The organism is Streptomyces sp. NPDC097981 (assembly GCF_040302565.1).
Taxonomy (GTDB): domain Bacteria; phylum Actinomycetota; class Actinomycetes; order Streptomycetales; family Streptomycetaceae; genus Streptomyces.
The window spans coordinates 1-230,686 of the sequence record NZ_JBEORW010000008.1; the positions used below are offsets into that span (position 1 = coordinate 1).

180 protein-coding genes and 13 pseudogenes (1 of these 193 cut by a window edge) are annotated in these 230,686 nt (G+C 72.6%); 84 read left to right on the plus strand and 109 right to left on the minus strand.

From position 1 onward, the window contains the following. The first annotated feature begins 321 nt into the window (after window positions 1–321). From panD to ABTY04_RS10035, 4 genes are all read left to right on the plus strand, one after another. Entirely contained in the window at window positions 322–741 is a 420-nt protein-coding gene (panD, locus tag ABTY04_RS10020) for an aspartate 1-decarboxylase (protein ID WP_352212874.1), read from the plus strand. Window positions 742–756: 15 nt separating this feature from the next. After that, a complete protein-coding gene (locus ABTY04_RS10025) occupies window positions 757–1,110 on the plus strand; it encodes a GNAT family N-acetyltransferase (protein WP_352212875.1) in 354 nt (117 codons plus the stop codon). Next, window positions 1,104–1,733, plus strand: a complete 630-nt coding sequence (locus tag ABTY04_RS10030; RefSeq protein WP_352212876.1) for an aspartate/glutamate racemase family protein — start codon at window positions 1,104–1,106, stop codon at window positions 1,731–1,733. Before ABTY04_RS10025 ends, ABTY04_RS10030 begins: the two co-directional genes overlap by 7 nt. Window positions 1,734–1,955: 222 nt before the next feature. Beyond that, a complete protein-coding gene (locus ABTY04_RS10035) occupies window positions 1,956–2,174 on the plus strand; it encodes a hypothetical protein (protein WP_352212877.1) in 219 nt (72 codons plus the stop codon). Here the strand turns inward: ABTY04_RS10035 and gnd are convergent. Then, on the minus strand, window positions 2,171–3,613 hold the full coding sequence (gene gnd, locus ABTY04_RS10040) for an NADP-dependent phosphogluconate dehydrogenase (protein WP_352212878.1): 1,443 nt from the start codon (window positions 3,611–3,613) through the stop codon (window positions 2,171–2,173). The two genes, ABTY04_RS10035 and gnd, sit on opposite strands and share 4 nt — an antisense overlap. Before the next feature lie 185 nt (window positions 3,614–3,798). Between gnd and ABTY04_RS10045 the strand changes: the two genes are divergently transcribed. Further along, window positions 3,799–5,043, plus strand: a complete 1,245-nt coding sequence (locus tag ABTY04_RS10045; protein WP_352212879.1) for a transglycosylase family protein — start codon at window positions 3,799–3,801, stop codon at window positions 5,041–5,043. Between the two features lie 24 nt (window positions 5,044–5,067). Here ABTY04_RS10045 and ABTY04_RS10050 read toward each other — a convergent pair. Then, window positions 5,068–5,880 (minus strand): annotated as a pseudogene (locus ABTY04_RS10050) (DMT family transporter); the annotation flags it as partial. A 246-nt stretch (window positions 5,881–6,126) separates the two neighbouring features. On the opposite strand from ABTY04_RS10050, the gene ABTY04_RS10055 reads away from it, so the two are divergent. Then, a complete protein-coding gene (locus ABTY04_RS10055; protein WP_352212880.1) occupies window positions 6,127–7,620 on the plus strand; it encodes an SDR family NAD(P)-dependent oxidoreductase in 1,494 nt (497 codons plus the stop codon). A gap of 114 nt (window positions 7,621–7,734) precedes the next feature. Here the strand turns inward: ABTY04_RS10055 and ABTY04_RS10060 are convergent, their stop codons facing one another. Then, window positions 7,735–8,262, minus strand: coding sequence for an HD domain-containing protein (locus tag ABTY04_RS10060; RefSeq protein WP_352213044.1), 528 nt, complete (start codon window positions 8,260–8,262; stop codon window positions 7,735–7,737). A gap of 343 nt (window positions 8,263–8,605) precedes the next feature. On the opposite strand from ABTY04_RS10060, the gene ABTY04_RS10065 reads away from it, so the two are divergent. Continuing rightward, the gene (locus ABTY04_RS10065; protein ID WP_352212881.1) at window positions 8,606–8,779 is read left to right on the plus strand and encodes a hypothetical protein; all 174 of its coding nucleotides are present in this window, start codon (window positions 8,606–8,608) and stop codon (window positions 8,777–8,779) included. A gap of 200 nt (window positions 8,780–8,979) precedes the next feature. Beyond that, window positions 8,980–9,963, plus strand: coding sequence for an NAD-dependent epimerase/dehydratase family protein (locus ABTY04_RS10070; protein WP_352212882.1), 984 nt, complete (start codon window positions 8,980–8,982; stop codon window positions 9,961–9,963). Here ABTY04_RS10070 and ABTY04_RS10075 read toward each other — a convergent pair. The 3 genes from ABTY04_RS10075 to ABTY04_RS10085 are packed head-to-tail and all read right to left on the minus strand — an operon-like array spanning window position 9,949 to window position 12,814. Beyond that, on the minus strand, window positions 9,949–11,388 hold the full coding sequence (locus tag ABTY04_RS10075) for a lipase maturation factor family protein (RefSeq protein ID WP_352212883.1): 1,440 nt from the start codon (window positions 11,386–11,388) through the stop codon (window positions 9,949–9,951). The two genes, ABTY04_RS10070 and ABTY04_RS10075, sit on opposite strands and share 15 nt — an antisense overlap. A 20-nt stretch (window positions 11,389–11,408) precedes the next feature. Further along, window positions 11,409–11,942 carry a DUF1990 domain-containing protein gene (locus tag ABTY04_RS10080; protein WP_352212884.1) on the minus strand — a complete coding sequence of 178 codons (534 nt, stop codon included), beginning with the start codon at window positions 11,940–11,942 and terminating at the stop codon, window positions 11,409–11,411. Then, window positions 11,939–12,814, minus strand: coding sequence for a YndJ family protein (locus ABTY04_RS10085; protein ID WP_352212885.1), 876 nt, complete (start codon window positions 12,812–12,814; stop codon window positions 11,939–11,941). The genes ABTY04_RS10080 and ABTY04_RS10085 overlap by 4 nt, the downstream gene beginning before the upstream one ends. A 190-nt stretch (window positions 12,815–13,004) precedes the next feature. Between ABTY04_RS10085 and ABTY04_RS10090 the strand changes: the two genes are divergently transcribed. From ABTY04_RS10090 to ABTY04_RS10105, 4 genes are all read left to right on the plus strand, one after another. Next, a complete protein-coding gene (locus tag ABTY04_RS10090; RefSeq protein WP_352212886.1) occupies window positions 13,005–14,597 on the plus strand; it encodes a DUF6777 domain-containing protein in 1,593 nt (530 codons plus the stop codon). 7 nt (window positions 14,598–14,604) lie between these two features. Continuing rightward, window positions 14,605–16,668 carry a SpoIIE family protein phosphatase gene (locus ABTY04_RS10095; RefSeq protein ID WP_352212887.1) on the plus strand — a complete coding sequence of 688 codons (2,064 nt, stop codon included), beginning with the start codon at window positions 14,605–14,607 and terminating at the stop codon, window positions 16,666–16,668. Between the two features lie 94 nt (window positions 16,669–16,762). Beyond that, window positions 16,763–17,623 carry an Fpg/Nei family DNA glycosylase gene (locus ABTY04_RS10100; protein ID WP_352212888.1) on the plus strand — a complete coding sequence of 287 codons (861 nt, stop codon included), beginning with the start codon at window positions 16,763–16,765 and terminating at the stop codon, window positions 17,621–17,623. Window positions 17,624–17,649: 26 nt separating this feature from the next. After that, a complete protein-coding gene (locus tag ABTY04_RS10105) occupies window positions 17,650–18,057 on the plus strand; it encodes a hypothetical protein (RefSeq protein ID WP_352212889.1) in 408 nt (135 codons plus the stop codon). A 14-nt stretch (window positions 18,058–18,071) separates the two neighbouring features. On the opposite strand, the gene ABTY04_RS10110 is transcribed toward ABTY04_RS10105, so the two are convergent. Together ABTY04_RS10110 and ABTY04_RS10115 are read right to left on the minus strand one after the other, a co-directional pair. Next, window positions 18,072–18,536, minus strand: a complete 465-nt coding sequence (locus tag ABTY04_RS10110; protein WP_352213045.1) for a hypothetical protein — start codon at window positions 18,534–18,536, stop codon at window positions 18,072–18,074. Window positions 18,537–18,761: 225 nt separating this feature from the next. Then, the gene (locus tag ABTY04_RS10115) at window positions 18,762–19,301 is read right to left on the minus strand and encodes a sigma-70 family RNA polymerase sigma factor (RefSeq protein ID WP_352212890.1); all 540 of its coding nucleotides are present in this window, start codon (window positions 19,299–19,301) and stop codon (window positions 18,762–18,764) included. A 268-nt stretch (window positions 19,302–19,569) separates the two neighbouring features. On the opposite strand from ABTY04_RS10115, the gene ABTY04_RS10120 reads away from it, so the two are divergent. Then, a complete protein-coding gene (locus tag ABTY04_RS10120; RefSeq protein ID WP_352212891.1) occupies window positions 19,570–20,781 on the plus strand; it encodes a CapA family protein in 1,212 nt (403 codons plus the stop codon). 41 nt (window positions 20,782–20,822) lie between these two features. Here ABTY04_RS10120 and ABTY04_RS10125 read toward each other — a convergent pair. Then, a pseudogene (locus tag ABTY04_RS10125) lies at window positions 20,823–20,933 on the minus strand (universal stress protein); the annotation flags it as partial. A gap of 103 nt (window positions 20,934–21,036) precedes the next feature. On the opposite strand from ABTY04_RS10125, the gene lysX reads away from it, so the two are divergent. Both lysX and ABTY04_RS10135 read left to right on the plus strand, forming a co-directional pair. Further along, window positions 21,037–24,342, plus strand: a complete 3,306-nt coding sequence (gene lysX / locus ABTY04_RS10130; protein WP_352212892.1) for a bifunctional lysylphosphatidylglycerol synthetase/lysine--tRNA ligase LysX — start codon at window positions 21,037–21,039, stop codon at window positions 24,340–24,342. A 70-nt stretch (window positions 24,343–24,412) separates the two neighbouring features. Then, window positions 24,413–25,345 (plus strand): polysaccharide deacetylase family protein, encoded by a 933-nt coding sequence (locus ABTY04_RS10135; protein WP_352212893.1) that lies wholly within the window; start codon window positions 24,413–24,415, stop codon window positions 25,343–25,345. Window positions 25,346–25,413: 68 nt separating this feature from the next. On the opposite strand, the gene ABTY04_RS10140 is transcribed toward ABTY04_RS10135, so the two are convergent. Continuing rightward, window positions 25,414–26,112 carry a class F sortase gene (locus ABTY04_RS10140; RefSeq protein ID WP_352212894.1) on the minus strand — a complete coding sequence of 233 codons (699 nt, stop codon included), beginning with the start codon at window positions 26,110–26,112 and terminating at the stop codon, window positions 25,414–25,416. A gap of 352 nt (window positions 26,113–26,464) precedes the next feature. Here ABTY04_RS10140 and ABTY04_RS10145 point away from each other — a divergent pair, with 352 nt between their 5' ends. Then, complete coding sequence (locus tag ABTY04_RS10145; protein ID WP_352212895.1) at window positions 26,465–26,968, plus strand: hypothetical protein; 504 nt, start codon at window positions 26,465–26,467, stop codon at window positions 26,966–26,968. 164 nt (window positions 26,969–27,132) lie between these two features. On the opposite strand, the gene ABTY04_RS10150 is transcribed toward ABTY04_RS10145, so the two are convergent. The 3 genes from ABTY04_RS10150 to ABTY04_RS10160 all read right to left on the minus strand — a co-directional run bounded on the left by ABTY04_RS10150 (window position 27,133) and on the right by ABTY04_RS10160 (window position 28,860). Further along, a complete protein-coding gene (locus ABTY04_RS10150) occupies window positions 27,133–27,720 on the minus strand; it encodes a hypothetical protein (RefSeq protein ID WP_352212896.1) in 588 nt (195 codons plus the stop codon). A 201-nt stretch (window positions 27,721–27,921) separates the two neighbouring features. Continuing rightward, window positions 27,922–28,692: a bestrophin-like domain gene (locus ABTY04_RS10155; RefSeq protein WP_352212897.1), complete on the minus strand. Its 771-nt coding sequence runs from the start codon at window positions 28,690–28,692 to the stop codon at window positions 27,922–27,924. Window positions 28,693–28,734: 42 nt separating this feature from the next. Beyond that, complete coding sequence (locus ABTY04_RS10160) at window positions 28,735–28,860, minus strand: hypothetical protein (RefSeq protein ID WP_352212898.1); 126 nt, start codon at window positions 28,858–28,860, stop codon at window positions 28,735–28,737. A gap of 848 nt (window positions 28,861–29,708) precedes the next feature. On the opposite strand from ABTY04_RS10160, the gene ABTY04_RS10165 reads away from it, so the two are divergent. Further along, complete coding sequence (locus ABTY04_RS10165; protein ID WP_352212899.1) at window positions 29,709–30,539, plus strand: SAM-dependent methyltransferase; 831 nt, start codon at window positions 29,709–29,711, stop codon at window positions 30,537–30,539. 107 nt (window positions 30,540–30,646) lie between these two features. After that, window positions 30,647–32,812: a putative bifunctional diguanylate cyclase/phosphodiesterase gene (locus tag ABTY04_RS10170; protein WP_352213046.1), complete on the plus strand. Its 2,166-nt coding sequence runs from the start codon at window positions 30,647–30,649 to the stop codon at window positions 32,810–32,812. Between the two features lie 129 nt (window positions 32,813–32,941). On the opposite strand, the gene ABTY04_RS10175 is transcribed toward ABTY04_RS10170, so the two are convergent. Further along, entirely contained in the window at window positions 32,942–34,009 is a 1,068-nt protein-coding gene (locus ABTY04_RS10175) for an FAD-dependent monooxygenase (protein WP_352212900.1), read from the minus strand. 105 nt (window positions 34,010–34,114) lie between these two features. Between ABTY04_RS10175 and ABTY04_RS10180 the strand changes: the two genes are divergently transcribed. Next, entirely contained in the window at window positions 34,115–34,759 is a 645-nt protein-coding gene (locus ABTY04_RS10180; protein WP_352212901.1) for a TetR/AcrR family transcriptional regulator, read from the plus strand. Between the two features lie 96 nt (window positions 34,760–34,855). On the opposite strand, the gene ABTY04_RS10185 is transcribed toward ABTY04_RS10180, so the two are convergent. Continuing rightward, window positions 34,856–35,734 (minus strand): LysR family transcriptional regulator, encoded by an 879-nt coding sequence (locus ABTY04_RS10185; protein ID WP_352212902.1) that lies wholly within the window; start codon window positions 35,732–35,734, stop codon window positions 34,856–34,858. Window positions 35,735–35,828: 94 nt separating this feature from the next. Here ABTY04_RS10185 and ABTY04_RS10190 point away from each other — a divergent pair, with 94 nt between their 5' ends. From ABTY04_RS10190 to ABTY04_RS10210, 5 genes are all read left to right on the plus strand, one after another. Then, on the plus strand, window positions 35,829–36,533 hold the full coding sequence (locus ABTY04_RS10190) for a succinate dehydrogenase cytochrome b subunit (RefSeq protein ID WP_352212903.1): 705 nt from the start codon (window positions 35,829–35,831) through the stop codon (window positions 36,531–36,533). Window positions 36,534–36,535: 2 nt separating this feature from the next. Then, window positions 36,536–38,500, plus strand: coding sequence for a fumarate reductase/succinate dehydrogenase flavoprotein subunit (locus tag ABTY04_RS10195; protein ID WP_352212904.1), 1,965 nt, complete (start codon window positions 36,536–36,538; stop codon window positions 38,498–38,500). Further along, window positions 38,497–39,243: a succinate dehydrogenase/fumarate reductase iron-sulfur subunit gene (locus ABTY04_RS10200; protein ID WP_352212905.1), complete on the plus strand. Its 747-nt coding sequence runs from the start codon at window positions 38,497–38,499 to the stop codon at window positions 39,241–39,243. Before ABTY04_RS10195 ends, ABTY04_RS10200 begins: the two co-directional genes overlap by 4 nt. A gap of 188 nt (window positions 39,244–39,431) precedes the next feature. Further along, window positions 39,432–40,082, plus strand: a complete 651-nt coding sequence (locus tag ABTY04_RS10205) for a hypothetical protein (protein WP_352212906.1) — start codon at window positions 39,432–39,434, stop codon at window positions 40,080–40,082. A gap of 49 nt (window positions 40,083–40,131) precedes the next feature. Next, window positions 40,132–42,102 carry an SGNH/GDSL hydrolase family protein gene (locus ABTY04_RS10210; protein ID WP_352212907.1) on the plus strand — a complete coding sequence of 657 codons (1,971 nt, stop codon included), beginning with the start codon at window positions 40,132–40,134 and terminating at the stop codon, window positions 42,100–42,102. On the opposite strand, the gene ABTY04_RS10215 is transcribed toward ABTY04_RS10210, so the two are convergent. The 3 genes from ABTY04_RS10215 to ABTY04_RS10225 form a co-directional block, all read right to left on the minus strand. Continuing rightward, window positions 42,086–44,503, minus strand: coding sequence for an excinuclease ABC subunit UvrA (locus ABTY04_RS10215; RefSeq protein ID WP_352212908.1), 2,418 nt, complete (start codon window positions 44,501–44,503; stop codon window positions 42,086–42,088). The genes ABTY04_RS10210 and ABTY04_RS10215 overlap by 17 nt on opposite strands. A 10-nt stretch (window positions 44,504–44,513) precedes the next feature. Continuing rightward, the gene (locus tag ABTY04_RS10220; RefSeq protein WP_352212909.1) at window positions 44,514–44,660 is read right to left on the minus strand and encodes a hypothetical protein; all 147 of its coding nucleotides are present in this window, start codon (window positions 44,658–44,660) and stop codon (window positions 44,514–44,516) included. A gap of 74 nt (window positions 44,661–44,734) precedes the next feature. Next, the gene (locus tag ABTY04_RS10225) at window positions 44,735–45,763 is read right to left on the minus strand and encodes an LLM class flavin-dependent oxidoreductase (RefSeq protein ID WP_352212910.1); all 1,029 of its coding nucleotides are present in this window, start codon (window positions 45,761–45,763) and stop codon (window positions 44,735–44,737) included. Window positions 45,764–45,807: 44 nt separating this feature from the next. On the opposite strand from ABTY04_RS10225, the gene ABTY04_RS10230 reads away from it, so the two are divergent. After that, window positions 45,808–46,311 (plus strand): phosphatase domain-containing protein, encoded by a 504-nt coding sequence (locus ABTY04_RS10230; protein ID WP_352213047.1) that lies wholly within the window; start codon window positions 45,808–45,810, stop codon window positions 46,309–46,311. 152 nt (window positions 46,312–46,463) lie between these two features. Here ABTY04_RS10230 and ABTY04_RS10235 read toward each other — a convergent pair whose 3' ends face one another. Further along, the gene (locus ABTY04_RS10235; protein ID WP_352212911.1) at window positions 46,464–46,679 is read right to left on the minus strand and encodes a dodecin; all 216 of its coding nucleotides are present in this window, start codon (window positions 46,677–46,679) and stop codon (window positions 46,464–46,466) included. Between the two features lie 162 nt (window positions 46,680–46,841). On the opposite strand from ABTY04_RS10235, the gene ABTY04_RS10240 reads away from it, so the two are divergent. The 3 genes and pseudogenes from ABTY04_RS10240 to ABTY04_RS10250 all read left to right on the plus strand — a co-directional run. Beyond that, complete coding sequence (locus ABTY04_RS10240; RefSeq protein ID WP_502996604.1) at window positions 46,842–48,104, plus strand: extracellular solute-binding protein; 1,263 nt, start codon at window positions 46,842–46,844, stop codon at window positions 48,102–48,104. A 162-nt stretch (window positions 48,105–48,266) separates the two neighbouring features. Continuing rightward, the gene (locus tag ABTY04_RS10245) at window positions 48,267–49,109 is read left to right on the plus strand and encodes a GNAT family N-acetyltransferase (protein WP_352212912.1); all 843 of its coding nucleotides are present in this window, start codon (window positions 48,267–48,269) and stop codon (window positions 49,107–49,109) included. Continuing rightward, a pseudogene (locus ABTY04_RS10250) lies at window positions 49,106–49,633 on the plus strand (lysophospholipid acyltransferase family protein); the annotation flags it as partial. The gene ABTY04_RS10245 and the pseudogene ABTY04_RS10250, both read left to right, overlap by 4 nt. A gap of 239 nt (window positions 49,634–49,872) precedes the next feature. Here the strand turns inward: ABTY04_RS10250 and egtD are convergent. The 4 genes from egtD to egtA are packed head-to-tail and all read right to left on the minus strand — an operon-like array spanning window position 49,873 to window position 54,306. Continuing rightward, window positions 49,873–50,907: an L-histidine N(alpha)-methyltransferase gene (egtD, locus tag ABTY04_RS10255; RefSeq protein ID WP_352212913.1), complete on the minus strand. Its 1,035-nt coding sequence runs from the start codon at window positions 50,905–50,907 to the stop codon at window positions 49,873–49,875. Continuing rightward, a complete protein-coding gene (gene egtC, locus ABTY04_RS10260; protein WP_352212914.1) occupies window positions 50,904–51,662 on the minus strand; it encodes an ergothioneine biosynthesis protein EgtC in 759 nt (252 codons plus the stop codon). The genes egtD and egtC overlap by 4 nt, the downstream gene beginning before the upstream one ends. After that, window positions 51,662–52,984, minus strand: a complete 1,323-nt coding sequence (gene egtB / locus ABTY04_RS10265) for an ergothioneine biosynthesis protein EgtB (protein ID WP_352212915.1) — start codon at window positions 52,982–52,984, stop codon at window positions 51,662–51,664. Before egtB ends, egtC begins: the two co-directional genes overlap by 1 nt. Then, window positions 52,981–54,306 carry an ergothioneine biosynthesis glutamate--cysteine ligase EgtA gene (gene egtA, locus ABTY04_RS10270; RefSeq protein WP_352212916.1) on the minus strand — a complete coding sequence of 442 codons (1,326 nt, stop codon included), beginning with the start codon at window positions 54,304–54,306 and terminating at the stop codon, window positions 52,981–52,983. The genes egtB and egtA overlap by 4 nt, the downstream gene beginning before the upstream one ends. Window positions 54,307–54,437: 131 nt before the next feature. On the opposite strand from egtA, the gene ABTY04_RS10275 reads away from it, so the two are divergent. Then, window positions 54,438–55,271, plus strand: coding sequence for a TIGR02452 family protein (locus ABTY04_RS10275; RefSeq protein ID WP_352212917.1), 834 nt, complete (start codon window positions 54,438–54,440; stop codon window positions 55,269–55,271). A gap of 149 nt (window positions 55,272–55,420) precedes the next feature. Here ABTY04_RS10275 and ABTY04_RS10280 read toward each other — a convergent pair whose 3' ends face one another. The 5 genes and pseudogenes from ABTY04_RS10280 to ABTY04_RS10300 all read right to left on the minus strand — a co-directional run. Beyond that, window positions 55,421–55,885 carry a type II toxin-antitoxin system PemK/MazF family toxin gene (locus tag ABTY04_RS10280; protein ID WP_352212918.1) on the minus strand — a complete coding sequence of 155 codons (465 nt, stop codon included), beginning with the start codon at window positions 55,883–55,885 and terminating at the stop codon, window positions 55,421–55,423. Window positions 55,886–56,296: 411 nt separating this feature from the next. Beyond that, complete coding sequence (locus ABTY04_RS10285) at window positions 56,297–57,277, minus strand: beta-propeller fold lactonase family protein (protein WP_352212919.1); 981 nt, start codon at window positions 57,275–57,277, stop codon at window positions 56,297–56,299. A gap of 479 nt (window positions 57,278–57,756) precedes the next feature. Further along, window positions 57,757–58,758, minus strand: coding sequence for an IPT/TIG domain-containing protein (locus ABTY04_RS10290; protein WP_352212920.1), 1,002 nt, complete (start codon window positions 58,756–58,758; stop codon window positions 57,757–57,759). A gap of 150 nt (window positions 58,759–58,908) precedes the next feature. Further along, complete coding sequence (locus ABTY04_RS10295) at window positions 58,909–59,697, minus strand: IPT/TIG domain-containing protein (RefSeq protein WP_352212921.1); 789 nt, start codon at window positions 59,695–59,697, stop codon at window positions 58,909–58,911. 476 nt (window positions 59,698–60,173) lie between these two features. Further along, window positions 60,174–60,361 (minus strand): annotated as a pseudogene (locus ABTY04_RS10300) (transposase domain-containing protein); the annotation flags it as partial. Window positions 60,362–60,534: 173 nt separating this feature from the next. Between ABTY04_RS10300 and ABTY04_RS10305 the strand changes: the two are divergent. From ABTY04_RS10305 to ABTY04_RS10325, 5 genes are all read left to right on the plus strand, one after another. Continuing rightward, window positions 60,535–60,834, plus strand: a complete 300-nt coding sequence (locus ABTY04_RS10305; protein ID WP_352213049.1) for a substrate-binding domain-containing protein — start codon at window positions 60,535–60,537, stop codon at window positions 60,832–60,834. Window positions 60,835–61,027: 193 nt separating this feature from the next. Beyond that, entirely contained in the window at window positions 61,028–62,227 is a 1,200-nt protein-coding gene (locus tag ABTY04_RS10310; protein ID WP_352212922.1) for a thiolase family protein, read from the plus strand. A 180-nt stretch (window positions 62,228–62,407) separates the two neighbouring features. Next, complete coding sequence (locus ABTY04_RS10315) at window positions 62,408–63,847, plus strand: aldehyde dehydrogenase family protein (RefSeq protein WP_352212923.1); 1,440 nt, start codon at window positions 62,408–62,410, stop codon at window positions 63,845–63,847. A gap of 80 nt (window positions 63,848–63,927) precedes the next feature. Further along, entirely contained in the window at window positions 63,928–64,335 is a 408-nt protein-coding gene (locus ABTY04_RS10320; RefSeq protein WP_352212924.1) for a thioredoxin family protein, read from the plus strand. A 133-nt stretch (window positions 64,336–64,468) separates the two neighbouring features. Beyond that, window positions 64,469–65,899 (plus strand): dihydrolipoyl dehydrogenase family protein, encoded by a 1,431-nt coding sequence (locus tag ABTY04_RS10325; RefSeq protein ID WP_352213050.1) that lies wholly within the window; start codon window positions 64,469–64,471, stop codon window positions 65,897–65,899. On the opposite strand, the gene ABTY04_RS10330 is transcribed toward ABTY04_RS10325, so the two are convergent. The 8 genes from ABTY04_RS10330 to ABTY04_RS10365 form a co-directional block, all read right to left on the minus strand. Then, window positions 65,871–66,218, minus strand: coding sequence for a DUF2087 domain-containing protein (locus ABTY04_RS10330; RefSeq protein WP_352212925.1), 348 nt, complete (start codon window positions 66,216–66,218; stop codon window positions 65,871–65,873). The two genes, ABTY04_RS10325 and ABTY04_RS10330, sit on opposite strands and share 29 nt — an antisense overlap. Window positions 66,219–66,285: 67 nt before the next feature. Then, on the minus strand, window positions 66,286–66,705 hold the full coding sequence (locus ABTY04_RS10335; RefSeq protein ID WP_352212926.1) for a nuclear transport factor 2 family protein: 420 nt from the start codon (window positions 66,703–66,705) through the stop codon (window positions 66,286–66,288). A 164-nt stretch (window positions 66,706–66,869) separates the two neighbouring features. Beyond that, window positions 66,870–67,520 carry a hypothetical protein gene (locus ABTY04_RS10340; RefSeq protein ID WP_352212927.1) on the minus strand — a complete coding sequence of 217 codons (651 nt, stop codon included), beginning with the start codon at window positions 67,518–67,520 and terminating at the stop codon, window positions 66,870–66,872. Beyond that, window positions 67,517–68,002, minus strand: coding sequence for a DUF6114 domain-containing protein (locus ABTY04_RS10345; protein ID WP_352212928.1), 486 nt, complete (start codon window positions 68,000–68,002; stop codon window positions 67,517–67,519). Before ABTY04_RS10345 ends, ABTY04_RS10340 begins: the two co-directional genes overlap by 4 nt. Continuing rightward, a complete protein-coding gene (locus ABTY04_RS10350) occupies window positions 67,993–68,643 on the minus strand; it encodes a DUF6230 family protein (protein WP_502996605.1) in 651 nt (216 codons plus the stop codon). The genes ABTY04_RS10345 and ABTY04_RS10350 overlap by 10 nt, the downstream gene beginning before the upstream one ends. Before the next feature lie 118 nt (window positions 68,644–68,761). Then, entirely contained in the window at window positions 68,762–69,520 is a 759-nt protein-coding gene (locus tag ABTY04_RS10355) for a MerR family transcriptional regulator (protein WP_352212929.1), read from the minus strand. 64 nt (window positions 69,521–69,584) lie between these two features. Then, window positions 69,585–70,772, minus strand: coding sequence for a methyltransferase (locus ABTY04_RS10360; RefSeq protein WP_352213052.1), 1,188 nt, complete (start codon window positions 70,770–70,772; stop codon window positions 69,585–69,587). Between the two features lie 116 nt (window positions 70,773–70,888). Next, window positions 70,889–71,239: a tetratricopeptide repeat protein gene (locus ABTY04_RS10365; protein WP_352212930.1), complete on the minus strand. Its 351-nt coding sequence runs from the start codon at window positions 71,237–71,239 to the stop codon at window positions 70,889–70,891. Window positions 71,240–71,344: 105 nt separating this feature from the next. On the opposite strand from ABTY04_RS10365, the gene ABTY04_RS10370 reads away from it, so the two are divergent. After that, the gene (locus ABTY04_RS10370) at window positions 71,345–72,310 is read left to right on the plus strand and encodes a pirin family protein (RefSeq protein WP_352212931.1); all 966 of its coding nucleotides are present in this window, start codon (window positions 71,345–71,347) and stop codon (window positions 72,308–72,310) included. A gap of 381 nt (window positions 72,311–72,691) precedes the next feature. Here ABTY04_RS10370 and ABTY04_RS10375 read toward each other — a convergent pair whose 3' ends face one another. The 6 genes from ABTY04_RS10375 to ABTY04_RS10400 all read right to left on the minus strand — a co-directional run bounded on the left by ABTY04_RS10375 (window position 72,692) and on the right by ABTY04_RS10400 (window position 80,699). Then, on the minus strand, window positions 72,692–73,162 hold the full coding sequence (locus tag ABTY04_RS10375) for a hypothetical protein (RefSeq protein WP_352212932.1): 471 nt from the start codon (window positions 73,160–73,162) through the stop codon (window positions 72,692–72,694). 19 nt (window positions 73,163–73,181) lie between these two features. Next, on the minus strand, window positions 73,182–73,955 hold the full coding sequence (gene narI, locus ABTY04_RS10380; protein ID WP_352212933.1) for a respiratory nitrate reductase subunit gamma: 774 nt from the start codon (window positions 73,953–73,955) through the stop codon (window positions 73,182–73,184). Then, entirely contained in the window at window positions 73,952–74,746 is a 795-nt protein-coding gene (gene narJ / locus ABTY04_RS10385) for a nitrate reductase molybdenum cofactor assembly chaperone (protein WP_352212934.1), read from the minus strand. Before narJ ends, narI begins: the two co-directional genes overlap by 4 nt. Continuing rightward, window positions 74,743–76,287: a nitrate reductase subunit beta gene (narH, locus tag ABTY04_RS10390; RefSeq protein ID WP_352212935.1), complete on the minus strand. Its 1,545-nt coding sequence runs from the start codon at window positions 76,285–76,287 to the stop codon at window positions 74,743–74,745. The genes narJ and narH overlap by 4 nt, the downstream gene beginning before the upstream one ends. A gap of 1 nt (window position 76,288) precedes the next feature. Beyond that, the gene (locus ABTY04_RS10395) at window positions 76,289–79,987 is read right to left on the minus strand and encodes a nitrate reductase subunit alpha (RefSeq protein ID WP_352212936.1); all 3,699 of its coding nucleotides are present in this window, start codon (window positions 79,985–79,987) and stop codon (window positions 76,289–76,291) included. Between the two features lie 289 nt (window positions 79,988–80,276). After that, window positions 80,277–80,699, minus strand: a complete 423-nt coding sequence (locus ABTY04_RS10400) for a pyridoxamine 5'-phosphate oxidase family protein (protein ID WP_352212937.1) — start codon at window positions 80,697–80,699, stop codon at window positions 80,277–80,279. Between the two features lie 287 nt (window positions 80,700–80,986). Between ABTY04_RS10400 and ABTY04_RS10405 the strand changes: the two are divergent. Then, a pseudogene (locus tag ABTY04_RS10405) lies at window positions 80,987–82,283 on the plus strand (nitrate/nitrite transporter). Between the two features lie 192 nt (window positions 82,284–82,475). On the opposite strand, the gene ABTY04_RS10410 reads toward ABTY04_RS10405, so the two are convergent. After that, window positions 82,476–84,215: a sensor histidine kinase gene (locus tag ABTY04_RS10410; RefSeq protein WP_352212938.1), complete on the minus strand. Its 1,740-nt coding sequence runs from the start codon at window positions 84,213–84,215 to the stop codon at window positions 82,476–82,478. 601 nt (window positions 84,216–84,816) lie between these two features. Between ABTY04_RS10410 and ABTY04_RS41120 the strand changes: the two are divergent. Further along, window positions 84,817–84,921 (plus strand): annotated as a pseudogene (locus ABTY04_RS41120) (cation:proton antiporter regulatory subunit); the annotation flags it as partial. A 207-nt stretch (window positions 84,922–85,128) separates the two neighbouring features. Here ABTY04_RS41120 and pflA read toward each other — a convergent pair. The 4 genes from pflA to ABTY04_RS10435 all read right to left on the minus strand — a co-directional run bounded on the left by pflA (window position 85,129) and on the right by ABTY04_RS10435 (window position 92,160). Further along, a complete protein-coding gene (gene pflA / locus ABTY04_RS10420; protein ID WP_352212939.1) occupies window positions 85,129–85,938 on the minus strand; it encodes a pyruvate formate-lyase-activating protein in 810 nt (269 codons plus the stop codon). A gap of 81 nt (window positions 85,939–86,019) precedes the next feature. Next, window positions 86,020–88,287, minus strand: a complete 2,268-nt coding sequence (gene pflB / locus ABTY04_RS10425) for a formate C-acetyltransferase (RefSeq protein WP_352212940.1) — start codon at window positions 88,285–88,287, stop codon at window positions 86,020–86,022. Window positions 88,288–88,381: 94 nt separating this feature from the next. Beyond that, window positions 88,382–91,069 (minus strand): bifunctional acetaldehyde-CoA/alcohol dehydrogenase, encoded by a 2,688-nt coding sequence (gene adhE / locus ABTY04_RS10430; protein ID WP_352212941.1) that lies wholly within the window; start codon window positions 91,067–91,069, stop codon window positions 88,382–88,384. 230 nt (window positions 91,070–91,299) lie between these two features. Further along, window positions 91,300–92,160: a universal stress protein gene (locus ABTY04_RS10435; protein WP_352212942.1), complete on the minus strand. Its 861-nt coding sequence runs from the start codon at window positions 92,158–92,160 to the stop codon at window positions 91,300–91,302. 563 nt (window positions 92,161–92,723) lie between these two features. Here ABTY04_RS10435 and ABTY04_RS10440 point away from each other — a divergent pair. Next, window positions 92,724–93,431: a response regulator gene (locus tag ABTY04_RS10440; protein WP_352212943.1), complete on the plus strand. Its 708-nt coding sequence runs from the start codon at window positions 92,724–92,726 to the stop codon at window positions 93,429–93,431. A gap of 63 nt (window positions 93,432–93,494) precedes the next feature. On the opposite strand, the gene ABTY04_RS10445 is transcribed toward ABTY04_RS10440, so the two are convergent. Continuing rightward, on the minus strand, window positions 93,495–94,370 hold the full coding sequence (locus tag ABTY04_RS10445) for a universal stress protein (protein WP_352212944.1): 876 nt from the start codon (window positions 94,368–94,370) through the stop codon (window positions 93,495–93,497). A 284-nt stretch (window positions 94,371–94,654) separates the two neighbouring features. Here ABTY04_RS10445 and ppdK point away from each other — a divergent pair, with 284 nt between their 5' ends. The 3 genes from ppdK (at window position 94,655) to ABTY04_RS10460 (ending at window position 100,079) form a co-directional block, all read left to right on the plus strand. Next, window positions 94,655–97,363, plus strand: a complete 2,709-nt coding sequence (gene ppdK, locus ABTY04_RS10450) for a pyruvate, phosphate dikinase (protein WP_352212945.1) — start codon at window positions 94,655–94,657, stop codon at window positions 97,361–97,363. A gap of 159 nt (window positions 97,364–97,522) precedes the next feature. After that, entirely contained in the window at window positions 97,523–99,115 is a 1,593-nt protein-coding gene (locus ABTY04_RS10455) for an oleate hydratase (protein WP_352212946.1), read from the plus strand. A 58-nt stretch (window positions 99,116–99,173) separates the two neighbouring features. Further along, complete coding sequence (locus tag ABTY04_RS10460; RefSeq protein WP_352212947.1) at window positions 99,174–100,079, plus strand: universal stress protein; 906 nt, start codon at window positions 99,174–99,176, stop codon at window positions 100,077–100,079. A 25-nt stretch (window positions 100,080–100,104) separates the two neighbouring features. Here the strand turns inward: ABTY04_RS10460 and ABTY04_RS10465 are convergent, their stop codons facing one another. The 3 genes from ABTY04_RS10465 to ABTY04_RS10475 form a co-directional block, all read right to left on the minus strand. Beyond that, entirely contained in the window at window positions 100,105–100,710 is a 606-nt protein-coding gene (locus ABTY04_RS10465; RefSeq protein ID WP_352212948.1) for a CBS domain-containing protein, read from the minus strand. Between the two features lie 138 nt (window positions 100,711–100,848). Continuing rightward, window positions 100,849–101,697 carry a universal stress protein gene (locus ABTY04_RS10470; protein WP_352212949.1) on the minus strand — a complete coding sequence of 283 codons (849 nt, stop codon included), beginning with the start codon at window positions 101,695–101,697 and terminating at the stop codon, window positions 100,849–100,851. 71 nt (window positions 101,698–101,768) lie between these two features. Next, window positions 101,769–102,578 (minus strand): sigma 54 modulation/S30EA ribosomal C-terminal domain-containing protein, encoded by an 810-nt coding sequence (locus ABTY04_RS10475; RefSeq protein ID WP_352212950.1) that lies wholly within the window; start codon window positions 102,576–102,578, stop codon window positions 101,769–101,771. Window positions 102,579–102,849: 271 nt separating this feature from the next. Here ABTY04_RS10475 and ABTY04_RS10480 point away from each other — a divergent pair, with 271 nt between their 5' ends. The 4 genes from ABTY04_RS10480 (at window position 102,850) to ABTY04_RS10495 (ending at window position 107,745) form a co-directional block, all read left to right on the plus strand. Next, a complete protein-coding gene (locus tag ABTY04_RS10480) occupies window positions 102,850–104,073 on the plus strand; it encodes an arginine deiminase (protein WP_352212951.1) in 1,224 nt (407 codons plus the stop codon). Window positions 104,074–104,165: 92 nt separating this feature from the next. Next, window positions 104,166–105,167: an ornithine carbamoyltransferase gene (argF, locus tag ABTY04_RS10485; protein ID WP_352212952.1), complete on the plus strand. Its 1,002-nt coding sequence runs from the start codon at window positions 104,166–104,168 to the stop codon at window positions 105,165–105,167. Window positions 105,168–105,199: 32 nt separating this feature from the next. Further along, entirely contained in the window at window positions 105,200–106,153 is a 954-nt protein-coding gene (locus tag ABTY04_RS10490; protein WP_352212953.1) for a carbamate kinase, read from the plus strand. 53 nt (window positions 106,154–106,206) lie between these two features. Next, the gene (locus ABTY04_RS10495; RefSeq protein WP_502996608.1) at window positions 106,207–107,745 is read left to right on the plus strand and encodes a YfcC family protein; all 1,539 of its coding nucleotides are present in this window, start codon (window positions 106,207–106,209) and stop codon (window positions 107,743–107,745) included. A gap of 357 nt (window positions 107,746–108,102) precedes the next feature. Here the strand turns inward: ABTY04_RS10495 and ABTY04_RS10500 are convergent, their stop codons facing one another. After that, window positions 108,103–109,242, minus strand: a complete 1,140-nt coding sequence (locus tag ABTY04_RS10500; protein WP_352212955.1) for a PucR family transcriptional regulator — start codon at window positions 109,240–109,242, stop codon at window positions 108,103–108,105. An 87-nt stretch (window positions 109,243–109,329) separates the two neighbouring features. Here ABTY04_RS10500 and ABTY04_RS10505 point away from each other — a divergent pair, with 87 nt between their 5' ends. From ABTY04_RS10505 to ABTY04_RS10515, 3 genes and pseudogenes are all read left to right on the plus strand, one after another. Beyond that, a complete protein-coding gene (locus ABTY04_RS10505; RefSeq protein WP_352212956.1) occupies window positions 109,330–110,385 on the plus strand; it encodes a ferredoxin reductase in 1,056 nt (351 codons plus the stop codon). Between the two features lie 7 nt (window positions 110,386–110,392). Next, the gene (locus ABTY04_RS10510) at window positions 110,393–111,511 is read left to right on the plus strand and encodes a fatty acid desaturase family protein (protein ID WP_352212957.1); all 1,119 of its coding nucleotides are present in this window, start codon (window positions 110,393–110,395) and stop codon (window positions 111,509–111,511) included. A gap of 213 nt (window positions 111,512–111,724) precedes the next feature. After that, window positions 111,725–111,886, plus strand: a pseudogene (locus ABTY04_RS10515) (pirin family protein); the annotation flags it as partial. A gap of 395 nt (window positions 111,887–112,281) precedes the next feature. Here the strand turns inward: ABTY04_RS10515 and ABTY04_RS10520 are convergent. Then, window positions 112,282–113,547: a hypothetical protein gene (locus ABTY04_RS10520; RefSeq protein WP_352212958.1), complete on the minus strand. Its 1,266-nt coding sequence runs from the start codon at window positions 113,545–113,547 to the stop codon at window positions 112,282–112,284. 460 nt (window positions 113,548–114,007) lie between these two features. On the opposite strand from ABTY04_RS10520, the gene ABTY04_RS10525 reads away from it, so the two are divergent. The 4 genes from ABTY04_RS10525 (at window position 114,008) to aspA (ending at window position 118,689) form a co-directional block, all read left to right on the plus strand. After that, window positions 114,008–114,685: a FadR/GntR family transcriptional regulator gene (locus ABTY04_RS10525; protein ID WP_352213053.1), complete on the plus strand. Its 678-nt coding sequence runs from the start codon at window positions 114,008–114,010 to the stop codon at window positions 114,683–114,685. Continuing rightward, window positions 114,682–116,121, plus strand: a complete 1,440-nt coding sequence (locus ABTY04_RS10530; protein ID WP_352212959.1) for an amino acid permease — start codon at window positions 114,682–114,684, stop codon at window positions 116,119–116,121. The genes ABTY04_RS10525 and ABTY04_RS10530 overlap by 4 nt, the downstream gene beginning before the upstream one ends. 86 nt (window positions 116,122–116,207) lie before the next feature. Continuing rightward, window positions 116,208–117,224 carry an asparaginase gene (locus ABTY04_RS10535; protein ID WP_352212960.1) on the plus strand — a complete coding sequence of 339 codons (1,017 nt, stop codon included), beginning with the start codon at window positions 116,208–116,210 and terminating at the stop codon, window positions 117,222–117,224. Between the two features lie 55 nt (window positions 117,225–117,279). Then, a complete protein-coding gene (aspA, locus tag ABTY04_RS10540; RefSeq protein WP_352212961.1) occupies window positions 117,280–118,689 on the plus strand; it encodes an aspartate ammonia-lyase in 1,410 nt (469 codons plus the stop codon). A 150-nt stretch (window positions 118,690–118,839) separates the two neighbouring features. Here aspA and ABTY04_RS10545 read toward each other — a convergent pair whose 3' ends face one another. The 5 genes from ABTY04_RS10545 to ABTY04_RS10565 form a co-directional block, all read right to left on the minus strand. After that, a complete protein-coding gene (locus ABTY04_RS10545; protein WP_352212962.1) occupies window positions 118,840–119,340 on the minus strand; it encodes a universal stress protein in 501 nt (166 codons plus the stop codon). Between the two features lie 5 nt (window positions 119,341–119,345). Next, complete coding sequence (locus ABTY04_RS10550; protein WP_352213054.1) at window positions 119,346–120,602, minus strand: SLC13 family permease; 1,257 nt, start codon at window positions 120,600–120,602, stop codon at window positions 119,346–119,348. A gap of 554 nt (window positions 120,603–121,156) precedes the next feature. Next, a complete protein-coding gene (locus ABTY04_RS10555; RefSeq protein ID WP_352212963.1) occupies window positions 121,157–121,975 on the minus strand; it encodes a hypothetical protein in 819 nt (272 codons plus the stop codon). After that, entirely contained in the window at window positions 121,972–122,505 is a 534-nt protein-coding gene (locus ABTY04_RS10560) for a SigE family RNA polymerase sigma factor (protein ID WP_352212964.1), read from the minus strand. The genes ABTY04_RS10555 and ABTY04_RS10560 overlap by 4 nt, the downstream gene beginning before the upstream one ends. 126 nt (window positions 122,506–122,631) lie before the next feature. After that, window positions 122,632–123,537, minus strand: coding sequence for an expansin EXLX1 family cellulose-binding protein (locus ABTY04_RS10565; RefSeq protein ID WP_352212965.1), 906 nt, complete (start codon window positions 123,535–123,537; stop codon window positions 122,632–122,634). A gap of 459 nt (window positions 123,538–123,996) precedes the next feature. Between ABTY04_RS10565 and ABTY04_RS41125 the strand changes: the two are divergent. Then, window positions 123,997–124,352 (plus strand): annotated as a pseudogene (locus ABTY04_RS41125) (phytanoyl-CoA dioxygenase family protein); the annotation flags it as partial. A gap of 87 nt (window positions 124,353–124,439) precedes the next feature. On the opposite strand, the gene mmsB reads toward ABTY04_RS41125, so the two are convergent. From mmsB to chvE, 3 genes are all read right to left on the minus strand, one after another. Then, window positions 124,440–125,675, minus strand: coding sequence for a multiple monosaccharide ABC transporter permease (gene mmsB / locus ABTY04_RS10575; protein ID WP_352212966.1), 1,236 nt, complete (start codon window positions 125,673–125,675; stop codon window positions 124,440–124,442). Between the two features lie 3 nt (window positions 125,676–125,678). Next, complete coding sequence (mmsA, locus tag ABTY04_RS10580) at window positions 125,679–127,226, minus strand: multiple monosaccharide ABC transporter ATP-binding protein (RefSeq protein WP_352212967.1); 1,548 nt, start codon at window positions 127,224–127,226, stop codon at window positions 125,679–125,681. 101 nt (window positions 127,227–127,327) lie between these two features. After that, window positions 127,328–128,422: a multiple monosaccharide ABC transporter substrate-binding protein gene (gene chvE / locus ABTY04_RS10585; protein WP_352212968.1), complete on the minus strand. Its 1,095-nt coding sequence runs from the start codon at window positions 128,420–128,422 to the stop codon at window positions 127,328–127,330. A gap of 455 nt (window positions 128,423–128,877) precedes the next feature. Here chvE and ABTY04_RS10590 point away from each other — a divergent pair, with 455 nt between their 5' ends. From ABTY04_RS10590 to ABTY04_RS41130, 8 genes and pseudogenes are all read left to right on the plus strand, one after another. Next, window positions 128,878–129,909, plus strand: coding sequence for a LacI family DNA-binding transcriptional regulator (locus ABTY04_RS10590; RefSeq protein ID WP_352212969.1), 1,032 nt, complete (start codon window positions 128,878–128,880; stop codon window positions 129,907–129,909). Window positions 129,910–130,140: 231 nt separating this feature from the next. Next, window positions 130,141–130,803: pseudogene (locus ABTY04_RS10595) on the plus strand (ribulokinase); the annotation flags it as partial. Between the two features lie 118 nt (window positions 130,804–130,921). Continuing rightward, the gene (locus tag ABTY04_RS10600) at window positions 130,922–131,971 is read left to right on the plus strand and encodes an aldose epimerase family protein (RefSeq protein ID WP_352212970.1); all 1,050 of its coding nucleotides are present in this window, start codon (window positions 130,922–130,924) and stop codon (window positions 131,969–131,971) included. Window positions 131,972–132,021: 50 nt separating this feature from the next. Further along, complete coding sequence (locus ABTY04_RS10605; protein WP_352212971.1) at window positions 132,022–132,216, plus strand: hypothetical protein; 195 nt, start codon at window positions 132,022–132,024, stop codon at window positions 132,214–132,216. Between the two features lie 201 nt (window positions 132,217–132,417). Then, a pseudogene (locus ABTY04_RS10610) lies at window positions 132,418–133,118 on the plus strand (acetylxylan esterase). Window positions 133,119–133,137: 19 nt separating this feature from the next. Continuing rightward, window positions 133,138–133,398: an acetylxylan esterase gene (locus ABTY04_RS10615; protein ID WP_352212972.1), complete on the plus strand. Its 261-nt coding sequence runs from the start codon at window positions 133,138–133,140 to the stop codon at window positions 133,396–133,398. Between the two features lie 119 nt (window positions 133,399–133,517). Further along, the gene (locus ABTY04_RS10620; RefSeq protein ID WP_352212973.1) at window positions 133,518–134,918 is read left to right on the plus strand and encodes a GH1 family beta-glucosidase; all 1,401 of its coding nucleotides are present in this window, start codon (window positions 133,518–133,520) and stop codon (window positions 134,916–134,918) included. Between the two features lie 43 nt (window positions 134,919–134,961). After that, window positions 134,962–135,145: pseudogene (locus tag ABTY04_RS41130) on the plus strand (hypothetical protein); the annotation flags it as partial. Here the strand turns inward: ABTY04_RS41130 and xylA are convergent. Further along, on the minus strand, window positions 135,133–136,305 hold the full coding sequence (gene xylA, locus ABTY04_RS10625; RefSeq protein ID WP_352212974.1) for a xylose isomerase: 1,173 nt from the start codon (window positions 136,303–136,305) through the stop codon (window positions 135,133–135,135). The pseudogene ABTY04_RS41130 and the gene xylA overlap by 13 nt on opposite strands. A gap of 93 nt (window positions 136,306–136,398) precedes the next feature. Between xylA and xylB the strand changes: the two genes are divergently transcribed. Both xylB and ABTY04_RS10635 read left to right on the plus strand, forming a co-directional pair. Next, window positions 136,399–137,829, plus strand: a complete 1,431-nt coding sequence (gene xylB / locus ABTY04_RS10630; protein WP_352212975.1) for a xylulokinase — start codon at window positions 136,399–136,401, stop codon at window positions 137,827–137,829. A 14-nt stretch (window positions 137,830–137,843) separates the two neighbouring features. Next, window positions 137,844–139,055: an ROK family protein gene (locus ABTY04_RS10635; RefSeq protein ID WP_352212976.1), complete on the plus strand. Its 1,212-nt coding sequence runs from the start codon at window positions 137,844–137,846 to the stop codon at window positions 139,053–139,055. Between the two features lie 242 nt (window positions 139,056–139,297). Here ABTY04_RS10635 and araA read toward each other — a convergent pair whose 3' ends face one another. Then, window positions 139,298–140,809, minus strand: coding sequence for an L-arabinose isomerase (araA, locus tag ABTY04_RS10640; RefSeq protein WP_352212977.1), 1,512 nt, complete (start codon window positions 140,807–140,809; stop codon window positions 139,298–139,300). Between the two features lie 64 nt (window positions 140,810–140,873). Continuing rightward, window positions 140,874–142,568, minus strand: coding sequence for a ribulokinase (gene araB, locus ABTY04_RS10645; RefSeq protein ID WP_352212978.1), 1,695 nt, complete (start codon window positions 142,566–142,568; stop codon window positions 140,874–140,876). 509 nt (window positions 142,569–143,077) lie between these two features. Between araB and ABTY04_RS10650 the strand changes: the two genes are divergently transcribed. The 4 genes from ABTY04_RS10650 to yjfF all read left to right on the plus strand — a co-directional run bounded on the left by ABTY04_RS10650 (window position 143,078) and on the right by yjfF (window position 147,867). Beyond that, window positions 143,078–144,076 carry an ABC transporter substrate-binding protein gene (locus ABTY04_RS10650; protein ID WP_352212979.1) on the plus strand — a complete coding sequence of 333 codons (999 nt, stop codon included), beginning with the start codon at window positions 143,078–143,080 and terminating at the stop codon, window positions 144,074–144,076. Between the two features lie 115 nt (window positions 144,077–144,191). Next, on the plus strand, window positions 144,192–145,751 hold the full coding sequence (locus tag ABTY04_RS10655) for a sugar ABC transporter ATP-binding protein (protein WP_352212980.1): 1,560 nt from the start codon (window positions 144,192–144,194) through the stop codon (window positions 145,749–145,751). Continuing rightward, on the plus strand, window positions 145,748–146,848 hold the full coding sequence (locus tag ABTY04_RS10660; protein WP_352212981.1) for an ABC transporter permease: 1,101 nt from the start codon (window positions 145,748–145,750) through the stop codon (window positions 146,846–146,848). Before ABTY04_RS10655 ends, ABTY04_RS10660 begins: the two co-directional genes overlap by 4 nt. Further along, window positions 146,845–147,867 (plus strand): galactofuranose ABC transporter, permease protein YjfF, encoded by a 1,023-nt coding sequence (gene yjfF, locus ABTY04_RS10665; RefSeq protein WP_352212982.1) that lies wholly within the window; start codon window positions 146,845–146,847, stop codon window positions 147,865–147,867. Before ABTY04_RS10660 ends, yjfF begins: the two co-directional genes overlap by 4 nt. 427 nt (window positions 147,868–148,294) lie before the next feature. Here the strand turns inward: yjfF and ABTY04_RS10670 are convergent, their stop codons facing one another. Then, on the minus strand, window positions 148,295–149,317 hold the full coding sequence (locus tag ABTY04_RS10670) for a LacI family DNA-binding transcriptional regulator (RefSeq protein ID WP_502996609.1): 1,023 nt from the start codon (window positions 149,315–149,317) through the stop codon (window positions 148,295–148,297). A gap of 375 nt (window positions 149,318–149,692) precedes the next feature. Here ABTY04_RS10670 and araD point away from each other — a divergent pair, with 375 nt between their 5' ends. The 3 genes and pseudogenes from araD to ABTY04_RS10685 all read left to right on the plus strand — a co-directional run. Then, complete coding sequence (gene araD / locus ABTY04_RS10675; protein WP_352212984.1) at window positions 149,693–150,430, plus strand: L-ribulose-5-phosphate 4-epimerase AraD; 738 nt, start codon at window positions 149,693–149,695, stop codon at window positions 150,428–150,430. A 5-nt stretch (window positions 150,431–150,435) separates the two neighbouring features. Beyond that, window positions 150,436–150,993: pseudogene (locus ABTY04_RS10680) on the plus strand (beta propeller repeat protein); the annotation flags it as partial. After that, window positions 150,957–151,112 (plus strand): annotated as a pseudogene (locus ABTY04_RS10685) (pirin family protein); the annotation flags it as partial. The pseudogenes ABTY04_RS10680 and ABTY04_RS10685, both read left to right, overlap by 37 nt. A 52-nt stretch (window positions 151,113–151,164) precedes the next feature. Here ABTY04_RS10685 and ABTY04_RS10690 read toward each other — a convergent pair. The 15 genes from ABTY04_RS10690 to ABTY04_RS10760 all read right to left on the minus strand — a co-directional run bounded on the left by ABTY04_RS10690 (window position 151,165) and on the right by ABTY04_RS10760 (window position 179,753). Then, window positions 151,165–152,445, minus strand: a complete 1,281-nt coding sequence (locus ABTY04_RS10690; protein WP_352212985.1) for an MFS transporter — start codon at window positions 152,443–152,445, stop codon at window positions 151,165–151,167. Continuing rightward, window positions 152,442–159,617, minus strand: coding sequence for a non-ribosomal peptide synthetase (locus tag ABTY04_RS10695; protein ID WP_352212986.1), 7,176 nt, complete (start codon window positions 159,615–159,617; stop codon window positions 152,442–152,444). The genes ABTY04_RS10690 and ABTY04_RS10695 overlap by 4 nt, the downstream gene beginning before the upstream one ends. Window positions 159,618–159,663: 46 nt before the next feature. Then, complete coding sequence (locus ABTY04_RS10700; protein WP_352212987.1) at window positions 159,664–167,538, minus strand: non-ribosomal peptide synthetase; 7,875 nt, start codon at window positions 167,536–167,538, stop codon at window positions 159,664–159,666. 67 nt (window positions 167,539–167,605) lie between these two features. Continuing rightward, window positions 167,606–169,333 (minus strand): condensation domain-containing protein, encoded by a 1,728-nt coding sequence (locus tag ABTY04_RS10705; RefSeq protein ID WP_352212988.1) that lies wholly within the window; start codon window positions 169,331–169,333, stop codon window positions 167,606–167,608. A 52-nt stretch (window positions 169,334–169,385) separates the two neighbouring features. Beyond that, the gene (locus ABTY04_RS10710; protein ID WP_352212989.1) at window positions 169,386–170,912 is read right to left on the minus strand and encodes an AMP-binding protein; all 1,527 of its coding nucleotides are present in this window, start codon (window positions 170,910–170,912) and stop codon (window positions 169,386–169,388) included. A 61-nt stretch (window positions 170,913–170,973) separates the two neighbouring features. Then, window positions 170,974–172,284 (minus strand): aminotransferase-like domain-containing protein, encoded by a 1,311-nt coding sequence (locus ABTY04_RS10715; RefSeq protein WP_352212990.1) that lies wholly within the window; start codon window positions 172,282–172,284, stop codon window positions 170,974–170,976. Beyond that, window positions 172,281–173,387: an alpha-hydroxy acid oxidase gene (locus tag ABTY04_RS10720; protein ID WP_502996606.1), complete on the minus strand. Its 1,107-nt coding sequence runs from the start codon at window positions 173,385–173,387 to the stop codon at window positions 172,281–172,283. Before ABTY04_RS10720 ends, ABTY04_RS10715 begins: the two co-directional genes overlap by 4 nt. Next, complete coding sequence (hppD, locus tag ABTY04_RS10725; protein WP_352212991.1) at window positions 173,384–174,466, minus strand: 4-hydroxyphenylpyruvate dioxygenase; 1,083 nt, start codon at window positions 174,464–174,466, stop codon at window positions 173,384–173,386. Before hppD ends, ABTY04_RS10720 begins: the two co-directional genes overlap by 4 nt. Continuing rightward, entirely contained in the window at window positions 174,463–175,281 is an 819-nt protein-coding gene (locus ABTY04_RS10730) for a thioesterase II family protein (RefSeq protein WP_352212992.1), read from the minus strand. Before ABTY04_RS10730 ends, hppD begins: the two co-directional genes overlap by 4 nt. Then, complete coding sequence (locus ABTY04_RS10735; RefSeq protein ID WP_352212993.1) at window positions 175,278–177,071, minus strand: non-ribosomal peptide synthetase; 1,794 nt, start codon at window positions 177,069–177,071, stop codon at window positions 175,278–175,280. The genes ABTY04_RS10730 and ABTY04_RS10735 overlap by 4 nt, the downstream gene beginning before the upstream one ends. Next, the gene (locus ABTY04_RS10740; RefSeq protein WP_352212994.1) at window positions 177,064–178,155 is read right to left on the minus strand and encodes a TauD/TfdA family dioxygenase; all 1,092 of its coding nucleotides are present in this window, start codon (window positions 178,153–178,155) and stop codon (window positions 177,064–177,066) included. Before ABTY04_RS10740 ends, ABTY04_RS10735 begins: the two co-directional genes overlap by 8 nt. Continuing rightward, window positions 178,152–179,000 carry a dimethylargininase gene (gene ddaH / locus ABTY04_RS10745; protein WP_352212995.1) on the minus strand — a complete coding sequence of 283 codons (849 nt, stop codon included), beginning with the start codon at window positions 178,998–179,000 and terminating at the stop codon, window positions 178,152–178,154. The genes ABTY04_RS10740 and ddaH overlap by 4 nt, the downstream gene beginning before the upstream one ends. A gap of 4 nt (window positions 179,001–179,004) precedes the next feature. Continuing rightward, window positions 179,005–179,217: an MbtH family protein gene (locus ABTY04_RS10750; RefSeq protein WP_352212996.1), complete on the minus strand. Its 213-nt coding sequence runs from the start codon at window positions 179,215–179,217 to the stop codon at window positions 179,005–179,007. Window positions 179,218–179,228: 11 nt separating this feature from the next. Beyond that, complete coding sequence (locus tag ABTY04_RS10755) at window positions 179,229–179,540, minus strand: hypothetical protein (RefSeq protein WP_352212997.1); 312 nt, start codon at window positions 179,538–179,540, stop codon at window positions 179,229–179,231. Between the two features lie 9 nt (window positions 179,541–179,549). Next, window positions 179,550–179,753, minus strand: a complete 204-nt coding sequence (locus tag ABTY04_RS10760; RefSeq protein WP_352212998.1) for a hypothetical protein — start codon at window positions 179,751–179,753, stop codon at window positions 179,550–179,552. A gap of 286 nt (window positions 179,754–180,039) precedes the next feature. On the opposite strand from ABTY04_RS10760, the gene ABTY04_RS10765 reads away from it, so the two are divergent. Further along, window positions 180,040–181,017, plus strand: a complete 978-nt coding sequence (locus ABTY04_RS10765; RefSeq protein WP_352212999.1) for a LuxR C-terminal-related transcriptional regulator — start codon at window positions 180,040–180,042, stop codon at window positions 181,015–181,017. Between the two features lie 172 nt (window positions 181,018–181,189). Continuing rightward, window positions 181,190–184,549: an AfsR/SARP family transcriptional regulator gene (locus ABTY04_RS10770; protein ID WP_352213000.1), complete on the plus strand. Its 3,360-nt coding sequence runs from the start codon at window positions 181,190–181,192 to the stop codon at window positions 184,547–184,549. Here the strand turns inward: ABTY04_RS10770 and ABTY04_RS10775 are convergent. The 9 genes from ABTY04_RS10775 to ABTY04_RS10815 form a co-directional block, all read right to left on the minus strand. Further along, the gene (locus ABTY04_RS10775; protein ID WP_352213001.1) at window positions 184,533–184,727 is read right to left on the minus strand and encodes a hypothetical protein; all 195 of its coding nucleotides are present in this window, start codon (window positions 184,725–184,727) and stop codon (window positions 184,533–184,535) included. The two genes, ABTY04_RS10770 and ABTY04_RS10775, sit on opposite strands and share 17 nt — an antisense overlap. A 363-nt stretch (window positions 184,728–185,090) precedes the next feature. Continuing rightward, the gene (locus ABTY04_RS10780) at window positions 185,091–185,528 is read right to left on the minus strand and encodes a hypothetical protein (RefSeq protein WP_502996607.1); all 438 of its coding nucleotides are present in this window, start codon (window positions 185,526–185,528) and stop codon (window positions 185,091–185,093) included. After that, window positions 185,525–185,971: a roadblock/LC7 domain-containing protein gene (locus tag ABTY04_RS10785; RefSeq protein ID WP_352213002.1), complete on the minus strand. Its 447-nt coding sequence runs from the start codon at window positions 185,969–185,971 to the stop codon at window positions 185,525–185,527. The genes ABTY04_RS10780 and ABTY04_RS10785 overlap by 4 nt, the downstream gene beginning before the upstream one ends. A gap of 96 nt (window positions 185,972–186,067) precedes the next feature. Next, window positions 186,068–186,865 carry a MarR family transcriptional regulator gene (locus ABTY04_RS10790; protein ID WP_352213003.1) on the minus strand — a complete coding sequence of 266 codons (798 nt, stop codon included), beginning with the start codon at window positions 186,863–186,865 and terminating at the stop codon, window positions 186,068–186,070. 575 nt (window positions 186,866–187,440) lie between these two features. Continuing rightward, window positions 187,441–189,081 (minus strand): M4 family metallopeptidase, encoded by a 1,641-nt coding sequence (locus ABTY04_RS10795; RefSeq protein ID WP_352213004.1) that lies wholly within the window; start codon window positions 189,079–189,081, stop codon window positions 187,441–187,443. A 666-nt stretch (window positions 189,082–189,747) separates the two neighbouring features. Further along, window positions 189,748–192,075, minus strand: coding sequence for a bifunctional polysaccharide deacetylase/glycosyltransferase family 2 protein (locus ABTY04_RS10800; RefSeq protein ID WP_352213005.1), 2,328 nt, complete (start codon window positions 192,073–192,075; stop codon window positions 189,748–189,750). A 31-nt stretch (window positions 192,076–192,106) separates the two neighbouring features. Continuing rightward, window positions 192,107–192,679 carry a hypothetical protein gene (locus ABTY04_RS10805; protein WP_352213006.1) on the minus strand — a complete coding sequence of 191 codons (573 nt, stop codon included), beginning with the start codon at window positions 192,677–192,679 and terminating at the stop codon, window positions 192,107–192,109. A gap of 89 nt (window positions 192,680–192,768) precedes the next feature. Then, window positions 192,769–193,602 carry a hypothetical protein gene (locus ABTY04_RS10810; protein WP_352213007.1) on the minus strand — a complete coding sequence of 278 codons (834 nt, stop codon included), beginning with the start codon at window positions 193,600–193,602 and terminating at the stop codon, window positions 192,769–192,771. After that, entirely contained in the window at window positions 193,599–194,237 is a 639-nt protein-coding gene (locus ABTY04_RS10815) for an RNA polymerase sigma factor (RefSeq protein WP_502996610.1), read from the minus strand. Before ABTY04_RS10815 ends, ABTY04_RS10810 begins: the two co-directional genes overlap by 4 nt. Window positions 194,238–194,566: 329 nt before the next feature. Between ABTY04_RS10815 and ABTY04_RS10820 the strand changes: the two genes are divergently transcribed. Then, window positions 194,567–195,802 carry a GNAT family N-acetyltransferase gene (locus ABTY04_RS10820; RefSeq protein ID WP_352213008.1) on the plus strand — a complete coding sequence of 412 codons (1,236 nt, stop codon included), beginning with the start codon at window positions 194,567–194,569 and terminating at the stop codon, window positions 195,800–195,802. Window positions 195,803–196,052: 250 nt separating this feature from the next. Here the strand turns inward: ABTY04_RS10820 and ABTY04_RS10825 are convergent, their stop codons facing one another. The 13 genes from ABTY04_RS10825 to ABTY04_RS10885 all read right to left on the minus strand — a co-directional run bounded on the left by ABTY04_RS10825 (window position 196,053) and on the right by ABTY04_RS10885 (window position 208,134). After that, the gene (locus ABTY04_RS10825) at window positions 196,053–196,829 is read right to left on the minus strand and encodes a class I SAM-dependent methyltransferase (RefSeq protein ID WP_352213009.1); all 777 of its coding nucleotides are present in this window, start codon (window positions 196,827–196,829) and stop codon (window positions 196,053–196,055) included. 99 nt (window positions 196,830–196,928) lie between these two features. After that, window positions 196,929–197,600 (minus strand): pyridoxine/pyridoxamine 5'-phosphate oxidase, encoded by a 672-nt coding sequence (locus tag ABTY04_RS10830; protein WP_352213010.1) that lies wholly within the window; start codon window positions 197,598–197,600, stop codon window positions 196,929–196,931. 299 nt (window positions 197,601–197,899) lie between these two features. Continuing rightward, entirely contained in the window at window positions 197,900–199,306 is a 1,407-nt protein-coding gene (locus tag ABTY04_RS10835) for an ATP-binding protein (RefSeq protein ID WP_352213011.1), read from the minus strand. Next, window positions 199,303–200,025 (minus strand): response regulator transcription factor, encoded by a 723-nt coding sequence (locus tag ABTY04_RS10840; RefSeq protein WP_352213012.1) that lies wholly within the window; start codon window positions 200,023–200,025, stop codon window positions 199,303–199,305. The genes ABTY04_RS10835 and ABTY04_RS10840 overlap by 4 nt, the downstream gene beginning before the upstream one ends. A 38-nt stretch (window positions 200,026–200,063) precedes the next feature. After that, the gene (locus ABTY04_RS10845) at window positions 200,064–200,636 is read right to left on the minus strand and encodes a hypothetical protein (protein WP_352213013.1); all 573 of its coding nucleotides are present in this window, start codon (window positions 200,634–200,636) and stop codon (window positions 200,064–200,066) included. Beyond that, on the minus strand, window positions 200,633–201,244 hold the full coding sequence (locus tag ABTY04_RS10850; RefSeq protein WP_352213014.1) for a TlpA disulfide reductase family protein: 612 nt from the start codon (window positions 201,242–201,244) through the stop codon (window positions 200,633–200,635). Before ABTY04_RS10850 ends, ABTY04_RS10845 begins: the two co-directional genes overlap by 4 nt. Beyond that, window positions 201,241–202,014 carry a thioredoxin family protein gene (locus tag ABTY04_RS10855; RefSeq protein ID WP_352213015.1) on the minus strand — a complete coding sequence of 258 codons (774 nt, stop codon included), beginning with the start codon at window positions 202,012–202,014 and terminating at the stop codon, window positions 201,241–201,243. The genes ABTY04_RS10850 and ABTY04_RS10855 overlap by 4 nt, the downstream gene beginning before the upstream one ends. 319 nt (window positions 202,015–202,333) lie before the next feature. Then, window positions 202,334–202,837 (minus strand): hypothetical protein, encoded by a 504-nt coding sequence (locus ABTY04_RS10860; RefSeq protein ID WP_352213016.1) that lies wholly within the window; start codon window positions 202,835–202,837, stop codon window positions 202,334–202,336. 240 nt (window positions 202,838–203,077) lie between these two features. Then, the gene (locus ABTY04_RS10865) at window positions 203,078–203,938 is read right to left on the minus strand and encodes a CAP domain-containing protein (protein WP_352213017.1); all 861 of its coding nucleotides are present in this window, start codon (window positions 203,936–203,938) and stop codon (window positions 203,078–203,080) included. Between the two features lie 186 nt (window positions 203,939–204,124). After that, window positions 204,125–204,556 (minus strand): VOC family protein, encoded by a 432-nt coding sequence (locus tag ABTY04_RS10870; RefSeq protein WP_352213018.1) that lies wholly within the window; start codon window positions 204,554–204,556, stop codon window positions 204,125–204,127. A 55-nt stretch (window positions 204,557–204,611) separates the two neighbouring features. After that, a complete protein-coding gene (locus ABTY04_RS10875) occupies window positions 204,612–204,965 on the minus strand; it encodes a UBP-type zinc finger domain-containing protein (protein ID WP_352213019.1) in 354 nt (117 codons plus the stop codon). Further along, window positions 204,962–206,461, minus strand: coding sequence for an ATP-binding protein (locus ABTY04_RS10880; protein ID WP_352213020.1), 1,500 nt, complete (start codon window positions 206,459–206,461; stop codon window positions 204,962–204,964). Before ABTY04_RS10880 ends, ABTY04_RS10875 begins: the two co-directional genes overlap by 4 nt. Beyond that, window positions 206,458–208,134, minus strand: a complete 1,677-nt coding sequence (locus ABTY04_RS10885; RefSeq protein WP_352213021.1) for an NAD(P)/FAD-dependent oxidoreductase — start codon at window positions 208,132–208,134, stop codon at window positions 206,458–206,460. Before ABTY04_RS10885 ends, ABTY04_RS10880 begins: the two co-directional genes overlap by 4 nt. A gap of 529 nt (window positions 208,135–208,663) precedes the next feature. On the opposite strand from ABTY04_RS10885, the gene ABTY04_RS10890 reads away from it, so the two are divergent. After that, window positions 208,664–210,577 (plus strand): copper resistance CopC/CopD family protein, encoded by a 1,914-nt coding sequence (locus ABTY04_RS10890; protein WP_352213022.1) that lies wholly within the window; start codon window positions 208,664–208,666, stop codon window positions 210,575–210,577. A gap of 52 nt (window positions 210,578–210,629) precedes the next feature. Here the strand turns inward: ABTY04_RS10890 and ABTY04_RS10895 are convergent, their stop codons facing one another. Further along, complete coding sequence (locus ABTY04_RS10895) at window positions 210,630–211,364, minus strand: DUF1775 domain-containing protein (RefSeq protein ID WP_352213023.1); 735 nt, start codon at window positions 211,362–211,364, stop codon at window positions 210,630–210,632. Window positions 211,365–211,812: 448 nt separating this feature from the next. On the opposite strand from ABTY04_RS10895, the gene ABTY04_RS10900 reads away from it, so the two are divergent. Both ABTY04_RS10900 and ABTY04_RS10905 read left to right on the plus strand, forming a co-directional pair. Continuing rightward, the gene (locus ABTY04_RS10900) at window positions 211,813–213,891 is read left to right on the plus strand and encodes a PIG-L family deacetylase (RefSeq protein ID WP_352213024.1); all 2,079 of its coding nucleotides are present in this window, start codon (window positions 211,813–211,815) and stop codon (window positions 213,889–213,891) included. A gap of 277 nt (window positions 213,892–214,168) precedes the next feature. Further along, complete coding sequence (locus ABTY04_RS10905) at window positions 214,169–214,603, plus strand: hypothetical protein (protein WP_352213025.1); 435 nt, start codon at window positions 214,169–214,171, stop codon at window positions 214,601–214,603. Window positions 214,604–214,651: 48 nt separating this feature from the next. On the opposite strand, the gene ABTY04_RS10910 is transcribed toward ABTY04_RS10905, so the two are convergent. Then, window positions 214,652–216,130: a glycoside hydrolase family 15 protein gene (locus tag ABTY04_RS10910; RefSeq protein WP_352213026.1), complete on the minus strand. Its 1,479-nt coding sequence runs from the start codon at window positions 216,128–216,130 to the stop codon at window positions 214,652–214,654. 395 nt (window positions 216,131–216,525) lie between these two features. On the opposite strand from ABTY04_RS10910, the gene ABTY04_RS10915 reads away from it, so the two are divergent. The 6 genes from ABTY04_RS10915 (at window position 216,526) to ABTY04_RS10940 (ending at window position 225,383) form a co-directional block, all read left to right on the plus strand. Next, window positions 216,526–218,064 carry a DUF6056 family protein gene (locus tag ABTY04_RS10915; RefSeq protein ID WP_352213027.1) on the plus strand — a complete coding sequence of 513 codons (1,539 nt, stop codon included), beginning with the start codon at window positions 216,526–216,528 and terminating at the stop codon, window positions 218,062–218,064. Between the two features lie 88 nt (window positions 218,065–218,152). Next, window positions 218,153–218,713: a hypothetical protein gene (locus ABTY04_RS10920; protein WP_352213028.1), complete on the plus strand. Its 561-nt coding sequence runs from the start codon at window positions 218,153–218,155 to the stop codon at window positions 218,711–218,713. 207 nt (window positions 218,714–218,920) lie between these two features. Continuing rightward, window positions 218,921–221,563 carry a class III lanthionine synthetase LanKC gene (gene lanKC / locus ABTY04_RS10925; protein WP_352213029.1) on the plus strand — a complete coding sequence of 881 codons (2,643 nt, stop codon included), beginning with the start codon at window positions 218,921–218,923 and terminating at the stop codon, window positions 221,561–221,563. Next, window positions 221,550–221,684 (plus strand): SapB/AmfS family lanthipeptide, encoded by a 135-nt coding sequence (locus ABTY04_RS10930; RefSeq protein ID WP_214939950.1) that lies wholly within the window; start codon window positions 221,550–221,552, stop codon window positions 221,682–221,684. Before lanKC ends, ABTY04_RS10930 begins: the two co-directional genes overlap by 14 nt. Before the next feature lie 67 nt (window positions 221,685–221,751). Next, window positions 221,752–223,587, plus strand: a complete 1,836-nt coding sequence (locus ABTY04_RS10935; protein ID WP_352213030.1) for an ABC transporter ATP-binding protein — start codon at window positions 221,752–221,754, stop codon at window positions 223,585–223,587. Next, a complete protein-coding gene (locus tag ABTY04_RS10940; protein WP_352213031.1) occupies window positions 223,584–225,383 on the plus strand; it encodes an ATP-binding cassette domain-containing protein in 1,800 nt (599 codons plus the stop codon). Before ABTY04_RS10935 ends, ABTY04_RS10940 begins: the two co-directional genes overlap by 4 nt. 54 nt (window positions 225,384–225,437) lie before the next feature. Here the strand turns inward: ABTY04_RS10940 and ABTY04_RS10945 are convergent, their stop codons facing one another. From ABTY04_RS10945 to ABTY04_RS10960, 4 genes are all read right to left on the minus strand, one after another. Beyond that, on the minus strand, window positions 225,438–226,046 hold the full coding sequence (locus ABTY04_RS10945; RefSeq protein ID WP_352213032.1) for a response regulator transcription factor: 609 nt from the start codon (window positions 226,044–226,046) through the stop codon (window positions 225,438–225,440). Between the two features lie 177 nt (window positions 226,047–226,223). Next, complete coding sequence (locus tag ABTY04_RS10950; protein WP_352213033.1) at window positions 226,224–226,694, minus strand: ATP-binding protein; 471 nt, start codon at window positions 226,692–226,694, stop codon at window positions 226,224–226,226. A gap of 170 nt (window positions 226,695–226,864) precedes the next feature. Continuing rightward, complete coding sequence (locus ABTY04_RS10955; protein ID WP_352213034.1) at window positions 226,865–227,818, minus strand: anti-sigma factor RsbA family regulatory protein; 954 nt, start codon at window positions 227,816–227,818, stop codon at window positions 226,865–226,867. Between the two features lie 435 nt (window positions 227,819–228,253). Next, complete coding sequence (locus ABTY04_RS10960) at window positions 228,254–229,183, minus strand: SigB/SigF/SigG family RNA polymerase sigma factor (protein ID WP_352213035.1); 930 nt, start codon at window positions 229,181–229,183, stop codon at window positions 228,254–228,256. 234 nt (window positions 229,184–229,417) lie between these two features. On the opposite strand from ABTY04_RS10960, the gene ABTY04_RS10965 reads away from it, so the two are divergent. Further along, the gene (locus ABTY04_RS10965; RefSeq protein WP_352213036.1) at window positions 229,418–229,765 is read left to right on the plus strand and encodes an STAS domain-containing protein; all 348 of its coding nucleotides are present in this window, start codon (window positions 229,418–229,420) and stop codon (window positions 229,763–229,765) included. Window positions 229,766–229,790: 25 nt separating this feature from the next. On the opposite strand, the gene ABTY04_RS10970 is transcribed toward ABTY04_RS10965, so the two are convergent. After that, complete coding sequence (locus ABTY04_RS10970; RefSeq protein ID WP_352213058.1) at window positions 229,791–230,219, minus strand: ATP-binding protein; 429 nt, start codon at window positions 230,217–230,219, stop codon at window positions 229,791–229,793. A 171-nt stretch (window positions 230,220–230,390) separates the two neighbouring features. On the opposite strand from ABTY04_RS10970, the gene ABTY04_RS10975 reads away from it, so the two are divergent. Further along, window positions 230,391–230,686, plus strand: partial view of a hypothetical protein gene (locus tag ABTY04_RS10975; protein ID WP_352213037.1) — the 5' end (the start) only. It continues 1,240 nt past the right edge of the window; 296 of the gene's 1,536 nt are visible here — the first part of the coding sequence; the start codon lies at window positions 230,391–230,393; its stop codon lies off the right edge, out of view.

The window sequence follows — 230,686 nt, forward strand, 5'->3', positions numbered from 1 at the left end:
ATGCACAACCTCACCCTCGCCGGATAAGCGAGCAGGCCGCACGGCAGCCCGCCATGCCCGAGGCCACTCGAAGATCATTTACGGGACAACCCTTACTTCCCCCGAGTGCGCCTCGACCGGTTGTCGTCGCACAGGGAGCCGGAGGGCGCGGGAGGGTCACTCGTACCGTGCTGACGGTGCGCCGGAAAAGTCGGCAGTCGGTCGGCGTGGGTCCTGGAAATCCTGGGGAAGCTGACCGAACGTGTGAACGGTTGTAAGCTGCCGGGATCGCCCTTGACCTGCGTGAAGCGGGCAGGGAGCAGACATTTCGGGAGTTATTTCATGTTTCGGACAATGTTCAAGTCCAAGATTCACCGCGCCACGGTCACCCAGGCCGATCTGCATTACGTCGGCTCCGTGACCGTCGACGCCGACCTGCTCGACGCGGCGGATCTGCTGCCCGGGGAGCTCGTCCACATCGTGGACATCACCAACGGTGCGCGGCTGGAGACGTACGTCATCGAGGGCGAGCGCGGATCCGGGGTCATCGGGATCAACGGCGCCGCCGCACACCTCGTGCACCCCGGGGACCTCGTCATCCTCATCAGCTACGCGCAGGTCGAGGACGCCGAGGCGCGGGTGCTCAAGCCCCGGGTCGTGCACGTCGACTCGGACAATCGCATCATCGAACTGGGCGCGGACCCGTCCGCCCCGGTACCGGGAACGGACCAGGAGCGCAGCCCCCACGCGGTGGCTGTCTGAGGGGAGTCGGGGACCATGTCGCAGAGCGGGGCCATCGAGTTCAAGGACGACCGCAAGGCCGGACGGCTGCTCGCCGTGGAGGACGGTGAGGTGGTCGGCCTCATCGCGTACTTCGTGCTCGACCCGGCGCCCCACGCCTTGGTGGCGGTGCACACCATCGTCGAGCCCGGGCACGAGGGGCGCGGGATCGCCGGGGACCTGGTGAAGGCCTTCTACGGGATCGCCGCCGCCGAAGGGGTGCCCGTGGTTCCGCTGTGCCCGTACGCGGCGAGCTGGGCCGCCCGGCACCCAGACCAGGCGCCCGAGGCGCCCGCCGAGGTCGTGGCGGCGGCGAAGGCGCAGCTCGACGCAAGCCCCGACCTGTGGTGACGTCCCTGACGCTGCTCCACACGTCGCCGGTCCACGTGCCGGTCTTCGACGCCCTGCGCGACCGCGACCACCCCGGGGCCGTGCTGCGCCACCTCGTGGCGCCGGAGCTGCTGGACCGGGCCCGTACGGAGGGCCCGGATTCGGTGGCTCCGGCCGTCCGCGCCCTGCTGGACGGTTCCTCCGGCCCGGTCCTCGTCACCTGCTCGACGATCGGCGGGGTCGCGGAGTCCCTGGAGCCGTCCCTCGGCGTCCCGGTCCTCCGCGTCGACCGCCCGATGGCGGCCGAGGCCGTCCGTGCGGGCCCGCGCGTCACGGTCCTGGCGACCGTGGAGTCGACGCTGGCCCCGACGGTCGCCCTGGTGGCGGAGGAGGCCGATCGAGTCGGCCGCCAGGTGTCGGTCACCACGCGCCTAGTCGCGGACGCGTGGCCCCGCTTCGAGGCCGGCGACACCGCCGGCTACCTCGCCCTCGTGGCCGAGGCGGCCGACGCCGTCACCGACGCGGATGCCATCGTCCTGGCCCAGGCCTCGATGGCGGACGCATCGTCCCTGACCAGGACCCCCATCCCGGTCCTCGCCAGCCCTGCCCCCGGCCTCACCGCGGCCCTCCAGGCCGTCGGTTGATCCGCACGCAGATGTCGATCATGCGGCCGTCCCGGTGGCGGTCCCGTCGTGGCGGGTGGCCGGTCCGCGCCACTGCTTGAGCTTGTGATGCAGGGCTCGACGGTGTTCCTGCTCGTGGGCCGTCGTGTCGAAAGACGATGACGGCGCCCCCGGCGGCTTCGTGCCGCCGGGGGCGCCGTTTTCGGTGGGCGTACGCATCCGTTTCCGGGGAAGGTGGGGCATATGGTGCGATATGAAGAGCAGATGCAGACGCAGCCGCCCGTCCCCGGACCGGATCCCGTGCCGCCCACGCCCGAGCCGCATCCCTTCCCGGATCCCGAGCCCATCCCGCGGCCCGTGCCGCCCGTGCCCACGCCGGTGCCCGAGCCGGTACCGCCGCCGCCCGGGCCCGCGCCGATCCCGCAGCCCGGCCCGCTCAGCGCGGAGCGGAGCGCCGGTTAGGCGGTGCGGACCTCGGAGCGGTCGCCGCTCCAGAGGGTGTGGAACGAGCCCTCGCGGTCGGTGCGCCGGTACGTGTGCGCCCCGAAGAAGTCCCGCTGGCCCTGGGTGAGGGCCGCCGGGAGCCGCTCCGCACGCAGGGCGTCGTAGTACGCCAGCGAGGCGCCGAACGCGGGCACCGGGATCCCGTGGTGCACCGCCGCCACCAGGACGGCCCGCCAGTCCTCCTGGGCCGCGCCGATCTCCTGGGCGAAGCCCGCATCCGCCAGCAGGCTCGGCAGGTCCGGCTGGGTGTCGTACGCCGTGCGGATCCGGTCCAGGAACGCCGCCCGGATGATGCAGCCGCCCCGCCACAGCGACGCCACCGCGCCCCGGTCCACGCCCCAGCCGTACTCCTCGCTGCCCGCCTGGATCTGGTGGAAGCCCTGGGTGTACGAGACGATCTTCGAGGCGTACAGGGCCTGCTCCACCTGGGCGGCGAAGGCGTCCGCCGCCTCCGCCGACAGGGGCGCAGCGGCCGGGCCCGCGAGCCCCCGGGCGGCCGTACGCAGGTCCGCGTGGCCCGAAACCGCACGGGCGAAGACCGCCTCCGCGATCCCCGACACCGGCACGCCCAGGTCCAGCGCGATCTGCACGGTCCAGCGGCCGGTGCCCTTCTGCTCGGCCGCGTCGGCCACGACGTCGACGAACGGGCGCCCGGTCTCGGCGTCCGTGTGCGCGAGCACCTCCGCCGTGATCTCGATCAGGTACGAGTCCAGCCGGCCCCGGTTCCACGCCCGGAAGGTCTCCGCGATCTTCGCGGGGGAGTAGCCGGCCACCTCGCGCAGCAGGTGGTAGGCCTCGGCGATGAGCTGCATGTCGGCGTACTCGATGCCGTTGTGCACCATCTTGACGAAGTGTCCGGCGCCGTCGGGGCCCACGTGCGAGACGCACGGCGTACCGTCGGCGGCCTTCGCCGAGATCTTCTCCAGCATCGGGCCGAGGGACGTGTACGACTCGGCCGAGCCGCCCGGCATGATGCTCGGGCCGAGCAGCGCACCCTCCTCGCCGCCCGAGATGCCCGCACCCACGAAGTGGATGCCCTGCTCGCGCAGCTCCTTCTCGCGCCGCCGGGTGTCCTCGAAGTGCGCGTTGCCGCCGTCGATGACGACATCGCCAGGCTCCAGCAGCGGGGTGAACTCGCGGATCACCGCATCCGTCGGCTCCCCCGCCTTCACCATGACGATCAGCCGCCGCGGCCTTTCCAGCGAGTCCACGAACTCCTTCGCGGACTCGGCGGGGACGAAGGTCCCCTCGTGCCCGAACTCCTCTACCAGGGCAGTGGTCTTCGCGGCCGTGCGGTTGTGGACGGCGACGGTGAAGCCGTTGCGGGCGAAGTTCCGGGCGAGGTTGCTTCCCATCACCGCGAGCCCGGTGACGCCGATCTGGGCCGTGCTGCTCATGCATGCGCTCCTGAGTGCCTCGATGTGCGGGTGAAAGCGACGCTACATGGGCAGAGATGCCTGCAGATCTCGCGCCATGCGAAAGAATGTCAACTTCCGTGAGCGTGCGCTCTGTTGCGCCCCTTGTCATGCTCTGATCGCGCCGTTAAGTTGTGCGGTTCCTGATGTCTTCAATGGGGGCTCCCATGGGTGTACGGGGTCGGCACCGCCGGTACCAGCCGAGCAGCATCAACCGCGCCTCGCTCGCCGTCACCGCCGGTGGCGCCGGGCTCGCACTCCCTCTGATCGGCGCCGGAACCGTCCACGCCGCCTCGGTGGACACCTGGAACAAGGTCGCCGACTGCGAGTCCACCAACAACTGGCACATCAACACGGGCAACGGCTACTACGGCGGGCTCCAGTTCAGCCAGAGCACGTGGCGCGCCTTCGGCGGCGCTGCGTACGCCGCCCGCGCCGACCTGGCCACCAAGGACCAGCAGATCGCGGTCGCCGAGAAGGTCCTGGGCGGGCAGGGCCCGCAGGCCTGGCCGGTGTGCGGGAAGCAGGCCGGGCTCTCCCGCAGCGGCCCGGCGCCCGCCGTCTCCCCACAGGGCCAGGGCCAGGGCGTGAAGGTCCAGGTCCAGGAGGTCAAGCCCGCCGCCCCGCAGACCGCCACGCCCAGCCCGACCGGGACCTCGGTCCTGCCGAACCCGTACGTCGTCGCGCCCGGCGACTCCCTCTCGGCGATCGCCACGAGCCGGCACGTGGAGGGCGGCTGGCAGGCGCTGTACGAGACCAACCGGGCCACCGTCGGCGGCAATCCGAACCTGATCTTCCCGGGTCAGCGGCTCACCCTGCGCATCACCGCCGCGCCGAGCGCGCCGCCCGCGCAGAACCCCGAGAAGCCCCCGCGGACGGCCGAGCCGGTCAAACCCGTGGAACCGAACGCGCAGAAGCCGGCGGAGAAACCGGCGGAGAAACCGGCGGAGAAGCCCGCCGAGAAGCCCGCCCCCGTGCCCGCCTCAGCGCAGCAGAAGCCGGCCTCGGGCGGCTTCGTCGCCCCCGTGGACGCCGCCATCGGCACCGCCTACCGCGTCGCGGGGTCCTCCTGGGCCAGCGGCTACCACACCGGCGTCGACTTTCCCGTGGCCACCGGGACGTCCGTCCAGGCCGTCGGCCCCGGCGAGATCGTCTCTGCGGGCTGGGCCGGTGCGTACGGCTATCAGGTCGTCATCCGGCATGCCGACGGCCGGTACTCCCAGTACGCGCACCTGTCGGCGCTCGGGGTCAAGGCCGGGCAGCAGGTGTCGGGCGGCCAGCGGATCGGCCGTTCCGGCTCCACCGGCAACACCAGCGGACCGCACCTCCACTTCGAGATGCGCACGTCCCCCGGCTACGGCTCCGACATCGACCCGCTGAAGTACCTCCGCGGTCGCGGCGTCGACATCTGACCCCCGCACGTGCGGCGGCACGACCGTGAGCAGGATCAGGCCGGCCGCCGCCAGCAGGGCGCTGACCAGTGCCGCCGCCGTGCCCGCCGCCCCGTAACGGAAGCCCTCGTCGAACAGGGAGATGCCGACCGCCGCCGCTACCACCGGGTTGACCACGGTCACCGTGGCCAGCGGCGCGGTCAGGCCCGCACCCCGGTAGGCCGCCTGCGAGAGCAGCAGGCCGCAGGACGCCAGGACGGCGATCGCCGCCAGATCGGGCCACAGCGAGCCCAGCGCGTCCGGTGCGAAGCCCTCGGCCACCGACTTGGTGAACACCGAGGCCATGCCGAAGGCCGTACCGGCCGCCGCCGCCAGAAGCACGCTGCGCAGCACCGGCCGGTGCATCCGGCGCGCCGCCAGGAACAGCACGGCCGCCCCGGACCCGGTGACGATGAGCAGCAGGCCCCGCTCCCCGCCCGCCAGCGGATGGCCCCCGCCCCCGCCCCCACCGGTCAGGGCCAGCAAGCCGGCAAGTCCCACCGTGGCCAGCACCGCACCGCGCCAGGCCGCCGCACCCGCCCGGCGGCGTACGAAGACCGCCGCCATCGGCAGCGCGAAGACGATGGTCAGCGCGCCGAGCGGCTGCACCAGGCTCAGCGGCCCGTACGCGAGGGCCACCACGTGCAGCAGGGCGCCCAGGCCGTTCAGCCCGACCGCGAACCACCAGCCGGCCCGGAGCAGCGGCGCGTACGGGCGGTCCGGGGTGGTGGCCGCGACCTGTTCCTGGACGATCGCGCCGCCCGCGTACGCGAGGGCGGACACCAGGCAGAGCAGGACTGACAGCGCTAGGGCACTCATGAAATCCACAATGCCGCACCTGAGCTGCCTTTTCCTCCCCCTACAGGTGGTCACCGGTCATACTCCGGGCATACTCCGGGAGGAGTACAGACCCTCTCGACCCTGCTCGTGGTGACGTCCCCGTCGCGGTGCGTGAGGGGTGGGGCGGCGGGTTTGGTTCCGGGCGCGTCGGATCCGTACAGTGGCGGTTTTGGGGACTTCCGCAGCACGCGGACGCGGACGAGTGATCAAGGAACGGCAGCGCCCATGACGGTGACCGAAGACAACCACGTGAGCGGGGACGAGCACGCCTACGGGCCGGGCATCGACCCGGAGCGCATGGCCGTCTGCCTCAGCGTGCTCGACGAGCTCGACCAGCTCGACGTCGACCACCCCGACGCGATCACCGTACGGCGTGCCACCGCGGGCATCTACCGCACGGTCAAGCAGCGCCGCCGCCAGGATCGCCGCGCCGCCAAGACCGCCAACGACAAGGCCGTCACCGAGGCCACCGCGACGGGCTCCGCCGAGCGCATCGACGACGAGACCGAGGGCATCCTGCCCTCCTCGGTCACGGAGGCCGGCCGGATCGCCGGGATACTCCAGCGCCCGCGCTCCTGCTACGTCTGCAAGACGCGGTACGTCGAGGTCGACTACTTCTACCACCAGCTCTGCCCGCAGTGCGCCGACGAGAACCGTGCCAAGCGCGAGGCCCGCGCCGACCTTGCCGGCAAGCGTGCGCTGCTCACCGGCGGCCGGGCCAAGATCGGCATGTACATCGCGCTGAGGCTGCTGCGCGACGGCGCCCACACGACGATCACCACCCGCTTCCCCAAGGACGCCATCCGCCGCTTCAAGGCGATGGACGACTCGGCGGACTGGATGCACCGCCTGGAGGTCGTCGGTATCGACCTGCGCGACCCGGCCCAGGCCGTGGCGCTCGCCGACCAGGTGGCCGAGGCCGGTCCGCTCGACATCCTGATCAACAACGCGACGCAGACCGTGCGCCGCCTGCCCACCGCGTACGCCGCGCTGGTCGAGGGGGAGAGCGCCCCGCTGCCGGCCGGGGAGCTCCCCGCCCACCACGTCATCGGCGCGTTCAACTCCGGTGCGGTCGACGGCCTGGCGGCGCTGCCCGTCGGCGTGAGCGGGCTCGATGCGCAGAAGGTCGCCGACCTCGCCCTGGTCGCGGGCAACGCCAGCATCGAACGGCACCTCGACGGCACCGCCATCGATGCGGGCGGCCTGCTGCCCGATGTCGTCGAATCCAACACCTGGGTGCAGACCATCGACCAGATCTCCCCGGTGGAGCTGCTGGAGACCCAGCTGTGCAACTACACGTCGCCGTTCATCCTGATCAGCGCGCTCCGGCCGGCGATGGCCGAGGCCGCCCGCAGGGCGTCCAGCGGACGTGCGTACGTGGTCAACGTCTCGGCGATGGAAGGCGTGTTCAGCCGCGGCTACAAGGGCGCGGGACATCCGAACACCAATGCCGCCAAGGCCGCGATGAACATGGTGACGCGGACCAGTGGCCAGGAGATGTTCGAGAGCGACCGCATCCTCATGACTTCGGTCGACACGGGCTGGATCACCGATGAGCGCCCGCACTTCGACAAGCTGCGCCTGGCCGAGGAGGGCTTCCACGCCCCCCTCGACCTCGTCGACGGTGCGGCCCGGGTCTACGACCCCGTCGTCCGCGGCGAGGCCGGCGAGGACCTGTACGGCGTCTTCCTCAAGGACTACGCGCCCGCCAACTGGTAGACCGCCCGGCGCGCCCGCGCCCGCGCCCGCCTGCCTGCCGCCCGCGCCCCTGCCTGTCGCCCGTCCGGCAGCCCGTGCCCCGGCCCCTCCCGAGGGGGCCGGGGCACGGCCGTTTCACGGCGTGCGCTCGTACGCCCCCGCCGCCACCAGCTCCAGGACCGGGCGCCAGTCCTCCATCACCCCCGCGTCGAGCCCGACGACCTTGCCCGCGTCATCCGCTTGGCGCAACGTCACCGCCGCTTCCGCATCCGGGTCGGCGGCGAAGGCCCGGATCTCCGCCTCGTCCATCGGCCCGCCCTGTGCCCGCAGGGTCAGCGCACTCTGCGGTGACAGCGCCCGGCCGGGTTCCAGGGCCGTCAGGCAGCGCTTGGCCGGCACGTGCAGCCGAACCAGCCGGGCCACGCGCTCTCCGAGCAGCGGACGGATCGCCTGCGCCGCATGGTCGGCGTGGCCCGCGTCGTCCCCGGGAAAGAGCAGGTGGCCCAGGTCGTGCACCAGGCCGGCGACTTGCAGCTCCTTGTCGAACGGATGCGAGCGGCGCAGCAGTGCAGCAGTCTGGAGCCCGTGATCGTGCAGATCGACCGGGTCCCCGCTGCGGTCGGGCGTGTCCCACGCCCCGCGGCACGCGAGCAGCAGCTCCATCAGCTCCTCGACGCTGTCGACCCTCGGCACCCCCGGCACTCCGGACCTCGCCACCGCCGCTCCCTCCGCTGCCTGCACTCCAGTCGTGCTGCCGGCGTCGAGCAGACCACCCGTCACGGGCACACCGGCGTACGACTTCCTGAACGCGCGGAGAAATCAAGCCGTCGAGTGGATTTTGCCAATCCATCGAGCGGGGGCGCGCTCATATGTGTACCCTGAGTGGCACAAGACGGCCGCATCCAGGCCAGGCTCAACCATGGCGCCACCGCGTCCGGAAACCCTTTACCCCTTGTGCCCGGTGCGCGGCTTGCCCTCCGGGTTACGCGACACAAAGGAGTGCGCGGTGACAGACACGACGACGAAGTCCGACGAGACGCTGAAGGAGCACACGGCGAGGCGGAGCCGCAACGCCGACGAGCTCGGCAGTCTCGAAGTCTGGGCCCGGTCCGCCCCGATCCGGCTCGCGGGTTACGAGGACGACCTGGCGGAGTCCCACATCCTGCCCGGCATCGACTAGCCCCGACGCCCGACGCACGACGTCCCACAGCGCCCCCCGAGCCGACCGGCGACGGGGGCGCGGTGCTGCGCCCGCCCCGGCCTGGAGCCGCGGACCGCGCAGGATGCCCGCATGGTTCCCGTCCGGCGTACGCCCTGAGCGGCATCGCTGTGAGCGATCAAGACTTCCTGCCGGAGCCCCGCCCCGGCAGGCTGGACCGCATGAAGCTACTGATGCTGGGCGGAACCGAATTCGTCGGACGCACGGTCACCGAGGACGCCCTGGCGCGGGGCTGGGAGGTCACCGTCTTCCACCGCGGGCACCACGCGCCGCCGCAAGGCGCCGGCACCCTGCACGGCGACCGCACCGCGGCCGGGGGCCTGGACGCCCTCGCCGCGGGGGAGTGGGACCTGGTGGTCGACACCTGGGGCGGCGCACCGACCGCCGTGCGCGACAGCGCACGGCTGCTGGCCGGCCGCGCCGGACACTACACGTACATCTCCAGCCGCTCGGTGTACCGGTACCCCGCCCCCGCCGGGATGGCCGAGGACGGCCCGCTGGTCGAGGGCTCTGCTGACGCAGACGGCACGGCCTACGCCGAGGACAAGCGGGGCGGCGAGATCGCCGCCACCGACGCCTTCGGGGACCGGGCCCTGCTGGTCCGCGCCGGACTGATCCTCGGGCCGTACGAGAACGTCGGCCGACTTCCCTGGTGGCTGAACCGTGCCGCCCGCGGCGGGCCGATGCTCGCCCCGCGCCCGAGCGGGTCCATGGTCCAGTACATCGACGTACGCGACCTCGCGGCCTGGACCCTGGACGCCGCCGGGGCCGGACTCGGCGGCCCGTACAACGTGGTCTGCCCGCCCGGGCACGCCACGATGAACCGGTTCCTCGAAGCCTGCGCGGCCGTCACCGGCGGCGGCGCCGAGCTCCGCTGGACCGACCCGGCACGGATCGAGGAGGCCGGCGTGCAGCCCTGGACCGAACTGCCGCTCTGGCTCCCCGAGGGCGACCAGCACGACTACATGTACGGCGGCGACGTCACCAAGGCGCACACGGCTGGCCTGAAGTGCCGCCCGGTCGAGGAGACCGTGGCCGACACCTGGGCATGGCTCACCTCGCTCGGCGGAGTGCCCCCACAGCGCCCCGACCGGCCCGCGCCCGGCCTCGACGCCGAGCGCGAGGCGGCGCTACTCGGGCTCTGACCAGGACGCTTCCGCGAGACGAGTCGGCGGGAGGTACTCGCGCAGCAGCCTGCGGTGCCACCACGCGCCCGTCTCGCGCAGCTCCCGCCAGGTGGTGAACCGGTAGCGGTACAGCCGGGCCCGCACGTACACGGGCGGGGCGTCCGGGAAGGGATTGTGGCGCAGCAGCCGCAGAGTGTCCCGGTCGCCCACCAGCAGCCGCTCCACGAACGGCCCGAACCAGTCCCGCGCATAGCCGGGGGAGAGGGCCGCGAACCACATCAGCCAGTCCAGCCGCAGGTGGTACGGGGCGAACTGGCGCGGAATGCTGCGCAGATCCCCCGGTTTGCCCTTGAACCCGTACTCCCGCCACGCGCCGTCCTCCCGCGGCACCGGGTCCGCGGTGCCCTCGACGACCACCTCGTCCCGGATCCGGCCCACCGTGCCGAAGGCGCCGTATGTGTTGACCAGGTGGAGGGAGTCGAAGGAGCGGTTCATCACCTGGCGCCGCGAGACCATGTTGAGCACCGGATGCCGGCTCAGCACCAGCACCAGCACGGTCACCGCACACACCAGGACCGCGAACCAGACGGGCGCCGGACGCGAAGCGGCGGCCGGCGGCGGTCCCGCGAGTCCCGTGAAGTCGACCGCCGACAGGGCCGGGGTGATCGTCAGCCAGTTCAGCCAGGCGAAGTTGCCCGACAGCACCAGCCACAGCTGCGTCGCCACGATGACCCCGGCCGCGTACGAGGCCACGGGCTGCGGAGTGAACAGCAGGACCGGGATCACCAGTTGCGTCACGTGGTTGGCCGCGCACTCCACCCGGTGCAGCGGTTTCGGCAGGTGGTGGAAGAACCAGCTCAGCGGCCCCGGCATCGGCTGCGTCTCGTGGTGGTAGTAGAGGCAGGTGAGCCGGCGCCAGCAGGAGTCCCCGCGCATCTTGATCAACCCTGCGCCGAACTCCACCCGGAAGACCACCCAGCGCAGCAGCCACAGCACCAGCACCGGCGGCCCGACCCGTTCGTTGCCGAGGAAGACCGCGAGGAAGCCCACCTCCAGCAGCAGCGACTCCCACCCGAAGGAATACCAGGTCTGGCCCACGTTCACGATCGAGAGGTACAACAGCCACAGCAGCGCCCACATGCCCATGGCCGCACCCAGCGGAACGAGGTCCCCCGCCCCCGCGGCCAGAGCCGCGGACACCGCCGCGCCCGCCCAGGCGCAACCGGCGAAGAAGCGGTCCGAGTAGCGCAGTTGGAACAGGCTCGGGGCGCGTTTGAACGGCACGTACTGCACGTAGCGCGGCACGGGCAGCATGCCGTGCGCCCCGATCAGTGCCCGGAACTGAAGGACGGCCGCGAGGAACGCGAACAGGTAGACGCCGGCGAGGGCCCGCTGGAAGATCAGCCGGCCCAGCCAGTAACCGGGCGCCGTGAACCAGTCCATCCCCTCCAGTATCGAGCCGATCAGGCCGCGGCGGCCAGCTTGCGCACGGTGCGGCCGAGCCGGCGGGCGTAGCACTGCTGCAGGAAGGGGACCACCGGGCCCGCGAGCCGGGTGTACCAGGCCGCCGGGCGGCTGAAGGCGGTCACCTCGAACCACACCGTGCCGTCCGGGTCCCGGTGCACCATGAAGGACTCCTCCCCGCACTCCGGGTGGCCGGCCAGCGTCCCGTACGCGAAACCGATGCGCGTGGGCTCGTAAGCGGTCCAGACCACCTGGCACGGCGCGCTGATCCGCAGCGGCCCGAAGCCGATCCCGACCACGACCCGGCTCCCGGGCCGGACCGCGCCGTGGCCGGCCCGGACGAACAGGCCCGAGGCCCGGTGGGCGCCGAAGGTGGTGACGGCCGTTCCGGCGGTCTCGAAGACGGCCTGCCCGTGGCCGATCCGGGTGCGGTGGTGCAGGTGGTTGTATCCGGCGGGCAGCGGGCGGCGCTCCGTCGCACCCCGGTCGGGGTGGTTGAAGGCGGGCCGGCCGGCATTGATGAGTCGGGTCATGGGGTGGTCTCCTCCCGTCGGGTGGCGTCCCCGGCCAGCCGGCGCCAGGCCAGCAGCGAGCACAGGGCGAAGCCGAGCGCGTTGCCGAGACCATGGGTCGCGGCCATCCAGGTCAAGGTGGGGTGCACGAGGTCGGCGGCCTCGCCGAGCGCCCACCACAGGGCGAGCAGCATGGTGGCCACCAGGACCGTCGCCGAGGCCGCCAGCAGCGCCCCGGTGGCGCGGTCCCGTGCGGCGGGCCGGATCTCCCGCCAGGTCATGAGCGCGACCGCCCACATCCCGCCGGTCAGCACCACCGCGCCCGCCAGTTCCACCCAGTCGTCCACGAAGTACCCGAGGAGGACGAGCAGGGTCCCGCCGGGGACGCTGTACGCGGCCCAGCGGGCCGGTGCCGCACCGCGATCGGGTGCCGCGGCCCGGCACACCAGCCCGGCGACCAGGGCCGCCGTGAACCCGGCGAAGTGGAAGTGCGGCACGGTCAGCGCCAGGATGTCCAGGTCGAAGCCGAACAGCCGGTACCCGGCGCGCTCGGCGACGAGCGCGGTCCCGGCGACGGACGGCGAGACCAGCGCGGTGAACACGGCGATCTCCGCCGGCGCGAGCGTCCGTGTCCCCCCGGACGCGGTCCGCAGGGCCCGCAGCAGCCGGGCCGGGGCCCGGGCCGCGAGCGCCAGGGTGGCCGCGGCGTACAGTGCGGCGAACGCCGCGGCGGGGGCGCCGCGCGGCAGCCAGAGGCACAGGGCTCCGGGGGCGGCGAGCAGCGGCCAGATCCGGGCGGTCCGGCGCAGTCCGGCCGGGTCGATCAGACGCAGGCCGGCGGGGATGACGTAGAGCATGCCCAGCGTGACGATCAGGCGCACCAGTACCTGCACCGCAGACTCCCCTCCGAGTGCGGCCGAACGCTTTGAACGCGTTCAACTCGCGATGGTGACCTTACGAGGTTCCTTGAACATGTTCAAGACGGCTCGGGTCGCAGTCCGACTTCGTCCCGGCGCTCCGGTTGCGGCCTTCCCGCGGATACGGCAGACAAGAGGGAGCAACCGGGGCGAAAGGGAGATTCACGTGCACGTACCGACACCTCGTCAGACTCCGCGCCGTCATGCACCGGCCCGCGCCGCCCTCTTCACGCTCCTCGGTCTGCTCGCCGCGGCCTGCGGAGCCTCCGAAGAACCCGCGAGCACGGCCGGCCCCGAGAGTCAGGAGGTCCTGCTCCAGCCCGTCGCCGCGGCCGGCCCCGACCCCTTCACCGCCACCTCCGCCATCGGAGAGTCCGCCCCCGCGCAGCCCTCTCTGCCCAATCCGACCGGCCAGGGCATCCGCACCGTCAACGCGGCCACCCCCGGCCTCTACGGCGGCACCCAGCGGCTGAGCAGCTGCGACGTGGAGGCGCAGTTGCGCGCCCTCACCGAGGACGGCACCAAGGCCAAGGCCTTCGCCCAGGCAGCCTCCGTCGAGACGGCCAAGATCCCCGAGTTCCTGCGCGGCCTCACCCCGGTCGTGCTCCGCGCCGACACCCGGGTCACCAACCACTCCTTCCGCGACGGCCGCGCGGAGGGCTTCCAGTCCGTGCTCCAGGCCGGCACCGCCGTCCTCGTCGACGACCACGGAATGCCCCGGGTCCGGTGCGCCTGCGGAAATCCGCTGCTCGCGCCGCGCGCCCCCAAGGGCTCACCGGCGCTCAAGGGCGACAAGTGGAGCGGCTACCAGCCCCACCAGGTCATCGTCATCGAACCGACCCCGCACGCGATCAAGAGCCTGGTCATCGTCAACACCACCGACAACACCTGGCTCGAACGCAAGACCGGCGACGACGGCGCCCAGGACCGCACCCCGCAGGCGGTGCCCGCGTACGACCCCGCGCAAGGCATCCCCACCGGCCACGCGACCCGGCCCGGGGCCTCCCCGGCCGAGCCCTGCGCTCCGCCCGAGACGGACGCCGGCGCGAACGCCGGGACGAACAACCCGGCCCGGACCGCACCGCCGGCCCCGCCGAAGCCGCCGGGCGGCCCCCTCGGGGTTCCGGCCCCCGAGGCCACGGACTGCGTGCCGGTGCAGAGCGCCCCGGACCGGCAGGCCCAGCCGGCCAAGCCCGCGCCCTCCGCCCCGCAGCGGCCCGGGCGACCGCGCGTGCCTCCGCGGTCGGACGCGCCCGCGAACCCGCCCGTGCCTCCGCGGTCGGACGCGCCCGCGAACCCGTCGGGCGACCTCCCGCCGGACTCCCTCGCCGACCAGTCCCCGCAGGGCCCGGCCGCCCCGGGGCTCCCGCCGGCGCCCGACGCTCTGACGCCGCTGCCGTCCGACACGGGCGACCCCCACGCCCCCGACGGCTCGCGCGCCCTGGACGACCCGTTCACCCCGCATGCCCCGGACGGCTCGCACGCTCCGGATGACCCGTTCACCCCGCGCGCCCCGGACGGCTCGCTCACCCCGGACGGTCCGCTCACCCCGCACGTCCCCGACGGCTCGCACACTCCGGATGACCCGTTCACCCCGCATGCCCCGGACGGCTCGCACGCTCCGGATGACCCGTTCACCCCGCACGCCCCCGACGGCCCGCACGCCCCGGACGACCCGTTCACCCTGGACGACCCGTTCACTGTCCCGGGCCGGCAGCAGCCGCCCTCGGATCCCGTCCGGTACTTGGAGAGCGCCTGAGCGGCCCGTGTGTCATGGTGGATCGGTGCCGACCACCGTATCGCTGCCGGACGACTGGCCCGCACACCCGGACCGGTCGCTGTCGCTGAACCGCATGGGAAGTTTCGACTGGGACCTGGTCACCGGTCTCATGCACATGGACGCAGCGGCCCTCGACGTGTTCGACACGACGCCCGAGGAGTACGACGGACACCCCGAGTCCCTCTCCCCACGCGTCCCGGTCGCCGAGGCGACGAGGCTCGACGCCCTCGTCTCCAGCGCTCTCAAGGGCGGCGACGACAACTACGGCGCCTACTTCCGGATCCGCTGCCGGGACGGCCTGCTGCGCTGGACCCACACGCAGGGCCGCGTCATGCGCGGCCCCGACGGCCGCCCCTTCCGGATCATCGGCATCGTCCGCGACGCCACCGACGAGCTCAGCCACTCGGCGGAGCGCCTCGGCCTCGACGAGGAGCGGCGCCGCCAGACCTCGGTGGTCGAGAGCACCACCGCCGCCCTCGCGCACGCCCGGACCGTGCAGGACGTCATCGACGTCATCGGCGACGCCCACGGCCTGGAGCGGCTCGGCTCCATGGGCATGGTGATGGGCCTGGTCGAAGCCGGGCGGATCCACCTCGTGGCGGAGGGGCCGGAGGGCAGTTTCGTACCCGGCACCCGCTTCACCCGGATCGACGAGCCGTACCCGATGAGCGAGGTCGTCCGCTCGCTGCAGCCGCGCTTCCTCGACACCGCGCAGGAATTCGCCGAGGGGTACCCCGAGCTCTGGTCGAAGATCTCGTCCATGGACATTTCGGCGGCCGCCTACCTGCCGCTGATCGCCCAGGCCCGCCCGATCGGCGCGATCGGACTGCTCTACCAGGACAAGGACGGCTTCACCCAGGACGAGCGGAACCTGCTGGTCGCACTGGGCAGCAGCATCGCGCAGAGCCTCCAGCGCGCCATGCTGCTGGAGCAGGAGCACGACCTGGCGGAAGGCCTCCAGCAGGCGATGCTCCCGCGCCGCATCCCGTCGGTGCCGGGCGCGGAGATCGCCGTACGGTACCGCTCCGCCCGGATGGGCCGGGACATCGGCGGCGACTGGTACGACGTCATCCCCCTGCCGGGAGGCCGGGTCGGGGCGGTCATCGGCGACGTCCAGGGCCACGACACGCACGCGGCCGCGGTCATGGGCCAGCTGCGGATCGTGCTGCGCGCGTACGCCGCCGAAGGGCACTCCCCGGGCACCGTCATGGCCCGGGCCTCCGTCTTCCTGCACGAGCTGGACACCGACCGCTTCGCGACGTGCACGTACGTGCAGGCCGACCTCTCCACGGGTGTGCTGCAAGTGGTCCGCGCCGGGCACATCGACCCGCTGCTGCGCACCCGCGAGGGGGACTGCCGGAGGCTGCCCGTGGAGGGCGGGATGCCGCTGAGCCTGTCGGCCGAGTTCGGCCGCCTGGAGTACCCGGTGACCACCGTGGAACTGGACCAGGGCGAGACGATCCTGCTGTGCACGGACGGCCTCGTGGAACACCCCGGGGCGGACCTCGACGACGGGATCCAGCTGCTCACCTCGCTGATCCGAAGCGGACCGGCGGACCTGCCGCGGCTGGCGGACCGGCTCTGCGGGGTGATCGACGAGCGGGGCGGAGACGACGACATGGCGCTGCTCCTGCTGCGCCGCCAGGTGAAGGACGTCCCGCAGGGCGGCGGCCGCCTCCAGCAGCACGTGGCCCAGGGAGACCCGGAAGCCCTGGTCGCGGCCCGCCACATGATCGGCGCGGCGGTGCGGTCATGGGGCGCGCGGGAGCGGGCCGACGAGATCGAGCTCGTTGCGGACGAGCTCATCGTGAACGCGCTGATGCACACGGACGGCCCGGCGATCGTGACCCTCCGGGTCCTGGCGGGCCCGCAGCGCAGACTCCGCGTGGAGGTCGAGGACCGCTCCAGCGCACTGCCGCGCCGCCGCGAGGCGGGCGACGCCGGCGTCTCGGGCCGCGGCCTGATGCTGGTGGACCGCCTTGCGGACGTCTGGGGAGTGGAGTCGCGGGGCAGCGGCAAGTGCGTCTGGTGCGAGTTCGTGATGTCCTGACCGGCCCGGCCGAGGCCCGTGGCCGCGAGCCCGGCAGCGACGCGGCCCCCCGCCCCGGGTCGCCGGGGCGGCGCCCGCGCGGCACGCTGGGGGCATGCCCGAGCTGCCGGAGGTCGAGGCCCTGAGGGAGTTCCTCGACGAGCACCTCGCCGGGCGGGTGGTGGAGCGCGTCCTCCCGCTCGCCGTCAGCGTGCTGAAGACGTACGCTCCCCCGCTCACCGCCCTCGAAGGGCAGCCGGCCGGGGCCACCGCCCGCCACGGCAAGTTCCTCGCGCTGCGGATCGGCGAACTCCACCTCGTCACCCATCTGGCCCGGGCCGGCTGGCTCCGCTGGCAGGACACCCTGCCCGACCGGCCGCCGCGCCCCGGCAAGGGCCCGCTGGCCCTGCGCGTCGTCCTGGAGGGCGGCGGCGGCTTCGACCTCACCGAGGCCGGCACCCAGAAGCGCCTCGCCGTGTACGTCGTCCGCGACCCGCTGGAGGTGCCCGGCATCGCCCGTCTCGGCCCCGACCCGCTCGCCGACGGGTTCGACCGGGACGCGTTCGCCGCGCTCCTGGCGGGGGAGCGGCGGCAGATCAAGGGGGTGCTGCGCGATCAGGGCGTCATCGCGGGGATCGGGAACGCGTACAGCGACGAGATCCTGCACGCGGCGAAGGTCTCGCCCTTCAAACTGGCCGCCTCCTTCGACGAGGAGCAGGTCACCCACCTGTACGAGGCCGTCCGGCGGACCCTGCGCGAGGCCGTCGAACGGGCGCACGGCGTGGCCGCCGGGAACCTCAAGGCCGAGAAGAAGAGCGGGCTGCGGGTGCACGGCCGGGACGGGGAGCCGTGCCCGGTGTGCGGGGACACGGTCCGTTCGGTGTCGTTCGCCGACTCCTCGCTCCAGTACTGCCCGACCTGCCAGACCGGTGGCAAGCCGCTCGCCGACCGGAGGCTGTCCCGTCTCCTCAAATGACGTTCCCCTGCGTAGACTCCGGCCCCATGTCCGAGCAGCACCAGCCGCCGTCGCCGCCCCGGCGGGAGATCGTCACGGGCGTGCCCCGCGGTGCCCGTCGCCGCCCGCCCGCGCACACCCCGGCCCGTTCGGAGATCTCCGAGCAGACCACGCTGGGCGCGACCTATGTCCGGGCCCTGATGCGCAGCCAACTCCGGGCCGGGCTGGGTGCGCTGGGCGCGCTCGCGCTGCTCGTCGGGACGCTGCCGGTGCTGTTCGCGCTGCCGCGCTCCGCGTCGGGCCCGCTGGTCTGGGTGGCCCTCGGCCTGGTGGTGTACCCGGTGATGTGGCTGATCGCCCGGTGGTACGTCACCCGGGCCGAGCGCAACGAGGCCGATTTCACCGGCCTGGTAATGGATCCGGCGGAGGCGCCGGGTCCCCGCCGGTCCGTCTGACCCCGGAGCCCGCGTCAGAACAGGTGCATCGCCAAGTGGCCCAGCGGCAGGCCGAGCTGCCAGGCCGGGGTCCACACCCGTGCGTTCTCGTCCAGGCCGGGCGGGGTGTCGTCGTGGTCGGGCCGGCCCGGGTCGAGGTTGGTGGCGAACAGTTCGGTGCGGTCCAGCCAGCGCCAGGCCGCGCGGGCCAGTTCGAGGTCCGGGTCCTCGCCGCGGCCGCGCTCCCTGGCCTCCTCGCCCAGTGCGAGGAACCGGGTGTGCACCCAGTCGCGCCAGGGGTGCCCGTACGCCGTCAGCGACAGCCATTCGTCGAGCTGCGAGACCACCCGGATCCCGGAGAGTTCGCCGGCCGCGTCGGAGAGGTAGATCGTCAGCGCGAGCGTGTCCCGCCCGGCGCGGAACTCCAGGGTACTGACCGGGATCAGCCGGCCCGTGCGCAGCAGTTCGTCGGCGATGTACTCCGCGTAGAGCCATGCCATGGGCACCGCGAGCCCGCCGTCACTGGTGCCGTTCGTACCCTCGGGCTGCACCGTTCCACCTTCTCCCGCGCGTCGAGCTTCCCGTCGTCAGCCATGAGCCTTCACCGAGCGACTCGCGGATCGGGGGATGTTTACCCAACTTGAACGCTCTGAGGCCGATTTCGATGCGTATTGTGTCCGATCCGCGCGTGTTCGGTTCGTTCGCTGAGTGATTCCCTCTGATGTTCAGGCGCCGAGGCCGTATCCGTATCCTTGGAGTCCCTTTTTCAGGGCGCGAAGGGCGTAGTACGTACGGGATTTGACCGTTCCTGTCGGAATCCCGAGCTCTGCCGCTGCCTCGGCCACCGAGCGGTCCTGGAAGTAGACCTGCATCAGCACCTCGCGGTGCTCCGGACCGAGCGAGCCCACGGCCCGCCGGACGTCGATCGCAATGTCCGAGCCGGCCACCGCGTCCTCGGGTGCGGGCGCCTGCTCCAGTCCCTCCGGGTCCACCTCCTGCGGCCGCGACAGCCGGGCCCGGCGGGCGTCGATCGCCAGGCGCCGCGCCACCGTGAACAGCCAGGGCCGCATGGACTCGTGGGCGCTCTCCAGCACCTCCGGGTGCTGCCACGCGCGGACCAGGGTCTCCTGTACGAGGTCTTCGGCACGCTGGGAGTCCCCGGCCGTGAGGCCGAGCAGGAAGCCGAACAGGGCCCGCCCGTGGTCGCGCTGGAGTTCGGCAAGCGCCTCGGGGTCCGTGCGCTGGAGGGTGGGGGAGAGGGGCACGAGGCGCTCCTTCCTGGGTCCGTTCGGCTCCGACGGACCCACCCTCACCTGCACGGAGCGCCCCGGGAACCGTCCGGTCCCGCCGTTGCGCCCAAGCACCCCGGTCATCCGGTGGGCGGCCGCGCCCGGCGGTGAACGGTCGAACGGCGCGGCGAACGGCTGCCGGGCGTGAGGCCGGGCGTGACCGGAGTCAGGCCCTCCGACTGGTGATGCCAATCGCTTTGGAATACAGATGATCGGATAGTCCTACCAATGAGAGCTGACTCAGATGACCAAGCACACCCGGCAGGCCCTCGCGCTCCTGTCGGCTGTCCTGCTGGCGGCGGCCGCCGCGGGCTGTTCCGCCGGCAAGAAGCCCGCGCCGGCCCGCCTCGGCAACTCCCCTGCCCCGGCGCCGTCCACCGGTACCGGGCCCCACTCGGCCCCGGCCGGCGGCGCGAAGGGCTTCACCCTGGTCGCGACCGGTGACGTGCTGCCGCACGATTCGGTCATCCAGCGGGCGGCAGCCGACGCGGGCGGCGACGGCCACGACTTCAAGCCGATGTTCTCCCTGGTCAAGCCGGTGGTGTCGGCGGCCGACCTGGCCATCTGCCACATGGAGACCGTGTACGGGGAGGACGGCGGGCCGTTCACCGGCTACCCGGCCTTCCAGTCCCCGCCCGAGGTGGCCGACGGGCTGGCGGACGCCGGGTACGACGGCTGCTCCACGGCCTCGAACCACACCCTGGACGCCGGGACGGAAGGCCTGAAGCGCACCCTCGACAAGTTCGACAAGGCCGGTCTGAAGCACGCCGGTTCGGCCCGTACGGCCGCCGAGGCGGCCACGCCGACCATGTACACGGCGGGCTCCGCGAAGGTCGCGCACCTGGCGTACACGTACGACACGAACGGCTACCCGATGCCGGAGGGCCGGCCCTGGGCCGTCAACCTGATGGAGAAGGACGAGATCATCGCGGATGCGCGGGCCGCCCGGAAGGCGGGCGCGGACGTGGTCCTGGTCAGCCTGCACTGGGGTACGGAATGGCAGACCGAGCCGGACGAGAAGCAGCTGTCGCTCGGCAAGGCGCTGACGGCCTCGCAGACCGGCGGACGCCCCGACATCGACATGATCCTGGGCACGCACGCGCACATCCCGCAGGCCTACGAGAAGGTCAACGGGACGTGGATCGTCTACGGCATGGGCGACCAGGTCGCCGGCGAGATGTTCAACTACTCGGGAGCGCGGGACATGCGCGGCAACTACGGCTCGATCGGCCGCTTCACCTTCGCCCCGCCCGCCGCCGCCGGACAGCGCTGGCAGGTCACCAAGGCCGAGTTCATCCCCCAGATGATGGACCTGTCCTCCGGCAAGGTCGTCAACCTGCCCGCAGCCCTGGCCGAGGAACCCGGCCACGAGGCCTACGAGACGGCTCGGGACGCCGTCAGCGAAGCCGTCCTCGGCCGAGGCGCGGCCAGGGACGGCCTGACGATGGCCAAGTAGCCCACGGCCGGCCCGACCGCCAGGCCCGTCCGCCCGGCCCGTTACGGCACCACCGTGACGGGCCACCGGCCCGCCTTGACCGGGCGGACCGCCACCGAGCCGACGATCCGGTGCCAGGCCTGCTCGGAGGCGCCGACCACCACCGCTGGGGCCGTCCGTACCGCGTTCGAATCCCGTGTTCACGTGCTCGGCCACCCTCCCGAGGTCATGCGCCTCGGCGCGCGCAGCGGCGCGGGCCTCCCTACAGTGCGAACCATGAGTGCCACCGTGGAGGAGACCAGGGGCACCCGGAACCGCTTCCTCAACCGGGTCCCCGACGCATTCGCCGCGTTCTTCGGAGCGCTCGGCCTGCTGTGCGCCGTACTGGCGCTCTCCCCGACGCTGCGGCACCTCCTGCGACACGTCGTGCGCTTCCTCGACGAGATCGTGGTGCCCGTCAGCGCCAACCTGGCCTATGCCGTCTTCCTGTTCCTGCTCGCCGCCGCCCTCGGCACCCGCAAGAAGGTCGCCTGGTGGATCGTCGTCACCTATCTGGCCCTGCTCATCCTGGCCGACCTCCTGATCATCGCCGACGAGTACTACTGGGTCGGCGGCCCGTCCATGGCCCTCGCCGTCGCCGCCATCGGGGTCCTGATCGCCGCCCGCAGGGAGTTCTACGCCGCCTCCCGGCCCGGCGCCTTCTGGCGCGCCCTGCTCGTCCTGGGCCTCGGCCTGCTCGCCGCCGTGCTCCTCGGCTGGGGCCTGGTCGCCCTGTTCCCCGGCACCCTGCCCAAGGGGCAGTGGCTGGACTGGGCCGCCCGGCAGGTCTTCGGCGGCCTCGTCTCGCCCCGGCAGTTCGACGGCCACCCGCCCCGCCCGCTGTACTTCTTCCTCGGCCTCTTCGGTGCCCTCGCCCTGCTGAACGCCGCCTCGACGCTCTTCCGCTCGCAGCGGCTGACCGCCGCCCTGCACGGGGACGAGGAGCCCCGCATCCGCGCCCTGCTCGGGGCGTACGGACGCAGCGACTCCCTGGGCTACTTCGCCACCCGGCGCGACAAGGCCGTCGTCTTCGCCCCCAACGGCAAGGCGGGCGTCACCTACCGGGTCGAGGCCGGCGTCTGCCTCGCCAGCGGCGACCCGGTCGGCGACCCCGCCGCCTGGACCCCCGCCATCGACGCCTGGCTCGGGGTCGCCCGCCGCTACGGCTGGCAGCCCGCCGTGATGGGAGCCTCCGAGGACGGCGCCACCGCGTACGCCCGCTCCGGACTCGGCGCCCTCCAGCTCGGCGACGAAGCGATCCTGCACGTCGCCCACTTCGACCTCGACGGCCGCGACATGCGCGTCACCCGCCAGGCCGTCAACCGCGTCAAACGCACCGGAGCCACCACCGTCATCCGCCGCCACTCCGCCCTCTCCGAGGACGAGATGCAGCGCATCGTCGACCGCGCCGACCGCTGGCGCGACACCGAGACGGAGCGCGGGTTCTCCATGGCCCTGGACCGGCTCGGAGACCCCGCCGACGGCGACTGCCTGCTCGTCGAGGCCTTCGACGAGCAGGGCGAACTGATCGCCCTGCTCTCCTTCGTCCCCTGGGGCAAGGACGGCATCTCCCTGGACCTGATGCGCCGCGACCGCACCGCCCCCAACGGCGTCATGGAGTTCATGGTCGCCCAGCTGTGCGCCGCCGCCCCCGGCCTGGGCGTGCGCCGGATCTCCCTCAACTTCGCCGTCTTCCGCTCCGCCTTCGAGGAGGGCGGCCGCATCGGCGCCGGCCCGGTCCTGAAGCTGTGGCGCAAACTGCTGCTGTTCTTCTCCCGCTGGTGGCAGCTGGAGGCCCTGTACCGCTCGAACGTCAAGTACGGGCCCGAGTGGTACCCGCGGTTCCTCTGCTACCAGGACGCCGGCTCGCTCGCCCGGGTCAGCCTCGCCTCCGGCATCGCCGAGGGCTTCGTCTCCGTACCCAGCCTGCGCAAGCTGTGGGGCAACGGCCACGCCAAGGGGCTCACCGCACCCGCAAGCACCGAGGGGCTGCCCGCCATCGACTCCCTCGGCCTGCACCTCGTAGGGGAGGAGGCCGAAGGGGCGGTGCGGGCCGAGCGGCTGCCGGAACAGGTCCGCGTCCGCCACGACAAGATGGAGCGGATCCGGGCGGCCGGCACCGACCCGTACCCGGTCGGCATCCCGCAGCGCACGCATACCGTGGCCGCGCTGCTGGCCGCCCAGCCCGAGCACCCTGCCGGCGCCCGCTCCGGCGAACGGGCCACCCTCGCCGGCCGGGTGATGCTCGTACGCGACCTCGGCGGCGTGGTCTTCGCCGTCCTGCGCGACTGGTCGGGGGACATACAGCTGATGCTCACGCGCGACGAGACGGGCGCAGGGGTCCTGGACTCCTTCACCTCCCAGGTCGACTTCGGCGACCACGTGGTCGCGAGCGGTGAGATCGGCGCCAGTCGCAGCGCAGAGCCGTCGCTCGTGGTCTCCTCCTGGCAGCTCACCGGCAAATGCCTGCGCCCGCTCCCCGACAAGCGCAAGGGCCTCGCCGACCCCGAGGCCCGGGTCCGGCGCCGCTACCTCGACCTGGTCGCGAGCCCCGAGGCACGGGACGTCGTACGGGCCCGCTCCACGGCGGTCCAGGCCCTGCGCCAGGGGCTGCTCGACCGCGGCTACCTTGAGGTCGAGACCCCGATGCTCCAGCAGATCCACGGCGGCGCCAACGCCCGGCCCTTCCGTACCCACATCAACGCCTACGACCTCGACCTGTACCTGCGCATCGCGCCCGAGCTGTACCTGAAGCGGCTGTGCGTCGGCGGCCTGGAGAAGGTCTTCGAGATGGGCCGCACCTTCCGCAACGAGGGCGTCTCCTACAAGCACAACCCCGAGTTCACGATGCTGGAGGCCTACCAGGCCTTCGCCGACTACGACGTGATGCTCGACCTCACGCGCGAGCTGGTCCAGGGCGCCGCGACCGCCGCCTTCGGCTCGCCGGTCGCCCACAAGGCCGGACCCGACGGGAAGCTCGTCGTCCACGACATCTCCGGGATCTGGCCGGTCAAGACGATGTACGGGGCCATCAGCGAGGCGCTCGGCGAAGAGGTCGACGCCGACACCGAGGAGCACGTGCTGCGGCGGCTGTGCGACCGCGCCTCGGTCCCGCACGCCCCCGAGGACACGCGCGGTGACGTGGTGCTGGAGATGTACGAGCGGCTGGTGGAGGAGAAGACCAAGCTGCCGACCTTCTACAAGGACTTCCCCACCGACGTCTCCCCGCTGACCCGGCAGCACCGCAAGGACCCGCGCCTCGCCGAACGGTGGGACCTGGTCGCCTTCGGGACCGAACTGGGCACCGCCTACTCGGAGCTGACCGACCCGGTGGAACAGCGGCGCCGGCTCACCGCGCAGTCGCTGCTCGCGGCCGGCGGCGACCCGGAGGCGATGGAACTCGACGACGACTTCCTGGACGCTCTGGAGTACGCGATGCCCCCGACCGGCGGTCTGGGCATCGGCGTCGACCGGCTGATCATGTTCCTCACGGGCCTGACGATCCGCGAGACGCTGCCGTTCCCGCTGGTGCGGCGCGGCTGATCGGGTGAGGGGAAGGCGGACCGTTCGCGCCTCTCGACATCCGCGGGGATGTCGTTGATACGTAGTAATAATGAAAAATGACGAGCCGACAGTAGGGCGACGCGTGCTCCTGCGTACCGCCGTCTTCCTCGGAATCGCCGCGGCCTCAGGACTGCTCACCGGAGGCGAGACCGGCGCGCCGGGCCAGAGCGCGGCGGGCGGTGCGCCCGGCGCGGGCCTCGGCACTCTTCCCGGCACCGGATCCGCGGCAGGTCAGCCGGGACCCGGCGGAGCCGCCGGACCGGGCGGCGTCCGCGCCCTGCGGCCGCAGGCACCCGGGCAAGGGGCGTACCGGCTGAGCCCCATGACCGCCGAGGCCCCGCTGCGCCCGCCCGCCGCGAAGCCCGCCGTACGGACCCGGCCCATCCTGGAACTGCCCCCCGACGCAAGCACGGCGAGCGCCATGGCGCTCACCTTCGACGACGGGCCCGACCCCCGCTACACCCCTGCCATCCTCGACACCCTGGCCCGGTACGACGTCCGCGCCATGTTCTTCGTCTGCGGGGAGATGGCCACGGACAACCGGGACCTGCTGCGCCGGATGGCCGACGAGGGCCATGTCATCGGCAACCACACCTGGACCCATCCGCTCATCCCCAGGCTCAGCCGGCCCGACCTCGCCTCCGAGATCGGCCGCACGAGCGAGGTCGTACAGCAGGCGGTGGGGGAGGCGCCGCTGTGGTTCCGGGCGCCGTACGGGGCGTGGAACCGGGCCGCGTTCGAGATCGGGGCGGAGCTGGGCATGGAGCCGCTCGCCTGGACGGTGGACTCCCTGGACTGGACCGAGCCGGGCACCACCGCGATCGTCTCGCGCGTCCTCAAGGGCGCGGCCCCCGGCGTGATCGTCCTGAACCACGACGCCGGCGGCGACCGTTCGCAGAGCGTCACGGCGGTGAGCACCTACCTGCCCCAACTCCTCGCCCGGGGCTACCGGATGACGCTGCCCGCACTTGCGCCCCGCTGAGCAGGACGTCTCCCTCGGCGGGGCGGAGCGGCGCCGGCCTGCGAGGTCCGGCGTCGGTGTGCCGTCGCTCAGCGGGCCCCCACCATCCGGGCGAAGACGACCACGTTGCCGTCGTAGCCCCGGGCCTTGGAGTAGCCGCCGCCGCAGGTGATCACCCGGAGCTCCGCGTGCCCGGTGTCCCCGTACACCCGGGCTCCGGGGAAGGTCTCCTTCGAGAAGACCTCCACGCCGTACACCTCGAACACCGCCGTGCGTCCGTCGTACCGCTCCACCTCGATGTGGTTGCCCTTGCGCAGCGAACCCAGGCCGTAGAACACGGCCGGGCCACGCGCGTTGTCGACGTGGCCCACGATCACCGCCGAGCCGCGCTGGCCCGGCGAGATGCCGTTCAGGTACCAGCCGGCCAGATTCGGGTCCTGCGGCGGCGGGGCTTCGATCCAGCCCTTTGCGTCCAGCCCGACCGTTATCACCGGCGCGTCCACCTTGATGTTGGGGATCCGGACGCGCTGGACCGACGAGTGCTCCAGCGGTTCCACCTCCGCAGGCGGTTCGGCCTGCTGCTGCATCGGCTGTTCACCCTGGGGCGGCGGCTCGGCCGGCAGCTGCTCGGCAGGCACTGCGACCGCCGCCGCGGCGGTCGGCTGCGGAGGCCCGTCGCCGATGTCCGCTCCGTTGCGCATCATGGCGAGGCCGCTGAGCATGACCAGCGCGAGCACGCCCCAGGGGGATCGTCTTCTCGGTGGCTGCTCGCTCTCGTCCTCGGTCATGGCTCTCCCTTCCCGACACGGGGGTCCCGACCCGTGTTCTTGTCCCACCCCTGTACGCCCTTCCTCACGCACGCTAAGGCTGCGTGCGCAAGACGGCGATCGGTGAAGGGCGAACGGGTGGCGGGGCCGGAAGGGGTGCGCCCATCCAGGTATTTGTCACATAAATGACTGACGGGTCGTGACCTGCGGATCCGTCAGCAGAACCGGGCGTGCCTCGGCGTGTCGCTCAACCTTGCGGCCCAAAGCCGGAAATGCGCTGGTTGCGAGCCGCCCCGAGGGTTCGACGTGGGAGGCGTTCTCGTCGATCTTCCCGGGCGACCGCTCCGGGGCGTTTCCCACTGGAGGTTCCACCATGCGTGTTCTCCGCGCCCTCACCGTGGCCGCGGCGGCTTGCGCCGCCGTCGGACTCAGTACCCCGTTCGCCTCCGCGAACCCGACGGGCGACCGCAACGGCAACGGGCCGAGCAACGTCACGGTCAACCCGTACTCCGTGCACCAGGGCTCGACGATGCAGGTCAGCGCGGCCGGCTGCAACCGCGGCGGCACGGTCTGGTCGGCGGGCAACTTTCCGCAGACGACCCTGTCGGCCGGAGCCATCGGGTTCGCCACAGTCCGGATCTTCAACCACGCCTCGCCCGGCAACCACACGCTGTCGGTCAAGTGCCACGACAACAGCCTGGTCGCCACGCACCGGTTCACGATCCTCCAGGGAAACGGCGCACAGGGCGGCGTCGGCGGCTCGTTCGGCCCGTCCACCGCCGAGACCGCCATCGGGGCCGGACTCGTCGGCACCGCGGCCCTGGGCGCGGGCGTCCACGTGGTGCGCCGGCGCCGTCCGCTGCGCGGGCGGTCCTGACGGCCGCCTGCCCGGTCACGGCCCGGGAACCGCCGGTCGCCCCGAATCCTCGGCCAGGACTCGGGGCGACCGGCGGTCGGTGCTCTGTGGTGCCGGTGTGTGCGGTGTGGGCAGTGTGCCCTTCGGGAGGGGCCGGTCCGCTGAGGGCGGTCAGTGGAGGGCGGTCAGTGGCCGCGCGCGGAACGGCGGCGGCGGAGCGCGTACGCCGTACCGCCCGCGGCCGCGAGGAACAGCGCGGCGCCCGCCCCGAGCTCCCTGGCGTCCATCCCGGCCACGCTGCCGCCCAGACCGCCGCGGACACCGAGCAGGGCACCCTGGGAGGCCGTCGAGGTCGAGGCGCCGGGGACGGCCGCCGAGGTCGAGGTGGAGCTGGTCGTGGGCCGGGTGGTGCCGCCGGTGATGGTGAGGTCGGCTGAACCGTTCTCCCCGTTGCATGTGAAGGAAACGGAATACACGGCTCCGCGCCGGGCGTCGCGGTCCACGGTCACCCGCGCGGTCTGGCCGCGCGCGATGCTCACGGTGTCGAAGACTCCGGATGAGGCGGTGGCGTAGGCGGCGTTGCAGCCGGTCACGGAGAGCACCGTCTGCCCGCCCGGGGCGACCGTCGACGGGGTGATCGCGAAGCCGAACGAGGGGACGGGCTGGGCCTCGGCCGCGGTCGCGGAGGGCGTGCCGAGGAGGCCGAGCGCGAGTACGGCGCCCGTGGCGCCGGCGCTCAGCAGGGCTGTGGCGTTGGTACCTATCGCACCCATGGTTGGTTCTCCGGATCCCCGAGGAGCAGCCGCGGAACGGTTTCCGCACGTGGGAGGTCGTGCGCCTCGATGTCCGCCACGCTAGGTGCGGGCGCGGTGACCCGCGATCAGAAACGGGCGAATGGGGCACGGGGGTAGGCCGAACCGGGGACGGGAGGCCCGTCCCCGGTTTGCCGTGCACCGGCGGGGCACCGCGGTGCCTCAGTCACCGAGGGGCAGATGCGGGAACTGCGCGAGGAAGGGCTCGGCGGTCGCCGCGATGCCCCGCCCGAACGGCGCGTCGAAGTCCCAGATCAGGAACAGCAGGAAGGCGATCAGCGCGCTGAAGAGCCCGGCCAGCAGCAGCTCCCGGAACGAGCGGCGGATCTGCAGGGTGAAGACCAGGCCCACCGTCACCAGCGCCCCGGTGATCAGCCCGAACCACACCACCCCGGGCATCGTCGCTCCCGCGCTCTGCCCGCGGGCACTGCGCGCGTCGTCCACCAGCGCGACCTGGTCCACCAGGGGCTGGTACGCCTGCCCCTCGTGGTCGGTCTGCGGCTCGTAGTCCGTCACGTCCCGGCGGATGCGCTCCAGCAGCTCCCCGCTGCGATCGGTCAGATCGCCGTGGTCGGCCATCTCCTTCCACTCCGTGTCCACCACGTACGTCACGTACGTGTCGACGTCGGACCGGATCTTCTTGCGGACCTCGGCCGGGTAGACCTCGGAGCGGACGCTGATCTCGTGCAGGGCCTGCGCCTCCTGGCGCACGTATTCCTGGGCGGCTCCGCGGCCCTCCCAGACGCCGGCGATCGCCAGGCCCAGCACGATCGCGTAGATCACGCCGATCATCATCGTCATGTACTCGATGACGTCCGGGGTCTCGCTCGGATCGTCGTCCTCGCCGATCCGCCGGTGGTTGAAGGAGGCGATGGACAGCACCACGGCGCAGGCCGCTGCCATCGCGAGGGACAGGACGAGCCATTCCGACAAGATGACTCCCAATCGGTCACGAGGAGGGTGTGCGGGGCGGGGCTAACGCGGGCGCAGCGCGACGATCGCGAGCACCGCGGGAGCCGCGGTCATCAAGGTGAAGGTCACCGGTGAGATGTGGTGCTCGACCGGCTTGGCGGCGGCCGTGCGGTAGGCCGGCCTGGCCACCGGCTTCTTCGGGGCCGGAGGCGGGGGAGGGGGCGGCGGGGTCACTTCCGGGGCCGGCGCCTTCACCTGGACGGGCGGCGCAGGTACCGGTTTCGGCGGGGCCGGAGCGGGCGGCGTGGGCTTCGGCCGCGGAGCGGGCGGGGGTGCCGGGGCGGAGGGCGGAGCCGGCTTCGGGGGCGGCTTGGGCGGCGGGGTCGGGGTGGGGACCGGCTTCGGCGGGCACGGCGGCGGAGGCGGCGGGCAGTGGTGTCCGCCGTGCCAGGCGCCACCGTGGTGGCCCCCGTGGCCGTTGCCGTGCTCGCCTCCGCGGCCGCTGCCCCGGGCACCGGGAGCGCCGTCGCCGTGATGTCCGCCACCCCGGCCGCTTTCGGCCGCGCCGCTTCCGGCGGCCGCGACCAGCCCGACGGCGCCCGCGCCGTCTGCGGCGTCGATCGTCGCGTAGGCGCAGCTATCAGCCACGGCCGGCGTGACGGACAGTGCCGCCCACAGCAGGACCGGGACCACCAGCAGGCGTCTGGTACAGGCTCTGTTCACCCGGGGAGCATGGGCTCACATGCGCTCGCGTACGCGGCGCTCGGCCGTGGTTCGCCTGAACGGGTGGAGGGAAGACCGTAGAGGTTTGAGCCACGGAGCGAAGCCGTCCGGTCATGTACCTGCGCATTCCCAAAAGCGACTTGTCGGTTTCGGTCATTCGCTGCGGGAGGGGCCGTGGGGGCCTTTGGTGTGTGATGAAGAACGGATCACCAATTTCCGCTTTTGCTCGCTCCGTTGGGCAATGATCAGTACATTCGGCTCGGACAGGCGTCCGATCCCGGACGACCGCGCAGGACTACGGCTTGGAGACCCCGATGGAGCGCCCCTCCTGGGCCCCGCCAGGTATCGACATATCGGTGCCGAGCGTGTCCCGCATCTACGACTACTACCTGGGCGGCTCCCACAACTTCGAGGTCGACCGACAGGCCGCCCGCCGCGCCATGGAATTCCTGCCGGGCCTGCCCAAGATCATGCAGGCGAACCGGGCCTTCATGCGCCGTGCCGTCCGCTACTCCGTGGCCCGGGGCGTCACCCAGTTCCTCGACATCGGCTCCGGCATCCCCACCTTCGGCAACGTCCACGAGATCGCCCAGGCCGCCGACCCCGAGGCCCGCGTGGTCTACGTGGACCACGACCCGGTGGCCGTCGCGCACAGCCGCGCCGTCCTGGCCGGCGACGACCGCACCGGCATCGTCGCCGCCGACCTGCGCAAGCCGCGCGACATCCTGGCCGCCCCCGAGGTTTCGCGGCTGCTCGACCTCGAACGCCCCGTCGCCCTGCTGCTCGTCGCCGTCCTGCACTTCCTGGAAGACGCGGACGACCCGTACGCCGCCGTCGCCGAGCTGCGCGACGCGCTGGCCCCCGGCAGCCTCCTGGTGCTCACGCACGCCTCCTACGAAGGGATCCCGCTCTCCCGGGAGGTCGCCGCCGGAACGGTCGGCGTCTACCGGGACATCCGCAACCCGCTCGTGATGCGCAGCGGCGAGCAGATCACCCGCTTCTTCGAAGGGTTCGAGCTGGTCGATCCCGGTGTCGTGTCGATGCCGCTGTGGCAGCCCGAGGGCACCGAGGACCCGGAGGACGGCGAGGCGCCCGAGGACCCGTACGCGTTCTCGGGCTTCGGCGGAGTGGGACGCAAGGCGTGAGATCCCCGGCCGCGGTGCCCTCCGGCACACCGACCCCGAAGAACGCACAGCCCGCGCAGGGAGCAGAGCCCCCGGCGGCGCTCACAGGCCCGTCGGCTCCGGCGGGCCTGTCGGCGGGTCCTGCCGCGCTGCGGAGCGGGCTGGAGGACCGGATCGGGCGCTTCGCGACCATCTGGGGACGGGCGATCTTCCCCGTCACCGCGACCTCGCTGACCCGCGTCGAATTCGAACAGCACCTCATCCCGCTCGCCCGGACCCTCGCCGAGGCCCTGCACGCCCGGCCCTTCGACGCGGGCGTCGCCCAGCGGGTGGGTGCCGAGCTCGTCGCCGTGCACTGCACCGACCCGGAGGCGCTGGCCGGCACGCTCGGCGTGGTCGAGTCGTACCTCGTGCTCTACTGCGGCCCCGACGGCGTCGGCGTGGAGGGCACCGAGGAGTACCGGTCCCGCTGCGCCCGGCTCCAGCACGGGATCGCGGCGGGATTCGCCCGCGCCCTGCGCGAGCGCACCCTCAGGGAGCAGGAGGCGATCGCCCGCTCCGCACTGACCGCCCGCATCGACGCCCAGCAGGCCCTGCACGCGAGCGAGGAGCGCTTCCGGGCGGTCTTCGAGGGCGCGGCCGTCGGCATCGGCATCGCCGACCTCGAAGGCAACGTCCTCGAAGTCAACGACGCGCTGCTCCAGATGTTCGGCGGGATGGGCGGGCACGTCCGGGGCCGCAACGTCAGCGAGTGGGGCCACCCCGACGACGCCCCGCACGTCTGGCGGATGTACGGCGAACTCGTGCGCGGCGAGCGCGAGAGCTACCGAGTGGAGAAGCCGTACTACCGCCACGACGGGACGGTGCTGTGGACCAACCTGACGGTGTCGCTGCTCCGCGACGCCGAGGGCGTGCCCCAGTACCAGCTGGCCCTGATGGAGGACACCACCGAGCGCCGGCTGCTGAACCTGCGGCTCCGCTACGAGGCCACCCATGACGCCCTGACCGGGCTGCCGAACCGGACGCTGTTCTTCGAACGCCTGGAGAAGGCCCTGAGCGGCGCCGGGGGCAGCCGCTTCGGCCTCTGCTACCTGGACCTCGACGGGTTCAAGGCGGTCAACGACAGCCTCGGCCACTCGGCGGGCGACCGGCTCCTGGTGGAGGTCGCCGACCGGCTGCAGAGCTGCGCGACGGGCCCCGGCGAGGTCGTCGCACGACTCGGCGGGGACGAGTTCGTGGCACTGACCACCGGCTCGGACACCGAGGAGAAGGTGACCGAACTCGCCGTCCGGATCCTGTCCGCCCTGTCGGTCCCCATCCGGATCGAGGGCCGCGAGCTGTCGGTCCGCGGCAGCATCGGCATCGTGGAGGGGCCGGCCCGCGAGCGCACCGCGGCGGAGGTGCTGCGCAGCGCCGACATCACCATGTACCGGGCCAAGGCGGCCGGCGGCAACCGCTTCGAGTTCGCCGACGCCGAGGCCGACGCCCGTGCCATCACCCGGCACGGCCTGACGAACGCCCTCCCGGCGGCCCTGGAGCGCGGCGAGTTCTTCATCGAGTACCAGCCGCTGGTCCACATGCACGACGGCAGCGTCCACGGCGCCGAGGCGCTGGTGCGCTGGTCGCACCCGCAGTACGGGGTACTCGGGCCGGACCGCTTCATCCCGCTCGCCGAACGGACCGGGCTGATCGTGCCGCTGGGCCGCTGGGTCCTGGAGGAGGCCGTCCGCCAGGCCCGCAACTGGCAGCGCCAGCACGGGGGCTCGGCCCTGCGGATCAACGTCAACCTCTCGCCGACCCAGCTGCACCACCCCGGCCTGGTCGCTGACACGGTCGCGGTGCTGGAGAACTCGGGCCTCGCCCCGGGCGCCCTCTGTCTGGAGGTCACCGAATCGGCCCTGATCGGCGCCGACGACGAACTTCTGGAACCCCTGCGCCGACTCGCCGCCCTCGGCGTGGACATCGCGCTCGACGACTTCGGCACGGGCTACTCGAACCTGGCGAACCTGCGCCGCCTCCCGGTCAGCGTCCTGAAGCTGGACCGCTCCTTCACCAAGGGGATGCAGCAGCAGCCCGCCGATCCGGTCGACGTCAAGATCGTGGAGGGCATCGTCGCCCTGGCCCACAGCCTCGAACTCGCGGTCACGGTCGAGGGTGTGGAGACCGGCGCCCAGGCGGCCCAGCTGCGCGACCTCGGCTGCGACACGGCCCAGGGCTGGTACTACGCCAAGCCCGGCGCCCCCGACCGCATCCACACCCTCTCGCTGTCGGACGCCGTGCCCACGCCTTCCTGACGTCGCCCCCCGTGGCGGCGGGAGCCGGATCCGGAGCCCAAGCCCAAGCCCGAGCCCGATTGCCCGGGCCGGAGCCCGAGCCCGATTGCCCGGGCTGGAGCGCCGCCCCGGGTGCCCCGGCGGCGCCGGTCAGTCCAGGCCGGCCTCCGTCCCCCGGCCGGGGGTCCGGACGGCCGCCACGACCCGCTCGTACCGCCGCGCGGTGTCGGCCAGGACTTCGGCGGCCACCGGCAGCCGCTCCGCCTGGTACGCGTCGAGCGCCTGCTCCCCGGTCTGCCCGGTGAGGGCGGCGGCCAGGGTCCGGCCCAGCGCCGCCGCGTCCGCGATGCCGGTGTTCATGCCCAGCCCGCCGGCTATCGGGTGGACGTGCGCGGAGTCCCCGGCGAGGAAGACCCGGCCCTCGCGCATCCGCGTGGCCATGCGGACGTTGACCCGCCAGGCGGAGAGCCAGGTGGGGTCTTCGAGCCGGATCCCAGGCATCCGGGCAAACCGGTCGAAGAGCCGCTGGAAGCTCTCCAGCGAGGGCGGCTGCAGCTCGCCCTGCTCGTCCTGCTCGGGCGAGGCCTGAAGCTGGAAGGAGTCCGTCCCCGGCATCGGGCAGAGCAGTATCCCGCCGCCCTCCGAGGTGAACCACTGGTGCCAGAAGTCCCTGCTGAGCCCGGGGGCCCTGACATCCCCGAGGACCATCGCGGGCTCCTGCTCCCCGGTTCCCTCGAAGGGGATGCCGAGGAGCTTGCGGGTGGTGCTGTGCCCGCCGTCGCACCCGGCCAGATAGCGGGCTCCGATCACCGTGCCGTCCGCCAGCTCCGCGCGGACCCCGGCCGCGTCCTGGGTGATTCCGGCGAGCCGGGACCCGTACTCGACCCGCACGCCCAGCCCGGCGAGCCGGTCGCGCAGCGCCTCCTCGATCTGCCACTGCCCGATCAGCAGGCCGCCGTCGACGGCGGTGTCGTTGACGTGCGCCCCGTCGAAGTACTTGCGCAGGACCACGCCGCTGCTGCCGACGGCCGTCAGCGGCCCGGCCGCGCCGAGCTCCTCGAAGATGTCGAGACTGCCCGGCCGAAGGCCCTTGCCGCGGGATTCGCGGTGCGGTGCCGTGCGCCCTTCGATGACGCGCACGGCGGCTCCGCCAAGGGAGAGGCTGCACGCCAGGGTCAGTCCCGTGGGGCCGGAGCCCACGATCAGTACGTCGGTCATCGGATGTCCTCTCCTCGTCGTTGTCTCAAGGAAAGCGGCTCTCCAAGAAAAAAGCAACCCAGTCACAAAATTTACTCAGTCACGAATGTGTGCTACGCTCTGCGCATGGAGAACACGACGGGTCTGCGTGAGAACAAGAAGCTCCGCACGCGCCGCCAGCTGGCGGCCACGGCGCTGGAACTCTTCCTGGAGCGCGGCTTCGACGCCGTGTCGGTGGCGGACGTCGCGGCGGCGGCCGAGGTCTCCAAGCCCACCCTGTTCCGGTACTTCCCGAGCAAGGAGGACCTGGTGCTCGACCGGTTCGCCGACCATCAGGACGAGGCCGCGCGCATCGTGCGGGACCGGTCTGCCGGCCGGACCCCGGTGGGCGCGGTGCACGCGCACTTCCTGGCCGCCCTCGCCGAGCGGAATCCGATCACCGGGCTGTGCGACCACCCGGAGGTGCTCGCCTTCCAGCAACTGCTCTACACCACCGCCAGCCTGGAGAAGCGGCTGGCCCACTACACCGACCGGGAAGTGGAGCTGCTCGCCGCCGCGCTCGAAACCGAGTCGGTCCCGCCGCTCACCGCCCGGCTGGCGGCGATCCATCTGGTGGCGGTGCGCCATGAGCTGGGCCGGGAGAACTGGCGGCGGCTCGCGGCCGGCCAGAGCGCCGACGAGGCCCACCCGGCCGCCGTGGCCGACGCCGACCGGGCCTTCGCGATGCTGGCCGACGGGCTCGACAAGGCCCTCCCCATAGCCACGGCCTGACGCCGCCCGGCCTGACGCCGCCCGGCCGTTGCCCGGCCCGACGCCGCCCGGCCGTTGCCCGGCCCGACGCCGCCCCGCGAGGGACGCGGCGGGGGTTCAGCCCAGCAGGATGCGCTTCAGCTCGCGAGCCGCCCGCGGCGGAGCGACGTCCGTGCGGTGGGCCAGGGCGATCGTGCGGCGCAGTGGAGAGCCCGCCAGCGGGGTGGCGCGCAGCCCCGGGCCGGCGCGGTCGACGACCATCGCCGGGACCACCGCCACGCCGAGCCCCGCGCGGACGAAGCCCAGGACCGCGTCCATCTCCCCGCCCTCCACCGTGAACACCGGCTCGAAGCCCTCCGCCCGGCACGCGGCCACGGTCAGATCCCGCAGGTCGTAGCCGTGGCGGAACATCACCATCGGCTCGGCGCGCAGGGCCGACACGGTGAGGGGGCCGCCGCCCGCCGGAGGCGGCAGCTCCGCAGACGAGACCACCACCAGGTCCTCCGTCAGCAGCTCCACCGTGGTCAGCGCCGGAGCCGAGGGCGGCAGCGGCAGCGCGATCAGGGCCAGGTCCAGGGCCCCGCGCGCGAGTTCCCGTACGAGGTCCAGCGAACCGCTCTCCTCGATCAGCAGCTCGATCCCCGGATGCGCGGTGTGGAAGGCGCGCAGCACATCCGGCAGCAGGCCCGTGCACACGCTCGGCGTCGCCCCCAGCCGGACCCGCCCGCGCCGCAACTGCGCCAACTCCTGGACCTCCAGCCGCGCGGTGTCCGCGTCCGCCAGGATCCGCCGGGCCAGCGGCAACAGCGCCTCGCCCGCGTCGGTGAGCGCGATGTTCCCCCGCGCCCGGCTGAACAGTTCCGCCCCCAGCTCCCGTTCGAGCGCCTTGATCTGCTGCGAGAGCGACGGCTGGGCGACGTGCACCCGCTCCGCGGCCCGGGTGAAGTGCCGGGTCTCCGCGACGGCCACGAAGTACAGGAGCTGCTGGAACTGCATCGTCCCAGGGTACGCCATCCATAGGTGTTCCCTATCGAGATCAGCGCCATCATGTCTTGGACCTCTCGGGACTTTGGTCCCTACCGTCTGTGGCATGGCTCTGGCAACGCGGACGGGCCGACGGCCGTCCACCACGCGCACGCTCTGGGACTCCACCGTCGGCAAGAAGTCCGTGATGGCGGTGTCCGGGCTGATCATGCTCGGATACCTGGTCGTCCACATGATCGGCAACCTCAAGATCTTCTTCGGCCCGGGGGAGTTCAACGGGTACGCGCACTGGCTCCGCCACATGGGCGAGCCCTTCCTGCACAGCCACTGGGGCCTGTGGGCAACCCGCGTGGTCCTGCTCGCCGCCGTCCTCGCGCACGCCGTGTCCGCGTACCAGCTCAGCCGCCGGGACATCAAGGCCCGCCCGGTCAAGTACGCCCACAAGCGCCGCCGTGCGAGCTACGCCACCCGCACCATGCGCTGGGGCGGCGTCATCCTCGCCCTGTTCATCGTCTGGCACCTGCTCGACCTCACCACGCTCACCGTCAACGAGCGCGCGTGGGCCGGGCATCCCTACCAGAACGTCCTCGCGACCTTCTCCACCTGGTACGGCAACACCATTTACATCGTGGCGATGGCCGCCCTCGCCCTGCACGTCCGGCACGGCTTCTGGAGCGCCGCCCAGACCCTCGGCGCCGGCAACGCCCGGCGCGACCGGGCACTGAAGCTCCTTGCCAACACCCTCGCCCTCGTCCTCTTCGCGGGCTTCGTCTCCGTCCCCGTCGCCGTCATGACCGGAGTGGTGAGCTGACCATGAGCGCATACGCCGAAACCGGCTACACCGACTACGCCACCGGGGAGCCGATAGCCGACACCAAGGCCCCCGAAGGCCCCATCGCCGAACGCTGGGACCGCCGCCGCTTCGAGGCCAGGCTCGTCAACCCGGCCAACCGCCGCAAGCACACCGTCATCGTCGTCGGAACCGGCCTGGCCGGCGGGGCGGCCGGCGCCACCCTCGCCGAACAGGGCTACCACGTCGTCCAGTTCTGCTTCTCCGATTCCCCGCGCCGGGCCCATTCCATCGCCGCGCAGGGCGGGATCAACGCCGCGAAGAACTACCGCAACGACGGCGACTCGGTGCACCGCCTCTTCTACGACACCGTCAAGGGCGGCGACTTCCGCGCCCGCGAGTCCAATGTCCGCCGCCTCGCCCAGATCTCCGTCGAGATCATCGACCAGTGCGTGGCCCAGGGCGTCCCCTTCGCCCGCGAGTACGGCGGCCTCCTCGACACCCGCTCCTTCGGCGGCGTCCAGGTCTCCCGCACCTTCTACGCCCGCGGCCAGACCGGCCAGCAGCTCCTCCTCGGTGCCTACCAGGCGCTGTCCCGGCAGATCGCCGCCGGCAACGTGGAGATGCACGCCCGCACCGAGATGCTCGACCTGATCACGGTGGACGGTGCGGCCCGCGGCATCGTCGCCCGCGACCTGATCACCGGCAGGATCTCCACGTACTACGCGGACGCCGTCGTCCTGGCCAGCGGCGGCTACGGCAATGTCTTCTACCTCTCCACCAACGCCATGAACTCCAATGCGACCGCCGTCTGGCGGGCGCACCGGCGCGGCGCGTACTTCGCCAACCCGTGCTTCACCCAGATCCACCCCACCTGCATCCCGCGTACCGGAGACCACCAGTCCAAGCTCACACTGATGAGCGAGTCCCTGCGCAACGACGGCCGCATCTGGGTCCCCAAGGCCCAGGGCGACACCCGCCCCGCCGCCGAGATCCCCGAGGCGGAGCGCGACTACTACCTGGAGCGGATCTACCCCTCGTTCGGCAACCTCGTGCCCCGCGACATCGCCTCCCGCGCCGCCAAGAACGTCTGTGACGAGGGCCGCGGCGTCGGCCCCGGCGGCCAGGGCGTCTACCTCGACTTCGCCGACGCCATCCGCCGCATGGGCAGGGACAAGGTCGCCGAGAAGTACGGCAACCTCTTCGAGATGTACGAGCGGATCACCGCGGAGAACCCGTACGAGGTCCCCATGCGGATCTACCCCGCCGTGCACTACACGATGGGCGGCCTGTGGGTCGACTACGACCTCCAGACCACCGTCCCCGGCCTCTTCGCGATCGGCGAGGCCAACTTCTCCGACCACGGAGCCAACCGCCTCGGCGCCTCCGCCCTGATGCAGGGCCTCGCAGACGGCTACTTCGTACTGCCCTCCACCATCAACGACTACCTGGCCCGCCACCCGCACCGGGACGCCGTCGACGACAGCCACCCCGAGGCGGCGGCCGCGGTCCGCGAGACCCGCGACTGCCTCGCCAAGCTGCTCGCCGTCGACGGTGACCGCACCCCCGACTCCTTCCACCGCGAGATCGGCGAGCTCATGTGGGAGTACTGCGGCATGTCCCGCACCGAAGAGGGCCTGCGCAAGGCGCTGGAGCGGATCCCGCTGATCCGCGAGGAGTTCTGGCGCCGCATCAAGGTCCCGGGCAGCGGCGAGGAGTTCAACCAGTCCCTCGAAAAGGCCAACCGGATCGTCGACTACCTGGAGCTGGCCGAGCTGATGTGCCTCGACGCCCTCCACCGCGCCGAGTCCTGCGGCGGCCATTTCCGCGAGGAGTCCCAGACCCCGGACGGCGAGGCCGCCCGCCGCGACGAGGAGTTCGGCTACGCCGCCGCCTGGCAGTACCAGGGGACCGGCGCGGCCCCCGTCCTGCACAAGGAAGAACTCGTCTTCGAGTACGTCCACCCCACCCAGCGGAGCTACGCATGAGGCTCAACCTGCGCGTCTGGCGCCAGCAGAACCCCGATACCCCCGGCACGATGGTCACGTACGAGGTGGACGGCATCTCCCGCGACATGTCGTTCCTGGAGATGCTCGACACCCTCAACGAGGACCTCATCCTGCGCGGCGAGGACCCGGTGGCCTTCGACCACGACTGCCGCGAGGGCATCTGCGGCGCGTGCAGCCTCGTGATCAACGGCGACGCCCACGGGCCCGAGCGCACCACCACCTGCCAGCTCCACATGCGCTCCTTCGCCGACGGCGACACCATCGACGTCGAGCCCTGGCGGGCCTCCGCCTTCCCGGTGGTCAAGGACCTCGTCGTGGACCGCAGCGCCTTCGACCGGATCATCCAGGCCGGCGGCTACATCACCGCCCCGACCGGATCCGCCCCCGAGGCGCACGCCACCGCCGTGCCGAAGGCCGATGCCGACTCCGCCTTCGAGCACGCCGAGTGCATCGGCTGTGGGGCGTGCGTGGCGGCCTGTCCCAACGGCTCCGCGATGCTGTTCACCTCCGCCAAGGTCAACCACCTGAACGTGCTGCCGCAGGGCTCGCCCGAGCGGGAGACCCGCGTGCTCGACATGGTGGCCCGGATGGACGACGAGGGCTTCGGCGGCTGCACCCTCACCGGCGAGTGCGCCACGGCCTGTCCCAAGGGCATCCCGCTGCCTTCCATAGCCGCCATGAACCGCGAATGGCTGCGCGCCGTCCGCAAGCACGGGGCATGAGGCGGGCGGCCCTTCCCGGAGGCCACTTCCCGGTGCCCTTCCCGGTGCTGTTCCAGGTGCCCTTCCCGTAAGAGAAGCCCCGGAGGCCTCGACCGATCGGCTGATCCGATCGGCCGACCGGGCGCTCGTCGCAGTGGTACGACGCGCCGCGCGCCGCCGGTGTCCGGCGGGTGGGGGACAGTGGCCCCATGCCACAAGCCCCCGACGGGTCCGGACCGCGCCGCCGCGCCGTCCTGGCGGCCGCCGCCCTCGCCCCGCTCGCGATGGCCGGCTGCTCCGCGGACGCCTCTGGCAGCGCCGCCCACGGCCCGAAGCCCGCGCCGAAGGACGCCCTGGTCATGGTGATCCGGCACGCGGAGAAGCCGTACGCCGGGGACATGGGCGAGGGCGCGGAGGGCAACGAGGACCCCGCGTCCCTGGCCGGACGCGGCCGACGCCGGGCCGAAGAACTGCACCGCCTGTTCCCGCCCGCGGGCGGCTCGGCGCTGCCACGCCCCGCGGCCGTCTTCGCGGCCGGCGGCCCGGCCGGGACCCCTGCCTCCTGCCGCCGGACGGTCGAGCCGCTGGCCAAGGTCCTGCGCGCCCCCCTGCGCGGCGAGTTCGCCGTCGGCGCCGAGGAGGCCCTGGCCCGCGCCGCGCTGGCCGCCCCCATGCCCGTACTCGTCTGCTGGGAGCACACCGGAATCCCCCGCCTGATCCGGTCCCTCGGCGCCGACCGGGTGCTCGGCATCCCCGCCGTCTGGCCCGACCGCTACGACATGGTGTGGATGCTCACCCGCCAGCAGGGCAGGTGGAGCTTCCGCGAACTCCCGCAGCACCTGCTGCCGGGGGACGCCTAGCACGTCGGGTGCCGCCCGACGTCCACCGACCGGCAGAAGGGGCAGGAGCATGCAAGGTGACGAGGCGGCCGGGCCGCTCCTCCGGCCGGGCCGGCGCGAGATCCTGGTGTGGTGGGGACCGCGGGTCCTGTTCGTCGTGGGCGCCGTGGTCCTCGTCGTGGAGTCGAGCCGGGGAGTGCCGCTCACGGAGCTGTACCTGGCGCTGGGTTTCTTCGGCCTGTGCAGTGCCGTCTTCGTCGTACGACAGCTGACGCTGGGGCACGAGCGAGGCCCTGGTGCGAAGACCCCGCGCTGGCTCCTGTGGGCAGCCGGCCTGCTGAGCACTGCCGGACTGGTGGTGCTCGGCGTCCACTGGGCGGGTGTGGACGGGGACGCCCTGCCGCTCGTCGGCTCGGTCTTGCTGCTGCTCGGTCTGGGCTGGTTCGTCGAAGCATGGCGCGGAGCGGGACCCGGCCGGCCGAGGAAAGCGCTCCTGCTGTGGGGTGCGGCCCTGTGCGCCCTGACCGCGGTGACGGCGGTCGTGGCCGCGATCCTGCTGCCCAAGGCCAAGGGGAGCCTCTTCCTGGGCCTGCTCGTCGCCCTCGGCGTGGCCCTCTTCGTGGCGCTCCCGCTCGGGCTCAACGCCTTGTCCGAGTGGGGGGTACGCCGGCTGCGCAGGCGGAACTCCGCCGCGGGGCCGGGAGCCGGTGTCGGCCTCGCCGGGGCCCTCGGCATCGCCGGGACCGTCCTGGCCGTCCTGGCCGTCGCCTGGCTCGGGTACCGGGACTGGGTCCTTGCCTCGGTCCTGCTCGCCACGGCCCTGGTGCTGCTGCTGGCCATCGTCTCCGCCACGCACGCCGACGTCGCTCTCGTCCTCGCGGCGCTCTGCCTGCTCGCGGCGGCTCCCCCGGAGCACAGCGATCCGCAGCTGCTCGACCCCGCCGGAGGCCGGCGCGTCCTCGTGGCGATCGGCGACTCCTACATGTCGGGCGAGGGCGCGAGCAGCTACTTCGCGGGAACCGACGACGGCGGCCACAACGAGTGCCGGCGCTCGCCCTCCGCCTACGCGGTGGGACTCGCTACCGAGAACCGGCTGTTCGACCGCGTGCTGTTCCTCGCGTGCTCCGGCGCCCGGACCTACAACGTCATCGCGAAATCCGACGCGAGCTTCCTCAGAGTGCAGGAGGGCGAGCCGGGCAGCCAGATCGACCAGCTCAAAAAGCAGGCGTCCGCGTTCCGCCCCGCCCTGGTCATCGTGGCTCTGGGAGGCAACGACGCAGGCTTCGCCATCCTCGGCGAAGCCTGTATCGCACCCGGGGACTGCGAACAGCAGAAGCCGGTGTTCACCGGCAATCTGCCGAAGGTCCGGCAGGACCTCACCGCGACGTTCCGGTCGCTCAGGAAGGCCCTGCCCGCCGGCGTGCCCATCGTGGCCGTGCCCTACCCGCAGCCGCTCGCCACCGCCGGCCAGTGCAGCGGAGTGGCCCTGACGAAGCCCGAGCGGGACTTCATCCACGGGTTCGTGGACGAGGTGGACAAGACGGTGCAGGACGCCGCGACCGATGCCCACGCGGGCATCGCGTACCTGGCCGAGATGAAGGACAGCCTCGCGACGCACCGGCTCCAGCTGTGCCAGCGCAGAAAGGGCGAGGCCGGCATCAACTTCGTGGACATCGCCTCGGTCAACGGCCTCGCCGCACAGCGCTTCAGCCCGGGTAAATGGATCCACAACAGCCTCCACCCCAACGAGCGCGGCCACCGGGCCATGCGAGACACCTTCACCGCCTGGCTGACCACGCACCGCGAGCTGCTGAAGCAGCGCGCGCCCACGGCCCAGGAGGCTGCCGCGGGCCAGAACCCGGCGGCACCCGAGCCCGAATGCAGCATGATCAAGAATTCCGGGAACCCGCACTGCCAGGACCGGATCCGCGCCTGGGAGCTGGACCAGACGCGCGGGCGCTGGCCCTGGCTGCTGCTCGTGCTCCTCGGACTGGGCGTCCTGTGGGCCGCGAGCGTGGCGGTCTTCAGCCTGCTTCCCTGACCCCTTGCGCCAGGGCGCGGGCCAGGTAGGGTGCCGTGCGGCCCGAGCCGGAGGCGGCCACCTCCCGGGGAGAGCCCGCCGCGACGATCCGGCCGCCGTCCGCGCCGCCGCCCGGACCCAGGTCGATCACCCAGTCCGCGCCCGCCACCACCTCCATGTCGTGCTCCACGACCACCACGGAGTGCCCGGCGTCCACCAGCCCGTGCAGCTGCCGCAGGAGCACCCGCACATCGGCCGGGTGCAGACCGGTCGTCGGCTCGTCCAGGACGTACAGGGTGTGGTCCCGGCGCTGCCGCTGGAGTTCCGTCGCCAGCTTGATCCGCTGGGCCTCGCCGCCCGACAGCTCCGTGGCCGGCTGCCCCAGCCGCAGGTACCCCAGTCCGATCTCCTGCAGCGCCCGCAGGCTGCGCGCCGCCGCCGGGACCTGCGCGAAGAAGGCGGCCGCGGACTCCACCGTCAGGGCCAGCACCTCCGCGATGTTCAGCCCCTCGTACCGCACGTCCAGGGTCTCGGTGTTGTACCGTGCCCCGGCGCACTGGGGGCACGGGGCATACGTACTCGGCAGGAACAGGAGCTCCACCGAGACGAACCCCTCGCCCTGGCAGGTCTCGCACCGGCCGCCCGCCACGTTGAAGGAGAACCGGCCCGCCTTCCAGCCGCGCGCCCGCGCCTGCGGCGCCGCCGTGAACAGCTTGCGCACCACGTCGAACAGCCCCGTGTACGTGGCCAGGTTGGACCGCGGGGTCCGGCCGATCGGCTTCTGGTCCACCTCCACCAGCCGCCGCACCGGGAACCCCGGATCCGCGATCCGCTCCCCGACCTTTCGCGCGAGCACCTGGCCCACCAGCGTGGACTTGCCCGACCCCGACACCCCCGTCACGGCCGTGAACACCCCGAGCGGGAACTCCGCGTCCACGCCCTGCAGGTTGTGCCGGTCGACCCCGGTGAGCCGGACCGAACCGCTCGCCTCCCGTACCTCACGCATCTCGCGCCCAGGCCCGGTGCCGTCCCCGGCGAACAGATGCCGCGCCGTAGCGGACCCGGCCACCCCGGCCAGCCCCTGCGGCGGCCCGCTGTACAGCACCCGCCCGCCGTGCTCCCCGGCCAGCGGACCCACCTCCACCAGCCAGTCCGCATGCCGCACCACTTCCAGGTGGTGCTCCACCACGAACACCGTGTTCCCGGCAGCCTTGAGCCGGTCCAGTACGCCGAGCAGCGCCTCGGTGTCGGCCGGATGCAGCCCCGCCGACGGCTCGTCCAGCACGTACACCACCCCGAACAGCCCGGACCGCAACTGCGTCGCCAGCCTCAGCCGCTGGAGCTCGCCCGCCGACAGGGTCGGCGCCGTACGGTCCAGGCTCAGATATCCGAGCCCGAGTTCCACGACGGGCCCGATCCGGGACCGCAGGTCCTCCGAGAGCACCCGGGCCGCCTCCCCGCCCGCAGACGCGTCGGCCAGTACGGAGTCCAGGGCGATCAGCGGCAGCGCCGCCAGCTCCGCGATCGTGCGGCCCGCGAACGTCACGGCCAGCGCCGCAGGCCCCAGCCGTCGCCCCTCGCACACCGGGCACGGGGAATCGGTGAGGAACCGTTCCGCCCGGGCCCGCAGGGTGGCGCTCTTGCTGTCCGAGAACGTCCGCATCACATGACGGTGGGCGCTCATGTACGTGCCCTGGTAGGGGCGTTGGATCCGGTCCGCGTCCCGCACCGGATGCACCGTGACCACCGGCTGCTCCTCGGTGAACAGGATCCACTCGCGGTCCTTCGCCGCCAGCTCCCGCCAGGGCGCGTCCACGTCGTACCCGAGCACCTCCAGGATGTCCCGGAGGTTCTTGCCCTGCCAGGCGCCGGGCCAGGCGGCGATGGCGCCCTGACGGATCGACAGCCCGGGATCCGGTACCAGGAGTTCCTCGCTGGTGCGATGGATGCTGCCGAGCCCGTGACAGGAAGGGCAGGCCCCGGCCGCGGTGTTGGGGGAGAAGGCGTCGGAGTCGAGCCGCTCCGCACCTGCCGGGTAGGTCCCGGCGCGGGAGTACAGCATGCGCAGCGAGTTGGAGAGCAGGGTCACCGTCCCGACCGAGGACCGCGAGCCGGGGGAGGAGCGCCGCTGCTCCAGCGAGACCGCGGGTGGCAGCCCGGTGACGGAGTCCACCTTCGGGGCGCCGATCTGGTGGATCAGGCGGCGGGCGTACGGGGCCACCGACTCGAAGTACCGCCGCTGGGCCTCGGCGTAGAGCGTGCCGAAGGCGAGAGAGCTCTTCCCGGAGCCGGAGACCCCGGTGAACACGGTCAGGGCGTCGCGCGGGATGTCCACGTCGACGCCGCGCAGGTTGTGCTCGCGGGCGCCCCGTACCCGTACGAAGGGATCGTGGTGGGCCTGAGGTTCGGCGGACTGGTGCATTCGTCCCAGTTTAGGGGGCGGACAGGATGGTTTCGGTCACCGACGGATGCCTCAGGTAGTCGAGGACACTGTGCGGCCACAGGGGAGCGATGCTGATCTCCGGCCGCTCCTCCACCCCCTCGAACACCCGGGCCAGCTCACCCTTCGGGACGGCCACGAAATCCCCCACACGCCCCTCGCACACGTCGGTTGACCCGGCGCCGTCGTGGCGTGCGGCGCGGTCCACCGACGCTACCCGATCCCGGAGCCGGTCAAGGCACGTCCGTGCCCGTCGAGTCCGGCGATCCGGGCCAGCCGCTCGAACGAGTCCAGCAGCGCCGTGCGGTCATACGTGGAGGTGGTGACCAGCAGCTCGTCCGCGCCCGTGAGCCCGGCCGCCTCGGCGAGCTGCGCCGCGACCTGCTCCTCGGTGCCGTGGACGTGCCCGGCGAGCCCGCCCTCGTACAGCTCCCGCTCCTTCGGGGTCATGTCCAGGGCCTCGACCTCCTCGGCCGGCCGCAGGGGCGGGAAGCTGCCCCGGGTGCGGGAGTGCGCGAGGGACCAGGCCTCCGGGACCAGGATGCGCCGGGCGGCCTCCGGTGTCGGCGCCACGGCCACGGTCCCGGAGACCACCACGTACGGCTCGGATCCGCCGGCCGAGGGGCGGAACTCCGCGCGGTAGCGCTCGATGATCTCCGTGACCCGGCCCCGGGCCCGCAGGTCGCCCACCACCAGCGGCAGCCCGGCCCGGGCCGCGATCCCGGCGCCCTCGCCGGTGGCCAGTACGTACGCCGGGATCCGCAGCCCCTCCGCCGGGCGGGCGTGCACCTCGGGGTGCGCCCGCTGGGTGCCGTCGAGCCAGCCCAGCAGCTCCGCCAGCTGCTCCTCGAACCGGTCGGCGTCCCCGGTGTCGCGGCCCAGCGCCCGCCGGATCCCGCCGGTGAAGCCGACCGAGCGGCCGAGCCCCATGTCGATGCGGCCGGGAAACAGAGACTCCAGGACCCCGAACTGCTCGGCGACGACCAGCGGTTGGTGGTTCGGCAGCATCACCCCGCCGGTGCCGACCCGGATCCGCCGGGTGGCTGCGGCGACGGCGGCGGCCAGTACGGCGGGCGCGGAGCCCGCGACCCCGGGGACGCTGTGGTGCTCGGACACCCAGAAGCGGTGGTAGCCGAGCCGCTCCGCCGCGCGGGCGAGCTCCACGGTGTCGCGCAGGGCCTGCGCGGGCGGGTGCCCCTCGCGGGTGCGGGACCGGTCGAGGATGGAGAGTTTCCGGATCACACAAGGCTGTAACGCGCACGCGCCGTCAGGATTCCCTGCCTACCCTGACCCGCATGAGTGACAGCAACGACCGCCGGCCGCTGGCCGTCTTCGACATAGACAACACCCTGGCCGATACCGACCACCGCCAGCACTTCCTGGAGCGTCGCCCTCGGGACTGGGACGGGTTCTTCGGCGCGGCCCCCGCCGACCCGCCGCTCGCGCGCGGGGTGGCGCTGGCGGTGGAGCGGGCGGCCGACTGCGAGGTCGTGTACCTGACCGGGCGCCCGGAGCGGTGCCGTGCGGACACGGAGGAGTGGCTGACCCGCCACGGGCTGCCCGAGGGGCGGCTGTGGATGCGCGGGAACCAGGACCGCAGGCCGGCCCGCACCACCAAGCTGGAGGTGCTCCGGCGGATCGCCCGGGGCCGGGAGGTGCGGATGCTCGTGGACGACGACGAGCTCGTCTGCCAGGCGGCGCGCGCAGCGGGTTTCACGGTGGTCTTGGCGGACTGGGCGGCGGACGCGCCGGAGCTCAAGACGGCCCAGGAGGGCGAGGGCCGGACCTGAGGCCGCAGAGCCGGCAGGCCGCGACCTGGCAGACAGTGCAGGCGGACGGCGCAGGAAGGCCGTGCAGGAATGCCGCGCGGTAAGGCCGTGCAGTAAGGCCGTGCAGACCCCGGCCCGGGCCCGGCCCGGGGTCTGCACGGCCGTGTCCGGGCTCAGTCCTCGCCGTCGAGGCGGAACCCGACCTTGAGCCCCACCTGGTAGTGCGCCACCGCGCCGTTCTCGATGTGTCCCCGCACCTGTGTGACCTCGAACCAGTCCAGGTTGCGCAGCGTCTGGCCCGCCCTGGCGATCCCGTTGCGGACGGCCTGATCGATGCCCTCGGGGGAGGTGCCGACGATTTCGGTCACCCGGTACGTGTGATTGGACATGGGGTCTCCCGACGGTGGTGGCTTGTGCCTCGTTCTACGGTGCCCCAGTAAGTCCGCATCCGCGAACTATGCGTGAACAGTTTCGAGCCGGAGGCCCTTGACCCGCCCATTGGTCTATGCCAATTTCAAGCCATCTGAGATCGATCCCCAGAAGGTGACCTCGTGAAGATGCGCTTCCTCGCCGTGTGCACCGCCCTCGCCGCCGTGACCGCCCTCACCGGCTGCAGCCGGCTGGCGGGACCGGCCGGGGGAACGCAGAAGGTGACGCTCTGGCTGATGAAGGGCAGCGCATCGGAGGACTTCACCACGAAGTTCACCGCCTCCTTCGAGAAGGAGCACCCCGGCGTCGACCTGGACGTCAGGATCCAGGAGTGGACGGGCATCGGCGAGAAGGTCAACGCCGTGCTCGCCGGGCGGAGCAGCGAGGGCGCCGACGTCATCGAGGTCGGCAACACCCAGGTCGCCCAGTACATCGAGACCGGGGGCCTCTCCGAACTCACCCTCGAAGGCCTGCGCGAGTGGGGCGGCAAGGACTGGCTCAAGGGCCTCGCCGACCCGGGGAGCGTCAACGGGGCCCAGTACGGCATCCCCTGGTACGCCGCCAACCGCGTGGTGATCTACAACAAGGACCTCTTCGCGAACGCCGGGATCAAAACGCCGCCCAAGAACCGGCAGGACTGGATCCAGGCCACCCGGAAGCTCGACAAGGGCGACCAGCAGGGCATCTACCTGCCCGGGCAGAACTGGTACGTCCTCTCCGGGTTCGTCTGGGACGAGGGCGGCGACCTCGCCGTCGAGACCAACGGCCAGTGGGTCGGCACCCTCGACGACGAGAAGGCCCTGGCCGGCATGGAGTTCTACAAGCAGCTCCAGGCCCTTGGCGACGGCCCCAAGGACGCCGACGAGGAGACGCCCCCGCAGTCCGGGGTCTTCGCCCGCGGCAGGGTCGCCCAGATCATCGCCCCGCCCGGCCAGGCCGCCGCGATCGAGGCCGCCAACCCCGCCCTCAAGGGCAGGATCGGCTTCTTCCCGGTCCCCGGCAAGATCTCCGACAAGCCAGGAGCCGTCTTCACCGGCGGCTCCGACCTGATCATCCCCGAGCGGACGAAGCAGCGGGCCCACGCCGTCGACGTGATCACCGCCCTGGTGAGCGAGAAATGGCAGACCGAGCTCACCCGGACGATGAGCTACGTACCGAACAAGACCACCCTCGCGCACGTGGTCGACGGCAACGAGGGAGCCGCGAACATGGCGCCCGGTGCCGCCCAGGGCCGGGCCACCCCGAAGTCCGCCCGCTGGGCCGAGGTCGAGGGCAAGAACCCGATCAAGCCCTACATGACGGCCGTGCTCACCGGACAGGACCCCAAGCAGGCCGCCAAAGCGGCCTCGGAGGCGATCGGCAAGATCCTCAGCGCCGACCGCTGAGCCGGCCGGGTCCGCCGCATCCGCCGAGCCCGCCGAGTTAAGCGTTCGCACATCCAAGGGCCGCTGAGCGGTCATGTCGAATCCAGCCGGTCACGGAAGAAGTAAAGGAGCCAGGCCACCAAACCTGCCGGCCTGGCTCCCGTGCCCGGATCAGGAGCCGCCATGACCATCGCCCCCCTGTCCCCGTCCACCCTTCCCCCCACCGTCACCCCCACCGTTGCCGCCGCCGCCGTCCCCGCGGCCGCGACCGTGGCGGCGCCCGGCGACCTCCCCACCACCCCCCGCTACGCCGTCCGCCTCGCCCGCAACGAGGACGAGGTACGCGCCGCCCAGCGGCTGCGCCACCAGGTCTTCGCCGGCGAGCTCGGCGCCCGACTCGACGGACCCGAGCCGGGCCTGGACTCCGACGCCTTCGACGCGTACTGCGACCACCTCCTCGTCATCGAGGAGGAGAGCGAGCAGGTCGTCGGCACCTACCGGCTGCTGCCCCCGGAGCGCGCCGCCGTCGCCGGCCGGCTCTACTCCGAGGGTGAGTTCGACCTCTGCGCGCTCGCCCCGATCCGCCCCGACCTCGTCGAGGTCGGCCGCTCCTGCGTTCACCCCGACCACCGCAACGGCGCCGTCATCGCCCTGATCTGGGCCGGCCTCGCCCGCTACATGGACCGCTCCGGCCACAACTGGCTCGCCGGCTGCTGCTCGATACCGCTCGCCGACGGCGGGGTCCTGGCCGCCGCCACCCGCGAGAGCGTCCTCACCCGCAACCTCGCCCCCGAGGAGTACCGGGTCACCCCCCACCTCCCCTGGAACCCCGAAGGCATCACCTTCCCGGCGCGCATGGAGCTGCCCCCGCTGCTCCGCGGCTACCTGCGCCTGGGCGCCTGGGTCTGCGGCGAGCCCGCCCTCGACGCCGAGTTCGGCTGCGCCGACCTGTACGTCCTGCTCTCCCTGCGGCGCACCAACCCGCGCTACCTCAAGCACTTCCTCGCGCTCGCCCCGGCCGCATGAGCGTCTGGCTGCCCACCTCGCCCTGTACCCCCGAGGCCTGCGCCGGCCACGAGGGGGACAGCGCGAGTCCCGCCCGCGCGGTGCTGCGGCTCACCGCCGCCGTCGCCCTGGCCCTGCTCGGGGTCCTGGGCGCCCCGCCGGTCCGGCTGCTCCCCGCCCGTCCCCGCCAGGCACTGGTGAGGGCCTGGGCGACGGCCCTGGTCCGGTCCTTCGGGATACGGATCACCGTGCACGGGAGTCCCGGACCGGGCGGCGGCCGCCTGATCGTCGCCAACCACGTCTCCTGGCTGGACATCGCACTCGTCGCCGCCGTCATGCCCTGCCGGATGCTGGCCAAGAGCGACATCCGCGACTGGCCGGTGCTCGGCCCGCTCTCCCGGCAGAACGGGACCCTGTTCATAGAGCGGGAGCGGATCCGCGCCCTCCCCGGCACCGTCCAGGCCATCACCCGCGCCTTGCGGGCCGGCGACCGCGTCACCGTCTTCCCCGAGGGCAGCACCTGGTGCGGGCGCGCCCAGGGGCCCTTCCGGCGGGCCGCCTTCCAGTCCGCCCTGGACGCCGGGGTGCCCGTACAGCCCGTACGGCTCGCGTACCGGCTGCCGGACGGGAGCCCCGCCGGGGCGCCCGCCTTCGTCGGGGCCGACCCGCTGACCGCCTCCCTGTGGAGGATCGCCCGGGCCCGCGGGGTGCGGGCCGAGATCCGGCTGCTGCCGCGGATCCCGCCGGGCCGCCACGCGGACCGGCGGGAACTCGCGGCCGCGGCTCAGGCGGCCGTCGCCGTCGACTCCGTCCCCGTCTCCTCACTCCTCGCAGGGGTGCCGGCCCAGCCGGACTCGCCGTCGGCCACCGACAGGGACAGCGCGAAGCGGCCGTCGGTGTCCGTCCACCACTGGGTCAACTCAAGCCCGGCCTCGGCGAGTTCCTTCCGTACGCCCTCCTGACGGAACTTCGCGGAGACCTCCGTCAGGATCTCCTCACCCGCCCTGAAGGGCACCACCAGATCCAGTGCCCGGACCTTCACCACCAGCTCCGACCGGGCCCGCAGCCGCATCTCGATCCACTCCTGCTCCCGGTTCCACACCGCGACGTGCGCGAAGTCGTCGGTGTGGAAGTCCGCGCCCAGCTCCCGGTTGACGACGGCCAGGACGTTCTTGTTGAACTCGGCCGTCACACCCTGCGCGTCGTCGTACGCGGCCACCAGCACGGCCTCGTCCTTCACCAGGTCCGTCCCCATCAGCAGTGCGTCCCCGGGCGACAGCATCGCCCGTACGGAGGCCAGGAACGCGGCGCGCTCCGGCGGCAGCAGATTGCCGATCGTGCCGCCGAGGAACACCACCAGCCGCGGCCCGGGCGTGTCCGGCAGCCGCAGCGGCTTCGTGAAGTCGGCCACCAGCGCGTGCACCCGCAGCCCCGGATGCTCCGCCAGCAGCGCCCCGGCCGCCCCCTCCAGGGCGCTCCCGCTGACGTCCACCGGGATGTACGTGTGCAGCGCGGGCATCGCCTCGATGAGGTGCCGGGTCTTCTCCGAGGAGCCGGAACCCAGCTCCACCAGCGTGCGGGCCCCGCTCGCCGCGGCGATCTCCCCGGCCCGCGCCACCAGGATCTCCCGCTCGGCGCGCGTCGGATAGTACTCGGGCAACCGGGTGATCTCCTCGAAGAGTTCGCTGCCCCGCGCGTCGTAGAACCACTTGGGCGGCAGCGCCTTGGGGGACACCGTCAGTCCGTGCCGGACGTCCGCCCGCAGCGCGGTGTCGGCGGCGTGCTCGTCGAGGGTGCGGGTCAACTGGAAGTCGCTCACTGGGAGGTCTCCTTCAGCGGGGTCAGGTCGACCCGTGTGCCATCGGTGGTCAGCAGGGTCCGGTCGGGTACTTCGCACCAGCGGGGATCGTCGTCGTACGGCTCGGACGCCACCACCATGCGCTGCGCCGCCGCGTCGGCCAGGTACCAGAGCGAATCGCCCCAGGCCGTCGCCGCGATGCCGGTGCCGTCGGTCAGCAGCAGGTTCAGCCGGGAGCCGGGCGAGGCCGCCGCGAGCTCCCGCACCGGCTCGGCGAGCGCCGTGCCGAGGTCGTCCCCCCGCCGCAGCCGGTGCACGACCAGCGCCCAGATCAGCGCCGAGTCCGTGCTCGCCGCCAGCGACAGCAGGTCCTCGGGCGGCAGGCCCGCCGCGAGCGGCGCCGCCGCGTCCGGCCAGTCCCGCACCGCGCCGTTGTGGCTGAACAGCCACGGACCGGACGCGAAAGGCGCCGCCGCGGCCTCCCCGTCCGCCCCGAACACGGTGGCGTCCCGTACGGCGGCCAGCGCGGCCCGCGTGCGTACGGTGCGGGCCAGATCGGCGAAGTTCACATCGCCCCAGATCGGACCTGCCCGCCGGTAGCGGGCGGGGACCGGGTCGCCCTCCGCGTACCAGCCGACGCCGAAGCCGTCGGCGTTGACCGTCCCGAAGCGCTGGCGGCGCGGCTCCCAGGACTGCCGTACGAGGGCGTGCTCCGGTTCGATCAGCAGCCGGGCCAAGGGCACTTCCGGCCCCACGAACGCGATGTGACGGCACATCAGACATCCCTCGCGGTCCGGAAGCCGGAGAAGATCTGCCGGCGCACCGGCAGGTCCCAGTTGCGGAACGTGCCCCGGCAGGCCACCGGATCCACGGCGAACGAGCCACCCCGCAGCACCTTGTGCTCCGGGCCGAAGAACACCTCCGAGTACTCGCGGTACGGGAAGGCCCGGAACCCCGGGTACGGCAGGAAATCGGAGGAGGTCCACTCCCACACGTCGCCGATCAGCTGGTGCACCCCGAGCGGGGACGCCCCGGCCGGATAGCTGCCCGCCGGGGCCGGGCGCAGATGGCGCTGGCCGAGGTTGGCGTGCGCAGGAGTCGGGTCCTCGTCGCCCCAGGGGTAGCGGGTGGAGCGGCCGGTGGCCGGGTCGTGCCGGGCGGCCTTCTCCCACTCCGCCTCCGTGGGCAGCCGGCGCCCCGCCCAGCGGGCGTACGCGTCCGCCTCGTACCAGCTGACGTGCAGCACGGGCTCGTCGGCGGGCACCGGCTCGGTCACGCCGAAGCGGCGGCGCAGCCACTGCCCGGCCTCCCGGCGCCAGAACAGCGGCGCCTCGATCCCGTGCCGGCGTATCTGCTCCCAGCCCTCCGCGGCCCACCAGCGGTCGTCCCCGTAGCCGCCGTCCGCGATGAACGCCTGGTACGCGGCATTGGTCACCGCCGCCGTGTCGATCCAGAACGGCCCGGTGTCCCGGGTGTGCGCGGGCCGCTCGTTGTCCAGCGACCACGGCTCGGCCGACGTACCCATCGTGAACGGGCCGCCGGGCACCAGGACTTCGGCGACGGTCGGCGCCGCACCCCGCGGCGGATCCGGATCGGGCGCGGTGAGCACCGGCCCGCCGCGCCGCAGCTGATGGGTGATCAGCATGGTCTCGTCGTGCTGCTGTTCGTGCTGGGCGATCATCCCGAAGGCGAAACCGTCGTCCAGCAGCGCGGAGCCCTCCAGCGGAGTCCGCTCCAGCAGGTCGAAGACCCGGCCGCGCACCTCGGCCGTGTAGCGCCGGGCCTCCGCCGGCCCCAGCAGGGGCAGCTTCGGCCGCTCGGAGCGCGGATGCCGGAAGGCGTCGTAGAGCGGGTCGATCTCGGGGTGCAGGGACGCGTGCCCGGCCACGTTGCGCAGCAGCCAGAGCTCCTCCTGGTTCCCGATGTGCGCCAGGTCCCACACCAGTGGGGACATCAGCGGGGAGTGCTGTTCGACGAGGTCCCGGTCGTTCACCGCGTCGGTGAGCAGGGCCGTACGGGCGCGGGCGGCGGTCAGGGCCGCGACGGCCCGCTCGCGCAGGTCCGCGGGCGCCCGCTCCGCGGAGGACGATGTGGTCATGGGCGGGCCCCCGTCCCGGTGAGCTGCAGGTATCCGTCGTCGGCGGGACATCGGCCGCGCAGTGTGAAGCGTTCCACGAAGGCGCCGACCACGTCCTGGACGTGCCGGCTCGCGCCGAGGCGCGGCAGCGCCTCGGTGGCGGCCCGGAAGCAGGCGGCCGCGGCCTTGCGCAGCTCCGGATCGGCCAGGCCGTGCCGGGCGGCGGACTGCCACAGGGGGTTGCGCGGCGCGGGCCGTGACCCATGGGCGTCGGCCAGCGCCTTAGCCGCCCGGTACGCGCTCTCGGCGGCCTGCGGATCGTCGAACAGTGCGTGCACGACGGCCACCGGAACCAGCCAGCCGTCGTCGCCGGGCTGGGCGTCGATCATCCGGAACTCCAGGTGGCCGCGCGGGCGCACCGGTGGGAACAGGGTGGTCAGGTGGTACTCCAGGTCCTCTGCGGTGGGCGGCCGGAGGGCGGGTGGGCCGTCCGTGCTCCCGGCGCCGTCGGCCCGGAGCCAGTCGCGGAAGGTCAGCCCGCGCGGGACCGCCCACGGCCCGCCGTCGTGCGACCGTACGCACATGACCTCGGTGTCCAGCGCGTGCCGGGTCCACCCGGCCCGTGGCTCGGCGTCCAGCGGCGGGGCGAGCGCGCGCCGGGCATCGAGATCGCTCCAGATCCCCTGGCGGGCGCACCGCCAGCCGGCGTACGGGCCCTCGTGCGCGGGGGAGTTGGCGAAGGCCGCCACGAACACGGCGCCCAGCAGATGCGCCAGCCGCCAGCGCCGGCCGTACCCGAGCGGACCCGGCTCCTGGTACCCGGCGTCCACGCAGACCTGCACGGAAGCGGAGGAGCACATCATGGCGCGGCCGGCCGGGCCGGTGCGGTCGAAGTGGGTCTCCATCGCGTCGTAGCGCGGGTTGGACAGCAGCCGGCGCATGTGCCGGCGCGGATCCCGGCCGGTCCCGTGCAGGACCAGGCCCTGGGAGCGCAGGGCGGTCCGTACGGCGGTGAGATCGGCCTGCAGACCGTCCACGCAGCCGGAGAGGGAGGGGGCGGGGGCCGAGCTGAGCTCCAGCTGGCCGCCGGGCTCGGTGCTGAGCCGGGATTGCAGGCGCAGGGCGCGGGCCGCGTCGTGGGCGGCGGTCAGCCGGTCGGGCGGCAGTACGTCACCGGGCCGCTCGGCGTCCAGTACGAGCCATTCGAGTTCGGCGCCGAGGGTGCGGGGCGGGCCGGTCTTGAAACAGATGCCGTGGACCAGGTCCTCGGCGGCGGTTTCGCTGAGCGCGGGTGATGCGCCCGGGGGCTGGGAGGTGGGTGGTGCGGGTGAGCCTTGAGGCATGGACGGGTCTCCTGTCCAGTGTTGTGACTTGACCATGCCTACCCGTCCTTGTCGGCCTGAAAGGTGGGAACGAGATCGTTGCGCGAAAAAATCTCTGGCCGCGAGTGATCCGCACTGCCGATGATGGTGACGTGAGCAGCAGATTGCGCGAGATCGCGCGCGAGAACGCGACCATCGTGGCGGCCGGTGGATACCGGACGCGGTCGGGGCGGCAGGTCTCCCTCGCCGCCGCCCTGGCGGAAGCCAGGGCCGGAACCAGGATATATGGGCCAAACCGGATCATTCCAGGCGAAAACCTTCCTGCGGGAGGCCGCGAGACGACCGTCGAGGTCACGGGGGAGAGCAGCACGGTCGCAGCCCGTAGGCTCGCCGCGGACGGACCGGCGCCGGTCCCGGTGGCCGTCCTGAACTTCGCCTCGGCCCGCAATCCCGGGGGCGGCTACCTCCGCGGGGCCAAGGCCCAGGAGGAGGCGCTGTGCCGCGCCTCGGCCCTGTACGAGACCTTGCTCGAAGCTCCGGAGTACTACGAGGTCCACCGCGCGGGGCGCAGCACCTTCTACACCGACCGGGTGATTCACTCGCCCGGGGTCCCCGTCTTCCGCGACGACCGGGGCGAACTGCTGGACGCCCCCTTCCGCGCGGGCTTCCTCACCTCCCCGGCGCCGAACGCAGGCACCATCCGCCGCCAGGAGCCGGAGCGCGCCGCCGAGATCCCGGCGGCCCTGGCCCGGCGCGCGGAGCGCGTCCTGGAGACGGCGACACTGCACGGGTACCCGCGGCTGGTGCTCGGTGCGTGGGGATGCGGGGTGTTCCAGAACGACCCCGCGGAGGTCGCCGAGGCCTTCCGGGCACTGCTGGCCGGCCGTTTCGCCGGGGTGTTCGACCGGGTGGCGTTCGGGGTACTGGACCGCAATCCGGGGCCCCGGGAGGCATTCGAGCGGGCCTTCGCGGGATTCGGGGCGTAGCGGGGGGCGAGGGGCCGGCGGTGCAGGGGACGGGCCGATGCCGGTGCGGCCCGCCGTGCGTGTCGTGTGAACGACCCCGATGCGCCGGTCGACCGCATCGACGCCGGCCTCGCCCTCGCGGCGTCACCGCGGGCGCCGCGCCCGGCCGGCTACCGCCAGCCGTAGCGCTCGCGGAGCCGGTTCGCGACCAGCTGGAACCGGCCCCGGTCCAGGGCGCACGCCTCGCGCCGCATGCCCGCTTCGTGCACGCGCAGCACCCGGTCCACGTCGACCCAGGACTCCCGCCCGGCGCTGTCCCACGGTCCGGTCCCGATCGGCACCCACTCCCGGTCGTTGTCGTGCCGCTTGCTGGACAGCTGTACGGCGAGCAGCGTCCGTCCGCCCGCCTCCCGGGCGACGACCAGCACAGGGCGGTCCTTGCCGCGGCCGTCGTTCTCCTCGTACGGGACCCAGGTCCAGACGATCTCGCCGGGGTCCGGATCGCCGTCCTTGTCGGGCGCGTACTCGGTGCGTACCGGCCCGATGGCGTGCGGATCAGCCTCGGCGGTGGCGGTGGCCCCGTTGCGCCCGGGCTGCTCGATGGGGTCGGAGCTGTGGTGGGAAAGTGCCGTCATTCGGGCGAGATTACTGACCTTTGAGGCCCCTGTCGCCCTGCTCGGCTCGCCTGTCCGGCTGCGGGCCGGGCCGGATCCGTCGGCGGCTCGCGCCAGCTCGTCGTCTCCATGGCGTTGCCCGCACTCATCCCGCTGGCGACACCGCCCAGCAGGCAAGTGGTGAGGTTCTCTGTGAAACCCACCTTGGTCGGCTTCTGTGTGTTGGTCAGCGGGGGATCAAAGGTCACGCTTTGCGTCCCCACACACTGCAACTTGACCACCGTGGACACGGCTTGCGCTGCCGGTATGGCACTCACGAACGCGAGCAAGCCCAGCACCAACGCCGCAGCCGATACACGCAACGCGCGGCGCAGGAAGCTGCTACATCCAGGCATTATCGTCACCACCGCGTTCTGGAAAGGGCCGTAAGGGCTACTTGCCCACGGTGCCGAGGGTCACGTCCAGCGGCCCGGCGCCGACCTGGATGGTGTCGGTGACCGTGTTGGTCGAGGTGTTGATCACCGACACCGTGTTGGCGTTCGAATTGGCCACGTAGGCCTTCTTGTCGTCGGAAGTGACCACGACCCCGAGCGGTCCGGCGCCGACCGGGATGGTGTTGGTGACCGCATCGGTCGTGGTGTTGATCGCCGACACCGTGTTGCCGTTGCCGTTGGTCACGTAGGCCCTGGGGTGGCCGGAAGCGACCGCGACCCCGAGCGGTCCGGCGCCGTCCGGGATGACGTGGGTGACCGTGTCGGTCGAGGTGTTGATCACCGACACCGAGTCGTCGATCGAGTTCGTCACGTAAGCCCTGAACTTGCCTGGAGCGATCGCGACCTCGAACGGTCCGGTGCCGACCATGACGGTGTTGGTGACGGTGTTGGTCGTGGTGTTGATCACCGACACCGAGTTGTTGTTGTTGTTGGTCACGTAGGCCTTGGGCTGGTCGGGACTGACCGCGACCCCGAGCGGCCCGGAGCCGACCATGATGGTGTTGATGACCGTGTCGGTCGAGGTGTTGATCACCGACACCGAGCTGTCGAGCGCGTTGGTCACGTAGACCTTGGTGCCATTGGGAGCGACCGCGACCCCGACGGGCAGGGTGCCGACGTAGATGGTGTTGATGACCGTGTTGGTCGAGGTGTTGATCACCGACACCGTGTTTTCGGTTTCGTTGGTGACGTAGGCCTTGGTGCCATCGGGGGTGACCGCCACCCTGGCCGGTCCTGTACCGACCGTGATGGGGCTGCCGGCAACGGCCGTGGACGGATTCGCAACGTTGATCACGGACACCGTGTTGTCGGCTTGGTTGGTGACGTAGGCATAGGTGCCAGGGGGGACGATCTGGGCGGCCTCCGCCCGAACCTGGGGGGGTGCGGCCAGGCAGAGGATCGTGAGGACCAGGGCGGGCATTGCCGCCCGTCTGCCTGGTACCGGGCTGGGGCGGTTCGTGCGAACGCCAGGGATCATGCCTGGTCCACCTCTCTTCACGGCATGTCCTGCCGGCGGACGTCACAGCAGGTACGCGAGGGATAGCGCCGACCGCAGGCACAGATCCGGCAGTCGGGCGCATGGCAAATCAGTGTCCCTGTATAGCAGCATTGAATAGAAAAGACCGCATATATCACCATGTGTCATAGGGTGTCTGAGCCCAATCAGCCCACGTTGCTCACCCGTCGCTCAACTCGACCGCCCGCGCACACAGAGGACGATCGCCCGCATGCGGCCCCCGGGCTGCAGGGAGCCGGCCGCCGGCCAACCAGATGGACGTTGCAGGAGGGCTTGGAGCCCACCCGTCTTCGGCCTGGATGGCCGTCACCGCAGCGGACGGCCGCACGGCTGCGATCGGCCCGGATGTCGCCTGTCCTGCTCGTTGTGGCGCGGGTCGCGGTTCAGGTCAGGTACTGGTACGGGATGCCTGTGCTGCTGCCTGCAGGAGTGTGCACGACGACTGTCGCGGTGCCGGGTGCCCCGCCGGGGGCGACGGCGGTGATCTGGGTGTCGGAGACCGCGGTGAAGGACGCCGGTACGGCGCCGAAGAGCACTTGGTCGGCGTAGGTCAGGCCGCTGCCGGTGATGGTGACGGTGTTCCCGCCGAGGGCCGGGCCCTGTGCCGGGTTGAGGCTGCTGACGTTCGGAGCTGCGAGGTAGGTGTAATAGGCGCTTCCCAGCCCCGGCATGCTGGTGCCGCCCGGCGTGGTGACGGTGACGGTCACCGAGCCCGATCCACTGGGGGCGACGGCGGTGATCTGGCTGTCGGAGACAATGCTGATGCCGGTGGCCGTACCGGTTCCGAATCGGACGGCGCTGGTGAGAGTCAGGCCGCTGCCGGTGATGGTGACGGTGTTTCCCCCGGCGAGCGGGCCCTGGTTGGGGCTGAGCAGGGTGATGGCCGGATTCGGGATGTAGTAGTAGGGCAGCGGAGTGCTGGCGCCGCCCGCCGTGGTGACCGTGACATCGGCGGGGGCGGCCGCCGCTGCCGACGGCACGGTGACGGTGACCTGGGTCGAGGTGTTGCCGGTGATGGCGGCCGGACTCGTACCGAACTGCACTGCGGTGGCCCCTGCGAGGCTGGTGCCGGCGATGGTTACGGTGTTCGCCCCTGCGGTCGGACCCTGGTCGGGTGCCAGAGAGCTGATCACTGGGGTGGGGACGAAGGTGTAGGCGACACCGTTGCTGACACCCGCGGTGGTGCTGACCGTGACGTTGACCGTTCCGGTGCCCGCCGGCGAGATCGCGGTGATCTTGGTGCTGCTGATCAGATAGAAGGGGGTCGAGACCGTCCCGAACTTCACCCCCGTGACTCCGGTGAACCCACTCCCGTTGATCGTCACTGTCGCGCCTCCAGCAGCCGGTCCGCTGTTGGGGACGACGCTGGTCACTACTGGGGCCATGACCCGTCCTTTCCGCGCTCATCAGGGTGCTGGGCCCGGGCTGACACCTGTCGGCCCGGGCACAGCGGTTTCATGCCCGGCGCGCCTCTGGACGTGCCGGGGTGTGGGCGGTGTGGTGATGACTCATTGCTCCTGAGCCGGGCCGAGGGATCAGACGACGGTGAACACGTCGCCGGCGACGACCGCGGTCGTGCCGCCGGGAGTGGTGGCCTGGACGTCGTAGGTGCCCGCGGCGAGTCCGGAGGGCAGGTCGACCAGCAGGCTGGTGGCTGAGGCGCTGGAGAAGGTCGCCTGGGTCGCGGTACCTCCGCCGGTGGGCGTGAAGGTCACGCTGCTGACGCCCACCAGGTTGGTGCCGGTGACGGTGACGCTGGTGGGGGCCGATCCCGACGTGGGAGACAGGCTGGTGACCGTCGGGACGGCGTAGTAGGTGTACTGGGTCGCGGCGCCGAGCGGAACGCTGGTGCCTCCGGCGGTGGTGACGGTGCAGTCCACCGTGTCGGTGCTGGCAGCGCCGAAGGAGCCGTGCGCGGGACAGGTGACCGTCAGTTCGGTGTCCGACACCACGGTCAGCGATGTGCCTGCACCGACGGCGCCGAAGGTCACCCCGGTCGCGGTCAGCAGGCCGCTGCCGAAGACACTCACCGATGTGGCTGCCGCCGGACCGGTGTTGGAGACGACGGCGGTCGGCAGCGGGGGGGTGATGTAGAAGAACGAGAGCGAGTTGCTGGTCGTTGTTCCCGCGGTGACGCTGACGTTGACCTGGCCACCGCACAGCACCGGGATCACGACGGTGACGGTGGTGCTGCTGACTGTGGCCGGGCTGACCGACTTCGTTCCGAAGTTCACCTTGGTCGTGTTCGCCAGGCCCGTGCCCGTGAGGGTCAGAGTCTGCCCGTTGTGGCTCTGGGTGGGGGACAGGGAGGTGAGGGTTGCCATGACGGATCTCCTTGCGTTCGTGGTGCTCCAGCGGCAGGCGTGCGACTGCCTGGCCGTCAGTGGTACGAGTCCACGACTTGCGTGTATCCCGGGCTTGCCGGTGGGCGATGCTGACGTGTGTCACGAAGCCGTCGGACGTTGCACGGCGGAACGGTCCCGCATCTCACGAGGATGGTCACCCTGCCCTGACGCAGAGGGCCGGCCATCCGGTTCGAAGCGTTGGCCCGGTCGACTGATCCGGGCGGTCCGTCTCGCTTGATGTCAATGCAATCCGATGGACGCCAGAACCGAAAGAGTGGAACTGGAGCACTCGGTGACTAGTGCAATTATCACAATGACTGCAAATGCACTTTCTTTCACACCGGAGTGCGCCCTAATTGACGACTTCCGAAGGATTAACTCTCAGACGTGAATAACCAGTACCGTAACGTTTCCGCGCTGTGCGGGTCGGGCCTTCATGTGACGCGGAGGCCGCGCCGGTGGCAGACGCCAGGAGTCTGAGGCCGGGCCGTCGGCCCGGCCGGGACGGTGAACAGCAGCTTCAGCGGAGCCGCCACAGAATGCGGCGCAGGTCCCGCAGTGCCTTCTCGGACGGCCGGCGCGGACACAACTTCCCCAGCCCGGCGGTGAGTTTGTCCCACACCCGCAACTGCCCAAGGCAGGGACCTTGGTCGGCTTCCTTGTTCTACCCAGGGCCCGCCCACTTGACCTGCGACTCCCCAGATCGGTTCGATCCTTTTAACAGAGGTGCCGTCACGTTATCGAGCCGGACCTGATGGGTTTCCTACTGGATTATGCAGCGAACATGCCGGGCGGTGAAGTACGACGCGTTCGGCGCTGCCGCCGCCCGCGCCTGGGCCGAGCTGCGTCGCGTACAACGACGAGTACGCGGTGCTGCTGATGCGCGCCCTGCCGCACGAGGGCCTGCGGATCCCCGGGGACGTCGCGGGCATGGGCGCGGACGACCTGTTCATCGGCAGGATGCTGCGGCCCCGGCAGGGCACGGTGCAGATCGGGCTGCCCACCGGGGGCCCCTTGGCCACGCTGTGGACCGGTCGGTGCGCGCGCGAGCCGTCCGGGATCACGCAGCGGCACGACCTGACGGCCGCCGCGGCCATCCACCGGGAGTCGACCTGACGGCAGTCTCGTGACGGTCCGCGCCCGGCCGGCCGAGGCCGTCCGCCCCTGGCCGACCGAGGGTCGTTGACAGGCGGTGACCTGCGGACGGAGACTGCGGGCGCGCCCCACCGGGCGCGCCCGGCGCCGTACCGGGCGCCGACCACGGCACCGACCCGGCGCCGCCCGTACGGATCCGCCCAGGAGAGCCCCCATGAGCAGCCGCACCGTCCGCGACGTGTACGTCGTCGACGCTGTCCGCACCCCGATCGGCAAGTTCGGCGGCGCCTACGCCGGAGTCCGCCCGGACGACCTCGCCGCGCACGTCGTGCGCGCGCTGGTGGACCGTACGCCCGACCTCGACCCCGGCCGGATCGACGACGTGGTCTTCGGCGACGCCAACGGCGCGGGCGAGGACAACCGCGACGTGGCACGGATGGCGGTGCTGCTTGCCGGGCTCCCGGTGTCGGTCCCCGGGGTCACCGTGAACCGGCTCTGCGGTTCGGGGCTCGAAGCGGTGATCCAGGCCGCCCGGGCGATCGCGCTGGGTGACGCCTCCGTCGCGATCGCGGGCGGCGTGGAGTCCATGAGCCGCGCCCCCTGGGTGGTGCAGAAGCCCGAAAGGCCCTTCCCGGCCGCCCACCAGCAGATGTGGTCCACCACCCTCGGCTGGCGGATGACCAACCCGCGCATGCCCGCGGAATGGACGGGCTCGCTCGGCGAGGGCGCCGAACTGATCGCGGAGAAGCACGGCATCACCCGCGAAGCCCAGGACCTGTTCGCCCTGGAGAGCCACCGCAAGGCCGCGGACGCCTGGGCCGCAGGGCTGTACACCGACGAGGTCGTCCCGTACCCCGGCGTGGACCTCGTACGCGACGAATGCATCCGGGAGGGCTCCACCCCCGAGGCGCTGGCCCGCCTGAAGCCCGCATTCCGGACAGACGGCACGGGTACGGTCACGGCCGCGAACGCCTCCCCGCTCAACGACGGCGCGGCGGCGCTGCTGCTGACGGACGAGGAGGGGCTGGCGGCCACCGGCCGGGAGCCGCTCGCCCGGATCAGCGCCTCTGCCGTCACCGGCATCGAGCCGCAGCTCTTCGGCCTGGGCCCGGTCGACGCCGTGCAGCGGGCGCTCGCCAAGGCGGGCCGCAGCCTGCCGGACCTCTCCGTCCTTGAGCTCAACGAGGCTTTCGCGGCACAGGCGTTGGGTTGCCTGGCGGCCTGGCCCGAGCTGGACCCGACGGTGGTCAACCCGCGCGGCGGCGCCATCGCGATCGGTCACCCGCTGGGTGCTTCCGGGGCCCGGTTGGCCGGCTCGGTGGCGCACCAGCTGGCCGTGGCCGGCTCGGGTACCGGCATGGCGACGCTGTGCATCGGCGTCGGCCAGGGCATCGCGCTCGTCCTGGAGCGCTGACGGGTCCGAACACGCCCACCCCGCCGGGCCGTCGACGGCCGTCGATCGTTTCCGGTCACGACGGACCGTCAACTACCCGATAACTGCCCGATAACCGAAGAGATGTGGTGCCTCCGGTCTGGCACGATGGCGCGTGCTGCCGCCCCCTGCCCCGCCCATCCCCACCGGAGGCCCCGCGCCATGCCGCTCCTCGAACCGACGCTCTGGCAGGACGGACCGACCCTCACCGGAGGCGCCGCCCCGGTCGTCGAACCCGCCACCGGCCGCACCCTGGCCACCCTCGCACTGTCCGCCCCCGCCGATGTTGCGGAGGCCGCCGTGCGGGCCCGGTCCGCCCAGCAGGATTGGGCGCGGGCCACGCACATGGAGCGGGCCGCCGTCCTGCGCCGCGCCGGCGACCTGTTCACCGCCCACGCCGCGGAGCTGCGGGACTGGCTGGTGCGGGAGTCCGGCTCCATACCCGGCAAGGCCGATTTCGAGCTGCACGTCGCCGCGCAGGAGTGCTACGAGGCGGCCGCGCTGGCCTCCCGCCCGGCCGGCCAGGTGCTGCCGAGCGAGGCGCCGCGCCTGTCCTTCACCCGCCGGGTACCGGCCGGGGTGGTGGGCGTGGTGGCTCCGTTCAACGCGCCGCTGATCCTGGCGATCCGCTCGGTCGCGCCGGCCCTCGCCCTCGGCAACGCGGTGCTGCTCAAGCCGGACCGGCGGACCGCCGTGTGCGGCGGCCTCGCGCTCGACGCCGTCTTCGCCGCCGCCGGGCTGCCGGACGGACTGCTCCACGTGCTGCCCGGGGGCGCGGAGACCGGGGCGGCGGTGGTCGCCGATCCGCTGGTGCGCGTGGTCTCGTTCACCGGGTCCACGGCCGCGGGACGGCTCGTCGGTGAACTGGCGGGCCGTCATCTCAAGCGGGCGCACCTGGAGTTGGGCGGGAACTCCGCGCTCGTCGTACTGGAGGACGCCGATGTCGAGGCCGCCGTCGCCCAGGCATCCTGGGGTTCGTTCTTCCACCAGGGCCAGATCTGCATGACGGCCGGCCGGCACCTCGTGCACGCCTCGCTGTACGAGGAGTACGTCGAGCGGCTCGCCGCGCGGGCCGAGGCGCTGGTGGTGGGGGACCCGTACCGCGAGCGGGTGCACCTGGGGCCGCTGATCGACCGCGGCCAGCTGGAACGGGTCCACGCCCTGGTCGAGGCCGGCGCCGAGCAGGGGGCCAAGCTCGTCACCGGCGGCACCCACGAGGGCCTGTTCTACCGGCCGACCGTGCTGGCGGGCGTCTGCGACGACACACCCGCCTACGCGCAGGAGGTCTTCGGCCCGGTGGCGCCCGTACGGCCCTTCGCGACGGAGGAGGAGGCGGTGGCCCTGGCTTCGGCCGGCCCGTACGGCCTCTCCCTCGGGATCGTCACCCGGGACGCGGCACGCGGACTCGACCTGGCGGGGCGGATCCCGACCGGGATCGCGCACGTGAACGATCAGACGGTGAACGACGAGGCGGTCGCCCCCTTCGGCGGGGTCGGAGCCTCCGGCACCGGAGCCCGGTTCGGCGGCGAGGCGAACCTGGACGCCTTCACGGAGCTGCGCTGGACCACGGTCCGCTCGACCCCGGCGGGGCACCCCTTCTGAACGGTCGGCGCAGCTGCCGGAATGCACGGGCCGTGCCGATCGTTCAGGTGCATACAAGGCAATCAGGAGGTCTGGACACCGTGGCTACTGTCGAGCTCACCAAGGAGAACTTCGACCGGACGGTCAGCGAGAACCCGTTCGTGCTGATCGATTTCTGGGCGGGCTGGTGCCGGCCCTGCCTCCAGTTCGCCCCGGTCTACGAGAAGGCCTCGGAGGCCCACTCCGACCTGGTCTTCGCCAAGGTGGACACGGAGGCGCAGCAGGAGCTGGCCGCCGCTTTCCAGATCACCTCGATTCCGACGCTGATGATCGTCCGGGACCAGGTTGCGATCTTCGCGCAGCCCGGTGCGCTGCCGGAGGCCGCGCTGACGGACCTCATCGGGCAGGCGCGGGCACTGGACATGGACGAGGTGCGCGCGAAGATCGCCGCGTCGCAGCGGGAGGGCGGGGCGGGCCCGGCGGATTCCACCGGTACGGCGGAGGCCTGAGCCCGGTCCCCTCCGGCCGGCACCGGGCGGAGGGAACCCGTCTCCCGTTCCGCCGCCGCGCGTCTCCCGCGCCGCCCGTCGTCCGCACGTAAGGTGACAGGGACATGAGCCCCTGGAGCCCCGGAAGGTGACTGTGTCGGTAGCGGTGGAGTACGACGTCGTGGTGCTCGGCGGGGGCCCGGCCGGCGAGAACATCGTTGACCGGACCCGCGCCGCCGGACTGAGCACGGCCCTGGTGGAGGCCGAACTCATCGGCGGGGAGTGCTCGTACTGGGCTTGCATCCCGAGCAAGGCGCTGCTGCGCCCCGTGCTGGCCAGGGCCGACGCCCGCCGGGTGCCCGGCCTCGCGGGCTCCGTCGGGGGGCCGCTCGACGCGGCGGCCGTGTTCGCGCACCGCGACTACTGGACGGGTGACTGGAAGGACGGCGGCCAGGTCGACTGGCTGGATTCGATCGGCGCCCACGTCTACCGCGGCCACGGGCGCCTGTACGGCGTCCGCAAGGTGGCCGTCACCAGCCCCGAGGGGGAGCATCACGTGCTCTCCGCCCGGCACGCGGTGGTCGTCGCCACCGGCACCCGGGCCGTGGTCCCGGACGTGCCGGGGCTCGCCGGGGCGCGGCCGTGGACCAGCCGCGAGGCCACCTCCGCCCGGCAGGTGCCGGGCCGGCTGCTGATCGTGGGCGGCTCGGTGGTGGCCGCCGAGATGGCCACGGCCTGGCAGGCCCTCGGTTCCGCGGTGACGGTCCTGGTACGCGGCTCCCGGCTGCTGCCGCGGATGGAGCCCTTCGCCGGCGAACTGGTGGCCGACGCACTGCGCGAGGCCGGCGCGGTGGTCCGTACGGGCGTGAGCGTCGAAGCGGTCGTACGGGACGGTTCGACCGGGCCCGTCCGGGTCGTACTGGAGGGTGGCGAGTTCCTTGAGGGTGACGAGCTGCTGATGGCGACGGGCCGCTCGCCGCACACCGAGGACATCGGGCTGGAGACCGTCGGGCTGACGCCCGGCGACTGGATTCCGGTCGACGACAGCTGCCGGGTCCAGGGCCACGACTGGCTGTACGCCGTGGGCGATGTGAACCACCGCGCGCTGCTGACCCACCAGGGCAAGTACCAGGCCCGGATCGCCGGGGCGGCCATCGCCGCCCGAGCGGCGGGCAGCCCCGCGCTCGACACCGGCCGCTGGGGTGCCCACGCGGCGACCGCCGATACGCAGGCGCTGCCGCAGGCGGTGTTCACCGATCCGGAGGCGGCGGCGGTGGGCCTCACCCTCGCGGAGGCCGAGCGGGCCGGCCACCGGGTCCGCGCCGTCGACCACGACCTGGGCAAGGTCTCGGGCGCGGGCCTGTACGCCGACGGGTACCGCGGCCGGGCCCGGATGGTCGTCGACCTGGACCGGGAGGTGATCCTCGGGGCCACCTTCGTCGGCCCGGGTGCGGCCGAGCTCCTGCACGCGGCCACGATCGCGGTCGCGGGGGAGGTCCCGATCGAGCGGCTGTGGCACGCGGTCCCGGCCTTCCCGACGATCAGTGAGATCTGGCTCAGGCTGCTGGAGGCGTACCGGGGATAGCGGAGTCCGGGACGCCGGCCCGCCGGTAGCTGCCGCCGTCCCGGGTGCGGGTCAGCAGGCCCGAGGTGATCAGGTACCGCCGCAGCGCGGAGCAGTCCTCGTGCACGGTGCGCAGCGCGTCGTTCACCTCGGGCTCCGTGTACGCCCGGTCCTGTACGAAGAGGGTCTCGGCGAGGTGGGCGAGGAGCTGCTCGCGGCGGGCGGCCTTGCGCGGGATCGCGGTGAGCCGCCCACCGGAGAAGAGGTCGGCGACACTGCGCGGCGTACTCGGTTCCGTAGCCGGCTTCGCGGTCTGGGGTGAAGGGGTCTTCTGGGACATGCCGGCGAGCCTGTCCGACCGCCCGCACCCGCGGCAACGGATTTTCCCGTCGATGCCGGGCAGTGCGTCAGGCGAGTGGCGTACCCTGCGCGTTGACGAGAACCCAGTGCCCGCCGCGCCCGTCGTGGCCGCCGACGCCGGCGTCGGTGGTGAAGACGTGCGTGTAGCGGCTGCGGGCGGCGAAGGGCGCCCCGTCGAAGCTGCCCGTCATGGTGGTGCGGCCGACGGCCACCGCCGTCGTGCCGAAGAACCGTACCTCCGGTGCCTCGCCGTCCGGATCCACGGCGTCGATCGCGTCGAACACCAGGCGCCGCGAGGCGATCAGCGGTACCAGGCCCGCCTTCGGGACCACGGAGCCGGTCAGCACGTCGACGAGGACGAACCGCTCGTGCAGCAACCGGTCCAGTGCCGTGCCGTCGGCGCGGACCAGCGCCTCGAAGAACCGGACGTCGGCCTCCCTGACCGCCCTGACTTCCGTCTCGTCCATCGCCTGTGCTCCGTTCACCGAGGTCCGGCGGCCGGTCGTCTCACCGGCCTCGCACAGGAACGTAGACGTTGACGCCGACGGCAAGGCCAGTCCACCGATGCGAAGGCCCGCCGGCCCGGATCGCTCCGGGCCGACGGCCCTCCCCGTACGCGGGCCGCCGCCGGTCAGGGGCCGACGGTGATCTGCTGTGACGGGTCGGTCGTGTCGGTGACCTTGTACACGGCGTTGAAGGCGGACGAGGTCGCACTGGTCGGGCAGCCGAACCCGCCGGTGACCGTGACCGGCACGGAGGCATTGGCGAAGGTCAGGCTCGGCGGGGCGCCGTTCACCCAGCTCGCGGCGACGTTCGCCGGGGCGGACGGCGCCGCGGTGACCGTACAGGTGGCCAGGCCGGTCGTGTGCACGACGAGCCCGCCGACCGGGACGGTCATGGTCGCGGTGATCGGGGAGCCGTCCTGCATCGACACCGACCAGGAACCGCTGGTGGTGACCGTCGGGGTCACCCCCGGGATGCCGGACGTGCACGAGCTGTACGTCGGCGGCGAGATCGGCGACGAGACGGGCCCGTCGGCGTTGTGGTTCCCGGGGGCGGCAGGGACGGTGCCGGTGGAGACGGAGACCGTACAGGTCACCGTCACCGAACCGGCCTTGAGGGTGGCCTTCCCGCTGAGGGTGGCCTTGAAGGAGTCTCCGGCCGGGGTGACGGTCGTCGACCCGGCCAGCGGTAAGGGCGCGGCGGTGGCGGTGACCGAGGCCACCGACAGCGCTCCGGCGGCGGCCAGGCCGAGGGCGAGCGCGGTACGCGTGCGGCTCATGGCTGTGCTCCTTGGGGATCGGGGTGCCCAGTGGTGCCGGTTGGAGTGGGGGACTGGGTGGGTGCGGCGGACTGTGGCGGTACGGGGGACTGCGGCGCGGCGGGCTGCGCTTCGGGGGAGGGGCGCGGGGCGGCGTGCGGCTGCCAGGCGAACATCAGCCCGCCGCCGAGGATCCCGAGCAGGGTGCCGATCAGGAACCCGCCGAGGTTCGACAGGACCAGCGCGGCGGTGGCGATGAGCGTGGTGAGGACGCCGGCGAGGCTCCGCTGCGCGGGCGAGAACCAGGCGGTCAGGCCGAGCACGATCATGACGATGCCCATCAGCACGGACGGGATGCCCGCGATGCCCTGCTGGAGCATCACCTTCAGCGGTGCCAGGGGGAGGGCGCAGATCTCGGCCCCGGCGAGGACGGCGAAGAGACCTCCCCAGAACGGCCTGCCCCGTCGCCACCGTCGCCACCGCTGCCAAGGGCTCAGAAGCATTCCTTCTTGCCCTTGCTGATGTTCATGCTGAGTCCGGAGAGCTTGAAGGTGCCCGCGTTCGTCGCCCACGCCGTCTGCTGGAGATCGGTGATGCTGACGGTGTCCGCCTGCTGGGCGAACAGGTCCTGCATGCCCACGGCCTCCGTCGGCCCCTTGTCGAGGGTGGAGGCGTCGCGGCCGATCTCGATGTTGGTGAAGACGGCGTTGCCGGAGAGCTGGGTGGCGTCGACGAACAGGTTGCTCGCCTCGACGGGGCTCTTCTTCCCGGCGGTGAGGTTCAGCGAGATGTCGCCGACGACCGGGAGCGTGGTCACGACCGACTGGCAGAGGCTGTGGAGCTTCGCCTCCTTGATGGCGGTGACCGCCACCGGGACGAGCTCCTCGCGGGCGTTGACGTCGATGCTGCCGTACTGGGCGAAGCCCTCGCCCTCCAGGCTCGTCGCGGACACCTTGAACTGCTGGCCCGAAACGGCGAAGGAGGCGGCGAGGGCGCCTTGTGCGAGGGCGATGCCGAGGCCTGCGGTCACGGCGACGGCGGGGACGGTCAGGACGGCGAAGCGGCGCCAGTGGACGCGGCCGCCTCCCTCGTCGTCTCTGCCGGACGGGGCGGGGGAATCCGATAAATCGGGGGAATCTGCCATGAGATCATCCCTTATTTCGGCTGTGCACCGTTGTTACCGACGAGTTGAATGTAAGAGTGCCAATGGGGGTTGGCAAGGTTGTTCGAGCGTGCCATTCAGGCCGACTCCTACCGGCCGGTCACTGCTCCGTGCGCAGCAGTTCGGCGACCTCCGCCTCCACCCGCCGGGCCATCGCCCGGGCGAACTCCGCGGCCACGACCTCGCCCGCCACGGGACGCAGCGCCGCCGCCGCGTCCGAGACGTGATCCAGTTGCGTGGCCGAAAGGCTCTCCAGCCCGTCCGGGCCGATCACATGCCGCCGGAACAGTCCGACGAACCGGTCGGCGAGCGCGGCCGCCTGAATCTGTACGAAGTCCCCCGCATCGAGGATCTCCGCGAGGGGCACCCCCTGCCGCACGAGGGTGAGCGTCGCCTCCAGCAGCCGCCGGCTCTGGTGCGTGACCCGGTCGCCCTCGATCGTCACGTACCCCAGCTCCGCGGCCCGCCGGGTGTCCTCGGCCGTCGCCGCCGGACCGAACAGCTCGCGCAGCTCGGCCAGGGTCATCGTGACCGGCTCCTCCTGGACCCAGTCACGGGTCATCGCGCGTTCCAGGCCCAGCAGTTGGGACAGGCCTCCGCCCGCCTCCCAGGCGTGCAGCAGCTCGGCGATCCCGTTGACGCTGTACCCCCGCCCCAGGAGATCGCTGATCAGCCGCAGCCGGGTCAGGTGGTCCGCGGAGTACCAGGCGATCCGGCCCTCGCGGCGCGGCGGCGGCAGCAGCCCGCGCTCCTGGTAGTAGCGCAGGTTGCGCACCTTGACGCCGGCCGCGAGGGCCAGTTCCTCCCGGCGGTAGCGCTCCCCGTCCGTGCCTTCGTCATCTCGCACCAGGCTGCTCACGCGGCCGAGTGTAGGACGTACCCGCGGGTCTGACGGCGGGTCTGCCGACGGGTGTACCGGCAGGTCACGCGGTGCGCGGCCGCTCGTCCCGCTTGACCGCCCGCAGCACCACGAACTTCGGTTCGCTCGCGACGACTTCACTGTTGCCGAAGAGGCGCTGCAGGTGGGTGTGGTAACCCATGTGGCGGTTGGCGACCACCCACAGCTCACCGCCCGGACGCAGCACCTTGCGCGACTGCGCGAACATGCGCAGCGCCGTCGCGTCCGACGTCGCCTGGTGGGAGTGGAACGGCGGGTTGCACAGCACCAGGTCGACCGAGGCGGGGTCCAGCATGGCCACGCCGTCGCCTACGAGGAAGTCGGCCCGCTCGCGCTCGTGGTGGACGTTGGCGCGGAACGTGGCCTTGGCCGACGCGACCGCCTGGTACGACTCGTCGGTGAACACGACCTCGGCGCGGGGGTCCGCGACGGCGATCGCCGTGCCGATGATGCCGTTGCCGCAGCCGAGGTCCACGACGCGGGCGCCGTTCGTGTTGTTCGGGATGCTCTGCAGGAAGAAGCGGGTGCCGATGTCGAGCCGGTCGGCGCAGAAGATCCCGGCGTGGTTGACGGCGGTCAGGCCGGCGCCCGAACCCGCGTCCTCGTCCAGCGTGTACGTCACCGGCCACGGGTCGACGGCCCGCGTCGGCGTGGCGCCGGGCGTGCAGAAGATCAGCCGGGCCTTCTTCTCGGCCAGCGAGGTCCTGGTCGGGCCGAGAATCCGCTCGAAGAGCTTCAGTGTGGAGGTGTGGATCTCCTTGACCATGCCGGTGCCCACGATGACCGTGCCCGCGTGCACGTGCGGGGCCAGCCGGTACAGCTGGTCCTCCAGCAGCGCCAGGCTCTTCGGCACCCGGACCAGGAGTACGTCGATCCGCTCGGGCGGCGTGTCCTGCGTGGTCAGCAGCCGCACCGTGGCCTTGGCGGTGCCGATGCCGGCGCGGTCCAGGTTCGCCGCGGTGCCGGCCCGGGACAGGTAGGAGTCGGTGATCTGCGTCGGGCGGTACGCGGCCAGTGCCGTCGTCAGCGCCCCCCAGCGGTCCCCGAGGATGGTGATCTGCCCGGCGCCGGCCAGGTCCACCGGGCCGTGTTCCCCCGTACCGGAGTCGAGGTGGCGCAGCAGGTACTCGTCGGCGGCGTCCCAGGCGCGGAGCCGGTCGCGCGGGTCTTCGGGGAAGCGGGTGAGCTCGTAGGAGCCGAAAGGCGTGGTCAGACGGTTCATCGTGCCCCCAGGCTATCCGAGGCGGCCGCCCGCCCCCGCACGCGGCGCCGCGTCGTGACCGCCGCGGCGCCGCGTCCACGCGGGGCGGGGCGCCGCCCTCCGTGGGCCTACTCGGGGAATTCACCCGCCATGGCCCTGGCGAGCCGCAGGTACGGAGCCGCCTCGGCGGCCCGGCCCCGGCGCTCCAGCGTCCGGCCCAGCATCAGCTGCGCGTAGTCCTCCACCGGCCAGCGCTCCAGAATGGCGCGGAGCTCGTGCTCGGCACGGGAGAGCTGGGCGGAGTGGTAGTAGGCGCGGGCCAGCAGCAGCCGGGGCGCCAGCTGCTCGGGGACCTCGGCGGCCAGCGCGTCCAGGATGCGTGCGGCCGTCGCGTACTCCTTCGCGTCGAAGAAGAGCCGGGCGCGCGCCCAGCGCTCGGCTGCCGTCCCGTGCTCGAAGTACGTCGTCGGCGCGTTCATCGCGTCCCTTCCGCCGTTCAGGTGCTGTATACGCCTCTCCAACACGTGACGGGAGCCGCACATTCCACCGAACGCGGCGCCGGGGGCGGTACTAAGTTGTGCGGTATGAGCAATCTCGATCGCCAGCCCGCTCTCTCCGCCTGCGGCGGCCGCGGCTTCGTCGTGGCCGAGCCCGTGCGCGAGCTCCTCAGCCCGCGCACGGTCAAGCTCGGGGAGTCCACCGAGGTCCGCCGACTCCTGCCGAACCTGGGCCGCCGCATGGTGGGCGCCTGGTGCTTCGTCGACCACTACGGCCCGGACGACATCGCCGGCGAGCCCGGCATGCAGGTCGCCCCGCACCCCCACTCCGGGCTCCAGACCGTGAGCTGGCTCCACGACGGCGAGGTGCTGCACCGGGACAGCGTCGGCAGCCTGGAGACGATCCGCCCGCGCGAGCTCGGCCTGATGACCTCCGGCCGCGGCATCAGCCACTCCGAGGAGAGCCCCCGCTCGCACGGCCGCATCCTGCACGGGGCCCAGCTGTGGGTGGCCCTCCCGGAGGCCCACCGCTTTGTGGAACCCCATTTCCAGCACCACGCGGAGCTCCCGCACGTGACCGCCCCGGGCCTGACCGCGACGGTCATCCTGGGCACCCTGGACACGGCGACCTCGCCGGGCACGGCGTACAGCCCGATCGTCGGCGCCGACCTCGCCCTCGCGGCGGGCACGGAGACCAGGCTCCCGCTCGACCCGGACTTCGAGTACGCGGTCCTGTCGATGTCGGGGGAGGCCCACGTGGACGGCGTCCCGGTCCTCCCGGGCTCGATGCTCTACCTCGGCTGCGGCCGCACGGAACTCCCCCTCCGCGCGGCTTCGGACGCCGGCCTGATGCTGCTGGGCGGCGAGCCGTTCGAGGAGGAGATCGTGATGTTCTGGAACTGGATCGGACGGTCACACGATGATATCGCCCAGGCCCGCGAAGACTGGATGAACGGGACGCGATTCGGCGAGGTGAAGGGCTACGACGGCCCTCCGATTCCTGCCCCAGAGCTTCCCCCGGCCCACCTGAAGCCCAGGGGAAGAGTGCGTTGACCTGCTGTTTTGTAGGAGGCTGGGCCGGGTGTGGTGTTCGTGCCCGGCCCTCCGTTTTTCATCTCGGCAGGGAGGTCGTCCGACGCGGTGGGGGAACCTCCGGCGCATGCGGTCGGGTCTCATATGTTGCAGGGTGTAACCGAGTTTGGTCGGACGGATGCTGACCTTTTGCTGACTTTACTGACGAGTAGTTAGATTCGGTCGGGGGTGCGCTGAGCCGTTTTGGCGGCGAAGGGCACTGACGGCGGCTCGCTCGCCGACGCCTTCTGCGACGTCGATGCGGGTTTCGGCCGAGGCCTGCGATCCGTCACCGGGGTGTGCGTGTGGGCGCCTCCCGGATCTTGTGCACAGTTGACAAAGGGGCCCGCAGCGCTCGGCGGCCTATGACTCCGTGGGAACTGGACGTTCCAGTGGAGCGCCCTCTTTGAGGAACCGGGTGACCGCGTCCATGCGGTCGGAGAATCCGACCGGTGTGTGGTCCGCCAGGAGATCGAGGTGGTCGGCGGGCCAGGCGTGCGGGTTGCCCTTCAGGAGCACGAGGCTCGAAGGCGTAGTCTGCGCGTTCGATGCGCTGAACGAGGGACAGCGCGTGTTCCAGCCCTTGCTCCGAGCCGTCGACCGCCTGCACCAGGACTGTCCGCTTGGGCAGGTGGATGCGTGCGGGTGGCCACCCATCACTCCCTCGTGGTCGACACCTCCCGCGGTTCCTGAATCGACCTGGACGAACAGCGGGTCCGGGTGCTCGTGCTCGCAGGGGTCGTCGATGCCGGTGGTCACCACCACCCGTCCCGTGCGGTGGTTCGCGCCGACTGCGTGCCGGCGCCAGACGGTCGTCGCGTCCGGTGCCGGCACGGACCGTGGCTCATGCGGCTCACCCGAAGCCTGAGGTCGACTGGGTCCGGCCCGTGGTTGTCGGGGCCGCGGCCGGGGCGCCGCGTCGCCGGTAGACCAGGTACGGGCGGGCCAGGTATCCGATCGGCGCGCTCCACACGTGAACCAGCCGGGTGAACGGCCAGGCCGCGAAGAGCAGGAAGGCGCTCAGGGCGTGCAACTGGAACAGCAGTGGGGCCCCGGCGACGGCCTCGGGCCGGGGCTGGAGGACGAACAGGCCGCGGAACCACACGGAGACAGTCGAGCGGTAGTCGTATCCGGCACCGAACACGTTGTGGGCGGAAGTGGCGGTGATGCCCAGCACGACGGTGGCGGACAGCAGCGGGAAGAGGAGTTTGTCGCTGCGGTCGGTGCCGAGCCGGATGCGGCGGGTCAGCAGGCGGCGGGCACACAGCATGCCCAGCCCCGCGACCATGGCGACGCCTGCGACCGAGCCCGCCCACACGGCCGTGGTGTGGTACGCGTGCTCGGTGATGCCGACGGTGTCGGTCCACGAGTCGGGGATGGCGAGACCCACGACGTGCCCGGCGATCACCATGAAGGCGCCCACGTGGAACAGCGGACTGCCGAAGCGCAGCCACCGGTGTTCGAGGAGCTGGCTGGTGCGGGAGGTCCAGCCGAACTGGTCCTGCCGATAGCGCCAGACGTGCCCGACCGCGAAAACAGCGAGACAGACGTAGGGGACGGCGACCCACAGCAGGAGATCGGCGCCACGTGCGGATGCGGCGGCCGCGGCGGCGAGGGAGACGTTCATCGAGTGCCTTCCATACGGATGCTCGTCGAGGCGGGCGGAACACGGCTCGGCGGGGCGGGTGTCGGCGGCACGAAGGTGCCCGGCGGGGCGAACTCCCCGTCCCCGTAGGTCCCGTAGGGATCGAGGCCGACCTCCTCGTTCGGCGGACCCTCGGCGACGAGCTGCTCCACCGCCGCGCGGCCCGCCTCGGTGGGCGGCGGCAGCAGGGTGAGCAGTGCAGCCAGGACCTGCCGGTACGGGGAGTCGGCGTCGGCCAGCGCCCGGTGGATCAGTTCCAGCCCGCGCCGGTGCAGGCGCAGCGGTGCCTCGCCACCACCCGGGCCCACGAGGGCGGCGAACTCCAGCACGACCGGCAGGTGGTCGGGCAGCTCACCCCCGTCGGTGTCCCAGCCCGCGGCCTGGTAGCGCTGGTTCAAGGTGAGCAAGGCCATGCCCCGGCGGCGGGTGTCACCGTGCAGGTAGTAGGTGAGGTAGAGGCTGCTCTTGCGGCGCAGGTCGAACATCTCGACGTAGTGCCGCTCCAGCGCCTGTGGCTCCTGCTCGGCGAACCACACGGTGAAGGCGGCCAGGTGCCCGGCGGCGGGAGAGGCCGGTAGCGCTTCTGCGGTCGCCGTCAACGTCGGTCGGGCGGAGGTGAGTTCGGGGTCCGGGTACTGCAACAGTAGCGAGCACAGCCGTAGCAGCAGGGTGCGTGCCGCTGCCTCCTCGGGCGTGAGCCGGGACGGGCGGCGCACGGCCGCGCGGACTCGGGTGCGGACGAGAGCGGGAATCGTTGCGGGCAGCGGGCTCACGGTCGGCCTCCGGCGGGAGCTTCGGGCGTACGGCGGCGCAGGGTGGGAATGCCGAGCATCACATGTCGGCCACCGGCGTCCGCCGGCTCGCCGGAGGACCCGACCGGGCAGCGGTTCTCCATCGCGGTCAGGGCGGCGGCGTCTTCCTTGTGCGCGGCCGGGACGACATACCGGTCGGCGTACTTGGCGACGGCGAGCAGTCGGTGCAGGTCCTCCGCTTCGCGGTGGGTGAGGCCGACGGCCCTGAGCGCGGCCTCGTCGCCGGCCTCGCCGAGCGTGCGCTCGCGCATGTACGAGCGCAGCGCGGTGAGCTTCATCAACACGCCGGCGACGGCGTCGGTGTCTCCTGCGGTGAACAGTTCCGCCAGGTATTCCAGTGGGATGCGCAGTCGGGTGACGGCGGCGAAGACGTGGTCGGGGTCGTCCTGGTTGCCACCCGCCGCGTCGACGGCGTCCAGGACGGGGGAGAGGGGAGGCACGTACCAGACCATCGGCATGGTCCGGTACTCCGGGTGCAGCGGCAGCGCCACCTTGTACCGCATGGCCAGGTCGTACACGGGGGAGTGGCGGGCGGCGTCCATCCAGTCGTCCGGGATGCCCGACTCCCGTGCGGCCGCACGGACTTCGGGGTCGTGCGGGTCGAGGAAGACGTCGCGCTGAGCGCCAAGCAGGTCCCTCTCGCCCGGGGTGGCCGCGGCCTCGCCGACGCGGTCGGCGTCGTACAGCAGCAGCCCGAGGTAGCGCAGCCGTCCCACGCAGGTCTCGGAGCAGACGGTGGGCTGGCCGGACTCGATGCGGGGAAAGCAGAAGGTGCACTTCTCGGCCTTGCCGGTGGCGTGGTTGACGTACACCTTCTTGTACGGGCAAGCCGTCACGCACATCCGCCAGCCGCGGCAGCGGTCCTGGTCGACCAGGACGATGCCGTCCTCGAACCGTTTGTACATCGCGCCCGAGGGGCAGGCCGAGACGCAGGCCGGGTTGAGGCAGTGCTCGCACAGGCGGGGCAGGTGGAAGAGGAAGGTCTGCTCGAACTCGAACTTGACCTTCTGCGCCCACTCCCCGGTGAGGTTGGGGTCGCCGCCGGCGTGCTCGGTTGCGCCGCCGAGGCCGTCCTCCCAGTTGGCGCCCCAGGTGATGGCGGTGGCCTTGCCGGTGAGGACGGAGCGGGGGCGGGCGACGGGGATGTCCTTCTGGGCAGGGGCGTTGACGAGGTTGTCGTAGTCGTAGGTGACCGGCTCGTAGTAGTCCTCGATGGACGGCAGGTCGGGGTTGGAGAAGAGGGACAGAATCCGCTTGATCCTCCCGCCGGAGCGCAGGACGAGACGCCCGCGCTTGTCGAGCATCCAGCCGCCCTTCCACTGCTCCTGGTCCTCGTAGCGGCGGGGGTATCCGACACCGGGCTTGGTCTCGACGTTGTTGAACCAGGCGTACTCGACGCCGGTGCGGTTGGTCCACGTCTGCTTGCAGGTGACCGAGCAGGTGTGGCAGCCGATGCACTTGTCGAGGTTCATCACCATCGCCATCTGTGCCATGACGCGCATGTCAGTACTCCACATCCTGCGAGCGACGGCGGATGACGGTGACCTCGTCGCGCTGGTTGCCGGTCGGGCCGTAGTAGTTGAAGGCGTAGGTGAACTGTGCGTAGCCGCCCGCTAGATGGGTGGGCTTGAGCAGCAGTCGGGTCAGCGAGTTGTGGATGCCGCCCCGCTTGCCGCTGACCTCGGTCTTCGGCACGTTCACATTGCGGTCCTGGGCGTGGTACATGTACACCGTGCCTTCCGGCATGCGGTGGGTGACCACGGCCCGGGCGGCGACGACGCCGTTGCGGTTGTACGCCTCGATCCACTCGTTGTCCCTGACCCCGATCTTCTCGGCGTCGATGGCGGACATCCAGATCGTGGGCCCACCGCGGGACAGGTCGAGCATGTACTTGTTGTCCTGGTAGTTCGAGTGGATGGACCACTTCGAGTGCGGGGTCAGATAGCGGACAGTGACCTCGGCGCGGCCATTGTCGTTGAGGTGCTCCTCGCCGTAGTGCTTGGGTGTGTTCAACGATGGCCGGTACACGGGGAGTTGCTCGCCCAATTCCGTCATCCAGTCGTGCTGGACGAAGAAGTGCTGGCGTCCGGTGAGCGTGTGCCAGGGCTTCTTGTGTTCGGTGTTGATGACGAAGGGGGAGTAGCGGCGGCCTCCGGTCTCCGAGCCGGACCACTCGTAGGAAGTCATCACGGAGCGGGGCTGGGTACGGGTGTCGGCGAAAGTGATCCGCTCGGCCTCCCGCTCGGAGGCCAGCTCCACCAGGCCCTCGCTGCCGGTCTGCCGCTCGAGCTCCTTGAAGCCTTCGGTGGCGAGGCGTCCGTTGGTGGTGCCGGACAGGGCGAGGATCGCTTCGCACATGTGGGACGCGGTGGCGAGCGAGGGCCGTCCGGCAGCGACTCCGTCCCTGACGGTGCCGTTGCGGCGCCGGAGGTCGTCGATCTCCTGGTTCGGGTGGACGGTGATGCCCTTGGTGGTGGTGCCCAGGGTGTCGAGCAGCGGACCGACGGCGCGCATCTTCTGTGCGATCGCGGCGTAGTCCCGTTCGATGACGACCAGCTTCGGCATGGTCCTCCCGGGGACCGGTTCGCACTCGCCGGTCTTCCAGTCCCGTACGACCCCGCCGGGCTGGGCGAGTTCGTCAGGGGTGTCGTGCAGCAGCGGCACCGCGAGGACGTCGGTACGGGTGCCGAGGTGCTCGGCGGCCAGTTCGCTGAACCGGTCGGCGACGGTGAGGAAGGTGTCGTAGTCGGTGCGGGCTTGCCAGGGCGGGGCGATGGCGGGAGTGAAGGCGTGCACGAAGGGGTGCATGTCCGTGCTGGACAGGTCGTCCTTCTCGTACCAGGTCGCGGCCGGGAGGACGACGTCGGCCAGCAGGCCGGTGGAGGTCATCCGGAAGTCCATGCAGACCAGCAGGTCGAGTTTGCCCTCGGGTGCCTCCTCGCGCCACACCACGTCCTTCGGCCGGTGCTCGGGCATGGTCTCCTCGGAGCGGACGGTCGAGTCGGTGCCCAGCAGGTGGCGCAGGAAGTACTCGTTGCCCTTGCCGGAGGAGCCGAGCAGGTTGGCCCGCCACACGGTCAGCACGCGGGGGAAGTTGGCCGGGTCGTCGGGGTCCTCGGCGGCGAACCGCAGGCGCCCGGACTTCAGCTCGTCGACGATGTGCTCGGCGACCGGCCGGCCCGCCCGCGCGGCTTCGTCCGTCAGATCGAGGGGGTTGCGGTTGAAGCCGGGGTGGCCGGGCGTCCACCCCAGACGCACGGCCTGCGCCAGGCAGTCGGCGAACCCCTTGCCCGCGAATCGCCCTTCCCCGAGTGGGGAGGCCAGTTCATCGGGCCCGAACGCCTCGTAGCGCCACTGGTCGGTGTTCAGGTACCAGTAGGAGGTGCCGGCCATGTGCCGGGTGGGCCGCTGCCAGTCGAAGGCGAACGACAGGTGCTGCTGTCCGGTGACCGGGCGGACCTTTTCCTGGCCGACGTAATGTGCCCAGCCGCCGCCGTTGACGCCCTGACAGCCGGTCATGGTGGTCAGCGCCAGGAAGGCGCGGTAGATGGTGTCGGAGTGGAACCAGTGGTTGGTGCCGGCGCCCAGCGCGATCATGGACCGGCCGTTCGTGCGCTCGGCGTTGCGGGCGAACTCCCGGGCGATCCGGGCGGCCTGCTCGGCGGGGACAGAGGTGATCGTCTCTTGCCAGGCCGGGGTGTACGGCTCGCAGGCGTCCTCGTAGGACGAGGGCCAGCTGCCCGGAAGACCGGGGCGCTGCACCCCGTACTGCGCGAGCATGAGGTCGAAGACGGTGGTGACGAGGCGCCCGCCGATCCGGCGCACCGGCACGCCGCGCACCATGACCGAGCCGCCTTCCGTGGCGCCCTCGTCGAAACGGGGCAGGGCGATCTCGACGGTGTCATCGGCGTGTTCGATGAGGCTCAATTCCGGGACGACGCCGTCCAGGTCGAGGTTCCAGCGGCCTTGCCCGGCCTCCCCCCAGCGGAAGCCGAGCGAGCCGCCGGGGACCACCAGCTCGCCGGTGGCCCGGTCGAGGAGGACGGTCTTGAAGTCGGCGTGCTCTTCGTCGTGGCCGAGGTCGGCGGCGGTCAGGAACCCGTCCGGGACGAGACCGCGGTCGTGCTCGCGCAGGGCCACCAGGAACGGCGCGTCGGTGAACGCGCGCAGGTAGTCCTGGAAGTACGGCACTTCACGGTCGACCAGGAACTCGCGCAGAATCACGTGCCCCATGGCCATCGCCAGCGCGCCGTCCGTACCGGGGTGCGGGGCCAGCCACTCGTCCGCGTGCTTGACGTTGTCGGCGTAGTCGGGGCTCACGGCGACCACCTTGGTGCCGTTGTAGCGGGTCTCGGTCAGGAAGTGCGCATCGGGCGTGCGGGTCACGGGGATGTTCGAGCCCCACATGATCAGATAGCCCGCGTTCCACCAGTCCGCCGCCTCGGGGACGTCCGTCTGGTCACCGAAGACCTGCGGCGAGGCGATCGGCAGGTCCGCGTACCAGTCGTAGAACGACAGCAGGGTGCCACCGATCAGCGAGTGGAACCGCGCTCCCGCTGCGAACGACGCCATTGACATCGCCGGGATCGGCGAGAAGCCCGCGACACGGTCGGGACCGTACGCCTTGACGGTGTGCACCTGGGCCGCGGCGATCAGCTCGGACACCTCGTCCCAGTCCGCACGTACCAGCCCGCCCTTGCCACGGGCCCGCTTGTACGTCCGCGCCTTGGCGGGATCGGAGGTGATCTCGGCCCAGGCCGCCACCGGGTCACCGAGCCGCTTACGGGCCTCGCGCCACAGCTTCAGCAGTGCGCCTCGCACGTACGGGTAGCGCACCCGGCCGGGGGAGTACGTGTACCAGGAGAACGAGGCTCCACGGGGGCAGCCGCGCGGCTCGTACTCGGGGCAGTCCGCACCGATCGACGGGTAGTCGGTGGCCTGGTGCTCCCAGGTGATGATGCCGTCCTTGACGTACACCATCCACGAGCAGGACCCGGTGCAGTTCACCCCGTGCGTGGAGCGCACCACCCTGTCGTGCGTCCACCGGTCCCGGTAGAAGCCCTCCCACTTGCCCTCGTTCTCCCCGAACACGGCGCGCCCGTCGGCAGATACCTCGCTGCGCGTGAGCAGCCTGCGGGCCGCCAGCGGCCAGCCTTCTGCGGCGTGCGACTTCCGCTGCCGTGCCTTCTGATCGTTCTCCATGGCCAGGACGCTAGGCGGGGCAGGGCATCCGACACCCGGGGCTGGTGGTCCTTGGCAGATGGCCTACCGGCCCCGTGCTGCTGCTGGCAATAGGGACCAATGGTCCCGGTGCCGGGTCCGAGGCCGGGCGATGGAGAGGGCAGCGGGCGATGCCGACAGGGCCACGTCGTGGCAGGGCCCGGTCGGCTCCCCGTGATCACAGCCTTGGAAGGGGCCGACAGCGGGGACGTCCGGTTCATCCGGCCATGGCCCCCGCTGGCCACCTGCCCCGCGCTCGCCGCGGGGCGCCTCACTGCGCGCCGGGCGTTCCCCCGAGTTCGCGGCCGGTGACCATCTCGGACTCGATCCGTACGAACACCGCGTCCCGCAAGGGCATCCAGGAGCTGGGGTCGGTCTGGGACAACCGTTCGTGTTCGGCGGGATCGGTCACCCTCGTGGCCCGCCCGGTGACGACCACACTCCAGCCGGACCGGGTCGCCGCATCGAATTCGTCCGCCTCGAAGGCGACCACGACGCCGTCGATGGCGTGGACGAGATCCGAGGCCGGTGAGGTGTACAGCAGCACGGAGGCGTCCGTGTCCAGGGAGAAGTTGATGGGCAGGACCGCGGGCAGTGCCTGTCGGGTGTACACCACGCGGCCGACCGGCACCTTGGCCAGCAGGCGCAAGCACTCCCGCCGGTCGAGTGCGCGAAAGCCGTCCGTCTGGAACATCAGTCCATCGTCCCCCGCGGGAGCTGTGTGGGGGTAGGGCCGACCGGCCCTACCCCCACACAGCTCCCGGACCGCCGATTGCAGCCGCTGTTTCGCCGCGGCCGCGTTGGCAACCTGTTGCCCGGGTCCGAATCCGGGCCTGTCCGGCCCCCGACAGGGACTGATGGCCCGTGCTGGCGGTGGCCCCGGATGCGGACAGTGGTCACCGGACGCCGTTGGGCAGGCAAAGAGCCCCTGCCGTGCGTATGCGATCCCGGTGGCGCCCCAACACCACGCAGAGGAAAGAGATGGACAACATGGTCCAGCCGTTGAAGCCGAAGACTGACAGATCACCGTCAGGTGCTCCGGTAATACCACGCCAGGCGTGGCTGATTCTGGCCCTGGCCACGATCGGTTTCGCCGTGAACTTCTGGGCGTGGGCGCTGCTCAGCCCCCTCGGTCCCCGGTTCAAGGACAGCCTCGACCTGTCGTCATTCGAGCAGTCGCTCCTGGTGGCGGTGCCCGTCGTGGTCGGCTCCCTGGGCCGCATCCCGGTCGGCGCGCTGACCGACCGGTTCGGCGGCCCGGGTCATGTTCCCGATCGTGTCGGCCGTCACCATCATTCCGGTGCTCTACCTCGGCCTGGCCGGACACTCCTCCCTTCCCGCGCTGCTGAGCGGAGGGTTCTTCCTCGGCATCGGCGGCACCGCCTTCGCCGTCGGCGTGCCCCTCGTCAACGCCTGGTTCCCGCCCGAGCGGCGTGGCATGGCCATCGGCGTCTTCGGCGCCGGCATGGGCGGCACCGCCATCAGCGCCCTGACCACGGTCAAGCTCGTAGACGCCGACAGCATGGCGACCCCGTTCCTGATCACCGCCGCGATGCTCGCCGCGTACGCCATGGCCGCCGCCCTGCTGCTGCGCGACGCACCCGGACGCACCGTGCCGACCGAGCCCCTGGCCCGCCGGCTGGCCGCGACCGCCCGCCTCGGCATCACCTGGCAGGCGTCCGCGTTGTACGCGGTCGCGTTCGGTGGCTACGTCGCCTTCTCCGTCTACCTGCCCACCTACCTCAGGACCGGCTATGGCCTGACCCAGGCCGACGCCGCGAACCGCATGGCCGGGTTCGTGCTGCTGGCGGTGGCGATGCGTCCGATCGGAGGCTGGCTGTCGGACCGCATCGGCCCGGTCCGGGTGCTGGCCGGCTCGCTGGCCGTGGTCGTGGCCGGCGCCGTGGCCCAGTCGTTCACCCCGCCCCTGGCCCCGGTCGGCACCATCGCCTTCCTGGCCATGGCCGCCGCACTCGGCGCCTGCAGCGGAGCGGCCTTCGCCCTGGTGGCCCTGCTCACTCCCGCCAACCAGGTCGGCTCGGTCACCGGTGCCGTCGGCGCCGCGGGCGGCCTGGGCGGCTTTCTCCCGCCTCTGGTGATGGGCTCCCTCTACGGCGAGTACGGAACCTACGCGGCCGGTCTCGTACTGCTCGCGGTCGTCGGTACAGCAGCGCTGGCCTGCACCCTCACCGTTGTCCGCTCCGCTGTCCGCGATGGCCACCGGGCTCCGCGCACCGGCCGGGGACGCCGGCACCGCACCCCACAGACCACCGTGTGACCCCACGCAGCTGACAGGCACGAACCGGACAGGAAGGGAGAGACGGCGGTGTGCGAGTACTGCGGCTGCCAGGCGCACGCTGAGACCACCGAGCCGCTGCTCTCCCACCTGCTGCCGGAAGCCGGTCGTCCGCCCTCTCGTCCGATGCCGCAGGCCGCCTTCCTCAGCGCTCTGGCTGCCCCGGTACGGGCTTCAGACTTCGGCTTGGGTGGGGAGCGGCACCGTCCATTCCACGATGGTGCCGGTGGGCTCGTTCGGGGTGAGGGTGAAGCTGCCGCCGAGATCGGTGGCGCGTCGGCGGAGGTTGTCCAGGCCGCTGCGGCGGGTGACCGACGGGTCGATGCCGGTGCCGTTGTCGGCGACGCGCAGGTGGAGCCGGCTGCCGTCCGTCTCGGCGGTGACCTCGACGGCGGTGGCGTGTGCGTGCCGGGCGGTGTTCGAGAGGGTTTCGCGCAGGACTGCCAGCAGGTGCTCGGCATGGTCGGCGGGGACGTCGGTGTCCAGCAGGCCGGTCATGCGCAGGGCGGGGGCGAAGCCGACTACGGCGGCGGCCTGGTCGGTCTCGGCCAGCAGTTTTCCCCGCAGCCCACCGCGGGCGTCGGCGCGGTCGCGTTCGCGCAGTGCGTAGATCGTGCCGCGCACGGTCTTGATGGTGTCGTCGAGGTCGTCGACGACCCGCTGGACACGCTCGGCGACTTGGGGCCGGTCGGCGATGCGGCCGAGGACCGAGTTCAGGGTGAGCCCGGAGGCGAACAGCCGTTGGATAGCCAGGTCGTGCAGGTCGCGGGCGATGCGGTCGCGGTCGCTCAGGACCATGAGCTGCTCGGCCTCGCGCCGGTGCTCGGCGATCTCCAGGGCGAGTGCGGCCTGGTCGGCGAACCCGCTGATCATGGCCATGGTGGCCTCGGAGAACTCTGTGCCGTCAGGCAGGTTGGCGACTTGCAGAACCCCGCGCACGTCCTCGCCACCGCCCAGCGGGAGCAGGAATCCCGGCCCCAGGTCGATTCGTGCCGCAGAGCCGCCCCCGGACTGCGGCTCGTCGGACAGGGAACCACTGGCGATCCGCTGGTTGGAACGGTAGACTTTCGCGGCCAGTGTGGCGGCCGGCAGGACCAGCCCGCGCACCTGCTCAGCGCCGTCGCCCTCGGCGGCCTCGATCACCAGCTCCTCGCCGCCGTCCAGCGGCACCGCCAGCGTTACCAGATCAGCGCAGGACAGCCTTCTGACGGTGGCGGCGACCTGGTGCAGGACCCGGTCCGGGTCGGTGCCCGACAGCAAGCTGCGGGTCAGATCGCTGCTTGCCGCCAGCCACTGCTCCCGGCGCCGGGTGTCCTCGTACAGGCGGGCGTTGTCGATCGCGACGCCGGCCGCGGCCGCGAGTGTGCGCAGCACCGCCTCGTCGTCCTCGTCGAACTGCGCGCCACCCCGCTTGTCGGTCAGGTACAGGTTGCCGAAAACCTGGTCGCGCACGCGCACCGGTGCCCCCAGGAACGTGGTCATCGGCGGATGCCCCGCGGGGAAGCCCACCGAGTGGGGATGGCGGCCCAGGTCGGCCAGGCGTAGCGGCTCCGGTTCGCGGATCACCAGCCCGAGGATGCCCTGCCCCTCGGGATAGTGACCGATCGCCTCGATGGTGTCCTCATCCATGCCGACCGTGATGAACTGCCGGATCTTCCCCTCTTCGCCGATCACTCCCAGGGCCCCGTACTGGGCGTCCACCAGTGTCACGGCGGACTCGGTGATCCGGCGCAGCACCACGTCGAGATCCAGATCCGTGCCGATGGAGAGAACCGCGTCCAGCAGCGTGTGCACCCGGTCGCGTGTCGCCCGGACCTGTTCCACCTGTGCCTGCAGGCCTTCCAGCAGCTCGTCCAGCCGTAGTTGGGGCGCCGCCGGGACGCCCTTCCGCCCCTGTGTCGGACTCTCCGCCATCCCCGCTCCCTCCGGAAAAGGTGCCACCCCATCATGCCCCGGATGGCCCTGTCATCGCCCGAACGCATGTGTTACATGCGGCCGTCGCGGCAGCCAAGATCCTACGGCCCTCCGACACCCGTGCGGATCACCGTGCTGCCGATGGCGGCGTTGATGAGCGGGACGACCGCGATGACGATGGCGTCCTTGATGATCGCGGTCTGACGGCCGGGCACGGCCGGCCTCATGGCCCCGCAGGCAGCGGCCCGCTGTTCGGCGTCCGCCGAGACCGGGTCCCGGCCGGGTCCACGCCGAGGCCGGAAACACCCCTCGGCGGCCTGCCGCCGCAAAGGCGGCTGTGCAGGGGTGTTTGCCGGGGACACGATCACTCCGTGCCGCGGACGACGGCGACGGGGCCGGTGCGTGCGGTGCAGCAGTGCCTGGTTGACCGAGCCGAGCAGCAAGCCGGTGAAGCCGCCCCGGCTCCGCGCCGACCACCATCGGCTGGGCCTCCCGGCCAGCGTCGATCAACGCGTTGCGCATCCGGAGAGCGCACCGGGCGCCGCTCCACGGCGACCTGCGAACAGGCCTCCTGACAAGGGGCCACCGCCTGGTCCGGAAGGTGCTGTTCGTCAACCACGAGGGCGACCGGATCGGACTCGTCGCCCAGCGCTCCGGCGACTTCGAGCTGGTCGTCTACCCGGGTGTCGGCCCCGACGAAGCCCGGCCGGTGCTCCGGCTCGCCGGCGAGGAGGCCGACCCTCTCGCCGAGATCCTCGGAGCACCGGGCATCGTGGGACGGTTCGCCCACCTCACCCGCGAGGTACCCGGCCTGAACGCCGGGCAGGCCGAGGTCCGCCCCGGCAGCCCGTTCGCCGGCCGCATGCTGGGGGAGACCTGGGCCAGGACCCGCACCGGCACCGCAGACGCGCCGTCAGAGGGCCTGCAGACCATGGGCCACGAACACCGCGCGAGCCGAAGCCATCTGGTCGCAGGTGGGCACAGGAGTGTCCGAGAGCGTGAATTCCAGGCCGAGCGCACGCCACTTCTCCGTGCCGAGCTTGTGGAACGGGAGCACGTCGACCCGCGTGACGTTGCCGAGCGAGGCGGTGAACGCGGCGACGCCCTCCAGGTTCTCCTCGGCGTCGGTGAGGCCGGGGACGAGGACGAAGCGCACCCACACGTCCTTGCCGAGGTCGGCCAGGCGCCGGGCGAAGTGCAGGGTCGGATCCAGCTCCTGGCGGGTCAGGTGCCGGTACAGCACCCGGTCCCAGGACTTGATGTCCAACAGCACGAGATCGGTGTCGGAGAGCATCGCTGCGGTGGCGCGGGCGCCGAGGAAGCCGGAGGTGTCCAGCGCGGTGTGCAGGCCGAGTTCGTGTTTGAAACGGTGCAGGAGCTCGCCGGTGAGGACCGGCTGGAGCAGTGGTTCGCCGCCGCTGACGGTGGCTCCGCCTCCGGAGACCCGGATGAAATCCACGTACTTGGCGGCCTCGCGGACGATCGCGTCCGCGGAGGCACGCCGACCGTCCCGCATCTGTCGGGTGTCGGGATTGTGGCAGTACAGGCAGCTCAGCGGGCAGCCGGCGAGAAACGCGACGAAGCGGGTGCCCGGGCCGTCGACGCCGGTGGACAGGTCCCAGGAATGGAACATTCCGTCGACCGGGCGGCGCGTGGCGGCGGCCGGTGTGGCCGCCGTCGCCACGCGGTCCGGCGGGCATACGGGAACAACGGGTTCGGCCATGACGGTCTCCGGAAACGGTGGATGTCGGCGCCCGGCGCCCGGCGCCCGGGGAGGGCGGCGGCATCACGTGGATGGTCGCGCCTACAGCGCGTCGTGGAAGGTCCGGCCGATCACATCGAGCTGCTGCTCGCGGGTGAGGCGGACGAAGTTGACCGCGTAGCCGCTGACCCGGATGGTCAGCTGTGGGTACTTCTCGGGGTGCTCCATGGCATCCAGGAGCGTGGCGCGGTTCAGGACGTTGACGTTCATGTGGAAGCCGCCGACGCTCATGTAGCCGTCCAGCACGCCCGCGAGGTTGGCGATCCGCTCCTCGGGGGCGCGGCCCAGCGCGTCCGGGCTCACGGTGCTGGTGAGCGAGATGCCGTCCTCGGCGTGCTCGTACGGCAGTTTGGCGACCGACAGCGCGCTGGCGATGTAGCCGTGCCGGTCGCGGCCGTTCATTGGGTTGGCGCCCGGGGAGAAGGGTTCGCCGGCGCGGCGGCCGTCGGGGGTGTTGCCGGTCTTCTTGCCGTAGACCACGTTGGAGGTGATGGTCAGGACCGACTGGGTGTGCTCGGCGTTCCGGTAGGTCGGGTGCCCCCGCACCTTCCTCATGAACTCCTCGACCAGCCGGACGGCGATCTCGTCGACACGGTCGTCGTTGTTGCCGAAGGCCGGGTAATCGCCCTCGACGGTGAAGTCGGTGGCGAGGCCGGTCTCGTCCCGGTGGACGGTGACCTTGGCGTGCTTGACGGCCGAGAGGGAGTCGGCGGCCACCGAGAGGCCGGCGATGCCGCAGGCCATCGTGCGGCGTACGTCGCGGTCGTGCAGCGCCATCTCGATGCGCTCGTACGCGTACTTGTCGTGCATGTAGTGGATGACGTTCAGTGCGTGGACGTAGACGTTCGCGAGCCACTCCATCTGCTCGTCGAACTTCGCCATCACCTCGTCGTAGTCGAGGATTTCGGAGGTGATGGCGCCGGTGTCGGGTCCGACCTGGGCGCCGGACTGCTCGTCGCGGCCGCCGTTGACTGCGTACAGGAGGGTCTTGGCGAGGTTCACGCGGGCGCCGAAGAACTGCATCTGCTTGCCGACGGGCATCGCCGAGACGCAGCAGGCGATGGCGGTGTCGTCGCCGAAGCGCGGGCGCATCAGCTCGTCCGACTCGTACTGCACGGAGGAGGTGTCGATGGAGACCTTCGCACAGAACTCCTTGAAGCCCCGCGGGAGCTGCGGCGACCAGAAGACGGTCATGTTCGGCTCGGGGGCGGGGCCGAGGTTGTAGAGGGTCTGGAGGTAGCGGAAGGAGGTGCGGGTGACCAGTGGGCGGCCGTCCTCGCCCATGCCGGCGATGGACTCGGTGACCCAGGTGGGGTCGCCGGAGAACAGTCCGTCGTACTCGGGTGTGCGCAGGAAGCGGACGATGCGGAGCTTGATGATGAAGTCGTCGACCAGTTCCTGGGCCCGCTCCTCGGTGAGCAGGCCGGACTCGATGTCCCGCTGGAGGTAGACGTCGACGAAGGTGGAGGTGCGGCCCAGCGACATGGCCGCGCCGTTCTGCTCCTTCACGGCGGCGAGATAGGCGAAGTACAGCCACTGGATGGCCTCGCGTCCATTGGTGGCCGGACCGCAGATGTCGTAGCCGTAGGAGGCGGCCATGGCCTTCAGCTCGCCGAGCGCCCTGATCTGCTCGGAGAGCTCCTCGCGCAGCCGGATGGTCTCCTCCGGCGAGCGGGGTCCGGCGGGGAGGACGTCCAGCTCCGCCTTCTCCTCCTTCTTCACCGCGATGAGGCGGTCCACGCCGTAGAGCGCGACGCGGCGGTAGTCGCCGATGATGCGGCCACGGCCGTAGGAGTCCGGGAGGCCGGTGACGACGCCGGCCTTGCGGGCGGCGCGGATCTCGGGGGTGTAGGCGTCGAAGACACCGGCGTTGTGGGTCTTGCGGTACTCGGTGAAGACCTTCTCCAGCTCCGGTGAGACCGGGTACCCGTAGGTCTTCAGCGCGCCCTCGACCGTCCGCCAGCCACCGTACGGCATGATCGCCCGCTTCAACGGAGCGTCGGTCTGCAGGCCGACGATCAGCTCCCGGTCCCGGTCGATGTACCCGGGCGCATGGGCGGTGATGGTGGAGGGGACGTCGTGGGCCACGTCGTACACGCCCCTGGCGCGTTCCTCGGGGAATCGGTCGGTGATCTGCTTCCAGACCCCGAGCGTCCGGGCGGTGGGGCCGGTCAGGAAGGCGCCCCCGCCCTCGTACGGGGTGTAGTTGTGCTGGATGAAGTCCCGGACGTCGACAGTGTCGCGCCACGCGTCGCCCTTGAACTCGTCCCAGGCACCCCGGGCGGTCGTCTCCGCCTGTCGCACAGCCATATCTCGCTCCCGTCTCGAATCGCTTCGCCGCCGTGGTGGCGGGTCGACAGGCCCCGGCCTTCCGTGACTCCCTGGAGATCGGGGCTGGTGGTCCTCAGGCCTGGTCGCCGTAGTAGGCCTGGCGCATCAGCTGCTGCATGTCGGCGAGCATCGGCATGCGCGGGTTGGCCGGGGCGCACTGGTCTTCGTAGGCGTTCATCGCCTGCTGCGGAAGGGCCGCCAGGAAGGCGGCCTCGTCCACGCCGACCGCTTTGAACGAGCCAGGGATGCCCACCTTGTCGCGCAGCTCCTCCACAGCCCGGGCCAGTGACTCGACTCCCTGCTCAGGGGTCGCGGCGGGGAGGCCGAGCAGATGCGCGATCTGCTGGTACCGCTCGGGTGCCGCGTAGTGCCGGTACTTGGGCCAGCTGGTGACCTTGGTGGGCGCTGCGCCGTTGTAGCGGATCACGTGTGGGAGCAGCAGGGCATTGGTGCGGCCGTGGGAGACGTGGAAGGTGGCGCCGAGGGTGTGCGCCATGGCGTGCACCACGCCCAGGAAGGCCGAGCCGAACGCCATGCCGGCGATGGTGCCGGCGTTGTGCATCTTCTCCCGGGCCGCCGGGGCGCGCGGGCCGTCGGCCACCGCCCGCTCCAGGCTGCCGAAGATCAGTTTGATCCCCTGGAGCGCCAGCCCGTCGGTGAAGTCGTTCGCGTAGACCGAGACGTAGGTCTCGATGCAGTGGGTGAGGGCGTCGAAGCCGGAGTCGGCGGTGACGTCCTTGGGCAGGTGGGTGGTCAGTGCCGGGTCGCAGATGGCGACGCCGGGAGTGAGGGCGTAGTCGGCCAGCGGGTACTTCTGGCCGGTCTCCGAATCGGTGATCACCGCGAACGGGGTGACCTCGCTGCCGGTGCCCGAAGTCGTAGGGACGCACACCAGCGTCGCCTTCTCACCGAGGTCGGGGAAGGTGAAGGCGCGCTTGCGGATGTCGAAGAACTTCTCTTTCAGGTCGGTGAATTCGACGTCGGGGTGCTCGTACATCAGCCACATCACCTTGGCCGCGTCCATCGGCGAGCCGCCGCCGAGCGCGATGATGGTGTCCGGCCGGAAAGCGCGCATCAGCTCGGCGCCCCTGCGCACCGTGTCGATGCTCGGGTTCGGCTCGACGAAGTCCGCCACCCGTACCTCGACCGGCTCGCAGCGGCGGTCCAGGATGCCGCGCACCCGTTCCAGGTGTCCGACCTCCACCATGGTCCGGTCCGTCACGATCACGATCCGGTGCACATTCGGCATGCTCGCCAGGTACTTGACGGAGTTGCGCTCGAAGTAGATCTTCGGCGGGACTTTGAACCACTGCATGTTGGTGTTGCGCCGCCCGATCCGCTTGATGTTGACGAGGTTCAGAGCCGAGACGTTCCCGGCCACCGAGTTGTGCCCGTAGCTGCCGCAGCCGAGAGTCAGCGAGGGAACGAACGCGTTGTAGACGTCGCCGATACCGCCCTGCGAGCTGGGCGCGTTCCAGATGATCCGGCACGCCTTCACGGCGTGCCCGGACTCCTCGGCGAACGCCTCGTCCTCGGTGTGCACCGCGGCCGAGTGCCCGAGCCCGTTGAACTCGACCATCGAGGCGGCCAGTTCGACCCCCTGGGCGCGACTGCCCGCGGTCAGTACGGCGAGTACCGGGCAGAGCTTCTCGCGGGTGAGCGGCTCATGCGGCCCGACCCCGGTCACGTCCGCCAGGATCACCGAGGTGTCGGCCGGCACCGTGAAGCCGGCCGCTTCGGCGATCTGCGCGGCCGAGCGGCCCACCACCGAGGCGTTCAACCGGTCACCGGCGCAGGAGTTCCCGTCACCGGCGCCGAACAGGTACCGCTCCAGCAGCGTCTTCTCCCAGGCGCTCGCGTGGTGCGCCTTCAGCTTCCGGAACTCGGCGAGCGCCGCGTCGCGGATTTCCCCGTCCAGGATCACCGCCTGCTCCGAGGCGCAGATCATTCCGTTGTCGAAGGACTTGGACAGCACGATGTCGTTGACCGCGCGCCGGACATCGGCGCTCCTCTCGACGTATGCGGGAACGTTGCCGGCCCCGACGCCGAGAGCCGGCTTTCCGCAGCTGTACGCCGCCCGGACCATGGCGTTGCCGCCCGTGGCCAGGATGGTGGCCACATCCTGGTGGTTCATCAGTTCATGCGTGGCGCCCATGGACGGCTCGTCGATCCACTGGATGCAGTGCTCGGGGGCACCGGCCGCGATCGCGGCGTCCCGTACGATCCGAGCCGCCTCGGCCGAGCAGCGCTGTGCCGAGGGGTGGAAGGCGAAGACGATCGGGTTGCGGGTCTTCAGCGCCAGCAGGCACTTGAAGATCGTGGTCGACGTGGGGTTGGTCACCGGCGTGATGCCCGCGACCACGCCGACCGGCTCGGCGATCTCGACGATCCCGTCGATCTCGTCCCGGCGCACCACCCCGACGGTCTTCGTCCTGGCCATCACATGGGTGACGTTCTCGCAGGCGAAGACGTTCTTGACCGCCTTGTCCTCGAACACACCCCGACCGGTCTCCTCCACCGCCAGCACCGCCAGCCGGGTGTGCGCGGCCAGCGCGGCCAGCGACGCCTTCTTGACGATGTGGTCCACCTGCTGCTGGGTGAACGGCCCGTACGCCGTGAGGGCCGTCAGCGCGTGGCCGACCATTGCGCCGACGGCGGAGGGGGCGGTGGTCGCGGGCCGTACGGTGCCCGGGGCCTCGGCCACGGCGGGTGGAGCGCTCGCGGGTGCGGTCCTCTGCTGGGTCTCCGGGCGGCGGGGCATGGTGGGCCACCTTTCGGTCGTCATACCGTCTCAGGCGCTGTCGGTGTCATGCGCGCCTCTGTCCTGAAGCCTGCCGCGTTACCGCCCGGCCGGGAGGCCGCCGTTGGGGCACGGCTTCGGGCCGAAGGTCCCTGATCCGCCGCCCGGCCGCGGCCGTGTTGCCGGCGCGGGCAGCCGGGGCGGCATCGGCCGCGGCCCGGGCGCCGCGGTCGCCCCCGGCCGTCGCCACTTCAGTCGTGCGGTACGACCGCGACCGGGCTGTGCGCGTGGTGCAGGACGGCATGGGCCACGGTCCCCAGCCGGTGTACCGCCGCCCGGAGGGCGGGCGTACGCCGGCCCACCACGACGAGGGAGGCTGCCCGGGAGGCCTCGACGAGCGCCCGGCCGGCCGGGTGGGCGGTGATCTCGGTCTCCACACGGACCTCGGGGAACTTGTCGTGCCAGCAGGCCAGCGCGTCCTGGAGGCGCACCAGCTCCGCCTCTGCCAGGGAGTCCCTGATCTCACACTGGTCGAGCGGGGCCCGTGTCACGTACGGGCCGGTCGGCAGTGCGCGGCTCTCCACCGCGCGGAGGGTGGCACCGCGGCAGGCCGCCTGCTCGAAGGCGAAGGCGAGCACCTCGTCACCAAGGCGGTCACCGTCGACCCCCACCACGACGTCACCCGCCGCCCCGGCCCCGCCGTCCGGGTCGGCCCGCACGAGTACGACCGGGCAGAGCGCGTGGGCCGCGACATGGAGCCCGACCGAGCCGACCAGCATCCCGGTGAAGCCGCCGAGCCCGCGCGAGCCGAGGACGAGCAACCCCTCCCGCTCGCCTGCCGCCGCGAGGGCGTAGGGCGGACTGCCGCCCATCCGCACGCACGACAGCTCCAGGCCGGGCAGCGCGGCTGCGATGCGGTCCCGAACGGAGAGCACCGACGGCGGAAGGCAGTCCTCCGCGCTCTCCGGCTGCGCCCGCGTCCCGTTCTCGGCGGCCCCGACGTGAACCAGTCGGAGCCTTCGACCGCTCCGACAGGCCTCGGTGGCCGCCCACTCAGCCGCCGCCCGGCTCTGCGCCGAGCCGTCGATCCCCACCACCACTGAGTGCGACATGTCGCGTCCTCCCTCGCCCCGGCGTGCCGCGGACCTCCCGCAGCCCGGCTGTCCGGCACAGCCTCGCCCCGCGCCCACGACCCGGGGCAGGGGCCGAGCAGCCCCGGTCCTGCCCCGAAGGTCCCTGAGGCGGGTCCGACTTGCCCAGGCGCAGCGGCTGACGGGCGGATGCGCGGCCCGACGGCGCTCCTTGCCACGAGCCCCTGAGGTGGACGGCATGCCGAGGAGGTCACGGGGGTACAGGCGATGCGTCGGCCCGGATGCCGCGGATGCGGCTGGACGAGATCTCGGACGATCTCCGGGCGCGCATCGGCGCCGTACGCGGCTCTCGCCCGGCACCGGCTCCACACCGGGGCCGGACGGTCCCGACGCACGCGGCCGCGGTGCGCGGGTGAGGGGACGAAGGTTTCCGAAGGAGGGCCCTGAACTCCCTGACAATTCCTGTCGAACGGATGGTGTCCCGAAGCCGGACAGGGCCGATCGGCCCTGTCCGTCCGGCCTGGGGAAAGGCAGCATGAGGAGTCTGTTCGCATTCCGGACAGCCAGGCCGAGGAGAAAATGTGATGACGGATGAGGGTGCCCCCTCCACCGCGCGGACGCCGATCAGCGTCTTCCTGCTCGACGACCACGAGGTCGTGCGCCGTGGTGTGCACGATCTGCTGGACGCCGAGCCCGATCTGACCGTGGTCGGTGAAGCGTCCACGGCACAGCAGGCACTGGTCCGCATCCCCGCGCTGCGTCCCCAGGTGGCGATCCTGGACGTGCGGCTGCAGGACGGTGACGGCGTGAGCGTGTGCCGTGAGCTGCGCTCGCGGATGCCGGGGCTGGCCTGCCTGATGCTCACGTCGTTCGACGACGAGGAGGCGCTGCTGGACGCGGTGATGGCGGGGGCCTCCGGCTACGTGCTCAAGCAGATCTCCGGCACCGACCTGGTGACCGCCGTCCGGGCGGTGGCCTCCGGGCAGTCGATGCTCGATCCGGGAGCCACCGCGCGCCTGATGGCCCGCATGCGAGGCGACGCACCCAAGGAGGAGCAGGTTCCCGGGCTTCCCGGTCTCACCGACCGGGAGAGGGAGATCCTCGTCCTGGTCAGTGAGGGTCTCACCAACCGTGAGATCGGCAAGCGGCTCTACCTCGCCGAGAAAACCGTCAAGAACATCATCTCCCGTCTCTTCGCAAAGCTCGGCGTGGAGCGGCGGGTCCAGGCCGCGGTGCTCGCCAGCCACGCGCTGACCCCGCACGGCCGTCACCTTGTGCCGACAGCCGAGTAGCCGGGCGGGTGCCCCTCGTCGGTGCCGCGCGCGGGCAGTGGGCGCGCGGCACCGGTATGCGGCTCAGCCGTGCGGAACGACCGCGACGGGGCAGCGCGCGAGGTGGAGCGCTGCATGGGCCACCGAACCGATCCGCATGCCCACGTGCGACTGCCGGCGCCGGCGCCCGACGACGAGCAGCCCGGCCTGGGAGGCCGTGGTCAGCAGCACCTCCGCGCCGCTGCCCATCTCGACGTGCTCGACGACCTTGACGTGGGGGTACTTGTCCCGCCACGGCTCCAGCGCCTGGGCGAGTGCGGCCTTCTCGTACGGTTCCAGGCCGCCGAACTGGTCGGCGACCCACATCGATCCGGGGCTGTAGGCGTAGACCGGGGGCAGGTTCCATGCCCGCACCGCGCGCACGACGGCGTTGCGGGAGGCGGCCGTCTCGAAGGCGAACCGCAGAACCTCGCCGGACTCCTCCACCCCGCCCTGCTGACCGACCACGATCTCGCCCTGTCCCGCTCCGAGACCTTGTGCCTCCTTTGCGTGGCGTACCGAGACGACGGGGCACTGGGCGGCGGCGATGACCTGCTGACCGTGGGAGCCCAGCAGGAATCCGAGGACGGCGCCGTGGCCGCGGGAGCCGAGGACCAGTGTTTCCGCCGCCCGGCCGGCTTGAAGCAGGGCCGGTACCACCGCGTCCTCGACCAGATCAGCGGTGAGGTCGAGCTGCGGATAGCGGTCGGCCAGGTCTTCCTCGGCCGCCTTCAGGATGTCCCGCACCCGGGCCGCCTCGGTGGCGCGTTCCTGGGCCAGAGGAAGTTCGAGCGGCTGCCACAGCCAGGCATGTACGATCCGCAGCCGTGCGTTCCGACGCACGGCTTCCTGGGCCCCCCAGTCCGCGGCGGCCAGGCTTTCGGAGGATCCGTCCACACCGACGACGAGGGTGCGTGTCACGGCTGGTCCTTTCGTAACGATGCCCAAGGCATCGGGAAACCGGTTCAGGGAAGCGTGTGGCACCGGGCCGAGGGCAACCGTTGCCACCGGGATTGACGTTCCCGCTGCTGCCTTCGGGCACAAAAGGGCCGACAGTCCCTCTCTTCGGGCCGGTCCCCTGTCGCCCGCCGGCCCACGGGCCGGTCGGGCCCGGACGGGGACTACAGGTCCCTGATGCGGTGCGCGCCGGCGCGTTCAGGATGGAATCGACGACCCGCACACCCCCGAGGAGACGGGCAGACGCGATGACGACCTACGTGTACGACTTCAGCGAGGGCAGCCGGGAGATGGCCGGGCTGCTCGGCGGGAAGGGCGCGAACCTCGCCGAGATGAGCCGCATGGGACTGCCCGTACCGCCGGGCTTCACCGTCACCACCGAGGCCTGCCGCGTCTTCCTCGCCACCGGTGCGCCGCCGGAGGAACTCGACGGTCAGATCGCCCGGCACTTGGCGGCTCTGGAGCGTGCGACGGGCAAGCGGCTCGGGCAGGTCGACGACCCGCTGCTGCTGTCCGTACGGTCCGGGGCCCGGTTCTCGATGCCCGGGATGATGGACACGATCCTCGACATCGGGCTGAACGACTTGGCGGTCCTCGGGCTCGGCAAGACGCCCGAGCGCGAGCGATTCGCCTGGGACTCGTACCGGCGGCTCGTGCAGATGTTCGGCAGTACCGTCATGGCGGCGGACGGCGCGCTGTTCGAGAAACTGATCGGCGCTCTGGAGCGGCAGCACAAGGCCGCCGACGACAGCCGGCTCGACACCGTGGACCTGATCCGGCTGGTCGAGTGCTTCAAGGACATCATTGCGGAACAGACCGGTGAGGAGTTCCCCCAGGACCCGGCCGAACAGCTGAAGCGCGCCGTCCTGGCCGTCTTCTCCTCCTGGAACAGTGAGCGGGCCCGGATCTACCGCCGCCGCGAGCACATCCCCGACGACCTGGGCACCGCCGTCACCATCCAGACCATGGTCTTCGGCAACCTGGGGCCCGACTCCGGAAGCGGCGTCGCCTTCACCCGCGACCCGGCCACCGGGCGGCCGGGGGTCTACGGCGACTACCTGCCCAACGCCCAGGGCGAGGACGTCGTCGCCGGCATCCGCAACACCGTGCCGCTACAGCGGCTGGCGGACCTCGACCCCGGCTCGTACAACGAGCTGCGCTCCTGCATGGACCGTCTGGAAGCCCGCTACCGGGACATGTGCGACATCGAGTTCACCATCGAGCGCGGGAAGCTGTGGATGCTCCAGACCCGGGTCGGCAAGCGCACTGCACAGGCCGCCTTCGGGATCGCCGCCCAGCTGGCCGACGAAGGCCTGATCTCCCCGCAGGAGGCGCTGGCCCGGGTCGACGGCGACGCCCTGGTCCACCTGATGTTCCCGCGCTTCGACACCTCGGACCCGGGCGTGGGCGAGGTGGTCGCGCGCGGGGTTCCGGCATCGCCGGGGGCTGCCGTGGGAGCCGTGGTGTTCGACTCGGCCGAGGCGGTCCGCCGGGCCGGGGCCGGCGAAAAGGTGGTCCTCGTGCGCCTGGAAACCAGCCCCAGCGACCTGCCCGGCATGATCGCCGCCCGGGCGGTGGTGACCAGCCGGGGCGGGAAGACCAGCCATGCGGCGGTCGTCGCGAGGGGCATGGGCAAGGTCTGTGTGTGCGGGGTGGAAGGCATCACGGTCGACCTGGAGGAACGGAGCCTCACGACGGCGGACGGGGTGACCGTCACCGAGGGCACGACGGTCTCCGTGGACGGGACGGAGGGCACGGTGCGGCTGGGCGCCGTGCCGCTGGCCGAGTCGGAGGTCATGCGGTACTTCGAGGCCGGCGGACGGGCACCCGACGGCGAAGCTCCGCAGGTCGTCCGCGACGTGCACCGCCTGATGACCCTGGCGGACTCGGAGCGGCGCCTGGAAGTACGGGCCAACGCCGACACCCCGCAGGACGCCGCCCGCGCCCGGCGGTTCGGCGCCCGGGGCATCGGCTTGTGCCGGACGGAACACATGTTCCTCGGCGACCGGCGCCCCCTGGTCGAGGCCATGATCCTGGCCGATACCGATGCCGCACGCGCGGAGGCCCTCGGGGCGCTGCTGCCCCTGCAGCGGGAGGACTTCACCGGCATCCTGGAGGCGATGGACGGGCTGCCGGTCACCGTCCGGCTGCTCGACCCGCCGCTGCACGAGTTCCTGCCCGACCGGACCGAACTCGCCGTCCGGATCGCCCGGGAGGAGACCGCCGGCAGGATCCCCGCCGCACGGGACCGCGAACTGCTGGCGGCCGTGACGCGGATGCACGAGAAGAACCCGATGCTCGGGCTGCGGGGCGTGCGGCTGGGCCTGGTGGTCCCCGGGCTGGTGGCCATGCAGGTGCGGGCCCTCGCCGAGGCCGTCGTCGCCCGCAGGCGAGCCGGCGGCGACCCCCGCGCGGAGATCATGGTCCCGCTCGTGGATGCCGCCGAGGAGCTGCGACTGGTACGGGACGAGGTCGAGGCGGTGCTCGCCTGCGTCGCGAAGGAGAGCGGGGTCGCCCTCGACTGCCCGGTGGGCACGATGATCGAACTGCCCAGAGCGGCGCTGACCGCGGGCCGGATCGCCCGCGAGGCCCACTTCTTCTCCTTCGGGACGAACGATCTGACCCAGACCACGTGGGGCTTCTCGCGCGACGACGCCGAAGCGGCGTTCTTCCCGGCGTACCTGGACCGGGGCGTCTTCGAGCGGTCGCCCTTCGAGACGATCGACCGTGAGGGCGTGGGCCGGCTCGTCGAGATCGCCGTCGCGGAAGGTCGCGCGAGCCGGCCGGATCTGACGACCGGGGTCTGCGGGGAGCACGGCGGGGACCCGGCGTCCGTGCACTTCTTTCATGCGGTGGGGCTGGACTACGTCTCCTGCTCCCCGTTCCGCGTCCCGGTCGCCCGGCTGGAAGCGGGGCGTGCCGCGCTCCCGCCGCCGTCCGGGGACAGCAGCACCTGAGCCGGCCGGTCGCGGGTGGGGCGCAAGGCCCGGCCGGGACCGCACCGCAGGGACCAACGGTCCGGGCGGCCGGGCCCGCCGGCCCCTGCGGCCGCGCTCGCACGGGAGTTGACTGAGCGTAGCGGCGGGGAGACGCCCCGCCTGTTGAAGGGCATGGCCATGACGAACGAAGCGCAGGATTCCCGGGCGTATCTGGTCGGCGGCGGCATCGCCTCGCTGGCCGCGGCGGTGTTCCTCGTACGGGACGCGGGGATGCCCGGCGAGAACATCCGCATCCTGGAGGAACTGCCGAAGGCGGGCGGCGCGCTCGACGGAGGCGGCGCCCCGGGGCCCGGCTACGTCACCCGGGGCGGCCGGATGCTGGAGGACGAGGCGTACGTCTGCCTGTGGAACCTCCTGGAGACGATCCCCACGCTCGGCGACGACGCGGTGTCCGTCCTGCAGGAGACCGAGGAGTTCAACGCCGCCCACGTCTCGCACGCCCACGCCCGGCTGATCGACCACGCCGGGAACATCCTCGACGCCTCCCAGCTGGGCTTCACCACCGCCGACCGCGTGGAGATGGCCCGCCTGCTCGCGCTGCCCGAGTCCGTCATCGGGGCTCGCCGGATCGAGGACTTCTTCTCCCCGCACTTCTTCACCACCAACTTCTGGGCGATGTGGCGCACCACCTTCGCCTTCCAGAACTGGCACAGCGCCATCGAGCTCAAGCGCTACTTCCTGCGCTTCCTCCAGGAACTCCCCCGCATCCACACCCTCGCCGGGGTGCGGCGCACGCGGCTGAACCAGTACGACTCGATCGTGCGGCCGGTGCAGGCGTGGCTGGAGCGACACGGGGTCCGTATCGAACGCGGAGTCCGGGTCACCGACGTGGAGTTCGCCGTCGGCGAGGACGGCGGGCGCCGGGTCGAGCAGATCCTCTTCGAGCGGAACGGCGCCCCGGGGGCGTACGAACTCGGGCCCGAGGACTACGCCTTCATCACCCTCGGCTCGATGACCGCGGACGCCCGCTACGGCGGCGACGACACCGTTCCCGAGCTCGTCCGCGACAAGCGGGACGGCGCCTGGAACCTGTGGGAGACCCTGGCCCGCAAGGCGCCCGACTTCGGCCGGCCCGGCGCCTTCAACGGCAACGTGGACGAGGCCAAGTGGGAGTCGTTCACCCTGACGATGCGCAGCCCGGCCCTGATCAAGCGGATCGAGGAGTTCTCCGGCAACGCCCCCGGCACCGGGGGGCTGATGACGTTCAAGGACTCCCGCTGGCTGATGTCGGTGGTCGTGCCCCACCAGCCGCACTTCGACGGGCAGCCCGCGGGCGTCTACACCCTGTGGGGGTACGCACTGTTCGTGGACGAGCCGGGCGAACGGACCGGCAAGAAGATGTCGGAGGCCACCGGGCAGGAGGTCCTCACCGAGCTGCTCGGCCACCTCGGCTTCGACGACATCGCCGACGAGGTGTGCGCCACCACCACGGTCACCACCGTGATGATGCCCTACATCACCAGCCAGTTCGAGCGGCGCGACCTGCACGACCGGCCGCTGGTGATCCCCCGCGGATCGGCCAGCTTCGCCTTCCTGGGCCAGTTCACCGAGATCCCCGAGGACGTCGTCTTCACCGTCGAGTACTCCGTCCGCGGGGCGATGCACGCGGTGTACGGGCTGCTGGGTGTCGACAAGGAGATCCCGCCCGTCTACCACGCGCTGTCCGACCCGAAGACGGCGCTGCGGGCCCTCAAGGCTGTTTTCGCCTGAGTGACGGCTCCGCACGTCCGAACACCGCCCCCACTCCCAGGACCCGGAGGTCCGCACCATGCCCCACCCGCTGCCCACGCCCCTGTCCGGCCTCGGGCCCCGCTCCCCGTCCCGGACGGTCACCGTCGGCTTCGACGGTTCCGCTGAGAGCCTGGCCGCGGTCGCCTGGGCCGCGGACGAGGCGCGGCGGCGCGGTCTGCCGCTGCGGCTCCTGCACGTGTGGGGCGTGGAACCGGACGTCCACGCACTGCCGGCAGGCCCCGGCGTCCGCCACCACCACAGCGCGGCGGATCCGCGAACGACGGCCGAGCGGGTACGCCGCACCCACCCGGACCTGGAGGTGGTCACGCGGGAGCGGTGCGGTGAGCGGGCCGCGGTGCTGTGCGAGGCTGCGGGGGAGGCCGACCTGCTGGTGCTCGGCTCGCGCAGGCCGGGCGGGCTCACCGGCCTCGTCGTCGGTTCGGTGGCATGGGCCGTGGTCGCCCGTACCCGGCATCCGGTCGTCCTGGCCGGAGGCCCCGAGCCGATGCCGGAGGGTGACGTGGTCCTCGGCCTGGACCTCTCGCACCCGTGCGACGAGGTGCTGGAGTTCGCGTTCTCGCAGGCCTGCCGGCTCGGGGCGCCACTGCGCGTCATACACAGTCCACGTCCCTCCGGCGGCTGCGGCCCCGATGCGGCGGAGGCCGCGGCGGCGATGGCCCCGGGCGCGGCGGCCGCGGCTACGGCGCGGACCCTGGCCCGGGTGATCGACCAGTGGCGGCACGCGTTCCCCGGTCTGCGCGTCACCGGGGAGATCCGCCCCGGCCACCCGGGCCGCCACCTGCTGGAGGCGTCCCGGGCGGCCGTCCTCGTCGTCATCGGCCGCCGTAACCGGGACTCCAGGCTCGGGCCGCACGCCGGAGCCGTGACCCGCACCATGCTGCACCGCTGCCGGACGCCGATGGCGGTCGTCCCGCACGAGTGACTCCCCGCGGCCCCACCGCGTGGTCTCAGGCGATGTCGTCCGGGGGACGGACGTGCACCACGCCCACGACGCCGTCCACCCGCCACACCGCTCGCAGCAGGGAGGAAGTGTCGGTGGAGGGGGACGCGACCTCCTGCAGGGTGACGGCGCCGTCCTTCACCCGGACCCGCAGGGCCGTGCCGGCGGGCGGTGAGAGGTGGGCTCGGACCTCGGCTTCGACATCGGAACGGATCTCGTCGTCGGTTCGCAGGAAGACCCGCAGCAAGTCCCGGCGGGTGGTGATGCCGACAAGTCGGTCCTCCTCGTCGACCACCGGGAGCCGGTCGATGTGCCGACGCTCCATGACGCGGGCCGCCTGGGCCACGCGCTGTTCGGGGTGCACGGTCACCGCGGGCGCCGTCATCAGCCGGCCGGCTGTCAGCCGGCTCGCCAGCCGGCCCGATGAGCCCATCCGCCGGGTGAGGTCGGTACGGGAGACCACGCCCACCACCTTGTCGTCCTCGTCGACCACCGGCAGGCCGCCGATACGGTGCCGGGTCAGGAGCCGTAGCAGCTCCCTCGCGGGGGTGTCCGGGCCCGCCGTGACGACGTCGCCGGTCATCACCTGCCCCACGGTGGGCGCCTTCGCCATGTTCCTCATCTCCAGCGTAGTGGTGTGCGAGAAGGGCCACTCGGCCCCTGGTCCTTCGACGCCGGGGCGGCCTTGCCGAGCGGTCCGGAACGGATGCGCCCGGCCCTGACGTTCACGGGCCGGGCGCTCGGCCGCGGTTCAGCGGTGGGACACGACGACCGTCACCCTCGCGGCGCGGTGCAGGACACCACGCGTGACGGGTCCGACCGACGCAGTCCGAACGCTGTTGCCCGGACGGCCCGCACGCCGTATCCGGCGTCCGACGACCACCATCGAGGCGTCCGCGGAAGCGTCCACGAGGTGGTCGACGGGCCGGCCCACCACGCATTCCGTGCGCACCGGCACGGTGGGGAAGCGCTCGCGCCACAGGCGCAGAACCTCGTCCGCCCCGTTGGCCTCGGCCGCCGCGGACTCCGGAGGGTTTCCGCCGTGGACGACCCGCAATGCCGCCCCGTGGGCCGCGGCAGCCTCGAACGCGTAGCGGATCACCTCGTCGCACGGCCGGGACGCGTCCAGGCCGAGGACGACCTCGCTCTGTGCCGGACATGGCTTCGAGGCCCTTGCGTCCCCCGTGCCGGCCCGGCCGGCGCCGGCGCCCGACACCAGCACGAGGGGTCCCTCTGCCCGTGCCAGCACGGCGCGGACCACGGAGGCCGCCGGGCGGCGGGTGAGCCTGTTCGCCCCGCCGAAGCCCAGCACGAGCAGGTCGGCCCCGCCCGAGGCGGCGCACAGCTCGGCCGCCGGGTGTCCCGGTACGCCCTCGGCGGTGACCTCCAGGCCCGGGTGCGCGGCACGCAATCCCTCGGCCACGGCGTCGAGCCGCTTAGCCACGGCGGCCGGGGTGTGCCCGAACGGGGCCACGGCGGAGTTCCAGACGTGCAGGAGGCGCAGCGGCAGGGCGCGCGATGCCGCTTCTTGGGCGGCCCACTCGACGGCGTCGGTGGCCGCGGCCGAGCCGTCGAGACCGGCAACGACGGTGGATGACATGAGGGCTCCTCCTGAGAGCGAGGGTGCTTGGGACGGGGACGGGGACGGGGACGGGGCGCGGTCGGGCGCGGCTAGAGGGTGTCCGCCGTGGGGCTGATCAGGCCGTAGTGGCCGTCGTAACGGTGGTAGAGCACGCTGCCCCGGCCGGTGGTCCTGTCGCGGAAGAAGACGAAGGGCAGACCGGTGACGTCGAGCCGGGTGACGGCCTGCGTGACGGAGGCGTCCGGCGCCGACGCGCCGCTCACGTCGATCCCGGGGTCCGTCGTGCCCGGCCGCCCGGCCTCGGGCACCGAGGCGAGGCGGTGGCAGCCGGAGGCGGGGTCCCGGTAGACGACGCTGTCGTGGCCTGTGACCGCGTCGGTGAAGAGGAGGAAGTCGTAGTCCATGGCCTCGAGGTCGCAGATCGCGTCCGCGGGCGTCCGAGGCGGCAGGGCGAACGATTTGCCCCGTACGACGCGGCGGGCCTCCGGCGGCAGGTGGTGGCGGTGCGCCCGGCCCGGGCCGTCCTGCCCGGTCTCCCGCGGGGCCGGCGTGGGCGGCCCGGCCGCTCGGTGCCGGGCGAGGACGTGCCCGCGGGCTCGGGCCAGGCGGGTGGCCAGCCGGTCCTGGAGCAGGTCGACCGCCTCCGGCAGGGTGCCTCCGACCGCTCGCGCGCGGATCGTCCGGCCGCGCACCACGATCGTCGCCTGCGCCGAGGCCGTGGGCGGCGCCGCCGGGCGGGCCGCCTGGGTGAGCTTGACCCGGGCCTGGAGCACCGGCTCGCCGACGTGTCCGAGGACGGTGTGCACCTTGCGCTGCGCGTAGGAAACAGCGTCGGCGGGTACGCGGCCCCGCTTCTCCACCAGGATCTCGAGAGCCGGTCCGGACATGAGACGGTTCATGTGGAATCTCCTCCTTGATCACCCCCAGCCTGCGCCCACCGCCCGCCGCCGACCAGGGGCCGACCGGCCTGCCGGACGGGGCCACTGAGGCCCACGGCAGGGACCGTCGTCCCCCGCCGGTGGCGGGGATGCGGTGACAGGCTTCGGACATCGCCCCGGTCCTGCCGGGAAATGGGCGCCGGCGGAACCGAACTGACGATGCGTACGGTGCCGCGCACCCCTTTGGCAGAGGCCGGGCGACCACTAGTCCCCGCACCCCGAGGTACCGACCATGCCCTTCCACGTGGACTCCGAGACCGGCCGGCTGAAGCAGGTCGTCCTGCACAGGCCCGATCTGGAGCTCAAGCGACTCACTCCGACGAACAAGGACGCGCTGCTCTTCGACGACGTCCTCTGGGTCAAGCGGGCCCGGGAGGAGCACGACGCGTTCGCGGACACCCTGCGCGACCGCGGCGTCCAGGTGCACCTCTTCGCGGACCTGCTGACCGAGACCCTGGCCCTGCCCGCAGCCCGCACCCTGGTCCTCGACCGGATCGTCGACGAGCGCGAGTTCGGGCCGCTGGCCGCCGACCGGGTCCACGCCGCCTTCGACGCCATGGACCCGGGCGAGCTGGCGGCCTGCCTGGTCGGCGGGATCACCAAGCGCGAACTGCTGGCACGTACCGGAGCGGTGCCGAGCGTACGGCTGCACACCATGGCGCCGGACGCGTTCGTGCTGGCTCCCCTACCCAACCACCTGTTCACCCGCGACACCTCGTGCTGGGTGTACGACGGCGTGAGCGTCAACCCGATGCGCAAGCGGGCGCGGCGCCGCGAGACCGTCCACTTCGAAGCGATCTACGGCCACCACCCGCTGTTCGAAAAGGGCGAGCACAGGCGGTGGTCGGACGGGCAGGCCGGCTTTCCCGCCACCATCGAGGGCGGCGACGTGCTGGTCATCGGCAACGGCGCCGTGCTGATCGGTATGAGCGAACGCACCACGCCCCAGGCCGTCGAGCAGCTCGCGCTGCGGATGTTCGCCGCGAGATCCGCACGCCGTGTGGTCGCCGTCGACCTGCCCAAGACCCGCAGCTTCATGCACCTGGACACGGTCATGACGATGGTCAGCGCAGACACCTTCACCCGGTACGCCGGCCTCGGGCCGCTGCGCTCCTGCACCATCGAGCCCAGCGACGACGGCCAGGGAGTGAAGATCACCGATCACCTCCCCGAGGAGTTCGACCAGGTGCTGGCCGACGCCCTGGGCCTGGACAAGGTCCGCGTCCTCACGCCCAGCCAGGACATCCGCTCCGCCGAGCGCGAGCAGTGGGACGACGGCTGCAACGTGCTGGCCGTGGAACCCGGCGTGGTCGTCGCCTACGAGCGCAACGTCACCACCAACACGCATCTGCGCACCAACGGCATCGAGGTCATCACCATCCGCGGCAGCGAGCTCGGCCGCGGCCGCGGAGGTCCCCGCTGCATGAGCTGCCCCATCGAACGCGAAGCGGTCTGACCGCACACGCCTGCGGACCCGCGCCCGACCACCCGCGCCCCAGGCCGCAGGCCCGAAACCCGGGTCCGCGCCCCACGACCGAAGGAGCCACCATGCCCGTCGACCTGCGCCACCGCCCCTTCCTCAAGGAACTCGACCTCACTCCCACCGAGTTCCGCCACCTCCTGGAACTGTCCGAACAGCTGAAGGCCGCCCGTGCGGCCGGCGCCGGGCGGCAGCAGCTGCGCGGCAGGAACATCGCCGTCATCTTCGAGAAGACCTCCACCCGCACCCGGTGCGCCTTCGAGGTGGCCGCGCACCAGGAGGGCGCCCACGTCACCTATCTCGAACCCGCGAGTTCCCAGCTCGGCCACAAGGAGTCCATCAAGGACACCGCCCGGGTGCTGGGCCGCTACTACGACGGCATCGAGTACCGGGGCAGCGACCAGCGGCTGGTGGAGGACCTGGCCCGGTACGCCGGGGTCCCGGTGTGGAACGGGCTGACCGACCAGTGGCACCCCACGCAGTCCCTCGCCGACGTGCTCACCATGTGGGAGCACACCGAAAAGCCGCTGGAGCAGGTGTCGTTCGCCTACCTCGGCGACGCCCGCAACAACGTCGGCAACTCGCTTCTGATCACGGCCGCGATGCTCGGCATGGACGTCCGCATGGTCGGCCCCGCCGCACTGTGCAACGCCCCCGAGGTCGTGGCCGAGGCACACAGGGTGGCCGCGTCCACCGGGGCGCGGATCACCCTCACCGAGGACGTGGCCGAGGGGGTGGCCGGAGTCGACTTCGTCTACACCGACGTATGGCTGTCCATGGGGGAGCCCGCCGAATTGTGGGACGAGCGGATCGCGCTGCTGCGGCCGTACCAGGTGACGATGGACGTTCTCAAGGCGACCGGCAACCCGCGGGTGAAGTTCATGCACTGCCTGCCGGCGTTCCACGACAGCGACACCACCGTCGGGGCCGAGATCGCGGCCCGGACCGGCATGACCGCCATGGAGGTCACGGACGAGGTCTTCGAGTCGGTCCACTCGATCGTGTTCGACCAGGCGGAGAACCGGCTGCACACGATCAAGGCGGTCCTCGTCGCCACCCTCACCGACTGAACGCCTTCCGCCCGATCCATGGAGAACCACCCATGCGAGTCGTCATAGCCCTGGGCGGCAACGCCCTTCTGCACCGCAAGGAGCGGCCGGACGCCGCCCCCCAACTGGCCAATGTCCGCAGGGCCGTTGCCGCGCTGGCCCCGCTGGCAGACCGGCATGAACTGGTCATCACGCACGGGAACGGCCCGCAGGTCGGCGTGCTCGCGCTGGAGAGCGCAGCGGACCGCTCGCTGAGCGGCCCGTACCCCTTTGACGTCCTGGGCGCGGAGACCCAGGGCATGATCGGTTACTGGCTGTTGCAGAGCCTGCAGAACGCCCTGCCCGGCCGGCAGGTCTGCACCCTGCTCAACCAGACCCTCGTCTCCGCCGCCGATCCCGCCTTCGCCGACCCCGAGAAGTTCGTCGGCCCCGTCTACGAGCGGGTCGAGGCCGAACGCCTCGCCGCCGAACGTGGCTGGACGGTCAAGCCGGACGGCGCACACTGGAGGCGGGTCGTCCCCTCACCCCGCCCCCAGCGCGTGGTCGAGACCCCCCTGATCCGTCTGCTGCTCGACTCCGGCGCGGTGGCCGTCTGCGCCGGCGGCGGCGGAGTACCGGTGGTCCGCGACGAGCAGGGCCGGCTGGCCGGCGTGGAAGCCGTGGTGGACAAGGACCTCACCGCCGCCCTACTGGCCGAAGCCCTCGACGCCGACGCACTGTTGCTGCTGACCGATGTTCCGTACGTCGAACTCGGCCACGGCACCCCGCAGGCCGAGCCCATCCGGCACACCACCCCCGCCCTGCTGCGCGCGCACCGCTTCCCGGCCGGCTCGATGGGCCCGAAGGTCGAAGCGGTCTGCCTTTTCGTGGAGTTGACCGGCGGCACCGCAGCGATCGGCGCGCTCGAAGACGTCCGGGCCATCCTCGACGGCGCCGCAGGCACCGTCGTCACCCCCAGCGGCCGTCCCCGTCAGGACGGTGCCCTCACACCCCAGGAACAGAGATGACCACCAGCAGCATCCAGCCGGCCGGGAACAAGGTCGCGCCGGCCGGACCCGAGATGGCCGGCTCCGAGACCGACGGCCCCCACGACGCCGGCCCGGGGCCGGACTCCACCGCCGCGCCCTCGGGGGACGGCAGACGGCGCCTGCGCTTCCCCTCCGCCTTCACTGTGCTGGTCGCCGTGACCCTCGCGGTGTGGGCCCTGACCTTCGTCATACCGGCCGGCCGTTACGACACCACCCCGGACGGCGCTCCCGTCCCCGGTACCTACCACGCGGTTGAGCGGACCACGGACTTCCTCGACCGGCTGAAGGACCTGTTCCTGTCCCCCGTCAACGGCCTGTACGGGGTCACCGACTCCAAGACCGGGCTCACCACACCGGGTGCCGACGGGTCGTTCGCGGGCGCCGCCGGAGTCTTCCTGTTCATCCTGGCCGTGGGCGCGTTCATCACCGTGACCATGCGCACGGGCGCGCTCACCCTGGGCGTGGCCCGCCTCGCGCACCGGCTGCACAGCCACCGGACACTGCTGCTCGTGGTCCTCCTGGCGGTGTTCTCACTGGGCGGCACCACGTACGGGATGGCGGAGGAGACGCTCGGTTTCTACGGGCTGATGATCCCGCTGATGCTCACCCTCGGCTACGACCGCATGGTGGCGGCGACCGTGATCATGGTGGGAGCCGGGGTCGGCACGCTGGCGTCCACCGTCAACCCCTTCGCCACCGGGGTCGCGTCGGACAGTGCGGGCATCGGCACGGGGGACGGCATCCTGCTGCGGCTGGCCATGTGGGCGTGCCTGACGGCGATCGCGGCAGCGTACGTGGTCCGCTACGCGGGACGCGTCCTGGCCGATCCCTCGTGCTCACTGACCCCGGCCACCGACGAGGACCGCGCCATCGCGGGGCAGGGTGAGGAGGCCGACGCTCTCACCGGCCGGCAGCGGGCCGTCCTCGGAGTCTTCGCGGGAACGTTCCTGTTCATGATCTTCGCGGTCGTCCCATGGGCGGACCTGGGCGTCACCTTCCTGCCGACGCTGGGCTGGTACTTCCCCGAGCTGGCGGCCCTGTTCATCGTCGCGGCCGTCACGGCCGGCCTGATCGGCGGCGTGGGAGAGCAGGGCACGGCGGAGGCGATCACCCGGGGGGCCGGGGACTTCGTCGGCGCGGCCATGATCGTCATGCTGGCCCGCGGGGTGACCGTGATCATGAACAACGCCGCCGTCACCGACACCATCCTCGACGGCCTGCACAGCGCCGTGTCGGGAACGTCCCACGGGGTCTTCGCCGTGCTGGTGTTCCTGGTCAACATCCCACTGGCGTTCTTCGTCCCGTCCTCCTCCGGCCACGCAGCCCTCGCCATGCCGATCCTGGCCCCGCTCGCCGACTTCGCGGGCGTCAGCCGGTCCCTGGTGGTCACGGCGTACCAGTCGGCCTCGGGCTGGGTGAACCTGATCACGCCGACGTCGGCCGTCGTCATGGGCGGCCTGGCCCTGGCCAGGATTCGCTACGACCGCTACCTCCGCTTCATCGCCCCCTTGATGGGCATCCTGCTCCTGGCGGTCGGCGGCTTCCTGGTCCTGGGTGCGACGCTCGGCTGACCCCGCACCGGCACCCACGGCAGCCCCGCGCCCACGCGGCGCTGCCGCGACCTCCACGCCGACCGGTCGCAACCGAAGAACGACTCCCCCTTTCTGGTGCCCGGAAATCCGAGTGAATGTCCGACCGCCCGCCTCCGTGTCCGAAGTGCTCCAGTGAGGACACACCTACGAGATGAACGCTCTGAAGGGGCTGCCCGAGCCGGTGGTCACCACAGAGCCATCCGGTCGCGTAGAAGTGTGCAGGTGGCCGACTCATGCGGTTCTTCTCCCGGACGCATGAGCTGGCTGATCGCACCGAGGACCAGGCACGATTCCTGGACCGTTCGAGGACGCGGTCGTGGACGGTCCGAGAACACGTCAGCCCACCCGGAGACCGACCGCCAGCGTCAGTTCGAGAACCCGGTGCGGCGACCCGAGATCCGGAAACAGCTCCCGCAGCTGAGACATCCGGTACCGGACCGTCTGGGGGTGGACGAACAGCGCCGCCGCCACCTCGTCCCGCCTGCCCTGGTGCAGCAGCCACGCCCGCAACGTCTCCTCGAGCCGCCGCGCGGTCGCGGCCGGCAAAGTCCGCAACGGTGCGAGGGCTCGGGCACGCAGGTCGGCGTACGCGTCCGCGTCGGCGCTCAGTACCAGCTCGGGCAGGTGGTCCTCGGTGTCGCGGATGTCGCAGGAGAGGGAGCGCGCGCGTACGGCTCGTGCGTACGAGGCGGACGCACGCGTCCACGGCCGGGCCGGGCCGACCACGGCGGTGCGGTCGGGCAGCTGCCTCAGGAGATGTGCCCGGTCGGCATCGGGGACGAGCAGGATGCCGGAGGCGTCCGGCAGATCGTCGAGGACGAGGGTGCCCGGGTCGAGCGCGCGGTAGGCCGGCCGCGCCTGGGCGGCGGGCAGCAGGACTGCGGTCAGCGAAACCGGCGGCTGCCACCCGGCCCGCCCGGCAGCGGCAAGGAGCACGTCCGGGCTCGCGCCGGCGAGGAGGTCGCGGGCCAGTTGCTCCAGGTGGCGCTCGTGGGCCCGGCCCCGCGCGGCCAGCTCGTCGGCGTGGCCCGCGGCGCTCGCGGCGGAGAGCTCGTCGATGTAGGCGAAGGTCAGCTCGGCGAACTTGGCGACCTCGGCGGCGGGCAGACCAGCGGGTACGGCACCTGCGGCCAGGCCTCGCCAGGCCACGCGGGCGCCGACCCGGTAGGCGCTGAGCAAGGCGTCCATCGAACGGCCGTCGCGGACCTCGCCGCGGCCCAGCTCGTAGGCCGCTTCGCCGGCGTCGACGCCCGTGGCGTTCCCGCTCGCGAGGTCGAGGTAGAGGCTCAGGGCGGTGCGGACGGCTCGGCGGATGGTGACGCCCATGCGGCCCGAAAGGGCGTTGGCGTAGGGCGGGACCTCGTCGATGATCGCCTGGACGACCTCGTCGGCGGTGGTCCTGAGCGCGGCCCGAAGCGCGGTGACCGTCGTCTCATCCAGGACCAGTTCGCTGGCCCTCCGGACTGCATGGCTCACGTTCTTGTTCCCTGCGAACAATTCAACCGATCAGATTCACGTCCTGCGGACAGGACTTTACCCCCTGAAGCACATCAAGCTGGGGTCATGACGAGTGCAGCCCTCCGCAGTAGGGCGTGGAAACTGCTGGAGATGGTCACGACGCCCCTGCTGCCGTCGGACTACCTCGACCTGGTCAGCCCGCTGCGCGCGGGCGGCGACCTGCGGGGGCGCATCGAGGCCGTACACCCCGAGACGGGTGACGCCGCGACCATCGTGATCAGGCCGGGACGGGGCTGGCGCGGCCACACGGCCGGTCAGTACGTGCGGATCGGGGTCGACGTCGACGGGGTGCGCCTGTGGCGTGCCTACTCGGTCACCTCGCCGACGAACCGCCGGGACGGCCGGATCACGATCACCGTGAAGGCGATCCCGGACGGCAAGGTCAGCAACCACCTGGTCCGCAGGGCGCAACCGGGCACGCTGATCCAGCTCGACCAGGCGACCGGTGACTTCGTGCTGCCGGAGGCCAAGCCCGCCAAGGTGCTCTACCTGACGGCCGGCAGCGGCATCACGCCGGTGATGGGCATGCTGCGCGACATCGAGTTCGACGACGTCGTCATGGTCCACTCCGCACCGCAGCCGCACGACGTGATCTTCCGCAACGACCTGCACGACCTGGTCGCGGACAAGAAGCTGCGTCTCACCGAGCTGCACACCGACACGGACGGCATGCTCGACATCGCCCGTCTGGGCGAACTCGTCCCCGACTGGGCCGAGCGCGAGACCTGGGCGTGCGGGCCCGCGGGCCTGCTCGACGCCGCCGAGGACCACTGGACCGAGCACGGCGTCCCAGAGCGCCTGCACACCGAACGCTTCCGCCCCGCCGTCGTCGTCACCGGCGACGGTGGCGAGGTCACGTTCGGTACCACCGGCAAGACCGTCGACGCGGACGGCGCCACGCCGTTGCTGGACATCGGCGAGGAGGCCGGCGTGCTCATGCCGTCCGGGTGCCGCATGGGCATCTGCTTCGGCTGCGTCACGCCGCTCACGGCGGGCGCCGTCCGCGACCTGCGCACCGGCGAGATCACCGAGGCCGGGCCGGGCGTCCTCATCCAGACCTGCGTGTCCGCCGCGGCGGGCCCCTGCGACATCGAACGGTAGGAGCACCTTGACCGCCATCGACCCCACCGCCCACCTGACCGCGGAGCAGATCGAGGAGCTCGGCCGCGAGCTGGACGCGATCCGCGAAGAGGTGATCGCCAGCCGAGGCGAGAAGGACGCCGCCTACATCCGCAAGGTCATCTCGGCGCAGCGCAAACTCGAGCTGGTCAGCAGGGGCGTACTGCTGTTCTCGATCTTCCCGCCCGCGTGGGTGGTCGGCACCGCCGGCCTGTCCGTGGCGAAGATCATGGAGAACATGGAGATCGGCCACAACGTCCTGCACGGCCAGTGGGACTGGATGCGGGACCCGAAGATCCACTCCACCACCTGGGACTGGGACCACGTCTCGCCGGCCGACCAGTGGAAGCACTCGCACAACGAGCTGCACCACACGTACACCAACGTGATCGGCAAGGACAACGACCTCGGCTACGGCATCATGCGCGTCGACGAGGACCAGAAGTGGCACCCGTTCCACCTCGGCCAGCCGCTGTGGAACTTCATCAACGCCTGCTTCTTCGAGTACGGCATCGCCGCCTACGACCTGGAACTCGGCAAGAACCTGCACAAGCACCGCCGCAAGAACCCGGAGTTCCGCGCGCGGGCCAGGGCCGTGGGCCGCAAGATCCGCAAGCAGGTGCTCAAGGACTACGTGCTCCACCCGCTCCTTTCGGGCCCGTCGTTCCTCACCACGCTCGCCGCCACGTTCACCGCGAACCTGGTCCGCAACATCTGGACCCACTCGGTGATCATGTGCGGGCACTTCCCCGAGGGCGTGCAGGTCTTCGAGCGCCGGTCGATCAAGGGCGAGACGCGCGGCCAGTGGTACCTGCGCCAGATGATGGGCTCGGCGAACATCAGCGGCAGCAAGGCCATGCACTTCATGACCGGCAACCTGTCGCACCAGATCGAGCACCACCTGTTCCCGGACCTGCCGAGCAACCGGTACGCCGAGGTCGCGGTGAAGGTGCGCGCCTTGTTCGAGAAGTACGAGCTGGAGTACGTCACCGGGCCGCTGCCCAAGCAGGTGTTCTCCGCGTGGCGCAAGGTCTTCCGGCTCTCGCTGCCGAACAAGAAGCCCAAGGTCAAGACGCCGGACCGCGAGAAGAAGCTCGTCGCGGCCTGACTCCCGGTACTGGTTCGGCCGCTTCGGCCGTACCGACGGCACCGCCGGTTTGTGCGACATCCCGCGAGCTCTCGACGCAGCAGCGCAGGTCCTTGTCGCCAGCACGAGCGGGCGGGTCAGCCGGCCCGTTCGCTTGAGATGCAATGCTGACTTTTGCTGACTTTGCGGGATAAGTAATGCTCTGACCTGCGGAAACGTCCGTCGATCCAATGGTTCTGGAACTGGATCGGACGGTCACACGATGACATCGCGCAGGCCCGAGAAGACTGGATGAACGGGACGCGATTCGGCGAGGTGAAGGGCTACGACGGCCCTCCGCTTCCTGCCCCGGCGCTGCCGCCAACGCATCTGAAGCTGCGGGGTCGGGTGCGCTGAACTGCCAGTTCGTTCAGGGATTCGCTGGGTGCGGAACTCGCGCCCAGCCTTCCGTTTCCGGTTCGGCGGGAGCGTGCGCCAGGCAGGGTGCGACAACCTCTGGAGGCGGTAGGCGAGTCACATGCGCAGCAGGCCGTAGTCAGCTTCGGCTGGACGGATGCCGACCTTTTGCTGACTTTGCCGACGAGTAGTTGGATTTGGGCGGTCGGCGCGTCACGTGTCATCGCCGGCAAGAGGTCGTGGTGGCAGCCGTGGCCCAGCAAGTCCCCCGCCGCCCTGGACGCGACTGCGATCGAGCCCGTACCTCTCGGACGTACCGGGCGTCGCGAAGGCGTGTTCCTGCGCGGGCGGGTGAGAGCGTGGGTCGGCGCCGTGGTCCTTGCCGCGCAAGGGATTCACGATCCGGGCGCGGCGATGGTCTCTTCGTCGGTCAGGCGGGCCCGCCAGCCGCTCACGTGGTCGTCTGGCATGGACGCCAGACGGGCTATCTCCGCGTCGCTCCGCCCGTCGGACCAGGCCAGGATCCGTGTCACGGTGCGGTTCCGTGCGGCGCGGAAGTCCTTGAGCATGTTCTCAAGGCGTTCGACTTCCTCGGCTTCGCGGACGAGCTGCAGATCGACGGCGGAGCGTTCCTCGGCGCGCAGCCGCTGCAGGTAGGAGTTCAGGCCTGTCAGGACCAGCCCCTCCTCGTGCGCGGCGTTCTGGAATCCCTCGGCCAGACCCGCCAGCACGCAGTCGGACACGTCGGCGAGCGTGGCACCGAGGGGCTTGGCCGCCTCCCAGGTGCCTCTGCCCGCCTCTGTCATCTCCAGCCAGACGCGGGCGTCCGTCGGCGTACGGTCGCCGCACGCCTGGGCTCGGTAGGAGTACAGGGCGGCACGGTGGCCGTAGAAAGTGAAACCGTCCTCGAGCCGGCGGTCGCCGGCGCGGCACATCCGCCCCGGTACACCGCCATAGCCGGTGTCAGGACGGTAGTCGGCGTAAGCGTCGAGTTCCGCGTCCGTGGCCACTGCCCAGGAGGGGTCGCACAGGTCGGGGTTCATGGCGAGGAACGCGGCGACCTCTACGCGCCAGGCAGGGGTCGGTGTCGTGCGCAGCCTGGGCGAGATGAGCCTTCCGGAGGGATCGAAGGGGTGGGTCGCGGCCCGTGCGATGTCGTCCCAGGCGGTGGCGGCCTCAGCCGACCATTCCAGTTCACCGTCCGGCCCGATCCGGTGGAACGAGTCCACGAGCCGCTGCACGCCGGGCAGGATGCGCAGCGCGAGTTCGTGCAGCTCTTCGGCGGTGAAGAAGCGCCAGGAGCAGCCGCGCAGTTCGTCATGGGTGAGGTGGTCCAGCAGCTGCACCACGATTCCAGGAGCCGGGACGGTGCCGTCGCCGAGCGCCTCGCGGGGAAGGCCGGGGAGCTGGCCGGCGAGGTCCTCAGCCGGGGTCCGCCAGTCGGTGTCGCCGAACCAGACGGCGCCGTCGCGCGCGTCCACTGCCAGCCACTGGCGGTAGCCCGCTCCCGGGCCGTAGCGCTGTTCCTGCTGCTCGGCGTGTTCGTCGTGCCATACGTACTCGGCCGGAGGCGGGTCCAGCTCCACGGCCATGAAGGCGTCGTCGGGGCGGTAGCCGGGGAGGACGCGGGCCGTTCTCGGCGTGCTGTCGGCGGCGGTCATGAGGGGTTTCCTCTCGATGGATTCGCCGCAAACGTAGTGCGCACGCCACAGGATAGTTTAACTTTCAGCCATTGTGACCGGTGGTCGATCCTGCCGGAGATCCTGACGTGGCGGTGAGGTCTACGCGCGTCCGACCGGCACCAAGTTTGGCCGTATTGCGCATGGCCTCCACGAGCCAGGCGGCGCGCGGGCCGGCGTGCCGATGGGGGTGGAGCCGTGCGCCGCGCGGGGTGTCGATTGCGCGGGTGGTGCACGGTCCAGCCGGCTCCTGCCGCTTCCACGGCGAACGCCGGTCCGACGGTTCTGGTCGCCGGACGGAAGGCGCGCATGGTGCGAAGTTCGCGGGGCCGGGCTTTCCCGGCACGGATGTCTTGACACCTTCTGGCGCAGGCCTCAGGATCGCAGCGTGAACCTGTCAGACAGCCAGACAGGTGGCTCGGGGCCGCGGCGCGTCAGCGCGATGGAAGCGGTCTTCGGCCACCTGCGCAGCGCCATCGAGCGCGGTGAGTACGCAGTGGGTGACAAGCTTCCCTCCGAAGCGGAGTTGTGCCGGACCCTGGAGGTCAGCCGGCCTGTGCTGCGGGAAGCTCTCAGGGCCCTGCAGGCGATGGGCCTGACCGTCTCCAAGACCGGCAAGGGCACGTTCGTCCTGGCCAACACGGTCGAGGACCCCACCTTCGGCGACTACGCCGCCAGCGACTTGTTGGAGGTGCGCCGGCACGTCGAGATCCCGGTCGCCGGGTACGCCGCACTGCGCCGCACCCCCGAGGACCTGGACCATCTGAGCCATCTGCTGGACCGGATGGAGCAGGAGACCGACACCACCGCGTGGGTGGCGATGGACACCGTCTTCCACCTGGCGGTGGCCGAGGCCTCCCGCAACCCCGTATTCCGCCGCGTCATCGAGGAGATCCGCGACGCACTGGCGCGTCAGTCGACCTTCCTCAACGAACTGGGCGGCCGGCGCGAGCAGTCCAACTGCGAGCACCGGGCGATCCTGGAGGCGCTGGCCGACGGCAGCGAGCACGACGCGGTGGAGGCCATGTCCCACCACCTGCTCCGGGTCGAGACGACCCTCACCGACATCGTGCGCCCCCAGCGCACAACCGCCCCTACGGAAGGCAGCCCCGAGGCGTGAGCGAGCAGTTCCTCAAAGACGAGAAGCGCCCCACGACCCGTCACGTCGACGCCGGGGACACCGGCTACAGCAAGTCCTTGAAACCCCGGCACGTCAATATGATCGCCATCGGAGGTGCGATAGGCACCGGGCTCTTCCTCGGCGCGGGCGGACGCCTCGCCGACGCCGGGCCCTCGCTGTTCATCGCCTACGCCGTCTGCGGGATCTTCGCGTTCCTCGTCGTGCGCGCGCTCGGCGAGCTCGTCCTGTACCGGCCGTCCTCCGGCGCCTTCGTCTCCTACGCCCGGGAGTTCCTCGGGGAGAAGGGTGCGTACACCGCGGGCTGGATGTACTTCCTCAACTGGGCGACCACCGGCATCGCCGACATCACCGCCGTCGCCACGTACACCCACTACTGGCACCTGTTCTCCGATGTCCCCCAGTGGGTGATCGCCCTCATAGCCCTGGCCGTGGTCCTCACCGTGAACCTCATCTCGGTGCGGATCTTCGGCGAACTGGAGTTCTGGTTCGCCATCGTCAAGGTCAGTGCCCTGGTCGTCTTCATGGGGATCGGAATCTTCCTCCTGGCCACCCGGCACCCCGTCGACGGCGCCGTCCCGGGGCCGGCCCTGATCACCGGCAACGGCGGGATCTTCCCCAACGGCCTGCTTCCCATGCTGCTGATCATCCAGGGCGTCGTCTTCGCCTACGCCTCCGTCGAGCTGGTCGGCGTCACGGCCGGTGAGACCGAGAACCCCGAGGAGATCATGCCCAAGGCGATCAACTCGATCATGTGGCGGGTGGGCCTCTTCTACGTCGGCTCGGTCGTCCTGCTGTCGATGCTGATGCCCTGGAACAGCTACAGCGCCGGCCAGAGCCCGTTCGTGACCGTGCTCTCCCACATCGGCGTTCCGGCGGCCGGCGACGTGATGAACCTGGTCGTCCTCACCGCGGCCATGTCCTCGCTCAACTCCGGCCTCTACTCCACCGGCCGCATCCTTCGCTCGATGGCCGTCAACGGCTCCGCCCCGCGCTTCACCGCCCGGCTGAGCCGCACCCAGGTGCCCTACGGCGGCATCCTGCTCACCAGCGGCATGTGCGTCCTCGGCGTCGGGCTCAACTTCGTGGTCCCGGCGGCCGCGTTCGAGATCGTGCTCAACCTCGCGGCCATCGGCATCCTCGCCACCTGGGGCATGATCATGGTTTGCCACCTCCTCTTCTGGCGCAAGACCCGTGACGGCGAACTGCCCCGCCCCGCCTACCGCCTGCCCGGCTCTCCCTGGACCGAACTCGTGACGCTGGCCTTCCTCGCCTCCGTCCTGGTCCTCATGTACGCCGACGGAGGGGCCGCACGCACCACCGTGCTCTGCGTGCCGCTGATCGCCGCGGCGCTGGTCGCCGGCTGGTACGCGGTCCGCGGCCGCGTGGCGCAGGCCGCCGCCACCAACGACGGCTGAGCCGGAGGCCGACCCCGCCCACCCCCCCAGGGCCGGGCCCGCCGCCTGCCACCGGTCCGAAGAACCCACCACCGAACGAGGCAGTGATGCGCAGCAGTCTCCTCGCGGACGCCCCTGCGATCCGCGAACCCCGACACGCACCGGTCGCCCACGTCACCCGGGGTGGCGTGGTCGAGGGAATCCACTACGGCTCCGTCGTCGTCCTCGACCGCGACGGCGGTGTCCGGTCGAGCATCGGCGACATCGAGGCCGCCTGCTACCCGCGCTCAGCGCTCAAGCCCGTCCAGGCCGTCGCGATGGTGCGGGCCGGGCTGCCCCTCGACGGCGCCCTCCTCTCCCTCGCGATGGGCAGCCACTCCGGGGAGGAGCGCCACCTCACCGGCACCCGGCTGATCCTCGAACTGGCCGGCGTCACCGAGGACGACCTGCGCAACGTTCCTGACCTGCCGTACGCCCCGCGGGTACGGGACACCTGGGTGCGGGAGGGCCGCGGGCCCTCCCCGCTCGCCCAGAACTGCTCCGGCAAACACGCGGCGATGCTGTACCTGTGCAAGCTGTCCGGCTGGCCCCTGGAGACCTACCTCGACCCGGCCCACCCGCTCCAGAGGGCGATCTCCGAGGCCGTGGAGGAACTCACCGGCCAGCGCATCGCGAACGTCACCGTCGACGGCTGCGGATCCCCACTGTTCTCGGTGTCCCTGCACGGCCTCGCCCGCGCCACCGCCAGGATCGCCACGGCCGCTCCGGACACCGCCGAGCGCCGGGTCGCGGACGCGCTGCGCGTCCACCCGGAGATGGCCTCGGGCACCGGGCGTGACACGGCCGAACTGATGCGCGCCGTGCCCGGGCTGCTGGCCAAGGACGGCTTCGAGGGCGTCCAGGTCGCCGCACTGCCCGACGGCCGGGCCATCGCAGTGAAGATCGCCGACGGGGCGGACCGGGCGCGCATCCCGGTGGCGGCCGCCGCCCTCGCCCTTGCCGGGGTCGACCCCCGGCTGCTCGCCGGTTTCGCGGGCGAGCCGATGACGGGCGCCGGCCGGCCGGTCGGCCGCATCCGGCCGGTGGCGACGCTGGACCCGAGCTCCGTGCCCGTCCCCACCTGACCTGACCAGCTCCAGACCCCTGACCCCACCCACTCCAAAAGAGGACCGCACGACCATGACCGCCGCCACCCGCAGCGAACACGACCTGCTCGGAGACCGCGAGGTCCCCGTGGACGCCTACTGGGGCGTCCACACCCTGCGCGCCACGGAGAACTTCCCCATCACGGGCACACCCATCTCTGCCTACCCGCACCTGGTCGACGCCCTCGCCGCCGTGAAGGAGGCCGCCGCCCTCGCCAACGAGGAACTCGGCCTGCTGGAGCCCGCGAAGGCCGCCGCGATCGTCACCGCCTGCCAGGAGATCCGCGGCGGCAAGCTGCACGACCAGTTCGTCGTCGACGTCATCCAGGGCGGCGCCGGCACCTCGACCAACATGAACGCCAACGAGGTCGTCGCCAACCGGGCGTTGGAGCTGCTGGGCCACGCCAGGGGAGAGTACCGGCACCTGCACCCCAACGAGGACGTCAACCTCGGTCAGTCCACCAACGACGTCTACCCCACCGCCGTCCGGATCGCGACCGTCTCTGCGGTGCACGGCCTGCTCGACGCCATGGCCGTCCTCCAGGAGGCCTTCGCCCGCAAGGCCCTCGACTTCCGCGACGTCCTGAAGATGGGCCGCACCCAGCTGCAGGACGCCGTGCCGATGACGCTCGGGCAGGAGTTCTCCGCCTTCGCCGTCATGCTCGACGAGGACCGTAGCCGGCTCGCGGAGGCCCTCGAGCTGATCCACGAGATCAACCTCGGCGCGACCGCGATCGGCACGGGCCTCAACGCCCCCGCCGGATACGCGGAATCGGCCCGCCGCCACCTCGCCGACATCACCGGGATGCCGCTGGTCACCGCGGCCAACCTGGTCGAAGCCACCCAGGACTGCGGCGCGTTCGTCCAGATGTCCGGCGTGCTCAAGCGCATCGCCGTCAAGCTGTCCAAGACCTGCAACGACCTGCGCCTGCTGTCCTCCGGACCGCGCGCGGGCCTCGGCGAGATCAACCTGCCGCCGGTACAGGCGGGTTCGAGCATCATGCCCGGCAAGGTCAACCCGGTGATCCCCGAGGTCGTCAACCAGGTCGCCTTCGAGGTGATCGGCAACGACGTCACCATCACCATGGCCGCCGAGGCGGGGCAGCTCCAGCTCAACGCCTTCGAGCCGGTCATCCTGCACTCGCTGTCGGAGTCCATCACGCACCTGCGCGCGGCCTGCCTCACCCTCGCGGAGCGCTGCGTGGCCGGCATCACCGCCAACACCGAGATGCTGCGCACGACCGTCGAGAACTCCATCGGCCTGGTGACCGCACTGAACCCGCACATCGGGTACACGGCCGCCACTGACATCGCCAAGGAGGCCCTCGCCAGTGGCCGGGGTGTGGCCGAGCTCGTCCTGGAGAGGGGCCTGCTCCCGGCCGAGAGGCTCGCCGCGCTGCTGCGGCCCGAGGTGATCGCGGGAACCGGCGCGGCTGGGGCCTGACGGGACGGCCGCCGCCCGGGCGTCCGTGGGCGCCGGGTCCGCACCGGACCGGTTCCCCGACGGGGTGGATGAGCCGGGGGAATGCCCGGCTCCGTGCCCGTCGGCCGGTGAGCGCTGCCGACGCCGCCGGACCCTCGGTTCCGGCCGTGGCTAGCGGTGGTACGGAGGGTGGGGAGGCGGTGGCGGGATGGTGGCCGTGCCCGGCGCTGTCTCCGGCCAGACCAGCAGGACCGGGCACGGGGCGTGGTCGACGACGAAACGGCTTCTGGGGCCGAGACTGCGTGGTCCGAGGTGGGTGCGGTCGCCGTCGCGGGCGAGGATGAGCAGGTCAGCGCCTTCGGCGGCGGCCACGACCTCGCGTTCGACACGGCCCGAGCGTTCCTTCCGGGTGCACGGGCGCCCCAGCCTCTCGGCCGCACCGGCCAGGAGCCGTTCGCCCGCCGCGGCGGCCAGGTGCTCCACCCGTGTGCCGGGGTCGCGGTCGGGGCGTGCGCGGCCCAGCAGCCCGGCGTAGGCGCCGTGCGCGGCGCCCGGCACCTCGGGGCCGGCCACGTGCAGCAGCACCACGTCGGCACCCTGGGGCGCGTGGGCGCGCGCGGCGTCGACGCAGGCGTGCCAGGTGCCCTCGACGATCCAGACGATGACGGTCACCGTGTTCAGCCTCCGATCGTGTGGAGTGACACCCACAGTGCCACCACCGAGAGCAGCAGGGCGGCCGGCGTGGCCAGCAGGCCGAGCCGGGTGAACTCTCCCAGTTCCACGTCAGTGCCGTGTTCGCGCACGACACGCCGCCACAGCAGCGTGGCCAGGGAGCCGGCGTAGGTGAGGTTCGGGCCGATGTTCACGCCTAGGAGCACGGCCAGGACCGCGCCCGGGCCGGTGGGGGCGGTCAGCGGCAGCAGCACCAGGACGGCGGGCAGGTTGTTGATGATGTTCGCGAGTACGGCCGCCAGTGCTGCGACGGCGAGGAGGGGTGCCAGGCCGGAGCCGGCCGGGATCACGCGGCCCAGTGCGTCCGCGAGGCCGTTGTCCACCACCGCCCGGACCACGACGCCCAGCGCCAGCACGAAGACGCAGAACGGCAGGGCCGCGGCCCGCACGATCGCCACGGGGGTGGTGCGCCGCCGGGCCAGGGCGCGGGCCGCGAGGACGGCCGAACCCGCGGCCGCTGCCCAGGCAGGGTCGATGCCCAGCACCGAGGCCAGCATGAAGCCCGCCAGGGTGCCCGCCACCGTGAGCAGGGCGAACAGCGGAAGTTCGGGCGGCTCGGCGGCGGGCGGGGCGTCGGCGCCCGCGTCCAGGTCGGTGGCGAAGAAGCGCCGGATCACTACGTACTCGGCCCCGATGGCGGCCAGCCAGGGCAGCGCCATCAACGCGGCGAACCGGGTGAAGGTCAGGCCGCTGGCGGCGAATGCCAGCAGGTTGGTCAGGTTGGACACCGGCAGCAGCAGCGAGGCCGTGTTCGACAGGTGGGTGCAGGCGTACACGTGCGGCTTGGCACGGGCGCCCAGCCGGGCAGCGGTGGCGAAGACCACCGGAGTCAGCAGTACCACCGTGGCGTCGAGGCTGAGGACCGCGGTGATGAGGGAGGCCATCACGAACACGAGGACCAGCAGGCGGCGGGGCCGGCCGTCCGCCCGGCGCGCCATCCAGGCGCCGCAGGCGTGGAAGAGGCCCTCGTCGTCGCACAACTGGGCCAGGACCAGGACGGCCGCGAGGAAGCCGATCACCGGGCCCAGCCTGGCGGTCTCGGCCGCGGCGTGGTCGAGGGAGATCGCTCCCGTGGCGATGACCATTCCGGCGGCGGGGACCGCCACGACCGCCTCGGGCCAGCCCCAGGGCCTGATCACCGCGCAGGCCAGGACGGTGAGGAGGAGGACGACGGACAGTGCTTCTGCGAGGGAGGAGTTCAGGGTCGGAGCCTTTCGGGTGCGGTCCCGGCACGGAGGGACGAGTTCGTTGTACAGCTTCACGCACTCCCGCACGCGTACCGTCGCCACCGTGGCCGGCGCGGACGCCGAACACGCGAAGCCCCTTTCCGCGCCGCGCCGCGGCAGGAGCCTGCTCGTCCGGCTCCGGCATCGGCCACTGGACGGGCACGCCGGCCGTCGACCCCTTCGACTCCGGGCACGTGCTGTACGGCACCGGACCGGGGATACGGGGCAGCAAGGACGCGCCGCGGCGGACAGCGGGCGGCCGACCCGCTGGACCGTCCCGGCAAGGGTTTCCAGGAGTCAGCGACTCTCGGACTGATCAAGCCCCGGTCTCCCCCTCATCAGCGCTCTCGGCGATGTCAGCGGCTTCCGGCACGAGGACCCGACCGGGGACCCCTCCAAGGCTTTCTCCGGACCGCTGTTCACCAACACCAGCGGGAAGCGTCACCGGGCTGTTCCGTTCCACCGACGGCGGCGCCACCTGGGTCCGGATCAACGGCGACCAGCACGTCGACCAGGCTACGGGCATGGCCTCATCGTGCCGGGGTGAAGCCGCCCCAGACCGAGAGGGCGCCGCGCGGACCGGTTGCGTCGACGCGGTAGCCGTCGTGTTCGGTCTCGCGCTTGCCGGCGGCGTGGTTGTACTGGCCGGCGAAGACGTGCTGTCCGGCCGGGACCGTACGGCCCGGCTTGAGGATCCAGCGGTAGACCACGGCTCCGCCTTCATGCTGCACGGTGACGGTGAAGTCGTCGGCGGGCAGCGTCCGCCAGCTGCCGGTGCTCTGCACTCCGCCGGTCTGCGTGATGCGCAGTTCCAAGGTGAGTGCGGTGAGCGGCTGGGTGGTCCTGAGGGTGATGTCGCTCTGCGCCCAGTAGGGGTTGCTGCCCGCGTCCAAGGAGCCGGCCGACCACAGAGGCCCGTCCTGGACGTGCGCGTTGCCGGGCCGGGCCGAGCCCGTGCCCCCTGACGGCTCCGGGCTGGGGCTCGTCGAGGAGGAGCGGTCCGGCGCTGCCGGGCCGCCGGTGGTGGGCGCCGACGGCGTCGCGTGGGGAGTCCAGGGCGCGGATGGCGACGCGGATGGCGCGGTTGGCGCGGCGGGGGTGGCCGAGATGTCCGGCCGGGCAGGCGGGGAGTGGACGATGGCGGCGACGGCGAAACCACCGCCCGCCAGAATGCCGGCCGCGGCGAGGGAGGCGAGCGCCACCCTGGGCCAGGGCCTCGCGCCGGACGACTCGCGGTGGCGGTCGGGCGCGCCGGACATGCCGCGTTCCACGCGTGCCAGGATCCGGGCGCGGTCGGGCTGGTGGGCCTCGGCGGCTGTGCGCAGCCGCCCGGTGAGCTCCTCGTTCAACGGCTCCTCCTCCCCGTCAACAGTTCCCCGGCTGCTCCCGTACTGCCCAGCATCCGTTCCAGTTCGGCCATCCCCTTCGAGGTCTGGCTCTTCACCGTACCGACCGATATTCCGAGCGCCAGAGCGGTGTCCTTCTCCGACAGGTCGAAGGCATGCCGCAGGACCACGCACGTCCGCTTCCGGAACGGCAACCGGGCGAGAGCAGTACGCACGTCCACCACGGCGGCCACGTCCGGGCCGCCCGACGACTCCGCACCGCGGGACCAGAACAGGGCGATCCGGCGGCGCTCGCGAACCGCGCTGCGGATGCGTGACCGCGCCAGGTTGGCGACCACGCCACGTGCGTAGGCGAGCGGGTGCTCGGCCTGGCGCATCCGGTCCCAGCGCTGCCACAGTGCGATCAGGGCGTCCGCGGCCAGATCGTCGGCACCGTCCGTCTCGCCGGTCAGGAGATGGGCGAACCGGGCGAGTTCGGCGTAGTGGCGTTCGAAGAAGTCGTGGAACTCCGCGGACGCGTCATCGAGGACCATGTCCGCCGGTCACCCCCTCCGAAAATGTGTGCGTTAACATCCGGTCGGCAGCGTACCAGCGCCCGGTCGATCCACACGCCCCGATGCGCCGCACCCCGGGTCCGCTCACCCGGCCGCGGTGCGGTTTCAGTGCGGGGCGAACTGGACCCGGGTCGGTTGTGCGACGTTCGGCAGCAGCGCGGTCCCGTCGACCGTCAGCTGCTCTCCGTAGATGTCGGTGATCCTCATCGCGCTGCCGCACCCGCTGCCGTCGGCGGAGAGGAAGTAGTTGTAGCCGGTACGGGGCAGCCTCCGCCAGCCCGTGGCGGTGCGTACCTCCAGTCGTGCGACCGGATTCCGGTGGTCGATCACCTGGATGCCGCACCAGTGAGGGCTTGAGCCGGTCTTGTACCGGATGGAGAGCGTGCCGGACGTGTGGGGGCTCAGCAGGCTCCAGGTGATCGGGATACGGCCGAGCTTGGGATCGGCCAGTTTCGCGAAAGCCTGTTCGCTGAGGTCCAGTTGTCCGGGTGTGCAGGGCAGTGGGCATTCGTTGGTGATCCGGACCGTGATCGAGGCGCCGCTCGCGGCGCGTACGCGTACGTACGCGCCGCACGCCCCGGACGACTCGTAGTCGGTGGTGTTCATCGCCGCGATCATGAGGTCGTCGCTCGGGCCGAACAGACAGGCGCCGTCGCCGTCGCCGGCAGCGTAGGCGGTGGCAATGCCCTTGTACGTGGTCCCGGGCTGGATGCGTCCTGCCGACGCTGCCGGGGTGGACGCCGCCGGTGGGGTCTTCTTCGCCGAAGGCCGGGGCGTCGCCGCGGTGGTCGCCCCGAGGGCCGCCGTCGGGGTTGCCGCGCCATGCGAGCCGTCCGCCGGGGGCGCGGGGCTCGTCGGGGCCGAGGGCGTGGCTCCCGCCAGGGTGGCGGCGGGGACCGCCATGTCGGCCCGGGCCCGGGCCCCGGCCTCGTCCTTGGGGCCGGGGAGCATGGCTGTCACCAGGCAGAAGAGGGCGCCCGCGGCGGTCAGCATCACCGCCGTTCCCCTCATCAGCCTGTGTCTCCGCCTGCGCTGCCGCGCCGCCTGCCGTGCAGTCTGCATGTCCGTCCGTTCGAAGATTCGAGTCGAGGTGCACTGCCTGGTCGCCGCAGGATGCGAAAAGGTTGCCGCCGGACCCGCCACCGAGCGGCGCACAGCTCGGCAGCGGCCCGTGCCGCGGTGTTCGGCGGGGCAGCCGGGCAACGCCTGCTGCAACTGGGCGGTGAGCGAGGCGAGACCGGGGCCGGCGTCCTGGACCATCGGAACGTTGCGGGAGCCACCTGAGCCCAGGCGGAGGTGGACGTAGAAGTGCGGGGAGCGGCCCCGGTTGCGACAGCGGACCTCGGCTCCGGGCGGCGAGGCTGCCCCGGCCGGGGCGGATCGCGTTCCCCGTGCCGTGTACCGTCAAGCCGGCCTCGTGGTCTTACCGGTGGAGCTGCCAGAGATCCGGCAGTGAAGGCACGTCCACTCCGTCGGCTGCCGGAACATCCGCACGTGGCATGGGTCTTGCACAGGTGGGTGGGCCCGGCGCCGTGGGCGGACCTTCACTTCGGCGCACCCGCGGGCTTCACGGCGGCGACGCGCAGCGGCTGCACGGGGAGGCCGTCATCGACGTCCGGCCGGACGCCTTCGACGTGCAGTCGAGGTACTTTCCGCAGGCGGTGACGCTGGAGATGGGCGGAACTCTCACCGTGCCGGCAGCCACCTCCGGCGGATCAACGAGTCCGACACCGGCCGCCACCAGAACCAGCGCGGCCAGGACCGGCTGGTCTGCCCGGCCGGGAACGGTGGTGCTTCTGCACCACACGAGTCTCGCCGGCGCGCGGGCGGAGCCCGCAGGGGGCGGGGCCGGGGCACGGTAGGCGAGGCACCCCTCCTCGTGCGGTGGCGGGCCGAGCCGAGGAGGGGCGAGGTCAGGCTCCGGCCTTGCGCTTGTTGTAGACGTCGAAGCCGACGGCCGCCAGCAGTACCAGGCCCTTGATCACCTGCTGGTAGTCGGTACCCACGCCGACCAGCGACATGCCGTTGTTCAGCACGCCCAGCACCAGACCGCCGGTGAGCGCACCGAGGACGGTTCCCACACCGCCGCTCGCGGAGGCGCCGCCGATGAACGCGGCGGCGATGGCCTCCAGTTCGAAGTTGATGCCGGCCTGCGGCGTACCGGCGTTGAGCCGCGCGGCGAAGACCAGCCCGGCCAGGGCCGCCAGGACGCCCATGTTCACGAAGGCGAGGAAGACGACCCGCTTGCTCTTCACCCCGGACAGCCTCGCCGCCGCCTCGTTGCCGCCGATGGCGTAGGTGTGCCGGCCGAGGACCGAGTTGCGCATCACGTATCCGAAGGCGACCAGCAGGGCGCCGAGGATCAGCAGGACGATCGGCATCCCGTGGTAGCTGGCCAGCAGCAGCGTGAAGGCCACCACGGCCGCGGTGATCGCGCCGAGCTTCACCAGGAACAGCCCGGCCGGGAGCGGTTCCAGCCCGTACGAGACGGCCCGCCGTCGTCCGCGCACCTCCTGCAGGATCGCTACGGCCAGCACCGACACGCCCAGCAGCAGGGTGAGGTTGTGGTAATCGGTGTGCGGGCCGACCGTGGGGAGGAAGCCGCTGCTGATGTTCTGGAAGCCCTTGGGGAACGGCGCCACGGACTGGCCCTGCAGGAGGATCTGGGTCCCACCGCGGAACAGCAGCATGCCGGCCAGCGTGACGATGAACGAGGGGATCCCGAGGTAGGCGATCCAGAACCCCTGCCACGCTCCGGCGAGGGCCCCGATCAGCAGCGCGACCACCAGCGCCACGGGCCACGGCATCTTGTGTTCGACCATCATCACCGCCGCGGCCGCCCCGACGAAGGCGGCGAGCGACCCGACCGACAGGTCGATGTGCCCGGCGATGATGACGATCATCATGCCGATGGCCAGGATGAGGATGTAGCCGTTCTGCTGGATCAGATTGGTGATGTTGAGCGGCTGGAGCAGGATGCCGTCCGTCCAGAACTGGAACAGCAGCACGATCAGCGCCAGCGCGACCAGCATCCCGTACTCGCGCAGGTTGCCGCGCAGCGCCCGGGCCAGTACGGCACCGGCCGACGATCGCCGGCCGGTTTCCGGGGCGCTGGGCGCGGTCTCTGGGGTGGTCTCGATCTGGGCCATGCCTCACACCTGCTTGTCGGGGTATGCCGCGCTCATGGTCATGAGCCGCATGATGGATTCCTGGGTGGCCTCGGCGCGGGTCACCTCACCGGTGATCCGGCCTTCGGCCATGGTGTAGATCCGGTCGCACAGGCCCAGGAGCTCGGGGAGCTCGGAGGAGATGACGAGTACCGCCTTTCCCTGGGCCGCGAGTTCGGCGATGACGGTGTAGATCTCCGCCTTGGCACCGATGTCGATGCCCCGGGTGGGTTCGTCGAGGATCAGCACCTCCGGATCGGCGAAGATCCACTTGCTGAGGACGACCTTCTGCTGGTTGCCGCCGCTGAGCTTGCCGGTCTCCGCGAACACCGACGGGGCCTTGATGTTCATCGTCCGCCGGAACGTTTCGGCGATCCGCGCCTCCTCGTGCCGGTCGACCCAGCCCCGCCGGGCCACCTTGCCCAGGGCGCTCAGCGAGATGTTCCGGCTGATGTCGTCGCCCAGGTTGAGGCCGAGCTGCTTGCGGTCCTCGGTCACGTAGGCGATGCCGTGCCCGATCGCCTCCGGCACCGTCCGGGTGCGGATCTCCCGGCCGTGCAGCCGCACCCGGCCGCCGGTCCACCGTCCGTACGAGCGGCCGAAGACGCTCATGGCCAGCTCGGTGCGGCCGGCGCCCATGAGGCTGGCGACGCCGACGATCTCGCCTCGACGGACGTTCAGCGAGGCGCCGTCGACCACCTTGCGCCGGTGGTCGATGGGGTGTTGGACGCTCCAGTCATCGATTTCGAAGGCGACCTCGCCGATCTGCGGGGCGCGCTCGGGGTAGCGGTGTTCCAGGTCGCGGCCGACCATGCCACGGATGATCCGCTCCTCGGAGATGCCGTCGGAACCGATCGCGATCGTCTCGATGGTCCGCCCGTCGCGCAGGATGGTGACGGCGTCGGCGACCCGGGCGATCTCGTTCAGCTTGTGCGAGATGAGGATGCAGGAGATGCCCTGGGCCTTGAGTTCGAGGATCAGGTCGAGCAGCTTGCGGCTGTCCTCGTCGTTCAGGGCGGCCGTCGGCTCGTCCAGGATGAGCAGCTTGACCTTCTTGGCGAGCGCCTTGGCGATCTCGACCAACTGCTGTTTGCCCACGCCGAGGTCGGCGATCCTGGTGTGGGGGCTCTCGTCGAGTCCGACCTGCCGGATCAGCGCGGCGGCGTGCGTCAGCGTCCGGTGCCAGCTGATGACACCCCGGGCGGCGTGCTCGTTGCCGAGGAAGATGTTCTCGGCGATGGACAGGTAGGGCACCAGTGCGAGTTCCTGGTGGATGATGACGATGCCGCGCTGCTCGCTGGCCCGGATGTCCCGGAACCGGCAGGGTTCGCCCTCGAAGCAGATCTCGCCTTCGTAGCTGCCGTGCGGGTGGACGCCGCTGAGTACCTTCATCAGGGTGGACTTGCCGGCGCCGTTCTCACCGCAGACGGCGTGCACCTCCCCTGTGCCGACGGTCAGGCTGACCTCGGAGAGAGCCCTGACGCCGGGGAACGTCTTGCTGATCGACCGCATCTCGAGAACGGGTCGGGCCATGGTTGTGCTTCCGTATCGTCGGGGCGGTGCGGTGCCGGGCGGTTTCCCGGGCGCCGCACCGCCGGTTCGGCGTCGCCGGACCGTTGGCCGGGCTCCGTGGGCTACTTGAGCTGGTCAGCGGTGTACTGGCCGCTGTCCACCAGGACCTTCCGGTAGTTCTCCTTGTCGACGCTGACCGGCTGGAGCAGCTGCGCCGGTACGGTCTTGACGCCGTTGTCGTACTGACTGGTGTCGTTGACCTCGGGTTTGCCGCCGGTCAGCAGTGCGTCGCCCATCTGGACCGCGGCCTTGGCCAGTTGGCGGGTGTCCTTGTAGACGGTCTGGGTCTGCTCGCCCGCGATGATCGACTTCACCGACGCCAGCTCGCCGTCCTGGCCCGTGACGACGGGAAGTGGCCGGCCGGCGCCGTAGCCGACGCCCTTGAGCGAGGAGATGATGCCGATCGAGATGCCGTCGTACGGCGAGAGCACGGCGTCGACGCGGGCGGCGGTGTACGACTTGCTCAGCAGGTTGTCCATCCGGGACTGGGCGAGACCGCCGTCCCAGCGCAGAGTGGCGATCTGGTTCAAGGAGGTCTGGCCGCTCTGCACGACCAGCTTCTTGTCGTCGATGTACGGCCCCAGGACGCTCATCGCGCCGTTGTAGAAGAACGCGGCGTTGTTGTCGTCCGGTGAGCCGGCGAACAGCTCGATGTTGAAGGGGCCCTTGCCCTCCTTGAGGCCGAGCTTGTCGACGATGTAACTTCCCTGGAGGACGCCGACCTTGTAGTTGTCGAAGGTCGCGTAGTAGTCGACGTTCTTCGTGCCGCGGATCAGCCGGTCGTAGGAGATGACGGGGACGTGGGCGTCGGCGGCCTTCTGCAGCACGTTGGTGAGCGAGGAGCCGTCGATGGCGGCGATCACCAGCAGCTTGGCCCCCTTGGTGATCATGTTCTCCACCTGGGAGACCTGGTTCTCCACGACGTTGTCGCCGTACTGGAGGTCGGTCTTGTAGCCCTTGGCCTGGAACTCCTTGACCATGTTGTTGCCGTCGTTGATCCAGCGCTCCGACGACTTGGTGGGCATCGCAATGCCGATGAGGCCCCCTTTGGCCTCTCCGCCGGCCCCGCCGTCGCCCGCTCCGTTGGCGCTCTGGCCGCAGGCTGCCAGCGACAGCGTGAGACCGAAGGTGACGAGGCCCGCTGAAAGCTTCCGCACACTTCCTCCAGTGATGTTCCGCGACCGGCACAGTGCGACCCGGCTGGGCGACCGGAAGCGGTCGAGCGGGGCCGGCCGGGATCCGTCTTCTCGCGCTGTGTGAAGTCGGGGGTCGCAGCGGCTCCGGCCTGGCGATACCTGAGTGTTAACGCTCACAAGTGCGCCGTCAAGGGTCTGTCGGATCACCGTTCAGTCTTCAACAACGGCGCAGGCGATCAGCCCCCGCGTCGGGAGCACCTGCGCACCGGGCACGGACGGGTACGTCGACCACGAGCAGCTTCTGCGGCCTTGGGTGAGGCGTTGGTCCGCGAGCACCCGATCACGGTCCTGAGCCGCACGCCGTGGCGTCCGGCCACCGCGGTACTGCCGCCGCGTCCGCTCGTCCGCCAACGCTCACGCGGCCTTCGTCAGCGGCCGGTGGCGTACCGTAGCCGGAGTCGAGGAGGGAAGTGCGAGTGGGAAACGACAGTGCCGGGACCGAGCGGCGCCACCCCGTGATGGCGGACGTGGCCAAATTGGCCGGCGTGTCCCACCAGACGGTGTCCCGTGTGCTCAACGGCGCCCCGCATGTGCGGCCCGGGACCCGGGAGCGGGTGCTCGCCGCCATCCGGGAGCTGGACTACCGGCCCAACTCCGCCGCCCGCGCCCTGGTGACCCGCCGCTCGCAGACTCTCGGCGTGGTCAGCTTCGAATCGACCCTGTACGGTCCCGCCTCGATGCTGCACGGCATCGAACAGGCTGCGCGCAGTGCGGGGTATTTCGTCAGCGTGACAAGTCTGCACTCCCTGGACGGCCGCTCGGTTCAGGAGGCTGTCGACCGCCTGCGCGACCAGGGTGTGGAAGGCGTCGTCGTGATCGCGCCCCAGATCTCCGCCGTCAGCGCGGTGGCCAAGCTCTCCAGCTCCGTGCCGGTCGTCGCGGTCGGACCGGGCAGCCAGTCGCGGGTTCCGATGGTCTCGGTGGACAACCGGTCCGGCGCCGAAGCGGCCACCAGGCACCTGCTCGATCTGGGTCACCGCACCGTGCACCACCTGGCCGGCCCGGCCGGCTGGCTGGAGAGCCGGCACCGCCAGGAGGGCTGGCGCGGTGCCCTGGAGGCTGCCGGAGCCCCCGTGCCGCGTGTCGAGCCCGGCGACTGGAGCGCGCGCGCCGGCTACCAGGCGGGCTTGCGGCTCGCCGAACTGGGCGACGTCACCGCTGTCTTCTGCGCCAACGACCACATGGCGCTCGGTCTGCTGCGCGCCCTGCACGAGGTCGGCCGCTCGGTCCCGGGCGACATCAGCGTGGTCGGCTTCGACGACATTCCCGAGGCCGCCTACTTCACCCCGCCCCTGACCACGGTGCGGCAGGACTTCGGCGAGCTCGGCCGCCGGGCCCTGGAACTGCTCGTCGAGGAACTGGAGGGCGTCGCGCACGCCCGTGCTCACGTGCGGATTCCGCCCGAGATGGTGCTGCGTCGCAGCGCGGGCCCCGTCACCCGCCGTTGAGCCGGCATCGTCGGTCCCGAGGCTGACCGCCCCTGCGGCCCACGCTCACTGCCGCGTCGGACACATTCAACCGAGGGCTCCGGCGATCCCTTGACAGGACTGATTGTTAACGCTAACAATCTGTAGTTACGAAAGATTTCCCCTTCAACTCCGCTGGAGACAATGCCGGTTTCCGGTGCGAAGGATGAGAATGTGACCTTGATCCCTGCCGTCCGGGGCTCGGACAGGTACGTCATCGGCATCGCCACCGACTTACCGCCTGCACGGTCCTGCCGGTGCTCGCTGACGGCACCGAGCTCGCCGAGACCACCGAGTGGGCCGCTCACCCGCACGCCTGGCCCAAGCTCTGGAAGCACCACACGGCCCAGGACCAGGCCGACCGCATCAACGCCCTCACCCACGCCCGCGGAGAGAAGCGGATCTCCCGCTACCGCGGCAGGATCTCCGCCGAGTGGCAGTACGCCAAGGCGCTCCTGGTCCTGGAGGAGGACCCGGCCGTCCATGCCGCCTGCGCGCGGTGGATCGAGCCGGTCGACTGGATCGTCTGGCGGCTCACCGGCGTCGAGAGCCGCAACGCCTGACACGGCCGGATGCAGGGGCATCTTCCAGGACGGCGGTCACCCGAGCGAGGAGTACCTCACCGCTCCGCACCCTGGGTTCAGCGACTTCGCCGGCACCCGTCTGCAGCACCCCCTCGCCCCGCTCGGCTCCCGGGTCGGCTCGCTCACCGTCCGGGCGACGGAGGGGACAGGGCTGCCCGGGGGCATCGCGGTGGCCGCCGGCACGGTCGAAGCGCACGTGGCCGCACCGGCCGCGCGGCCCCTGGAGAACGGTCGGCTCCTCGCCCTCATGGGCACCTCCACCTGCCACGTCGTCAACGGCGCCGCCCTCGCGTCGCCCCTTCCAAGCCGATGACGCCCGCCCGTACGGCGGGCGTCGGTCCCCTCCCTGCCGCGTTGAACGGAGTAGTCGCGTGTCGCGAGACGCACTCGTATCCCATGGTGAAGTGACGGTGACCCAGGAGACTGCCGCAGGGCTCCCGGACGGGCGGCGTATCACCCGCTGGACGTTCGGGTCCCCGGAGGGCGTGACGGCGGAGGTGCTCAGTCTGGGAGCCCGCTTGCAGGCCCTGCACACGCCGGACCGGGACGGGCGGTGTGCCAACGTCGTCCTGGGCTGCGAGAGCACAGCGGACCTGTTCGGGGAGGCTGCCTGCTTCGGTGCGACGGTCGGCCGCTACGCCAACCGGATCGCCGGCGGAACGCTGCCCCTCAACGGCACGACGCACCGGCTGGCGACCCAGCAGGACGGCCACACCCTGCACGGCGGACCGGACGGCTTCTCCACTCGCCTCTGGGACGGCGTGCCGGTCCGCGTGGGCAGGCGGGCCGGCGTCCGTTTCCGCATGGACAGCCCCGACGGCGACCAGGGATTCCCGGGCACCCTCACGGCCGAGGTCACCTACCTGCTCGGCCCCGACGGCGAACTCTCCCTCACTTACCGCGCGACCACGGATGCCCCGACGGTCGTCAACCTCACCAACCACATGTACGTCAACCTGGCCGGCGAGGGCTGTGGGACGGTGCTCGGCCACCTGCTGCGGGTCGAGGCCGCCCGTTACACCCCCGTGGACGCAGAACTGATACCGATCGGTCCGGCCGAGTCCGTCACCGGCACGCCGTTCGACCTCCGCGAGGCCCGGACGATCGGTGCCCGCATCACCGAGGAACACCCGCAGATCCGCCGGGCCGGCGATGGCTTCGACCACAACTGGGTGCTCGACGGCACCGGGCTCAGGAGGGCCGCCGTCCTGAGCCACCCTGCCAGCGGCCGCCGCGTCGAATGCCTGACGACGGAGCCTGGGCTCCAGGTCTACACCGGAAACCACTTCGACGGCTCGCTGACCGGCCGCTCCGGTCGCCCGTACTTCGCGTACGCGGGCATCGCGCTGGAGACCCAGCACTTTCCGGACTCGCCCAACCGGCCCGAGCATCCCTCGACCCACCTGCGCCCGGGGGAGGAGTACCGCTCGATGACGGTGTACCGCTTCTCGACCGAGTAGGGAAGGCTGCCCTCGACCGCTGACGCCCGCCCGGGGACGCACGGCTCACGGTGACCGGTACGGCCCCCGCGCCCCGCGTGGTCATCAGCCGTCGAACCCTGACCGTCGACTTCGACGACCACGCGGATCCCACCATCGTCGACGTCACCCGCACCAGCGGCGGCGCAGTGACTCAGGCCGATCCGGCGCGGCCCTCGCGGCCGAGCCCGCCGCTCCGCCGGCCGGTGTCCATGACCTGCGGCTGACGCTGCACGGCGGCTTCCGCCTGGCCGCCTTCAGCTTCACCGCGTCCGCGGGACGACCGAGGCCCGCAACCGCGAGACCGGCGGCCCGTCCGGGGGGCGGGCCGCCACCCCTTCCACACCCGTGCCCGTACCTGCGGGGCAAGGCTCCCTGTGGCCGCCGAGCTCCGCTACCTCGTCACCTCGCCGACCGGAGGAAGCCCCATGCCGCTCACAGACCTCGAAGCGGACGAACTCATCGGCTGCCGGCCAGAGTTGTCCGAACCGGCCGGCTTCGACGCCTCCTGGCGGCGGACCCTTGCCGAAGCCCGGTCGCACGACGCGGCGATCACGGTGGAACGGGTCACCGCCCAGTACCTGATGAGCACCGTCGAGGTCGATGACGTGCGCTTCCCCGGCTGGAACGGCGAGCCGGTGGCCGCCTGGCTGCTGCGCCCGCGCAACACGAGCGGACCGCTACCGGTCGTCGTCACCTACATGGGCTACAGCGGCGGTCGAGGACTGCCGACCGACCAGCTGTTCTGGTCCGCCGCAGGCTACGCCCCACCCGTCGTCGACAGCCGGGCCAGGGCCACGAGACCCCGGACCGGGGCGTGGGTGACGGCACGCAGTGGGTCGAGGGCTTCATGACCCGGGGCATCGACTCTCCCGAAAACTACTGTTACCGGCGATTGGTCACCGACTGCGTGCGAGCCGTGGACGCGGTCGCGGAGCTGCCCGGACTCGACGGCCATCGGATCGTGGTGGCCGGAGCCAGCCAGGGCGGCGGTCTGGCGCTCGCCGTCGCCGGTCCCGCCGGGGACCGCGTGGCGGCGGCCATGCCGGACGTCCCGTTCCTGTGCCACTTCCGCCGCGCTGCCGCGATCTGCGGCGAGGTCCGTACCAGGAGATCGCCAAGTACCTGAGCCGGCACAGCCGCCACTGGTGGAGCCGGCGTTCGCCACCCTCGCCCACTTCGGCGGCGTCCAATTCGCCCGGCGCGCCACCGCGCCGACGCTGTTCAGCGTGGGCTTGATGGACCCGGTCTGCCCGCCCTCCACGGTCTACGCCGCCTGCAATCAGTACGCGGGCGAGGACCGCGGCATGACCGTGTGGCCGTTCGGCGACCACGGCGGCGGCTGCGGCTCCAACCCACCCGTCCAACTGGCCTGGCTGCGCGAGCGCGGCTTGGCACCGGAGCTCTGACCGCCCTGTACCACCGGACCGGGCAGACCGCGCGAGGGTGGCCCGCGCGCCCGGCCGCTCCACTCACTGAGCCACGCCCCCGAGACCGAGGAGCCCGACAGACCCATGAGGTACCGCCCATGAGCACCCCGGCCTTCCCGGAACTGCCAGCCGGGTTCCGTTTCGGTGCCGCGACCGCCGCCTATCAGATCGAGGGCGTCCACGAAGAGGACGGCCGCGGCCCGTCCATCTGGGACACCTTCAGCCACACCCCTGGCCGTACGCTCGCCGGTGCCACGGGCGACACCGCCTGCGACCACTACCACCGCTACGGCGAGGACATCGCCCTGCTGCGCGGGCTCGGCGTCGACGGCTACCGCTTCTCGATCGCCTGGCCCCGTTTGCTGCCCGGGGGCACCGGACCGGTCAACCCCAAGGGCCTGGACTTCTACGACCGCCTGATCGACGATCTGCTGGCCGTCGGAGTCGCCCCCGCCGTCACCCTCTACCACTGGGATCTGCCCCAAGCCCTGGAGGACCGCGGTGGCTGGCGCGTCAGGGAGACCGCCGAGGCATTCGCGCGGTACGCGGCCCTCGCGGCCGAGCGCTACGGGGACCGGGTGGAGCGCTGGATCACCCTCAACGAGCCGTACTGCTCCGCCTTCGTGGGCTACGCCGAGGGGCGGCACGCACCCGGTGCCGAGGAGGGCCGCGGCGCGCTGGCGGCCGCACACCACCTGCTGGTCGCCCACGGCCTCGCGGTACGGGAGCTGCGCGCCGCGGGCGCCCAGGAGGTGGGGATCGCCCTCAACCTCGACCGCATCCATCTGGCCTCCGCCCTCCCCGAGGACCGGGCGGCCCTGCGCCGTGCCAAGGTCCTCCACAACGAGGTCTGGACCGAGCCGCTCCTAGCGGGCCGCTACCCCGCGCACGAGGCCGAGACCTGGGCCGGCCTCGCCGACGGCCCCTGGCGACTGCCGGGCGACCTTGAACTGATAGGCGCCCCGCTGGACTTCCTCGGAGTCAACTTCTACCGTCCCGTGACGTTCGCCGCCGCCCCCCACCGCGAGGCCGACCCCGAAGTGCGTACCGCCGTGGACATCGGCGTCACCGAGCTGGACCGGTACAGGGGCCGGCACACCACCATGGGATGGCCCGTCGTCCCGGACGCGCTCACAGAGTTGCTCCGCGAACTGCACGCCCGCTACCCGCGGCTTCCGCCGGTCTGGATCACCGAGAACGGCTCCGCTGAGGATGACACCGTCGGCCTCGACGGCCGGGTCCATGACACCGCGCGGATCAACTACCTGGCGGACCACCTCGCCGCCGTCGCCGACGCCATCTCCGCAGGGGTGGACGTGCGCGGCTACTACGTCTGGTCGCTGCTGGACAACTTCGAGTGGACGCGCGGCTACAGTCAGCGCTTCGGCCTGGTCCACGTCGACCACGACACCCTGACCCGGACGCCCAAGGACAGCTACCACTGGTACCGGGGCCTGATCACCGCGCACCGTGCGCAGGCGGAGGACCCCGCAGGATGAAGTTCACCGAAGGCTCCTGGCTGATGCGCCCGGGCGTCACCGCGGTCTCTTTCTGGGCCTGTCCGGCCCCGGCTTCCGGAGCCACGACATCGGGGGCTTCGAGGGCACCCCGACCTCCACCGTTCAAGCGCCGGGTGCAGTTCGGCCTCCCGGCGGATTCCTCGTGCGGAGCCGGGCCGTGGAACGCCGCGGCCCGGCTCATTGGATCACCGGCTCAGCGGGCGCCGAGGAGGTGTTCGAGGGCGAGCTGGTCGAGTTGTTCGAAGGCCATGCCGCGGCGGGCGGCGGCCTCGACGTCGAAGTCGTCGAAGGCGGACCGGTCGGTGAGGAGACCGGCCAGGCCGTCCTCGGCGGTGGGGAGGGCGAGTTCGGGCAGTCGGGAGGCGGCGAGCGCGGCCTGGACCTCCGGATCGGACCGGAAGGCGCGGGAACGCTCGGCCAGAATCAGGTAGTTGCGCATGCAGGCGGCCGCCGAGGCCCAGACCCCGCCGGAATCCTCGGTGCGCGGCGGCTTGAAGTCGAAGTGGCGGGGGCCGTCGTAGCCGGCCGACTCCAGCAGGTCGACCAGCCAGAAGGCCTGGCGCAGGTCGCCCGCGCCGAAGCGCAGGTCCTGGTCGTACTTGATGCCGGACTGGCCGTTGAGGTCGATGTGGAACAGCTTGCCGTGCCACAGGGCCTGGGCGATGCCGTGCGGGAAGTTCAGCCCGGCCATCTGCTCGTGGCCGACCTCCGGGTTGAGGCCGACCCGCTCGGGCCGGTCCAACTCGGTGATGAACGCCAGGGCGTGGCCGATGGTGGGCAGGAGGATGTCGCCCCGCGGCTCGTTCGGCTTGGGCTCGATCGCGAAGCGCAGGTCGTAGCCCTGGCTGTCGACGTACTCGCCCAGCAGGTCGAAGGCCTCCTTCAGCCGGTCGAGGGCGGTGCGCACGTCCTTGGCCGCGCCCGACTCGGCGCCCTCGCGGCCGCCCCACGCGACGTAGACCGAGGCGCCGAGTTCCACGGCCAGGTCGATGTTGCGGATCGTCTTGCGCAGCGCGTACCGGCGGACGTCCCGGTCGTTGGCGGTGAAGGCGCCGTCCTTGAAGACCGGGTGGGTGAAGAGGTTGGTGGTGGCCATCGGCACCTTCAACCCGGCCGTGTCGAGTGCGGTCCGGAAGCGCTTGACCGCCTGCTCGCGTGCGGTGTCGCCGGCCGCGAAGGGGATCAGGTCGTCGTCGTGGAACGTGACGCCGTAGGCGCCGAGCCCGGCCAGCCGCTCCACGGTCTCGACCGGGTCGAGGGCGGGCCGGGTGGCGTCGCCGAAGGGGTCCCGGCCCTGCCAGCCGACGGTCCACAGGCCGAAGGTGAACCTGTGCGCGGGAGTGGGGACGAGCGGGTCGCTGGTCATGAGGCGCTCCGGATCCGGGCCGAGGGCTATTTGTAATGACGGAAAACAAATTAGTATGCGGAGACGCCAGAAGGAACCCCACCGGAGGAACGCATGGCTGCTCAGCGTGTCGTGATCGGCGTCGACAGCTCGACCCAGTCCACCAAGGCCCTCGCCGTCGATCTGGAGACAGGCGCCGTTCTGGGCGAGGGCCGCGCCGCGCACGCCGTCAGCGTGGGCGCCGGACGCGAGAGCGACCCCGAAGAGTGGTGGCGGGCGCTCGGCGCGGCCGTGGCGGGCACCGGCTGGGCGGATCGCGTCGCCGCATGCTCGATCGCCGGCCAGCAGCACGGCCTGGTCACCCTCGACCCGGCCGGCCGGCCGGTGCGCCCGGCGCTGCTGTGGAACGACGTCCGCTCCGCCCCGCAGGCCACCGAACTCGCAGCCGCCTTCGGCGCGGCAGAGCTCGCCCGCCGCACCGGCAGCGTCCCGACGGCCGCCTTCACCTCCGCCAAGTGGGCCTGGCTGCGCGCGAACGAGCCTGCCGCCGCCGACCGCGTCACCGCGGTCCGGCTTCCCCACGACTTCCTGACGGAGCGGCTGACCGGCGAGGCGGTGACGGACCGCGGTGACGCCTCGGGAACCGGCTGGTGGGGCCCGGACGGCTACGACCAGGAGGTCCTCGCCCGGATCGGACTCGACTCCGAGCTGCTGCCGGAGGTTCTCCCGCCGGGCGCCCGGGCGGGCCTCGTCCGCGCCGGGATGCCCCTGCGCGAGGGCGCGCTGATGGCCAGCGGGACCGGGGACAACATGGCCGCCGCCCTCGGGCTGGGCCTGACCCCCGGACGACCGGTGCTGAGCCTCGGTACCTCCGGCACCGTCTACGCCGTCGGCCGGACGCGGCCCGCCGACCCGAGCGGAACCGTGGCCGGCTTCGCCGATGCGCTCGGCGGCTGGCTGCCGCTCGCCTGCACGCTCAATTGTGCCCTCGCCGTCGACCGCTTCGCCGCCCTCGTCGGCCGCGACCGCGAGGCAGTCGAAGAAGGCGGCACGGTGGTGGTGCTTCCCTACCTCGACGGCGAGCGCACCCCGGACCTCCCGGGCGCCTCCGGCCTGGTCCACGGTCTGCGCCACGACACCACACCGGGACAGCTGCTCCAGGCCGCCTACGACGGCGCCGCCCACGCCCTGCTCACGGCGCTGGGCGGCGTACTGCTCGTCGGAGGCGAGGACCCCGCCCCCGACGAACCCCTGCTGCTGATCGGCGGCGGAGCCCGCGGCGCGGCCTGGCAGCGGACCGTCCTGCGACTGTCCGGCCGAGCGGTCCAGGTGCCCGCGGCCCGGGAACTGGTCGCGCTCGGGGCCGCCGCCCAGGCCGCCGCCCTGCTCACCGGTGAGCCGGCCGACGCCGTTGCCCGGCGCTGGCGGACCGCCGAGGGCCGGGTACTGGAGCCCGTACCCCGGGACGACGAGACGCTCGGACGGATCACCAGTACGCTGCGGCGGGCGCGGGCGCTGCAGGAGGTGTCGCCGGAAGAACGATAGGAGGGTCGGCTTCAATGGCGGGGATCGGCAGGGCGGGCGGGGGCGTGGAGGACGCGCCCGCCTCGCAGCAGGGGATGCGTCGGCAGAACCTCGCGGTGGTGATCGGCGCGGTCGCCGCGCACGGCCCGCTCTCCCGGGCGGACGTCGCCGGGCGCACGGGCCTGACCAGGCCGGCCGTCTCCTCCATGGTCGACGAGCTCATCGGCCGCGGCGCGCTGACCGAGACGGAGACCGCGCCCAGCGGACGCGTCGGCCGCCCCGGGCGGGCCCTGGCCCTGAACGACCGGGGTCCCGCCGGCCTCGGCCTGGAGATCGGCGTCACCCATCTCGCCGCGTGCGTCGTGGACCTGCGCGGTGAACCCCGGGTGTGGCGTCGGGTGGAGCGGGCCAACGCGGGCCGGCCGGCCGGGCAGGTACTGGCGGAGGCCGCCGCGCTGGGCGTCGATGCGGAGTCCGAGGCCGCCGCACTCGGCCTGCGTGTCGAAGGCCGCGTCCTGGCCGTGCCGGGGGTGGTGCCGAACGCGCCGGGCGGGCTGGTCGAGAACGCCCCCAACCTCGGCTGGCGGGCCGTCCGACCCGCCGACCACTGGCCGGACCCCGCCGCCGTGCCCGAGCCGGAGAACGAGGCCAACCTCGGGGCGCTGGCCGAGCAGTGGCACCAGGGACACACCGCCGAGACCTTCGTCCACGTCTCCGCCGAGGCCGGAATCGGCGCCGCACTGGTCATCGGCGGGCAGCTGTTCCGGGGCGCCCGCGGTTTCGCGGGCGAACTGGGCCACCTCCCCGTCCACCCGGAGGGCGCACCGTGTCCCTGCGGGGCACGCGGCTGCCTGGAGCAGTACGCGGGTGAAGCGGCCGTACTGCGCGAGGCCGGGCTGGGAGGCGCCGGCGACCCGGTGGCCCTGCTGGCCGAGCGTGCAGCCGCGGGGGACGCGGCGACCCTGCACGCCCTGGACCGCGCCGGTCGGGCCCTGGGCCTCGCCCTCGCCTCGGCGGTGAACCTCATCGACCCGGACGGCCTCGTTCTGGGTGGCGCCTACGCCGAACTCGCCGACTGGCTCCTTCCGCCGGTACGCGCCGAACTCGCCGCCCGGGTCACCGTCCGGCCCTGGACCCCGGAGGCGGTACGGCCCTCCGCCCTGGGCCGGCGCGGACCGGTGCTGGGCGCGGCATGGTCGACCGTCCGACAGATCATCGCCGATCCCACCCGCCTGCCGGCCCGCTAGCGCCGCGACCGCGCGGGTCCGCCGGGCGGGTGGCCGCCAACCGGTGATCCGCCTTCACACCGGCCACGCCGGTCCACGGCCTCGGCACCTCCCTGTGGGACCGGTGTCCTGCCAGGTACCGGCTCGAACTCGTGTCGGCGGACTTCGTGTTCCTCCTGATTCCCCCGCAGCAGAGTCGAGACCGCCGAGCGGCCCGACGCACGAGAGTTCCCGGTGCGGCAGGCCGCTGCGGCCGCACTGGTTCACAGTCCCAGTGCCAGCCGGTAGTACGCCTGGTTCCAGCGGAGATCGCGCCGGAACTGCTTCGGGGTGGTGGTCTCGTCGATGAGGGCGAGTTCCATGCGGAGCATCTCCGCCAGGTCGTCGATGTGGTCGGAGGTGAGGGCGGTACTGAGGACGGTGTGGTGCGGTCCTCCGGCCGTCAGCCAGGATTCGGTGGAGGTCCGCAGGTCGGGGCGGGGCCGCCAGACCGCGCGGGCTACGGGCAGGGCAGGCAGGGGGTGGGGGGGTGCCACCACGTCGATGTCGTTGGCGATCAGGCGGAAGCGGTCGCCGAGGTCCGCGAGGCCGACCACCACGGCCGGACCGGGGGTGGCGTCGAACACCAGGCGCACCGGGTCCTCCCGCCCGCCGATGCCGAGGGGATGGATCTCGCACCTCGGCCTGGCGGACGCGATGGTGGGACAGACTTCGAGCATGTGCGCGCCGAGGATGAGCCCGTTGCCGGGTGTCAGGTCGTAGGTGTAGTCCTCCATGAAGGAGGTGCCGCCCGGGAGGCCGGCGGCGGCGACCTTGAGGGCGCGCAGCAGGACGGCGGTCTTCCAGTCGCCCTCTCCTCCGAATCCGTATCCCTGGGCCATGAGCCGCTGGACCGCGATGCCGGGCAGCTGGCGCAGTCCGCCCAGGTCCTCGAAGTTGGTGGTGAAGGCCCCGAAGCCGCCCGCTTCGAGGAAGGTCCGCAGGCCCACTTCGATGCGGGCCGCGTAACGGAGCGCGTCGTGCCGGTCGCCTCCCGGTCGCAGTTCCGGTGTCAGGTGGTACAGGTCCTGATACGCCTCGATGAGGGAAGCCACCTCGGTCCCGTCCGCGCTGTCGACGACCTGCACCAGGTCGTTGACGCCGTAGGTGTTGACGGAGACGCCGAAGCGCAGCTGGGCCTCGACCTTGTCGCCCTCGGTGACGGCCACGTCGCGCATGTTGTCGCCGAAGCGGGCGACCTTGAGGGTGGCCAGTTCGGAGCGTGCGGCGGCCGCCCGCGCCCAGACCTCGACGCGTGCGGTCGTCACAGGATCGGTGACGTGTCCGGCCACGGTCTTGCGGGGGACGCCGACACGGGCCTGGATGTGCCCGAACTCGCGGTCTCCGTGAGCGGCTTGGTTGAGGTTCATGAAGTCCATGTCGATGGTGTCCCAGGGCAAGGCCACGTTCGACTGGGTGTGGAGGTGCAGCAAGGGCTTGCGCAGCGCGTCCAGTCCGGCGATCCACATCTTGGCCGGCGAGAAGGTGTGCATCCAGGCGATGAGCCCGATGCACCGGTCGTCGGTGTTGGCGTCGAGGCACACCCGGCGGATGGCGTCGGCGTCGGTCAGTACCGGCTTCCACGCCACTCGCGCGGGGATGCCGGAGGCGTCGGCCAGCACGCCGGCGAGCTGCCGCGACTGTTCGGCGACCTGCTTCAGCGTCTCCTCCCCGTACAGGCCCTGGCTGCCGGTGAGGAACCAGATCTCCTGGGCGGGGGATGTTCGGCTGGGCACATGGACTCCTGAAGGTGACGTCCCGCGGCGGGCGGGCGGGGAAACGGGAAGGAAGGACGGGGGGTCAGCCCGCCGTGCGGGCCGCATCGCGGATGCGCCTCAGGCGGTGCAGCGGGCCGCCGGTGCCGAAGTGGTCGTGCAGGAGCCGGTACTCGGCGAAGAGGGCGTCGTAGGCGTCGGCACGGGAGGCGTCGGGCGCGTAGACGGCAGGCCGTCGGCGGCCCATCGCGGCGGTGGCCGTGCGCACGTCGGTGTGCGCGCCGGCAGCCACGGCGGCGTGGATGGCCGACCCGAGGGCGGGTCCCTGGTCGGACGCGGCCAGGGAAACGGGGCGGCGCAGCACGTCGGAGTAGATCTGCATCAGCAGTTCGTTCTTGGCCAGTCCGCCGGCGACGATGAACTCGTGCACCGGGACGCCGCCCTGCTCAAGGGCCTCCACGATGACGCGGGTGCCGAACGCGGTTGCCTCGAGCAGCGCACGGTAGACGTCCTCGGGACGGGTGGCGAGGGTGAGCCCCACGACGACTCCGGAGAGGTGGTGGTCGATGAGGACGGAACGGTTGCCGTTCAGCCAGTCGAGGGCGACCAGTCCGTGGCCGCCGACCGGCTGCAGGGCGGCTTTCCGGGTCAGCAGGGTGTGGAGGTCCTCGCCGCGGTCGGCGGCCTCGGCGAGGTAGCCCGGCGGGACGCCCTGGTCCAGTACCCAGGCGAAGATGTCGCCGACCGCGCTCTGACCGGCCTCGTATCCGTAGGCTCCTTCGACGATCCCGCCGTGGACGACACCGCAGATGCCGGGGACGTCGGCGAGGACGGGAGCGTTCACGACGTGGCAGGTGGAGGTGCCCATGATGGCGAGCAGTTGACCGTCCTCGACGGCCTGGGCCGCCGCTGCGGTGACATGGGCGTCGACGTTGCCCGCGGCAACGGCGATGCCGGGGCGCAGCCCCGTCCAAGCTGCTGCCTCCGTGCTGAGCGAGCCCACGCGTGAGCCCAGCGCGGAGAGGGGGAATGCGAGGCGGGTACGTGCGAAGTCGGCGAACCGGGGGTTCAGCGCGGCCAGGTACTCCTCGCTCGGGTAGGCGCCGTCCTGATGGATGCCCTTGTATCCGGCGGTGCAGGCGTTGCGGGACTCGGCTCCGGTGAGCTGCCACACGATCCAGTCGGCGGCCTCGATCCACCGCGCGCAGCTTTCGTAGACGAGCGGATCCTCCTCCAGGACCTGGAGGGCCTTCGCGAACTGCCATTCCGCGGAGATCCGGCCGCCGTAGCGGGTGATCCATTGTTCCCCGCGGGCGTGGGCGAGTTCGTTGATGCGGTCGGCATGGGGCTGGGCCGCGTGGTGCTTCCACAGTTTGGGCCACGCGTGCGGCCGTCCGGCGAGCTCCGTCTCGGCGAGGGGAGTCCCGTCGGCCAGCGTGGGCAGGACGGTGCAGGCGGTGAAGTCGGTGGCGATGCCGATCACCGCGGCAGGATCGACTCCGGCCGCCGTCACGGCCTCCGGGACGGCGTGACGCAGTACGTCCCGCCAGTCCTGCGGGTGTTGCAGGGCCCAGTCCGGAGGCAGTTGCGCACCGTCGTGCGGCAGGTGCCGGTCGATGACGCCGTGCCGGTAGGCGTGGACCGCCGCGGCCAGCTCCTGACCGTCGCGAACCCGCACCACCACGGCGCGGCCCGACAGGGTGCCGAAGTCCACGCCGACCGTGTACTGCTCCGATTCCTCGGAAGGCGGGGTGGGCGCGGGGGGATGGGGTGACGTCAACGGAGTGCCTTTCGAAGGAGCCGTGGGGTGGTGGGCGGCGCGGCCCGGCAGCCGGAGATGCCGTCCCGGCAGTCCCGGCGGTCGGCGGGAGTCCGCTGCCATGGCAGTGTGAGCGCTAACAATGTCGATAGGCAAGAGCTTTGCGTGGATCACGGGTGGAGTTCCCCCGGCGTGGCGGCCTCCGTATGCGGGGGCTCGACTCGATCTGGCGCAGATCCGGCGCTGGTTGATGTGTCCGATCGGGATGGCGAAGCCGACGGTCTCGCGAACGGGTGGAGTCGGCCTCGTTGCCGCACGTGGCGCGCGGTAACGGACAGGTAACACGCACAAGGGGCTTGAGAACCGGGCTTGTTAACGCTCACAATGCGACGGCGCCCCCTCCCGAGGGCATCCGTCTCCTGTCGACCCCGGCTCCGAGCTCGGCTCCGACGCCGCCCCGCCCCTGCCCCCCGGCACAGCCCGGCCCCGGCCGTGCGGAGCTCTTCCGTACATCCGAAAGGACACCCCTCATGGCTCGCAGAGCAACTCTCGTCCTCACCGCCGCCCTCCTCGCCTCCTCGGCGCTGACCGCCTGCTCGACCGAGGGCCCCGCCTCCGGCCCGGCCTCCGGGGCCAAGGCGCACTCCGGCGGCACGATCACCATGGGCTTCGCCCAGGTCGGCGCCGAGAGCGGTTGGCGCACCGCCAACACCAAGTCCGTCCAGGAGGCGGCGAAGAAGGCCGGGATCGAGCTCAAGTTCTCCGACGCGCAGCAGAAGCAGGAGAACCAGATCAAGGCGATCCGCACCTTCATCCAACAGAGGGTCGATGTGATCGCCTTCTCGCCGGTCGTGGAGTCCGGCTGGGACACGGTGCTGAAGGAGGCCAAGGACGCGGGTATCCCGGTCATCCTCACCGACCGCACCGTGGACACCAAGGACACCTCCCTCTACAAGACCTTCCTTGGCTCGGACTTCGTCAAGGAGGGCAAGTCCGCGGGCGAGTGGCTGACCAGCGCGTACGCCAACGAGCAGGGTCCGGTCAACATCGTCGAGCTCCAGGGCACCACGGGCTCCGCACCCGCCAACGACCGCAAGGCCGGCTTCGCCGATGCCATCCGCACCGACGGCAAGTTCAAGATCGTGGCCTCGCAGTCGGGCGACTTCACCCGGGCCAAGGGCAAGGAGGTCATGCAGGCGTTCCTGAAGTCGCAGAAGGACATCGACGTCCTCTACGCCCACAACGACGACATGGCGCTCGGCGCCATCCAGGCCATCGAGGAGTCCGGCAAGAAGCCCGGTACGGACATCAAGGTGATCTCGGTGGACGGAATCAAGGACGCCTTCGTCGCGATGACCGAGGGCAAGATCAACGTCGTGGTGGAGTGCAACCCTCTGCTCGGCGACCAGCTGATGGAGCTGGCCAAGAAGGTCGTCGCAGGGGAGAGCGTGCCGACCCGGGTCGAGACCCAGGAGGGTGTCTTCCCGCAGGACAAGGCCGCGGCCGCGCTGCCTTCCCGGAACTACTGACGCGGCCGGCCGGTGCCGCGGGAGGCCCGGCCCGGGTCCTCCTCAGGATCTTGCGGGGCCCGCGATCCCTGGCACCGGAGTCCGCTCCACCACCCCACTTACGAGAGGAGGGCGGATGGCATCCCCGTCCACCCCGCGGCCCACGGACGCCGGCGACCCGCGGCCGGTCCTGGAAGCCCAGGGCATCCGCAAGCAGTTCCCGGGCGTGCTCGCCCTCGACGGAGTCGCCCTGCGGCTCTTCCCCGGTGAGGTGCACGCCCTGATGGGCGAGAACGGCGCCGGGAAGTCCACCTTGATCAAGGTGCTCACCGGTGTCCACCCCGCCGACGGCGGCAGCATCCTCGTCGACGGCCGGCCCCACGCGTCCGCGGACCCCCTCCAGGCGCAGCGGGCCGGAATCAGCACCGTCTACCAGGAGGTCAATCTCTGCCCGAACATCTCGGTCGCCGAGAACATCCTCATCGGACGCGAACCACGCCGGATCGGTCTCATCCACTGGTCCGCGCTGCGGCAGCGCGCGGCAGCGCTCCTGACGGAACTGGACCTCGACCTGGATGTCACCGGTCTGCTCGGTTCGCACTCCCTGGCCGTTCAGCAACTGGTCGCCATCGTCCGGGCGGTGGACGTCTCGGCGAAGGTGCTGGTGCTGGACGAACCCACCTCCAGCCTGGACCGCGAGGAGGTCGCCCAGCTCTTCACGCTGGTGCGGCGCCTGCGTGACCGCGGTGTGGCCATCCTGTTCGTCACGCACTTCCTCGACCAGGTATTCGATCTCTGTGACCGCGTCACCATCCTGCGGGGCGGCCGGCTGGAAGGCGAGTACCCGATCGGCGAACTCAATCCGGTGACGCTGGTACAGCGCATGATCGGCGGAGAGCTGGCCACCCTCGACCAGTTGTCCGACCGTGCGCGCGAGCAAGCGGCCGAACGGGCGACCAGTGAGCCGTTCCTCCAGGCACGACGACTGACCCGCGCGGGCTCGATCGAACCGTACGACCTCGACATCCATGCCGGTGAGGTCATCGGACTGGCCGGCCTCCTGGGCTCGGGCCGCACCGAGGCGGCACGCCTCCTGTTCGGAGCGGACAGCGCGGACGCCGGAGAAGTGAGCATCGAGGGCAAGACGGTACTCCTGCGCACCCCGCGCCACGCCATCGCCCGGGGCATCGCGTTCTGCTCCGAGAACCGCAAGTCCGAGGGACTGGTGGGCGAGCTCACGGTCCGCGAGAACATCGTCCTCGCTCTGCAGGCCGCCCGCGGCTGGACCAGGCCGCTGACCCGGGCGAAACAGGACGAACTGGCACGGCACTGGATCGGAGCCCTGGACATCCGCCCCGCCGATCCCGAAGCGCAGGTGCGCCACCTCAGCGGAGGCAACCAGCAGAAGGTCCTCCTCGCGCGTTGGCTGCTGACCGCACCCCGGCTCCTGATCCTCGACGAACCCACCCGGGGCATCGACATCGGGGCCAAGGCGGAGATCCAGAAACTCGTGGCCCGTCAGGCGGGCGAAGGCACCGCTGTGCTGTTCATCTCGGCGGAACTCGAAGAGGTCCTGCGCCTGAGCCACCGCATCGCGGTGCTCCGCGACCACCGGATGGTGGCCACCCTCACGAACGACGACACCGTCACGCCCGAACGCATCCTCACGACCATCGCCACCGGAGCGGACTCATGACCACCCAGCCTGCCAAGCCCAAGGCGGTCGGCGGAACCGGGAGACGCCTGGCGGGCCACCGCCTGCTGTGGCCCACGCTCATCCTGTTCGCGCTGCTCCTCGGCAACCTCGCGTTCCACCACGACTTCTTCTCCGTCCGCGTACGCGACGGCCACCTCTACGGCAGCCTCATCGACATCCTCCAGTTCGGCGCGCCCCTCACCCTCGTGGCGCTCGGCATGACCCTCGTCATCGCCACCCGGGGCATCGACCTCTCCGTGGGTTCGACCGTCGCCATCGCCGGCGCCCTCGCCTGTGGGCACATCTCCACCGCCGCACGTCCCGGCAGCGTCGCCACCGTGCTCGCAGCGGTCGCCCTCGCGCTCGGCGTCGCCCTCGTACTGGGCCTCGCCAACGGGTTCCTGGTGTCAGGGCTGGGGGTGCAGCCCATCGTGGCCACCTTGATCCTCATGGTCGCGGGCCGCGGCGTCGCCCAGCTGATCACCGGGGGCCAGATCATCACGGTGACCAGCGCCCCCTACAAGATGATCGGCGGCGGCTACTGGCTGACCTTCCCGTTCGCCGTCCTCCTGGCCACCGCCCTCGTCGCGCTCACCGGTTTCGTCACCCGTCGCAGCGCACTCGGCATGCTGATCGAGTCCGTGGGCGGCAACCCCGCCGCCAGCCGCCTGGTCGGCATCCGCGCCGGCGGTCTGCTCGCCCTGGTCTACGTCTTCAGCGCGCTGTGCGCCGCGGTTGCCGGGCTGATGATCAGCTCCAACGTCTCCAGCGCCGACGGCAACAACGCCGGCCTGTGGATCGAACTCGACGCGATCCTCGCCGTGGTCGTCGGTGGCACCGCCCTGACCGGAGGACGCTTCTCCCTCGGCGGCACCGTCCTGGGCGCCCTGATCATCCAGACCCTGTCCACCACCGTCTACACCCTCGGCGTCCCACCCGAGACCACCCTCGTCTTCAAGGCCCTCGTCGTCATCGTCGTCTGCCTCGTCCAGTCCCCGGTCTTCCGGGCCAAGGTCCTGCGCCGCCGCAGGGCAACCACTCCCCGATCCCACACCACGCCGGGCGCCGCCCCGCAGCAGCAGGAGGTACGCGCATGAGTACCGGCATCGCGAGCGCCGCCGCTGGGCTCACCCGCCCCCTCGCGACCGTGTCCCCGCGCACCCGCACCCGTATCCCACTGATCGTCACGGCCGTCCTGCTGGTCGTCATGTTCAGCGTCGGGTCGGTGCGCTACGAGGGCTTCCTCTCCGCGCAAGTCGTGCTGAACCTGCTGATCGACAACGGATTCCTCCTGGTCGTCGCGGTCGGGGCGACTTTCGTCATCCTCACCGGCGGCATCGATCTGTCCGTCGGCTCCATGGTGGCCCTGTCGACCACGCTCACCGCCTGGCTGGTCGAGTCGCACGGCTGGCCCCTGGCCGCCGTCATCCCACTGGTCCTGCTGGTCGGCGCCGCGAGCGGGACGTTCATGGGCTGGATCATCCACACCTTCGAGATCCAGCCGTTCATCGTCACCCTGGCCGGCATGTTCCTCGCCCGCGGGCTCTGCTACACCATCAGCACCGAATCCATCACGATCAGCGACCCCACCACGGCGGGAATCGCGCAGACCCGGCTGTACGGCCCGGGAGGACTGTTCGTCTCGATCCCGGTGGTCATCGCCCTGGCCGTGCTGCTGATCGCCTTCGTCGTACTGCACCACACGGGCTTCGGCCGCAACGTGTACGCGCTGGGCGGCAATGAGGCCTCCGCACGCCTGATGGGCCTTCCCGTGGGCTCCACCAAGATCGCCGCATACGCCGTCAGCGGCCTGTGCTCCGCACTCGGCGGCCTGCTGCTGACCTTCTACATGCTCTCCGGCTACGCCCTCCACGCCATGGGCATGGAACTCGACGCGATCGCCGCCACCGTGATCGGCGGCACGCTGCTGACCGGAGGTTCCGGCTTGGTCCTGGGCACGGCCCTCGGCGTGCTCGTCCTCGGCATGATCCAGACGGTCGTGAACTTCCAGGGCACGCTCAGCTCCTGGTGGACCCGGATCGTCATCGGCGCCCTGCTGCTCGTGTTCATCGTGCTGCAACGTCTGATGAGCGGCCGCCGCCCCGCCGCCGGCTGACTCCGGCTCCGCAGCCCGTCAGCCCGTTCCACCGCGCTCGCGTGCTGCCCGCCCAGCTTGCTTCGCGGCACGGACGGCGAAGGAACGGGGGAGAGGCGGCGGTCCGGCTTCCCGGGCCGACCTGCGCGGAGATCCACACGCGCGGCGCCCGCCTCCGTCCCTGATCCTGCCGGACCGCTGGGCCGCACGGCCGATGTCGTGCTCGGCGCCCGCGACCCCGCCACGTGCGAGGGCGCCGCACGCCACTCGTGCGACCGCGGGCCGTTGTGCCAACCGCTTCGCGAGCGGCCGGCTCGTCGTCGCGGCGGCACCCACCGGCTCGCCACCCAGAGACCGGGCACACGCTGCACGGGGGTCCCGACGGGGTCGCCCAGCGCGTGTGCGGTGCGAACCGCCTCAGAGGGGCGGGCCGGGTTCCGGGTGGGGGTCATCCGCCGGGTGGAGCGATCCTGCGGGCCGTACTGGCGCGCACGATGAGCTCGGGCGCCACCACCAGGTGCGTCGACACGTCGGTCCGGCCTTCGATGTGGTCCAGGAGCAAGCCGATGCTGTCGCGGCCGAGCGAGGCGAAGTCCTGACGGATCGTCGTCAGCGGGGGTGGGAAGAACTCCGCCTCGGGGATGTCGTCGAAGCCGGCCACCGCTACGTCCTCCGGCGTGCGCAGGCCCGCTTCCCGCAAGGCCCTCAGGACACCGAGGGCCATCTGGTCGTTGGCGACGAACACCGCGGTGAGGCCCGCTTCCTGCCCCCGTGTCGCCCGTACCCGACCCGCGAGCTGCTGGCCGGCCTGGTATCCCGACAGTGGACTCCAGTCGCCGCGCAACAGGGGTGGCACCTCGGCGCCGGCATCGCGCAGCGCCTCCTCCCACCCCTGCGTGCGGGCCTCGCTCTCAAGCCAGTCGGGAGGGCCTGCGACATGCCACACGGTGGAGTGGCCCGAGGCGAGGAGATGTTCCGTGATCAGGCGGGCGCCGAGGTTCTGGTCCAGCGACACCCCCGGCAGGTCCAGGGTGTGGCCGCCTTCCACGGTGACCACCGGGCACGGTGCTTCCAATGCCGCCAGGGCCCTCACCGCGGCGCGCTGGGGAGTGACGGCGACGATCCCCTCCACGCCCCACCCGGCGAGGTGCTGCATGGCCTCGGCGAGGGCCGTCTGCGTGGCCGTCCGAAGCGTGACGGCGGACGTCAGGTAGCCCCGGTCCCGAGCCGCCTCCTGAACCCCCGCCACGGTGCTGGCGGGCCCGTGCAGAGTGGTGTTCACCGCGATGACGCCCAGTGTGTGGGTCCGGCGGGTGGCCAGAGCACGGGCCGCCGAGTTGCGGCGGTACCCCAGTTGCTCGATGACCTGCGTCACCGCGGCCCGGGTCTTGGCGCTGACGTTCGGGTGGTCACTGAGCACCCGTGAAACGGTCTGATGGGACACGCCGGCGACGCGCGCGACGTCCGTCATCGTGGGCGCGCGCGAGACGTCTGGGAGCTGGGTCAACTCTCTTCCTTCCTCATCGATCGGCCTTCCGTCAAGGTATCGAACCCGCCGTGGCCCGCCGCGTCTCGGACCGGCCGGGAGATTGTCGACCGGCCATCGATGTTGGCGTTCACATTATGCAGCGTTGCCAGCAGGGTTCGGGCAGGAATCCTCTCGCATCTCTTGAGATCGGCAGGTGTTAGCGCTCACAATTTGGGAGGGGGTTGCCGTGGTAGAGCGACCGCGATGCCTGGTGTGCGGCCCCCGATCAGTCCAGCCCACTCGTGGGCGACTGCGGGCCTGCCGGACGCCGGTCCCAGGAAAAACCGCCGCCCATGTCGGAGAGACGGTGAGAGTGTAGTGAGCGAGACAAGCCTCAAGGACCTCCGTCGCGAGGTGCTCGCGGCCAACCTGCGTATCCCGGAGGCCGGGCTGGCCACCCTCACCTGGGGAAACGTCAGCGGAGTGGATCGAGACGCCGGCGTCTTCGTCATCAAGCCGTCCGGGGTCTCCTACGCCGAACTCACCGAGGAGGACCTGGTGGCGGTGGCCCTGGAGGACGGGCGGGTCGTCGACGGGCACCTCAGGCCGTCCACCGACACCGAAACCCATCGGTGCCTGTACCGCGCCTTCCCCTCCATCGGTGGTGTCACCCACACGCACTCGGCGCATGCGGTCGCCTTCGCCCAGGCGCGCCGCCCGATCCCGGTCCTCGGCACGACACACGCCGACACCTTCAACGGGCCCGTCCCCGTGACGGCGGACCTCACCGCCGAGCAGTGCGCGCAGGACTACGAGTACAACACCGGACAGGTGATCGTCGCCCGGCTGGACGGCGACCCCCGTCGGGCCGACGAGGTCCCCGGAGCACTCGTCTCACGACACGGCCCCTTCACCTGGGGCGCCACCGCGAAGGCTGCGCTGGAGAACGCCATCGTCTGCGAGGCCGTGGCGGAGATGGCGCTGCACACGCTGGCGCTGGGGTCCCGCCTCGGGAGCACCTCCGAGCCGCCGAGGCATCTGCTGGAGCGGCACTTCACCCGCAAGCACGGACCGGACGCCTATTACGGCAACGTCCCTCACGTCCCGGGCAACTGAGGCGGCCGGGCAAGGGCAGCTCCAACCAGCAGTGGAAGCTCGTGAAGGTGGCTGAGAGCGGCGGCGCGCAGACCGGGTCCGGATCGTACGTGTGGCAGAACGCCCCGGTGGTGGGCGGCGGTTACGTCACCGGGCTGGTGTTCAACCCGCGGGAGAAGGGCCTGCTGTACGCGCGCACCGACATGGGTGGCGCGTACCGCTGGGACACCGGCGCCGAGCAGTGGACACCGCTCACCGACTGGGTCGGTCAGAAGGACTGGAACCTGCTGGGCATCGAGTCGCTGGCCACCGACCCCGTCGACCCGGACCGGCTCTACCTCGCGGCCGGCACCTACACCAACGACTGGGCCGGCAGCGGCGCGATCCTGCGCTCCAAGGACCGGGGCCGCACCTTCCAGCGCACCGACCTGCCGTTCAAGCTGGGCGGCAACGAGGACGGCCGCGGGGCCGGCGAACGGCTGGCGATCGACCCCGCGGACAACGGCACCCTGCTGCTGGGCACCCGCAAGAACGGCCTGTGGCGCAGCACTGGATCGGGCGCAGCCAGGCGGACATCGAGCAGTTCCGCGAGGACTGGATGGAAGGCACCCGCTACGGCGAGGTGAAGGGCTACGACGGCCCGCCGATCCCGGCCCCGGCCCTCCCCCCGACCCACCTGAAGCCCAGGGGAAGGGTGCGTTGACCTGCTGCGCGGCCGGGGCCGGGGCCGGCACCGGTGCCGGTGCCCGGGTCGCTCACGGGGCGACCCGGGCCCCCTCCCTGGACGGCTCCGGGACCGACGGGAGGTCCTGCCCGGCGCGGAGCGGGCCCGTCAGGAGGAGCAGGGCGGAGAGCGCGTTGCCGGCGTAGAGGAGCCACAGGGCGTCGCGTTCGCCGAGGAGGGTGCCGAGGGCACCGCCGAGGAGGCTGCCGACGGGGATCGTCCCGTACATCACGAAGCGGATGGTGGAGCCGACACGGCCGAGCATGTCCGGCGGGCAGTACGCCTGCCGGAAGCTCACGATGATGACGTTCCCGGCGACCACCCCGGTCATCAGGCAGAACTCCCCGACCAGGAAGGCCAGCAGCCCCACCCCGTCCGTGGTGAGCGGGATCAGCAGCCCGAACGGGCCGCCGCAGAAGGCGCACAGCAGGACCGCCCGGGCCGTCCCGAACCGGCGGGCCAGGCGCGGCGAGACCACCGCGCCCAGGACCCCGCCCAGCCCCGCCAGTGCGATCAGGACACCGACCAGCGCGCCCGGCACGCCCACCGTCCGGTTCAGGAACAGGATCGACAGGGACTGCGCGCCGCCCAGGAACAGGTTCATCGCCGCGTCGCACAGCAGGATCGTCCGCAGGAACGGGTCCCGGGTGAGGAAGGCCACGCCCGCGCGGATCTCCCCGACCAACGACGGCTCCGATGCGGCCCGTTCCGTACCGCCCGGCCGGCCCTCCGGGGTCCGGATCCGCAGCAGCAGCGCCGCCGAGAGCAGGAAGCTCAGCCCGTCGGCGAGGAAACCGGCCGCCGCGCTCCCGGCCTGGGCCAGCGCCCCGCCCACCCCCGGTGCGACGACCTCCGCGACCGATTCGCTGGTCTGGAGCCGGGCGTTGCCGTCGGCGAGATCCTCGTGCGGCAGCACGGTCGGCAGGTACGCGGTGTAGGCGGCCCGGAAGAACACGTCGGCGGTGCCCGCCAGGACCGCCACCAGCATCAGTTGAGCGGTCGTCAGGACTTCCAGCCAGACCGTCGCGGTCAGCGACAGCATCAGCAGCGCCGACACCGCGTTGCACACGATCATCACCGGCCGACGGCGCATCCGGTCGGTCCACGCCCCCACGGGCAGCCCGAACAGCAGCCACGGCACCCAGGCCGCGGCGCCCAGCACCCCCATGGTGAAGGGCCCCGCGTCCAGCGTGTCCACCGCGATCAGCGGGAGCAGCACCCGGGTGGCCGCGCTCCCGAACTGGCTCACGGACTCCCCCGCCCACAGCAGCCGGAAGTCCCGGCGGCGCAGCGCGCCGCGACCGGCGCTCACCGGCCCACCGTGCCCTCGCCCAGCAGCGCGGCGATCTCGGCGGCGGGCTTGGGTGCCATCATCTCGCCGTGCGCGCACGGCACTTCGTGGTGGGCGACCGGGCCGGTGACGTACGGCTCCCACACCCGCGGCCCGGGCGCGTCCGGCTCGTGGGCGGCGACGGCCAGTGTCACCCCGCCCCGGAACACCCCCGGACGGTGGGCGGCGGCCAGCCGGTCGTGGTGGACGTAGGCCCCGCCCAGGGCGGCGACGGTCTCCCCGTCGAAGACCGACAGCGGGCCCTCCTCGGCGGCGGCCGCCGCCACCAGCCCGGCGAGGGTCAGCGGACCCCCTCCGGCCGCGCCGCGCTCCTCCCGCGGCGGATAGCCGAGCGATTCCAGCAGGTCCCGCAGCGGGTCCGCGGCCGGGGCCGCCGTCTCGCCCGGGGCCGCCGGATACCCGTCCAGCAGGGTGAGCCCGGCCACCTCCTCGCCGTCCTGCTGGAGCGTCACGGCCACCGCGTGCGCGACCACCGCCCCGAAGGACCAGCCCAGCAGGTGGTACGGGCCGTGCGGCTGCACCGTGCGGATCCGCGCCGCGTACTCCGCGGCCATCTCCGCGACGCTCCCGGGCCGTGCCCCCGGCTCGCTCAGCGCCCTCGACTGCAGGGCGTGCACGGACCGCTGCGGGTCCAGGTGCTCCAGCAGCCCCCGGTACACCCAGCCGGTGCCCGCGCCCGGGTGGAAGCAGAACAGGGCGGGTGCGCCGGGCGCCCCCGTGCGCAGCGTGACCAGCGGCGCCAGCGGGTCCGCGTCCCCGCGGGGGACCGCGCCTCCGGAGCGGGCGGCGAGCCCGGCGACCGTGGGCGCGGCGAACAGGTCCTGGACCCCGAGCTCCTCGCCCAGCGCCTCGCGCACCCGGGCCATCAGCCGGGCCGCCAGCAGGGAGTGGCCGCCCAGGTCGAAGAAGCCGTCGTCGGCGCCGACGACGTCCGCGGGCAGCCCCAGCACCTCGGCGAACAGGCCCGCCACGACCTCCTCCCGCCGGCCGCGCGGCGCCCGGCGCACCCGGCCGTCCCCGGCCGCGCCGGGCTCCGGCGCGGGCAGCGCGGCCCGGTCGAGCTTGTCGTTCGGGGTCCGCGGGAAGGCGTCGAGCACGACGAACGCCGACGGCACCATGTGCGCCGGGAGCGACCCCGCCAGATGGGCGCGCAAGTCCGCCGCATCCAGCGCGGAGCCCGTACCGCCGTCGCCGCCGGGGGCCGGGACCACGTACCCGACCAGCCGCTTCGCACCGCCGGGGCCGTCCTCCCGCACGGTCACCGCGGCCCGGTCCACCCCGGGCGCCGCCGCGAGCGCGGCCTCGATCTCGCCGGGTTCGATGCGGAAGCCGCGGATCTTGACCTGGTCGTCGGCGCGGCCGAGGTAGTCGATGCGGCCCTCGCGGTCCCGGCGGACGAGGTCGCCCGTGCGGTACATGCGGGCGCCGTCCTCGAACGGGCAGGCCACGAACCGCTCCGCCGTCGTCCCCGGGCGCCGCAGGTAGCCCCGCGCCAGCCCGGCACCCGCCAGGTACAGCTCGCCGGGCACCCCCGGCGCCACCGGCCGCAGCGCCGCGTCGAGCACGTAGGCGCGGGTGTTGGCGACGGGGCCGCCGATGAGCGGGCGCTCGCTGCGCGCGGTGTCCCACCACAGGGCGTCGACCGTGCACTCGGTGGGTCCGTACAGGTTGTAGGCGAGCATCCCCTCCGTGGCGCGCAGCCGGCTCCACAGCCCCTCGCCCGCGGCCTCCCCGCCGATCAGCAGCAGCCGCGGCGGGGCGTCGAGCAGGCCCTCCTCGATCAGGTGCTCGGCGTGCGTCGGGGTGGTGTCGACGACGTCGAGGGCGGCGTCGGCGACGTGCCGGGCGAAGGCGGCGGCGTCGCGGCGCACGGCGTCGCCGATCAGGTGGAGTTCGTGCCCGGCCACCATCCACATCAGGGCGTCCCAGGAGGCGTCGAAGGACAGCGAGGCAACCAGCGCCACCCGCAACTGCCGTCCGGCCGCGGTCCGTTCCGCCTCGGCCATGGTGTGGGCGCGGTGGAAGGCGTACAGGTTGCGCAGCGCCGCGTGGTCGACGACGACGCCCTTGGGCCGGCCCGTGGACCCCGAGGTGTACACGACGTACGCGGCGTCGCCCGGCCGGGGCCGCCGCAGCGGCCCGGCACCGGGCGCGGAGGCGGCGGCAGTGTCCGCCTCGTCCGCCTCGTCGGTGAGGACGAGCGGGACCTGTGCCGGCTCCGCGAGCGGCAGCAGCGGGGCGGTCGCGGAGTCCGTGACCAGCAGCGCCGGGGCGGAGTCGGCCAGCATGTGCGCGATCCGCTCGGCCGGGTATCCGGTGTCCACCAGGACGAACGCCGCACCGGCCTTGAGGACGGCCAGGATCGCGGCCACCGCCGCCGGGGAGCGCGGCAGGGCGATGGCCACCACCCGCTCCGGCCCCGCCCCGTCCCGGACGAGGCGCCGGGCGAGCCGGTCGGACCAGGCGTCGAGGGCGGCGAAGCCGATCCGCTCGGCGCCGTGCACCAGCGCGGTCGCGTCCGGGGTGCGGGCGGCCCGTGCCGCGAACAGCTCGGGCACGGTGGCGTCCGGTACCGGCAGCGCGGTGTCGTTCCACTCGGTGAGCACCCGCCGGCGGGCCGCGGGGGTCAGCGGGTCGGCGGCCCCGACCGGCAGCTCCGGCGCCGCCGCGAGCAGCCCGACCATCCGTACCAGGGTCGCGGCGAGGTCCTCGGCGGTGGCGTGGTCGAACAGCTCGGCCGCGTACTCCAGGAAGCCCGAGATCCCGGCGGGGCGGCCCTCGGCGTCCCGGCGCTCCTGGACGTCCAGCGTCAGGTCGAACTGGGCGACGTCGAAGCGGAACGGCTCGGGGCGGACGTCGAGGCCGGGAAGCGCGAGCGTCCCGTCCTCGCCGTCCTGCACTTGGAGCAGCACCTGGAAGAGGGGGTGGCGGGCGAGGGAGCGCTCGGGGTTGACCGCCTCCACGACCCGCTCGAAGGGCACGTCCTGGTGTTCGTACGCCGCGAGGTCGGTCTCCCGGACCCGGCCCAGGAGTTCGGCGAAGGCCGGATCGCCCGAGACGTCGGTGCGCAGGACGAGGGTGTTGACGAAGAAGCCGACGAGGTCGTCCAGGGCCTCGTCGTCACGGCCCGCGACGGGCGTCCCGATCGGTACGTCGGTCCCCGCGCCGAGCCGGGACAGGGTCACGGCCAGCGCCGCCTGCACCACCATGAAGAGGGTGCAGCCGTGCTCGCGGGCCAGTTCCAGCAGCCGGCCGTGCAGCTCGGCGTCCAGGCCGACGGGGACGGAGCCGCCCGCGAAGTCCGCCACCGCCGGGCGCGGCCGGTCGTAGGGCAGGGCCAGCTCGGCGGGCGCACCGGCCAGTGCGCCGGTCCAGAAGGCGAGTTGGCGGGAGATCGGGCTCGCGGGGTCGTCCTCCGCGCCGAGCAGCTCCCGCTGCCACAGCGTGTAGTCGGCGTACTGCACCGGCAGCGGTTCGAAACCGGGCGCGGCGCCCGCGCACCGGGCGGCGTACGCCTCGGACAGGTCCCGGAACAGCGGCCCCCAGGACCACCCGTCGAGCGCGATGTGGTGCACCACCAGGGCCAGCACCCACTCCTGCGGCCCGGCCGCGAGCAGCGCCGCCCGTACGGGGGGCCGCGCGGCCAGGTCGAACGGGCGGGCCAGCAGCGCGTCGAGGGCCCCGGTGGTTCCTTGCGGACCGCACTCCACCAGGTCCAGGGGCACGCCGCCCCCGGCGGGCAGCACCCGCTGGTACGGCTCGCCCGCCGCCTCCGGGAACACCGTGCGCAGGGCCTCGTGCCGGTCGGTGACGTCCCCCAGGGCCGCGGCCAGCGCCGATGTGTCCAGCGGACCGCGCAGCCGCAGCGCGAACGGGCAGTGGTAGCCGGCGGACTGGCCCGCCCGGCTCAGGAACCACAGCCGGCGCTGGGCCGCCGACAGCGGCGGGGCTTCGGGCCGCTCCGCCGCCGCGGTCAGGGCCGGACGGGGGGCCGCCCCGGCTCCGGAGCCCTGCGCCAGGCAGGCGGCCAGCCCGGCCACCGTCGGGTGCTGGAACAGCTGGCGGATGCCCAGGTCGCCGCCCAGGACGGCCCGGATCCGTGAGAGCAGCCGGGTCGCGAGCAGCGAATGGCCGCCCAGCTCGAAGAAGCTGTCCTCGGCGCCCACCGACGGCAGCCCCAGCACCTGCGCGAACAGCTCCGCCAGGACCTCCTCGCGGGGCCCGCGCGGGGCGCGGGAGGAGAGCAGCGCGCCGAAGTCCGGCGCGGGCAGCGCCGCCCGGTCCAGCTTGCCGTTCCGGTTCATCGGGAAGGCCTCCAGGACCACGAAGGCCGAGGGCACCATGTGGTCCGGCAGCTGCGCGGCGAGCCGCCCGCGCAGCGCGCCCGGCTCGGCGCTGCGGCCCGCGGCCGCCACCACGTACGCCACCAGGCGCTTCCCGGCGGGCCCGCCGTCCCGGGCGAGCACCGCGGCCTGCGCCACCTCGGGGCAGGCCCGCAGGCAGGCCTCGATCTCGCCGGGTTCGATGCGGAAGCCGCGGATCTTGACCTGGTCGTCGGCGCGGCCGAGGTACTCGATGCGGCCCTCGCGGTCCCAGCGGACGAGGTCGCCCGTGCGGTACATGCGGGCCCCGTCCTCGAACGGGCAGGCCACGAAGCGGCCCGCGGTGAGCGAGGGCCGGTTCAGGTAGCCGCGGGCCAGGCTCGGTCCGGCCAGGTACAGCTCGCCCGGGACGCCCGGGGCGACGGGCCGCAGCCCGGCGTCCAGGACGTACGCCCGGGTGTTGGCGAGCGGGCGGCCCACGAGCGGCTCCTCGCTGAGGGCGGCGTCCCACCACAGGGTGTCGACGCTGCACTCGGTGGGCCCGTACAGGTTGTGGCAGAGCATCCCGTCGGCGGCCCGGACCCGCGTCCACAGGGCCGCGCCCGCCGCCTCGCCGCCGAGCAGCAGCACCTTGAGCCGGTGCGCGGGATCGTCCAGCAGGCCCTCCTCGACGAGCTGTTCGGCGTAGGTCGGGGTGACGTCGAGGGCATCGATGCCGGCGCGGGCGATGTGCCGGACCAGCGCGGCCGCGTCGCGGCGGGTGTCGTCGTCGACGAGGTGGAGCTCGTGGCCGGCCACCATCCACAGCAGCCCCTCCCACGACGTGTCGAAGGACAGTGCGGCCGTCAGCGCCATGCGCATCCGGCGCCCGCCGTGCAGCTCCTCCGCGCGGGCGATGACCCCGGCCCGGTGGAAGGCGTACAGGTTGCGCAGCCCCGCGTGGTCGATGACGACGCCCTTGGGCTCGCCGGTCGACCCCGAGGTGTGGATCACGTACGCGGCGCTGCCGGACAGGATCCGGCGGCCCGGGACGGGACCGGCGGCACCCGCCGGGACCGGGCCCGGCGCGTCGACGAGGACGCGGACGGCGCCGGTGTCCGGGAGCCCCGGGGCGGTCGCGGCGTCGGTGACGACGGTGGTCGTGGTGCCCAGCAGCCGGGCGATCCGCTCGGCCGGGTAGTCCGTGTCGACGGGGACGAAGGCGGCGCCCGCCTTGAGCACCGCGAGCAGCGCCACGACGGAGTCGGCGGACCGGGGGAGGGCCAGGGCCACCAGGTGCTCCGGGCCGACCCCGTGTCCGGCGAGCCGGTGCGCCAGCGCGTCGGCGCGGGCGTCGAGTTCGGCGAAGGTCAGCGCGGTGTCCCGGAAGACCAGGGCGGTCGCGCCGGGGGTGCGGGCGGCCCGCTCCTCGAACAGCTCGGGCAGGGTCCCCGCGGGCACCGGCGCGGCCGTGTCGTTCCAGCCGGACAGGACCAGCGCGCGCTGTTCGGCGGAGAGCGGGTCGGCCTGTCCGACCGGGGCGGCGGGGTCGGCGGCGAGGCGCTCCAGCACCCGGGCGAGGGCGGCCGCGAGGTCCTCGGCGGTGGCCCGGTCGAACAGGTCCGTCGCGTACTCCAGGGCTCCGCCGATCCCGGCCGGGGCGCCCGAGTCCCAGCCCTCCTGGAAGTCCGCGGTGAGGTCGAACTTGGCGACGTCCCAGGCGGCGGGCTGCTCCGCGCACTCCAGGCCGGGCAGGGCGAAGGCGGGGCCCTCGCCGCTGTCCAGGGTCATCATCACCTGGAACAGGGGGTGGCGGGCGAGGGACCGCTCGGGGTTGACCGCCTCCACGACCCGCTCGAAGGGCACGTCCTGGTGCTCGAAGGCGGCGAGGTCGCTCTCCCGCACCCGCTCCAGGAGGTCGGTGAAGGCCGGGTCTCCGGAGAGGTCGGTGCGCAGGACGAGGGTGTTGACGAAGAAGCCGACGAGGTCGTCCAGCGCCTCGTCCGTGCGGCCTGCGACGACGGTCCCGATGGGGACGTCCGTGCCGGCGCCGAGGCGGGACAGGAGCACCGACAGGCCGGCCTGGAGGACCATGAAGAGGGTGCAGTCGTGCTCGCGGGCCAGTTCCAGCAGCCGCCGGTGCAGCTGCGCGTCCAGCTCCAGGGGGACGGAGCCGCCCGCGAAGCCCGCCACCTGCGGGCGCGGCCGGTCGGCGGGCAGCGCCAGTTCGGCCGGGGAACCGGCCAGTTCCCGCGTCCAGAAGGCCAGTTGTTCGGCGAGCAGGCTCTCCGGGTCGTCCTCCGCGCCCAGCAGCTCGCGCTGCCACAGCGTGTAGTCCCGGTACTGCACCGGCAGCGGCTCGAAGGCGGGCGCCCCGCCCGCGCACCGGGCGGCGTAGGCGGCGGCCAGGTCGGTCAGGAGCGGGCCCCAGGACCAGCCGTCGGTGGCGATGTGGTGGATCACCAGCGCCAGCACCCACTCCTCGTCGCCCAAGGCGAAGAGGCGGGCCCGCACCGGGAGTTCGGCGGTGAGGTCGAAGACGTGCCCGGCCTCGGCGGCCAGCGCGTCGGCGAGCTCCGCCTCGCCGAGGCGGACGACGGGCAGCTCCGGCGCCCGGTCGGTGATCTGCTGCACGGGCTCGCCGTCCACCTCGGGGAAGACCGTCCGCAGCACCTCGTGCCGCCCGGTCAGATCGCCGAGGGCCGCGGCCAGCGCCTGCGGGTCCAGCGGACCGCGCAGCCGGGTGGTGAGCGGGCAGTTGTACGCGGCGCCGGTCTCGCCGAGCTGGTTGAGGAACCACAGCCGCCGCTGGGCGAACGAAACGGGAAACACAGGACCTCCAGGGGCGTGCGGGGTGGTGCGAAGGCAAGGGGATGGCTCAGGCACCGGCGGCGCGGCGGAGCGTGGGACGGGCCTTCGGCGCGTCGGTGAGCAGGGCGGCGGTGCGGGCGGGGGTCGGGTGCTGGAAGATCTGGCGGATCTTCAGCTCCCGGCCGAGTTCGGCCCGGATCCGGCTGATCAGTCGGGTGACCAGCAGGGAGTGGCCGCCCAGGGCGAAGAAGTTGTCGTCCGGGTTGACCTCGTCCCGGTCGAGGACCTCGGCGTACAGGGCGCGGACGCGGTCCTCGGTGCTGCCGTCCGGGTCCGCGGCCGGCTCCGGCGCGGCGGGGGCGGCCGCGACCGTGCGCGGGGCCGGGCCTTCGACCGAGCCGACCGGCCGCTCCGGGGCGGCCGCGAGACCGCGCAGTACCAGGGCCAGGTCCGCCGCCAGCCGCTCGGCGCTCGTACGGTCGAACAGCTCGGTGGCGTAGGTGAGTTCCCCGGTGAGGCCCAGCGGGGTGCCGTCGGCGGCGCGCTGCTCCCCGAGGTCCACGCCGAGGTCGAACTTGGACACCGCCCACTCGACGGGGTGCGGCTCCGCCGTGAGGCCCGTCAGGCGGGGCAGGGCGGGCGGCTCGTTCTGGACCTGGAGCAGCACCTGGAAGAGCGGGTGCCGGGCGAGGGACCGCTCCGGATTCACGCCCAGCACGACCCGCTCGAAGGGCACGTCCTGGTGGGCGTAGGCGGCCAGGTCGGTCTCCCGGACCCGGGCGAGGAGGTCGGTGAAGGCAGGGTCGCCGGAGACGTCGGTGCGCAGGACCAGGGTGTTGACGAAGAAGCCGACGAGGTCGTCCAGCGCCTCGTCCGTGCGGCCCGCGACGACGGTCCCGATCGGGATGTCCGTGCCGGCGCCGAGGCGGGACAGGAGCACCGACAGGCCGGCCTGGAGGACCATGAAGAGGGTGCAGCCGTGCTGCCGGGCCAGTTCCAGCAGCCGTCCGTGCAGCTGCGCGTCCAGCTCCAGGGGGACGGAGCCGCCCGCGAAGCCCGCCACCTCCGGACGGGGCCGGTCGTAGGGCAGGGTCAGCTCGGCCGGGGCGCCGGCCAGCTCCTTGGCCCAGAAGCCGAGCTGACGGGTGATCAGCGCGTCCGGGTCGCCCTCCGCGCCGAGCACGGACCGCTGCCAGACGGTGTGGTCCCGGTACTGCACGGGCAGCGGCTCGAAGGCGGGTTCTGCGCCCCCCAGGCGGGCGGCGTAGGCGGTGGCCAGGTCGGCCAGGAGCGGCCCCCACGACCAGCCGTCGGTGGCGATGTGGTGCACCACCAGCACCAGCACCCACTCTTCCCGACCAAGCTCCAGCAGCCGGGCCCGCAGCGGCAGTTCGGCCGAGATGTCGAAGCAGTGGCCCGTCACCTCCCGTACCGCGTCCGCGACGGCACCGGCCTCCGCGACGGCGAGGACCTCCAGCGGCACCGCGGCCGCCGCGCCCTCCTGCAGCCGGATCACCGGCTCGCCCCCGCACTCGTCGAAGACGGTCCGCAGCACCTCGTGCCGGGCCACCACGTCGCCGAGCGCCGCACGCAGCGCCGGCGCGTCCAGCGGACCCCTCAGCCGGTAGGCGAAGGGCACGTTGTGGTGGCCGGACGGGCCCTCCGCCTGGTGCGCGAACCACAGCCGGTGCTGCGCCGAGGACAGCGGCGCGCCCTGCCCGGGCTCCGCACGGCGCAGCGGCGGCCGTGCCCGGTCGGCGCTCCCGGCCAGCTCCGCGAGGGCGGCCACGGTCTGCGCGCGGAAGACGTCGCGCAGCGCCAGCTCGACCCCGAGGGCCGTACGGATCCGGCTGACCAGCCGGGTCGCCAGCAGCGAGTGGCCGCCCAGGTCGAAGAAGCCCGCGTCGGCGGCGACCGCGTCGAGGCCGAGCACCTCGGCGAAGAGCCCCGCCAGGATCTCCTCCCGGGGGGTACGGGGGGCACGTCCGCCGGAAGCGGGCAGCGCGGGCTCGGGCAGGGCCCGGTAGTCCACCTTGCCGTTGGGGGTCAGCGGCAGCGCGTCCAGGACCAGGACGTACGAGGGCAGCATGTAATCCGGCAGCAGCCGCTCCAGCCGACGCCGCACCGAGGGCCCGGAGACCTCCCCGACCACGTACCCGGCCAGCCGCTTCTCGCCGTCCGCGGCGGCCCGCACGGCGACCACGGCCTGGCGGACGCCCGGGCACGCGGCCAGCGCGGCCTCGACCTCGCCGGGCTCCACGCGGTAGCCGCGGACCTTCACCTGCTCGTCGGCCCGGCCGAGGAACTCCAGCAGCCCGTCGGCCCGCCACCGGGCGAGGTCGCCGGTGCGGTACATGCGCGTCCCGGGTGCGCCGAACGGGTCGGCGACGAACCGCTCCGCGGTGGCCGTCGGCCGCCGGTGGTAGCCGCGCGCGATGCCGGCACCGGCGAGGTACAGCTCGCCCGGGGTGCCCGGCGGCACCAGCCGCATCCGCTCGTCCAGCACGTACGCACGGGTGCCGTCCAGGGGGCGGCCGATCGGCACCGGGCCGTCGGCGTCCGCGGCGCCGGTGATCAGGTGGGAGGTCGCGCAGAGGGTCGCCTCGGTGGGCCCGTACAGGTGGCGGACCACGGTGTCCGGGCAGGCGGCCAGCACGGCGCGGACCGCGGCGGGGCTGACGACATCGCCGCCGGTCAGCACCTCGCGGACGCCGGCCAGCAGGCCGGGGTCCTCCTCGGCGACCACGCGCAGCAGACCGGCCGTCAGGTGCACGGCGGTGATGCCCGCCCCGCGGATCAGGGCGCCGAGACCGGCGACCGTCGGCTCGCCCTCGGGGGCGACGACGACCTGCCAGCCCGACAGCAGCGCCACCCACAGCTCGTAGTCGGCGATGTCGAAGGCGTGCGGCGCGTGGAACAGGACGCGCTCGGCGCCCCGGGTGTGCCAGCCCCGGTCGGCCACGAGGTCCAGGACGTCCCGGTGGGTGACGGCGACGCCCTTGGGCTCGCCGGTCGAGCCCGAGGTGTGCATCAGGTACGCGAGCTGCCCGGGCGGGCACGGCGCGGCCGCGAACTCCCCTTCCGGCGCGTCCGCCGCGGTGACCAGGACCGTACGGTCGCACTCCAGGCCGAGCGGGGCGAAGGCCTCGTCGACCAGCAGGACGGGGCAGCCCGCGTCGGCCAGGATCTTCTCCATGCGCGCGGCCGGGTACCCGGTGTGCAGCGGCACGTACGCCCCGCCCGCCTTCAGGACGGCCAGCATCGCGACGACGACCTCGGGGGAGCGGGCCATCAGCACGCCGACCGGGGTCTCGGCGCCGACCCCGTACCCGGCCAGGCGCCGGGCCAGCCGGTCCGCTCGCCGGTCCAGCTCCCCGTACGTCATCTCGTCCGGGCCCGCGACGAGGGCCACGGCGTCCGGGTGCAGGGCGGCCCGGCGGGCGAACTCCCGGTGCACGCTGCCCGCCGCGGTCTGCTGCGGTCCCTGCGGCAGCCAGGCGGAGAGCAGCTGCTCGCGCTCCCGCTCCAGCAGCACCTCCATTGCCGAGACCCGGCCGCGCGGCGCGCGCACCGCGGCGCGCAGGACTCCCCGCAGCCGCTCCACGAGCGCGCGCACGGTGGCCTCGTCGAACAGGCCCGTGCGGTACTTGGCGACCGCATGCAGCCCCTCGCCCGCGGAGCCCGCCTCGGTGAACTGCAGCGCCAGCTCGAACTCGGCCTGCGGTACGTCGACCTCCTCGGTCACCGCGGTCAGCCCGGGCAGGTGCAGTGCGGCCGTGGCGGTCGCCCGGCGCATCGTCAGTGCCACCTGGAACAGCGGGTGGTGGGAGAGGGAGCGGCGCGGGTTGACCGCCTCGACGACCTGCTCGAAGGGGACGTCCTGGTGGGCGAAGGCGGCCAGGTCGGTGTCCCGCACCCGCTCCAGGAGTTCGGCGAAGGCCGGATCGCCGGAGACGTCGGTGCGCAGCACCAGGGTGTTGACGAAGAAGCCGACCAGCTCGTCCAGGGCTTCGTCGCTGCGGCCCGCGACGACCGTCCCGATCGGCACGTCGGTGCCCGCGCCGAGCCGGGACAGCACCACCGCCAGAGCCGCCTGGAGCACCATGAAGACGGTGCACCCGTGCGCCCGGGCCAGCGCCTCCAGCTCCGCGGTAAGCGCCGCGTCCAGGCCGAACCCGAGGGCGGCGCCCGCCGGATCGGCCACGGCGGGCCGGGGCCGGTCGGTGGGCAGCGCGGGCTCCTCCGGCAGCCCCGCCAGCGCGGTGCGCCAGTGGGCCAGCTGCTCCTCGGCGACGCCGGCCAGCAGGGCGCGCTGCCAGAGGGTGTAGTCCGCGTACTGCACGGCGAGCGGTGCGCGCGGGCCCGGGCCCTCGCCCGTACGGGCCGCGTAGGCGTGCGCCAGGTCGGCCAGCAGCGGCCCCCAGGACTCGCCGTCGGTGGCGATGTGGTGGAGAGCCAGCACCAGCGTGTGCTCCTGCGGCCCCGAGGCCAGCAGCGCGGCCCGCAGCGGCACCTGCGCCGCCAGGTCGAAGGGGCGGCCCGCGACCTCGGCGACGAGCCCATCCGTCCCGGCGTCGCCGGTCGAGTCGAGGAGCTCCAGCGCCGGCGGGGCCGGGGGCAGGACGACCTGACGGGGCTCGCCGTCGGTCTCCGGGTGGACGGTGCGCAGGATCTCGTGCCGCTCGGCCAGGTCGGCCAGCGCGCCGCGCAGCGCCGCCACGTCCAGCGGGCCGCCGAGCCGGACCGCGACCGCGCTGTGGTAGGCCGGGTTCGGCCCGTCGAGCCGGTCCAGGAACCACAGCCGGCGCTGCGCCGGGGAGAGCGGCAGCTGCGCCGGGCGCGCCTGCGTCCGCAGCGCGGGACGGGCCCGGTCCGCGCCGTCGATCAGCGCGGCGAGCGCGGCCGGAGTGCGGGCGTTGAACACCTCACGGATGCCCAGCTCCGCACCGAACGCCCCGCGCACCTGCGCCACCAGCCGCATCGCCAGCAGGGAATGGCCGCCCAGCTCGAAGAAGTCGTCGTCGGCCCCCACCTCGGGCAGGTCAAGCACCGACGCGAACAGGCCCGTCAGGATCCGCTCCCGCTCGGTGCGGCCGCCGCGGCCGCCGGTGCGCAGGGCGGGGGCGGGCAGGGCCCGCCGGTCGAGCTTGCCGTTCGGCGTCACCGGCAGCTCGTCCAGCACGACCACGGCCGGGACCATGTGCTCGGGCAGCGCGGCAGCCAACTCGCTGCGCACCCCGGCGGGGGTCGGCGCGGCGCCCGGGCCGGGCACCACGTACGCCACGAGCCGGGGATCGCCCGGGCGGTCCTCGCGGACGACGACCGCCGCGTGGGAGACGCCCGCGCAGCCCGCGGCGGCGTTCTGCACCTCGCCCGGCTCGATGCGGAAGCCGCGGATCTTGACCTGGTCGTCGGTGCGGCCCAGGTACTCCAGGACGCCGTCGGCCCGCCAGCGCACCAGGTCGCCCGTGCGGTACATGCGGGCCCCCGGCTCGAAGGGGCAGGCCACGAACCGGTCGGCGGTCAGAGCGGGCCGGCCGAGATAGCCGCGGGCCAGCTGCACGCCGGCCAGGTACAGCTCGCCCGCGGTACCGGGCGCCACCGGGGCGAGCCGGCCGTCCAGGACGTACGTACGGGTGTTGGCGGCGGGCCGGCCGATCGGGACCGTGGCGTCCCCGGCCCGGCAGGACCAGAGCGTGACGTCGACCGCGGCCTCGGTCGGGCCGTACAGGTTGTGCAGCTCCGCGCCGGGCAGGACCCGGAAGAAGGCGTCCTGGGTGTGCGGGGGCAGCGCTTCGCCACTGGCGATCACCCGGCGCAGTGAGCGGGCGCCCGCCGCGGCGGGCTCGCGCAGGAACACGTCGAGCATGGACGGCACGAAGTGCGCGGTGGTGACGGACTCCCGGGCGATCAGGTCGGCCAGGTAGGCGGGGTCCTGGTGGCCGCCGGGCTTCGCGACCACGAGGGTCGCCCCGGTCAGCAGCGGCCAGAAGAACTCCCACACCGAGACGTCGAAGCCGCTCGGCGTCTTCTGCAGCACCCGGTCCCCGGCCCCCAGGCCGTACTCCCGCTGCATCCACTCCAGCCGGTTGACGATGGCCCGGTGCGGGACCAGCGCGCCCTTGGGGCGGCCGGTGGAACCGGAGGTGAAGATCGCATACGCCGGGTGGTCGGGCAGGACCACCGGCCGCGGTGCGGGATCCGCCGCGGGGAGCGGGGCGTCCAGCCGCAGCGTCGGCGTCCCCGGCGCCTCCCAGCCGGTGCTCAGCACCAGCGCCGGGGCGGCGTCGGCCATGATCCCGAGGTTGCGCTCCCCGGGCTGGCCGGGGTCGACGGGCAGGTAGCCGGCGCCCGCCTTCAGCACCCCGCACAGGGCGACCATCAGGTCGAGGGAGCGCGGTACGGCGACCGCCACCAGGCTCTCCGGTCCGATGCCGCGGGCCGCGAGCACGTCCGCGAGGCGGCCCGCCCGCTCGTCCAGCGCCCGGTAGGTCAGGGACTCCCCCTCGAAGACGACGGCTGTGGCGTCCGGGGTCCGGGCCGCCTGCTCCGCGAGCAGCGCGGTCAGCGTCGATTCCGGGAGGGTGGCGGCGGTGTCGTTCCACTCGGCCAGGACCCGGTGGCGCTCGGCCGCGGTCAGCGCGTCCAGGACCTCCACCGGCGCGTCCGGGTCGGCCGTCCAACGCTCCAGCAGCCGCACCAGCCGCTCGCCCAGCTCCCGTACCCGCTCGGTGCCGATGAGCCCGGGGTGGTGGCTCAGCCGCAGCCCGAGCGCCGCGCCCGGCTCGACCACAAGGGTCAGCGGGAAGTGCGTGGTGTCCCGGAACCGGATCCGCGCCTCCAGCCCGAAGCCGGGCAGGTCGAGCGCGTAGTCGCTCATCGGGAAGTTCTCGAAGACCAGGTTCGTGTCGAAGAGGGCGGAGGGTGCACCGGCCAGCTTCTGGATCTCCGTCAGCCCCAAGTGGTCGTGGTCCACCAGCTCCGCCCGCTCCCGCTGGAGCTCCGCGCAGACCCGGCGCAGCGGGGCGGCCGCGTCGATCCGGGCCCGCACGGGCACGGTGTTGATCAGCATGCCGATCATCCGCTCCGAACCCGGCAGTTCGGCGGGGCGGCCGCTGACCGTGAGGCCGAAGACCACGTCGTCCTGCCCGGTGGCGCGGGCCATGAGCACCGCCCAGGCGCCCTGGACCACGCTGGTCAGGAGCAGCCCGCACTCCCGGGCCCGCGCGGTCAGCGCCGCCGTCCGCTCCTCGTCCAGCCGCACCACCACGTCCTCAGGGGTGGCGCCGGGGGAGACCCGGCCGGTGCCGTCCGCGATCCGGCCGGGCGCGTCGAGACCGGCCAGGGCGGTGCGCCAGGCCTCCTCGGCGGCGGGCCGGTCGCAGCGCGCGAGGTGCGCCAGGTACTCCCGGTAGGGCCGCACCGGCTCCGGCTCGCCACCCGCGTACAGGGTGAACAGCTCGCGGAAGAGCAGCCCGAACGACCAGCCGTCCAACAGGATGTGATGGGCCGTCACCAGCAGCCGGTGCCGGTCGTCCGCCAGCCGCAGCAGGGTGAACCGCAGCAGCGGCGGGCGGCGGCTGTCGACGCCCTGTGCCCAGTCCTCCTCCGTCAGCTCCGCGGTGCGTGCGGCGGCCGCCCCGGCGGGCAGGGCGCCGAGGTCGTGCTCCTGCCAGGCCGGCTCCATGTCCCGGCGGACCACCTGGACGGGGTCACCGTTCTTGCGGTGGGTGAGGACCACCCGCAGGTTGGCGTGGCGGCGCAGCAGCTCCCCGGCAGCCCGGCGCAGCCGGCCCGCGTCGAGCGTCCCGTCCAGGTCGACGGTGAACTGGGCGATGTAGAGGTGCTTGGAGTCCTCGTCGTACCCGGAGTGGAAGAGCATGCCCTCCTGCAGCGGGGAGAGGGGCAGGACGTCCTCGATGGCCGGCCGGCTGGTGTTCATGGCTGGTGTCGCTTTCTGGGAGACCGCCGGAGAGCGGCGGCGGGGCGGGGGTGCGGTCCGGTCGGGGTCAGAGGAGGCCGAGGGAGGCCGCGAGGTCGTCCAGTTCGTCCTGGCCGATCGCGTCGAGCGTCAGGGCGGAGGCGGGCGGGACGGTGGACGGGACCGCGGGGCCGGTGCGGTCGGCGTGGACGGTGAGGGCGCCGAGCATCCGGAACCAGCCCTCGGCCAGCGCCCGGACCTCCGCCTCGTCGTGGACGCCGTCGGCCCAGGCCCAGTCGGCGTGCAGGACGGGTCCGTCCGCCGATTCCAGGACGAAGGCGTTCACCTCGACGGCGTGGGCCATCGGCATGCCCGGGCCGGGGGCGTCGAGCCGGGCCCCGTGGGCGGGCAGCAGCTGCCAGTCGCCGCCGCCCGGACCGCCCAGCCGGCCCAGGTAGTTGAAACCGAGGCCGGCGGGCTCCGCCGCGGCGAGCTCCTTGCCGATGACCGGGTCGAGGTGGCGCAGCAGCCCGTACCCGATGCCCTTGCGCGGGATCGCCCGCAGCTGCTCCCGGACCCGCCGCAGTGCCTCACCGGCGGTGGGGCCGCCGTCCTCGGCGTCCGCCGCGCCCAGGCCGTCCAGGGCGAAGCGGGTGGGGAAGAGGGTGGTGAACCAGCCGACCGTACGGGAGAGGTCGGATTCGCCGCCGATGTCCTCCCGGCCGTGGCCCTCCAGCTCCACCAGGACCTCCAGGCCGCACGGCCGCCACCGGGCCAGGGCCAGGGACAGCCCGGTCAGCAGCACCTCGTTGGCGTCGGCGCCCAGCCGGTCGGCGACCGACGTCAGCAGCGGCCCGGCCGTCGCCGCGGGCAGGCTCAGGGCGAGGTGCCCGGCGCGGTCCTCGTGGTCGCGGGCCGGGTCCAGCGGGCGGCGGCCCGCGATGCCCGCCCCCGGCCGCACCACACCGCTCCAGTACGGGGCTTCGGCCGCGGTCCGCTCCCCGGCCGCCTCCGCGGCGAGCAGCTCCGACCAGCGGCGGAACGAGGTGGCCACCGGGTCGAGCGCGCCGGCGGGGGCCCGTCCGGCGGCGACCGCCTCCCAGGCGCGGGAGAGGTCGCCGGTCAGCACCCGCCAGGAGATCCCGTCCACGACCACGTGGTTGACGACCAGGGCCAGCGCCCCGGGCAGCCCGGCACCGGCGTCGAACCAGACGGCCTGCACGATCACCCCGCCGCCCACCGAGAGCCGGTCGCGGGCCGCGCGCACCTCCCGCCCGACCTCCTCGGCAGTGGCCTCGCGGCCCTCCGTCGCCACCCGGCGCAGGCACTCCGCGGCGTGCACCGACCCGGCCGGGCGGGTCCGCCAGCCGGAGCCGTCCCGGACCACGCGCAGCATGTCGTGCCGGTCCAGGACCGCCTGGAGCACCTCGGCCGCGCTCTGCCCGGTCAGCCCGGCCGGGGTCCGCACCACCAGGTACTGGTAGTAGCGGTCGGCGGGCCCGCCGCGCCCGTCGAGCCAGTGCATCACCGGCGTCGGCCGGACCGGCCCGACCCCGTCGTCGGCACCCGACCGGGCGGACCGGGCCAGCGGCCGGGCGGCGGCGGCCAGGGCCGCCACGTCCGGCAGGGTCAGCACGTCCCGGACGGTGATGCGCAGCCCGGCCCGGCGGGCCGCGCCGACCACCTGCACGGCGATGATGCTGTCACCGCCGAGCCGGACGAAGCCGTCCTGCGGGCCGACCTCCGGGATTCCGAACAGGTCCGCCAGGACACCGCACAGGATCCGCTCCGCCTCGGTCACGTCGATTCCCCTCATAGTCTTCCTCGTTCTCGTTCGCCGCGGGCCTCCGCGGGCCTCCGCGTGCTTGTCAGACGGCGGTGCGGGCCGGGGCGAACAGCGTCCGCAGGGCGGCCCGGTCGACCTTTCCGTTGGCGGTCACCGGCAGGTCCTCCACGGGCCGGAAGTGCCGGGGCACCATGTACGCGGGCAGGTGCGCTGCGCACGCCGCGGCCAGCTCCACGGGCCCGGGGCCGTCCGCCCCCGTCCGGGTCCACACGGCCGCGAGCCGGCGCGAGCCCGCGACCTCCACCGCCACCACCACGGCCCGGCGGACCCCCGGGACCGCGCCCAGGACCGCCTCGACCTCGCCGGGCTCGACCCGGTACCCGCTCACCTTGAGCTGGTCGTCGGCCCGGGCCACGAAGTGGAAGTCCGCCCCGTCGAACCGGACGACGTCCCCCGTGGCGTACGTGCGGCGCGGGGTCCCGTCGCGGTGGGGCAGGGTCCGGAAGCGGGTCGCCGTCAGCTCCGGGTCGCCCAGGTAGCCGAGGCCGACACTGCCTCCGCCGACGACCAGCTCCGCCTCCTCGCCCGCCGCGAACGGCCGCAGCACGCCGTCCGCCTCGCGCAGCAGCTCCGCCCCGGCGACGGCACCTCCGATCGGCGGGTGCTCGGGCCAGGACACGGCCTCCCGCGGGTCCAGCCGGTACTGCGTGACCACGTGGGTCTCGCTGGGCCCGTACTCGTTGACCAGGGCGACCCCGGCGGCCGCGCAGAACTCCCGCACCTCGGAGTTGACGACGAGGCGCTCGCCCGCGACCGCGATCTCCCGCAGATCGGGCATCGCGTCCGGTTCGAACACGGCGGCCGTGGCCAGCGCGTGCAGCCCCACCACCGGCAGGAACAGCCGGGCGACGCGCTGTTCGCGGATCAGGTCCATCAGTGCGAAGGGGTCCTGGCGTTCCTCGTCGGAGACCACGACCAGCGCGGCCCCGGCCAGCCAGGTGGTGACGATCTCCTCGTAGCCCACGTCGAAGCCGATCGAGGCCGCCTGGAGGGTGTGCGGCGGGCGGTCGTGGGCCCAGTGCCGCACGTGCCAGTCGCCGAGCGCGGCCAGCACCGACGGCGGAACGGCCACCGACTTGGGTTCACCGGTCGATCCGGACGTGGGGATGACGTACCCGACGGTCCCCTCGCGCAGCTCCTCCAGCGGGGCGCCGCGCAGCTCGCCGAAGGCGACCTCGGAGGGGCCGAGCCCGGTCGGCGCGGTGTGGTCGGGACGGACCAGCAGGGCGCAGAGCCGGGCGATCCGCGCGGCCCGCGGCGCGGGCATGCCCGGGTCGACGCAGACCACGCCCAGGCCGGCCCGCCAGGCGCCGAGCACCGCGGCGCAGCGCTCCCAGGACCGTTCGCCGTGGACGGCGACCACGTCGTCCGGTCCCAGGCCGCGGGCGGCGAGCCCGCCCGCGATCTCGGCGGACAGCCGGTCGAGTTCGCCGTACGTGTGGGCGACGCCGCCGTCGACGACGGCCACCGCCGCGGGGTCGCGCCGGACGGCGCGGATCAGGGGCCGGACGAGCGAATGCCGCGGTCCGCGCGCGTCGTCGGTGTGCATGGACGTTCCTTCTGGGGAGGGTGCGGGGCAAGGGGGGAGGGGTGCGGGCGGGGCGACGGGCTCAGTCATGCGGTGCCGCGCCGTGCTCGTCGATCAGCGCCGCCAGCCGGTCGAGCCCGTCCTCGATCCGGTCGGGGTCCAGGGAGCTGCACGAAAGCCGCAGTTGGCGCCCGGCCCGTTCCTGGTCGCTGAAGTGGCGCATCGGCGTGAAGAGCACCCCGTGCCGGACGGCGGCCTCCTCGACCAGGGCGTCGGTCACCGGGAACGGCACGTCGAGCACGACGAAGAAGCCGCCCGCGGGGGTGATCCACCGGATCCCGGGCATCCGGGCGAACCGCCGGTGCAGCCCCTGGAGCAGACAGCGCAGGTTGCGCCGGTAGACGTCGATCTGGCGGCGGTTGGCCTCCAGCAGGCTTCCGCCGTGCTCCAGCAGCATTCCGCCGACCAGCGCCTGCGTCACCGGCGGGGTGTTGACGGTCAGCATGCTCTTGGCCCGGGCCAGCTCGTCGGCCAGCAGCGCCGGTCCGCCCGCCCCCGTGACCCGCTGGTCCGCGACGGCGAAGCCCACCCGGGCGCCGGGGAAGCAGGTCTTGGCCAGCGAGCCCAGGTAGACGACCCGCTGCCCGGTGTCGAGGGCCTTCAGCGTCGGCGGCCGGGAGCCGTCCGCCACCCGGAAGTACCCGTACGGGTTGTCCTCCAGCAGCAGCACGTCCTCCTGCTCCGCGACCTCCAGCAGCTCCCGGCGCGTCCCCGTCCCCAGGGAGTGGCCGCTCGGGTTGGAGAAGTCCGGCACCAGGTACAGCGCCCGGGGCCGCTCCCCGGCCGCGCGGACCTCGCGGATCCGCTCGCGCACCTGCTCCGGACGCACCCCGCGGGGGCCCTCGGGCACCGACCGCACCGGGAGGTCCAGCAGCCGGGCCGCGCCCGTCAGCCCGACGTACGTCGGGTCCAGGGCCAGCACCACGTCCCGCGGGCCGGCCTTCAGGGCGCGCAGCACGAGCCACAGCGCCTCCTGCGCGCCCACGGTGACCAGGACGGCCTCTGGGTCGCAGACGATGCCCTCGTCCCGTTCGAGGTGACGGGCGATCAGCTCGTGCACGACGCCCTTGGTGCGGCCGTACTGGAACAGCTCCCGCCGCACCCCGGCCGCGTCGTAGCCCTTGTCCGCGGTGAGGTGGTGGATGTACGTGTCGAGGTAGCGGTGCAGGTCGGACGGGTCGAAAAAGTCCTCCGTCGGCCGCCCGGGGGCGAAGGAGACGGCCTCGGGGAACCGTCCCGCGATCTCGTTGAGGAAGGTCATGGACAGCAGCGCAGGGTCCGCGAGGGACGCGTGCAGATCGGCCCGGTCCAGGGCCACGGCCGTGCGGGTCACCGGCCCGCCCCCAGCGTCGTCAGCCAGGGGGCGTCGGCGGGGGTGCCGCAGCCCGACAGCTCCAAGGCGGAGCGCAGTTCGGCCGCCAGCAGCCCCAGCACCCGGGACACGCCCTCCGCGCCGTCCGTGGCCAGGCCCCACAGGACGGGGCGGCCCAGCAGCACCCCGTCCGCGCCGAGCGCCAGAGCCTTCAGGACGTCGGTCCCGCCGCGGATCCCGCTGTCGAGCAGCAGCCGGCAGGACGGCGGGACCGCCTCCCGGACCGCGGACAGCATGTCCGCGCTGGCGACCGCGCCGTCGAGCTGGCGGCCGCCGTGGTTGGAGACGACGACGGCGTCCGCACCGGCCGCGGCCGCAGTCGCGGCGTCACCCGGATCGAGGATCCCCTTGACGATCAGGGGCAGTCCCGTCTGCTCCCGCAGCCGGGCCAGGTCGTCCCAGCCCAGGGCGCGGGCGAAGGACTCGGCGGTGTGCTCCGCCACCGCGCACGTCCCGGCCCGGCGCTCGGCGGCCCGGCCGGTAGTGGCCGGGTCGAGGTGCGCGGCCGCCACGCCCGCCGGCAGGGCGAAGCCGTTGCGCAGGTCGCGCAGGCGCCGGCCCATCGAGGGGACGTCGACCGTGACCATCACCGCGGCGCAGCCCGCGTCCTCGGCGCGCCGCACCAGTTCGGCGGTGAGCCCCGGGTCCCGCTGGCAGTACAGCTGGAACCAGGTGACCCCGCCCAGCGCCGTGATCTCCTCCACCGGCACGCTGCTCAGCGTGCTCAGGGTGAACGGCACCCCGGCGTCCGCCGCTGCGCGGGCCGTGGCCAGCTCGCCCTCGGGGTGGAGCAGCCGCTGGTAGGCCATCGGCGCGACCGCCACGGGCAGGGCCGCCCGGCCGCCCGGGAGTTCGGCCGACGTGTCGCAGCCACCGGGGGCCGACAGGACGCGGGGGACGAGGCGGATCCCGTCCAGGGCGGCCCGGTTGGCGGCCAGCGTCAGCTCCTCGCCGCTGCCGCCCGCGATGAAGTCCCAGACCTCCGGGGGCAGGGCACGGCGGGCGGGACCGGCGAAGTCCTCCAGCCGGACCGGGACCGGCGCGGTGTCGTGACCGGCGCTCACCGCAGGACCTCTCCGGCGCCCAGGCGCTCGGCCTCGACGGCCTCGTACAGCGCCTTGATGTTGCCGTTGCCGAAGGTGCGGGCGCCGAACCGCTCGATCACCTCGTGGAAGAGGGTGCGGCGCGGGTGGGTGGAGCGGGTGAAGATCTGGAAGAGCTGCCCGTCGTGGTCCTCGTCGACCAGGACGCTGATGCGCTGGAGCTCCTGCGTGGAGTGCCGGGCCAGGTCGAGCCGGTCCGCGAGCATCGTGTAGTAGGCGTCGGGGACGCTCAGGAACTTCACGCCGCGCTCGCGCAGCGCCCCGACCGCCCTGACGACGTCCCGGGAGGCGAAGGCGATGTGCTGGACGCCCGCGCCGCCGTGCTCGGCGAGGAACCGGTCGATCTGTCCCGGCTCGCGGGAGGTGTCGGGCTCGATCAGGGTCAGGGTGACCTCGCCGGAGGCACTCTGCACCACCTTCGAGTCCATGGCCTGCGCGCCGACCCGGATGAGCTCCTGGAAGATCATGCGGAAGCCGAGGACGCGGGTGTAGAACTCCACGGTCCGGGCGAGTTCGCCGGCGGGCAGGCAGACCGCGAAGTGGTCGAGTTCTTCCAGGAGTTCGCCGTCCGCGTCCGGTGCGGCGGCGTCCGGCAGCGGGGTGAACCCCGGGGGCAGCCCGGCCGGGTTCGGCTCGACGAGGGTGTGCACGACGTCGCCGAACCCGGCGACCACGGCCCGGGTGCGGCCGTCGGGGTGCCGGCGCGGCACGGCCAGGGGGACCGCACCGCGGGAGACCGCCTCGTCGAAGACGGCGGTCACGTCGGGCACGCTCAGCGCGATGTCGGCGACGCCGTCGCCGTGGGCCAGGACGTAGGCGGCGCCCGGGTGGTGCGGCGAGCGGGCCTGGGTGAGGACGAGGGAGATCCGGCCCTGGCGCAGGAGCAGGGACTCCGCGTCGGCGGACGCGGCGCGGGCGACCGCACGGAAACCGAAGCGGCCGGTCATCTCGGCCGCCGCCGACGCGAGGTCGGCGACGTAGGACTCGACGTGGCTGATGCCGAAGGCGGGGGAGAAGGTCATGGAGCTGCCGTTCGTCATGGGGCCGCCGTCCCTCGCGGGGCGGCGGACACGGAGAGGACGGGGGTGGGGGCCGCGGCGGCCCCGGTCGTCAGGGAGGTGATCCGGGCGGGCAGGCCCCCCCACACCTCCGGGGTGTAGAAGTGGCCGCCGGGCAGGACATCGTGGCGGAACGGTCCGTCGGTCAGCGCCGCCCAGCGCGGACCTGCGTCCTCGCCGATGACCGGGTCCGCGTCCCCGGAGAACACCTGGAGCGGGACGCCGGTCCGGGCGCCGGGGGTGTGGGTGAAGGTGTCCCGGGCGGCCAGGTCGGCCCGCATCAGTTCCACGGCCATCTCGGTCAGTTCGGGCTCTTCGAGGACGTGCTCGGGCAGCAGGCCGTGGGTGCTCATCCAGCCGAGCAGCTCTTCGTCGCGCTGTCCCTGGGCCAGGAACCGGTCCCGGTCGGTGACCCCGAGGTCCGGGGCGTTGCAGGCGGAGACGACCAGGGCGCGCGGCGCGGGCGCGCCCGCCGCGGCGAGCCGTACGGTGACGTCGAAGGCCATCCAGCCGCCCATGCTGTGCCCGAACAGGACGTACGGGCCCTGCCCGGCCACCGCCGCGACCCCGGCGGCGGCGTCCGTCGCGAGCTCGTCCCAGGTCCGGGCGAACTCCTCGGCGAACCGCCCCTCGCGCCCCGGATAGCAGACGGCCACCAGGCCGACGCCGTCCGGCAGGGCCGGGAGCCAGTCGTGGAAGGTGGCGGTGCCCCCGCCGCAGAAGCCGAGGCAGACCAGGGTGGGCGAGCCCTCCGCGGTCTCCTTCAGGCGCACCGCGGTGGTGTCGAGGACGCTCACGAGGCCTCCCCGGCGGCCAGGGCGTGCACCGACTGCGCGTGCCGGGCCAGGTCCGCGAGGACGGGGAAGCGGTAGACGTCCTTGGTCCGCAGCGCGATCCCGGCGTTCTTCTTCAGCCGGGACACCACGCGCAGCGCCAGCAGCGAATGGCCGCCGAGCGCGAAGAAGTTCGCCTCCGCGTCGACGCCGTCCCGGCCGAGGACCTCGGCCCACACGGTCGCGATCAGCTCCTCCAGCGGGCCCTCGGGGGCGCGCCCGGAGGACTCCGGCCCGGCTGCGGGGGCCGTCGGCAGCGGCGGCAGCGCCTCGGTGTCCACCTTGCCGTTCGGCGTCAGCGGGAGCGCGTCGACCGTGACGAAGACGGACGGGACGAAGTACGCGGGCAGTGCGGCCCCGCAGTGCCGGCTCAGCTCCGCGTCGGTCACCCGGGCTCCGGGAGCCAGGACGCAGTACGCCGCGAGGAGGGTGTCGCCGTCCGGCCCGGTCCGGGCCACGGCGACGGCCGCCGCCACGGCCGCGTGGCCGCGCAGCCGGTCCTCCAGTTCGCCCGGCTCCACCCGGAAGCCGCGGATCTTGAGCTGCCGGTCGGTGCGGCGCAGGAACTCCAGACCGGAGTCGACCCGCCAGCGCACCAGGTCGCCCGTGCGGTACATCCGGCTGCCGTCGGCGGTGAAGGGGTCCGCGACGAACCGCGAGGCGGTCAGCCCGGGCCGGCCGACGTAGCCGACGGCCACGCCCGGACCGGCCAGGTACAGCTCGCCCGTGGCGGCCGGCCGCAGCCCCTCGTCGAGGACCAGGGCGCGGACCCCGGCCAGCGGATCGCCCAGGCGTGGGGCGGCCCCGGTGATCCGGGTCGCGGTGGCGTCGACGGTGCACTCGGTCGGGCCGTACAGGTTCCAGGCCTCCACGGCCGGGTCCTCGGCCAGCGCCCGCCACATCGGTACCGGCACCGGCTCGCCGCCCAGCAGCAGCCGCAGCGGACGCCCGGGCCGCAGCCGCGGACCGGTCAGCCGCCAGTGCGAGGGGGTGCAGTCGAGGTCGGTCACGCCGTACGCGTCGAGCAGCGCGTCCAGCCGGGCCGGGTCCGTGCGGTCCTCGTCGTCAAGGACGACCAGGGTGTCGCCGCGGCACACGCGGACCCACTGCTGCACGGACGCGTCGAAGGACAGGCTGGCGTTCCAGGCGACCACGCGGTGGCCGGACGGGTAGACGCCCCGCTCCTCCAGGCTCGCGACGAGGGCGGCGACGCCGGCGTGAGTGACCTCCACACCCTTGGGCAGTCCGCTGGAGCCCGAGGTGTGGATGACGTAGGCCGCGGTGGCCGGGTGCCCGGCACGGCCGGACGGCTCCGCGTCGGCCTGCGCGGCAGGCGCCGCCGTGTCCGGGTGCGCAGTGTCCGGGGCGGCGGCCGTGTCCGGGTCCAGGACCGGCAGGCCCTCGGCCCACTCGGCCGCGGCCCCCGCCGGCGCGACCACCGCACGCAGCCCGGCGTCGGCCGCGATGTGCGCGAGCCGCTCGCCGGGGTACGCCGGGTCCAGCGGGACGTAGGCCGCACCGGCCCGCCACACCGCCAGCGGGGCCACGGCCCAGCCCGTGCCGCGGGGCAGGCTCACGCCGACCCGGTCGCCCGGGCGGACGCCGAGCGCGCGCAGCGCCGCCGCCAGCCGGGCCGTGTGCCCTGCCAGCTCCTCGAAGGTCAGGGCACCGTCCGCGGCGTGCACCGCGGCGCGGCCGGGGAAGGTCCGGGCGGTCTCCAGGAACCGCTCCACCAGGTTCGTCGGCTCAGCCACGGGACACCGCCGCCACGGTTCCGGCGCGCGGGGCGACGGTCGGGGCGCAGTCCGCCACCGCGACCGGGTCGCCCATGGCGACGACGATCCGCCGGTCGCCGCGGAAGGGGTCGCGGCCGTGCGCGATCAGGACGTTGTCGACGATCAGCAGGTCCCCCGGCTGCCAGGCGCGGCGCACGGTGGCCCGCTCGTAGGCGGCGTTGACGGCCGCCAGGTCCGCCTCCGTCAGCGGGACGCCGTCACCGAGACCCGTGTCGAAGGGCAGCCCCCCGGGGCCGAGTTCGTCCAGCAGGACCTCGCGCAGTTCCTCGTCCAGCGAGAAGCGGTTCCAGAACGCCATGTGGTTGAACCACACTTCGTCGCCGGTCTGCGGGTGGCGGACGATGCCCGGCCGCACCTGGCTGGTGCGCAGCGTGCCCTCTTCGTCCCAGGCGCAGGCGATGGCGTTCTCGGCGCAGTACGCCTCGACCTCCTCGCGGGTGGTGGCTCCGAAGGCGGACTGCCAGGCGACCGAGAGGGTCTCCGAGTAGGTGCGGGTCAGGACCCAGCCACAGGCGCGCATCCGCTCGACCAGAGCGGCGGGGAGCGAGCGCAGCACCTCGCGGCAGTCGGTGACGGGGGTCGCGCCGCCCTCCTCGGGGGCGGTCAGGCAGCCGAAGAGCAGCAGGCCGGGGAAGGTCAGCGTGTAGCTGTTCTCGTTGTGCGGGCGGATCGCCTGCGCGGCGGGCAGGTCGGTGGAGGAGAAGACGCCGGAGCCGAAGTCGCTGCGGGGGGTGGCCTTCTCGCGGTACGGGGTGGCCCGGCGGATCAGCTCGTCGCGGACGACGGCGAAGTCGTCGACGCTGCGGACCGGCAGCCCGCTCACGTAGACGGCGCCGAACCGGTCGAGTCCGGCGCGCAGTTCGGCGCGGTGCTCGGCGAGCCAGTCCCGCGCGGCGGCCGCGTCGGCCAGCTCGGGGGCGTGGACGGTGGCCGGGGCGCCGGGCTCGGTGAGCCAGTCGAGGACGCCCGCGAAGGGGACGGCCTCGGCAGCGGTGGCCTCGGCGGCGGTGGCCACTGCGGGGGTGGTCGGGTGCGGGCTCATGCGGCACCACCCGCGGTCGGCGCCTGCGCGGCGTGACGGAGCTCCAGGGTGCAGCACTTGACGCTGCCGCCGCCCTTGAACAGTTCGGACAGGTCGACGCCGATCGGCGTGAAACCGCGCTCGGCCAGCCGGTCCGCGAGCCCGCGGGCGGCCTCGGCGAGCAGGACGTTCCGCCCGTCGGAGAGCGCGTTCAGCCCGAAGACCTCGGCGTCCTCCTCCGTGGCCAGCAGCGCGTCCGGGTACAGCTCGCGCAGCACCGCCTGCGACTCGGCCGAGAAGGCACCGGGGAAGTACATGATCTCGTCGTCGTCGAGCACGGCGAGGGCGGTGTCCAGGTGGTAGAAACGCGGGTCGACCAGGGTCAGGCCCACCACCGGGGCGCCGAGCACCCGTTCGGCCTCGGCGTGCGAGGCCGGGTCGGTGCGGAAGCCGGTGCCCGCCAGGATCCGCGATCCGGCGACCAGGTAATCGCCCTCGCCCTCGTTGACGTGCTCCGGGGCGACCACCTCGGCGTAGCCGTTGGCCTCGAACCAGGCCTGGTAGGCGGGGGCTTCGGCGGCGCGCTCGGGGTGGCGGAAACGGGCCATCAGGACGCGGTCGCCGAGCACGGTGGCACCGTTGGCCGAGTAGACCATGTCGGGCAGCCCCGGGACCGGGTCGATCAGGTCGACCGTGTGCCCGAGCTCCTGGTAGAGGGCGTACAGCCGCTCCCACTGCAGGACGGCCAGGTCGGTGTCGGTCGGCTTGGCCGGGTCCATCCAGGGGTTGATGCGGTAGTCGACGGTGAAGTGGGACGGGCGGCACATCAGGTAGTGCCGGGGACGGGCGGTGCGCTGGACGGTCATCGGCTCAGACCTCCCCGAGGGCGGCGACCAGACTGGCCGGACGCAGATCGGTCCAGGTCTTCTCGATGTGGTCCAGGCAGTCCTGGCGACCGGCCGGGCCGTGGCCGGCCGTCCAGCCGGCGGGCACCTCGATCGAGGCGGGCCACAGGGAGTGCTGGTTCTCCTGGTTGACGAGGACGAAGTAGGTGGCTTCGTCGTCCTCGAAGGGGTTGGTCACGGGTGCTCCTGTCACGTCGTGGTGGGGATCGCGCCGGGTCGCGCGAGGCTGGTGGATCCGGTGGCGAGGTGCCAGCCGTGGAAGGGGGAGGGAGGTGCGAGCACGCGGCGGCAGATGGCCAGGGCGGCCTCCGCGGCGGTCGTCCCGGGCGTGGCCACGGTGAAGAGTCCGAGGTCCACACCGTGCGGACCGCTCCGCACGCTGATGTGCTCCAGTCGCTCCCCCGGGCGGGCCGCGCCCCAGAGCAGGCGGAGCAGGCGGCCGTCGTCCGCGGGACCGGGGCCGTGCCCGGGCGGGACGAGAGAGACGAGGGTCAGCTCCACGCGCCCGGGTCAGTCCCAGATGAGGCCGTTGGCGACCGCGCCGGGGGCGGCCGGGAGGGGTGCCGAGGCCGCCCGGACGGTGCCGGCCCCGGCCGTGTCCGCACCGGACGGCCCGCCGGCGGTGAGCGCGAGCGCGGCGCAGGCCACGGCCGCGGCGACGGCCGCGGCGGCGCTGCGGACCGGACGGACGGCGGTGTGGACGCGAGAAGTCATGGAGGTGCCCTCATCGGGAGTGGGGAAGGGGTGCCGAGCGGCACACCTCCATCCTGGCCAAGGTGTTGACCTGGGGGAACGGGTTCAGGGGTGGCGGAAGCGGCCAGGACGCTTTGGGACAGCCGCCCCCGGCCGGGGCCTCGGCCCGCCCGCCCGCCGAGGCCCCGTCGACGGCCGACCGGAGCCACGTTGACGCGCGTAGAGGGCGCATTTATGTCACGTAGATCTCCGGCAGGCAGGCTGCTCGCAGATCGACGGGGGCGACCGCATGCGAAGAGGGGAACCGATGTCCGTGACGCTCGACCTGGAGGAGCTCGACCAGACGGTGTACGAGGAGGTGCTGGCCCGGCCCGACCTGGGCCTGGCCGAACTCGCCGCCCGTCTCGGGGTGGAGCCCGACCGGGTCCGCGACTGCCTCGACCGGCTCTTCGCGCTGCGCCTGGTCCAGGCGTCCTTCGAGGTGCCCGGCCGCTTCACCGTCGTCGACCCGGTCCTCGGGATGCAGCGGCTCCTGGACCAGCAGCACGAGGAACTGATGCGCCGGCACCGCCAGGCCGCGGGCCACCAGCAGGCCCTGGTCCGGATCCTCGCGGGCGCCGGCTCCGGCGGCCGCCCGGCCGAGGGCGTCGAGCGGCTGGCCGGACTCGACGCCGTGCAGCGGCGGTTGGAGCGCCTGGCGCTGGAGGCCAGGACCGAGGTGCTGACCTTCATGCCGGGCGGTCCCCAGTCCGCGGCCGCGCTGGAGGCCGCCGAACGCAACGATGCCCTCGTGCTCGGCCGCGGCGTCGCCATCCGCACCATCGGGCTGGACCTCGTACGGGAGGATCCGGGCACCCTGCTTTACAGCCGGGCGCTGCTCGCGGGCGGCGGGGCCTTCCGTACCGTCGCCGCGCTGCCGACGCGGATGGTGCTGGTCGACCGGACCCACGCCCTCGTGCCCATCGACCCGGCGGACAGCCGCCAGGGCGCGCTGTTCCTCTCCGCGCCCGGCATGATCGCCCCGCTGGTCGCGCTCTTCGAGCGGGAGTGGGGCGCGGCCGTACCGTTGGGCGCGGATCCGTCGGAGGCCGTGTACGTACCCACTGAGCAGGAGCGTTCCCTGCTGGGCCTGCTGGCCGAGGGCCACACCGACGAATCCGCTGCCGGACAGCTGCACATCTCGGCCCGCACCGCCCGGCGGATCATGGCTTCGCTGATCGAACGGCTGGGCGCCCGCAGCCGGTTCGAGGCCGGGCTGCGCGCGGCCCGCCTCGGATGGGTGTGACCCGGACGCGGTCCCTCCCCGCCGCCGGGCGTGCCCGGCCGGGCCGCCGCCGCGACCCATTCCGATGGGATGGTCATATGAACCGCTTAGGATGACGCTCCGTACATCGGCGGGCCAGGACAACTGGGGACCAACCGCCGTGTGGAGCTGTGCGCGCGCACAGGGGGAACTCGTGAAATTCTTCGTGCTCGGATCCGTGGGCGTGTCCCACGGGGGACCGGTGCTGACCGGTGGACCGCCGCAGCAGCAGGCTACCCTCGCCGTCCTGGTGCTCCGCGCGGGCCATGTCGTGCCGTTGCACGAACTGACCGCCGCGGTCTGGGGGGAGTCCGCCCCGGGCTCCGCGGTGATGATCCTGCGGACCTACGTCTGGCGGCTGCGGAAGCTGTTGGAGGGCGGGGAGTCCGGGAAGGCCGGGGCCCAGATCCTGGAGTCCGCGAACGACGGATACCGGCTCGCGGTGCCGCCGGGCTCGGTCGACGCCGTCCGGGCCGAGGAGCTGGCCGCAAAGGCCGCGCGCGCCCACGCGGCCGGGGAGCTGGAGGTCTGCGCCGAAGCCCTGGCCGGGGCCGGGTCCCTGTGGCGGGGCGAGCCGCTGGCCGGGGTGCCGGGGCCGTTCGCCGAGAGCCAGCGCTCGCGCCTGGCGGAGCTGCGGCTGCACCTGCTGGAGGAGGGCCTTGGGGTGGACCTGCTGCTCGGGCGGCACGAGCGGGCCGTCCCCGAGCTCACCGCCCTCATCCGCGAGGAGCCGCTGCGGGAGCGCCCGTACGGGCTCCTGATGCGCGCGCTGTACGCCGCGGGGCGGCAGGGCGACGCCCTCGCCGTCTTCGGCCGGGCCCGCGAGGTGCTGGCCGACGAACTCGGCCTGGACCCGGGCCCGGACCTCCGCTCCCTGCACGCCCGCATCCTGTCAGGCGACCCGGCCCTCCTCCCAGCACCGGCGTCCCCGGCCCCAGGACGCGAGGGCAAGCCGCCCGCACGGCTCCCGGCCGCGCCCTCCGACGCCGCGCCGACGGCACCCGCGGGAGCGCACGGTGTCGCCCCGGGCGGCGCACCGGCTTCCGGCGGCGCGCCCGCGGGACCCGAGGGGTTCCCGGCGGCGTCCGCCGGGGCTGGCGGGGCACCGGCCGGAGTCGCGGGGGTGCCCGCCGCCGGGCCGGCGGGGGCGTACGGCATCGGTCCGGCCGGGGTGCCGGGGACCGCTGTGGCGGGGGCGCACGGGACCGGGGCCGCGGCAGCCACCGGGGTTCCCGGGGTTCCCGAGGCCTTCGAGGCTCCGCGGGTCGGGGACCCGGGAGCCGGCCATGCCGGGATGCAGGACGGGGCCCGGGCCGCGGTGTCCGGGGCTGCCGTAGCGCCTGACCTCGCGCGCGGGCAGGGCGCGGCCGGGTACGTCCGGCCCGCCCAGCTCCCGGCCGACATCGTCGACTTCAGCGGCCGTGCCGCCGAACTCGCCGCCCTCACCGGCGCCCTGACCGACCCGTCCCGCACCGCCCTGGCCGTCGCCGCCGTGAGCGGGATGGGCGGCATCGGCAAGAGCGCCCTGGCCCTGCGGGTCGCGCACCACGTCAAGGACGCCTACCCCGACGGCCAGCTCTACGCCGACCTCCGCGGCACCGGCAGCGACCCCGCCGACCCCGGCACCGTCCTGGCCAGCCTGCTCGGCGCCCTCGGCGTGCCCCGCCGCGAGGTGCCGCCCTCGACGGAGGACCGTGCCCGGCTCTTCCGTACCGTCCTGGACGGCCGCCGGCTGCTCCTGCTGCTCGACGACGCCCGGGACATCGCCCAGGTCAAACCGCTGCTCCCGGGCGCCGCGGGCTGCGCCGTGGTCGTCACCAGCCGGGCCCGCCTGGGCGGGCTGCTGTCGGGACGCCACGTCCAGCTCGCGGAGTTCACCCCGGCGGAGGCGCTCGGGCTGCTGCGCCAGATCGTCGGCGCCGACCGGGTGGACCGGGAGGAGGAGGCCGCGGCCGCGCTGGTCGAGGCCTGCGCCCGGCTGCCGCTGGCGGTCCGCATCGTCTCCGCCCGCCTCGCCGCCCGGCCTGGATGGACCGTCGCGCACCTGGTGGCCCGCCTCGCCGACGAGCGGCGCCGGCTGACCGAGCTGCGGGCCGACGACCTGGCCGTCGCTGCCGTCTTCGAGCTGGGCCACCGCCAGCTGACCGGGCCCCAGGCGAGCGTGTTCCGCCGGCTCGCCCCGGTCTCCCGGCCCGGCATCGGGCTCGCCGCGGCGGCCGCCGCCCTGGACCTGGCCGAGCCGGAGGCCGAGGAGCTGCTCGAAGCCCTGGTGGACGCCGCCCTGCTCGAATCACCGGAGCCGGGCCGCTACCGCCACCACGAGCTGGGCCGGGACTTCGCGCTCAACCTGCCCGCCCCGGCCGGTGAGCCCGGCCCGCCGGTGCAGCACCGCCTCCTGCACCACCTGCTGGGCATGGCGGCCGAGGCCTTCCAGTGGATGATCCCCGGGGACCCGGTGCACCGCTCGATCGTCGCGGCGGCCGCCGAACCGGGGGAGGGACGGCTCGCGGACCTGACCGAGGCCCGCGCCTGGGTCGTCGCGGAGTTCGACTGCGCGCTGCACGCCGTCCAGCTCGCGGTGCGGCGACCGGACGCCGCGGACACGGAGCAGCTGACGATGGCCGCCGACCTGCTGGTCGCGCTCAGCTCGTTCGGGCAGGACATCCCGTACGCGCGGATCACCGCGACCGCCGCCGAACTGGCCCGGGCCGCGACGCTGCGCGGCAACGACCGTGCGGCCGGGCGCGCCTACTTCCTCAGCGGGAACGCGGCGCTCCAGGCCACCGATCTGGGCCGGGCCCGCGCCGCCTCCGAGCTGGCCGTGCGGGCCTGCCGCCGGGCGGGCGACCGGGCGATCCTGCAACAGGCGTACAACGACCTCGGGGTGATCGCCCAGTTCGAACACCGCTTCGGCGAGGCGGCCGATTGCTTCGACGAGGCTCTCGTCCTGGCGCGGGAGCAGGGCCACCGCTCGGGCGCCCTGACGATCACCCTCAACGCCGCCCTGGCCCGCGTCCGCGGCGGCCGGGCGGCCGAGGCGCTGCCCGCGTGCGAGGAGGCCCTGGAGGCGCTGCGGGAGATGGCCGACGACCACGGGGTCGCCCACGCGCTGTGCGTGCGCGGGCAGGCCCTGCACGAGCTCGGCCGGCTGGAGGAGGCACTGGCCGCGTACGGGGAGTGCCTCGACCTGTGCGACGCGGTCCGGATCCCGGGCCAGCGGGCGCAGGCCGACTACCGCAGCGCCCGGACGCTGAGCGACCTGGGCCGGACCGGGGAGGCGCTGGAGGCCTCCGCCCGGGCCGTGGCCCATCTGCGCACGGTGCCGGGCCGGGGCCGGGACCGCGGCTACGCCCTGCTGATCCACGCCCGGGTCTGCCTGGCGGCGGGCCGGCGCGAGGAGGGGCTGAGGCACGCGGGCGAGGCGCTGGAGGTGTTCGAGCGGGCGGGCCTCCCGGAGGCCGAGGAGGCCCGCACCCTGCTCGAGCCGCGAGTGGCGGTCAGGCCTTGCTGTTGAACTCGTCGTGGCCCAGCCGCGGGTGGGGCCTGGTGGCGTCGTCGGCCGAGACGCTCGTGCCGCGGTCCGCGGTGAGGACGGGGGCGCCGGCGGTGGCACCGACGGCGAGCAGCGCGACGAGCGCGGCGGGGACGAGGAGGGCCAGACGGCGCGTGACGGACGTGCGGATGTGCGGCACGGTGGATCCTGTCTGTCGGTCCAGGTGCCGTGTGAGGTCCCTGGCTGGCTTGCGGGCGGTTCTGCCGAGGAGACTCGCAGCCGTCCATCTACGTTTCATATACGTCGGCGGCCGCCTCCTGCAGCAGCGGCGGAACCATGAAAGACGGTCGAGTCTCACGTGTTGAAACGGCAGGGTGACGCGGACCCGGATCAGGGGCGATGACCCAGACCGCGGGTCCTTGCGCCCGCCGCGGTTCGGAAGAGGATGCGGGCCTCCCGCTGCCCGTTGACTGGAGGTCAACGAGAAGTCCGGGAGGCCCTGTACGGATGTGCCGTCACGGGCGGAGCGCCGCGCCGAACGTGTGTGCGGGCACAGGGCCGGTCACAGCTGTCCCTGGTCCTTCAGGACTCGGCGGGCCTGGGCGAAGAGCATGCCCACGTTCACCGTCTTGCGGCAGACGACGACGGCCACGACCTCGTCGTCGCTCTCCACCCTGAGGAAGAGGTGCGTGAGGTTGTCGCTGTTGACGAGGATCTCCTGGAAGTAGTGGCGGTCGCTGATGACCCCGCGGCGCTCCTTGAAGATGCCTTCGATCATCAGTACGTTGCGGCCCTGGAACAGGTCGAGGGTGGCCGCCGCCAGCATGTCGAGCACCTCCGGCGGATGTGAGTCGACCGTTTCCACCGACAGCAGCATGCCCGTGGACATGTCGATGACTCCCGCGGCCACACAGTCCGGTACTTCGGATCGCAAGGCCTTGACGATGCTCGCGACCCGCCCCGCCATGGTCTGCGGTCCTCGCGATTCCGACCCGCTCATCGTGCTCCTTCTTCGGTTCCGTCGGTCTGTCCCGCTGCTCCGTATCGCGGAGGGTCCGCGTCCGCGGCGGGTTCGGTGAGCAAGGTGGTGAGGCGTTGCGCGGAGGCCTGCGCCTCGGTGTGCAGGCGGGTGATGTCCATGCCCGCGTCGCCGAGCACCCCGATCAGCGCCATCTCGCCGAGGGCGTGGGTGACGAGGTAGCCGTCGGTGAACCGGGACACCGTGTGGTGGAGCATGCCCCTGCTGGTCATGGAGCCTGCCCGGCGGGCGATGTTGAGGGTCGCCGCGGTGAGGGCGGCCAGGCTCTCGGGTTCCGCGGTGTCGTCGGTCTCCGCGGTGATCAGCAGGCCGTCGACGGAGGCCACCACGACGTCGGTGACGCCGACGACCTGGTCCCTCAGTGTCCTCGCCTCTGCTGCCAGCTGGGCTTTCCTGGTTGTCACTGCTCTCCTGTCGTGTTGGTTCATGTGCGTGTGCCGCCGACGGCGGTCGAGGGTGTCCGCCACCGGTACGTCCTGCGCGGCGCCCCGTCGGAGGCCCTAGTGACCGGCAACCGGCCTGAGCGGCAGGACGTCGTTGACGCCGCTCGCCCCCGGCAGCCGGCGCGGCAGGCCGCCCGCAGTGGTGGCGGGTCCGACGAGGTGGTCCTTGGGCCGGGCGGGTACCGCCGCTTCGACCAGCCCCTCCATCAGCAGCCGGGACACCTCCACCGTGACGGCGTACAGGCTCCGGCCGAGGAGGAACGCGATGTCCCTGGCGCTGCGCCGGCCGTTGAGCCGGAGCAGGATCTCCCGACGCTCACCGGCGGCCGCGATGTCCAGTGCCGCGGTGCCGGCCTCGGTCCGGCTCAGCCGGGTGCGGAAGGGCGAGAAGGGGTGTCGGCGCGAGACGAGGGCCCGGATCCGCCGTTCCGCCTCACGTACCAGCCAGTCGGGTTCGATGGCCTGGGGGGCGGCCAGTCGACAGCCGTTTGCGCCTCGTTCCAGGCTGAAACCATCGATCCTGCCCATTCCCACAGCGAGGGCTCCATCCAGCGCGGCCGCCACGCATATCAGCTGTAATTCCGCGGCGCCGACCAGTTTCCGGGCGATGAGCTCGGCTCCGATGGGACTTCCTGCGGTACTGGACTTCGTCGCGGATTCCCAGTCCGCCTCACGGATACGGCCGGATCGCAGGAGCAGGGTTTCCGCCCCGGGCGCACCCGGAGAGGTCACCTCGACGATTGCGCCGCCGCTGAGATGGAAGGATCCGCCAGGATCCCCGGCCACCAGCAGTGTTCCGGAGGTCTGGTCGAGCGGCGCCTCGGTCAAAGCCCTGGCGAGTTCCAGCCCCATCACCGGCGACGGTTTCCTGAAGGCCGGTCCATCAATTTCTGACATTCCCCTGCAATCGGCCGCAACTTTCCATGGATTCCCGTAACTGAAAATCCTGATTCGTCAGCCCGGGATGAGATGGTCAGCCTAAAGGATTAATGCCCGGCGGGTGGCTTGACGTCCGTTTATTCTCGACAAGTGAACTGTTGTGACTGTTTAAATCCTATTGGTTTCGGATTTGCCTGCTTTGACCGGAGGGCCTGCGCCTCCCTGCCCCTGTTTCGAGCGCGGCGGGCATGGGGAGGGCGTCCCGTCCGCCGAGATCGGGCAGGCTCAGGTGTCGAGGGCCACCGCGTCGACGGGGGCCTGGGTGACCTCTCGCGGGGCGTTGAACCCGTAGCGATCCACGGGCACGCCACACACCCGAAACCAGGCACGGCCGGCACGGCCGGTGCGCGGCTCACCTGCGTCAACGTGCCCTTCAGGCAGGCGACTCCACGCACCGACCGCACCGACCGCACGGCGATCACCCGATGACGCCCCCCGTCCGCGCCGGCAGGCTCCTCGTAGGGGCCTGCCGGCAGTCGGGTGACCAAGGGTCAGTTGACGTTCACACCGGACCAGGAAGCGGCAACCGTCTGGTATTCGACGGAGGTTGCGCCGTACAGGTCGCCCGCCGCCTTCAGGGTCGCCGTACGGGCGCCCTGGTAGTCGGTGGTGGAGGTCATGTACACGGTCAGTGCGCGGTACCAGACCTGGAGGGCCTTGTCGCGGCCGATGCCGGTGATGGAGGAGCCATTGGAGGTGGGGCTGTTGTAGGCGACGCCGTTGATGGTCTTCGCTCCGCTGCCCTCGGACAGCAGGTAGAAGAAGTGGTTGGCGACGCCCGAGGAGTAGTGGACGTTGAGGCTGCCGACACCGGAGGACCAGTAGTCGGCGGAGTTGCCGTCCTTGGAGGGCTTGTCCATGTACCGCAGCGGCGTGCCGTTGCCGTTGAGGTCGATCAGCTCGCCGATGAGGTAGTCGCCCTTGTCCGCACTCAGGTTGGCGTTGAACTCCACGCCGGTGCCGAAGATGTCGGAGGTGGCCTCGTTCAGGCCGCCGGACTCGCCGGAGTAGTTCAGGCCGGCGGTGTTCGCGGTGACGCCGTGGCTCATCTCGTGTCCGGAGACGTCCAGTTCGGTCAGCGGGTGGGTGTTGCTCGCGCCGTCGCCGTACGTCATGCAGAAGCAGGAGTCGCTCCAGAACGCGTTGACGTAGTTGCGGCCGTAGTGGACCCGGCTGTACGCGCCGACCCCGTCGTTGCGGATGCCGCTGCGGCCGAAGACGTTCTTGTAGAAGTCCCAGGTGGCCGCGGCGCCGTACTGGGCGTCGACCGCCGCGGACTGGCCGTTGGCGACGGTGCCGTCGCCCCAGGCGTTGTCGGTGTCGGTGTACAGGGTTCCGTTGCCCCCGGTCTTGTTGGACAGGTTGACGGAGTACTGGCCGCCGCGCGTGGCGTCCTTCAGCTGGTACGTGGAGCCGGTGTACTCGGTCGTCAGCGGTACGGAGCCCACGAACACGCCCTTGCCGCTGCCGGTGGCGCCGGCGGTCTGGACGCCCTCGTGGACGGAGAGGACCTCGCTGCTCGCGGCGTCGGTCACGATGCGCTGGCTGCTGGGGGTGCCGTCGGCGCGCATGCCCTCGACGAGGGTCTCGTACGCGAGTCGCGGGGTGCCGGAGGCGGCCCAGACGACCAGGCGGGGGGTACCGGTCCGGTCGACCGAGGTCAGGGCCGGCTCGTCGGTGTCCTTCGCGATGCCGACGGTGGCGTTCACGGCGCCGGTCGCCTGGGCGGCGGCCTGGCTCGCGGAGAGCTTCGGGGAGAGCGAGGCCGGAGCGATGGAGTGCTGGACCGCCTTGTCCACCGACTTCACGGCGCCCTTGGCGTCGTGGTGGACTATCAGGTCGCCGCCGAGCACCGGGAGGCCGTTGTACGTGCGCTCGTAGCGCACGTGGCGGCTGCCGTCGGCGTCGGTCACGACGTCCTTGACGACGAGCTTCTCCGCGTTGCCCAGTCCCAGGGCACGGGCCGTGGCGGGCGCGTCGCTGCCGGCCTGGGCGAGCAGGGCGGCGTGCTGCTGGGCGGGGGCGCCGGCGGGGGTGGGGGCGGCCTGCGCCAGCCCGGCGCTGACCTGGATGGCGCCGGCGAGCAGGGCCGAGGTGGAGAGGACGGCTCCGATGGCGAGCTTTCGCTTCACGTAGGTTTTCCTTCTGGATCCAACCGCGTGTGCGCGGTCGCGCCTCGCTCCGGGGCACCGGGGTGAGTGCTCGCAGGGGGCGGAACGGGCGCTGTCGTGCTGCTCCGTACGGTTGAGCGGCACCTGCCGGAGGCGATTGACCGGCGGTGCGCCCGTACCGAGGCTGTCGGAAGCATGACAATGCGCTGGATCGTAAGAACAGACCCGGAATGGAATTGGCACAGTCCCGCCATGACGGGGCGTCAGAAGTCGACCGCTGTGGTGTCAGGCGGTTGGGGTGAAACCGGTCGAACCGGGTCGCCGGAACCGGGTTACCCGGCGTAGGGCCTGAGCGCGTGTCGGGGAATTCGGTGCCATCTCCGACATTGCCCTCGACGTTACAGCCGTGTTGCTTCTGTGTGTTCGGCCGCCGGGCCGGTTCCGAAGTGGCGGGAATTCGCCACTCCGGATGGTTGCCCGCCTTCGCCGATGCCTGTTAGGCGCGCCGGGAGGGGGCCTGGCCTGCGCATGTGGCTCCTCACGGCCGAAGCCCCCCGGCCGGGCGGGCCGTGGGGGCTTCGTGGTGTGCGGGGAATGCGGCCCGGTCCGCGGGTCCGGCAGTGGTGAATGCCGGCATGAATGGCCTGCGGTCCACCGGAATTCGAGCGGGTTTCCGGCGTCGCGTCCTCAGCGGTAATCCTGGTAAATCGTCGGCGTGGGCGGCTGCGGGGTCTGCGGGTGGAACGGAGGAGGATAGGCCCACGCGGCATCGGCGTCATGGCCGTTGGCCGGAGCCGGATCGTATGCGAATGCCGGTGCCGGTGCCGGTGCCGGTGCCGGTGCAGGTGCCTGTGCCGGTGCGGGCGCCGGGGACTCCACCGCGCCGAGGGGGACCTGGAGACTGCCGTAGCGCTCCATCCGCTGCCAGCGCAGGCGGGATCCGGCGATGGCGGTGAAGACGGACTGGATGACGACGAGGTACATCAGCTGGCGGTAGACGAACTGCTGGAGCGGGAGGCTCCAGAGCGGGCCGGGTCGCTCGTCGTCGAGGCGGAACGCGTACAGGCCCATCAGCACTTGCAGGAGCAGGAAAGCCGTCCACAGGCCGACGATGCGCAACGGGTCGAGGAAGACCAGGCCGTACACCGCGAACACGTCTACCACGGGGGCGAGCAGAGGCAGCAGGACCTGGAACATCAGGAGGTAGACCAGCCCGCGCCGGCCGAGCTTGCCCGCCTGGCCGCGCTGGGTGAGGGCGCCGCGGTGCTTCCACATGGCCTGCAGAGTGCCGTAACACCAGCGGTAGCGCTGCTTCCACAGGGCGCCGAGTGAGGCCGGTGCCTCGGTCCACGCTTTGGCGCGCTCCTCGTAGACGACCCGCCAGCCGTCGCGGCACAGGGCCATGGTGAGGTCGGTGTCCTCGGCGAGCGTGATGTCGCTGACGCCGCCGACGCGCAGCAGCGCCTCGCGCCGGAAGGCGCCGACGGCGCCGGGGACGGTGGGCATGCATTCGGCGAGGTCGAACAGGCGGCGGTCGAGGTTGAATCCTACGACGTACTCGATGTGCTGCCAGCGTCCGAGCAGGCCGTCCCGGTTGACGACCTTGGCATTGCCGGAGACGGCTCCGACGCGGCGGTTGGCGAAGGGCTGGACGATCATGCGGACGGCGTCCGGTTCGAAGACGGTGTCGCCGTCGACCATGACGAGGAGATCGCACGAGGCTGCGGCGATGCCGGTGTTGAGCGCGGTCGGCTTTCCGGCGTTCTGCTGCCGGATGACCCGCACCCCCGGCAGCCGGAGGGCCTCGACGATGTCGGCGGTGCCGTCGGTGGAGCCGTCGTCGACGACGATGATCTCGACAGGGTGGTCGGAGGCGAGGAGGGAGCGGACGGCCGCCTCGATGCCGGCGCTCTCGTTGAAGGCGGGGACGATGATGCTGACGGGCTCGGTGACCGGCGCCCCCCACGGCTTGCGGCGCATCCGTACGTGGCGCCGGGCGGCGACGAACACGGCGATCGCACGCAGCAGACTGATCGCGCCCGCGGCCCACAGGAGCCAGGAGATGCCGTCCAGGATCCAGTCACTGGTGCGCAGCGCGGTGATCAGGGCGAGTCCCTGCCACTGCTCGGCCGTCCCGGCCGGCTGCACGCTCTCGGGGAGCGCGACGGCGTCGCCGACGGTGGCGAACGTGAAGCCGGAGGCCTTGAGCTTCGGCAGGAGCTGCTCCAGCGCGGTGACGGTCTGGGACCGGTCTCCGCCCGCGTCGTGCATCAGGATGATCTGTCCGCCGCTGTCCTTGGGGATGGAGTTCGCGACGATCTGTGCGACGCCCGGCCGGCGCCAGTCCTCGCTGTCCCGGGTCGTGAGGACGGTGAGGTAGCCCTCCTGGCCGGCTTGGACGACCGCGTCGAAGTCGGCATCGGTGAGCGCGCTGCCGGTGGAGGAGTACGGCGGGCGCAGCAGCGGAGTGGTGACTCCGGTGGCGCCGGCGATGGCGAGCTGCGTCTCACGCAGTTCCAGGGAGCGCCGCCAGGGGGACGAGGCGCCCAGGTTGGTGTGGGTGAAGCTGTGGAGCCCGATCTGGTGGCCCTCGGCGACGATCCGCCGGGCGAGGTCGGGGTTCTCGGCGACGCGGGTGCCGACGGTGAAGAACGTGGCGTGGACGTCGTTGCGGCGCAGGATGTCGAGGATCTTCGGCGTCCAGACCGGGTCGGGGCCGTCGTCGAAGGTCAGGGCGATGGTGCGGGCGGCCGGGGCGGCGGTGCGCCCTACCGCTCCCTCGATCACCGGGCCGCCGGAGGCGATCTGCGCGGGCACGGAGGAAGCCGGCCCCTGGCTGCGTGCCGCGCCGTCGGCGGTGGTGTCGAACAGGTGCTGGGTGTACCCCTGGATCAGCAGGGCGGCCGAGAGGGTGAGCACCAGCGTCGTGAGGAGCAGCCAGTGCGTGCGCAGCGGGACGTTGCGTACGGTGCCGTGCCGGCCGCGGGCCTGGCGGCGACGGGGGTTCTTGGACAAGGGGAGCGCTTCCTGCCTGGCGGTGCGGAACTCAGGGATGGGTGGTGGGCTTGCCGCCCTGGCCCGGTGCGGAAGTGGAGCGGCCGCGCGCCGCACCACCCGGTGAGGGGGTGGCGCCGCCGCCAGGGGAGGCGGTCGGGCGGCCGACCGGGGCGCCGGTCGGACCTGCCCCGGTGCCGGGCGCGGCGGTCCTGGCGGTCGTGACGGTGGTGGCGGACGACGGCGCGGTGGCGGGCGCGGCGGGCGGGCGGGGGCTGCGGGTTCCGTTCGCAGCCTTGCCGATGGACGGGCTCGGTGTGGACCCCGCTGCCGGGTCCTTGCCCTTGAGACCCTGCGGTGCCTGCGCGGAGGGGAGGAACGGTGACCGGACCGTGGGACCGCCCATCAGTGTGCTGATGAGCAGGACGACGTAGGCCGCGGCCGGGATGACGAGCAGACGGCCCATCCGGCGGACTCGGCGCTGCCTGCGCCCCGAGGCGTCCACGAAGACCGGGCTCGCCTCGGGTACGCACTGCGGCGGGGTGTCCGGTACGCCAGGGGCGCCTGTGCCGGCGAGGGGGATCGGCACGGTTTCCTCGGCCGGGTCGCCAGGTGGTCGGTGCATCGGTGGAGGGCCTCTACGGATAGGAGGGTCGAAAGCGGTCGGGTGGTGGGTGCCGCCCCGCCCGTCGGCCCGGGCGTGGGCGGCGGGGTTCATCCCTTGGGGTGCGGGGTCGGGTCGCCGCCTGTTCCGCCTGTTCCGGGAGGGGCACCGGGCTTGCCGTCCGGGGGACCGGTCGGACGGCTGTCGGGTGCGTTCGGTGTGTGGCCGGCGCCGGGACCGGCAGGCCGGTTGCCCGGCGGCTGGGGCCGGGACGCCGGACGCCCGCTCGGCCGGGCCTCCGCCGGACGGTCCGTGGCACCGGGTGCGGCGCCGGGAGTGCCGGAGGCCTCCAGTGCCGGGGCGCAGTATCCCGGGATGTTGTCCGGGCCCCCGGCCGCCGTGACCAGGACGGTGAAGCGGGGCTCCGCCGGAGCCTCCCCGGGATGAGCGTCGCGTGCCCGGTCGTAGGCGCGGCAGAGTTCCGCGAGGTCGGCCGGCAGGGGTGCCGTCGTACGAGCGGCCGCTCTCGGGGGAACCGAAGGAGAGGCCGCGGTGGAGGCCCCGGCCTGCGCCGGCCGGTCGCCGTCCGGGCCGCCCCCCAGAGCGGCGGGCAGGTGGCCGGTGCCGGCCGCCACGGCGATGCCGCCGAGCGCGGTGGCGACGGCGGCGGCCGCGACCTTCGCGCTCAGGACCTTCGCCAGCGCCGACATGACCATCGGCTGCCTCCGGGGGCGTTGCGGAACAGGGACAGGTGCGAGCCGAGCCGCCCGGAACGCGGCCCGCGCCGCCTGCTCGCCCGACAGTTCCCCTGCCGACGCGGGTGCGGCGGCGGCGGAGAGCAGTCCCGCGAGGGCTTCGTGGCCGTCCGCCGCGCCGACCGCGTGCCGGCCGAGCAACTGCTCTGCCGTGTCGTGGTCGATACGCCGGGATCGGTTGGTGCTCATCTCATGCCCTTCAGCGTCGGTGCCTTCGCCGGTGTCACTCCCGGGGCCGAATTTTTTTCCGGGGACTGCCGGGCATCCGGATCCGTGGACGCTCCTGCCCCTCGCGGCGGCGCTGCGACGTGCTTCGCGAGCTTGCGCAGGCCGCGGTGAGAGGCCATCCGTACGGCGCCCGACCGCTTGCCGAGCACCCGGGCGGCCGTCTGCGCGTCCAGGTCCATGACCACACGCAGCAGCACGGCCTCGGCCTGGTCGCGGGGCAATGCGGCGATGAGGGCCAGGGCCGCCGCGGTACCGATGCCGGCGAGAGCGGCGCCCTCGGTGTCGTCGGCCGCAGGCCGGTCACCGAGCAGGTCCTCCGCCGGCACGCTGCTGACCGGCCGCCGCCGTCGGGACCTCAGCAGGTCCAGCGCCCGGTTCCGGCCTATCGTCGCGACCCAGCCGCGGAATCCGTCGTAGTCCCCGTGGAATGACGCCAGGTCCCGGGCGATCTGCAGCCACGTCTCGGAGGCCACGTCCTCCGCTTCGGCGCCGACGAGGACGCCCAGGTAGCGCAGCAGGCCGGGCTGCACCGCCCGGAACAGCTCTCCGAAGGCCGCCTCGTCGCCCTCCTGGGCGGCTCTGACCCGTATGGACAGGTCCACGGGAGTGCGTGGGCCCGCTGCTCCGGGGCTGTCCGTATCGTCCTCGGCCTCGCTGAACTGTTCCGCATTCTGCACCGGGACATCATCCTGGATGCCGGGCGCGGACCCAGCCGAAGTGCGGGATGTGGCATTTGGGCAGACATGTCACCGGGTGTGGCGGATCACCGCCGGGGTGCCTTCTCTTCCGGTGGACACGTCGCACGAGGGCGCTCCGGGCTCCTCCCCCGCGCGTAATCCGCTTGACCCGGCGACGCGGTATCGCTGCATTGTGGCGGGACACCACGAGTCATGGTGCCGGCATGGAGGGGAAGGCAGCGGCAGCAATGGACATTCGTCCCACGACCGACCAGGACCTTGAGGTCTTCGTCGACACCATCCATGGCGCGTTCGGGCGCTTCCCGGAAACCCCGACCGAGGACGGCGGCGGGGTCTTCTGGTCGGCGTACGAAATGGACCGCAACCTGCTCGCCGTGACGGCGGACGGGCGGCCCGTCGGCACCGCCGGTGCGTACTCTTTCGAGCTCACCCTGCCCGGTGAGATCCTCGTCCCGACCTCCGGGGTCACCGCCGTCGGCGTCCTGCCGTCGCACCGGCGCCGGGGCGTGCTCACCGCGATGATGCGGCATCAGCTCGCCGCGCTGCGGGCCCGCGGGGAGTGCCTCTCCGTACTGCTGGCCTCCGAGGCCCTGATCTACCGCAGGTTCGGCTACGGACCGGCGACCTACACGGCGCGGCTGACGGTGCCGCGCCACCAGGCGGCCCTCGCCCTTCCCCGGGCGCGCGGAGCGGCCGATGCCCCGGCGACCGGCCCGGACACCGGCTCGATCGAGGTGCTGCGGCGCGCCGAGTGCGGCGAGGTCCTGGAAGAGGTCTACGACCGGTACCGCCGCGCACAGCCCGGCGCGCTGTCCCGGCCGCACCACTGGTGGTCCTCGGGAGCGGGGCAGCCCCCGATCTCTCGGGCGCCGCGGTACATCGCCGTCCACCGGGACGCCGACGGCGTCCCGGACGGGTACGCCAGCTACTCGCTCGGCGAGTCCGTCACCTTGACCGTCGACGAGATCATCACCACCGACGACGCCGTCTACACGGCCCTGGCCCGGTTCCTGCTCGGACACGACCTGGTCAGCCAGGTCGTGTTCAAGCACGTCCCGACCGAGCACCCGCTGCGCTGGCAGTTCGAGGACTTCCGTGCCGGCGAGGTGAGCGGCGACACCGACTGGCTCTGGGTGCGGCTGCTGGACGTCCCCCGTGCACTGACCGCGCGCGGCTGGTTCACGGACGGCGAGCTCGTCCTCGATGTCGACGACCCGTTCCTCGGCGAGCACGGCCGCTACCTGCTGACCGTCCGGGACGGCAAGGCCGACTGCGTCCCGACGGACCGGGAGCCCGACCTGTCCCTCGACGTCAGCGACCTGGGCTCGGTCTACCTCGGCGGCACCGCCCCGAGCACGCTCGTGCGTGCCGGACACGTCCGGGCCCACCGCCCGGGCGCGGCCATGCTCGCCGACGCCCTCTTCCGCGCCGAGCGCTCCCCGCACTGCCTGCACTGGTTCTGACCCCGCAGGCCGGCCGGGGCCGGTTCCGCGATCCGATTCGTCGCCGGCTATGCGGGCGGCCGGGCCGACGAGTTGCTCATGCGTGCAACCGACGCGCTGCTCGCCGTCCCGGCGCTGCTGCTGTCCCTGGCGCCGGTGCCGGTGCTCGGGACCGGCAGGGGCCCTGGCCGCGGCACTGCCGGGACTGCCGCGGGTACCCGTCAACGGGCGGGTGCGGCCCGCTGTGCCGTTCTCTTTCTCGTGCTGCTGTTCACGGGGTGGCGCGCACGACGACGAGCGACCCTTCGTACGCGGGCCGGTGGCGCAGGTGGCCGAACTCCGCGTCCCAGGCCCCGGATTCCAGGTCGTGGCGCAGGGACGTGTCGAAGTGCTCGCGGACCCGGTCGTCGACGAAGCTCCATGCCGAGCAGGCCTGGCGGGCCGTCGGGTCGAGCAGCACCTCCGGGCGGCCGTAGTAGGCCTCGTTGAACCCGTCGGTGCAGTCCAGCGGGATCGGCACCGTCGTGACGGTCCCGGTGCCGCCCAGGGCGGCGGCCAGTTCCTCGACGCCCGGGTAGCGCCGCGCCTCGGTGTCGAGCACCTCGGGCGCGTACCGGTACAGCCAGAACTCCCGGACCGACGTGGGGTCGCAGGTCAGGATGACCACGGGTCCGCGGGTCACGCGCCGCATCTCGCGCAGCCCGGCCCGTACGTCGGACCACTGGTGCACGCTGAACAGCGTCATCGCTGCGTCGAACTCCCCGTCCGCGAAGGGCAGGTCCTCGGCGACGGCGTCCACTGCGCGGGCGAGTCGCGCCGGACGCTGGGCACGCATCGACTCCGACGGCTCGACGGCCGTCACGCTGGGCGCCGCGTTCTCGTACGATCCGGCGCCGGCGCCGACGCTGAGCACGGTCTGGGCATCGCCCAGCGCCCGGGCGATGAACCGGGCGATGCGCTCGTCCGGGCGGCGGTGGGAGGAGTATCCGGCGCCGATCGCGCCGTAGTCGACGTCGCCCGCGCTGCCGTCCTGGGTACGTGTCGTCATGGGGTTACCTCGCCTTGTGAGCAGGGACAGGGGGATTCCCGCACACCCGCGGTTGTGCCGACGGGGCCTGCAGGAACGGGTGGGGCAGGGGCGGGGGTGTCACGACCAGAGCCGGAACCGACCCCAGCCGTTCGCGGTGCGCTCGTAGCGCAGCCGCGTGTGGACGCGGCTCGCCGCCGCCTGCCAGAACTCGGCCACCACCGGCGCAAGGGTGTAGAGCGTCCAGGCGGAGTCGACGAGCGAAGGCTCCTTCCCGACGAGGCCCAGGGCCTTCTCCAGGGCCTGGTCGCGTTCGGCGGTGTCCGCCAGGTACTGGCTCTGACGGCCCAGCAGGGCCTCGGCGCGGGCGGTCGCGGACCGGGCGAGGAAGTCCTCGGCGTTGTCCTGGGCGGATCCGGGTGTGACGGGCCCGCGCAGGCGGACCTGCCGGCCGTGCTCGGGCCAGTAGAAGGTCAGTGCGGCCCGGGGGTGGACGGCCAACTGGTGGCCCTTGGGGCTGAAGCCGTGCCCGCCGAACTGCCAGCCGGAAGCATCCACGCTCTTGAGGATCACGACCCGGGCATCCGGGTCGCCCGCCTCGTCGACGGTGGACAGGGTCATGGCGTGCGGGTCGCGCAGGCCGTCCGCCACGGCGTCGGACAGCCAGGACAGGAACAGGCGGACCGGGTCGTCCGGAGCCTGCTCGGGCACGAACTCGGGCAGCGGCCCCGCGAAGACCCCGATGCCCCGGAGCCACCCGCGAACGGCACTGCTCCGCTCTCCGTCGCTCACCTGCCACCTCCTCCACGGCACACCTTCACGCCCCATCCTGCATCTGCAGCTAATATTCGACAATCTCCTGGCAAATGCTTGGTGTATGCGCCAATAGTGGTCGCGTCTGAGCAGGTGATATTGGAGATAGCCACAAGCCCGGAGGGAAGTCCTGGTGACAGCGGTGACGACGGACGAGACGGAGGCGCGGCGGGCCGAGGGCCCGTGGCCGCCCAGGAGAAGGCGATCGCGCTTCGCCTGACGGCATACGTCTGCCTGTCTGCCTGTCTGCCTGTCTGCCTGTCCGCCGTCCCGGCCCGCTACCGTCTGCGCGGCCAGGCCGGCCGGCGGCGGGAGGTGCGCGGTCCGCGGCCCGACGGGGTCGCCGGGGCCAGCGCGAACGACACCGTGATGTGCACGCCTCCCAACGGGCTGCGGCCGATGCGCACCGAGCCGCCCGTGGCGGTCGCGGCCCGCCCGGCGATGTCGAGACCCAGCCCGGTGGAACCGGTGCTGCTCCCGCGGGAGAGCGCCAGCTCCGGTTCCGGGATGCCCGGTCCACCGTCCTCCACGACCAGCTCCACCGCATGGGCCGTACGCACGACCTGGACGCCGAACGGGGTCCCCGGCGCGGTGTGCCGGAAGATGTTGCCGATGAGGGCGTCCACCACGGCGGCGACGTCGTCGTCGGAGAGGCTGACAGCCGTGGGTTCCTGGGTGAGGCCGAGGGAGCAGGACCGGTTCTGCTGCTCCGCCAGGACCGTCCAGAAGGCGGTACGGCGGCGGACGACGTCCTCCACCTCGCAGCGGGGGCCGGACGCCCCCGCGCGCACGGCGTGGTGACCTGCGGGCGGTTCCGCGCCGAGCATGCCCTGGCCCATGGGGCCCACGGCGAGCGGGCTGCGCGCCGCAGCGATGATGGCCTGGAGTTCCGCCTCCAGTTCACCGACCGCCGCCTCGACCCTGGCCGACTCCGGTGTGCCGGCCATGCGCTCCGACGCGAGGTGCAGGGCCGTCAGAGGGGTGCGCAGCCGGTGGGACAGATCGGCTACGAGTTCCCGTTCGACGGCGAGCAACTCGGTCATCCGGTGGGCCATCGCGTTGAAGGCGACACCCGCGTCCCGCAGCTCCTTGGGGCCCACGGGGTCCACGCGGGTCTCCAGGTCCCCCTGGCCGAGTGCGCGCGACGCCTGTGCGAGCTTCTTCGAGGACCTGACGACCTTCGCACCGAGACGGTCGGCGACCAGGACCGAGCCGCCGATCAGCGCCACGGCGAGGAAGACCATGACCGCCCACGATTCCTTGACCCCGTGGGTCAGTTCCTCCTCGGGAACGAAATTCTCGATCACGGCCACCCGGTCCCCGGGGAGCACCACCGGCTGCAGGCAGATCCAGCCGCCCGGGATCTCCTGGGAGATGGACTCCCGCCCCTGCTGCGCCCGTTCGAGCAGCGCGGCGGGGGCCTTGGAACTGCCGAGGGCCCCGGCGTCCGCCGGCAGGTGGACGACCAGGTGCTCCCCCGGATCGAGGCTCTCGGCGGACTCCCGCAGCGCGGACGGATCCGTGGTCAGCGTGAGGACGGGGGCGAGGGCGGCGGCGCGCTGCTCGGCCGCGGTGACGGCCTGCGCCTTGACCAGTGACATCACCAGTGCGGCCAACGGTATGAGGAAGGAGAGGGCGACCATGGAGGTCACGGCGAGCGCCACTCCGGCCAGCGAACGCCTCAACGCGGCGCCACCAGTTTGATGCCGACGCCGCGGACGGTCAGCAGGTACCGCGGGGCCGCCGCCCGTTCACCGAGCTTGCGACGCAGCGACGACAGGTGCACGTCGACGGTCTGGTCGTCCACGTACGGCTCGCGCCAGACCTCGGTCAGCAGACGGCGTTTGGAGACGACCTGGCCGGGGTGGCGGGCGAGGAACGCCAGGAGGTCGAACTCCCGGCGGGTGAGGCGCAGCTCCCGGCCGGCCAGGTACGCGGTGCGCGCGCCCGGGTCCACAGCGAGCTCGCCCACGGTGGTGGGGCGCAGCGCGTCGGCCGCCGGCGCCCCCGGTGCACCCGGCGCTGGAGCGGCGGGCGGAACATGACTGGTGCGCCGCAGGACGGCGGAGAGGCGAGCGACGAGTTGCCCTCCGGAGAACGGCTTGACCAGGTAGTCGTCGGCGCCCGCGTTGAGAAGGCTGATGATCTCCCGCTCGTCGTCGCGGGCGGTGGCCACCAGGACGGGTACGGAGGAAATGCCCCGGATCATGCGCAGGGCGTCCCCTCCGTCCAGATCGGGCAGGCCCAGGTCGAGGACCACCGCGTCGACGGGCGTCTGGGCGACCTCCCGCAGGGCCCCGAACCCGTCGGCGGAGCTGCGTACGGCATACCCGTGCTCCGCCAGGACCTCGATCAGTGACTGGCGGATGCTGGGGTCGTCTTCCACGACCAGGACGCTGGGCATGGGGGACACCTTAGGGGCTCGATCGGGTGAGGTCGCGGCTAGTGGGTGTCGAACGCCGGGCGGCCGCCGTTGATGTGCAGGTGCACGGGGTGGTCCGAGACCGGAATGGTGCAGCCGTCCTCGGTGCTGCAGCTCGCGTAGCCGAGCAGCACCGTCGCGTCGCCGTTCCCGTCGGCGCGGACGGGCAGCGTGGTGGTGACCGGGCCGTCCGGGTACACGGGCACCGGGGATTCGACACCGGGCACGGTGATCGACCGTACCTGCGCGGCGGCCGCCGTCCTGCCCTCCGCCTTGAGGGCCCCGGTGACGGCCATCGCGGTCGGTCTGCCCACTCCCTCGACGCCGCCGGCCGGCAGATCGGTGCTGTAGAGGTGGAAACCCTTGCGTTCGGGAGCGAACACCGCGGTGAGGGTGCCCTTCGAGGTGTGCCAGTCGGATACCGAGAGCGTGACGGTGACCCCCTGCTCGGTGAAGCTCGTCGTGGGTGCGGAGGCACCGGCGCCCTCGGCGGACCGGCCGCCGCATGCCGCGAGTACGGCCGAGGAGAGGAGGGCGGCCGCGACCCGGGCCGTCCGGGAGGGCCGCACCGCCCCGTACGTGACCGTCGTCATGACTCCTCCCCGGCCACGCGCACGAGCAGGGGCCGCAGCTGCTCGTCGGTGACGGCGCCCCCGATGCCGACGGCGATGCGTCCGCGGCGGTCGATCACGAGGGTCGCGGGGACCGCCTGCGGGTTGAGCAGCTCGGGCGGGAAGCGCAGCAGCAGTTCGCCGGTGGGGTCGGGCAGGCTGGGGTAGCTCAGACCGTGTGCGCGCACGAAGGTCCGGGCGGCCGCCCGGTCCCGGTCCCGGGTGTTGATCCCGAGGAACCGGACCCCGTCGGCCCGGGTCTGCCGGCTGAGCTGCTCCAGGTCGTCGGCCTCCGCCCGGCAGGGACCGCACCAGGAACCCCAGACGTTGAGGACGACGACGTTGCCCCGGAGCCCGGCGAGGCTGACCGGCTTCCCGTCCAGGTCGTCGCCGGTCAGTGCGGGCGCGTCCGGACGGGCGCCGGGGTCCACGACCGTGGCCCCGGCCACGGTCCTGACCGCGCCCGCCTGCCCGTCCGGCGCCCCGGCTCCGCCGTCGTCGGTGGCGATGCCGGCGAGGACCAGAGCGGCGGCCACCGCGAGTCCGGCCCCGGCCGGGACGACGGCGGACACCCGGGCCGGTCGTCTCATGACGCCCACTGGCGCAGGAAGGAGTTGATGCCCTCCGGGGTCAGGGACGGGTTGCGGGTGACGTGGGTGTCGGTGCGTACCGTGCCGGAGGGGGAGACGACGACCAGCACGGGCATCGTGTAGGTGCCGCCGGAGGGACTGTACTTGCGCAGGAGTGCGGAGTTGGTGGAGCTGTCGCCGCCGATGTCGACCTTGACCATGTGGTACGAGGCCCCGAGGAGGGCCGCGGTCTGCGGCTGGGCGAACACCTTGTCGGCGGCCTTGCAGTTGCCGCACCAGTTCGCGCCGAAGTCGAGCAGTACCATCCGCCCTTCGGACTTGGCCGCGCGCAGGGCGGCGTCGATCTGCTCCTGCGCATCGGCCGAACTGTCGTAGCCGGGGCCGGGTATCCCTGCCGGCTGGGCCGCGGCGGACGCACGGGACGGCTTGGCGGACGTTCCGGCGGGGGCGGCGGACCCGGTACGGGCGGTCGGGGAGCCGGGCCGGGCGGTGGCGGACGCGGATGCGGACGCCGAGGCCGATGCGGTCGGGGAGGCCTCGGGCGACCCGGATGCGGACTCCGAGGCGGAGGGGAGGGACGGCGGGGAGAGCGAGGCCGCGGACGGCGCCGCGGATCCGGCGGGCTGGGAGGACGGCCCGCAGGCGGCGGTCATAGCCGCCGCGACCACGGCGGCGGCGACCAGCGGCAGTCGCATCCCCGTGCGGGCGCCGGGGCGGGGCGGCTGCGCACCGCGGTCGGCGCGGACGGGCGGGAGCATGCGAGAAGTCATGGCGAAGGCACCCCAAGGCAAGGATCGGACGGCGGGAAGGGCACGGAGCCCCCTCGGCTCGGCAAGAGCGACGGCCCGACGGACCGCCGGGGTGTCACGGGCCGGCGCCGGAGGCCGCTCGGCTGACGCGAGCATAGGACCGCTCCGGGCCGCAGGAACCGCCTCGGCCCGATCTTGAGGATGCCCTAAGGAACAGCTCACCTTCCGCTTCGCCGGAGCTCGCCCCGGATACGGATGAAAGGGAGTTGATCCCGCGAAAGGGGAAAGGGTGGTCGAGCGGTACGAACCGGCCCGGAACGGCAGCCGGCGCCACCGGGCGTCAGAACGACGACTCGCGGACGGTGGCCTTCGCCGTCGGGTCGATCGTCGCCGTGACGACCGACTCGTGGTCAGAGCTGGTGAACGTGACCGTGATGGTGTCGTCAGAGGTCTGTGAGGTGCTGGTCTTGAAGCCGCGGCCGGGGACCGCGGAGATCAGGCACACGCCCCGACTGCCGTACCGCACCGTGACCTTGCCGCCCTGCGAGGGGACGGTGTACAGGCCTGCTCCCCCTCCCTCGCAGTCCACGGTCTTCGGAGCGGCGGTCCGGGGGGTTTCCGCCGAGGCTTTGACGGGGGTCCGGGACGGGGCCGAGGGGGACGGCCGTTGCGTCACCGTGGGCGAGGGGCTCGCGGTCTCGGTCGGGGACGGCGGGCTCGGAGACGGGGTCCCCGCCTGCCATGCGGGCGGAGTCTCGATGACCGTCGGGGCGGACCGTGCGACCGGCGGCGTGTGCCTGGTCGAGCCGACCACGAACTGGACCGTGAGGAGCACGGCAGTCACACTGGCAGCCGTGCACGACAGCCATATGAGCAGGTAACGCGGAAGTCGGGGCACGGCCCCATAGTGACCGAAGCGCCGGCGGGCCCGTCACCGCCTCCCCCTTCCCGCGCGACCCGGTGGTCCGGGGAGCCGGTCCGGGCGGTGGCGGGCGGAACGCCGACGCCCTCCGCACCCGCGGACGGGTCGGAGGGCGTGGGGGGGCAGGGGGAGGCCGGGGAGGGAGGCCGTTGTCCGGGTTCGCTACCTTGAGGCGCCGAAGTCCTGCGTCCACCACGGGCCGCCGTCGCCCTTGTGGACGCCTATGCCGATCTCCTTGAAGGCGCAGTTGAGGATGTTGGCACGGTGGCCGGAGCTGTTCATCCACGCGTTCATCACGGCGTCGGCGTCGGCCTGACCGCGGGCTATGTTCTCGCCCAGGTTGGACCAGGAGTATCCGGCCGCTTCCACCCGGCTGGTCATGGTGGACCCGTCGGGTCCGGTGTGTGACATGACGCCGCTTCGGGCCATGGTGTCGCTGTAGGCCCGCGCCGCTGCACTCAGCTTGCTGTTCAAGGCCAGGGGGCCGCACCCGGCAGCGCCCCGCTCCTTGTTGACCAGGGCGAGGACCGCGGATTCGGCATCGCTGTTGACCGTGCCGGAGCCACCTGAGCCTCCGGAGCCCCCCGCCCGCCCGGAGCCCCCGGAGCCCCCGGAGCCGCTCCCCGTGGTCGCGGGCTTGCGCGTGGGCTTGTCGGCCTGGGTCGACTCGGACTTGGCCGCAATGCTGCTCTCGGCCGTCGCGGGCTGCGTGGGGGTGGCCGATCCCGAGGCCTCGGGCGACCCGGAGGGGCTCGGGCTCGTCGTGGCCGAGGGCTCGCCGGAGGGGACGGAAGAGGTGGGGGTCGGCGCCCCGGCGCCGACGGCCGACTTCCCGGACGCCGGACCGGCGGCGCCGTCGGTCCGCCCGCCCCCGTGCGCGGCACCGTCGGAGTCGGCCACCGCGACCCCGACCGCCACTGCTGCAGCGGCCGCGGTGACGGACAGCACGATGCGGGTGCGCACCGTCTTCCTGCGTCGCGCCTCAACACGGGACGGGGTTTCGGGGTTTCGGCTGCGGCTCATGCCGGTAACACCTCACAAGGCAAGGGGAGGAGGGGAGTCCGCCCGAGCCTAGGCTGGTGACCAGCGAAAAGAGCGATCTGGAGGGGTTCTTCAGCTTCCCTTAAGGAAGCCCGCAGGATCGACACAGGGTCGAGCCGGGCAATCCGCCCCAATCGATGCGAGAGGCGCATTCATCGTGATCATCTGCTACCCGCCGAAGTCGGACAGGGTCAGGGAGCCGTCCTCGGCCAGAGTGAAGCCGGGATTGTGGGCGATCTCCCAGGCATGGCCGTCGGGGTCGGTGAAGACGCCCGAGTAGAAGCCGATCGCGTTGAGGGCGGCCGGCCGGGTGACGGTGCCCCCGGCCGCCGCGGCAGCGTCGAGGACGGTGTCCACCTCGGCGTCCGTACGCACGTTGTGGGCCAGCGCGATACCGCCGAATCCAGTCGGCGGGGCGTCGGGAAGACCGCAGTCCGCGGCAAGTTTCCGGCGGTCCCACAGCACCAGGGCCAGACCGCCCGCCTGATGGAAGACCGTCTCCTCGACCTCGGTGCCCCGCCATCCGAGCGCCGCGTAGAAGGTCTTGGCGCGGGCGAGGTCCGCCACCCCCAGGGTGACCAGGCTGATCCGCTGCTCCATGCCGCCACCGTAACGGCAGGGCAGGGCGGTGCCCGGGAGGCACCCCGCGACTGGCTCAGCGGTGCAGCATCCGCGTCCAGCCCGGCGGAACCCTGTCGGCCGGTCCCGGTGCCGGCTGATCCGCCGGGTGGCCGCCGGGCGGTGTCAGCTCGGGCCCGGACTCGTACAGCTCGCCGGTGTCGTAGTTCCAGAACCACTCCTCGTCCGGCTCGAAGCTCTGCACCAGGGGATGGCCGGTGGACTTCCAGTGGGCGGTGGCGTGCTGGGCCGGCGAGGAGTCGCAGCAGCCGATGTGTCCGCACTGGGCGCAGCGCCGCAGGTGGAACCACCAGCCGCCCACCGCGTCGCACGCGGCGCAGCCGGTTCCGGCGGGCGGGACGCCCGGGTCGATTCCGGTGATGTCGGTCATGCCGGCTCCTCGGCGGTCTCGGATTCGTGCGAGGGACGGGAGGTGGGCTCGGAAGGCGTCTCCGGGTCCGCGGCGGTCAGCGGCAGCAGGACCTGGAACCGTGTGTCGCCCGGTACGGATTCGACCTGGAGGCTGCCGTGGTGCTTGTTGACGACGATCCGCCAGGAGATGTCGAGGCCGAGACCGGTGCCCTCGCCGACCGGCTTGGTGGTGAAGAAGGGATCGAAGATGCGGCCGCGGATGTCCGCCGGGACACCGGGCCCGGTGTCGCGGAACTCCACCAGCAGCCGGTCACCCTCCCGTGCTGTGCGGACCGTCAGGGTGCCGTCGCGGCCGGTGCTCCCGATGGCGGAGGCGGCGTTGTCGATGAGGTTGGTCCACACCTGGTTGAGCTCTGCCGGGTAGGCGGGTACCTCGGGTACGGAGCGGTCGTAGTCCTTGACCACCCGGATCCGGGGGCCGATCTTGCCGGACAGCATCAGCAGGGTGCTGTCGAGGAGTTCGTGGACGTCGACGACCCGGTACGGGGCACGGTCGAGCTGTGAGTACTGCTTGGCCGCGTCCACGAGGTGGGAGATGCGGGTGGTGGAGTCGTCGATCTCGTCCATCAGCAGCTCGGTCTCGACCGTGTAGTTGAGCCAGCCGATGGCCGCCGGCAGGATGTCCTCGGCCACGGTCGCCGCGACCTGCTCCAGCCAGTCCGTGTCCAGACCGGCCTGCACGAAGGCCGGGGCGATCCGCCAGCCCTCCGGGATGCCGTGGTCGTCGAGCCAGTCGGCGAGCTCGTCCTCCCGGTCGGACGCCTCCAGCGGGCTGAGCGCCGTTGCCTTGGCGACGCGTTCGACGGTGCGCTCCTGGATCTCGATGAGGTCGGCGATCGTCTCGCGGGAGTACCGGCCCCGGGCGATGAGCGCCAGCTTGTGCCGCATCTTGCCCACCCGCTCCCGCAGCGTCGCGGTGGCCCGGACGGCCGCCGCGGCCGGATTGTTGAGTTCGTGGGTGAGACCGGCGGACAACGATCCCAGGGCCAGCAGCCGTTCACGCTGGCCGATGGCCCGCTGGGTGTTCTTCGAACCGAAGAAGAGACCCTCCAGCAGGTGCGCGGCCATCGGGAACCATTCCCGCATGATGTCCCCGAACGACTGCGCGGGCAGTACGAAGAACCGCGTCGGCTCGGTCACCCGCATCGAGTTGAGGTACGTCTGCGGCACCTGGTCGCCCAGGTAGGCCTGCATGGCTCCCGCGTACACGCCGCGCTGAGAGGTGCGGCTGACTTCGACGTCGTCACCGCCGACCCGGCGGGACAGTACGACGGTGCCCTCGATCATCACGTAGAAACAGGTGGCCGGGTCGCCCTCGGTGTACACCGGGCCCGCCTGGAACCGCTCCACCCGCCCCTCGGTGCACAGCCGCCCCAACTGCTCCGGGGAGAGCTTCTCGAACAGGAACAGCGAGGCGATCTCCTGCGGGCTGCACGGCATGACCTGCCCGCTCATGACTGCTCCAGGTACCGGTGGACGAGCATCACGGCCATGGCTCCCTCTCCGACGGCGGACGCGACACGCTTCGCGGACTGGGCGCGCGCGTCGCCCGCCACGAACACGCCGGGAATGCTGGTCTCCAGGTGGTAGGGCGGCCGGTCCAGTTCCCACTCGGCCGGCGGTCGTCCGTCCGGCGTGAGGTCCGGGCCGGCCAGGATGAATCCGTGCTCGTCGCGCAGCACCGTGCCGTGCAGCCAGTCGGTCAGCGGGGCCGCGCCGATGAAGACGAACATCCACTGGGTGTCGACGAGCTCGGTCGCACCGCTGTCCATGTGACGCAGCGTCAGCTGCTCCAGGTGGCCGTCGCCGTGCGCCGCCTCGACGACGGTACGGGTCCGCACCGTGATGTTCGGCGCCTCCTCGACCTGCTGGATCAGGTAGTACGACATCGACGCCGCCAGCGACTCCCCGCGCACCAGCAGCGTCACCGACTTCGCGCCCCGTGCCAGGTACATCGCCGCCTGCCCGGCGGAGTTGGCGCCGCCCACGATGTACACGTCCTGCCCCTGGCAGGAGGCCGCCTCGGTGAGCGAGGAGCCGTAGTACACCCCGCAGCCGGTCAGGTCCTCGCAGCCCGGCGCCCGGAGCTGCCGGTACGACACCCCGGTCGCCAGGATGACGCTGTGCGCGGCGACGGACGAGCCGTCGGAGAAGCGGACGACGCGCGCCGGTCCGCTGGCCTCCAGACCCGTGACCTCGCGCGCCGTGAGGATCTCGGCCCCGAACCGGCCGGCCTGGCGGCGGGCGCGTTCGGTGAGCTGCGCCCCCGACACGCCGTCCGGGAAGCCGAGGTAGTTCTCGATGCGGGAACTCTGGCCGGCCTGCCCGCCGGTGGCCGACCGCTCGACCAGTACGGTCCGCAGTCCTTCCGAGGCTCCGTACACGGCCGCGCCGAGCCCGGCCGGGCCGCCGCCGATGACGACGAGGTCGTAAAAGTCGGCGGTCGGCGTCGTCGCGAGCCCCACGTGGGCAGCCAGTTCGGGCGCCTCCGGCTCGATCAGCGCGGTGCCCTCCGGCGTGATCACCAGGGGCAGGCGCTGTCCGTCGGCCCCGGCGGCCTCCAGCAGCCGCCGCCCCTCGGGCTCGTCGGAGGAGTACCAGCGGTACGGCACCTGGTTGCGGGCCAGGAACTCGCGCACGTGCGAGGAGCGCGCCGACCAGCGGTGCCCGACCACCTTCGTGGCGGGTACCGGCCGGTAGTCGCTGGAGCGCCAGGCCGCGAGCAGATCGTCCACGACCGGGTAGAGCTTCTCCTCCGGCGGGTCCCACGGCTTGAGCAGGTAGTGGTCGAGGTCGACGACGTTGATCGCGTCGATGGCCGCGTTGGTGTCGGCGTACGCGGTCAGCAGCACGCGCCGCGCACCCGGGTACACGCCCAGCGCCTGTTCGAGGAACTGGATGCCGTTCATCCCGGGCATGCGGTAGTCGGCGAGGATCACCGCCACCAGGTCGCCTCGCAGCTTCAGCTCGCGCAGCGCCTCCAGTGCGGACTCGCCGGACTCGGCGCGCACGATCCGGTAGTCGGCGCCGTAGTGGCGCCGCAGGTCACGGGCGATGGCACGGGAGACTCCCGGGTCGTCGTCCACGGTCAGGATGACGGTCCGCGCCGTATCGGCGGCCTGTGCCATACGTCTCCACCCCGGGTGCTCCGGGCGGGCGGCGCGGCGAGCCGCCCACGCAGGTTCCCGCCCATCGTATGTTCGATCGTCCGGGACCGCTCGGACGCCGCGGACCGTGCGCTCCGGGTACGCACGCGGTCGCTGTTGGTCAATGGGCACGGGAGGGCAAGCCCCCTGTAAAGGCCGGCCGGCCGGGCTGCGAGGATCGGCACCGTGCTCGTCGTCCTGCTCGGCATCGCCCTCATCGCCGCGATCGTCTTCGCCGTCCGGCGGCGCCGCAGGACGGCGTGAACATCCTTCCCTTACAGGGAAAGTGCCGGAGCCGGGCCTTCTGAACCGCTCTTTGGCAGAAGTTGCTCAACCCGCTCCGTCACCGGGCCGGCAGCACTATCGTCCACATCTCGCCCTGTGTCCCAGTCCTGTCAGAGTCCGTCCTGTCGCCCCAGGTGAGCCACACCGTCCGGCTGCTGCCCCGTACGACCGAGTCCCGGGCGGAGGTGTCGCCGCCGGCGACCGCCACCCTGGAGGCCGCCTCCTCATGCACACCGGATCGCCTCCCGCCAGGACGTCACGGACCGTCCTGGCGCTGGTGGCCGCCCTATTCGCCCTGGTCCTCGGCGGGGCGGTCCCGGCTTACGCGCACGCCGGCCTCAGCGGCTCCGATCCCGCCGACGGCTCCGTCCTCAAGACGGCGCCGCAGCAGGTCACGCTCACCTTCACCGAGTCGGTCGGCTTCACCGAGGACTCGCTCAGAGTGCTCTCACCCGACAACGAGCGCGTGAACCCCCGCCCGGCACGGCATGTCGACGGCAAGGACAACACCGCCGGGGTGGAGCTGTCCGACAAGCTGCCCCAGGGCACCTACACCGTGGCCTGGCGGGTCGTCTCCGCCGACGGCCACCCGATCTCCGGCGCGTTCGTCTTCTCCGTCGGCAAGCCGTCCGGGACCGCCGCCGTGGTGCCGGCCGGCTCACCGGACGACACGGCAGTCGGCCGCCTGTACGGCCTTTTCCGCTACGCCGCCTACAGCGGGCTCGCCCTCCTCGTCGGAGCTGCCGCGTTCGTCCTGGTGTGCTGGCCCGCCGCAGGTGCGGTCCGTCCGGTGCGCAGGCTGCTGGTGGCCGGGTGGGCGACGCTGCTGGTGGCCACCGTGGCTCTGTTGCTGCTGCGCGGCCCGTACGAGACGGCCGGCCGGCCGATGTCGGTGTTCGACCCGTCTCAGCTGGGCCGTACCGTCACCGGGAGGCCCGGAGCAGCGCTGATCGCCCGGCTCGTGCTGCTCGCGGCGGCCGCGGTGCTGCCGAGGCTGCCGGCCCTGCGACCCGAAGGCCAAGGCGACGGGGCGCAGCCGCCGCACCCCGGTGCCCGAGTCCGCCTGGCCGGGGCGGTGCTCGCCCTGGGCCTGGCGTTCACCTGGGCCGCAGCCGAACACGCCTCCGCCGGCATCCAGGTGCCGGTGGCCGTTCCCGTCGCCGTGCTGCACCTGCTGGCCATGGGGGTCTGGCTGGGCGGCCTGATCACGCTGGTGGTCGTCCTTCGGCGCACCGGCAGCCGTGCCGTCCCGGAGTCCGCGATCGGCCGCTTTTCGACGCTGGCCTTCACCGCAGTCGCCGTTCTGGTCGGCACGGGGGTGTACCAGTCCTGGCGGCAGGTCGGCTCCTGGGAAGCGCTGACCGGCACGCCGTACGGGAGGACCCTCGCCGTGAAGGTCGCCGCCGTGGTCCTCGTCCTGTGGGTGGCGTTTTTCTCCCGTCGTCGGACGGCCCGCCTCGTTCACGCAGCGCAGCCGGCCGCGGAGACGCTCACGGTGCCCGAGCCCGAGCGGGTGAGGGTCGCGCAGATGGCCGGCGCGCCGACGCCCCCGGCGGCAACGGAACCCGGCGGCACGTCCGGTGCGCCCGGTGGGGGCGAGCCGGGCGACGACACCGGGCCGTCCGTGGCCGAGGCCGGCGGACACCGGCGCAGCCTGCGCCGCACGGTGGCCGTCGAAGCCGCACTCGGTGTCGTGGTCCTGGCGATCACGACCCTGCTCACCGGCACCCAGCCCGGCCGCGCCGTGGGCGACAGTGCCCCGGCGGCCACGGCGCAGGAGCCGCAGGTGAAGGTGGTCACGGTCCCCTTCGACATGGGGACGGCCAACCACCAGGGCACGGTGCAGATCACGCTGGCGCCGGGACGCGTCGGCGAAAACACGGTCGAAGCCGTCGTGTACACCGCGGACGGCGGCCTCGCGACCGTTCCCGAACTCCGCCTGACCCTCACCCAGGACGCCCTGGGAATCGGCCCGCTCGACGCCAGGCTCAAGAACCAGAAGGGGTACTGGGCCGCCTATGACCTGCGGCTGCCCATGCCCGGCGAGTGGACCATGAACATCACGGTGCGAACCACCGACATCGACCAGGTCACCGTGCGCGAGACCGTCCGCATCACGTCGTCATCGTCACCGCGGTAGCGGCCGGGTCCGGTGGACGGCGCAAGCGGTGCACCGGACCCGGCCGCTGCGGTCAGGCCCGGCCCCGGCCCCGGCTGTGGAGCAGCCACCAGAACGCCCCGCCGGCGGCGAGCAGTGCTTCCGCCGCGACCACGCCGACGACGTCTCCGGTTCCGCTGCCGGCAGCCTCCGCGCTCGCCGCCCGGCTGCCCGTGGCCGGGACGGGGACGGAGGGAGCCGCCGTCGACGGCCTGACGGGCGGTTCGGCGCTCGGGGTCGGCGACGGACTCGGGGCGATCGGCTGTGCCCCGGGGGCCGCTGCCTCCAGTTCGAGCAAGGGGGCCGGATCGTCGGCCTTCTCCCCGTTGGCGGGCACCTCGATCCAGCGGGCGATCTTTCCGTCGCCGTAGGTTTCGAGGGTCTTGAAGGCCAAGGTCTTCTCGTCGGGCAGCCGGCGCACCGTGATGCTGTACGCGGCGTCGGTACCGGTGGCCAGAGCGGGACCGCCGACGGTGTACCCGTCCGGGGTGGCCGTCAGCTTCCACTCCTTGGGGGCGTCCTTCAGGGTCACGGCGTCCGGGGTGATGCCCTTCGGGAGCACGACCCGCAACTCCGCGATGCCCGCGGTGTCCGACTCCGCCTCGGAGGTGAAGGAAAGCGTGACGTTCTCGGCGAGGGCGTGCGGGTCGGAGGCGGTGACCTCGACGTGCGCGGCGGCCGGTCCGCCGGCCACGCCGAGGACCACCAGGGCGCCGACGGCCGCGAGGACCGGCCTGCGCAGACGCGGGCGGGTGTGCGATCTGTTCACGATGGAGGAACCCTCTCGGTACGCGGGGCGGCCGGTCGCCATCATTCACCGGACCCGTCGTCGTCAGGTCCCGACTGTCAATTGCGGAGCACTTTTCAGGGGGCCGCACCCGGCCGTCGTGGCGACCGGCCGGCGGGAGCGTGAAGATCCATCGGGCGAGACATGTGTCACTCGCCCGCGGCCTCCTCGGACGGGACACCCGGGGCCTGGCACGCCGTGCGGCCTTGTCCGGCTTCCCGTGCGGCCGATGCAGAGGTGGGCAAAAGGGACATACAGGGCGTTTCGCCTATTTAACCCAGTTCCGTTTATATGCCCCTTGATGCTGTGTCAGCCGCAAACGTGCCATGCATAATCGAGCCCGGTCGTCTCCGGAAGCAGTGGAGCCATCGGGACACCGAATGACTCCCAGGCGGAATTCCGCACCCGACCGATCCTCAAGGCGCTGTAGATGTCCCTGGCCAGCCGCACCCGCCTCGCAGCGCTGCTCGCAGCAGTCTCCGTCGCTACCGCCGGTATGACGGCCTGGTCCTACGGATCCGGGCACGAGCGGCAGCCGGCGGCCCCCGAGGCGGTCGTCAGGGCGAGCGTGACCGAGGGTTCCGCCCTGCAGGTCGTGGCGCACCCCGACGACGACCTGTTCTTCATGAACCCCGACCTGAGCCGCTCCATAGCCCGCGGCATCAAGGTCACCACGGTCTACCTCACCTCCGGCGAGTCCGACGGCAGGAACGAGGCCCACAGCCCGCACCTGGACGACGCCGCGCGACCCGCCGACCGCGCCGCCTACGCGGAGGCCCGCCAGAACGGCATCCGGGGCGCCTACGCGCAGATGGCCACCGGTGACCGCACCAGCGCCTGGCAGCGGCGGTCCATACCCACCGCCGGCGGGGGCAGCGCCGAGGTGGACGTCCTCGTCGCCCGGCCCGAGGTCAATCTGGTGTGGATGGAGCTCCGCGAGGCCCGCAGCATCTCCGGGAACAATCCGGAAAGCCTGCGCGGCCTGTGGGACGGCCGGATCCCCGCCCTCGGCGCCCAGCTGACCTCCGGGACGCCGGTCAAGAGCGAGTTCTCGTACACCAAGGACCAGGTCGTGGCCACCATCGCGGACGTGCTCGCGATGTACAAGCCGACCGCCATACGGATGCAGGACCCCACCCCCGGCAGGACGGTGCACGGCACCTTCCTCGACCACCAGGACCACATGTACGGCGCCCGCTTCGTCCAGGCCGCCGCCGAACGCTACGCGCAGTCCGCGGACCGGCCGCACTTCTCGGTCCAGAACTACGTCAGCTACCCGAACACCTCCCTGCCGCCGACGCTCGACCCGCAGACCGCCGAGGAGAAGCTCGGCTACCTGAAGACCTACGCCTGGACGGACCACCAGGACTGGTGCGCCAGCCCCGCGGGCTGCGGCGACCGCAAGGCCGCGACCAGGCCCACCGGCGCCGGCTGGAACCAGACCATCCGCTACAGCCGCGGTGACGGCACCTCCTGGATGGCCGAGGGCGTCTCCGGACGGCTGTGGGCCTTCGCCGCACTGGACGGCCGCATGGCGTACTGGTCGCGCAGCGGCCCGAAGGCCTCCTGGCAGGGCCCCCGGTTCCTGCCCGGCGCCGGCATCGACGCCGGGGCCACGGCGGTCCGGCTCCCCGACGGCAGGGTCGCGGTGTTCGCCACCCGCACCACCCTGGGCACGACACCCCAGGAGTACGGCCGGGACGTCGTGTACGCCGTCCAGACCAAGGCCGACGGCGGATTCGGCCCCTGGCAGTCGCTGGGCAGCCCGGACACCGAGGACAGGTCCCGCACCTCGGCGATCAGCGCACCGGCCGTCGCCGTGGATCCGGCGGGCCGGATCACGGTGTACGTACGCGATTCCGGGCGTACGCTGCGCGCCCGGGCGCAGGAGACCCCGGACGGCGCCTTCGGCACCTGGCAGGCCCTGGGCGGCGCCGGACTCCTGGGCGACCCGGTCACCGCGACCGACGGGTCGGGGCGGCGCCAGGTCTACGCGGCGACCACCGGATCCGTACTGGCCTGGGTGCAGAACACGCCGGGAGCCCCGCTCACCGGCTCCTTCGCGACCGGGCTGCCGCAGACGACGGGCGTGCTCTCGGCACGCCCGGAGGGCGACGGGGTCCGCCTCTTCTTCCGCCGGCCCGGCTCGGGCACCGTCGGTACGAGCCTGGCCACCGCGGGCGGGCCCGCGCCGGAGTTCTCCCCGGTCGCCGAGACCGGCGGTCCGGGCGGCTACGGCGCGGTCGGCGTCGCGGGCCACCTGCTCGCTGGCCGTGCGAGTACGGGCACGGTCAGCGTGGCCGGCACGGCCGGTCCGCAGTCCTGGCAGGAGTCCCAGATGCTGTACGCGGGTGCCCCGTCGGCCGTGGCCGGGCGGGCCGGTACGGCCGTCGCGGCGGCCCTCGGCCTGGACGCCGAGCTGCACGTCCTCACGACGGTCCCGCCGGCCGGATCCGAGCCGCCCGGCGGCCGGCCCGCCTCCCCGTGGCACCTGGCGGTCCAGCCCTGACGCCCGTGCGGGCACGGCACGCGGGCCCGGCCGTCTCCGGGGGCCGGCCACCGCGGTGACCTGCGCCGCAGCGCCCGCCCGGCGGCGCCGGGCCCCGGGTGGCAGCGCGGACCGGGGCGGGCGAGGATGGCGGGCGGACCACCTCGCGGGGCGATGGCGGCCGAACTCTGACCCACGGGCGATCGGGGCTTCCATGACCCCTCTTTCCACCGCTCTTTCCACCGCTCTTTCCACCGCGTGCAGACGTGTCTGCGGGGGACCGGGACCGATCCGCGCCGTGGCCGCCCTCGCGGCTCTCGCGGCCCTCACGACCGGGTGCAGGAACGACACCGCACCTGCCTGGGGGTACCCCGAACTCGGCACGACCTTGAAATCGCTCGCGCGGGGTCTCGACGAGGACTGTGACGAGCAGGCCCCCGAGAGCTGCGTGGCCGGTCTCGAACGGCTCGGCGTGCTGGCGGAGCGGGCCTTCGCCGAGGTCCTCGACCACAAGCTGCTCGACGGCGCCTGCGTCCGGGCGATGAACGATCTCGACGGGGCGAGGGAGCTCCGCGTCGCCGCCGCCGGGGAGGCCCGCGCTCGGCACGATCCGCACTACCTCCCGTTCCGGCACGCGGTACGGGCCGAGAGGTTCGCGTACCGTCGCCTGCTCGCCGAGCTGGAGAGCCTGCGCACCGCCCCGCCCCCGGGCGACGGGACGCAGCCCGTCTGAGGCGGTGCCCGCGTCGCGGCGCGGCGCGTTCCGGCCCGGTCAGAGCACTCAGCCCCGCAGGGGAGGCGTGGGGAGGGCCTTGCCGTCGAGCGCCACCAGGGAGAGGACGGTGATCGAGCCCGTCCATGCCAGGGGTGCCACCGACGAGGGCCTGCCCGCCCCGTCCACCTTCTCGGGGAGTTCCCCGAGCACGTTCCTTTTGGCGAGGACCCAGTCCAGGACCTGCCTCGCCTTCGCAGGTCTGCCCGTACCGGCCCACGCGAGGGCGAAGAACGAGGTACTGGGCGTCCAGGCGTTCCCACCCCAGGGCGCCGTCGGATCGTTGCCGGGGGTGAGACCCCCGTTGGGCAGGAGCAGGGCCTTGTGCGTGGCGTCGAGCGCCCGGGGCAGATCGGCCGGGGCCGCGTTGAACGGCGGCGCCATGAAGGCCACGGCGCTGTCGTGTCCGTGCAGTCCGTCGACGGTGCGCTGGTATCCCAGAGGGGCGAACTTCTTGGATATCCCGGAGGAGAGCCGCCCCGCGGCCCGGCTCCAGCGTGCCGCGTCGGCCGGCCGGTTCATCTCCCGGGCCAGGTCCGCGGAGGCGTTGAGCCCGGCGAGGAGGGGAGCGGCGGTACCGATGTTCGCCGTGGACGTCATCAGTTCCCAGTAGTCCGGGGAGGCCGGGGGCAGTCCGTCCGCCCGCAGGGAGGCCGCCGTGTGGTCGGCCGCCTTGCGGATCATCGGGTAGAGGCCGGTCAGCCGGGCGCTGCGGGTGGTGCGGGGCGCCGTCTGGTACCACTGCCAAGTCGCCCAGGGGACCCAGCCGTTGGCGTCGAGCTGCCACCGCCTGCCGTCCGGCGGGCCGGAGCCGTCGAGTTTCGTCCGCGCGTCCCAGGTGCCGTCCTTGCGCTGGGTTCTGGCGCTGTAGCGGAGGATCCGGTAGGCCTCGGCCTCGTGGCCGGTGTGCGCGAACGCGGCGGAGGCGAAGCTGGAGTCGCGGGGCCAGGAGTACATCCAGCCGGGAGTCCAGCCCGCCGCCATGGCACCGTTCGGCCGGAGCAGGGCGCGCATGGTCAACAGGGCCCGCTCGGCCGCCGCGCGCTGCGCGGGCGAGCTGCCCGGGACCCGGCCGGCGGCCAGCCAGGCACGGCTCTGCGCGATCTGCTGCCGGGCCGTCGGATCGTCGAGGGCCACCACGGCCGATGCCGTCCTGTCGTCGGGGAGGTACTTCCACCGGCCGGACGGCAACCGCAGTACGTTGCTCCGCTCCATGTACCGCGCGCCCTTGGCGACGGACGGTGCGATGCCCTCGGTGGCGGTCGTGTTGGAGAGGAGGCCGGCGGTGGGGGCGGCGAGCACCGACATGGGTGCGTAGCTGCCCTCGGCGTCGCCGTGACTCTGGTGTCCCACGGGCCTGACGAAGAGCGCCGGCCGCTGTTGGGGGGCGCCCCGGCCGGCCGGGGCGCCCGCGACACACACGGGAAGGGAGATGCTCGCGACGGCCGCCGTGACGACCGCCCAGCGAACGAGCGGGGCAGCAGGCATCACCCCTCCTTCCGTCGGGCTTCCGGGCGCGCAGGCCCCGGAATTCCCATCGTGGCCGAGCTGCGCGGAGGCCGCCACGACACACCCGCCGCCCGGGTGACCGAAGGGCGGTGAGAGGCCCCGCGTCATCGCATGGAGCAACAGCCGTGGAACGGGCGCAGGATCCCGCGGATTCCGGACCGAGGGGCGAAAGGGCCCCGCTCCGCCGAGGCCGCGGATCCCGGCGCGCTCACCGTGGACCGGAAGTGCGCAACCACGGCCTTGAGCCCCGGCGCCTCTCGGATGCCGGGGGGCGGCGAACCGTGCACATTGGTGTGACCGGGCCCTGCGGTGACCAGAATCGGCAGGCGCATCGGCCGCCGGTGCGGCCGGGCGCCGCTGCGAAGGATCGGTGGATGAGCACTGCTTCGATCGAGGGCGAGCGCCGTCGCACGCATGCCTCCGCAGCGGTGCGGGGACACCACCGTCGCCCGTTCGTCCGCAGGCTCCTGCCGGGCGCGGGCGTCATCCTCGTCGCGGCGGCCGGGGCCCTGATCGCCGTCGGATGCTTCCTCGGGCTCTACGTACGGCCCGCGTCGGACGACTGGTGCGCCGCCTGGAAGTCCCGTGAACTGGGAGTCCTCGGCATCACGTCCGACTTCTACTCGACCCAGAACGGCCGGATCACCAATGCCTTCCTGAGCGGCCTCGTTTACGGCGACGGACTCGTCGGAGTCAAGATCCTTCCGACCGTGATCGCCGTCGCCTTCACGGCCGGCCTGGTCCTGCTCGGATACCGGTTCGTCCGCTTCCTCGGCGGGAAACCCCGGATCCTGCTCCTGACCGCCTGTGCCCTGACCGTCCAGGCGCTTCTGTACTTCGCCGGAACACGCAGTTATCAAGTTCTGCTGTGGGCTCCTGCGACCATTTCGCACACCCTTCCCAGCGTCATAGGAGTGTGGGCGCTCCTGCTGGCCTTCTGGACCGTCCGCCGGCCGAGTGCCGCCGTCCGGGCGGGCGGCTTCGCCGCCGCGTTCCTCATCGGGTTCGCGCTCGGCACCCTCAGCGAACCGTTCGCACTCGTCAGCGGTCTGCTCGCGGCCGGTGCTGGCCTGCTGGCCCTGCCCCGCCTCAAGCTGGCGCAGACCTGGCATCCGTTCACCTGGTGCGTGCTCTGGTGCTCCGGACTCGCCTGCGGCCTGATCGTGCTCTACACGTCCCCCGGCGCCCGGTGGCGCCGCGCCCAGCAGCCGGACCGGCAGTCCGTGCTCTCCGCGAGCGAACTCAGGGCCACCTTCCAGGACTGGCTGCACATGTGGGATTCCGTGACGGGCCAGTGGGCCTACCTCGGAGCCGCCGCCGTCGGCGTCCTCCTCGGTGTCGGAGCAGGCCTGCGCGCACCTGCACGCGGGAAGCGGAACCGGCGCCCGGCCGTCCCGCGCAGGATGCTGATCGCCGTGTTGCTCCTGCCCGTGCCGGTGGTGGTGCTGGGCTCGTTCGCGGTGGTGCTGGGCCTGCGCAGCGGCTACGGCCCGAGCGGGTGGACGTACGCCCGTACCTGGACGAACTTCCTCGTCCCGATGGAACTGGCCCTGTGCGGATACGGCGCACTGCTGGGGGAGTGGGCGAGCCGGTTCGCGGCGCGCCGACGGACCGCCGCAGCGCTGATCCCGGCCGCCGCCGCGGCCGCGGGCGGCCTGACACTGGCCGCGCTGGCCGTGCTCGTCCCGAACGTGCAGCAGCTCACCACGACCACGGTGACACGTGCCGTGGCCTGGGACGCCCAGAACTACCGCATCCGGTCCGAGGCCGCGAGGGGTGCCACCGACCTCGGATACCGGCCCCTGTACATCGGCGGTCTGGCCGAGCCGTTCTTCACCTCCGACCACGAGCGGGACTGGGTCGCCGCCTGTGTCTCGAAGTGGTACGGCATCGACCGGATCCACCGCCGCTGAGCCGCTGCCGCCGACCACGGGGAACCCGTTGGAGTGATCACCGGGGTGTCCCCGTGCCGGCGTGCGGCGGCCTCGCCAAGATGCGGGCATGCCTCTCTCCCTTCCCCTCTCCCGCCGCGCCCTGCTCCCGTTCGTGGCCGGCGTCGCGCTGCTGGCCACCACCTCCTCCACGGTGGCCGGCGCGGCGGAAGCATGCGGCTCGGTCATCACCGCGCCGCTCGCCCGGCCCGTCTCCGCCGACGACCCCTGCCCCAGCACCGACCCCGTCGTGTGCCGCATCCGCGTCCTGCCGATGGACGAGAAGGTCGAGGCGCAGCGGACCCGGATGCGCTACCACGAACTCCTTGAGGACATGCACCGTACGGCGGCCGACATGCGCGCCGCCGGGGCCACCGACGAGGAGATCGCCCGGGAGATGGTCGGCATGCGCAACCAGGCCAAGGAGATCACCCGGGCCGGCATGACCCCGGAGGAGGTCCGCATCCTGGAGGAGCGGAACATCGCCAAGTACGGCGACCCGCTCGGCCCCACCGCGGACCAGCTCTACGCCAAGTACGGCTCCTGGCAGCAGGTCACCGACGCCTCGATGCGGACCAGCTACGCCGTCGACCGCGAACTCAGCCTCGAATACCGGCCCTGCCCGGTCTGAGCGGGGAGCTGCCCGCAGGGCGGGGGCGGTGCCACGACCGGACACCGTTGGCGAATGCCAGCGGTGTCCACGACCGGAGCCGCCCCCACCGCCAACCGGGCCCTCGTGACTCGTGAGTACTGCACACCCCGTCGGTGACAGCAGTGACTGTCGCCGCCTGCGCCGGGCGTGACACGGTCGGGACTGCCGCCGACCGAGGGAGCAGGTGTGAACAAGGGGTACGCCGCCTTCTGCGATGCCGACCGCTGGTTCTACGACGCGCCGTACCGGCGGGCCGAGCAGAGCTACCCGGTCGCGCTCGCCCCCGTGCCGTCGGGCTGGCGTTCGCACCGCAGCGGCGACTGGCTCGCGCTGCGGCCCGACGCCGCCGTGCTGCCCGCCCAGGGCTGGAAGATCCACGTCTCGGCCACGCTCGACAACGCCGAACCGACCCTGGCGACGGTCCACACGTACTGCACCGCCCGGAACATCGCCTTCAAGTTCATACCGAGCCGGTACCTGCTGCACCTGCGCAACGCCAAGTACGCCGACCGGGCGGCGAGCGGGAAGTTCATCACCGTCTACCCGGCAGACGAGGACCAGTGCCGCCGGATCGCCGAGGACCTCGACGCCCTGCTGGCGGGGGCGGCCGGCCCGTACATCCTCAGCGACCTGCGCTGGGGCGCCGGCCCGGTCCACCTGCGCTACGGCAGCTTCACCCTGCGCCACTGCTACGACGCGAGCGGCACGCTGGTCCCGGCCATCGAGGCTCCCGGCGGGCGGCTCGTACCGGATCCGCGCGGGCCGGTGTTCCAGCCGCCCGAGTGGGTCGAGCTGCCCGCCTTCCTGAAGCCGCACCTCGACGCGCGCTCCGCCGTCACGTTGGCCGGCATCCCCTTCACCGTGGAGCGGGCGCTGCACTTCTCCAACGGCGGCGGCGTCTACCTCGGCAAGGACAGCCGCACCGGCGAGACCGTGGTGCTCAAGGAGGCCCGGCCGTACGCCGGCCTCGCCGCCGACGGCGCCGACGCGGTGACCCGGCTGCACCGTGAACAGGCCGCACTGGAACGGCTGGCGGGCCTGGACTGCGTCCCCGCCGTCCGCGGGGCGTTCACGGTCGGCGACCACCGCTTCCTGGTCCTGGAACACCTCGCCGGCAAGCCGCTCAACACCTACTTCGCCCGCCGCCACCCGCTGATCGAGGCGGACCCCGGCCCCGACGAGCTCGCCTCGTACACGGCGTGGGCCCTGGCGGTGCACCAGCGGGTGACGGAAGCCGTCGACGCCGTCCACGCCCGCGGGGTGGTCTTCAACGACCTCCACCTCTTCAACATCATGGTCGAGGAGGACGAGACGGGCGAACCCTCCGTCGCACTCCTGGACTTCGAGGCCGCCGCGCACGTCGACGAGGGGCTGCGCCAGACCGTGGCCAACCCGGCCTTCGTCGCCCCCGCCGAACGGCGCGGGTTCTCCGTCGACCGCTACGCCCTCGCCTGCCTGCGCCTCGCCCTGTTCCTCCCGCTGACCAGCCTGCTCGTCCTGGACCGGGCCAAAGCCGTGCACCTGGCCACCATTGCCGCCCGGCAGTTCCCCGTACCACGGCGGTTCCTCGACGAAGCCGTCGAGGAGATCCTGTCCGGCGCGCCCCGGGGCACCCCGGGCGGGCGGCTGCCCGCACCGCGCGGGCCGTACCTGCCCGTCGAACCGCGGGAGTGGCCGGCCGCCCGTGCGTCCATGACGGCGGCGCTGCGCGCGTCCGCCACCCCGGACCGCGACGACCGCTTCGTCCCGGGCGACATCGCCCAGTTCGCGACCGCCGGCGGAGGCGTCGGCTTCGGATACGGGATCGCCGGGGTCCTCCACGCCCTCGCCGAGACCGGCGCCAGACCCTGGCCGGAGGCCGAGCAATGGCTGCTCGACCGGACCGCGGAACCGGCCTCCGGCACCCCGCTCGGCTTCTACGACGGCCTGGCCGGCACGGCCTGGACGCTGCACCGGCTCGGACACCCCGACCGGGCGCTCGACCTTGCCGACCGGCTGCTGCGCCAGCCCTGGCAGAGCGCCGGCCCCGACCTGCACGGCGGACTCGCAGGCATCGGCCTGGCCCTGGACGCGCTCGGATCGGCGAGCGGGGAGAGCGAGCTCCGCGCCGCCGCCCTGCGCTGCGCCGAGCTCGCCGCCCGGCCGGCGCACCGGCCGGCCCGTGCGGGACTGCTGTACGGCAACTCCGGCCCCGCCCTGCTCTTCCTGCGGCTGTACGAGCGCACCGGCGACAAGGAACTGCTGATCCAGGCCGCCCACGCCCTCCACCGCGACCTCGACCGCTGCGTCACCAGCGCGTACGGCACCCTCCAGGTGAACGAGGGATGGCGCACGATGCCGTACCTCGGCGAGGGCAGCGTCGGCATCGGCATGGTCCTCGACGACTGGCTGGAGCACGGTCCCGACGAGCGCTTCGAACAGGCCCGGCGCGAGATCGTACGGGCAGCGCAGGCGACCTTCTACGCCCAGCCCGGGCTGCTGCGCGGCGCCGCCGGAATGATCCTCCACCTGGCCCGGACCACCACGCCCGGCCCGGGCACCGGGCCCGACGCCGTCGCGCGCCAGATCGACGCACTGGCCCGGCACGCCGTGCAGTACCAGGGCCGTCTGGCCTTCCCCGGCGAGCAGATGATGCGGCTGTCCATGGACCTGGCCACGGGCACGGCCGGCGCCCTCCTCGCCCTCGGCAGCGCGGCGTCCGGCGGGCGCGCACACCTGCCGTTCCTTCCGCCGCTGCGCAGTGCCGCGGCGGCCCCCGAGCCGGCCCCACCCGGGGCCGTGACCCATCGCACCACTCAAGAGAAGAGGAACCGACATGACGCTTCTTGACCTGCAGTCGATGGAGACCCCGAAGGAAGAGACCACCGAGGCCGCGATGACGGGCGGCGGCAGCCGCGCCAGCCTGCTGCTCTGCGGCGACAGCAGCCTGAGCATCACCACCTGCAACTGATCGGGTCGCCTCGGGCCCGGGCGGTTCACCGCCCGGGCCCGCACCACATTCCAGGAGGCATCCGCCGATGAGCCCACCCGACCCGCCGGACCCGGCGGACCAGGCGGCGGCGCGGGCACAGGCGCGCGGCGCCGACCGGGCGCTCGCGGCAGCAGCCCGCCACAGCGCCGGACGCACCGCCGCCGTCCTCGGATGCACGGTGGCAGCCGCCGCGGCCGCCCTCGCCGAACCCGCGGTCCTCGGCCACACCCTCGACCTGCTGCTCCGCCGCGCCCCGTCGGGCCCCGCCTGGACCCTGCTGTGCGCCGCCGTCATCGCCGCCGAGGTCGTCCTGGACGCCGCAGCCGCACGGCTGACCGGCGAGGTGGACGGACGCTGCGCCGCCCGGCTGCGCAGGCTCGGGCTGGCCCGGCTGCTGCGTACTGCACCCCACCACGCGGCCAGGTACGCCCCCGGGGACACCACCGCACGGCTGACCGCACATGCCACCGAGGCCGGGAAGGTCCCGGCCGCCGTCGCGCACGGCACGGCCGCCCTGCTGCCCCCGCTCGGCGCCCTTGCCGCGCTCTTCCTCATCGACGTGTGGACGGCTCTCGCCTTCCTCGCGGGCGTTCCGCTGCTCGTGCTCCTGCTGCGGGCCTTCGCCCGCGACTCCTCCGCCAGCATCGCCCGGTACCAGCAGGTGCAGCTCGCGACGGCCGGCCGGCTCGTCGAGGCACTGGCCGGGGCGCGGACGATCGCCGCCGCCGGCACCGCCGACCGCGAACGCGACCGGATCCTCACGCAGTTGCCCGAGCTGGGAGCCGAGGGCAGGCGCATGTGGCGGGTGTACGGCGCCACGGCGGCCCGCTCGTCGGCCCTCCTGCCGATGCTCCTGTACGCGGTCCTCGCCGTAGGCGGCATCCGCCTGTCGGCCGGGGCCATCGGTGTCGGCGAACTGCTCGCCGCGGTACGGTACGCCGGCCTCGCCGCCGGCCTCGGGGCCGTGACGGGCGGGCTGGCAGCCGTGGTCCGCGGCCGGGCGGCCGCCCGACGGACCGCCGCGCTCCTCGCCCTGCCCGTACTAGGCCACGGCGGCGCGGAGCTGCCGGAAGGCGGACCCGGCACGCTGGAACTGCGCCGCGTGCGGCTCGTACGCGGCGGCTCGCCGGTCCTGCACGACATCAGCCTCGTGATCCCCGGCGGGACCACGGTGGCCGTGGTCGGCCGGTCCGGAGCCGGCAAGACGCTGTTCGCCGCCGTGGCAGGGCGGCTGACCGACCCGGACGCGGGGCAGGTGCTGCTGGACGGTGTGCCCCTGCGGGAGCTTTCGGCCGAAGCACTGCGCCGTGAGGTCGGACACGCCTTCGACCGGCCCGTGCTGCTCGGGGACACCGTCGGCGAGGCGATCGGCTTCGGCGCGGGGCCGGCCCCCGGCCCGGAAGCGGTCCGCGCGGCGGCCCGGGCCGCGGGGGCCGAGCCCTTCGTACGGCGCCTGCCCCGGGGGTACGGCACCCGCCTCGCCGATGCCCCGATGTCCGGAGGCGAGGTCCAACGCCTCGGCCTGGCACGGGCGTTCTGCCATGCCGGGCGACTGCTGGTCCTGGACGACGCCACCTCCGGCCTCGACACCGTAACGGCCCGCCGGGTCGAGACGGCGCTCGCCCACGAGATCAGGCCCGGCACCCGTATCGTCATCGCGCACCGGCTCTCGTCCGCCGCCCGCGCCGACCTCGTCGTATGGCTGGAGCACGGGCGCGTCCGGGCGACCGGCACCCACGACCTGTTGTGGCGCCACGAGCCCGGCTACCGGGCGGTGTTCGCCGCGGACGCGGAACCGCAGGACGCACCCCCGGTCACGGACCCGCCCGGCGAGGCCCGGGGACACCGGCCGCCCCGGGGGGACCGGGAGGCGGCGCGGTGACCGCTCACGGGTGCAGGGGCGGGACCGGGCGCCGCGTGGCCCCCGAGGGCCGGAGGTTCCTGCGCGGCCGCAAACGCGCCCTGGGACGGCTGGCGGCATGGTCGCTCCTGGAGTCCGCGCACACCTTCCTCGGCGGCTACGGGGTGGCCCGCGCCCTCGACGACGGTTTCCTCGCCGGCCGCACCGGCCTCGGCACCGCCTGGCTGGCCGCGGCCGGAGCCGGGGCGCTGCTCGGTTCCCTCGCGCTGCGCGGTGTGTTCACCGGACTCGCGGACCTGGTGGAGCCGCTGCGCGACGGCCTGGTCCGGCGCGCGGTGGGGCAGGCGCTGGACCGCGCCGTAGCCGACCCGGCGCGTGCGCCCGACACGGGTGCGGTGTCCCGGCTGACCCAGCAGACGGAGATGGCCCGGGACTCCTTCGCAGGCCTGGTCCTGACGGCGCGTTCGTTCGTGTTCACCGCCGCGGGCGCCCTCGCGGGCATGGCGGCCCTCGCTCCCGTGCTGCTGCTGGTCGTCCTGCCCCCGCTGCTGCTGGGCGTGGCCGCCTTCCTGGCCACGCTCAGCCCCATGGCCTCGGTGCAACGCCGCTCCCTGGACACCGACGAGGCGCTGTCGGACCGCCTGGGGGCACTGGGGGAGGGCCTGCGCGACATCGTCGCCTGCGGAGGGCAGGCGGCCGCGCGGGAGAGGGTGGAGCCGCTGATCGCCGGGCAGGAGCGGCTGGCGCGCACACTCGCCCGCTGGACGGCCCTGCGCACGCTGGCCCTCGGCACGGCGGGGCGGTTGCCGGTGGTCGCGCTGCTGGCGGCGACGCCCTGGCTGCTCGGACGGGGGATCAGCGCCGGCACGCTGGCCGGCGCCCTCACGTACGTGGTGCAGTCACTGCTGCCCGCCCTCAACACCCTGATGACGGCGGTCGGTTCCGCCGGTACGCGCCTGCTGGTGGTCCTCGAACGGTTCTGTGAGCCGCTGCCGCCGGCCTCCTCGGACAGCCTCCGCCGCCCGGGGGGGCCGGCGCCTGCGGCCCCGGCCGGGGTCCGGGCCGACGGGCAGGTTCCTGCCGCCGAGCTGCGGGGCGTCACCTTCGCGTACGGGCCCGGCGCGGCCCCCGTGCTCGACGGGCTCGACCTGGTGGTGCGACCGGGGGAGCACCTGGCCGTGCTCGGGCCGAGCGGCATCGGCAAGTCCACGCTCACCGCGCTGCTCGCGGGGATGCTCTCACCCGACGCGGGGGCGGTCCTCGTCGCCGGCGCCGACGCGCGCGGCCGGGTGGCGGGCGCCCCGGGGCCCGACCCGAGGCGGACCCTGGTGCCCCAGCAGGCCTACGTGTTCACCGGAACGGTGCGCGAGAACCTGACCCACCTGTGCCCAGGGTCCGGCCCGGGAACGCCCGACGAGGCACAGGTGCGGCGGGCCGTCGCCGCCCTGGGACTGGACGGCCTCGTCGAGCGGCTGGGCGGCCTGGACGCCCGGGTGTCGCCCCGGCTGCTGTCCCGGGGCGAGAGCCAGCACCTCGCGCTGGCCGCCGCCTACCTCTCGCCGGCGCCCCTGCTCCTGCTCGACGAGGCCACCTGCCACCTGGACCCGCGTACCGAGGAGCGTGCCGAACGGGCCCTCGCGGCCCGCTCCGGCACCCTCGTGGTCGTGGCACACCGGGTCTCGTCCGCGGCCCGCGCCGACCGCGTCCTCGTCCTCGACGGGGCCCGGGCGGTGTGCGGCAGGCACGAGGAACTCCCGGCGAGGTCGCCCCTGTACCGGGATCTGGTGGGGATGTGGGAACGGACCGCGGACGCATGACGCGGCTCCGCGGCCGCCCGTCGCCCGCCGGTGGCCGTCTGCCGTCTCCGCGGATCAGACCCAGCCCGCCCGCCGGGATATCCGTATCGCGTCGATGAGGTTGCGCGCTCCGGTCTTGCGGGTCGCCGCAGCCATGTAGTTGCGTACCGTTCCGCTGGCCAGGTGCAGGGTACGGGCGATCTCGGCGATGGAGTCGCCCTCCGCGGCCCGGGCCAGCACACTGAGTTCGCGCGGGCTCAGCGGAACGGGCTCGGCCTCCATGAAGGCCGAGGCCAGCGAGGCGTCGATGAACCGCTCCCCGGCGGCGACCTTCCGCACGGCCCGTACGAGCCGCTTCGGGGAGCCGTCCTTGTCCACGTAGCCGCGGGCCTCGGCCTGGAACGCCCGGTGCAGTGAGCCGGGCGCGCGCGTCGATGCCAGGACCAGCACCGGGGCGGGGGACGTGAGGACCTGCCGGTCGTCGTGCCCGCCGTCGGCCAGGACGGCCGTCGCACCCGGACAGTCCAGGTCGACGACCGTCACGTCCGGTCGCAACGACTCGGCCTGGCGTGCTGCGGTGCGCCAGCCCGCCGGGGTGACCTCGAAGGAACCCTCCGATCTCAGCAGGGCGGCCAGGGCCGACCGGACCAGGCTGACGCTGTGCAGGACGAGGACCTTCGTCATCGCGTGCTCTCCTCGGTAGACGAACCAACGGCAGCACGGGTGCCCCCGTACAGGGGTGATGGAACGTCACTGCGGGGGGCGCGAAGGGGCGCACGCGGACCTTGGCCGAGATGCTCGGGGAATGTGCTTCCCATTGGCGGGGAACCACCTTGAAGACCGGCCGCACGGCTGTCCGGGTCAGCGGCTCGTGGGCCTGCCCGAGGCCAGCCGGGACGCGTCGATCTCGGCCCAGACCGCTTTGCCGTGCTCATGCGTGGCGGTGCCCCAGCGGTCGGAGAGCCGTTCCACGATGTACAGGCCGTGGCCGCCCGGCACGCCGCGCTGCGGGGACGAGTGGCGGCGGGGCGGCGTCGTCGTGCCGTCGAAGACCTCGATCCGCAGGACCTCCCGGGCCGTGAGCGCGAGCTCGACGCAACCACCCGCGTGCAGTGAGGCGTTGGTCAGCAGCTCGGAGACGAGGAGCAGGACGTCCTCGGCGGTCTCGTTCCCGTCCCAGCCCCAGTCCCGCAAGGCCTGTCGGGTGAAGTCGCGGCCCTTGGCAACGTGGCCGCGGACACCGGACAGTGCGAGCCGGCGCCGCTGCGGCTGCCCGGCGACGGAAGGCCCGGCAGGCATCGGATCACCGGTGTCCGGTCCGATGGTCTGCACTGTGGTCTCTCACCCCCACCGTCGACGCTGGTCTCTGCTCGCGGGACCGCGGCGCTCCCGTCGGCCCGGCACCCGGGCCGTGCTGTCCGCGGTCGGTGTTCCGGGCCGTCCGTCCGCCCCTGGGTCGCGGACAGCCGAGGGTGCCGGGCCAGTCTAGGGGACCGCCGGTCTCAGCAGGCCGCCATGTGCAGCCTCAGCGTGAGACCGCTCCGCGAGGCGCGGATCTCGACCAGGTCGCACAGTTGGTGGATCATCCACAGGCCGCGGCCGCCGTTGGCCGACGCCAGGGTGGGACGGCGGCGCCCCGCCAGCGGGTCGGCCAGGTGACCGCCGTCGCGGATCTCGGCGACGACCTCGCCGTCGGCGGTGCTCCACAGCCGGAGGGAGCCCCTCCCGCCCCCGTGGGCGAGCGAGTTAGCGGCGGCCTCGCTGACCGCCAGTACGAGATCGCCGCGCCGCGCCGCGCTCAGGGCCGTGCCGCGGGCCCAGGCGTCGGCGTACTCGCGGACCCCGCCCAGGTCCCCGTGCGTGTACTCGACGAGCCGGGGCGCACCGCCGTCGGGTTCGGGCAGGGGGCGGTCGCAGTCGGCGCAGACCGACGCGGCGTCGGCGTAGGCCGGACTCGGCAGGACCCTGCCCTTCTCGATCACGGAGGGATGGGTGCGCCGGGCGTCGGACACCACCGCGGCCGGCAGGCCCAGGACGTCGTACGGGCACAGGACGGTGGCCCGCCGCCCCGCGAAGGCCGTGTTGATGAGAGCCTCGTGCCGCGTGGCCTCCAGCACCTCGGCCCGGGAGCGGCCGGGCCACATCGGCTCGCCCACGATCCGGGCCGGCCGGCCCGCGTGCCGGTCGGCGAATTCCTGCAGGGCGGCCAGGATGCGGCCGGGGTTGCTGCCCAGCCGCGTCATGTCCGTCCAGGTGACCTCGGCGGTGCCCACGGCGAGGCCTTCGCGCAGGGCGTCCAGTCGCGGGCCGGGCACGGCCACGAGCACCGGTTCGCCGGCCGCGAGGGCGGCACGTACGAACCCGCCAACCTCCGCCAGGTACTCCGCCTGCCCCGCGTAGAAGAGGGAGGTGTGGACGAACGCCCCGGGGGAGGCGGGCGCAGGAGGGCTGATCATGCGGCGACCTCCAGCGCGGCACATTCGTCCGGGAACTCTCCACTACCTTGCGGAGCGAGTATGGCGGGTGGTGGAGCAGGAGGCGACGCCCCTGCCCGGTGACGGTGGCGGTGGCCTGCACCAGGGCGGCGACCGCCACCGTGTCGAGGAAGGCCACGGCGGACAGGCCGGGATGGACGACCGGGCCGGAGATCCGGGTGACGGCGCCGAGCGCCGCGCACAGGAGGACCGGCCGGGTGCCGAGGTCGCAGCTGCCGCTCAGGAGGGCGCCGGGACGATCGGGCAGCGGCCGGGCGGTCAGGGCCGGCGCCGTGCCCGTCCCCGTCCCGGCGGCCGCGCACCACGCGTCCGCCCACTCCACGTCCTCGCAGGGCGCCCGCGGGCCCATGGGGCGACGAGCCCGCCGGGCCGGCGGGGTGACGGTATGCCCGCTGCCTAGGCCGACAGCATTCCGGCACGCAGCCGGGTCAGGGTCCGGGACAACAGGCGCGAGACCTGCATCTGAGAGATGCCGAGTGCGGCGCCGATCTCGGCCTGGGTCTTCTCCTGGCCGAAGCGCATCTGCAGGATCAGCCGGTCGCGTTCGTCCAGCTGCTCCAGCAGGGGAGCAAGGGTGTGGAACTCCTCGAACAGCTCCATGGCCGGGTCGACGTCGCCGAGCCGGTCCGCCAGCGGCCGCGTCGCCCGGTTCCCCGTCGACGGCTTGTCGCCGTCGACGCCGGCGGTGTCCAGGGAGCCGCTGGTGTAGCCGTTGGCGGCGACCAGCCCGTCGATGACCTCCTCCTCGGTCAGTTCGAGGTGCCGGGCGACCTCGTTGACCGTCGGGGCCCGGCCCAGGACCTCGGTCAGGGCCTCCCGGGCCTTCGCGAGCTCCGTACGCAGCTCCTGCAGACGGCGGGGGACGTGCACGGCCCAGGTGGTGTCGCGGAAGTGGCGTTTGATCTCACCGTTGATGTACGGGAGGGCGAGCGTGGAGAACTCGACCTCGCGCTCGGGGTCGTAGCAGTCGATGGCCTTGATGAGACCGATGATTCCCACCTGGACGATGTCGTCCATGTCCATGCCTCCGCCCAGCACGCGGGCGCGGAAGCGCCGCGCGGCGAACCGGACGAGGGAGAGGTTCATCTCGATCAGGGTGTTGCGGGCGTACTGGTACTCGCGTGTGCCCTCTTCCAGGGCGCGGAGCCTTCCGAAGAAGAGCCTCGAAAGCTCGCGCGCGTCGGCGGGCGCCATTTCCCGGGCGTTCTGCACCTCGGGCAGTGCCGCGTCCTGCGTGGGGGCTCCCACGGCGGCGGCCGCGGTGGGCGTCGCCTGCGCGTCTGCTGCACGAATGGGGCTTACGGCGGTGGTGGCCGAGCGAGACATGGTGGCCGTTCCCTCCCGATTGACTGACGGCTGCCCGGCGCTCCTGCCCGGACTTCCCGCTCTTACACGGCCCTCGTCGCATCCTTGTGCGCCCGGCCCCGCCCGGCCCCGCCCGGCGCGGCGGCGCGGGCCGGCCGGGACCCGTGTGCCGCGGCCCGCGGCGCCCTCGTACGGTCGGTGAACAGGCATACTCCCTTGCGGAGGCCGTACAGGTGACGATCCGGGGAGGCGGACATGACCGGAGCAGACGACGAGTACCACGCAGGCGTGGTCGGGGACGGCTACCCGGCCGGAGCCGGGTGGGTGGTGGCCGCGCGCGGGGAGCTCGACCAGGACACGCTGGCCCCTCTCGAAGAGGCGCTCACCTCTGCCGCGGACGCCTACCCGGTGGTGGTGCTGGACGCCGCCGCCATCACCTTCGGCGACTCGTCGTTCCTCAACCTGCTGCTGCAGGTGCACCAAGTCACCACGTTGCGCATCGCCGCCCCCGGCGAACAGCTGAGCCGCCTCTTCGCCCTGACGGGCACCGATACCGTCCTCTCTCTGTACGCGAGCGTCGAGGACGCCGTCGAGGGGGCCTGACCGGCACGCCCCGCCCCGCGGACGGTCAGCCGGTGTGGGGGTCGGGTCCGCCGAGGGGTCGGAAGCACGCCGTGACCGCCTTGCCGCCGTGGCATGCGTGGACGCCCCAGGAGTCGGCCAGGGTGGTGACGATCCCCAGCCCCCGCCCGGACGTGGCGCCGGTGTCGGCGTCCGCGTCGGTCTCCCGAGGACTCGGCTGATGGGGGTCGCAGTCGGCGACGCTCACATGGAGGCAGGTGCCGTCCCACGTCAGCACGAGGTGGGCGGTGGCCGCGGCGTGCAGGTGGGCGTTGGTGACGAGCTCGGAGACGCTGAGGAGCACGGCGTACACCGTGTCCGCGGCCGAGTCGCTCCAGGGCAGCGACAGCAGGTGTTCCGCAGTCCACAGCCGCGCCGCCCGCACCCCCCGCGACACCGGGAACGAACGTGCCCAGCCCACCGCCTTGACCGCCAATGCCCTCACCCGCTTCGTCCGTCGTGGCGTCCGTCGTGCAGTCCGTCCGCCACCGAGTCGTCTGCCCACTGCTCGCGCCCGCACCCGCGGGCCTCGCGGCAGCGCGGGGGAATGACTGATACGGCCCGGTGCGGGGTACACCACCCGGCAGGCTGACGCCGGGGGGCGCTGATGGGTCGGGCACTGCGGGTGGGGTTACCCGTTCTTCTGCTGGGGCTGTTCTTCTGGTGGGCCTCGTACGCCACCACGATCATGGTCTGGGAGCTTCGGAAGATCCTCTCCTGGCTGGCCGCGCCGCTGCTCGCCGCCGCCCTCGTCGCACTGCTGTGGCGGGTGGCCGGGCTGCGGCGGCGCCGGCAGGGGCGCGCCGCGGGCGGCGGCAGCGCTGCGGTGGCCCTCGGGTGGCTGGGCGGCATCCTCGGGCTGGGCCTCGCGGTCTGGTGGCTGGTGTACGGGGCGTACCTCCA

What these genes read in the sequence shown, in the direction of transcription:
- ABTY04_RS10180 (WP_352212901.1), top strand. Translation starts at nt 34,115, where the DNA reads ATGGAGAACACGACGGGTCTGCGTGAGAACAAGAAGCTCCGCACGCGC.
- ABTY04_RS10150 (WP_352212896.1), bottom strand. Translation starts at nt 27,720, where the DNA reads ATGGGTGCGATAGGTACCAACGCCACAGCCCTGCTGAGCGCCGGCGCC.
- ABTY04_RS10400 (WP_352212937.1), bottom strand. Translation starts at nt 80,699, where the DNA reads ATGTTCCAGACGGACGGCTTTCGCGCACTCGACCGGCGGGAGTGCTTG.
- ABTY04_RS10070 (WP_352212882.1), top strand. Translation starts at nt 8,980, where the DNA reads ATGAAGCTACTGATGCTGGGCGGAACCGAATTCGTCGGACGCACGGTC.
- ABTY04_RS10890 (WP_352213022.1), top strand. Translation starts at nt 208,664, where the DNA reads ATGCACACCGGATCGCCTCCCGCCAGGACGTCACGGACCGTCCTGGCG.
- ABTY04_RS10520 (WP_352212958.1), bottom strand. Translation starts at nt 113,547, where the DNA reads ATGACCGCCGCCGACAGCACGCCGAGAACGGCCCGCGTCCTCCCCGGC.
- ABTY04_RS10075 (WP_352212883.1), bottom strand. Translation starts at nt 11,388, where the DNA reads ATGGACTGGTTCACGGCGCCCGGTTACTGGCTGGGCCGGCTGATCTTC.
- ABTY04_RS10290 (WP_352212920.1), bottom strand. Translation starts at nt 58,758, where the DNA reads ATGGCCCCAGTAGTGACCAGCGTCGTCCCCAACAGCGGACCGGCTGCT.
- ABTY04_RS10435 (WP_352212942.1), bottom strand. Translation starts at nt 92,160, where the DNA reads ATGTCGCACTCAGTGGTGGTGGGGATCGACGGCTCGGCGCAGAGCCGG.
- narI (WP_352212933.1), bottom strand. Translation starts at nt 73,955, where the DNA reads ATGAACGTCTCCCTCGCCGCCGCGGCCGCCGCATCCGCACGTGGCGCC.
- gnd (WP_352212878.1), bottom strand. Translation starts at nt 3,613, where the DNA reads ATGAGCAGCACGGCCCAGATCGGCGTCACCGGGCTCGCGGTGATGGGA.
- ABTY04_RS10145 (WP_352212895.1), top strand. Translation starts at nt 26,465, where the DNA reads ATGCGTGTTCTCCGCGCCCTCACCGTGGCCGCGGCGGCTTGCGCCGCC.
- adhE (WP_352212941.1), bottom strand. Translation starts at nt 91,069, where the DNA reads ATGCCCCGCCGCCCGGAGACCCAGCAGAGGACCGCACCCGCGAGCGCT.
- egtA (WP_352212916.1), bottom strand. Translation starts at nt 54,306, where the DNA reads ATGCCTCAAGGCTCACCCGCACCACCCACCTCCCAGCCCCCGGGCGCA.
- ABTY04_RS10565 (WP_352212965.1), bottom strand. Translation starts at nt 123,537, where the DNA reads ATGAGGGGAACGGCGGTGATGCTGACCGCCGCGGGCGCCCTCTTCTGC.
- ABTY04_RS10865 (WP_352213017.1), bottom strand. Translation starts at nt 203,938, where the DNA reads ATGAGCCGCAGCCGAAACCCCGAAACCCCGTCCCGTGTTGAGGCGCGA.
- ABTY04_RS10035 (WP_352212877.1), top strand. Translation starts at nt 1,956, where the DNA reads ATGGTGCGATATGAAGAGCAGATGCAGACGCAGCCGCCCGTCCCCGGA.
- ABTY04_RS10935 (WP_352213030.1), top strand. Translation starts at nt 221,752, where the DNA reads ATGAGCCCACCCGACCCGCCGGACCCGGCGGACCAGGCGGCGGCGCGG.
- ABTY04_RS10205 (WP_352212906.1), top strand. Translation starts at nt 39,432, where the DNA reads ATGCCACAAGCCCCCGACGGGTCCGGACCGCGCCGCCGCGCCGTCCTG.
- xylA (WP_352212974.1), bottom strand. Translation starts at nt 136,305, where the DNA reads ATGACCAGCGACCCGCTCGTCCCCACTCCCGCGCACAGGTTCACCTTC.
- yjfF (WP_352212982.1), top strand. Translation starts at nt 146,845, where the DNA reads ATGAGTACCGGCATCGCGAGCGCCGCCGCTGGGCTCACCCGCCCCCTC.
- ABTY04_RS10245 (WP_352212912.1), top strand. Translation starts at nt 48,267, where the DNA reads ATGACCATCGCCCCCCTGTCCCCGTCCACCCTTCCCCCCACCGTCACC.
- ABTY04_RS10845 (WP_352213013.1), bottom strand. Translation starts at nt 200,636, where the DNA reads ATGACGACGGTCACGTACGGGGCGGTGCGGCCCTCCCGGACGGCCCGG.
- ABTY04_RS10185 (WP_352212902.1), bottom strand. Translation starts at nt 35,734, where the DNA reads ATGCAGTTCCAGCAGCTCCTGTACTTCGTGGCCGTCGCGGAGACCCGG.
- ABTY04_RS10120 (WP_352212891.1), top strand. Translation starts at nt 19,570, where the DNA reads ATGACCAAGCACACCCGGCAGGCCCTCGCGCTCCTGTCGGCTGTCCTG.
- ABTY04_RS10440 (WP_352212943.1), top strand. Translation starts at nt 92,724, where the DNA reads ATGACGGATGAGGGTGCCCCCTCCACCGCGCGGACGCCGATCAGCGTC.
- ABTY04_RS10310 (WP_352212922.1), top strand. Translation starts at nt 61,028, where the DNA reads ATGAGCAGCCGCACCGTCCGCGACGTGTACGTCGTCGACGCTGTCCGC.
- ABTY04_RS10900 (WP_352213024.1), top strand. Translation starts at nt 211,813, where the DNA reads ATGTCCCTGGCCAGCCGCACCCGCCTCGCAGCGCTGCTCGCAGCAGTC.
- ABTY04_RS10875 (WP_352213019.1), bottom strand. Translation starts at nt 204,965, where the DNA reads ATGACCGACATCACCGGAATCGACCCGGGCGTCCCGCCCGCCGGAACC.
- ABTY04_RS10410 (WP_352212938.1), bottom strand. Translation starts at nt 84,215, where the DNA reads ATGGCGGAGAGTCCGACACAGGGGCGGAAGGGCGTCCCGGCGGCGCCC.
- ABTY04_RS10840 (WP_352213012.1), bottom strand. Translation starts at nt 200,025, where the DNA reads ATGCCCAGCGTCCTGGTCGTGGAAGACGACCCCAGCATCCGCCAGTCA.
- ABTY04_RS10060 (WP_352213044.1), bottom strand. Translation starts at nt 8,262, where the DNA reads ATGGAGCTGCTGCTCGCGTGCCGCGGGGCGTGGGACACGCCCGACCGC.
- ABTY04_RS10465 (WP_352212948.1), bottom strand. Translation starts at nt 100,710, where the DNA reads ATGGCGAAGGCGCCCACCGTGGGGCAGGTGATGACCGGCGACGTCGTC.
- ABTY04_RS10165 (WP_352212899.1), top strand. Translation starts at nt 29,709, where the DNA reads ATGGAGCGCCCCTCCTGGGCCCCGCCAGGTATCGACATATCGGTGCCG.
- ABTY04_RS10850 (WP_352213014.1), bottom strand. Translation starts at nt 201,244, where the DNA reads ATGAGACGACCGGCCCGGGTGTCCGCCGTCGTCCCGGCCGGGGCCGGA.
- ABTY04_RS10340 (WP_352212927.1), bottom strand. Translation starts at nt 67,520, where the DNA reads ATGAGCCGCACGCGTACCGCGCTCGCCCTCGGCCTGGCCGCCGCCGGA.
- ABTY04_RS10315 (WP_352212923.1), top strand. Translation starts at nt 62,408, where the DNA reads ATGCCGCTCCTCGAACCGACGCTCTGGCAGGACGGACCGACCCTCACC.
- ABTY04_RS10855 (WP_352213015.1), bottom strand. Translation starts at nt 202,014, where the DNA reads ATGACTTCTCGCATGCTCCCGCCCGTCCGCGCCGACCGCGGTGCGCAG.
- ABTY04_RS10470 (WP_352212949.1), bottom strand. Translation starts at nt 101,697, where the DNA reads ATGTCATCCACCGTCGTTGCCGGTCTCGACGGCTCGGCCGCGGCCACC.
- ABTY04_RS10370 (WP_352212931.1), top strand. Translation starts at nt 71,345, where the DNA reads ATGAGCAATCTCGATCGCCAGCCCGCTCTCTCCGCCTGCGGCGGCCGC.
- ABTY04_RS10045 (WP_352212879.1), top strand. Translation starts at nt 3,799, where the DNA reads ATGGGTGTACGGGGTCGGCACCGCCGGTACCAGCCGAGCAGCATCAAC.
- ABTY04_RS10560 (WP_352212964.1), bottom strand. Translation starts at nt 122,505, where the DNA reads ATGGTCCTCGATGACGCGTCCGCGGAGTTCCACGACTTCTTCGAACGC.
- hppD (WP_352212991.1), bottom strand. Translation starts at nt 174,466, where the DNA reads ATGACGAACGGCAGCTCCATGACCTTCTCCCCCGCCTTCGGCATCAGC.
- egtB (WP_352212915.1), bottom strand. Translation starts at nt 52,984, where the DNA reads ATGACCACATCGTCCTCCGCGGAGCGGGCGCCCGCGGACCTGCGCGAG.
- aspA (WP_352212961.1), top strand. Translation starts at nt 117,280, where the DNA reads ATGACCGCCGCCACCCGCAGCGAACACGACCTGCTCGGAGACCGCGAG.
- ABTY04_RS10210 (WP_352212907.1), top strand. Translation starts at nt 40,132, where the DNA reads ATGCAAGGTGACGAGGCGGCCGGGCCGCTCCTCCGGCCGGGCCGGCGC.
- mmsA (WP_352212967.1), bottom strand. Translation starts at nt 127,226, where the DNA reads ATGGCCCGACCCGTTCTCGAGATGCGGTCGATCAGCAAGACGTTCCCC.
- ABTY04_RS10350 (WP_502996605.1), bottom strand. Translation starts at nt 68,643, where the DNA reads ATGGCAGATTCCCCCGATTTATCGGATTCCCCCGCCCCGTCCGGCAGA.
- ABTY04_RS10660 (WP_352212981.1), top strand. Translation starts at nt 145,748, where the DNA reads ATGACCACCCAGCCTGCCAAGCCCAAGGCGGTCGGCGGAACCGGGAGA.
- ABTY04_RS10810 (WP_352213007.1), bottom strand. Translation starts at nt 193,602, where the DNA reads ATGAGCACCAACCGATCCCGGCGTATCGACCACGACACGGCAGAGCAG.
- ABTY04_RS10765 (WP_352212999.1), top strand. Translation starts at nt 180,040, where the DNA reads ATGTCCGTGACGCTCGACCTGGAGGAGCTCGACCAGACGGTGTACGAG.
- ABTY04_RS10825 (WP_352213009.1), bottom strand. Translation starts at nt 196,829, where the DNA reads ATGACGACACGTACCCAGGACGGCAGCGCGGGCGACGTCGACTACGGC.
- ABTY04_RS10140 (WP_352212894.1), bottom strand. Translation starts at nt 26,112, where the DNA reads ATGACCGAGGACGAGAGCGAGCAGCCACCGAGAAGACGATCCCCCTGG.
- ABTY04_RS10620 (WP_352212973.1), top strand. Translation starts at nt 133,518, where the DNA reads ATGAGCACCCCGGCCTTCCCGGAACTGCCAGCCGGGTTCCGTTTCGGT.
- ABTY04_RS10330 (WP_352212925.1), bottom strand. Translation starts at nt 66,218, where the DNA reads ATGTCCCAGAAGACCCCTTCACCCCAGACCGCGAAGCCGGCTACGGAA.
- ABTY04_RS10135 (WP_352212893.1), top strand. Translation starts at nt 24,413, where the DNA reads ATGAAAAATGACGAGCCGACAGTAGGGCGACGCGTGCTCCTGCGTACC.
- ABTY04_RS10365 (WP_352212930.1), bottom strand. Translation starts at nt 71,239, where the DNA reads ATGAACGCGCCGACGACGTACTTCGAGCACGGGACGGCAGCCGAGCGC.
- ABTY04_RS10505 (WP_352212956.1), top strand. Translation starts at nt 109,330, where the DNA reads ATGACGAGTGCAGCCCTCCGCAGTAGGGCGTGGAAACTGCTGGAGATG.
- ABTY04_RS10495 (WP_502996608.1), top strand. Translation starts at nt 106,207, where the DNA reads ATGGCCGGCTCCGAGACCGACGGCCCCCACGACGCCGGCCCGGGGCCG.
- mmsB (WP_352212966.1), bottom strand. Translation starts at nt 125,675, where the DNA reads ATGGCCCAGATCGAGACCACCCCAGAGACCGCGCCCAGCGCCCCGGAA.
- ABTY04_RS10195 (WP_352212904.1), top strand. Translation starts at nt 36,536, where the DNA reads ATGAGCGCATACGCCGAAACCGGCTACACCGACTACGCCACCGGGGAG.
- ABTY04_RS10710 (WP_352212989.1), bottom strand. Translation starts at nt 170,912, where the DNA reads ATGCACACCGACGACGCGCGCGGACCGCGGCATTCGCTCGTCCGGCCC.
- argF (WP_352212952.1), top strand. Translation starts at nt 104,166, where the DNA reads ATGCCCGTCGACCTGCGCCACCGCCCCTTCCTCAAGGAACTCGACCTC.
- ABTY04_RS10345 (WP_352212928.1), bottom strand. Translation starts at nt 68,002, where the DNA reads ATGCTTCTGAGCCCTTGGCAGCGGTGGCGACGGTGGCGACGGGGCAGG.
- ABTY04_RS10760 (WP_352212998.1), bottom strand. Translation starts at nt 179,753, where the DNA reads ATGACTTCTCGCGTCCACACCGCCGTCCGTCCGGTCCGCAGCGCCGCC.
- egtC (WP_352212914.1), bottom strand. Translation starts at nt 51,662, where the DNA reads ATGTGCCGTCACATCGCGTTCGTGGGGCCGGAAGTGCCCTTGGCCCGG.
- panD (WP_352212874.1), top strand. Translation starts at nt 322, where the DNA reads ATGTTTCGGACAATGTTCAAGTCCAAGATTCACCGCGCCACGGTCACC.
- ABTY04_RS10335 (WP_352212926.1), bottom strand. Translation starts at nt 66,705, where the DNA reads ATGGACGAGACGGAAGTCAGGGCGGTCAGGGAGGCCGACGTCCGGTTC.
- ABTY04_RS10480 (WP_352212951.1), top strand. Translation starts at nt 102,850, where the DNA reads ATGCCCTTCCACGTGGACTCCGAGACCGGCCGGCTGAAGCAGGTCGTC.
- ABTY04_RS10805 (WP_352213006.1), bottom strand. Translation starts at nt 192,679, where the DNA reads ATGCACCGACCACCTGGCGACCCGGCCGAGGAAACCGTGCCGATCCCC.
- ABTY04_RS10780 (WP_502996607.1), bottom strand. Translation starts at nt 185,528, where the DNA reads ATGAGCGGGTCGGAATCGCGAGGACCGCAGACCATGGCGGGGCGGGTC.
- ABTY04_RS10910 (WP_352213026.1), bottom strand. Translation starts at nt 216,130, where the DNA reads ATGCCTGCTGCCCCGCTCGTTCGCTGGGCGGTCGTCACGGCGGCCGTC.
- lysX (WP_352212892.1), top strand. Translation starts at nt 21,037, where the DNA reads ATGAGTGCCACCGTGGAGGAGACCAGGGGCACCCGGAACCGCTTCCTC.
- ABTY04_RS10395 (WP_352212936.1), bottom strand. Translation starts at nt 79,987, where the DNA reads ATGGAGAACGATCAGAAGGCACGGCAGCGGAAGTCGCACGCCGCAGAA.
- ppdK (WP_352212945.1), top strand. Translation starts at nt 94,655, where the DNA reads ATGACGACCTACGTGTACGACTTCAGCGAGGGCAGCCGGGAGATGGCC.
- ABTY04_RS10945 (WP_352213032.1), bottom strand. Translation starts at nt 226,046, where the DNA reads ATGACGAAGGTCCTCGTCCTGCACAGCGTCAGCCTGGTCCGGTCGGCC.
- ABTY04_RS10635 (WP_352212976.1), top strand. Translation starts at nt 137,844, where the DNA reads ATGGCGGGGATCGGCAGGGCGGGCGGGGGCGTGGAGGACGCGCCCGCC.
- xylB (WP_352212975.1), top strand. Translation starts at nt 136,399, where the DNA reads ATGGCTGCTCAGCGTGTCGTGATCGGCGTCGACAGCTCGACCCAGTCC.
- ABTY04_RS10670 (WP_502996609.1), bottom strand. Translation starts at nt 149,317, where the DNA reads ATGACGGACGTCGCGCGCGTCGCCGGCGTGTCCCATCAGACCGTTTCA.
- ABTY04_RS10490 (WP_352212953.1), top strand. Translation starts at nt 105,200, where the DNA reads ATGCGAGTCGTCATAGCCCTGGGCGGCAACGCCCTTCTGCACCGCAAG.
- ABTY04_RS10105 (WP_352212889.1), top strand. Translation starts at nt 17,650, where the DNA reads ATGTCCGAGCAGCACCAGCCGCCGTCGCCGCCCCGGCGGGAGATCGTC.
- ABTY04_RS10215 (WP_352212908.1), bottom strand. Translation starts at nt 44,503, where the DNA reads ATGCACCAGTCCGCCGAACCTCAGGCCCACCACGATCCCTTCGTACGG.
- ABTY04_RS10885 (WP_352213021.1), bottom strand. Translation starts at nt 208,134, where the DNA reads ATGGCACAGGCCGCCGATACGGCGCGGACCGTCATCCTGACCGTGGAC.
- ABTY04_RS10930 (WP_214939950.1), top strand. Translation starts at nt 221,550, where the DNA reads ATGACGCTTCTTGACCTGCAGTCGATGGAGACCCCGAAGGAAGAGACC.
- ABTY04_RS10820 (WP_352213008.1), top strand. Translation starts at nt 194,567, where the DNA reads ATGGACATTCGTCCCACGACCGACCAGGACCTTGAGGTCTTCGTCGAC.
- ABTY04_RS10285 (WP_352212919.1), bottom strand. Translation starts at nt 57,277, where the DNA reads ATGCCCGCCCTGGTCCTCACGATCCTCTGCCTGGCCGCACCCCCCCAG.
- ABTY04_RS10700 (WP_352212987.1), bottom strand. Translation starts at nt 167,538, where the DNA reads ATGAACACCAGCCGGCCGGCCATCGAGGACGTCCTGCCCCTCTCCCCG.
- ABTY04_RS10955 (WP_352213034.1), bottom strand. Translation starts at nt 227,818, where the DNA reads ATGATCAGCCCTCCTGCGCCCGCCTCCCCCGGGGCGTTCGTCCACACC.
- ABTY04_RS10535 (WP_352212960.1), top strand. Translation starts at nt 116,208, where the DNA reads ATGCGCAGCAGTCTCCTCGCGGACGCCCCTGCGATCCGCGAACCCCGA.
- ABTY04_RS10175 (WP_352212900.1), bottom strand. Translation starts at nt 34,009, where the DNA reads ATGACCGACGTACTGATCGTGGGCTCCGGCCCCACGGGACTGACCCTG.
- ABTY04_RS10455 (WP_352212946.1), top strand. Translation starts at nt 97,523, where the DNA reads ATGACGAACGAAGCGCAGGATTCCCGGGCGTATCTGGTCGGCGGCGGC.
- ABTY04_RS10055 (WP_352212880.1), top strand. Translation starts at nt 6,127, where the DNA reads ATGACGGTGACCGAAGACAACCACGTGAGCGGGGACGAGCACGCCTAC.
- ABTY04_RS10915 (WP_352213027.1), top strand. Translation starts at nt 216,526, where the DNA reads ATGAGCACTGCTTCGATCGAGGGCGAGCGCCGTCGCACGCATGCCTCC.
- narH (WP_352212935.1), bottom strand. Translation starts at nt 76,287, where the DNA reads ATGCGCGTCATGGCACAGATGGCGATGGTGATGAACCTCGACAAGTGC.
- ABTY04_RS10525 (WP_352213053.1), top strand. Translation starts at nt 114,008, where the DNA reads ATGGAAGCGGTCTTCGGCCACCTGCGCAGCGCCATCGAGCGCGGTGAG.
- ABTY04_RS10110 (WP_352213045.1), bottom strand. Translation starts at nt 18,536, where the DNA reads ATGGCATGGCTCTACGCGGAGTACATCGCCGACGAACTGCTGCGCACG.
- ABTY04_RS10280 (WP_352212918.1), bottom strand. Translation starts at nt 55,885, where the DNA reads ATGACGGCACTTTCCCACCACAGCTCCGACCCCATCGAGCAGCCCGGG.
- ABTY04_RS10200 (WP_352212905.1), top strand. Translation starts at nt 38,497, where the DNA reads ATGAGGCTCAACCTGCGCGTCTGGCGCCAGCAGAACCCCGATACCCCC.
- ABTY04_RS10100 (WP_352212888.1), top strand. Translation starts at nt 16,763, where the DNA reads ATGCCCGAGCTGCCGGAGGTCGAGGCCCTGAGGGAGTTCCTCGACGAG.
- ABTY04_RS10235 (WP_352212911.1), bottom strand. Translation starts at nt 46,679, where the DNA reads ATGTCCAATCACACGTACCGGGTGACCGAAATCGTCGGCACCTCCCCC.
- ABTY04_RS10080 (WP_352212884.1), bottom strand. Translation starts at nt 11,942, where the DNA reads ATGACCCGACTCATCAATGCCGGCCGGCCCGCCTTCAACCACCCCGAC.
- ABTY04_RS10460 (WP_352212947.1), top strand. Translation starts at nt 99,174, where the DNA reads ATGCCCCACCCGCTGCCCACGCCCCTGTCCGGCCTCGGGCCCCGCTCC.
- ABTY04_RS10190 (WP_352212903.1), top strand. Translation starts at nt 35,829, where the DNA reads ATGGCTCTGGCAACGCGGACGGGCCGACGGCCGTCCACCACGCGCACG.
- ABTY04_RS10025 (WP_352212875.1), top strand. Translation starts at nt 757, where the DNA reads ATGTCGCAGAGCGGGGCCATCGAGTTCAAGGACGACCGCAAGGCCGGA.
- ABTY04_RS10880 (WP_352213020.1), bottom strand. Translation starts at nt 206,461, where the DNA reads ATGAGCGGGCAGGTCATGCCGTGCAGCCCGCAGGAGATCGCCTCGCTG.
- ABTY04_RS10295 (WP_352212921.1), bottom strand. Translation starts at nt 59,697, where the DNA reads ATGGCAACCCTCACCTCCCTGTCCCCCACCCAGAGCCACAACGGGCAG.
- ddaH (WP_352212995.1), bottom strand. Translation starts at nt 179,000, where the DNA reads ATGACCGTCCAGCGCACCGCCCGTCCCCGGCACTACCTGATGTGCCGC.
- ABTY04_RS10920 (WP_352213028.1), top strand. Translation starts at nt 218,153, where the DNA reads ATGCCTCTCTCCCTTCCCCTCTCCCGCCGCGCCCTGCTCCCGTTCGTG.
- ABTY04_RS10870 (WP_352213018.1), bottom strand. Translation starts at nt 204,556, where the DNA reads ATGGAGCAGCGGATCAGCCTGGTCACCCTGGGGGTGGCGGACCTCGCC.
- ABTY04_RS10705 (WP_352212988.1), bottom strand. Translation starts at nt 169,333, where the DNA reads ATGAGGGGAATCGACGTGACCGAGGCGGAGCGGATCCTGTGCGGTGTC.
- ABTY04_RS10740 (WP_352212994.1), bottom strand. Translation starts at nt 178,155, where the DNA reads ATGAGCCCGCACCCGACCACCCCCGCAGTGGCCACCGCCGCCGAGGCC.
- pflB (WP_352212940.1), bottom strand. Translation starts at nt 88,287, where the DNA reads ATGGCTGTGCGACAGGCGGAGACGACCGCCCGGGGTGCCTGGGACGAG.
- ABTY04_RS10655 (WP_352212980.1), top strand. Translation starts at nt 144,192, where the DNA reads ATGGCATCCCCGTCCACCCCGCGGCCCACGGACGCCGGCGACCCGCGG.
- ABTY04_RS10650 (WP_352212979.1), top strand. Translation starts at nt 143,078, where the DNA reads ATGGCTCGCAGAGCAACTCTCGTCCTCACCGCCGCCCTCCTCGCCTCC.
- ABTY04_RS10960 (WP_352213035.1), bottom strand. Translation starts at nt 229,183, where the DNA reads ATGTCTCGCTCGGCCACCACCGCCGTAAGCCCCATTCGTGCAGCAGAC.
- pflA (WP_352212939.1), bottom strand. Translation starts at nt 85,938, where the DNA reads ATGGCCGAACCCGTTGTTCCCGTATGCCCGCCGGACCGCGTGGCGACG.
- ABTY04_RS10965 (WP_352213036.1), top strand. Translation starts at nt 229,418, where the DNA reads ATGACCGGAGCAGACGACGAGTACCACGCAGGCGTGGTCGGGGACGGC.
- ABTY04_RS10475 (WP_352212950.1), bottom strand. Translation starts at nt 102,578, where the DNA reads ATGAACCGTCTCATGTCCGGACCGGCTCTCGAGATCCTGGTGGAGAAG.